The following is a 197,217-nucleotide window of genomic DNA, read 5'->3' on the forward strand; positions in this document are numbered from 1 at the left end:
TTACTTCCAGCGCATGTGGGACGCGATGAACGCCGAGGATCCCCGCCGCCTGCGGTTGTACCTGGCCCGGCACGCCGGCGAGGTGGTGGCGGCCACCACCCTGGTCACCGTCGGGGACCATGCCTGGTACTCCTACGGCGCCTCCACCACGGCCAGCCGCAACGTCCGCCCATCGAACGCCGTGCAGTGGCGCATGATCACCGACAGCCTCGAGGCTGGTTGCGCCGTGTACGACCTTCGCGGGATCAGCGACAACCTCACCGCCGGGGATCATCTGTTGGGCCTGGTGCAGTTCAAGGTCGGAACGGGCGGCTACGCCCAGGAGTACGTGGGCGAATGGGACCACGTGCTGCGGCCGATGTGGAACAAGGCCTACGAGGCGTACCGCGCGCGTCGCTGAGCACGCCGGGTGCTCGGCTGCCCGCGCCGCAGGGATGTAAGACTGCTGCGGTGACCTTCACGCTGCACGTCGACGGCCCGGCCTGGCGGCAGCACACTGCGGTGGTCCGCGACGCCCTGCGCACCACGATCCGCGGGGAGGGGGCGCGGGCCCGGCTCGGTGATCTGGTGCCGGTCGCCAAGGGCAACGGGTACGGCCTGGGCCTGGACATGCTGGCCGCCGAGGCCAACCGGCTCGGCGTCGACCGGCTCGCCGTGGGCACGGTGTTCGAGATCCCGCTGGTGGCCGAGCACTTCCACGGCGACATCCTCGTGCTGTCCCCCTGGGAACCGCGCGACACCATCGCCGAACGCTCCTGGCAGGCCGTGCAGGCGGGGCCGCACGCCGCCCGCATCATCCGCACAGTGTCCGACGCCACACTGGCGAAGTCCCTGCCCGCCGACCTTCCCGAGGGCAGCCGTCTGGTCCTCGAGGGGATCACCAGCATGCGTCGCTTCGGCATTCTGGAACCCGACCTGCTCGCGGTTCTCGGCGGTGAAGCGTTCCAGCAGGCGCTGCGCACCGGACGGATCCATCTGGAAGGACTGGCGCTGCACCTGCCGCTGGCCATGCCCGAGGTCCACCACGTGTCCGCCACCCGGCTGCCCCGCGGCACCAGCGCCCGCGTGATCGAAGTGCAGGGATGGACCAAGACCTGGCGAGCCGGACTCGAGGAACTGCTGCGGGCACAGTGCCCGGTCGGGGACAACGCGAACATGCTGTGGGTCTCACACCTCAGCGATGACGAGCTCGGATCGTTGCGGGGGCTGGAACCGGACGTCACCGTCAACGCCCGGGTCGGCACCCGGCTGTGGCTGGGCGACGGCTCGGCGCTGCGCGCCCGGGGCACCATCCTGGCGGTGCACCAGATCGGCCGCCGGTTCGCGGTCGGCTACCGCCAGCGCAAGGCCACCAGCGACGGACTGCTGCTCGTCGTCGGCGGCGGCACGTCGCACGGCGTGGCCATGGCCGCTCCCTCACCGGCCGCCTCCCTGCGCCAGCGGGCCATCGCCGCCGGTACCGGGGCGCTGGAGGCCACCGGCCGCAGCCGCTCACCCTTCCAATGGGGTGAGAAGTTGCTGTGGTTCGCCGAACCCCCGCACATGCAGGTCTCCATGCTGTGGCTGCCGGATTCCGCACTGCGCGAAGGCCTGGCGCACGGCCTGCGCACCCCCACCGTCGGCGACACCCTCGACTGCCGGGTGCGACACACCACTGCCCTGTTCGACGCGGTGCTCATCGACGCATGATCTCGATCCTGCCCAGCCGCGACGATCCCACGGTCGCCAGCGGCAGCGAGGTGGCCGGCGGGCCGGCCGGATCGCGGGTACGGCTGGGGGTGACTTGGTGGAACGCCTACCGCGTACTGATCGTGATGACCGCCACCGCAGCTGCGGTCGGATACCTGTCCAAGGCGCATTGCCTGCTCAACGGTTGGGGCGCCGGCAAGTACACCCACCTGTGCTATTCCGACATCCCGCCGCTGTACCACCTGCGCGGACTGGCCGACGGGGCGGTGCCCTACGTCAGCGACCTCCCCGCCGATCAGGTTCTGGAGTATCCCGCGCTCACCGGCGTCTTCGTCTACCTCGCCGCTCGGCTGACCCCGGCGGGCAGCACCCTGTGGTTCTTCAACGTCAACGTCCTGCTGCTGCTCGTGTGCTGGATCATCGCCGTCCTCGCCACCGCCGTGGCCTCCCGCAGCCGGCCCTGGGACGCGGCGATGATAGCGCTCGCGCCGGGCATCATCATGTCCGGGACCGTGAACTGGGACCTTCTGCCGGTGGCGCTAGTCGCGGTGTCGGTGGCGCTGTGGGCCCGCGACCGGCCCTGGTGGGCCGGGGTTTTCCTGGGATTGGGGATCGCTGCGAAGTTCTACCCGCTGCTCCTGCTCGGCCCGATGTTCCTGCTGTGCTGGCGCGCCCGCGCGTGGCGGGCCTTCGGACGGTACCTGGCCGGCGCGGTGGTGGCCTGGCTGGTCGTGAACGTCCCCTTCATGCTGGCCGGTTTCGACGGGTGGGCCCGCTTCTACACATTCAGCCGGGAACGCGGTGAAGACTTCGGTTCGATCTGGCTGGCACTGACCACCTCTGGCCACCAGGTTCCCGCCGACCGCCTCAACACTGTGGCCACCGGGCTGTTCCTCCTGCTGTGTGCCGGGATCGCCCTGCTGATCTGGCGGGCTCCCATCACCCCCCGGGTGGGACAGGTGATGTTCCTCGTGGTCGCTGCTTTCCTCATCACCAACAAGGTGTACTCCCCGCAGTACGTGGTGTGGCTGATCCCGCTGGCAGTACTGGCCCGCCCCCGCTGGCGCGACTTCCTCATCTGGCAGGCCGGGCAGGCGGTGTACTTCGTCGCGGTGTGGCTGTACCTCGCCGGCCTCGACGAAGGGGCCAAGGGGCTGTCCAAGGAGGCCTACGCGGTGGCGATCCTCATCCAGATCGGTGTCACGGTGTGGTTCTCGGGCATGGTCGTACGCGACGTACTGCGCCCGCGCCACGATCCGGTCCGCAACGACGGCGCCGGGGTCCTCGATCCGCTCGCCGGGCCGCTGTCCCGGCCTACGGGCTCGGCGACACCGCCGGCGGTGACGCCGCCGCCGGCTGGGTAGGCGAGACCGGGGGCTGCGTCGCGGGTGACTCAGTTGCCTGGGTCGGGGTGGGTGATGCCGTACGCGTCGGCCGGGGGGACTTCGAGGTGGCACCCGACGGTGTCGCCGTCAGCGAGGGCGACACGGATGCGCTCGGTGAGACGGTGGTGGTCGGCGACGGGGCCACCGATCCGGACCCCACCCAGGTACCCGGCATCGGGAAGGTCTCCACAGGCTGCCCCTCGAGGGCCCCCCGCATGTACGCCGTCCACATCTGGGCCGGGAACGAGCCACCGGTGACACTCGACAAGCCACCGGTACCCTCCAGCGTGACCATGTTGCCGGCCTTGTCGGACTTGGCCATCATCACCGCGGTGGCCAACTGCGGGGTGTACCCCACGTACCACGCGGACATGTTGTTGTCCGTCGTCCCGGTCTTGCCCGCCGACGGCCGTCCCAGGCCCAGCGCGGTCGTACCCGTACCCACGTTGACCACCTGCTGCAGAGCGAAGTTGACGTTGTCCATGACGTCCTCGTCGAACTCCCGCTCGGTGCTCGGGATGAACTCGTAGTCCACCTGCTTGTCCGGGGTCTTCACCTCCTGGATCATCGACAGGTCCGCGCGCTCCCCGCGGGCGGCGAACGTCGAATACGCATGGGCCATGTCCAGCGCGGTCGGCGAGGCGGTGCCCAGCACGGTCGTCGGGTCTGCGCGCAGGCCGGTGGTGTCCTTCGGCACCCCGGCGCGGATCGCGGCCTTGCGCACATTGTCGGTGCCCACGGTCAGCCCCAGTTCGACGTAAGGGGTGTTGATGGAGTTCTCAGTGGCCTTGAGCAGGGTCACGATCCCGTAACTGGTGTTGCCGTAGTTCTGCAGGGTGTAGCCCTGGATGGTGCGCGGCGAGCTGCCGTCCCACGTGGAGTAGAGGCTGATCCCGTCCTCGAGGGCGGCTGCCAGTGCGAACGGCTTGAACGTCGATCCCGCCAGCGCGGTGGCCTGGGTGGCGTCGTTGAGCTGGTTGCGCAGGTAGTTCCGCCCGCCGTACAGCGCCACGACCTCTCCGGTCCCCGGCCGGACACTGGCCAGGCCTATACGCAAGCCCTCGGTGTTGTACGTGGGTCCGTATTGGTCGACGGCCGCGATGGCTGCGTCCTGTGCCTGCTTGTTGATCGTTGTGGTGACCCGGTACCCGTTGAGGTTGATGTCGTCATCGGTGTACCCGAGGTCGAGCAGTGCTTGGTGGGACGACTCCAGCAGGTAGCCGTTGGTGCCCTTGTAGTAGTTGTAGGCACCGCTCCACGGCAACGGCTCGGGGAAGACCAACTGGTCCGCCTGCGCCTGTGTGAGCCCGCCGGTCTCCACCATGCCGGCCACCACGTAGTCCCAGCGTTGCTGAAGATCGCTCTGGCCCTTCTTGCTGGCGTAGAACGACGGTGCGCGGATGATCGCGGCCAGGTAGGCGGATTCGGCCGCATCCAACTTTGCCGCGGTCTTGCCGAAGTAGGCCTGGGATGCCGCCTGGATCCCGTACGCGCCCCGACCGTAGTAGATGGTGTTCAGGTAGTCGGCCAGGATGTCGTCCTTGCTGGCCTGTGTCTCCAGCCTGACCGACAGTACGAGTTCCTTGAACTTGCGTGTGAACGACTGCTCCTGGGTGAGGTAGGCGTTCTTCGCGTACTGCTGCGTGATCGTCGAGGCACCCTGCGTGGTGCCACCGGTGAGGTTGTTCCACGTCGCGCGGATCAGGCCCTTGGGGTCGAAACCGCCGTGGCTGTAGTAGCCCCGGTCCTCCGCGGCCAGGATGGCGGCCTGCATCTCCGGCGAGATCCGGTCGATCGGAACGCTGGTCCGGTTCGCCTCGCCGATGCGCCCGATCTCGGTCTTGCCGTCGTCGTAGTAGATCCGCGTGGTCTGCGCGACGGCCAGGTCGTTGGGTTTGGGGATCTGGATGGTGGCCACAGCCACCCCCAGCCCGATGAAGGCCACAACGATCAGCGTCCCGACGATGCCCAGCGTGAGCTTCCACGACGGCAGCCAGCGGCGCACGCCGCTCTTGCCCGCCCGCGGGTAGTCGATCCACCGCCGTTTGACCTTGGCGGAGGCCTTTTTCGCCATGTAACTATCCTCGTTCCTCAATCCCACCTGTACTCAGACGTCGCGCGGCGCGGCGCGGTGCCGTCAGGTGTCGCCCTTGCGCACCCGTAGTGCCGGACGGGGAACCCCGTCCCCGAGCACGTAACTGCGCAGGCGGAAATGCCAGTGGCAGTCGGGGCAGACCTCGACTTCGTCGACGCGGAACTGGCCGTGTTCACCGGCCATCTCGTCGATCTCGGCAGCCGAGTGCTGCCGGCCCGTGTAGTCCCCCAGTTCGTCCCCCCACGTGTAGCGCAGCAGCACCATGTTCGATCCCTGGCACCACGGGCACTTCTCCTCGCGCGCGGTGCCGTGGTACTTGGCCGCCCGGAGCAAGTCCGGATGCGGATCCAGGTTGTCACTGGCACCGGTGGCGGTGAGCACCAACTTGCCCAGCGCCCGCCTTCTCTGCAGTGTGTAGTCGACCACCCGTCGCGGTGTGCGGGGGTCGTCGACATCCTCCGGTTCGGCCAGTTCCGGACGCGGGCGCGGCGGTTTGCTCGGTGCACCCAGCACCTTGCTCCCACGCACAGTCCCCTGTGCCCGCATCTCGGCCATGCCCCCAGGGTAGGTGGTAAACCCCCGGCTCACACCCGCCGTGTTAGCAACTTCACGCGCCGCGCGGTTAACCAGGGGGATGCTTGCGCGATGCCGCAAGTCCATCTATTCTATATATCGACGCGATACATCTCGTCGAATCAAGCGGATGGAGGATCATCGGTGGCTGCCGCCAAGCGTGCCCACGTACTCCAGTTCGCCGTGCTCGGCCTGCTGCACGAGGGGCCGATGCACGGATACGAGTTGCGCAAGCGGCTCAACGGTGTGCTCGGGACGTTCCGCGCCATCTCCTACGGCTCGTTGTACCCCTGCCTGAAGGACATGCTGGCCGCTGGGTCGATCGCCGAGGACGGCCCTGCCGACGCCGGCGCCCCGGCCCTGTCTGGGCGCCGCGCGCGCATCGTCTACAAGCTCACCCCCGAAGGCAAGGATCGCTTCCAGGCCTGGCTCGGTGAAGCCGGGCCCGAGGCCTACGAGGACGAACTGTTCGGGGTGCACCTGGCCTTCTTCGGCCGGACCGACCGCGACATCCGGCTGCGGATCCTGCTGGGACGGCGCAACCGCCTCGAGGAGCGTTTGGCCACCCTGCGCAGCAACCTGGCCAAGCGCCGTGAACGACTTGACGAGTGGACCCTGACCCTGCAGCAGCACGGTCTGGACAGCGTCGAGCGGGAGGTCGATTGGCTCTCCCAACTCATTGATCAGGAAATCGACGGCAACTCGCCGTCCTCATCGTCGACCGGCACCGAGCCGGCGAGCAAGTAAGGAGAACGAATGTCTATTCGTGTCGCCATCGTCGGTGTCGGTAACTGTGCCGCGTCACTGATACAGGGCGTCGAGTACTACAAGGACGCCGACCCGCAGGGCAAGGTCCCTGGGCTCATGCACGTGAAGTTCGGGCCGTACCACGTGTCCGACATCGAGTGGGTCGCTGCTTTCGATGTGGATGCCAAGAAGGTGGGCCAGGACCTCGCACACGCGATCTCGGCCAGTGAGAACAACACGATCAAGATCTGCGACGTGCCCCCCACCGGCATCACCGTCCAGCGGGGCCACACCTACGACGGCCTCGGCAAGTACTACCGCGAGATGATCACCGAGTCCGACGACGAGCCGGCGGACATCGTCGCGACGCTCAAGGCCACCAAGGCCGACGTCCTCGTGTGCTACTTGCCGGTCGGTTCCGAGCAGGCTGCGAAGTTCTACGCCCAGTGCGCCATCGATGCCGGGGTCGCCTTCGTCAACGCGCTGCCGGTGTTCATCGCCGGTACGCCGGAGTGGGCCAAGAAGTTCGAGGACGCGGGTGTGCCGATCGTCGGCGACGACATCAAGTCGCAGGTAGGTGCCACCATCACCCACCGGGTGCTGGCCAAGTTGTTCGAGGACCGCGGCGTGACCGTGGACCGGACCTACCAGCTCAACGTCGGCGGGAACATGGACTTCATGAACATGCTCGAGCGCGAGCGCCTGGAGTCCAAGAAGATCTCCAAGACGCAATCGGTCACCTCGCAACTGGTCGGCGACATGCCCGCCCGCAACGTGCACATCGGACCGAGCGACTACGTCGCCTGGCTCGATGACCGCAAGTGGGCCTTCGTGCGCCTCGAGGGCCGCAACTTCGGTGACGTGCCGCTGAGCCTGGAGTACAAGCTCGAGGTGTGGGACTCGCCCAACAGCGCCGGCATCATCATCGATGCCATCCGCGCGGCGAAGATCGCCAAGGACCGCGGCATCGGTGGTCCGATCCTGTCCGCGTCGAGTTACTTCATGAAGTCGCCGCCGGTGCAGTACTCCGACGACGAGGCCCGCGAGGCCGTGGAGAACTTCATCGCCGGCACCGTCGAGCGCTGATCAGAAGGACCTCGAAGGGCCCGCTCCCGCACCGGGGGCGGGCCTTCGAGCATGATGGATGCATGACGCAGCCGGTCGCACACTCCTGTCCGTACTGCCACCTGAGGTTCCTGCTCCACAACGAGGTGAAGGACCACATCGCCCACGATCATCCGGAGCATGCGAAGGTCGCGGCCAGCGCCGAGATCCACGAGATGCCCCGCGGCTGAGCAGCGCCGCACCGGCGTTGCCCGGCTGTTGCCGGGCACTCACGTTCGGATGGGGCTAGGAGCCAGTTCCATCGAACAGCGCGGACAGGTCCAGTGAGGGGACGTGCCGCTCGCTGGCCAGCGAGACGTACTTGCGGGCAAGTGCGTCCTTGCCGAAGCCCAGCACAGTGCTCAGCAATCCGATCGCCTCGGGCAGTTCGGCAGGCGGCCCGGCGGCGACGACCCGCCGCCACATCGCCTCCTCCAGTGCGTTGTAGGCGGTCTGCACCTCGAAGATGTCGAAACCCTGGTTGAAGCGCTCGACGGCGACCGCCTCCGAGAACTCACTCATCTCGGCGAGGTTCCGGGTGGCGATGGCATCCACGACGAGGCGGAACAGATCTGCCAGACGCTGCCTGGTGAACTGCTCCCCGGCGGCCTCGTAGTGAGCGATGTGGGAGCGTTGGAGCGCGGCGTAGGCCTCATCCAGGACACCAGATTCACCGTCCACCAGCAGTGCATCAAGATTCATGGCGCGACTCCTCCTCAGTTCCCCCCCATCCTTTCACAGGCCGCCTGTCGGCCCGGCGCCTCGTCCACGCAGCACTGGCGGCGTGGCCGGCCCCGATAGCCTTGCCCGCGTGACCCACCCGCTCAAGGCCGCCCTGGGGTCACCCCTCTACCGGAGGTTGCTGGCGATCCGGCTCACCGGACAGGCCGGCGACGGCATGCTGCAGTCAGCCCTGGCCACCTTCGTGCTCTTCTCCCCGGAACGACAGGCCAGTGCGTCGGCCATCGCCGCGGCATTCGCCATCCTCGCGCTGCCCTACTCATTGATCGGACCGTTCACCGGAGTCCTGCTGGACCGTTGGCGCCGGCAACGGGTGCTGCTGTGGGGCAACCTCGCCCGCGCCGTGAGCATGATCCCGGTTATTGGCTTCACCGCCGCCGGTGATTCCGGCGCCGGGCTCGGGATCAGCGTGCTCGCCGCGATCGGGATCAACCGCTTCGTCCTCGCCGGGTTGTCCGCAGCCGTGCCCCTGACCGTTCCGGAGTCCAGCCTGACCACCGCGAACGCGATCGCACCCACCGCCGGCACCATGGCGGCGGCACTGGCGGCGTTCCTGGGCGTGGGCCTGCGACAGGCGCTGGGCGGCGACGACACCGGCTCGGTCGTTGTGCTGTGCGTGACCGCGGGCGTGTTCGTCGTCGCCGGGCTGCTGGCCACGCGGGTGCACCGGCTCGAGTTCGGCCCACTGCCCGGGGAGCACTCCCAGACCGCCCGGCAGGTGTTGCGCGGCCTCGGTGACGGCGCCCACCAGTTGTGGCACCGGCCCCCTGCCCGCAACGCGATCATCATGGTCAGCGCCCAGCGCATCGCGATCGGTGCGGGCACGGTCATCGCGGTGCTGCTCCTGCGGCTGCAGCTGAACCCGCCGCAGGAGACCGACCAGGCGCTCAACGAACTGGCCTTCATGCTGGGGGCGGCCGCAGCCGGAGCGCTGCTGGGGGCCGTGATCACCCCCGCGGTCGCGCGGCGCATCGGGCCGGTCATGTGGACCTCGGCGTCGTACGCCCTGGCCGGAGTGGTCGCCTGGTTCGGGGTCGCGACCGCCACGGTCGCCAGCCTGATCCTGGCCGGCCTGTTCATCGGGTTCGCCGGCCAGGTGTCGAAGGTCTGCGGCGACACCTTGGTACAGGAGTGGATCGACGAGGGCAACCGCGGGCGCGTGTTCGCCCTCTACGACGTCGCCGTCAACGTGGCCCTGGTCTCCGGGGTCGTCTTCGTCGCTTCACTGGACCCGCAGGCCACCAACGCCGGGCTCACAGCAGCTGCCATCGGCTTGGGCCTGATCGCGAGCGCGCTGCTGTACGTGCGAACCCGGGTGCCGTCGCCTTAGGCCTGCTGCTGCCACCACAGCAGCAACTCAGCGGTCGCCTCGGCCTCGGTCATCGGCCCGCGCTCCAGCCGCATCTCGAGCAGGTGGTTGTACGCCTGCCCGACCTGCCGGCCGGGACCGATCCCCAGGATCTGCATGATCTGGTTGCCGTCCAGGTCCGGTCGAACAGCGGCCAGCTCCTCGGCCTCGGCGAGCACCGCGATGCGCTGCTCCAGGTGGTCGTAGGTGCGCTGCAGGGCCGCGGCCTTGCGCTTGTTGCGCGTCGTCGAATCCGCGCGCGTCAGTTTGTGCAGCCGGAGCAACTGGTCGCCGGCGTCGCGGGCGTAGCGCCGCACCGCCGCATCGGTCCACTCCCCGCCGCCGTAACCGTGGAATCGTAAGTGCAGGGCCACCAGAGCGCAGACCTGGTCGATGGTGCGGGTGTCGAAACGCAGGGCCTGCATGCGCTTGCGGGTGATCTTCGCGCCGACCACCTCGTGGTGGTGGAACGAGACCCCCCCGCCGGGCTCGTGCCGGCGGGTGCGCGGCTTGCCGACATCGTGCATGAGCGCGGCGAACCGCAGAACGAAGTCAGGTTCCACCGCAGGCTCGTGCGCGGTCTCCAGGGCGACGGCCTGGTCGAGGACGGTGAGCGTGTGCTCGTAGACGTCCTTGTGCCGGTGGTGCTCGTCGATCTCGAGGCTCAGCGCCGGCAGTTCGGGCAGGAACCTGTGGCACAACCGGGTGTCCACCAGCAACTGCAGTCCTGTGCGCGGCTGCGGCGACAGGATGAGTTTGACCAACTCGTCACGGATGCGTTCGGCGCTGACCACGTCGATGCGTTCGGCCATGTCGGCCATCGCCTCCACTGCCTCGGGATCGACCCTCATGCCCAGCTGGGAGGCGAACCGGGCCGCGCGCAACATCCGCAGCGGGTCGTCGGAGAAGGAGTCCTGCGGCGACCCGGGGGTGCGCAGACGCTTGCGTGCGAGGTCCAACAACCCGTCAAACGGATCGATGAAGGCGCTGTCCGACAGTCGCAGTGCCATGGCGTTGACGGTGAAGTCGCGGCGGCCCAGATCCGACAGCAGGTCCGCGGTGTACTCGACCTGCGGCTTGCGCGAGTCCGCCTCGTACCGGTCCGCCCGGTAGGTGGTGAACTCGAGTTGCAGGTCCCCGCGCTGCGCGCCGACCGTGCCGAAGCGCGCCCCCACGTCCCACACCGCGTCCGCCCATCCGGACAGCAGCGCCAGCATCTGCTCGGGGCGGGCATCAGTGGCGAAGTCGAAGTCGACGATCGGGCGCCCGAGGATGGCGTCCCGGACCGAGCCGCCCACCAGTTCCACGTCCATGCCCGCCGCCGCGAACCGGTCCCTGAGGTCGCCGAGCACCGGGTGCTCGGCCAGCAGTCGCGCCACGGCGGCGTCACGCGCCGCGTGCAGCGCCTGCAGGGGAGGAACGGGCCGGGTCACCCTTGCAGGGTATTCGCCCCGCAGCGCCCACCCGGCCGGACGGTCGTCGCTGCGCCGCGCACCGTGCTTGCCACCCCCGATCCGCCGATTGCGCCTATCCTTGCCACCATGCCCCACCCGTCTCCCTCGCGGTTCAAACTGCGGTACGTGACGCGGTCGCGGTCGACGGTTGACGAGACCAGTGCCGGGGGCCTGGTCCTGCGCCGCACCGAGGACAGGGTGGAGGCGGCGCTGATCGCCCGGTACGACCGCCGGCACCGCTTGGTGTGGTCGCTTCCCAAGGGTCACGTCGAGGACGGCGAGACGGTGGAGCAGGCCGCTCTGCGGGAAGTCTTCGAGGAGACCGGGCTGACCGCGCAGATCATCGCGCCGCTGGGCATCATCGACTTCTGGTTCGCCGTGGAGGACCGGCGGATCCACAAGACCGTCCACCATTTCGTCATGCGGTACGAGTCCGGGGAGATCAACGACGAGGACATCGAGGTGGTGGACGTCGCCTGGGTCGCCTTCGACGAGGTGTCGTCGCGGCTGGCGTACCGGGACGAGCGGCGCCTCGTGGCCAAGGCCCGCGGGATGCTCGGCGAGATCTAGTGGCCCGGCTTCTCGCCCTCCTGCTCAGCCTGCTGCTCCTGTCCGGTGCCGGGGCCCCGGCGTCGGCAACCGCCCGGCAGGTCGACACCGACACCGTGACGATCAGCGTGGCGCGGATGACGCCGCTCGATCCGCAGCCGGGGAAGACCTTGCGCATGAGCGGGCGCATGCGCAACCGATCCGACGCACCGGTGACGGACATCCAGGTGCGGCTGCTGCTGTCCAGCACCCCCTTGGCCACGCGATCGGAGATCACCACGGTGGTCGACGGCGCCACCGACCGCGACGGTCCGCCCACGCTGGCGGTCAGCGAGCCGATCGCGAGCCTGGCTCCGCGCACGGGTGCCGGCTGGTCGGTGGAACTTCCTCTGGACTCCCTGCCCCTCGGCTCACCCGGGGTCTACGTCGTCGGGCTCGAGGTGATCGGCACCGGCACCGACGGTCTGGCCCAGCGCCTGGGCCTGACCCGCAGTTTCCTGCCCTGGTACCCCGAGGGCACGGTCCAGCCGACCCGGCTGGCGTGGCTGTGGCCCGTCACCGCCGCCCCGGACCGGGCCCTGAACGAGGTCCAACTCAGTGAGCGCACGGCTGCGGAGATGGCCACCGGCGGGCGACTGGAGCGCATCGTCGCGGGGGCCGGCGACACCCGCATCACCTGGGTGTTCGACCCGTGCGTGCTGCAGACGGCCGAGGGCATGGTCGACGGGTACCAGGTCACCGGCGAGCCGGGGCCCGTCGCCGGTGCAGGCGGTCCGGCCGCGACGCAGTGGCTGGCCGCCGTGCGCCAGGCCGCCAGCACCCAGTCGGCGGTCGCGACCGCCTACGCGCTGCCCGATGCGACCGCACTGCAACGTGCCGAGATGGATGAGACCGTCGTGGCGGCGACCGAACGCGCCGCCGCCGACGTCTCTGCGGAGGTCCGCACCACCGTCGACGAGGTGCTCGCGTGGCCCACCGGCGGCGTCACCACGCCGGGCGCCATGCGACTGTTCCGCGACGGTGGGGCCACCGGGATCCTGCTGTCCGACGCATCCTTGCCGGCCAACCCCGGGCTCACCTACACCCCGGACGGGTTCACCACCTGGGGTGGGTTGCCGGTCACGCTGGCCGACTCCGGGCTGTCAGCGGCGCTGGCCATGCCCCAGACCACCGGGCCCGAGGCCCTGCTGGCCCGCCAGCGGTTCCTGGCGGAGTTGGGGATGATCGCCGGCGAACTGCCCGACGACCCGCGCGCAGTCGTTGCGTCCGCCGATCCACTGTGGAGTCCGCGCACAGCGTTCCTGCGCCAGACGCTGCGGGCGCTCGACCAGGTCTCCTACGCCCGCCTCGTGACGCTGGCGTCGGCGCGGCGGCAGGCGTCCGAGGTGCCCCGGACCCGAATTCCCTACGGACCCCTGCAACGCAGCGCGGAACTCTCGCGGGAGTACCTGGCCGCACTCGCCGGCCAGCAGAGGTCCGCCCGCCGGTTCGAGGCGATCCTGTCCGAACCGACCGACCTGGGCTACGAACAAGGGGTGATGCGCCAGGCCGCAGGCGCCTGGCGGACCGATGAGCAGGGCGGCATCGCGCTGCAGCGCACGGTCTCCGCGCAACTCGACGTCCTGACCTCCGATGTACGTGTGGCGACCACGGGAACGTTCACGCTGCCCGGGGACACCGGGCGGATCCCTGTGACGGTGGCCAACGACCTCGACCAGGACGTCACCGTGGGCATCCGCCTGGAGACCACCGAGCAGGCGCGCCTGCAGTCCGCGGCCATCGAGCCGTTCGAGGTCGAGGCCGGGCGCAAGGTCAGCCTCGAGGTGGAGGCCAAGGTCATCGGGTCGGGAACCTTGCCTGTGCGCATCCAACTGACCACGCCCAGCGGGCGGCGCTACGGGGAGCCGGTCACGGTGCAGGTGCGGACTACCGCCTACTCCCGGGCTGCTGCCTACGTCGTCTCGGGCGCCTTCGTCATCCTGGCCTTCCTGCTGGGGATGAACTTCGTGCGCCGGAGCAAGGCCCGGGCGGACCACACGTGAGCACCGAACGGGCGGGGGTACTGCGATCCAGCGCGCTGATGGCGGCCGGGACGATCACGTCCCGGGCCACCGGGCTGGTGCGCGACATGGCGCTGGTGGCCGCGATCGGGTTCGGCACCCTGGCCGATACCTACAGCCTGGGCAACTCCCTGCCCAACATCATCTACATCCTGGTAGCCGGGGGCGCGCTCAACGCCGTGTTCATCCCGCAGTTGGTCCGGCACATGCAGAACGACCCGGACGGGGGCCACGGGTTCGCCAACCGGCTGCTGCGGGTGGTCGCCCTCATCACGTTCACGTTGACCGTGGTGGCTGTGCTGGCCGCCCCCTGGATCGTGCACCTGTACGCCACCAGCGAGTACTCGGCACGTGAGTTCGACCTCGCGGTGGCGTTCGCGCGCTTGTGCCTGCCCCAGATCGTCTTCTACGGGCTGTACACGATGTTCAGCCAGGTCCTCAACGCCCGCGGCCACTTCGGCTCGCCGATGTTCGCGCCCATCGTCAACAACGTGGTGGTCATCGCGGCCTGCCTGGCGTTCCTGCGGGTGGCCGGTGACCAGGTGGACGTGGACACGATCACCGACGGCGAGGTGGCCTGGCTGGGGATCATGACCACTGTCGGCGTGGTGCTGCAGGCCCTGGTCCTGGTCCCCGTGCTGCTGCGGTCCGGCTTCCGCTTCGCCTACGTCAAGGGTCTGCGCGGGTTCGGCCTCGGTCACACCGGCAAACTGGCGATCTGGACGATCGGGCTGGTCCTGGTCAACCAGCTCGGCTTCCTGGTCGTCACCCGGTTGGCCACCCTGGCCAACGTCCTGGCCTCGCGGGCCGACGTGGTGGCGCAGGGGCTGACGACCTACCAGAAGGCGTACCTGATCTTCATGCTGCCGCACTCGGTCGTCACGATCTCGATCATGACGGCGCTGCTGCCGCGCATGAGCCGGGCCGCCGCCTCCCAGGACTTGGCCAAGGTGGGGGCGTTCGTCTCCGACGGCATGCGCCTGGTGGCCGTGCTGATCGTCCCCGCAGCGGTCAGCCTGTTCGTGGCCGGCCCCATGATCGCCACGGTGATCTTCGGTTTCGGGGCCGGTGCCGGGGAGTCGTCCACCTACGCAGGCCTGGTGGTCATGGCGTTCGCGTTGGGCCTGCTGCCGTTCTCGCTGTTCTACGTGCTGCTGCGCGGCTGGTACTCATTGGAGGACACGCGGACCCCCTTCTTGCTCACCGTGGTCTACAACGTGCTCATGGTGGGGCTGTCCCTGCCGCTGTTCTACGCCGCTTCCGTGGAGTTCAAGGTGACCGCCCTGGCCCTCGGGTACGCCTTGGCGTACTGGTTCACCCTGGCCCTCGCGTGGTGGGTCCTCGCCCGGCGCCTGGGCCATCTGCAGGGGCGGCAGACGGCCTGGGTCCTCGCCCGCCTGATGGTGGCCGGAGTGGTCGCAGCCGCGGCTGGGTTCGCCGTCACAGCGGGCATGACCGCGCTTGCGGCGGCGGGCGACGACGACATCCCGCTGGGCTTCGCGGGCATGCCCGGGTGGGCCCTGGCCACCGCGGTGGTCACCACCTTCGCTGCGATCGCGGTCTACATCGTCCTGGCCTGGGCACTGCGCGTGCGCGAGATCGCCGACGCCTGGGCGATGGTGCGCGCGAAACTGCCGCTGCCCGTGCGCAAGGCCGGCTGAGCCGGCACCCCGGCAGGTACCCTGCCGGCCGATCCCCCTGCCCTACTCTGTGGAGTGTGACCGAGGGTGCTTCGAGGCCGTGGCGGGAGCGCTACGAACTTCTGGACCTCGTGTCCCGCACGCCGGTGTCCGCGCTGTGGCGGGCCTACGACAACCGCCTGCGTCGCACGGTCGGACTGCGCATCGTGGACGCCTCGGTCCCACGCCTTCCCGAGGTGCAGCAAGCCGCGATCGCCGCGGCCCACATCACCGACCGCAGATTCGTCAACGTCCTGGACGTCGTGGGTCCCGAGCCCGACCGGGAACTGGTCATCATCTGTGAATGGATCCCGGCCATCGCCCTGCCGGAGTTCCTGCAGGAGCCGATGACTGCGCACGGGGCCGCCACCACGGTGGCCCAGGCGGCCCGGGCCATCGCCTCGGCACACGCACAGGGCGTCAGCCACGGCCGGCTGCGGCCCCGTTCCCTGATGCTGCTGCCCGACGGCTCGGTGCGGGTCCGCGGACTCGGACTCGACGCCGGTCTGCACGGTCCGGACCCCGACCTCGAACCGGTCGCCGCGGACATCCACGGTCTGGGATCGCTGCTCTACTGCTGCCTCACGGGACGCTGGCCGTTCGAGGCCGAGACCGGCTTGCCCGTGGCACCGCAGCAGGACGGCGCGCCCGTGCCCCCGCAACGCTTCATCGCCAACGTGCCCGCCGGCCTGTGGCAGGTCATCGAGCGCTGCTGGAACGGGGAGTACAGCAGTGCCGCCGACGTGGCCGCCGACATGCGCAACGAGGCATCCGACCTGTGGCAGCCGCCGCACGCGCCGGTGTTCGGCCGCCGCCGGACCCGGGTGCTGGGGACCGCAGTCGTGGCCGTGCTGGGCGGCGGGGCGGTGGTCATGGGCCTTGCCGACGCCGCCAACCGGTCCGGTGACCCGGTCACCGCCCAGCCGCGGGCGCAGGGCCTGGCCACGCTGGTTCCGGCGACGTCGCCGGATGAGCACCGGCTGCCCATCGTCAAGGTGGACGACTACGACCCGTACGGAGTCGACGGCGAGAACGGATCCGCGGTGCGGTTCGCCATCGATCGCGACCCCATCACCGCCTGGACCACCGTCGTGTACTACGACCCCTACCTGGGCGGCAAACCCGGCGTCGGCATGACCGTCGATCTCGGGGCACCCCGCCAGATCACCTCCGTGGACCTCAAACTCGTCGGGGCCAACAGCGACGTCGAGGTGCTGCTGGGGAACAAGCGGTTCGCCGAACCCGCCAGGTACCGCACGTTCGCGCGGGTGTCCGGGGCCGGAACCCGGATCCTTCTGCGTTCGCCGCGGCCCATGTCCGGCCGCTACGTCGTGGTCTGGTTCACCCGGTTGCCCTGGATCGACGGCGACTACCGCGGCGGCGTGCGGTCCATCGTCGTGCGCAGCGGGTGACCCCATGATCAGCGACGAGTACTCCGACGCCGAACTGCTGCAGGCCCATGTGGATGGTGACCCGCACGCCTTCGGTGTGCTGTTCAGCCGCCACCGGGACCGGCTGTGGGCGGTGGCGCTGCGCACCGCCGGGGGGCCCGACGACGCCGCGGATGCCCTGCAGGACGCCATGGTCGCGGCGTTCCGGCGGGCCGCCTCCTTCCGCGGCGAGGCGGCCGTGACCACCTGGCTGCACCGGATCGTCGTCAACGCCTGCCTGGACCAGCACCGCCGGCGGCGCAACAAACCGACCACCACGTGGATCGAGTCGCTCCACGAGACCGCGCACACAGGCGACGACATGGCCAACCGCGAGTTGCAGATCGAACTGGAGAAGGCGCTGTCCTCGCTGCCCGACGACCAGCGGGCGGCCATTGTGCTGGTGGACGTCGAGGGTTACGGGGTGGACGAAACGGCCGTGATCCTGGGATGCCCGCCCGGCACCGTGAAGAGCCGCTGCTCGCGCGGGCGGGCGAAGCTGGCCAAACAGCTCAGCGCGGTCCGGAACCCCGATGGGCAGGCCGGCGTCCTACCCGAGAAGCAGGGAGGTGGCGGGACATGACCGGCGAGGACGAGGTGCGCGCGCGCCTTTCCGCCCTGCCCGAGCCCCCGATCCCCGACGAGGTGGCCTCGGCCATCACCGCACGCCTCGCCGACGAGGTCCGTCTTCGCAGCACCGGCGGCGATCCCGGCCCAGCGACCGTGGTGCCCTTCACAGCCCGGCACCGGCGCCGGCTCAGCGGACTGCTGGTGGCCGCGGCGGCTGCCGGCATCGCGATGCTGCTTGCCTGGACCATCGCACCAGCGGGACAACCGGGCACCGACGGCCCCCCAGTGATCCGGGCCGGGGCCATCTACGAGCCCGCGGACTTCGCAGACCAGCTGCGGCAGCGATTCCTGAACGCGCCCGCCGCCAGCGCCCCCACGCACACGTTCGCCGACTCCAGCGCAGGCATCGTCTCCTGTGCAGACGCAGTGGACGCCTACGGCCGGGTTCTGGCGGTGGACACCGGCTCGTACGACGATCGCGCCGCCGTGGTGATCGTCACCTCCTACCCCGCGGACACGAAGTACGAGGAGATCTGGGTGGTCTCCCCGGTCTGCGGATCGTCGGACGCCGTAGTCATCCGGCATATGGTCTATGACGTGGACGCCTCCACGGCTACCCTCTAGAGGGGCCGGCCGCCTGGTGGGAATACCCGCCCGGAGTATCTGGTTGTGCCCACCAGGAAGCAAGGAGAATCACCAGTGAGCGACATCCGTGAAGTGATCATCATCGGTTCCGGCCCGGCCGGCTACACCGCCGCGGTCTACGCCGCCCGGGCGCAACTCGAGCCGGTGCTGCTGGAAGGTGCGGTGACCGCCGGCGGCGCACTGATGAACACCACCGAGGTCGAGAACTACCCCGGCTTCCCCGAGGGCATCCAGGGCCCCGATCTGATGCTGGCGATGCGTGCCCAGGCTGAGAAGTTCGGGGCGCAGATCCTCACGCAGGACGCCGTCGACGTGCAGTTGTCCGGCGAGTGAAGACCGTCACCGACGACGCTGGTACCGTCTGGCGCGCGCGCGCGGTGATCCTGGCGATGGGGTCGGGGTACCGCGAACTCGGGGTGCCCAACGAGAAGCGCCTGTCCGGCCATGGCGTCTCCTGGTGCGCCACCTGCGACGGCTTCTTCTTCAAGGGACAGCACATCGCGGTGATCGGTGGCGGGGACTCCGCCATGGAGGAGGCCACCTTCCTGACCAGGTTCGCCGAGAAGGTCACGATCGTCCACCGCCGCGACGAGTTCCGCGCCAGCCGGATCATGGCTGAGCGTGCACTCAACGACCCCAAGATCGAGGTGGTGTGGAACTCCGAGGTCGTCGACGTGATCGGCGAGGAGAAGGTCTCGGGGCTGGAACTGCGCAACCGGGTGACCGGCGACCAGTCCACACTCGAGGTCACCGGCCTGTTCGTCGCGATCGGGCACGACCCCCGCAGCGGACTGGTCAAGGGCCAGATCGACCTCGACGACGAAGGGTACGTCGTGGTGTCCGGCCGCACCACCAGCACCAACGTCGACGGGGTGTTCGCCGCCGGCGACTTGGTGGACCACACGTACCGCCAGGCGATCACCGCCGCTGGCAGCGGTTGTGCAGCCGCGCTGGACGCCGAGCGTTACCTGGCCGGTCACTGACGCCCCCGCCCCCGCACCATAGGCTTGACGCAACCTGTAAGGAGACCCATGTCTGCTACCAAGATCGTGACCGACGCCACCTTTGCCGACGACGTCCTGCTCAGCGACAGGCCCGTCATCGTCGACTTCTGGGCGGAGTGGTGCGGGCCGTGCCGCATGGTGGCCCCGATCCTCGAGGAACTCGCCGGCGAGCACGACGAGGTCGTCGTGGCAAAGCTCAACGTCGACGAGAACCCCTCGATCGCCGCCCAGTACGGCATCACCTCGATCCCGACGATGAACGTCTACTCCGGCGGCAAGGTCGTGAAGCAGATCATCGGCGCCAAGCCCAAGGCTGCCCTCCTCGCAGACCTGAGCGATTACCTGAAGTAGCGAAAGCACACCCGTGGCACGTGTCGGTGACACCGGGCCGGTCGTCGCGGAAGTTCGCGAGCGGCTGATCCGGCTGGGCATGCTGCCAGCAGGCACTCCAGCGCGATTCGACAACGCGATGGATGCTGCCGTGCGCGCTTTCCAGCAGCAGCAGGGCCTGACCGTTGACGGGATCGTGGGTCCGGAGACGTTCCGCCGCCTCGAGGAGGTCCGCTGGCGGCTCGGGGACCGGGTCCTGTCCTACAGCGCCGGCCACATGCTGATCGGTGAGGACGCCCTGACTCTCCAGCGCCGGTTGACCGACATGGGATTCGATTCCGGACGGGTGGACGGCATCTTCGGGCCGTCCACCGACCACGCGCTACGGGATTTCCAGCGCAACGTGGGCCTGGAGCCCGACGGGGTGTGCGGCCCGGACACCCTGCGTGCCCTGGACCGGCTCAACCGCACCGTCAGCGGCGGGGCGCCCGAGGAACTGCGCGACCAGCAGGCCTTGTCCCGTCTGCAGACCGGCACTGGTGACAAGGTCATCGTCATCGACCCCGGTCACGGGGGCAACGACCCGGGGCGGGAGGTGCCGGACCTCACCGAGCAATCGGTCATCGACGACATCTGCTCCCGGCTCGAGGGCCGGCTGTCCGCCGTGGGCATCCAGGTCCTGCTGACCCGGCCACTGGGGGTGCGCCACGCCTCTCCGTCCACTGAGGCGCAGCGGGCAGTCTTCGCCAACCGGGTGGGGGCGGACCTGGTGATCTCCCTGCACTGCGACTGGGAGCCCTCCGGCAGCGGCAGCGGGGCCGCGACCTACTACTACGGCAGTTCCCGCACGGCCTCGATGCTCGGCCGGGAGTTTGCCGAGATCCTGCAGGAACACGTGGTGCAGCGCACAGAACTGGCAGACTGCAGCACGCACGCCAAGACCTGGGACCTCTTGCGGATGACGCGCATGCCCGCTGTGCGGCTGGAGGTCGGCTACCTGTCCAACGCTGCTGACCGGGCCCGCTTGACCGACCCGCACACCCGCCAGGAGATCGCCGAGAGCATCGCCGCGGCCATCCGGGCGTTCTTCAGTCCGCCGGTGGCGAGTCGTTAGACCTGGCGTCTGTGCGGGCGCAGACCCGCCAGGACGAAACCTGCCAGCAGGCCGAGGCCCGCGAGGGCGAGAATGCGAAGAAGGACCCGGGAGGATTGTTTGTCGGCCACGACAGGCATGGTAGAGACAGACCGGAGGTGGGTGCATGACGGGATCACGACTCGACCCGTGGATCGATGCCTATGCAGCACGGGCGATGGGGATGACCGCCTCGGAGATCCGCGCACTCTTCGCTGTGGCGTCGCGGCCGGAGGTCGTGTCCCTGGCCGGCGGGATGCCCTATGTGGACGCCCTGCCCATGGAGGCGATCGCGCAAACGGTGCACGACCTGCTGATCAGTCAGGGGTCGGTGGCGCTGCAGTACGGCAACGGCCAGGGCGACCAGACCCTGCGCGAGCAGATCGGTGAGGTGATGGCACCGGTCGGTGTCAGCGCACATCCCGACGACATCGTGGTCACGGCGGGCTCGCAGATGGCGCTCGACCTGGTCACCCGGGTGTTCTGCGACCCCGGGGACGTGATCCTGGTCGAAGCCCCCTCCTACGTCGGAGCGCTGGGGGTGTTCCGCTCGTACCAAGTGGACGTTCGCCATGTCGCCATGGATTCCGGGGGTCTGGTGCCCGAGGCGCTGCGCGAAGCGCTGGCAGCTTGCCGTGCCGAGGGTGCGCGCGTGAAGTTCATCTACACCATCCCGAGCTACCACAATCCTGCCGGCGTGACCCAGGACCAGAGCCGCCGCGAGGAGATCCTGCAGATCGCCACCGAGGCGGGGGTGCTGGTGCTCGAGGACGATCCGTACGGGCTGCTCGGCTTCGACGGCGAGGTCCCGCAGGCCATCCGGGCCATGGACAGCGAATCCGTGATCTACCTCGGATCCTTCAGCAAGACGATCGCCGCCGGGCTACGGGTGGGCTGGGCGGTCGCGCCGCACGGCGTGCGCGAGAAGCTCGTGCTCGCCGCGGAGGCCGCGATCCTGTGCCCGTCCAACTTCGCCCAACTCACCGTCTCGGAGTACCTGCGGACCCAGCCGTGGATGGACCAGGTGAAGACCTTCCGCGAGCTCTACCGCGAGCGGCGAGACGCACTGCTGGGCACGATGGAGCAGATGTTCCCGCCCGGAACCAGTTGGACGGTGCCCAGTGGTGGCTTCTACTCCTGGGTGACGCTGCCCGAGGGCATCGACGCCACGGCCATGCTGCCGCGCGCAGTGTCCCAGCTGGTCGCCTACGTGCCGGGGACCGGCTTCTACGTCGACGGGCAGGGCCGGGACTCGATGCGCCTGTCGTACTGCCACCCGACCGCCGATCGCATCAGCGAGGGGGTCCGGCGGCTGGCCGGCGTCATCGAGTCGGAACTGGAACTGACCCGCACCTTCGGCAATGCCCCCGTCCACCTTCCCCCCGGGCCGGCCACGCCGAGCCCGGATCTCGCCTAGAGGTACGCGATGTCGGTTGTCGTGCTGGCCGGCGGTCTGTCCGCCGAACGCGACGTCTCCCTGCGCTCGGGGCGGCGGCTGGCCGAAGCCCTGCGGGGGGAGGGTTATGAGGTCCGCGTCCTGGACGTCGACGCCGCTCTGCTGCCGGCCCTGCAGTCCGACCCGCCCGAGGTGGTCATCCCACTGGTTCACGGTGCCGCCGGTGAGGACGGCTCCCTGGCCGACGTTCTGGAGGCCCTGGAGATCCGCTACGTGGGCAGCGGGCCGGTCGCCTGCCGGCAGACCTTCGACAAGGCCATCGCCAAAGGCATCGTGGCCGACCGCGGGGTGGCCGTGCCGCGCGGCTTCTCGCTGCCCCACGGGATCTTCCGGGACCTCGGTGCACAGGGGGTCATGGCAGCGATCCTGGACCGGCTGGGCCTGCCCCTGATGGTCAAGCCCACCCGTGGCGGGTCGGCGCTGGGTGCGACCCTGGTGCGGACCGGCGAGGAACTGCCCCCCGCGATGGTCGCTGCCTTCGCCTACGGCGACTCCGCGATGCTCGAGGAGTACGTGACCGGTACCGAGGTCGCGGTGTCCGTCGTGGATCTCGGCGACGGCCCGCAGGCCTGGCCCGCCGTGGAGATCCAGCCGCGGTCAGGGATCTACGACTACGCCGCCCGGTACACCGCCGGGGAGACCGAGTTCTTCGTACCCGCCCGGATCTCGGCGGAGGCTGCTCAGCGGTGCGCCGAGGCCGCCGTCGTCGCCCACACCTCCCTGGGGCTGCGGCACTGGTCGCGGGCAGACTTCATCGTCACCGGCGACGATGTGTGCTTCCTCGAGTCGAATGTCGCTCCGGGCATGACCGAGACATCGTTGTTCCCGCAGGCGGCCGCGGCCGCCGGTTACGCGCTGGGCGCGGTGGCTGCGGCACTGGTGTCGTCGGTCTGACCCATCAGCCCGAGGATGCGGTGCAGGTCCTCGGCGTCGGCGAAGTGGATGGTCAGCCGTCCCTTGCGCGCGGACAGGCGGACATCGACCGAGGTGTCGAAGCGGGCCGCCAGTGCGGTCTCCACGGTCTGCGCGAGGTCGGACTTCTCGACCGCCCGGCGCCGCCGCCGTGGTTTGGGCACATCAGAGGCGACAAGTTCCTCGGTCGAACGCACCGACAGCCCTTCCGCGACGATGCGGGTGGCCAGCGCCTCCATCTGCTCCTCGGTCTGCAGGCCGAGCAGGGCCCGGGCATGGCCGGCGCTGAGCACCCCGGCGGCCACCCGGCGCTGCACGGCCGGCGGGAGTCTGAGCAGCCGCAGTGTGTTGGTCAGGTGCGGCCTCGAGCGTCCGAGCCGGTCGGCGAGTTGCTCCTGCGTGACGCCGAAGTCGCTGAGCAACTGCTGATAGGCGGCGGCCTCCTCCAGGGGATTGAGCTGCACCCGGTGGAGGTTCTCCAGCAAGGCGTCCCGCAGCAGGTCGACGTCGGCGGTCTCCCGTACCACGGCGGGGATCGTCTCCCACCCCGCCTCCTGCGCTGCGCGCCAGCGCCGCTCACCGGCCACGATCTCGTATCCGGCGCCCACGGGCCGCACCACGATGGGCTGCAGCAGTCCCACCTCACGCAGCGAGTGCACGAGTTCGGCCAGTGCCTCCTCGTCGAAGTTCTGACGGGGCTGACTGGGGTTGGCTCTGACCTGCCGGACACCGATGTCCAGCAGCCTCACCCCGGGGACCCGCTCCAGTCCCCTGGCCGGATCGCGCAGGTCCACCGCGGTGGCGGGATCGGTCGTGGGGATCAGCGCACCGAGGCCCTTGCCCAGCGCCCGGCGGCTCACGGCGTCACCTCTACCGTCTGCTCGCTGTCGGTGAGGTCGATGGTCGTGCCGAGGAACTCGGCGGCCGCGGTCCGGTAGGCCTGCGCCCCGCGCGACCCAGCGTCATAGGCCACGGCGGAGCGGCCGTGACCCGGTGCCTCCGACAACCGCACCGAGCGCGGCACAGCGGTCCGCAGGACCAGGTCGCCGAAGAAACCGCGGACTTCCTCCTCGACTTGTGCGGACAGCCGAGTCCGGCTATCGGTCATGGTGAGCAGGATGGCTGCGATTCGCAGACTTGGGTTCAGGTGCTCGCGCACCATCTCCACGGTCCGGATCAGTTGTCCCAGCCCCTCGAGGGCGTAGTACTCGCACTGGATGGGGATGAGCAGGTCCTCGGCCGCGACCAGTGCGTTGAGGGTGAGCAGTCCCAGGCTCGGTGGACAGTCGACGAGGACGATGTCGGTGGGATGCTCAGCCAGGTAGGCCGCGAGCGCCTTCCGCAGCCGGTACTCGCGGGCCACCATGCTCACCAGCTCGATCTCCGCGCCCGCCAGATCGAGACTGGCCGGCACCAGATGGACCCCCGGGCTCTCGGGGACCGCCACCACCGTCTGCGCCATGGGCACGTCCTCGATGAGCACGTCGTACACGCCGGGATTCTCCGTGCGACTGGACACCCCCAGTCCGGTGGTGGCGTTACCCTGCGGATCCAGGTCGACCACGAGCACACTCTTGCCCAGCTCGGCGAGGGCGGCCGCCAGATTGACCACGGTAGTGGTCTTGCCCACCCCGCCCTTCTGGTTGGCAACCGTGACGATCATTCGTCCTCCCCTGTCCTCGGCCAGCCCAAGCCGGCCGAGGAGGTGTTGTCCTCATCGCCGTCCTGAGCGTCCTGGGGCCATCCCAGTCCCGCACGTTGTTCCATCGTCACCCCACCATGTCCCGTTCGACGCGAACGACGCGCGTGCGCGCCGGGGTGCCGACCATCCGGACCTCGGCGTGCCAGTGACGTCGTCGCAACCACCCCTGAGCCGCCGCGAGCTCCTCGGCGGCCCGCTCCCCCTTCAGCAGCACCATGTGCCCCCCGGGAGCCACCAAGGGTGCCAGCCAGCCCAGCAGGAGTTCGGTGGTGGCCACTGCGCGTGCCGTCACCACCTCCGCAGTACCTCGGTGATCCTGTGCCCGCGCCCGGACCACCTCGGCATTCGTGATCCCGATTTCCCCCACTGCCAGTTCCAGGAACCGTGTGCGCCGCTCCAGCGGCTCGAGCACGGTGATCTGCAGGTCAGGCCGGGCGATGGCCCACACCAGTCCGGGTAGCCCCGCCCCGGATCCGACATCGATGACCGTGGCGTCCAGCGGAAGGCATCCTGGATCCTCGGTGACCGCAAGACAGTTGTCGATGTGGCGCTCCCATAGGCGGTCGGTCTCCCGTGGCCCGAGAAGTCCCCACTCAACGCCGGTGGACGCCAGCAGGTCCTGATACGCCTGCAGTTGTTCCACGTGAAACGTCAGGCGGGTCGCACGACGACGAACCGCTGGGGCTCCTCCCCGCTGGACTCGCTGACCAGTCCGGCCGCGGCGACCACGTCGTGCACCACCTTGCGCTCGAACGGGCTCATCGGCGGCAGCGAGACCGGCTCGCCGGTCGACTGCACCTCCTCGACGGCGCGTCGTCCCTGCACGGCCAGTTCCTCGCGCAGGGCGGCCCGGTGGCCTCCGACGTCCAGCATCAGGCGTGAGCGGTGACCCGTTTCCCGCATCACGGCCAGTCGGGCGAGGTCCTGCAGCGCATCGACCACCTCGCCGTCGTCGCCGATTAAGGCGTCGAGGTTCTCCCCCACGATCGCCACCATGGCGCGCCCGTTCTCGACGTCCATCTCGAGGTCGCCGTCGACATCGATGATGTCCAGGAAGCCTTCGAGGTAGTCCGCGGCGATATCGCCCTCTGCCTCGAGCGGGTTCTCGGTCATGTCCGACTCCGTTTCACGTGAAACCTAGGTGCTGCGCCGCTTCTTGCGCGATTGCCGTTTCGGCTGCGTGCGCGGCGGGGTCTTCGGCTGCTCCACGACCTCGGGGATCACCACTCCCGTGGCAGACGCCACCTGGCCGGCCTTCTTGGCGGTCTTCGACGCATCGCGCTTGAGTTTGGCATCGTATGCCGGCGTCCCCGGTTGCGGGTTGTTGCGGATCACCCAGAACTGCTGACCCATGGACCAGAGGTTCGTGGTCAACCAGTAGATGAGCACACCGAGCGGGAAGTTGATACCACCGATGGCGAACATGACCGGGAAGATGTACAGGAGCAGCTTCTGCTGCCGGACGATCGGGTTGTCGGCCGCGGTGTTCTTGATGATGAGCTGGCGCTGGGTGATGAAGGTCGTTGCCGACATCAGGACGATCATCACCAAGGTGACGACATGCGTCAGCGTGGGGTTTGGCGTCTCGTTGGCGTTGAGGAAGGTGCCGTAGATCGGTACCCCGAAGATCGTCGCCTCCCGGCCCTGTGCGACCAGCTCAGGGGTGAGCACCCCCACGGCCTTGTCCTGCGCCATGCCCTGCAGCACCCGGAACAGGGCGAAGAAGATGGGCGCCTGGACCAGGATCGGCAGGCAGGAGGAGAGCGGATTCGTACCGGTCTCCCGGTACAACTTCATCATCTCCTCGGACTGCCGCTGGCGATCGCCGGCGTACTTCTGCTGGATCTCCTTCATCTGCGGCTGGAGGATCTGCAGGTTGCGCTGGGCTTTGATCTGCTTGACGAACAGGGGGATCAGCAGCACCCGGATGACGATCACCAGGCCGACGATGGACAGCCCCCAGGCCGCACCACTGGCGGCTCCGAAGATGGGAGTCAGGATGGCGTGGAACGTGACGAGGATCCAGGAGACGGCTATTTCGAGCCACTCTAGGATGAACATGATACCCCCCTGGGGTTTCCGTCGAGGTCAACATCTGCACGCCACTTGCCCGCGGGAGGCGGTGGGTTGATCCCGCCGAGCTGCCACGGATGGCACCGACCCAAGCGTGCCACAGACAGGGCGGTTCCCTTCAGCAGCCCGTGGGTTTGCAGACTCTGCACAGCGTAGGCCGAGCAGGTGGGGTGGAATTTGCAGCTCGGGGGAGTCATGGGGGAGATGAAGCGCTGGTACAACCGGATCAGCCCGATGACCGCCATCGCCGGGAGGTGCAGGATGCTGCGAAAGGTCATAGCCGCCCGATCGCCCGGTGCAGATCCCGCTGGATGTCGTCGTAGTCAGCCGGCTGGGGTAGCGCCCTCACCACGTACGAGCCACCGCCGAGCTGGTCCCACATCCCTGCCAGGGCATGGCGCACCTGGCGCTGGCGCCGGTGGCGCTCGACGGCCGAGCCAGTGCCCCTACCCACGACGACAGCGGCGTGCGCGTCTCGACCATCGGCGACGAAGTGCACCACGATGCCGCCGGAGCGCACCCGCCGACCGTTGCGGATCGTCGCACGCACTCGCGAGCGGGGGTGGAGGCGTTGGTGCCGGGGAACACGTCAGACCGTGATACGGGAGCGGCCCTTGCTGCGACGCGACGACAGAATCGAGCGGCCCGCACGGGTGCGCATGCGCAGGCGGAAGCCGTGCTTCTTGTGCCGACGACGGTTGTTCGGCTGGTAAGTGCGCTTCATCGGTGTTTCCTTCCAAAGCCGTGAGGCGGGCGCGTGGAATTGGCCCCCATCGACAACCGCCGTGCAAAGACGCCGGTTCACGACAAGGGCCAGCCCTGCCAGCATACGTCACCGGCGGATATCCACCGCAGCCGGTTGGGCATATACACCGCCGGGCCGGACGGGTATCGTCCGACACGCCGACCCAGTGAAAATCGAACGGCCGAGAAATGCACAATCGGTTGTCAGGCGGTGACGAACAGGATTAGCGTCAGCGCATTGGCCGCAGTACTGATTCCCCGCAGTGCAGGTCCGCACGATTTTCCACATGAGTTATCCACATTGTGGAGAACGCATGTCCGTCACGATGCCAGGGAGCTCTCTTGGACGTACTGATCGATCTAGGCGACCTCTGGACCCGGGCCAAGCAGAGCGTGCCCGAAACCCAACGGGCATGGGTGGACCTCACCGAACCGGTGGCGCTGACCGACAACGCTTTGGTCCTGGTGACGGGCAACGACTTCACCAAGGACATGCTCGAGACCAAACTGCGCCCGCACGTCCAGCAGGCCCTGGCCGACCAGCTCGGCTACAGCGTGACGATCGAGGTGCTCGTGGACCACGCGCGCGCACCCAAGATCCCCGAGGAAGTCACCGATGACATCGCAGACTCGACCTACAGCGAACCCCTCATTGAATCGGCGCAGGTCAAAGTCGCGCAGGATGAGACGCCACTGAACCCCCGATACACCTTCGATTCCTTCGTCTACGGCCCCAGCAACCGGTTCGCACACGCCGCCGCCATGGCCGTCGCCGAGCAACCGGCACGGGCCTACAACCCGCTGTTCATCTACGGCGACTCCGGTCTGGGGAAGACGCACCTGCTGCACGCGATCGGGCACCACAGCGCCGGATCTTCGCGGGCACCCGCGTGCACTATGTGAGCTCCGAGGAGTTCACCAACGACTTCATCAACTCCATCCGGGACCGCGGCCGTGCGGACCTGCACCGCCGTTACCGGGATGTCGACGTCCTACTGGTCGATGACATCCAGTTCCTGTCGGGCAAGGTCCAGACGCAGGAGGAGTTCTTCCACACGTTCAACACGCTGCACAACCTCAACAAGCAGATCGTGATCACCTCGGACCTGCCACCCAAACAACTGCAGGACTTCGAGGACCGGATGCGCTCACGGTTCGAGTGGGGCCTCATCACCGACATCCAGCCACCGGACCTGGAGACCCGCATCGCCATCCTTCGCAAGAAGACCATGCAGGAGCGCCGGGAGATCTCCGACGAGGTCCTGGAGTTCATAGCCTCGAAGATCACCTCCAACATCCGCGAACTCGAAGGCGCGCTGATCCGCATCTCCGCGTTCGCCAGCCTGAACTCCTCGCCGATCAGCGTGGACCTCGCCGAGATCGTGCTCAAGGACCTCATCCCGCACGAGTCCGCTCGCGACGTCACCGCTGACCAGATCAAGGTGCAGGCAGCCGCCTACTTCGGGATCTCCATGGACGACCTTGAGGGACCCTCCCGCTCCAAGATGCTGGTGTCGGCCCGCCAGATCGCCATGTACCTGTGCCGGGAACTGACGGACCTGTCGTTGCCGGCCATCGGAGCCGAGTTCGGCAACCGGGACCACACCACGGTGATGCACGCCGACCGGAAGATCCGCACCGGCATCGGCGAGAACCGGCGCCTCTACGAGCAGGTCGCCGACCTCACCAACAAGATCAAGACATCTGCCTGAGTTCGTAATCCAACCGTTACCCTCAGTAAGCCCTTTGTAACCTTCGTCACAGTGCGTATCCCCATGTCGTGGAAAGCCTGTGGATAACTCCCTGTCCGGCGCGTTACGTGACAGTGGGAGTGACCCCGCGGCCCCGGGAAACCGTCCCGTCCCCTGGCCGCCCACCAGCCACCTCCCGGCACTGCGCGTACCTCTGCGCCGCGTGTCGGCTGCTGACCGTGTGTATACCGTGTGGACGCCACGCCGAACCCGCAGCGTGGCCACAAGGTGCGCCCTGGGGACAAGTCGGCCCACCGCACGGGACCGCGGTGGAAGCAATGCGGCCGTCCACAGCCATCCACGGCCCCTGGTCGACTCATCCACACCCCGTGTGCGGTGTAATTACCCGCGGGCGACCAGGGGGTTCGGGTCGTTATCCACAGAATCAACAACCCCTACGACGTCTACGTCAATTAGTTATAGAAAGGTCCAGGAACACCGGGGAAGGCAGCCCCAGGGTGTGGATGACAAAACCGGTCCGACTCCAGCGATTCCGTTCCGGCAATCGGGATCCTCATGACACGATGCCTCTCAAGGAGGAAGCGTGAAGTTTCGGATCGAGAGAGACGTCCTGGCCGACGTCGTCACCTGGGTGTCGCGCACCCTTCCCTCGCGCGTCCCGTTCCCGGCTCTGGCCGGCGTGCTGGTCGAGGCTGGCGCCGACGGTGTGTCATTCACCACGACGACGCAGGACACGTGGTCGCACAACACCGCAGACGCAGTGGTGGGAGAGCCCGGCACGGCGTTGATCAGTGGTCGACTGCTCGTCGAGATCGCACGCTCACTGCCGGCCCAACCGGTCAGTTTCGCCCTGCAGAGTTCGGGCCGGGTGGAGGTGACGTGCGGCGCTGCTTCCTTCTTGCTGCCTACTCTGCCCGGGGAGGAGTACCCGCCCCTGCCGACGCTGCCGCCCGCGGTCGGTTCCGTGGATGCCGGGATGTTCGCGGCCGCAGTCGCGCAGGTCGGCGTCGCCTCGGCCTCACCGGATGAACGCAACCATGCCTACTCCGGCATCCGCATGGAGATCGAACCCCAGGGCCACGTGACGCTGGCCGCCACCGACCGGTACCGCCTCGCGGTAAGGGAACTGCCCTGGGAGCCGATGGTCATCGACCAGCCGATCGCGGTCACGATCCCTGGCCGCGAGTTCCTCGACGCGACGAAAGCTTTCGCGGGTGCGGGATCGGTGAGCGTGCATCTCGGGGAGTCCGAGACGTCGCTCTCGCTGACCGCGGGCACCCGGCAGACCGGTCTGCGCCTGATGGATTCGGCGAACTTCCCGAAGTTCCGGTCCCTGCTGCCCACCCAGTTCGTGAGCCAGCCGGAGATCGAGGTGGCGGCTCTGAAGGAGGCGCTCAAGCGCGTGAGCCTGGTGTTGCATCAAGACTCCCCGGTGCGCCTGACGTTCTCCAGTGACGAGGTGGTGCTCAAGGGCGGGACCGGCGACGAGGCCACCGCCACCGAGACCATCGGGTGCGTGCTGCAGGGGGAGGGGCTCGACGTGGCGTTCAACCCGCGGTTCCTCGCCGACGGTCTGGCCGGACTGACCGATGCGCATGCCCGCCTGAGCCTGCAGTCGTCGGACAAGGCGGCCGTGCTCACCGGGATCGACCCCGACGGTGGCAGCGAGGTCTTCCGGTATCTGCTGATGCCGGTGCGCCTCAACCGGTGAGGATCGAGCGACTCGAACTCACCGACTTCCGCAACTACGAGCACCTAGAGGTCGAGTTCGAGCCGGGGAACAACGTCCTGGTGGGGCCCAACGGCCATGGCAAGACCAACATCGTGGAGGCTGTGGCCTATCTGGCGACGTTCAGCAGCCACCGCGTCGCCACGGACACCGCATTGGTCAGGGCCGGTTCTGAAAGGGCCGTCATCCGGAGTCTGGTCGTCCAGGGCGAACGGACCGTCGGGCTCGACGTCCAGATCAACCCCGGCCGGGCAAATCGTCTGCAGGTCAACCGCGCCCCGGTGCGGCGTGCCCGCGATGCGGTGGGGATCGTCAAGGCGGTCATGTTCGCCCCGGAGGACCTCGGCCTGGTGAAAGGGGACCCGGCGGCGCGCCGGCGGTTCCTCGATCAGTTACTCGTGCAGGTGAGCCCGCGCTACGTCGCGGTGATCGCCGACTACGACAAGACGATCAAGCAGCGCAATTCGCTGCTGCGATCGGCGTCGAAGGCCGGCTCAGCCATGGAACGTGAGACTTTGCAGAGCACTCTCGAGGTCTGGAACGACCGGTTGGTGAGCTTCGGTGCGGACCTCGTTGCAGGCAGGATCGCGCTGCTTGAGGGCATCACCGGGCCGACGATACAGGCCTACGCGCAGGTGGCGCAGGCACGCAACGACGTCTCGATGTCGTATGTCGCGTCGCGGATCCCCGCTGTCAGCGCTGATGCCGAACACGTCGGCACAGCCCTGCGCACCGCGTTGGACGAGGTGCGGGCGGAGGAACTGGCCAGGGGGTCACGGTGCTTGGCCCCCATCGTGATGACGTGGAACTTCGGCTCAACGACCTGCCGGCGCGCGGGTACGCCTCCCACGGGGAGTCGTGGTCCCTGGCGCTGGCCCTGCGGCTGGCCAGTTACGACATGCTGCGCGACGACGGATCCGTCGACCCGGTACTCATCCTCGATGACGTGTTCGCCGAACTCGATCAGCAGCGCCGCGACCGGCTCGCGCAGATCGCAGCCGACGCCGACGGCCAGGTCCTCATCACGGCGGCCGTGTCGGGTGACGTCCCGGAATCGCTGACCGGGGTTAGATTCTCTGTAGACACTGGATCAGTGAGGCGGGAGTGACGGTGACCGACGAGGCAGTCAGCGATCTGGCGAACCGGGTGCTTGCCCGCGCCCGCCAGGCCGCGCGGGCACTGCCGGCGGCCGCCTCGGCGAAGACCCGTCGGGAACCCACGTACACTTCCGCGCGACCGGATGACCGCGACCCGTCGACGGTGGCCGACGCGATCGCCGGACTGGTCGGCGACCGCGGCTGGCAGGCGGCCACAGCGATCGGCCGGATCTGGGGGGAGTGGGCGTCGCTGGTCGGCCCGACACTGGCCGAACACGTGAAGCCGGAGGCGTTCGACCGCACAACCGGCCTGCTCACCCTGCGGGCGGACAGCACGGCGTGGGCCACGCAGGTGCGGATGCTGTCCAGCCAGTTGCGCAAGCGGCTCCAGGGCGAGATCCCGGGCGGGATCGTGTCGGACATCAACGTGCTCGGCCCGGACGTGGGTCCGCGCCCGCGCGGGCGGCTGCGGGTCAAGGGCCGAGGGCCGCGCGATACCTACGGCTGAGGGCTTCGCCGAAGCGACGGCCAGGTGGGAGAGGTACGGGGAGTGATCCAACGGGGTTGTCTCCCGTCATTGCCGAAACGCCCGCTGCTGCGTGGGGGGATGCCTGCCCCGGGGGTTCTCGCCTCAGAAGTGCCTTTCTGCCTGTGCAATGACGAACAGTGTCACAAGGACACGGTAGACTGAAGTATCAACAAGCGTGTTCTGGCCCGTTCTGGCCGTCTTCGCGCGATAAGAGGAGCGGAAGGGGCTGCGAGTGTCGTATGACGCCAGCGATATCCAAGTTCTTGAGGGCTTGGAGGCGGTGCGCAAACGACCCGGCATGTACATCGGCTCCACCGGCGAACGCGGTCTGCACCACTTGGTCTACGAGGTCGTCGACAACGCCGTGGACGAGGCACTGGCAGGGTACTGCGACACGATCGACATCACGCTGCTCCCCGGAGGTGGCGTGCGGGTCGTGGACAACGGCCGCGGTATCCCCGTCGACGAGCACCCGATCGAGAAGAAGCCGGCGGTGGAGGTCGTGCTCACGGTGCTGCACGCCGGTGGCAAGTTCGGCGGCGGCGGGTATTCGGTGTCCGGCGGCCTGCACGGGGTAGGGGTCTCGGTGGTCAACGCACTGTCCACCGGGGTCGACGTCTTGATCCACCGCGACGGCTACGAGTGGACCCAGTCGTACGCGCACGGCGTGCCACAGGCACCGCTGGCCCGCGGTGGACAGGTGGACGACACCGGGACCACGGTGACGTTCTGGGCCGACACGGACATCTTCGAGACGACGGACTACGACTTCGACACCCTGTCGCGGCGGTTCCAGGAGATGGCCTTCCTCAACCGGGACCTGACGATCAACCTCGTCGACGAGCGCCCGCGTGACGAGGATGACGACGAGGAGACCAGCGTCTCCTACCGCTACGCGGGCGGTATCGGTGACTTCGTGCGCCACCTCAATGCCACCAAGGGCCCGAGCAACCCCTCAGTGATCGAGTTCGAGGCCGAGGACCTCGTCAAGGGGATCAGCGCCGAGGTCGCGATGCAGTGGAACACCGGGTTCACCGAGTCGATCTACACGTTCGCCAACACCATCAACACGACTGAGGGCGGCACCCACGAAGAGGGCTACCGGGCGGCGCTGACCGCACTCATGAACCGCTTCGCCCGGGAATGGGGCGTGCTGAAGGAGAAGGACACCAACCTCACCGGCGAAGACATCCGCGAGGGGCTCACCGCGATCGTCAGCGTGAAGATGCGTGAGCCGCAGTTCGAGGGGCAGACCAAGACGAAGCTTGGCAACACCGAGGCGAAGACGTTCGTGCAGAAGCTTGTCAACGACCAGCTGGGGGAGTGGTTCGAGAAGAACCCGGCGGAAGGCAAGGAGATCGCACGTAAGGCCACGGCCGCGTCCGTCGCACGAGTGGCTGCGCGGAAAGCCCGCGACCTCGCCCGCAACCGCAAGGGCCTGCTCGGCGGCGGCGGGCTGCCCGGCAAACTCATCGACTGCTCATCGACGAGCCCGGAGGAATGCGAGATTTTCATCGTGGAGGGCGACTCCGCCGGCGGCTCGGCGCGCAGCGGCCGCAATCCCGCCACCCAGGCGATCCTGCCGATCCGGGGCAAGATCCTCAACGTCGAGAAGGCCCGGCTGGACCGGGTGCTGGCCAACACCGAGGTGCAGGCGATGATCTCCGCGCTGGGTACCGGCGTGCAGGACGAGTTCGACCTCAACAAGCTCCGGTACCACAAGTTGGTCCTCATGGCTGACGCCGACGTCGACGGCCAGCACATCCGCACGCTGCTGCTGACCCTGCTGTTCCGGTTTATGCGCCCCCTGATCATCGAGGGGCACGTCTACCTCGCCCAACCGCCGCTGTACCTGCTCAAGTGGAGCGGCAAGGACGCCCACGAATATGCCTACAGCGACCGGGAGCGTGACGCGCTGGTCGAAGCCGGCCACGAGGCGGGGAAGAAGAACCCCAAGGAGGGTTTCATCCAGCGGTTCAAGGGTCTCGGCGAGATGAACGCCAACGAGTTGTGGGAGACCACGATGGACCCCGACCGCCGCGTCCTGCTGCAGGTCACTCTCGAGGACGCCGCCCAGGCCGACGAGGTGTTCAGCATGCTCATGGGCGAGGACGTGGAGAGCCGGCGCAAGTTCATCCAGCGCAATGCCAAAGACGTCCGCTTTCTCGACATCTAAGGGAATCCAGTGACTCAGACCCCAGACACCGACCGGATCGAGCCGGTCGAACTCCAGGCCGAGATGCAGAAGTCCTACCTGGACTACGCGATGAGCGTCATCGTCGGCCGGGCGCTGCCGGATGTGCGCGACGGGCTGAAGCCGGTGCACCGGCGGATCCTGTACGCCATGTTCGACGGCGGCTACCGGCCGGACCGCGGGTTCTTCAAGTGCGCGGCGGTGGTCGGCGATGTGCTGGGCAGCTACCACCCGCACGGCGACAGCGCGGTGTACGACGCCCTGGTGCGGATGGTGCAGCCGTGGGCCTTGCGCTACCCACTGGTCGACGGGCAGGGCAACTTCGGCTCGCCGGGTAACGACCCGGCCGCCGCGTACCGGTACACCGAGGCGCGGTTGGCCCAGTTGGCGATGGAGATGGTGCGTGACATCGACGAGGAGACCGTCGATTTCAAGCCCAACTTCGACGGCCGTGCGCAGGAGCCGGTGATTCTGCCGAGCCGGTTCCCGAACCTGCTGGTCAATGGTTCGTCGGGGATCGCGGTGGGCATGGCCACGAACATCCCGCCGCACAACCTCACCGAGGTGGCCGACGGGGTCGCGTGGGCGCTCGAGCACCCGGATGCCACCCGGGAGGAACTGCTCGAGGCGCTCATCGAGCGTGTGAAGGGCCCGGACTTCCCCACCGGCGCCTACATCGTCGGGCGGGCCGGTATCGAGGCCGCCCACCGGACCGGCCGCGGGTCGATCATCATGCGCGGCGTCGTCGACATCGAAGAGGACGACCGGGGCCGCACGTGTCTGGTCATCACCGAACTGCCGTACCAGGTGAACCCGGACACGCTCACCGCGAAGATCGCGGAACTGGCCGACGCTGGCCGGGTGACCGGGATCGCGGACCTGCGTGACGACTCCTCCAGCCGCACCGGTCAGCGTCTGGTGGTCGTGCTCAAGCGCGATGCGCAGCCGCGGGTCGTGTTGTCGCAGCTCTACCGGCACACGCAGTTGCAGGAGACGTTCGGCGCGAACATGCTGGCGCTGGTCGACGGGGTGCCGCGCACGCTGAGCCTGGACGCGTTCGTGACGCACTGGATCAACCACCAGATCGAGGTCATCCAGCGTCGCACCGCCTACCGGCTGCGCAAGGCGGAGGAGCGCGCCCACATTCTGCGCGGCTACCTCAAGGCCCTCGACGCCCTCGACGAGGTCATCGCCTTGATCCGCCGTTCGGCCACGGTCGAGGACGCGCGCATCGGGCTGATGGAGTTGCTCGACATCGACGAGGTCCAGGCCACGGCCATCCTGGACATGCAGTTGCGGCGACTGGCGGCCCTGGAGCGGCAGAAGATCATCGACGAGCACACAGAGCTCGAGCGGCTGATCGCCGACTACCAGGACATCCTGGGCAGTCCGGGCCGGCAGCGGACGATCGTGCGCGACGAACTCGCGGAGATCGTGCGGGTGCACGGCGACGTGCGGCGCTCACAGTTCATGCCCGCCGACGACCTCGGCAGCGAGGAAGATCTGATCCCGGTGCGGGAGGTGGTGGTGAGCATTACCGAGGGCGGCTACGCCAAGCGCACCGACGCGACCTTGTACCGCTCGCAGCGCCGTGGTGGCCGCGGGGTGCGGGGTGCGACGTTGCAGCGGGACGACGTCGTCGAGCACTTCTTCGTCACGACGACCCACGACTGGATCCTGTTCTTCACCAACCTCGGCCGGGTCTACCGGACGAAGGCGTACATGTTGCCCGATACCGCCCGGGACGCCAAGGGCCGGCATGTGGCGAACCTGCTGGCCTTCCAGCCCGACGAACAGATCGCCGGGGTACTCACGGTCAAGGACTACGAGCAGGCCTCCTACCTGGTGCTGGCCACGAAACACGGACTGGTCAAGAAGACCAAACTCACCGAGTACGACACCAACCGCACCGGCGGTCTGATCGCCATCAACCTGCGGGACGGCGACGAGTTGGTTTCGGCGCGGCTGGTCGACAAGGGCGGGCAGCTGATCATGGTGTCCGACAAGGGCATGTCCGTGCGGTTCAGCGCCGACGAGTTGCGCCCGATGGGGCGGGCCACCTCCGGAGTGATCGGCATGAAGTTCCGCGGTAGCGACCAACTCCTGGCGATGGATGTCGTGCGCCCGGACTGCGATCTGGTCACCGTGACCGATGAGGGCTTCGCCAAACGCACGCCGCTGGATGACTGGAACACCAAGGGACGCGGCGGTATCGGTGTGGTGGCGATGAAGATCGTCGAGGAGCGAGGGTCACTGGTGGCCGCACTCGTGTGCGAGTCCGACGACTCGATCTTCGCCATCGCCAGTAACGGGGTGGTCATTCGAACCCCGGTGGCCGACATCCGGCAGACCGGCCGGCAGACCATGGGTGTCAACCTCATGGGCCTTCCGGATGGGGTGGCCGTCGTGGCGGTGGCACGGTCGGCGGCTGAGGAGCCTGAGGAGGAGCACACAGACCCCGACCCCGACCCCGAGGCACCGGCTGCGGCAGGGGATGATGGAGACTCGGCGCAGACCCGCGACGAGGAGGAACAGGCGTGACAACTTCGACCGTGCCGGCCGCACCGGCCGCAGGCACGCGCGTGGCGACCCTGCGCCTGAGGCGGATCGATCCCTGGAGCGCGATGAAGACGGGCTTCGTCTTCTCGATCGGCCTGGGGATCATGTACGTGATTGCGGCGGTGCTGCTGTACCTGTTCGCGTCGTCCGCGGGTGTCTTCGAATCGTTCAACTCGACGTTCTCCGAACTGACCGGAAGTGACGGGCCGCTGGTCTTCACGTTCTTCGGCGTTCTGACCATCAGCTTGGTCTTCGCCGTCATCGAAGTGGTGGTCACCACCCTGCTGTTCGCGGTCATCGCGATGCTCTACAACGCGTCGGCCTCGGTCACCGGCGGGGTGTCGGTCAAGCTCGCGGAGGACTGAGCCTGCCCCACCCGGTCCCGGGACCCATCGGGTACCCTGGTGAACGACCAACGCGCCTATAGCTCAGCTCGGTTAGAGCGCTTCGCTGATAACGAAGAGGTCCCTGGTTCAAGTCCAGGTAGGCGCACGTGAAGAAACTGATTCTGCTGGGGGCCCTCGCGGCCGTCGGCTACGCCGTATACCGCCAGTACTCCGCCAACCAGGCCGAGCAGGAGTTGTGGAACGAGGCCACTCGCGACCTCGACCTGCGCTGAGCCTGCCTGCGGGGACGTAGCTCAACTGGCAGAGCACCGCCTTTGCAAGGCGGGGGTTAGGGGTTCAAGTCCCCTCGTCTCCACGTGAGCCGAAAGCGTCGCTGGTTGCTCGAGGTGATCCTCGCCGTCCTGGGTGTCCAGGCGTTCTATGGCGGCATCCAACTGATCCGCGACGCCTTCGACTTCCCCATCGACTGGCTCGCCCCCCTGCCGTGGGACTCCTGGGTCATCCCTGGGCTGCTGCTCATGGCGCTCATCGGGGTGCCCGCCTTCGGCCTACTGGGCATGTACGTAGCGGGCAACCGTCGGGCCGACCAACTCACGGTGGTCTTCGGCTGCGGGCTCATGCTGTGGATCGTCGTGCAGTTGTTCTTCATCCCACTCTTCTTCCTGCAGCCGCTGGTGTTCGTCCTGGGGCTGACGCTGGCGCTGGTGGCCTGGTCCCGGATGCGCGCTGCCGACTGATGGGCACGCCCGACCTGGTCGCCGAGATCCGGGCCTGGCTGCGGGCCTCGGCGGATCCCACCCGGGCGCCGGGCATGCAGCAGTACATGAAGTCGCAGATGCCCTACCTCGGTGTGGGCAAGACCAGCCTCACGCCGGCGGTCATGCGGTTGACCAAAGCGGCCGACCTGGAGCGGGAGCAGTGGCTGGTCGTGGCCAGAACGCTCTGGGATGACGCCAGTTACCGGGAGGAGCGATATGCCGCGCTGGCGGTGCTGCGGGCGGGTGGACTCACCGCCGGCGACGAGCCGCTGCTGCGCCATCTCATCACCACGGGTGCCTGGTGGGACCTGGTCGACGAGGCGGCGACCAAACTGCTCGGCCCCCTGCGCCATGACGTTGAGGTGCGCGTGTGGGCGGTCGCCGCCGACATGTGGATCCGGCGGGCAGCCATCATCTGTCAGGTGGGTTCCCGGGGCCGCGGCACCGACTGCCAGCTGCTCGCCGACGTCATCGAGCCCAACACCGCGGATCGCCGCTTCTGGATCACGAAGGCGATCGGATGGGCGTTGCGGGACTACGCCTACGCAGATCCCGAGTGGGTGCGCGAGTTCGTGGCCGGCCACGAACTGGCGCCGCTGTCCGTCCGCGAGGCCACCAAGCACCTGTGACAGGATTCGGCTATGACCCAAGCCGTTCTGCACACCAACCGTGGCGACATCACGATCAACTTGTTCGACAACCAGGCCCCCAAGACCGTGGCCAACTTCGTCGGCCTGGCCGATGGGACCCGCGAGTGGACCGACCCCAAGACGGGTCAGCCGGGCACTGGTGGCCTCTACAACGGCGTCATCTTCCACCGCGTCATCAGCGGCTTCATGATCCAGGGCGGCTGTCCACTGGGTACCGGCACCGGCGGTCCCGGCTACCGTTTCGCCGACGAGTTCCACCCCGAGCTGCAGTTCGACCGCCCCTACCTGCTCGCCATGGCCAACGCCGGGCCGAACACCAACGGCTCCCAGTTCTTCATCACCGTCGGCAAGACCCCGCACCTGAACTTCAAGCACACCATCTTCGGTGAGGTCGCCGATCAGGCCGGCCGCGACGTCGTTGATGCGATCGCCACCACCCCCACCGGCCGTATGGACAAGCCGATCGATGACGTCGTGATCGAGTCGGTCGACATCATCGCGTGAGCACCGAGCAGCCGGCGCCGGTCTGCTACCGCCACCCGGACCGCCCCACCTGGATCCGCTGCACCCGCTGTGACCGGCCGATCTGCCCGGAGTGCATGAACCCGGCTCCGGTCGGCTTCCAGTGCCCGGAGTGCGTGGCGGCCGGTCAGGCCGCGGTGCGGGAGCCGCGGACCGTTTTCGGGGGCAGACTCACTTCGTCCAGCACGGTCACGGTCACCCTCATCGGCATCTGCGTCGCGATCTTCGTGGTGCAGTTCCTGGTCGGCGTGAACGCGGTGGCCGCGGACTGGGGGATGTGGCCGGCGGGCGTGGCCGTCAACAACGAGTGGTACCGGCTGATCACGTCGGTGTTCCTGCACGGCAGCTGGCTGCATCTGGCGTTCAACATGTATGTGCTGTACGTGCTGGGCCCACCGCTGGAGCGGCTGCTGGGACACGTGCGGTTCCTTGCGCTGTTCCTCATCGCCGGTCTCGGCGGCGCAGTCGCCTCGTTCACGTTCTCGAGCATCAACACGGTGTCGGTCGGTGCCTCGGGCGCCATATTCGGGCTGATGGGAGCGCTGGTGGTCGCCGGCCGGCACCTGCGCACGGACATCACGCAGGTGCTGGTGCTGATCGGCATCAACGTGGTGATCGGGTTCATCGCGCCGGGCGTGGACTGGCGGGCTCACCTCGGCGGCCTGATCACCGGCGCCGCGGTCGCCCTGGTGATCTCGAAGGCACCGCCGGGCCGCAGTCAGACCCTGTGGCAGGTCATCGGGTGCGCGGCGATCGTCGCCACATTGGTCGCGATCGTGCTGTGGCGCGCCAATGAGATCGTGCAACTGTTGCCGGTCGGCTGATCACCGGCGCGGGACCTTCCTGGACAGGGTAAGTTACCGGCCAGTAACATGAGGTCCATGACTTCTCGAGACGCAGTGATCGTGGCCGCCGTGCGTACCCCCGTCGGGGTGGGCAAACCTGAGAAGGGCGCGCTGTCGGGCATCCACGCCGTGGACCTGTCCGCACTGGCCCTGCAGGGTCTGGTCCAGCGGGCCGGCATCGACCCCGCCCTGATCGACGACGTGATCTGGGGCTGCGTCTCGCAGGTGGGCGAGCAGGGGTTCAACATCGGGCGCAATGCCGCCCTGGCCGCAGGATTCCCGGAGACGGTGCCCGGGACGACCTTGGACCGGCAGTGCGGCTCGTCCCAGCAGGCGCTGCACTTCGCGGCCGCCGGTGTGATCGCCGGGCAGTACGACATGGTGGTCGCCGGCGGAGTCGAGTCCATGTCCCGGATCCCGATGTTCTCCAACGGCAAGGGTGGCGATGGCCCGTTCGGGCCCATGATGATCGAGCGCTACGAGGGGCGCCTGGTCAACCAGGGCGTCTCTGCGGAGATGATCGCCGAGAAGTGGGATCTGTCCCGGCAGTACCTCGACGAGATGGCGGTGGAGTCCCACGAGCGTGCCACCCGCGCCACCAACGACGGACTGTTCGCCGAGGAGATCGTGCCGGTCAAAGGCGTGAGCGCCGACCAGGGCATCCGGCCGGGGTCGTCGGTGGAGAAACTCGCCTCCCTGCCCACCCCCTTCAAGGACGACGGCGTGGTGACCGCGGGCAACGCCTCGCAGATCTCCGACGGATCGGCGGCGCTGCTGGTGACCACCAGTGAGAAAGCCGCCGAGTTGGGCCTGACCCCGCTGGTGCGCTTCCACACCGGAGTGATGGCCGGCGTGGACCCGGTGATCATGCTCACCGGCCCGATCCCCGCCACCGCCAAGGCCCTGGAGCGGTCGGGGCTGGGCCTCGATGAGATCGGCGCTGTCGAGATCAACGAGGCGTTCGCGTCGGTGGTCGGCGCCTGGTTCGTTGAGACCGGGGCAGACCCCAAGATCACCAACCCGAACGGCGGGGCGATCGCGCTGGGCCACCCGCTCGGAGCCTCCGGGGCCCGGTTGATGACGACGTTGATCCACCAGATGCGCCGCAACGGCATCCGCTACGGACTGCAGACGATGTGCGAGGGCGGCGGCATGGCCAACGCCACCATCGTCGAACTCGTCTGAGGCTGAGCTGGTGCCCGGCCTGCACATCGGTTAGAGATACGGATGTCGGTTAGTGATCCCGACGGTCTTTTTCGCTCCCGGGTATCCGGATGTCTCCCGCCTGCGGGTCCTCGGGAGTTATCCACAGGGTTGTCCCCAGTTGGGGAGAACTACACCTGTGTGATTACTTCCACTTGGTGGACACGACGAATCCGAACGCGATAAGGGTGAAGCCGCCGACCAGGTTCCAGAACCCGAGGTCACCCAAGATGGGCGCGTCGGGGGCGATGTACCAGGCGCAGACCCAGATGAGTCCGAGCACGAACAGGGTCACCATGACCGGGGCCACCCACCGGGGGCTGCCGATCTTCACGGGCGTGCGCTTGTCGCTGGGGGACTTGTCCTTGCGGCGTGAGCGGGATTCGGGCACGAAGGTCACTTTACCCCGCCGTAGTCTGGGGGCGTGAGTGTGCGTTGGTGGGCCGTGCTGGCCGCGATCGTCTTCGGCATCGCTGGGTTCGGCTTCGCCGCGAGCGCGCACACCGCAGCCGGCACGAATCTGCGCAGTGACAGTGCGGCGCTCAAGGACGTGGTCGCGCAGCGGGCCGCGGTCGTGGACCGGCGACAGAAGCAGGTCACCGACCTGCAATCGCGGGTGGCCGGCCTGAGCAAGCAGCAGGAGGGGACCGCAGCGGCCCGCGCCCAGGGGACCATCGACACGTTGTCGGCTCCGGTCGGGCTGCTGCCGCTGAGCGGACCCGCGGTCACCGTCACTCTCACCGATGCCCCGCAGGAGGGCAACGAGGAGGCCAACCCCGACGACCTGGTCGTCCATCAGCAGGATCTGCAAGCGGTGATCAACGCCATGTGGCGTGGTGGTGCTCTTGGCATCCAGGTGATGGACCAGCGGCTCATCAACACCAGTGCGGTGCGCTGTGTGGGCAACACCTTGATCCTGCAGGGCCGGGTGTACTCCCCCCCGTTCGTCGTGACCGGGGTGGGTGATCAGGCGGCCATCGAGCGTGAGCTCGAACGCGACGACTACCTGCGCGGTTACCGGGCCGCCGTGGATTTCTTCGGGCTCGGATACGAGCAGGTCCGGCAGCCCTCGGTCACCATCGCAGCGTTCGACGGCCCGATGCACATCGATCATGCCACTCCGATCCCGGACCGCAAGGAGCAGTCATGACGGTCCTGGTCATCGACAACTACGACAGCTTCGTCTACAACCTCGTGCAGTACCTCGGGCAGCTTGAGGTCGAATGCGATGTGTTCCGCAACGATGCGCTCGAGCTGGACGAGGTCGCCTCGTACACCGGGGTGCTGCTGTCCCCCGGCCCGGGAACCCCGGACACCGCCGGAGTGTGCATGGACGTGGTGCGGCGATACGCAGGTCGTATCCCGATCTTCGGGGTGTGCCTGGGGCACCAGGCCATCGCGGAGGTGTACGGGGCGACCGTCAGCAGGGCGCCGGAACTGCTGCACGGGAAGACCTCACTGGTGCACCACGACGGTCGCGGGGTCTTCGACGGGCTGCCCAACCCCATGACCGCGACCCGGTACCACTCGCTGGCCGTGGAGCCGGACACCGTGCCCGCCGCGTTGGAGGTCAGTGCGCGTACCGACAGCGGGGTCATCATGGGTATCCGGCACCGGGAGCTCGCGGTGGAAGGGGTGCAGTTCCACCCCGAGTCGGTGCTCACCGAAGGCGGTCACCGGATGCTGGCCAACTGGCTGGCGGTGTGCGGCGACCCGGATGCGGTGCGCCGGAGCCGGGGCCTGTCGCCGGTGGTGGGCTGAGCCGGGGCAGGTTCCTCCCGCCTACGGCGACGCCTCGCCCGACGGTGTCGGGGTCTGCGTCTCCGTCGGCGTCGGGGTGACGGGCGGCTGGGTCGGCGCCGGGCCACTGGACACGGTGACCGTCACCGTTGTGCCCTTCTTCACCTGTGCGCCCCCCGGGGGGTCCTGACTGGTGACGATCCCCACGGGCTGGTCGGAGGACGCTGTCACCACCCGCGCATCGAGTCCGGCCTTGGACAGCGCGGAGGTCGCAGCCGACTGGGTGAAGCCGACGACGCCGGGCACCTCGACGACCCCGGTGGACACCTCGATGTCGACATTCGTGCCCACGTCCACGGTGGTGAAGGCCTCCGGGTCCTGGTTCAGCACCAGGCCCTCGGGCTCGCTGGACTCCACCTGCTTGACGTTGCCGAGGTCGAGTTTGGCGTCACGCAGGGCGGTCCGGACGGCATCCAGGCTGGTCAGGCCCTCCAGTGGTGGCACCTGCGTCTGCTGCTTGCCGGCGGACACCGTCACGGTCACGGCCTCCCCGGTGGCCAACTGCGTGTCAGCCTGCGGGTCCTGCGCCAGTACGGTGTCCTCCGGCTGGTCGGAGGTCTGCGGTGTCTGCGCCCCCAAGCGCAAGCCCTGTGCCTCGAGGGCGCGCTGCGCCTCATCGATGCTCATACCCACCACGTCGGGCACAGTGACCCGCTGGCCGGTTCCGGTGTCGAACAGCGTGCGGCCGAGGAACAAGGCGGCCGCTGCGACCGCGAGGACGAGGACCGTGACCCCCACCCAGGCCCAGGGACTGCGCTTAGGGGCACCGGAACTCCCCGGATCCACCATGCCGACCGGTTGCAGACTGGCGGTGGTGCTAGCGGAGGCCGGGACGGTGGCGCGCAGCGTGGGGATCGTGCCGGTGACCGGCAGGCCGGCCAGCGCGCGTTCGACGTCGGCCTTGAAGTCGTTGGCCGTCTGGTAGCGATCGCCGGGGTTCTTGGCCAGGGACTTCAGCACGAGGCCGTCCAGTGCGGGGGGCACCGCCGCGTCGATCTGGCTGGGCGGCACCGGCGTTTCGCTGACGTGCTGGTACGCCACCGACACTGCGCTCTCACCCTGGAAGGGGGGTCGGCCCGTGAGCAGTTCGTAGAGCAGACAGCCGGCGGAGTACAGGTCGGAGCGGGCATCCACGACTTCGCCGCGGGCCTGTTCCGGCGACAGGTACTGGGCGGTGCCCATCACGGCATTGCCCTGGGTCATGGTGGCCTGCGCGTCGGCCACTGCCCGCGCAATACCGAAGTCCATCACCTTCACGTCGCCCGACGGGGTGAGCATCACGTTGGCCGGCTTGATGTCGCGGTGGATGATGCCATGGGCGTGGGAGTAGTCCAGGGCGCTGAGCACCGAGGACATGATCTCCAGGGAACGCTCAGGCAGCAGCCGGCGCCCGCTGCTCATCAACTCGCGCAGGGTGTGCCCGTCCACGTACTCCATGACGATGTAAGGCACCATCGCGTGCTGGCCGGCACCATCGAGCATGTCCTCCCCGGTGTCGTACACGGCCACGATGTTGGGGTCGTTGAGGCTGGCAGCCGACTGCGCCTCGCGCCGGAACCGGCTCTGGAAAGCGGGGTCGCGGGCAAGATCCGGGCGCAGCACCTTGACCGCCACCCGTCGGTTGAGCCGCAGGTCCTGGCCCTCGAACACCTCGGCCATGCCGCCACGGCCGAGCGTCTCGCCGAGTTCGTAGCGATCTCCGAGCCGTCGTGCTGTGGTCACAGGAACCTCCCGGGGTTCATCGTTGCAGCACCGCCTCGATCACCGCGCGGGCGATCGGCGCGCCACCTGGTTGCCGCTGACCTCCGCCTGCCCCGTGTTCTCCACAGCCACGGCAACCGCAACCTGGGGGTCATCGGCCGGCGCCGCAGCGACGAACCACGCGATGTTCGGCCGGCCGGCGCCCGTCTCCGCGGTCCCCGTCTTGCCGCCGACATTGACGCCGGGGATACGGGCGTTCGACCCGGTGCCGGAGTTCACCACCGTGACCATCATCCCCATGAGCTCGGCAGCGTTCTGCTGGGTCATCGCACGTTCGTACTGCCGCGGCTGGGTCTGGGACAGGACCGTGAGGTCCGGAGCCAGCACCTGGTTCACCAAGTACGGGTGCATCGTCATGCCGCCGTTGGCGATCGACGCCGTGACCATGGCCATCTGCAGGCTCGTGGACCGCACGTCGAACTGCCCGATCGCGCTCATCGCGGTCTGTGCATCGTCAGGGTCCTCCGGGAAGCGGGAGGTCGCGGCGGTCATGGGGACGTCGAAGGATTGATCGAAGCCGAATTTCTCGGCCTGCGAACGCAGTGCGTCGGCACCGAGTTCGTTGCCCAGCGACGCGAAAGCAGTGTTGCAGGAGACGGCCAGGGCGTTCGTGAGCGTGGTCCGGTCATTGGGCCCGCACGGACCGCGGAACCAGTTCGGCAGGGACCTTGTGGACCCCGGCAACGGATACAGCGCCGGACCCGGCACATCCGAGTTCGGCTCGAAGCCGGCCTCGAGGGCCGCCGCGGCGGTGACGAGCTTGAACGTCGATCCGGGTGGAATGGTCTGGACCAGCGGCCGGTTGAGCAGAGGCTGGTTGGGGTCGGTCTCGAGTTGCTCGTAGTAGTCCTGGGCGGCGGCCGCGTCGTGTGTGGACAGACCATTGGGGTCGAAACTCGGGGACTGGACCAGAGCCAGTATGGCACCGGTCTTAGGGTCGATCGCCGTGACCGAACCGACCGTGTTCCCCAGCCCCGCCGCCGCGGCCTTCTGCGCCGCGGCCAGCAGGGTCGTCTGCACCGCGCCGCCCTCGGGCACCCGACCGGCGATGAGCTGCTCGATGCGGTCGACGAAGAGCCGGGAGTCGTTGCCGGACAGGATCTCGTTCTCCGTGCGCTCCAGGCCGGTGGCGCCGTACAGCGAGGAGTAGAAGCCAGTGGCGGGGGCGTACAGCACACCGTCGGAATAGGTCCGCAGGAACTTGTAGGTCTGCTTGGGTGTGGCCACCGAGCGTGCCACCGGCTTGGTGCCCACGAGGATCGGCCCGCGCTCGCGCTCGTACTCGGCCAGGACCGTGCGCTGGTTGCCGGGCTCGGCATTGATGCCCGGAGCGAGGATGAACTGCTGCAGCGTCAAGTTGGCGACCAGCAGCAGGGCGAGGATCCCGAAGACCCAGCCCAGCCGGCGGATGGCACGGATCATCGGTCTATCCCCACCCGGATCATCTGCGTCATCGCCTCATCGGCGCTCTGCGCGATCATCGCCGGGCGACGGTTGCGGTCACTGATCCGCAGCAGGAGCGCGACCATCATCCAGTTGCACACCAGTGCCGACCCGCCGTAGGACAGGAACGGGGTGGTCAGGCCGGTGAGCGGGATGAGCCGGGTGACACCGCCGATGGTGACGACCACCTGCAGGGCGAAGACGCTGGACAGACCGACTGCCAGCAACGTGCCGAAGGGGTCCCGGCACGCCAGCCCGGTCCGCAGCCCGCGCTCCACGAGGATGGCGAACAGCATGATCAGGGCCATCATCCCGGCCAGGCCGAGTTCCTCCCCGAGCGCCGCGGAGATGAAGTCGGTCTTCGCGAAGGGGATGAACTGCGGGTAGCCCTCGCCGAGGCCGGTGCCGAACAAGCCGCCGCTGGCCAGGCCGAACAGCGCTTGCACCAGCTGGTAACCCTCGTCATTTGCGTAGGCCCAGGGGTCGAGCCAGATCTTCACGCGCAGTTGTACGTGCCCGAAGGCGAGGTAGCCCAGCAGGGCCGCGAGGGCGAACATGGCCGCGCCGATGATCAGCCAGCTGCGGCGCTGCGTGGAGACGTAGAGCAGGATCACGAAGACGCCGAAGAACATCAGCGCGGTGCCCAGGTCGCGTTCGAAGGCCAGCACGCCCAAGGCCACCAGCCACGCCACCAGCAGCGGGCCGAAGTCGCGCGCCCGCGGGATTCCCAGGCCTAGCACCTTGCGGCGGACCGTGGCGAGGGCCTCGCGCTTGCGGACCAGGTATCCCGCGAAGAAGATCGTCAGCGCGATCTTGGCCAGTTCCGAGGGCTGGAACGACAACGGTCCGAGGCGGATCCACAGCCGGGCGCCATTGATGCTGGTCCCCAGCAGTGGCACCAGCGGCAGCAGGAGCAGCACGACACCGGCCACCAGTGACGTGTACGTGTAGCGCTGGAGCTTGCGGTGGTCGGTGACCAGGAACAGCACGAGGGTGAACAGGGCCAGCGCCACCAGCACCCACGTCGCCTGTGCCAGGGCGTCGGGGTTGGGCGCCCGCGTCTCGTTGGCCTGCGCCCGCAGTTGTTCGGCGATGTCCAGACGGTGGATCATCACCAGCCCGATGAGGTTGATCATGGCTGCCACCGGCAGCAGGACGGGGTCGGCGTGCGGTGCCAGCCGGCGCACCACGACATGGGCGGCGAGCAGTACGGCGGCACTGCCGATCAGCAGAGCGAGGTAGTTGGCCGGGAGGGTGTCGAGCGTGGCCAGATCGACGGTCGCGTAACACACACTGCCGATCACCCAGGCGAGGATCAGGAGGCCGAGTTCGGCCCGGCGCGGGGAACGCTTCATGACCTGCTCCCGCCGGCGTTTTGGTGGCTCGGAATCGGCGCAGCACTCGTGCAGAGACACCCGCACCAGCGCGACGCTGGCTGGCCGGTCATGGGCTCACCGTCGGCGTGGGGCTCGGGGTCGCGCCGGGGCAGCCCTCGGTCTTCGGTTTGGTGCGGCACGTGGCGGCCTGTTCGTCCAGGATGGCGACGATGCGCTCGGCGTCGACCCGGCTGTCCGCGGCGATGGTGGCGTTGACCAGTTCCTGGGCGTAGACCGGCAGTTGCACGCTGGGAATCGTGGAGGTCTCCACGACGCTCGACAGGGGCATCGAGCCGAGGCTCTGCGGGATGCCTCGGTACACCGTCACGTATCCATCGCTGCTGCCCACGTAGTACTGCCGCGCGATCCAGATCCAGGTGCCGCCGATGAGTACGAGGGCTACGGCGGCGGCGGCCATTGCGGCGAGCCAGCGGGCGCGCCGGCGCCGGGGCGGCACGTCAATGGGCTCCCACTCCGGCTCCGGCTCCGGGGTGTCGGTCGGCTGGCTGTCCTGCGGGAAGTCCACCCCGGGCAACTGCGATCGGGTGCGCGGCTCGGCGGCGGCTCCCACGACGACCGGCCGGCCGCCGAGGGGCGGGTCGTCCACCTGCGCGACGTCGGCGACGACGCACGTCACGTTGTCCGGGGCGCCGCGCTCGATGGCCGCGTCGACCAGCGCCGTCACCGCCCCCGGCGGGTCGCTGCGACTGAGCAGTTCGCGGATCCGGTCGTCAGGCAGCACCCCGGACAGGCCGTCCGTGCACAACATGATCCGGTCGCCGGCGTGTACCTCGCGGATGCTCAGGTCCGGTTCCACGGTGTTGACCCCGTCGATCGCGCGGATCAGCAGGTTGCGCCGGCGGTGGGTGGCGGCCTCCTCCGCGCTGATCTGACCGGCGTCGACGAGGGTCTGCACGTAGGTGTGGTCCTTGGTCAGCCGCAGCAACTCACCGGCGCGCAGCATGTAGGCCCGGGAGTCCCCGACGTGGGCGATGGAGGCCCGGTCCCCCCTGCCAGCACACGACGGTGACTGTGGTGCCCATGCCGCGGAAGTCGGGCTGCTCGGCGATGATGTGGCGCATCTCGAGCTGGGCCTCGTCCACCGCGTCGGCGAGCTGGGTCAGGACGTCCTCGCTGTCGGCGATCGGCAGGCCCGCCAGGATCGCGGTGACCGTGGCACTGGCCATCTCGCCGGCCACGTGGCCGCCCATGCCGTCGGCGACGATGAGCAGGTTGTCCGAGGCGTAGCCGGAGTCCTCGTTGCCCTGCCGCACGAGCCCGATGTCGCTGCGCGCCGCGTAGCGGAAGACCAGTGGCATGGTGCTACTTCCGCAGCTCGAGAACGGTCTGCCCCACCCGCAGGGACTGCCCGACCTGCAATACGGTGGGGGCGGTCAACCGGGTCTTGCCCACCCAGGTGCCGTTCGTCGACCCTAGATCCTCAGCGACCCACTGGCCTTCGTGCGGGAACAGCCGTGCGTGGCGGGCCGAGGCGTACTCGTCGTCGACGACCAGTGTGGAGTCCGGTGCCCGACCGATCGTGATCGGGGTCGAGCCCAGGGGGATCACCGTGCCGGACAGATGACCGCTGGTCACCACGAGGTTGCTGGCCCGCCGTCGCGCCGCCCGCGGGGCGCGCTTGGGCCGGGGTTGGGCCTGTGGGCGCGGGGGCAGGGCGGCGGCACCCTCGGGCGGGGCTTCGAGGTCGCGGCGCAGGGCCCCGAGCGCGAACATGACGAACAGCCACAGCGCGATGAGGATCCCCCATCGCAGCAGGGTCAGGACCAGTTCGCTCATACCGCGCTCCGGAAGGTCAGGTTCGTCGAGCCGATCGTGATGACCGCACCGTCACGCAGAGGTTGTTCGGCCACGAGCATGCCGTTGATGTAGGTGCCGTTGGTCGAGTCGAGATCCCGAAGGATGACATCGTTGCCGATGCGGATCTCGGCGTGGTGGCGGGAGACCCCGGGATCGTCGATGCGGATGTCGGCGTCGGCGCCCCGGCCGATGCGGGTGATGGCACGGGTGAGCTGGAAGGTCCCACGTTTGCCCTCCAGGCGTGGGGCCGCACCGGCCGGCGGCCCGGCGGCCGGTGCCACGTCGTGGTCGACCCGGGCCTCGCTGACGATCTCGACCGTGCCCTGCGGCCGGTCGTCGGCCGGCTGCATCGCCACACTGACGCTGCCGAGGAAGGAGTACTGCTGCTGCTGGGCGTAGTCCCGGATCATGATGGCGAACTCCCCGACCAGCGCCTCGTCGTAGACGCTGAGCCGGTCGTAGTCCTCCTGGCTGACCAGGACGGTGTACACGTTGGGGACCACCGTGCGGGCACGCGACACCACGGCCGCCCGGGCGTCCATCTCGTTCTGCAGGGCGGCTGCGATCTCCACGGGCTGCAACTCGGACTTGAACGCCTTCGCGAAGGCGCCGTTGACCGCCCGGTCGACGCGCTGCTCGAAACGATCCAACAATCCCACGGTGTACCTCCGCATTCAGGGTAGTCGGTGGGTGAGGCCGGACGGTTCCTTCGGGCGGCACGCCGCCACAAGTGGGCGCGCGCGGGGTGGTTGCGCCCAGTTGTGGTGCGGGCTTTCACCGCAAACCAGGACGAACCGGGCGTACGGACCGCCACAAGTGGGCGTTCCGGGGCCTGAGCCGGCCCTTGGCGCCCACTTGTGGTCAAGGTGGGGAGCCGACCGGGACCGACGGCTAGGGTTGGCGTGTGGGTGGGCGACGACGCAGGCGGGCCTCAGCGGTGTTCAGTCGTGACTGGCTGGTCGCAGCGCAGGCCTCGCCAACGGTCCAGCGCGCGACCTGTGACGAGGTGCGCGCACGGCTGGACGACCTGCCGGATGTCCTGCGCATGGGAGCAGGGGCGGCCGACGTGGCGCTGGGGTGGCTGCCGGCACCCGTGCTGCGCAAGGCTTCGCGGCTGCCGGCGGTCTCGGAGTTCGCCCGGATCGTCGAGTCCCTGACGGCCGTCAGCTACTTCGCCATGGCAGAGGTGACGTTGCCGGTCCAGCGGTTCGCGCCCGAGGTCCCGGTGGAGTCGCGGGCGTGAAGCACGTCGAGGCCCTGGTCGTGGGATCGGGGGCCGGGGGTGCGTCGACGGCCGCCACCCTGGCCGCGGCAGGCGTCGAGACGCTGGTGCTGGAGGAGGGCCCGGAGGTCGCGCCGGGTGCGCTGCCGCAGTTCAGCCAGGCGCAGATGCGCCACCAGTACCGCAACCGCGGGCAGTTGATGGCGCTGGGACTACCGCCGATCACGTACGCCGAAGGCCGGTGTGTCGGCGGGTCCACGGAGATCAACTCAGGGTTGTACCACCGGCCCAGTGCCGCCCTGCTGGCCGGCTGGACGCGCGGCTGGGGCATCGAGGGTCTCACCAGCGAGGTGGTGGATCCGATCAGCGCGGCCATCGAACGAAACCTGTGCGTGAGCACGTTCCCGGGACCGCTGCCCCCGGCCTCGGCCTTCCTGGCCGCCGGGGCGGAAGCACTCGGCTGGTACAGCGTCGAGGTGCCACGGTGGTTCCGCCACGACACTGGCCAGCGGCAGTCGATGTCGTTGACCTACCTGCGGTATGCACGCCAGCACGGGGCGCGGGTGCGCAGCGGGGCCAGGGTGCAGCGGATCGAAGTGCGTGACGGCCGGGCGACCGCCGCCGTGGTGGAGGGTGCCGACGGTGGGCAGGTACGCATCGGCTTCGACACCGTGTTCGTCTGCGGCGGGGCGGTGCAGTCCGCGGCGCTACTGCTGCGCAGTGGGGTCGCGGCCAATGTCGGCCGCACCCTGTCCATGCATCCGACGGTGAAGGCGGTCGCCTTCAGCGAGAAGATCGGCAACGACCCCCACGATGTGCCGGTGACCCAGGTGCGGGAGTTCGCACCGGACATGACCATCGGCGGCTCGGCCACGGATGGACCACTGTTGGCGCTGTCGCTGCTGCCGACCGCGGTCGGGGTGCGCGAGATCCCCACGTACGGCGCGGGTGCCGGCATCTACTACGCCGCCATCCGCAGCAGTGGCCGCGGCCGGGTGCGGGTGCTGCCCCGGCTGCGCGACCCGCTGGTCACCTTCCGCGTGCCCACCGATGACATCGCCAGGCTGCAGTCGGCGATGGGTCGGCTGCTGATGGTGCTGCTCGCGGCCGGCAGCGACCAGGTGGTCGCCAGCGTGCACGGTGGCGAGCCGATCACCCGCGCGGACCAGATCCCGGTGGAGGTCGCCCGCATGAGCCGGCGGGCCGCTGACCTGATGACCGTTCACGTGTGCTCCTCGGTGCCGATGGGAGAGGACCGGGAGATCTGCGCGGTCGACAGTTTCGGGGCCAGTCACGAGGTCGCCGGCCTGGTGGTCAACGACGCATCCATCGTCAACGGGGCACCCGGGATCAACCCGCAGGGCACGGTCATGGCCCTGGCCATCCGCAACGCCGAGCACTTCCTCACCCAACGGGGTGTGCGGCCGGCTCCCAGGGAGTTCTCATGACGCTGGTCGTCACCGGGGCAGCTGGGTGGTTCGGTCGCGCCTTCCTGGAGGTGCTGGGGAAGAAGCAGGTGCGGGACGTGCGGGTCCTGGTGCATTCGCCCCGCGAGATCCCGGAGGTGGCCGAGGCCCTGCCGGCGGCGCGGGTCTACGTGGGCGATGTGATGCAGCGGCGGGACATGGCCGACCTGTTCGACGGCGCGGACGGCTGCGAGGTCGTGCACGCCGCCGGGGTCATCCATCCGCTGCGCGTGGCGGATTTTGAGCGGGTGAACACCGTGGGCACCCGCACCGTCGTGGCCGCCGCCCTGAACGCCGGCGTGCGCCGATTCGTGCATATCTCCAGCAACTCCGCCATCGGCACCAACCCCGGTCCGGACGAGGCCTTCCGGGACAACGAGCCATACCACCCCTACCTGGGTTACGGCCGCTCCAAGATGCTCGCCGAAGTCGAGGTCGCCGAGGCGCTGGGGGCGGCCGGAGTCCCCGCCGTGATTCTGCGGCCGCCCTGGTTCTACGGCCGCTTCCAGCCCGCGCGGCAGGCGAGGTTCCTGAAGACCGTGCGGTCAGGGCGCTTCCCGCTCATCGGGGGCGGGGGCAACCGCCGCTCCATGGTGGATGTCGACCGTTTGGCGGGCGCCGCCTGGCAGGCGCTGCGGGTGGGCACCGCCGGCATCCGGCCCTACTGGATCGCCGACGCCCGTCCCTACGCCATGACCGAGGTCCTCGATGCGGTGCGCGAGGCCGCCCGTCTCGAGGGATTGCCGGTCAAGCCGGGGGTGGTGCGGTTGCCGGCATTCGCCGGTCCCGTGGCCTACCGGGTGGACGCGCTGCTGCAGCGCTACGGCCGCTACCAGCAGGAGGTCCACGTGGCCGGTGAGCTGGACAAGACCATCGCGTGCCGGGTCGATGGTGCCGTCCGGGACCTCGGCTACGAACCCGCCACCGACCTGGTGGACGGTATGCGTCGCAGTATCCGCTGGGGGCTGGCCAACGGGCAGGACCTCTGATGCGCGCGGTCGTCACCGGGGGTTCGGGCTACTTCGGCAATGTGGTGTGCCAGATGCTGGTCGAGGGCGGGCATGACGTCGTCAACCTCGACGTCAGCGCCGTGGACCTGCCGGGCGTCGAGATGGCGGTGTGCGACATCCGCGACCGGCACGGGGTGCGCGAGGTCTTCACCGGGGCCGACGTCGTGTTCCACAACGTGGCGCAGGTCCCGCTGGCCCGGGACCGTGAGTTGTTCGACTCGGTCAACCGGGAGGGCACGGCGGCCATGCTCTGGGCTGCGGAGCGCGCCGGTGTGACCAAGGTGGTGTGTACGTCGTCGTCGGCGGTGTTCGGGATTCCGCAGTCCAACCCCGTGACCGAGCACACCGCGCCGCACCCGCTCGAGGCGTACGGCCGGGCCAAACTCGACGGCGAGCTGCTGTGCGCGGCGGCGGTCACGCGCGGTCTGGATGTGACGGTCGTCCGGCCACGCACCATCGTCGGGCACGGCCGGCTCGGTATCTTCGCGATCCTGTTCGACTGGGTGGCCGACGGGGTCGATGTGTTCGTCTTCGATGGTGGGGACAACCGCTACCAGTTCGTGCACGCAGCGGACCTGGCGCGGGCGTGCCTGCTGGCCGGGCAGCGGGCCGGGCCGGCGACCTACAACATCGGGGCTCAGCATTTCGGCACGATGCGCGAGACCCTGCAGGCGCTGTGCGACCACGCCGGCACCGGCGCGCGAGTACGGTCACTGCCCAGCCGGGTGGCGGCGCCGGCGATGAAACTGGTCTCGAAGTCCGGACTGGCACCGTTCGCCGACTACCACTGGCTCATGTACGCCCGCGAATTGTGGTTCGACACCACGGCCGCCGAGCGGGACCTGGGCTGGCAGGCCCAGTACTCGAACGCGGACATGATCTGCGAGGCGTACGACTGGTTCGTGGCCAACCGTGCCACGGGTCTGGCCGGTCCCAGCCACCACCGCTCAGCGGTGAAGCAGGGGGTGCTCGTTGTGGGGAAGTGGGGACTGCGGCGGTTGCCGGGGTGAATCGTGGCCGCGACGAGGCACCTTCCCTAGAAGAACACCCACTTCTTGTAGGCGAAGAAGCGTCCGACCGTCGCGATCGCCGTGGCTACGGCCTTGACGACGTTGAGCCACAGGGCGCCCGGTTCCCACAGGACCTCCGCGGCGACGACCAAGGCCTCGATGAACACGACTGCCAGTACGTTGATCCCCGCGAACGCCGAGTACGCGTGTGCCAGGGACTTGATCTCCCGGTGCGCGAACGTCCACTTGTAGTTGCCGACGAAGGCGAAAGTCATGGACACGAACAGGGCCACGGCGTTGGCGGCCCACACCGCCCAGCCGGCCCACAGCAGGCCGTTGAAGAGGGCGAAGTCGAGCACCACCGCCGCCACGCCCACGACGAGGAAACCGCCGACCTCCTTGCGGTGGGTGACTGCCCGGGTCTGTGTCGCCATCGCAGCCGAGGCTAGCCGACGGTTCCCGCGAAGCGACCCCCGGCCAGGAGGACGGCCCGTTGCAGGGGCAGGCGACCGGCCCGGACTTCGCGCGTGACCAGGGGACCCCACCGTCCCTCGGCCAGGGTCTGCAGATCGTGGTCCGCCGGCCCGGGAAGTTCGAGCAGGCGCCGTGCAGCGTGCTGTACCCAGCCACTTCGTGCCCGCAACTCCCGGATCGGGCCGACTGCCTTCATCCGTCGGAGGTATTGCCGGGCACCGGCGGTGGACAAGCGCCGCAGGCCGTCCCCGGTGACCTGTCCTGCGTGCTGCGTGTAGTCGACCAGCGGATCGTCGAGGTAGTGGATCGGGCCGATCCGGGCCGCCACCGCAGCCAGCCACTGGTCGTGCCATCCCCGCAGTCCGGGTGCTGGGAACGGCAGACCGGCGGCCCGCACCTCCGGCGAGATCGCCATCGCCGCCCCGGAGACCGAGTTCATCAACAACAGGCCGGCAGGTGTGAGTTGGTCGCCGGTGGGGGGGTGTGCCAGAAACCGGTCACGGACCACTGACCCCCGCTCGTCGACGACCCGCATGGCGCTGAAGACCGCTGGGGACGGGTCGGCGAGCATCCGCGCCACCTTGTCCGGGTGCCAGCAGTCGTCCTGGTCGCAGAGGAACACGGGGACGTCATCGCTGCAGGATCGCAGCAGGTACTCGAAGGCGAGGTAGGCGCCGAGATGTGTCTGCGCCGGTAGGAGCCGGAAGCGCGGATCGGTGAGCGCGGACGTCACGTGGCTGCGGTCGGTGGAGGCGTCATCGAGGACCAGGCAGACCCAGTCCCGCTCGGTCTGGGCCGTGATCGACGATATCTGCCGGCGCAGCAGGTCAGGCCGCGGATTGTGGGTGGCCATGACGATGAGCGCCTTCACGCAGTCAGGGTAACGAGGCCTGCGCGAACCGTGGCCGGGAGTGGGACGGGCGGTAGGGTGGCCGCATGTGGACAGTGGCCGGAGAGGGTCCCGCGCCGGACCTGCCGACCGGGTGGGACAGCCACCGCCGATTCATCGCAGACCTGTTGTCCGTCCGCCGTCCGGATGTGGCGGTGGACCTCACCGGAGGTGCCGGTGCCGCGATCATCCGGGAGGTGGCGCCGTTCGTCCAGTTCACGGCGGCAGGGCAGGCACCGGCGGATCTGGTCCTCGCCGAGCAGACCTGGTCGGGCGAGGTCCAGGTGTCGCAGGACGCACTCGTGCTCGTGGACAGCTGGCGGGCCGATCAGGCCTGCGAGGTCCCGGTCGCGATCCTCGCCTCCGGCTTGGCGGTCGTGCTGCCTGCCGGGGACCAGGCCTGGCACTGGCTGCTGACCGATGCCTTCCGGGAGTGGTCGGCTGCGTACCTGCGCCCCGCGGAGGCCACCACCGGGGAGGTCCTGCAGTTGCGCGAGGCGCTGGTGATCCAGGAGGCCCGGATCACCGCATTGGAGAGGGATGTGCTTCTGGCTCGGGACCGGGTTCAGGAACTCCTGCCTCTGGAGGTGTCGCCCAAGGCGCAAGCCAGGGCCCTGTCCCGGACCGTGCCGGTATCGCTGCGCAAACGACTGCGCCGCCGCCGGCCTGGCAGTGGATCCGCGGCCAAGCAGCCCACAGTGGATCTGCGGCCGCTGAAGCGGGTCTCGTTGGCGAACCTGCTGCGCACGCAGGTCGACCCGGAGTACACCGGATGCTCGTGGGAGCAGTACGCGGCTGGCGGCCTGCGCACCGGCGACCCTGCGAATCCGTCCCATGCGAAGCGGCTCGCGGCTTCGGCGGATGCCCTGCCACGATCTGCGGACCCGGCCGACCAGCGGTGCACACTGCTGATGCCGGGGGGCGACCGCGTCACGGGATCGCTGGCTGAGCTCATCGATCGGGCCGACCCCAAGTTGGTGTCCGTCGACGTGTGGGACACACTCATCGTCCGGGACCGTCCGGCGGATGCAGCGAAACTGGCCACCGCCCGCCGCATGGTCCTCAACCCGGCCATCGGGGGCACACCGCAGGGCGCCGATGCCTTCGAGGCGATGGCGCGCAGAGTGGCTGTGGAAGCGCAGTTGGCGGCGTCGGATCCGGCGCAGGAGTACGAGTTGTCGGACGTGCTGCGCGAGACTCTTCGCCAGATGGCGGACCTGCCGGAGGGCGGCCGGGGAGCTGGTCGCACAACTTGTCGAGGCGGAGATCTCCGACGAGATCGCCTGGAGCAGGCCACGCCCCGACGTCGAGTCCGTCGTCGGCTGGGGGGAGATCGCGGTGGCCTCCGATTTCTACATGCGCGCCGACGCCCTGCGGAGGGTGATCCTTGGGGTCTGCCCACCGTGGCAGGACGTCCCGGTGTTCGTGTCGGTGGACGAAGGGTGCTCGAAACGCCTGGACGGCGGCCTGCTGGAACTCATCCGGGCCAGATCTGGTGTCCAGCCCGCGGCCCACCTGCACGTGGGGGACAACCCACACTCCGACGTCGCTGTCCAGGTCGCCGCGGGCGGTATGGCCGTCCAGGTGCACCGGCCCGCCGGCTTCCCCGGACCCGGCGAGTTCGGCCGCGCCGACATCGCACTTTGCAGCGCCAGGCTGCGCGAGCAGTTGGCGGGCATCGCGGTTCGGGACGCTGAGTTCGCCGCGCACGAGCGAGCCGGGATCATGACCGCGCCGCTGGCCGTGGTCCACGTCGCCCGCGCGATCGAGCAGGCCTACGCACTGGGTCTGGATCGTGTCCACTACGTCAGCCGGGAGGGGCTGTTCAGCAGCGCGGTGCACGAGTCGATCGAGCCGCTCCTGCGTCCACCGGGTGTGCGTCCCGTGATGGCCGTGCACCTGGCCCTGAGCCGGCGTGCGACGTTCGGGGCGTCGCTCACCGCCCCCTTCCGGATGTCGCTGCAGCGCATGTGGTCGATGTATGCCAGGCAGTCCGTGCGCGCGATGCTGGTCAGCATCGGATTGGATCCCGAGCAGTTCGCCGACGACGTCGCCGCGGCGGGTCTGACGCTGGACGAGGTGGTCGTCGATGCGCGCCGGGACCCGCGGATCGAGCGACTGCTCGCCGACCCGGCGGTGGAGGCCCGGATCGAGGCTCACGTGCGTACGGCGCGGTCCCTGCTGCGTCGCTACGTCCTGTCCCGCACGACCTTGGAGCAGCCGTTCCTCATGGCTGACATCGGGTGGCGCGGCACGATCCAGGACAATCTAGTGCGTGCATTGGGGATCCGGGAGTCGATTGGCGTCTACCTGGGTCTGTTCCCGTTCCTCAACGCCCAGCCCCCAGGTGCTCGCAAGATCGCAGCCGCCTTCGACGCCAACCAGGGCGAGGCCTTCTCGTTCGCCGACCCGCCCGGAGTCCTGGAGCGGCCGTGGACACCTGATGTGCCCTCGACGGTGGGCTTCGAGGAGGCCGACGGGCAGGTGGTCCCGCAACATGACAAGGAGCCAGGTCATGTCAGCCCCGGGATCGCCGCTTACCAGCGCGGGGCCCTCGCGGCGGCCCCCGTTGTGGCGAATTGGATGGCCGGCTTCGGATTCACCGCTGACGCCCTGCACGAGCAGGCCGGGCACTGGGCCCGCGATGTCTGGGAGGGACCCCCGGAGGGCCTGGCGGACATCTGGTTCGCCAGCGACCACGACGACTCCTTCGGTGCGTTGAACGTCACGAGTTTCGGCAAGAACGCCCCCCGGGCCGCAGTGGCTGCAGGGGTCGCTGTACGACCACGTCAGGCGCGGTGCGCAGGAATCCGGCTGGGCGTCCGGCTACCTCGCGTGGCGTCCGGTCAGTTCCCTGATCGAGCTGGCCGGCCGGTGACGATGGACCGGCCGTTCAACCCCTGGCTGTACGAGTTCTACTCCCGCTTCAGTCCCGACATCGCCTCAACGCAGGGACTGCGGATCGTGTTCCTCATCGGATCGGCGGATATCAGCGGGGGGACCTACGTCATCTTCGAGCACGCGCTGCGCGCCCAGGCCGCGGGGGCGCAGGTCGTCGTGGTCCCGATGTTCGACATGGGCGGGGTCGCCCGCGACTGGCATCCGGCGCTGGACCGGTTGGAGTTCAGCGACATGGCCGGCATCGCGGACCGGGACTTCGACGTTGCGGTGGCTACATGGTGGCCGACGGTCTTCGAACTGCCCAACGTCCGCTTCCGGCACGCCGTGTACTTCGTGCAGAGCGCGGAGAGCCGTTTCTACGCGATCGGGCCGGACCGGGACTCATCGGCGCTGGCTGAACTGACGTACACGGTGGGCCTGCCGGTCATCACCATCGCCACCTGGCTGCAGGTGCACCTGGCCTACCAGCACGACTCGTTCTCGTTCTTGTGCCGCAACGGCATCGACAAAGACCGCTACTGTCCCGCGGGTGACACGCTGGCCCCACCCACCACCGAGGGGCTCAGGGTGCTGGTCGAGGGATCCGACGCGGCGATGAAGGGCGTGCCGGAGGCGGTGGCGGCGGCACGCGGCGGAGGGGCCGACGAGGTGTGGCTCCTGACGCCCTCGGCCATGGTGGATCATCCGGGTGTCGACCGGGTGATCGCGCGCATCCCTGCGGCGCAGACCCCGGCGGTCTACCGATCCTGCGACGTGCTCATCAAGCTGAGCCAGGTCGAGGGGATGTACGGTCCGCCCCTGGAGATGTTCCACTGCGGGGGAACGGTGATCAGTAACGACGTCACCGGGCACGACGAGTACGTGCGGGATGGCTTCAACGGCATGGTGGTGCCCACGGGGGACACCGCCGCGGCTGCGGCCGCAGTCGCCCGGCTGCGGGGCGACCGGGCGCTGCTGGCAACGTTGCGGACCAATGCGCTGCAGACGGCGGAAGGGTGGCGGGACTGGGACGCTGCCGGGGAGGAGTTCCTGCGGATCGTCACGGCGATCGCCAAGCAACGACCACCGGACCGGGTGTCCTTGCTCAGTCGCATCGCCGGGCTGCAGTCGCTGTACCGCAGGATGCTCGACGGCCGCTGAAGCGTCAGCCCGGCCGCCGCCGGAGGACGTGCGCGGCTTTGCGCGCCGCTCGGTACACAGCGCGGCTCTGAATAGCCTCCAGCTGTGCCTGCGCTTGTCGGCGGTCGGCTTCGCAGGCGTGTAGCCGGTCTGCGAGAGCGGTCACCTCGCGGGTGCGCTCGTCGAGTTCAGACGTGAGTCCGGCGAGTTGCTGCTGTCCTTGCCTCATCGCCACGGCCGTTTCCGTGTAGTACTCCCGAAGCCGCAGTACCTCCTCGGCGACCAGGTGCATCGCCTGGTCCAGCTCCTCGCGCGGACAGTCGTAGACCACCTCGTCCAGGATCATCCGGCGCACCTGCGGGTCGGCGTGGGCGAGCACGTCATTGGTGATGAAGCCGGCCAGGGTACGTGCGACGAGGTCGTCGCGCCCGGACCTGCGCAGGAAGGGCAGCAGCGTACGACGAGCGATCTGACCGTACTGCTCAACCGTGGCCAGGGGCCGGCTGCCAGTGAGGTTCGCCCCGTGGCGCCGCCACTCGAACAGGACCTCAGGGAGCACGTCGAAGTGCTCACCGGCAGCCAGTGCCCGGATCCAGAGATCCCAGTCGAGGATCGTGTCGAGGTCCCCGTACCCACCGACGTCGAGCAGAGAACTGCGCCGGATGAACGCACAACCGACCAGGTGGTTGGTCCAGATCCAGGCCTCCGGGTCGTTCAGGTCCCGTGTGGTGTTGACCCATTCCGCGGTGACCTGGTCTGCGAGCAGGTCACCGTCGGCGTCAATCGTGCGCAGATGCACCCCGAGGACCCCGATCGCGGGGTGGCTGCGCAGCCTGGCAGACACCGCAGCCAGCGCTTCGGGCAGGAAGCGGTCGTCGGCGTTCAGGTTCGTCACCCAGGTCCCGTTCGCCCTTTCCAGGGCGACGGCCAGTGTGTGTGGCAGTGGCATCCGTTCGGTGCGGACTGCGATCAGCCGAGGATCGTCGTAGGCGGAGACGACATCCCACGTGTTGTCATCTGAGCCGGACTCCACGACGATCAGTTCGAAGTCCGCGTGGGTCTGCGCCAGGACGCTGTCGATCGCCTGGCCCACGAACCGCCCGTAGTTGTAGGCGGGCATCAGGATGCTGAACTCAGGCACCTGGCAGCCGCCGGATCCCGGGGCACGACCGGGGGCCATCATCGAGCAGCGCGGCTCGGTCCGGGCGGGGGCTCACGGCAGCGTCACCTGCATGGTCTGTCCGGAGGTCGCGGACTCCAGCACAGCCTGTGCCACCCGCACCGTGCGGGTTCCGGCAGCGAAGTGGATGATGTCGTCGCTCTTGCCCAGGACGGCGTCGCGGAAACGCTCGTGCTCCATAGCCAGCGGCTCGGGCTTCGCGAAGGCGTAACGTGTCATGTTGCCCTCGCTGACGCCGCGGAAGCTCTCAAGCATCGGCCAGCCGAGTGGCACCACACCGTTCTCGAAGAACGTGAGATCGGCGGTCAGCGTGTCGGCCACCAGCGCACCGCGCTCCCCGGTGATGACTGTGACCCGCTCCTTCATGGGGGACAGCCAGTTCACCAGATGGTTCGTGACGATCCCGCCGGACAGCGTCCCGGTGATGGCGACCAGGTCCTCATGCCGGCGCCCGCTGCGGTGCGCGGTCCGCGCCGAGACGGCGGTGTACTCGCTGCGGGTGACCCACGCGGTCAGGTCGATGTCGTGGGTGGCCAGATCGAGGATGACACCGACGTCACCGATGCGAGCCGGAAAAGGCCCCTGCCGCCGGGTCGCGACCTGGTGGATCTCCCCGAGTTGACCGCCCTCGATACGGTCGCGGGCCTGTTGCAGCGCGGGGTTGTAGCGCTCGATGTGGCCCACAGCCCCCACCAGCCCCCGGCTCTGGAAGGCCTGCGTCAGTTCCCCGGCCTCAGCGGCGTCGAGGGTCAGGGGCTTCTCGATGAGCACGTGCACACCGGCGTGAGCCATGCGCAGTCCGATGGGGAGGTGGGTCACGGTGGGAGTGGCCACGACGACGTAGTCGACACCCAGGTCGAGCAGCGCGTCGAGATCGGGGAGTACCGGTCTGCCCTGACTGCGCAGTCCCTGCTCCGCGACGGGGTCGACGACGCCCACGAAATGGACGTCCGGCAACTGCGCCAGTACCCGGGCGTGGTTGACCCCCATCGAGCCGAGTCCGACGAGTCCGGCACGCAACATCAGGCACCTGCCTCGGCGACGCTGTTCACCGCGATGACGATGGTCTCCAGATCCTGCTGCCGCAGGGCGGGGTGCACAGGCAGGGAGATCACCTCGGAGGCGGCACGCCGGGTCTGGGGCAGATCCACGTCCTGATCGAACGACGGCAGGGCGTGCACCGGCACCGGGTAGTAGACACCGCTGCCCACGCCGCGTTCGGCCAGACGTTGCACGAACGCGTCCCGTTCGTTGGCTGCGACCCGGATCGTGTACTGGTGGAAGACGTGCTCCGCGCGGTCGTCGACGTGGGGGGTGATGACGCCGGTGAGGTTGTCGGTGAGGAACCGCGCGTTCTGCTGTCGCTGCTCGGTCCACTTCGGCAGCTTCCGCAGTTGCACGCGACCGATGGCCGCGTGGATGTCCGACATACGGGTGTTGAAGCCGACGATCTCGTTGTGGTAGCGCTTCTCCATGCCCTGGTTGCGCAGCAGTTGCACGGTGCGCGCGACGTCGGCGGAACTCGTGGTCACCATGCCGCCCTCGCCGGAGGTCATGTTCTTCGTGGGGTAGAAGCTGAAGGCTGCCGCGTCGCCCAGCGCCCCGACCGGATGATCGCTCCACCGCGCGGCATGTGCCTGCGCTGCGTCCTCCAGCACGAGGAGATCCTTGCGTCGCGCCAGGTCCGCGATCCGGTCCATGTCTGCGGGGTGTCCGTACAGGTGGACGGGCATGATCGCCCGCGTGCGCTCGGTCACGGCGGCTTCAGCGGCGGCGGGATCCAGGCAGAAGGTGTGCAGATCGATGTCCGCGAACACCGGCGTGGCACCGGCCAGGCGCACGGCGTTGGCCGTGGCGGCGAACGTGAAGCTGGGAACGATGACCTCGTCGCCGGAGCCGATGCCCAGGGCCAGCAGGGCCATGTGCAACGCGGACGTGCCGGAGTTCACCGCAACGCAGTGGGACCGGTCCACAAGTGCGCTGAACTCCTCTTCGAAGGCCGCCACCTGGGGTCCTTGAGCCAGTCCGCCGGACGCGATCACGGCATCGACGGCTCTGCGTTCCTCCTCCCCGAGGATCGGCTTGGCTGCGGGGATCATGGGTCCTCCTCGAGGGTCTCGCCGCTCTGGCGGTACATGGCCCCGGTGGCCGGACATCGCCAGCGGTCCCCCTCCAGAGGTTGCAGCGGGACACCGGCGCGGCCCACCCAGCCGATCCGCTTCGCGGGCGAGCCGGCCACCAGCGCGAAGGCCGGTACGTCGTGGATGACCGTGGAGCCGGCGGCGACCAGCGCCCAGTCTCCGACTGTCACCGGCGCCACGCACACGCTCCGGGCGCCGATGGATGCGCCGTCCCCGATGCTCACGCCGACGGGTTCCCAGTCGTCGGCGCCGCGCAGGGTGCCGTCCGGGGCTACGGCCCGGGGGTAGCGGTCGTTGGTGAGCACCACGGCCGGTCCGATGAACACTCCGTCGCCGAGTCGGGCCGGGTCGTACACCAGCGCGTAGTTCTGGACCTTGCAGTTCTCGCCCATCCGCACGCCGGGGCCGATGTAGGCGCCGCGGCCGATGACGCAGTGCGCGCCCAGCACGGCACCCTCGCGGACCTGTGCGTGGTGCCAGACCCGGGTGCCCTCACCGATCCGCGCGCGCGGATCGACGTCGCTCGCGATCTCCATCGATGGTCGCCTCCCCGCACGAGTCTCCCAGACCGGCGCCGGATTCAGTCCGGCGACTCCATGATGTCGAGCACGAAGGCCTGCACGAGCAGGATGAACCCGCACATGAACGGGATCAGGCTCAGGACGGTGGTACCCGCTGTGGGGCTGTTGCCCTGGAACGCCTCGTAGGTGGCCCAGAGGCCGACTCCGGTGCCGACGAACAGGCACAGCAGTCCTGTGAACAGCAGCAGGGCGATCGGGGAGAAGGACCAGAAGACGTACTTGTACCAGATCCGCCGCCAGAAGCCGGTGAACAGCGACCAGGACAGCCGCGGCACGACCGTGCGCAACTTGATCGTCGACTCCTCGAGCCCGTAGCGCGCGGGGATCGGTACGTCGATGGCGCGGACGTTGGCGATGTTCAGCCAGATGAGCAGGTCGTTCTCGAATTCGTACCGTTTGGAGACCTTGTCCAGCGGGACGAGTTCGAGGGCCTCCCGGGTGACTGCTGTGTACCCGTTCTGGGGATCCACGAGGTGCCAGTAGCCGGATGCCGCTTTGTTGAGGAAGGTGAGGATCATGCTGCCCACGACCCGGTGCCGCGGCATACCGGCCAGGCTGGAGGTCGAGAAGAACCGATTGCCCTTCGCGAAGCCGTAGTGATCCTCGGTCAGCGGCCGGAGCAACTTGGGCAGGGCCTCAGGGTCCATTTGGTCGTCCCCGGCCATCACCACCATGATCTCGGCTCCGAGCTCCATGGCGACCCGGTGCCCATGGACGATCGAAGCCCCGACGCCCTGGTTCTCGTCCAGGTGCTCCACCCGCACCCGGGCGTCGTCGACACCACGGGCGGCCGCAAGGGTCCCATCCGTGCTGCAGTCGTCCACGACGATCACGTGGTCCACGTAGTCGGGGACCCCCTGGATCGTCGTGGAGATCAGTCGTTCCTCGTTGTACGCGGGGACGACCACCGCCACCTGGCGCTCATCGAACACGGTTCATATCTAGCAGAGTCGGATCCCGGCCCGGCGTCACGGCTGTGTCGACGCGACGATGAGAGGCAGCGCTTCGGCGAGCGCCTCGTCCCACGGGCGCATGGTGGGCAGACCCTGTTCACCCCAGCGCGCGTGTCCCAGGGCGCTGTACGCGGGTCGCGGGGCCGGTCTCGGGAACCGGTCGGTGGTCGTGGGCAGGACCCGTGCCGGGTCCGCGCCGATCAAGTCGAAGATGCGCCGGGTGAGGCCGAACCAACTGGTCTGCCCGGCGTTCGTCGCGTGGTAGACGCCCGGCGCCGCGGCGGAGTCCCCCAGCGCGATGACCTGTGCGGCGAGGTCCCGGCTCCAGGTGGGCTGACCGATCTGGTCATCGACCACCGACACCGTCGGCTGGGTCCGCTCGAGGGCGAGCATCGACTTGACGAAGTTCTTCCCGGTCGCGCCGTAGAGCCACGCGGTCCGCACTACGTAGGAGTCCGGGTGGCGCAGGACCGCCTGCTCACCGTGCAGTTTGGTCAGCCCGTAGACCGACCTGGGGGACGGCTCGGCGTCCTCCGGGTAGGGGGCGTCGGCCCTGCCGTCGAAGACGTAGTCCGTCGACACCTGGATCACCCGGGCACGCGCAGCGGCAACGGCCACGTTCGCGGCGCCGAGCCCGTTGACGGCCTCCGCGGTCTGCGGATCGGTCTCAGCGGCGTCGACGGCGGTGTACGCCGCGCAGTTGACCACCACGGCCGGTTCCACAGAGTCGACAACGGCGCGCACGGAGCCCGGATCCGTGATGTCGATCTCCGGCAGGTCGACGCCCACTGCGCGGTGACCGAGCAGTGCCGTGAGGTCGGTACCGAGTTGGCCTCGTGCCCCGATGACCAGCCAGGTCACGAGGTCCCCTTCAGCGGTCGCCACCACTTCTCGTTGGTGCGGTACCAGTTGATGGTGTCTGCGAGTCCGGTGGCGAAGTCCACCTGCGGCTGGTAGCCCAGCTCCGTGCTGATCTTGTCGATGGCCACTGAGTAGCGCCGGTCGTGGCCCTTGCGATCGGCCACTGGCTGGACCATCTGCTCGCCGGCGCCCATGGCCTCCAGCAGGCGGTCGGTCAACTCCCGGTTCGTCAGTTCGGTGCCGCCACCGATGTTGTAGACCTCTCCGGCGCGCCCGCCGTCCAGGACCAACTGGATGCCGCGGCAGTGGTCGTCGACGTGCAGCCAGTCCCGGACGTTGAGCCCGTCGCCGTAGAGGGGCACCGGCCGGTCGTCCATGAGGTTGGTCACGAACAGCGGGATCACTTTCTCCGGAAACTGGTAAGGCCCGTAGTTGTTGGAGCACCTGGTGATGACCACGTCGAGGCCGAAGGTGCGGTGGTAGGCCCGGACCAACAGGTCGGAGCTGGCTTTGGAGGCCGAGTACGGCGAGTTCGGGAGCCAGCGCGAAGTCCTCGGACCAGGAGCCCTCGTCGATCGAGCCGTAGACCTCGTCGGTGGACACGTGGAGGAAGCGGGACACGCCCGCGTCCAGGGCGGCCTGCAGGAGTCGCTGGGTGCCGAGCACGTTGGTGAGCACGAAGTCCGACGCGCCGGTGATGGACCGGTCGACGTGCGACTCGGCGGCGAAGTGGACGACCGCATCATGTCCCGGCAGGAGTTCGGCCAGCATCGAACCGTCACAGATGTCGCCCTCGACGAAGGTGAACCGGGGGCTGTCCGACACCGGGTCGAGGTTGGCCCGCACGCCCGCATACGTGAGTTTGTCCAGGACGGTGATGTTGGTTGAGCTGTGGCCGGGGTAGGCGCCGGTGAGCATGCGGCGCACGAAGTTCGACCCGATGAAGCCCGCAGCTCCGGTCACGAGGAGGTTCACGTCAGCAGTATCCTTCGTCGGCGTCAGACACGGTCATCGAGGCGTTTGTCGCTGGACTGGTGCCGGAATCCGGGCACGGCGGTATGCATGCGGGCGGCGATGTCCTCGATCGTGACCGGCCGGGCGGGATCCGCCACGAGGCCCTCGACCCACCCGGCGAAGTCGAGCGCGGCGGCGGCGTCGGTGACCGAGTGGACCACGCCGAGCGCCGGCAGCCACGGTGCCCGCCGTTCCTCAGCGCCCACGAACTTCTCGGCCTGCTTCTCCCCGGAGGTGTCGCGCGGGGTGACCAGGACGGGGTACGCATCGGCTGAGACCTCGGCGCGGTGCAGTTCGGCCTCGTCGGTGAACAGCACCGGCTCCACACCCACTTCGGCGAGCACCCGGTGCAGCGCAGCGGCGAGCTCCGAGATGCCGGTGGCAGTTTCGTCCGGCACGACGATGCCTCCCGCGGGCGCCGTTGCGGCGATAGCGCACAACTGCCCCGCCTCCTGCGGGGAGACGAAGAAGCGCCAGGTGTCGGCGGGGACCGCCAAGGGCTGGCCCTGCCGCAGTCGGATGAGCCAGGACTCCAGTAACGACCCGGTCGAGAAGGCCACGTTCGCGAAGCGTGTGGTCGTCGCCGAGGGGTTGATGCCCAGCGCCCCCATCTCCATGAGCCGCTTGCTGGCACCCATGAAACTGGAGGGGTCCGCGGCCTTGTCGGTCGACACGACGAACACGTTCGCGGCCGGGTCGCGATCCTTCAGGGCGCGGGTGACGCGCAGCGTGCCGTTGACGTTCACGTGCAGCATGCGCAGCAGCGACACCGCGTCGCGCTCGGTCCGCACGTGCTTGGCCGCGGCGAACTGCAGGCAGGTGTCCACGGCCGGCACCGAATCCAGCAGCCTGTCGGACAAGGCGGTGGTGATGTCCACGAGCCGGGGCTCGACGCGGGTGCTCGTGGGCACGAGGTCTTCGGTCCGCAGGGTGCGGATCAGTTCGGCCAGCCGGTTCTCGTCCATGTCGACCAGGACGAGGGTGGCCGGCTGCAGGGACAGCAGCACCCGCAGGGTCGCGGTGGCGATGAACCCGCCGGCACCGGTGACCAGCACCGTCCGGCCGCTGATCCGTTCCTGCAGCGCCGGCCACTGCTGGACCAGCGCGTCCTGGAAGATGGACTGCTCGCGACCGGTGACGGCCGCGGCCATCCGGTCGACGTCGTCGATGGAGCGCTTCACTCCTCTAGCGTGGCCCATGGGGGGAGAACCCGCGTCAGCCGAGGTCACTTCGGCCTGCCGTGGCTACGCTCGGGATATCGGTGGACGGAGGACCATGGCGGCGCGCAGTGCGTTCATACTGGCCGGTGGGGTGGGGGCCCGGCTGCGGCCACAGACCTGGGTGCTGCCCAAACCCCTGCTGCCCCTGGGCCAGCAGACCATCCTCGAGCGGCTGCTCGAGGGCGTCACGCAGGCGGGGATCGAGCAGGTCACGATCAGTCTCGGCTACCTGGGCCACCTGGTGGAGGCGGTCATCGGTGACGGCCGCCGGTTCGGCCTGGCGATCGACTACACCCGCGAGCCGGAGCCACTGGGTACAGCGGGTGCGCTGAATCTGCTGGACGGGGTGGATGCGGAGCAGACCCTCCTGGTCCTCAACGGGGACACGCTGACGACCCTGGATCTGGCGGCCACGATGGCCGCGTTCGAAGCCGGGGATGCGCTCGCGGCGATGGTGTGTGTCGAGCGGGATGTGGTCATCGACTTCGGGGTGGTGGATGTCGACGAGACTGGCAGGCTGCGCGGGATCGCGGAGAAGCCGCAACTGCACCACACGGTGAGCACCGGGATCAACCTGCTGCGGGGCCGGGCGCTGGAACACCTTCCGCAGGGACGGGTGGACATGCCCGACTTCCTCCTCAGTCTCGTGGCCGCCGGCGAGCTGGTCGATTGCATGGTGACGGACGCCCTGTGGATGGACTTGGGGCGCCCGGAGGACCTGGTGCGCGCCAACGAGATGATCGGCGAAGGCGAGGTCCTGTGACGGTCGTGGTCGTGGGGGCACGGGGCTGGCTCGGCTCGGCGATCTGCCGGGAACTGCCCGATGCCATACCCGTGCTGGCCGCCGGTGAGCTTGCCGGAGTCCTGCGGCGTGCGGGCCCACGCCCGGTCATCGTCAATGCGGCGGGAGTGAGGACCGGCTCCCTGCCGGAGTTGCGAGACGGCAACGTCGAACTCGTGAATCATCTGCTCGAGACCGCTGGCTGGCTCGTGCAACTCGGGTCTGCGGCCGAGTACGGGCTGGGAGTCCGCAGTCCCGTGACGGAGACGACTGCTTGTGCCCCTACCGCCGACTACGGTCGCACCAAGTTGGAGGCGACGCAGCTCGCGCTCGCAAGCCGGAACGCGACCGTGCTGCGGCTGTTCAACGTCGCGGACAGCCCGCCACAGCCCGGTAGCCCGCTGGCTGACATCCGTGCCCGGGTGCTCGCGGGGGTCAACAACGGCGTCGACGTGGAGGTCCTGAGCGCGGGCACCGTCCGGGACTATGTGGGCCGGGATTTCGTCGCCCGGAGCGTGGCACACGCCGTTGACAGCCGGCCTGCGGGCCTGTTCAACCTCGCCAGTGGGCTGCCTGTGAGCGTGCTGGACCTGGCCACGGCGGCGGTGTCCGCTCTCGGCTCGACGGTTGGGGTGAGAGACCTCGCACAGTTCCCTGCGACGCAGATGTGGTGCCGGCCGGACGCCTGGGAGGCGGTCAGTGGAATGCGGGAGCGGCTGGGTGCCGCGGCTGTCGCACGGCTGCTGGTCGGCGGGCTGTAAGCGGCGGGGCTGTCCCGCACCGGGACCGTCGATGGACTCGATGTCACGCGACTAGAATGGCGGCGATGAAGGGGATCGTGCTGGCCGGGGGGACCGGGTCCCGCCTGTGGCCGATCACCCGCGGTGTGAGCAAACAGTTGCTCCCGGTCTATGACAAGCCCATGATCCACTACCCGATCAGCACGCTCATGGCCGCCGGCCTGCGGGACATCCTGATCATCACCACTGCCGAGGACCGGCCGAACTTCGTGCGACTGCTGGGCGACGGTGCTGAGCTGGGGATGCGTTTCGAGTACGCGGTGCAGCCCCGCCCCGAGGGTCTCGCCCAGGCCTTTCTGCTGGGGGAGGAGTTCCTGGCCGGTGACGGTGCGGCGCTGATCCTGGGCGACAACATCTTCCACGGCCCGGGCCTGGGGACCCGGCTACGGGAACTGCGCCACATCGACGGCGGGCACATCTTCGCCTACCAAGTGTCGAATCCGAGTGCCTACGGCGTGGTGGAGTTCGACGACGACGGGCGGGCCGTGCGCCTGGAGGAGAAGCCCACCAGACCGCGCAGCCGGTTCGCCGTCCCTGGCCTGTACTTCTACGGGCCGGACGTGGTGGAGGTGGCCAGGCAGGTGACCCCCAGCGCGCGCGGCGAACTGGAGATCACCTCGCTCAACGCCATCTACCTGCAGCAGGGCCGCCTTACAGTCACCGCGCTGGCGAGGGGCACTGCGTGGCTGGACACGGGGTCCTTCGACTCGTTGGCGGATGCGGGGCTTTACGTGCGCGTCCTGGAGGAGCGGCAGGGGACGAGGGTGGGGTGCCTGGAGGAGTACGCCTGGCGGAACGGCTGGATCGACGACGAGCAGTTGCGCGACCTGGCTGAGCCCCTGCTGAAGAGCGGCTACGGCGAGTACCTGAACGGGCTCGTGGACGACGTCCGGTGAACGCCCCCCTGGTCATCGCTGTGTGCCCGGTCCTCGAGCCGCCGCAGACCACTGCTGCGGGGTTGCGCGGCCTGCGCGAACAGGTGGAGGGCCTGGTGGTCGTCGACGACGGTTCCTCCGTGCCTGTGGCGTACGAGGGCATCGACGTCGTGCGCCTGCCCGAGAACCGGGGCATCGCCGCGGCCCTCAACCAGGGGGTCAGAGCCGCCGTCGCGGCAGGTGCCACGCATGTGCTGACGGTGGATCAGGATTCATCCTTCCCTGACGACTACGTGCAGCAGTTGCTCGCCTGCGAACGCAGTGCCCAACGACAGGGTCTTAGACCGGGCGCGGTGGGTGCCGTGGAATTCTCCGGTCTGCACCACTCTGGGCACTTCTCCGATGGCGTCATGGTCGTCCAGGAGTCGATCCAGTCCGGGACCCTGTTCGCCGCGACCGCGCTGGCGGAGGTCGGAGGTTTCGACGAGCGCCTCGTGATCGATGCCGTGGACACCGACGTCTGCCTGCGCCTGCAATGCGCCGGCTGGGACGTCTGCGTGGCCCCGGTGGGGTTCGAGCACGCCCTCGGGGACGGCCATTTCGTGCGCTTTCTCGGCCGCCGGGTGTGGTCCAGCCGGCACGCCCCGCTGCGGCGCTACTACATCACACGCAACGGGATCGTCGTGCTGCGCCGGCACGCCCGGCGACATCCCCGGTGGGCGTTGGTGTACCTGCGCCGGTTGCTCGTGGCCACCTGGCTCAGTGTCCGGGAGGGGGGCCCGGAGGTGCGCGCCGCAGTCCGGGAGGGACTCGCCGACGGGTGGCGCCGGCGGCTCGGCAAGCGGCCGGCGGTCACGCGGCGGACGCCGACGAGGCAGCCCTAGAGCTGCGCGACCCGCTGGGTTACCGCCCGGTTCACGGCGGCCAGCATCGACTCGACACGGAACTGCTCGGGGAGTCGCTCCTGCTCGGCGATGTCCCGAACCGAGTTGACCAGCGCCCGATCTGTCAGCCGGGCTACCAGGCCGGTGATATCGGAGGCGTCGTACACGAACCCGTTGTGGTTGTCGCGGATCAGCTCGGTCATCCCGCCGACATCGCGGGTCGCCACCGGCACCCCGCATTGCAGGGCTTCCATCGCGCTGACCGCGATCCCCTCGGTGTCCGAGGTGTTCAGGAGCAGGTCGCAGCCGGCGATGAAGGTGCGGGCGTCGTCCACGAAGCCTGTGATGTGCAGATTCGGAACCGGGGACTCGAAGTCCTGGAAGCCACTGCCGGCCAGCACAAAGTCGATCTCCGGTGACGAGGCGGCGATGTCGGCGACCAGGTCGGGGCGCTTCTCCGGCGAGTTGCGGCCCAGCCAGCCGACCCGCAGGCGTGGCCCGGTGGGCCTTCGCCCGAGCTCGGACTCGGCCTCGGGCGGGGCCACGTACATCACATCGACGTCAGTGCCGATCTCGAAGTAGTCGTCCAGCAGGCTCTTCAGATGCTGGCTCGCGGCGAGCACCGTGTCGATGTGCTCGCGGTTGTCCAGCAGTTCGGCCAGGTGCCCGATGTGGTTGAACTGGATGTCCACGACGGGCCCGAATCCTCTGGTCCACGTCCGGATCTGGGCGAGGTGCTCGTAGGCCCACGGTGAACCCATGTTGACGATCGCCGGTTCCGGCACGCGGTACAACAGGGACTCGACGATCGCGGCAAAGTCCTCCGGCGGCGCCAGCCCCGGCAGGTGGTAGACGTAGGGAGTGATGTCGAGGAAGTCGTTGATCGCCGACAGGTGACCCACCGGAACGGGTTGCGTGGTCACCAGGATGATCGTCATGTGCTCGGACAGTGCGCTGAGTGTCGTGCGCAGGAAGCCGTCGGCCCCACCACCGTGCAGCACCCAGGGGGCGAACACCACCATGATGTTGGGGGCCTCGGCCGGTACATGGAACACCCGGGAGGCGAGGTCCGCGCTGATCGCCCCCGGCTCAGCGTCGATCGGCGCCGCCGGATGCGATATCCGCGGGTTGAGCTGCTTGATCCGCAGGACGAGTTCGTGCTTCTTCTGCCGGGCGCGGGCGTCACGGCCGGTCACCTCGGAGTGCCGGTAGACGAACAGGGCGTCGTCGAGGACCCAGCCCTGCAGGCCCGCAGCCGCACAGCGGCGCCAGAACTCCCAGTCCTCGTACCCTTCGGTCATCTCCGGGGACATGCCGCCGACCGCGTCCCAGGCGGATCGCCGGATGACCGAACTGATCGGTGCGGTGTTCTCGTACGCGATGCGTCGTTCCTCGAAGTGCGCCGGCAGCCAGTAGGGGTACGCCGTCTCCGACTCCACCTTGACCGACGGGATCACGATGTCCACCCCGGGGAAGCGCCGGAAGGTCAGAAGCGCCTTCTCCAGGTAGGTCGGACGCAGCGCGTCGTCGGGGTCGAGGAACATCAGGAACTCGCCGCGTGCCTCGCGGGCGACGGCATTGCGGGCCCCCACGACACCCTGGTTCGGTGCGCGCAGCATCCGCACGCGGGGGGAGTCGATCTCCTCGAGGACGGCCAGGGTCTCCGGGTCGGTGGTGCCGTCGTCCCAGATCAGCAGTTCCCAGTCCGGAAGCGTCTGGGCGAAGACCGAGGACACGGCCTCCCGCACGCAGGCACCGTTGTTGTGCACGGTCATCGCCACGGAGAAGGCGACCCGCTGTGGTTCGGGTGCCGGCTGCTCGGCGTGCCGGTTCCTGCGCGCCACCCGCTTGACCATCGTTGCGGCGCGGATCGCCTTACTCCCCAGCAGAGCCTCGTTGACGGCCCGCGCCGTGTCGAGTTCCTGCCGCAGGTGCGCGTTCTCACGTCTCAGGCCTTCGGTGTCGGCGTACGACGCGCGGGCCCGCCAGAACTCGCGGATGGCACGCTCTGCTTCCCTGGCGTCCGACAGTCGGTACGGCATGGTGCCGACCCTACCCACTCACGATGGCGACTGGACCTCGGTCGTCAGGGGCAGGTGGACCCACGCACCGCGCTGCAGGTAGGTACCCCCCACCTCGACGCCGGCCGGACGTACGGTGATCTCCGCGCACTCCGCCCAGGCATCCAGCACCGTCCCCTCGGACGTGATGCTGGAGTTCACGGCGTAGGTACCGCTCAGCAGGAGCAACTCGTCAGTGACGAAGTCCACGTATCCCCGCCCCGGGATCATGTGGAACTTGCCGCCGTTGACCGACGAGAGCATCAGCACCTCAGCGCCGATGCGGTTGCGCAGCGACACCGTGAACGCGGCGTCGGTGACCTCCGTGACGCACTCGTAGTGGATACGCAGGCGGGCGGGCTCTCCGCTGATGAGTACCGACGTCGACTCCCCGCCACCGTTGATCATCTCCAGGGCGAGGAACCGGATCTCGCCCGATCCACGGCGGCCCTCCGCGAGAGGCACTGCGTCGGGTGTCACAACGGCCGGTTGCACGGACTTCGCCGCCTCCCGGTTGTTGACCTCGTCGAGGTAGGCCTGCGTCACGGCCGGAGAGGGCCCCAGTGCCCGCGGGTTCCCGGCCTCGAGCCAAAGGGCTTCGTCACACAGATCGGTGATGCTGCTCAGCCCGTGGGAGACGATGATCAGGCTGGTGCCCGCCTTGCGCAGTCCGTGGAGGTAGTCGAAGCACTTGCGCTGGAACTCCTCATCCCCGACCGCGATGACCTCGTCGACGATCAGGATCTCCGGACGCACCATGACGGCAACGGCGAATCCCAGACGCACGTACATGCCGCTGGAGTAGTGCTTGACGGGCGCCTCGAGGAAGTCCCCGATGTCCGCGAACTCGATGATCTGGTCCATCAAGGAGTCGGTCTCCCGGCGGGTGAAGCCCAGGATCGTGGCGTTGAGCCGGATGTTCTCCCGCCCGGTCAGTTCGGGGTGGAAGCCGGCGCCGACTTCGAGCAGGGCCGACACGGAGCCGTTGACGCTGCACGTCGCCGGACGTCGGCCGGTAGATGCCCGCGAGGACCTTGAGGGCGGTGGACTTGCCGGATCCGTTGTGCCCGATGAGCCCGAGGGACGATCCGCGGGCCACGCTGAAACTGACGTCTTTCAGGGCCCAGAAGTACTCCGGGCCCCGGTCGGCCTTGCCGCGCACGAACCGTTCCTTGAAGGTGGTACGTCGTTCCCGGTGCACCCGGAAGCGCTTGGACAGCCCGACGGCTTCGACGGCGTCGCTCATCAGATGGCTTCGCTCACGTCTCGGCCGTAGCGGCGGTAGACGACGACGGCCAGCACCAGCGCGGCCACGGTCCAGGCCGCGGCGTACGCGACGGAACCCAGGTTGGGCATCTGCAGTCCGTAGACGAGGTCGCGGGTCATGTTCACGAAACTCGTCATGGGGTTGAGCAGGAACAGTTCGCGCAGGGGCAGGCCGTGCCACTGTTCGGGGATGAGGTCCAGCGGGTACATGATCGGGGTCAGGAAGAACCACATTTGCATGACGATCGCGAAGATCTGGCCGGTGTCGCGGAAGTGCACGTTCGCGACTGCCAGCAGGTAGCCAGGCTCATGGCGAACACGCCGAGCAGCAGCAGCACGAAGGGGTAGAGCAACCAGGTCCAGCCCACGTTGAGGAGGACCAGCATCACCAGCAGCATCACGCCGGCTTCGAGCAGCCGCTCGACACCGACGGACACGCCGGCGGAGACCACCGGTACGTAGGAGGGGATGTAGACCTTCTGCAACATCGCGCCCATGCCCACGATCGAACTCATCCCCGAACTCGAGATCTGGGAGAACACGTTCCAGGTGACCAGCCCGCAGAAGAACCAGGCGGCGAACACGGACTGACCGCTGCCCATGGGGGGTGCCTGCGCGCGGAAGATGACGGAGAACACGACGCTGTAGATCAGCACCGTGGCCAGGGGGACGATGAGGGTCCACAGCAGCCCCAAGGCGGTGACCGTGAACCGCGCCTTGAGATCGCGTTGCGCGAACGACCAGATGAGGGGCCACCGGCTACGAAGCGATGGTGAGTCACTGCCGCGAATCCTGGGCGGCGCAGCCATGTCCCTCCTTCGGTCGCGTAGGCACTCGGCGCGAGTGTACCCGGATGGCTCCTCCCCAAGCCCAGCCCGCCAGCGTGACGGCCTCAGGAAAGGCGCCAGACCGATTCCGAAAGGGGGAAGTACTCGCTGCTTTCGATGCGAGCCACCTCATCTGCGCTCCGTCCTTCCTCGTAGATCAGTTCTCGCCAAGCGCCCGCATTTTCGGTCTTGAGAACGATGAAGTCGGCGGTGCCGATGTCGCGGCGGATGGAAGGGTTGAAGAGGACGGATCGGGCTTTCTCCAAGTCCGGCGTGGGAACGAACCGGACGTCGTTGCACAATCGGTCTCCCACAGCCCGTAGGAGTAGGTGGTCAGTAGTCCTCGGCGGGCATTCCCGTCGGTCCTAGACCTCCATGTGTCTGAACCACTACACGAGAGCAGGATCCATCGTCCAGCCAGGCGTATCGGTCGCCGTACGCGACCGTCGCGCCGTCAAGCCCTGTGTTGTAGAGGGGGTCGGCCGCTTTCAGTCGCAGCGATTCGGGTATCCCGAAGAGCATTCGCTGTTCGGTAGTGATGAGTAGCCCCGCGATCAGGGCGACGAGAGGGATGGTGAGGAGGAGCCCGCTCCTGGAGTCCTCGGGGATGATCGACACGATGCCTATGAATGCGGCGCGGAGACACAGGTAGGCCCCTATCACGTAGCGGGAGTCCGACGGATTCGGTTGCACAGCGATTGCGAGGAAAGCGGAACCTGGTAGGAGCCACCAGGCCTTGTCTGGTGCGACGAACCGGGCATCGTCCTTTCTGGAGGCCATCACGAGGATGATTGCACTGATCGTGACTGCGCCGATCAGCAGCACGGGTGTGCGGTCGAAGCCACCCTCTCGCGGATCGTAGAGCCAACGCGGTGTTCCCGAGACGACACCCGTGACGATGTTCTGAAGGAAGGTGAACAAGCGGCTGGGATCAGCGAGTGACCCCGATCCTCCTGACGGCGTGAAGGTGGCCCCGTCCACAAGTCCGGGGAACTGAAGTGGTCCGAGCTTGCTGGCAATCGGGAAGAATGGATTCTCGAAACTGACGAGATTGCGTATGTAGAACGGCACCGCGGTCACAAGGAACGTCAGGACGCCGACAACCGGCGTGACCCAACGACGTGATCCGACCATGACAGCAAGCATGAGTGCGAAGCATGCGGTTCCGGCGAAAAGGGCTGAGGGTTTGGTGGCGACGCTCGCTCCGACCGCCGCGGAGGCGATCCAGAAGGCCCAGGCGGTTCGCCATCGGACGGCGGCCATCGTCATTGCGATACCAGCCACGAAGAGGGCAGCGCTGGCAACATCTACGTACAGGACTCTGCCTTGGGTCCACATGACTGGAGTGATCACCACGAGCAATCCCATCCACATCCTGGGGATGCGGTTGCGCGAGGTTGTGCTGGAAGCGACGTACAAGGCGAGGACAGCGAGTCCGAAGTAGGGAGCCTGGACGGCATCCTCCAGTTTGACGTCGCCTGAAATGGGTGCCCAAAGCGCCGCCAGCACCATTTGCAGGTCACTGAAGTACAGGTACTGGTTGGCTGCCTCCCAGCCGAAGAGGCTGTTCTCCTCGATGATGTTCGCCAGGGCGGGACCGTGGTATAAAAGGCCGTCAACCGACGCCTCAGGCTTGAGCCAAGCGCCAACTAGCTGAAGGAGCACGGGCAGCGCCATAGGGGCGATTAGCAGGCCTGCCTCCCAGGGCTGGATACTGGGCCGGGTGAACTGACGGCCGGATCGAAGGAACACGGCAACGCCTGCACCAAGTAGGGCCACTGCAGAGACAGCCGCGCCGATCGAGCTGCTGATGCCGGCGAGAAGAAGCCAGGTCGACGTGACCGCGGGGACAACGAGGGCCAGTACTCCTGCCGCTAGGAGGCGTACCGACGTCGGACCCTGCCTCCCCTGCCCGGGCGTGAGGGCAATGGAGAAGACGAAGATGACTTGAGCGACCACCAACAGTACCGATGCAAGCACTATGTCGCCCTTGCTGCGGCCAGCAGTAGTGCGTCCCAGGAGTCGATGCAGTTGGTGATGCCGAAAGCCTCCTCGGCTGAATCGGCCATGCCCTCCCACACCGATTTCGGCGCTTTCACCACCTCGCGCATCGCTTCTGCCAATGCCTCCACGTCTCTGGGCGGCGTCAGACGCCCAAACCCTGAACGCAGGATCGGTTGCCGCACCCCGGGCAACTCGCTGGCGACAACCGGAACGCCGCTGAACATTGCCTCCAACTGTGCGATGCCGAACGCCTCCAGCGGGTTGACTGAGGGAAAGGCGAAGACATCCAGCGAGGCGTAGAAATCACCCATGCGCTCCTCCGGCACGAAACCGAGGAGTCTGATTCGCGGATCCTCACCCAGCACTCGGGTGAATTCTCGGACCACGCTTCCTCCTGCGACGGCTTCGTAGTCGCCTCCGATAAGCAGTCTCCAGTCCTCTCCTGCCACCAGTTGGAAAGCTTCGATCAGATAAGGAACCCTTCTCCTCCACAAGTCGCCCAAGGAAGCCCACGTGGGGCCCTGGTCCATCTCTGTACGCAGGCACCCCGAGCGGTCGGACATGCGCGGGAGGGGATGGCCGAGTGTTTGTCCCAGATCGCTGATCGGAGTCGCGACGAGGCCAGATAGTCCGTCGAAGTCACGACCACCTTTTCACTTTGACGAACGCAGATGCGGGAGGACGTGTCCACAGCCCTCTCGACATACCTGTTCACTAATGACGGAGGTAGATGAACATCGCAGTGGTACATCGCCACGAGGGGAGTCCTTCTGCGCAGCATGGTTGCGATCGCTCCTGCTTCTGCCATCGGAAGGTGCAGCAAACCGACATCTGCACGAGACATGTGTCTCACGCAGACGCTAGGTAGCCGCGGCGAAATGACGCCTTTTCCGATGTGTCCGACTGTGGGAACCCGGATGACCTCGACGCCCCCGATCACCTCTCGCAGGGGTACGCGGGGGGAGTGTTGGGCCGCGACGACCGTGACGCGCCAGCCCATTCCGGCGAGGCCCTCAGCGATGTCGCGAGCAGAGTTGGTCAATCCGCTGACGTAGGGTGCATAGTAGTCAAGACCAACCACCAGACGCTTGCCCGACGTTGAAGCGGTCGTGGCCTGTCGCAAGGTACCTCCAACTCACTTTGTCCGTCGATTACGATTCTATCCAGGGGTGTACGGCAGTCTCCCGGCCCGTGCGGCAGCGGAATCCTCATCTCCCTGGGCCGCTAGTCCACGCTCTGGTGCAGAAGCACCCATCGGTTTCGGCCTCGCGTATGGATCTGGCTGGTTTGCTGAGGGTGTCGCGCTGGCTGTGTATGGCCCGGTGGTGGTTGTGGTCGATCAGCCAGGCCTGGCCGCGGTCACCCGACGCTCCGGATCCTCGCTCAAAGGGGAACACCCCGCCCGCGGGGTAACAAACGGCTGAAGAACGCCCTGTTCCTATCCGCGTTCGCCGCCCTCCAAGACCCCGAATCGAGGGTCCATTACGACCGCAAACGCTCCCGGTGCCAGAAACACAACGCCGCCCTGATCTGCCTAGCCCACCGCCGCACCGACGTCATCTGCGCCATGCTCCGCGACGGCACCTGGTACCAGCCCGCGACACCCGCCGCCGCTTGACAAACCGATAGGGACAACCCCGCGATGCCAGTGCCCTCGGAGATTCCAGGCGAGGGTGTGTTGATCGGGACTAGTGGTAGGACCAGCGCCCGGCCGCACGCCTCACTCCCGCCACCCCCGGTATCGCTCACTCATGGCCGAGATGGCCTCCAGGTGCATCTCGGCGGCGTTGAGCAGCTGCGGCGACGCTGCCGTCTTCGCCGTCCCGAAGTCCGAGCGCTTCAGCCCCGCCTCCTCCCCGAGCCGTCGCGGGATGGGCCGGTCGTAGTCACCGCCCACGCTGAACGGCTCCATCTCGCGACTGTGATTCAGGGCGATGACGGGGTCGGTGAACCGCATGCCCAGCACAGGCACGGGGATGACGGCGAATCCCACCCGCAGCCGGAACTCCGCGGTGGGGGGACCGCCGAAGACGAACCGCTGGAAACCGGGTGCGGGGTGCCCGGAGCGCTCGTAGAAGAGATCGCCCCAGTTCCCCATGAGCACGGCTGATGACTGCAGTCGGTCGGCGAACGGCAGCAGGATGAGGTCGATCCCCACGCCGCCTTCGGGGAGGAACTCCAGCGCGCGATCACGCAGCGGTCCCACAGCGTTGAAGTCCAGTCCTGCGATATCCCGACCGATCACGTGCTCCCGCACCGAACACTGCAGACCCAGGGCCCGGGCAATGTGCCGGCCATCGTCGGCGCGACCCTCCACAGAGACCCCCAAGGTGCCCGCCTGCCTCACCCCGGCCTCCTTGGCCAGGACTGCGGAGGCGACGGAGTCGTAGCCGCGCGACAGGAGGACGAATGGGTCCAATGCCCAAGCCCGCTGCGGGGATCGCGCGTTGTCCACCAGTCGCCGCAGAGTGGACTGCATGAAGGTGCGGTAGGAAGCGAAGTCGGAGAAGTACCGGCGTGGTCGGCGCCACCGGCGGGTGATCGTGCCCCGCTCGCCGACCTGGAAGTCGAAGAAGATCACGGCATCCAGGCGGTAGTCCCCGTCCTGGTGCAGGAGGGTGGGGGCCTGATACACGCCGATCGCGGCGTGGGCCTGGATGGTCGGTCCCAGGCTGCGGCTCAGCTTCTCCGCGAACGGACCGTCGAGGGGGACCTTCGCAGCCGTGAGCGCGAACGTGAGTGAGTTACTCACGAAGGTGCGGCCGTCCCGGGATCTGCGCAGCACGAACAACGGCTGGGCAGGATTGCGCGAACTCAGGAAGACGGGTGGGCCACCGGCATGGTGTATTCCGGTGCCGAAGGCGAACTCGCTGTCCGTGGGGGGGAAATCCCCGAGAGCGCCGTCCCAGACGCCCTCGTAGAAGCCGCCCGGGAGTTGCTCCACCCGCGGGCCGATCACGCATTCCCACGTATCCCCCGACTGATGGGCCAACCACGACAGCGCGGGGATGGAGACGCTGCGGTACACCCGGGTCCGGGTCTCGGGACGGCGGCCGGCCCGCATCCGGGCGGGGACCTCCTTCTTGGCGAAGAAGGCGCCCGCCGCGAGGGTATGGACTGGCAGGGATCGGCTGGAATACGCCCTGTGTGCGGCGCCGGCGAGTCTGTTCCGCCGAGAGGTAGATGGCGGTCCGCCGGGTGCCGCCGCTTGTTCCTCCGGGCGAACCTCGCGGTAGGCGTGCTCCCAGTTGGTGGCTTGTTGCTCGTAGTACTCCTTGGCCTCGAGCAGGGTGGCGTAGTCGGCGTGCACCTTCTGCTGGTCCCGCTCGGATTCGCCAATCACCTCCAGGACTGCCTCGCTGGCCGGCACGGGATCCGGCGTCCCGGGTGCCTGCAGCAGCGCGCGAAGGCGCTCGTACATCGTGGCGGGTGCACATTCCTCCCGGACAGCCGTCGCCAGTGCTTCCAGTTCGGCCCCGGAGAGGGCGCCGGCTGCCGCCCATACGCTGCCGGCATCGGTGACCGGGGTGGAGCCCCACGCTGCGAAGTTCGACTCCCGCATCTGCCCCAGGGCGGACGTCGTGACGGCGCCCAGCCAGCCCCCGGCCTTGTCAGGGACCACCACCCGCCGAGCTGCGGCCGCGGCCTCCATGGCCACTAGTCCGGCCGCCACGACGACATCCGCCCCAGCGATGTGGGAGCCGAGGTCGGCAATCTCGGTGAGCGTCCACGGTTGGGGGCAGGACTGCTCGAGCCGGGCGCGCCAGTCGTCGGCATGCAAACCGGAACCCACGACCCGCAATGGGCGCGAGGACGTCGTGGCCAGGTCGATGGCGGCATCCAACAGCCAGACCTTGTCGTTGGCCAGGCGGGACGGCAGAAGGATGTCCGCAGTGCCCGCCGGTGAGGTCGCATCGATGAGGTTGTCGATCGCGTTGGGCAGCGCACGCACGCGGTCCACGGAGATGGCGAACTCAGCCGCGACGCCACTGCGGTAACGCTCCCCGGGGACCAGCAGGGGCAGGCTGGGCAGGGCTCGCACGCTGGCTGCGGCGATCGCATGGCGATACCATCCCAGCCAGTTGGCGTTCGTCCCAGGGGTGCCATGGACGCCGACTGCCGCGGTGGCGGCGTCCGCCAGCAGACCCCCCAGGTGGTAGGTCCGCGGGGTGTGGATCAGCAGGATCCCGCGGGCCTGCTGGATCCGCTCGTGCACGCCTCGCACACCCGCGCGGGTCAGCAGATCTAGGCGCTCGAGCCTTGGCCCCCGGGGACGCCGAGGTCATCGTTGGTGCCGATGCCGGCGACCACCGACACGCTCATACCCGCCTGACCCGCTCCGCGCGCCAGGCATCGGATGTGAGTATGTATGCCCCCGGGGTCGAGCGCGGGGGCGACCACCAGCAGGTCCGTCACCTTCGCCAACCTAGCCTGGCGCCGTGCGGCATGCGGGCCCTGCGCGCGTCTCAGGTGGTGGCTGGGGACGCACGATAGAGCCGTTCGGGGGGCAGCGTGGAGATCTGTCCGCCCCCGATCGCAGACTCCACAAATCGCTGAAACGCGGCCTGCTCGCGGCTGGCATCGCGGTCCCGCATGAAGCTCACTCCCAGTTCACCGCGCTGCGGTTCGCCGGCGGCTCGCTGGATCGCCAGGGCCAGCGATTCGGGCTCGGGGCGGGCCAGCAGACACGCACCCTCCGGCAGATCGAACACCGTGTTCGGGAGGTGGGCCTCCACGACGGGCAGCCCGCCGGCCATCATCTCGAACGGCACCCGGCTGGGGTTGGAGGCGCTGATGCACAACCCCACGGCTGACGTCCGGTACAGCGTGGCGAGGGTCTGCACGTCGACGACCCCGAGGTGCTCGTGGCCGGGACCGAGCCGCGGGTTCTTCACCCCGCCCACCGTGACGACCTCCACGCCGGACGCCAGCACCCGCGACAGCGTGTTCGTCACCAGCTCCGGACAGCGTCGCGGTTTGTCCGACTGGAACAGGGCGACCACCCGCTGTTGCCGTCGCTCGGAGGCGGGGCTGTAGATGCGCAGGTCTGCGGTGAACGGGACCGTCCCGGTGGCGACGCCATGATCATCGAGGAGTTTGTGCTGGAGCCAGGAGCCGATGACCAGGGTCTGCAGCCCCAGGCTGTAGGTGCTGGCAGCAGCGACGGCCAGGTCGCCCGCAGGGTGGAACAGCGGTTCATAGTCCTGGACGAAGTAGAGCTTGCGGGCCGGTGTCACCAACTGGTCGACGTGTGGCGCCGTGAACCAGGCGGTGGCCATGACCGCGTCGGAGTCAGGCAGCGCGGTCGGCCATCCTGCTCGCACCTCGCAGTCCCCGACTGGGAACCACTCGCGTGTCTTGCGCACGACGTCGCGGGCCCGCCGCTGCGTCTGGACATGCAGGCGGACGTGATGGCCGGCGGCGGCCAGCGCCTGCGCATTGGCGGCAATGGTACGGATGCCGCCGGAGCCGCGCAGCGGCGTCGGGAGCAGGATGTCCACGGTGCTCATCGGTAGGCGCTCCCCCCGGAGGTGGGCTGCCACGGTGTTGTCACCGTGGTGAGTATAGGTGGGCCGGCACGGGGGGCTGTGGGGTTAGCGGCCCTTGGGGCTCAGGGTGCGGCGGACGCGGCGGGCCGCGCGGTAGAGCCGTGTGGTTTGGAGCTGCTGCAGTTGTGCTTGCGCTGATCTGCGGTCGATCTCCGCGGCATGCAGCCGGTCGCTGAGCGTGTTTCGTTCCATGCGGGTCTCGGACAGCTCAGCCGTCAGTTGGGTTGATTCCTGACGGCGTTCGCGGAGGGATTCGCGCAATTCGACGTAGGCATCGCGCAGACCGGTGATCTCGGTCGCCACATGCGCGACGGCTTCTGCCAGTTCGTCGGGATCGCCGGTCAAGACGTTCCCCAGAATCGACGTGACGAACGCCGTCGGCTGGTTCGCCATCTCCTTGTGCGTGAGAAAACCGGCGAGGTTCTGGGCTTTGAGATCCGGGCGGTGGATTCGATCCAGATAGGGGTGGAAGGTGCGCCCGGAGGTCACCGACCAGCAGCGCACCCTCTCGGCGTCACCGGCGTAGGTGATGTTGCTCCCATGCACACGCCACTCGAACAGGACATCGGGAAGGACATGGAACCGGTGGCCCGCCGCCAGTGCCCGCACCCAGAAGTCCCAGTCGAGGGTGACACTCAGGTCCTCGCTGGCCAGGCCGATGTGGTCGTAGACGCTGCGACGGATCATCGTGCTGCCGTGACTGAGGCGGTTCTGCCAGACCCAGTTCTCGGGTTCGTTGAGGTCCAGATCATGGTTGAACCAGGCGGTGACCTCGGACTGATCGTTGGTCTGGCCGTCCGCACCGATCTCGCAGGTGTAGGTGCCACAGATGTCAACGTCGGGGTGCTCGGACAGGAACGCGCGGTGCCGTGCGATGAACTCGCGGTGGTAGCGGTCGTCGGCATCCAAGTGGGCGATCAGGTCCCCCGTCGCGCGCCGGTACAGACCGTTGCTCGTGGCGGCTGCGCCCCGGTTGACGTCGGACCGGAAGACGTGGATCCGGGGGTCCCGGTACGACGTCAGTACCTCCCAGGTGTTGTCCGAGGAGTTGTCGTCCATGACCAGCAGTTCCCAGTTGGGATCACTCTGCGCCAGGACCGAGTCGATCGCCTCCGGCAGGTATCTCGCGTAGTTGTAGGCCGGCATCAGGATCGAGACGGCCGTCACGATGCGTGCGACCGGTCGGATCGAGTCACGCTGGTGAGAACCCCTATCCCGGGCGAACCTGGGTGAACCATGTCAACTGACGGTACACGGGCCCCCGCAGGTGATCGCCTGCCCACTAGGTGTCCCGGCGCAGTTCGTCGACCTCGTTGCGCAGCAGCGCGAACTCCTCTGCGAGCCGGCGGGTGCGGGACTCCACCCGGCTGATCTCGTAGCTGAGCTGGACGCTCACCAGCAGCAGCAGTACAGCGGCGAGCAGGAACAACAGGTTCGCGGGCACCTGGAAGCCGAGCAGGCGGGACAGACCAGCGAGCAGTCCCGGAAAGACCGCGAACAGCAACAGGCCGGCCGACACCGCCAGCCACAGAGCCGCGTACTTCTCGCGCAGGATGCCGCGGCGCAGCAGTTCGATGATGAAGAGCACGGTGCCCGACGCCGCGGCGATGCCGAGCAGGTAGGAAATCGTCATGTCACACCCCATCCGGATTGCGTCGTCTGGTCAGGGCCACCAACAGCGCCAGGATCGCCCGTCCCAGATAGAGCGTCGCGCGCAACGGCGTCTGGCTGGAGGCACCGGCACGTCGGTGCTGCATCGTCACGGGGACCTCGGTCACCAGCAGGCCGGACCGGATCGCGATCACCAGCGATTCCACAGTGTCCCCGAGGTACTCGGCCGGGTAGTGCTTGGCGAACAGCCGGATGGCGGCCCGGTCCGCAGCGCGCAATCCGGAGGTCGTGTCGGTCAGGTCGGTGCCGGCCATCCTGCTGAGCACCCGCGCCAGTAGGTGCATCGCCCATGCCCGCGGCCCGTGGACGGCATAGGTGCCCGATCCTGCGAAACGCGAGCCCACCACCACCGACGCCGAGGACAGCGCGCCGACCAGTGCGGGGATGTCAGAGGGGTCGTGCTGACCGTCGGCATCAATCTGGATCACAACGTCGACGTCGTCGTGCACGGCATAGAGGAAAGCGGTGCGCATGGCGCCGCCCACACCCACGTTGAATGGCAGCCGCAACACCTCCGCCCCCGCAGCCTGTGCGACCTCGCCGGTCCGGTCCTCTGAGCCGTCGTCGATCACCAGCACCTGCGCTTCCGGAACCGTCTCGCGCACCTGTCGCACGACTTCGCTGACCGTCGACTGCTCGTTGAGGGCCGGGATGGCGACGAGTATCGACTGCGGGCGCCCCATGCCCGTTACTCTGCCAGACAGGGAGTATGGCGCCCGTCTGCGTGACCGCGGCGTCCGGACAGACTCGTGGGAAGGGCTCAACGTGGGCAGGAATGCCGGTGTCCGCCGTGGCCGGATCATGGCGGTGGTGGTGGCTGTCGCCTGGCTGGCTCTGGGGCTGGCATGGTCGCTGGCGAGCCCGCCGGGATCCTCACCGGACGACGACTTCCACCTGGGTTCCATCTGGTGTGCCTGGGGACGCGAATCCACGGGGTGCGTCGAGGGCGCCATCGGTGAGACCAGGGTCGAAGTGCAGGTCCCCGCGCTGCAGCAGGCCTTCTCCAACTGCGTGGCGCTGAAACCGGAGGCCAGCGCCGCCTGCCAGTTCGCAGCGGAGGGCCCGGCACCGACGACGGCGAACACCGGACTGTACCCGCCGGGCTACTACTCGTTCCTGCGACTGTTCGCCACGGACAACCTCGCGGGCTCCATCGTGGCCATGAGGATGGCGATCTGGATCGTCTGTTCAGCGCTGTGGGCGGGCTTGTTACTGGTCATGCCCAGGACATCGAGGCATCGGGTCCTGCTGGCCGTCCTGGCAGCATTCGTCCCGCTCGGGCTGTTCCTGTCGGCCTCGACCAATCCCAGTGGCCTGGCCGTGACCACCATCCCGGTGGCGGTGCTGGCCGTCGCGTTCGCCGGGGACTTCAAGCGGCGACGGGGTGCGGCGGCCGTGGGACTGGCAGCGGTGGCGGGCGTGGCGGCCGTCGTGACCCGCTCCGACGCGCCGTTCCTGCTGGCCCTTGGACTCGGGGCTGTGCTGCTTCTGCGGGTCCGCGACTGGCGTTCAGCGGGTTCCTGGTGGCCGGCTCCCGCGGCGGTGGCGGCCAGTGTCCTGCTGGGGCTGTTCATCGCGGGCACCCAGACGCGCAACATCACCGGGGGTCTGCCCGGGGCGGACGGGACCGCGTCGGGGGCGGGTCCGTCCATCGGTGCTGTGCTGCGGTCACTGCCGACCTACTTCGTCGGGGAATATGCCACGACTCTCGGCTACATGGACGTCCCCATGCCGGCGGTGGTGTGGGCACCCGTGGCAGCGGTGATGGCGGCCACTGCGGTGCTGGGGCTGGCCTCTTGGCGCCTGGAGAAGGGCCTGGCGGTCCTGCTCGTCGTTTTGGGCCAGGTGGTGGCCCTGCTGGCGCGTCAACGGCCCGCAGGCGTTGGTCCTCGGGGTCGCGCTGGCCGGGAGTCAGTCGCTGGCACTGCATCAGGTGCTCGTTCGCTACACCGTGGGGCTCGGGGCGCCGGGCGAGCACCTGTGGCTGCGTGACGGGCAGTGGTGGTGGGAGATTCCGATTTCCCCCCTTGCTGTGTGGCTGGCGGGTAGTGCCGCCTTCGCGTTCGCGGTCGCCTGGGTCCTGAGCCAACTCGTCCGTCCGGCCGACCAGGAGTCAGCGATTGCGGAGGTGGCCGCAGTCCACGCAGATCAGTGAGCCCCGCGGCCCGTGGCGACGGCCTTGACGGTCTTCACCATGATCACCAGGTCCAGCGTCGGTGACCAGTTCTCGACGTATCGCAGATCCATCTGCATCCGCTCGGACCACTCGACCTCTTTGCGGCCGGCGACCTGCCAGAGACCGGTGACGCCCGGCTTGGTCAGATGCCGCCGATGGTCGGAGGTGCCGAGCAGCGGCAACTCCTCGACGAGCATCGGCCGGGGGCCAACCAGGCTCATGTTGCCCTTCACGACGTTCCATAACTGGGGCAGCTCGTCGAGTGACCAGCGGCGCAGGAACCGGCCGAAGGGGGTGATGCGGGGGTCGGTCCGGTAGGCGTCTGGATCCCCCGCGATGCTGCCCAGCACGTCTTCGCGGCTCTCATGGGAGCCCTCGTACATGCTCCGGAACTTCACCAGGCGGTACACCCTGCCCGCCCGGCCGACCCGCTCCTGGATGAACAGCGCCGGACCCGGGGAGGTCAGGCGGATGATCAGCGCGATGAGGGCCATCAGCGGCGCCACGAGGATCAGGCCCACGCCCGCGAAGACCACATCGGTGGCACGTTTGAGCAGCGCCTTCGGCCCTGTGAGCCGGGGCTCCTCGAGGTGCATCAAAGGCAGGCCGGCTGCCGGGCGGATGTTCAGCCGGGGACCGGTGACATCACCGAGAGTGGGGGCGACGAGCAAGTCGATGCTGGGACCTTCCAGCCGCCACGAGAGCCGTCGGACCATTTCACCGGTGATGGCGGAGGCCTGACTGATGGCGACAGCGTCGACTTCGTACTCCTCGAGAGCCGAACCGACCTGGTCGAGCCATGCGTCCAGCGCTGTCAGCGAGGTGGGACCGGGCATGTCCACAACCACCTTGAAGCCGGTGCGCGGATCCTTGGACAGGCCGGCCTCGATGTCGTCGAGAGCCGGACCGGAACCTATCACCAGAGTCCTGCGCATGAGGTTGCCCTTGTGGCGCTGGCTGAAGACCCACACGCGCATCAAGCGCCTGCCCAGCGGCAGCAGGACCGCACCCGCGAGGAAGGTGGCCACCATGAACTTGCGGCCGTCGCTGATCTCGAGGATGAAACCGACTGAGGCGAAGAACGCGAACGTGCCCACGGTGGCGGTGATCACGTTCTTGAATTCCTCGGAACCGACCCCGATCCGGCTGCTGTCATAGGCACCACGCATGGCCAGTACCGCCACCCAGACACCGAGGATGGTCAATGCCACGAACCAGGGATACGCGCCGGAGCCCTGTGCGACGAACAGGCCGATGGCCACCGAAACGGCGATGACGAGGGCATCGACGGCCATTGCCACGATGCTCATGGATCGCAGGGGATCGGCTGACGACCGGGCGGCGTCGTGCGCGAAGCGGGCAAGGGCTTCAGGCAGTGGTGCGCGACCACTGACGGGTTGCCCGACGTGCTGAAGCGCCATCGTCACCCCTTCCGCCTGTGGCCGTCTCCCCTCAGCAGGGTGGCATGTGGGCCGAAGGAGGTGCGAACCCGGAATACCCTTCGTGACCCTTTTGTAATGCCTGGTCACAGCCGGTCATCGGGCCGTTCCAGGGTGCAGCAGGGTCAGCCCAGCACCTGCAGTCCGAACAGGATCGCCCAGATCACCCCGAGGATCTGCAGAACCCGGTCACCCCACACGAGATCCTCCGGGGCCTCCGCGCACCCCGCATCCACGTCGCGGGCGTAGCGCAGCAGTAGCAGGACGAAGGGGATCACCGAGAGCTGCGCCCACAGGGCGCTGCCACCGTCACCGAATTCTGAGGCCCACAGCCCGTAGAAGACCACCGCGATGCCGACCGATACGCCCCAGACGAACCGCAGGTAGCCCTCGGAGTACTCGCGCAGCCCCCGGCGGGTTTCCGCCTCGTGGCCGTGGGTCACCAGTTCGCTGTAGCGCTTGCCCGCCACCACGAACATCGCCGATGCCGCGGTGACGGTGAGGAACCACGTGCTGATCGGGATCCCACTGGCGACACCGCCGGCGATCGCCCGCAGGACGAACCCGGCTGCCACGCTGGCGAGGTCGAGGACGGGCTGGTGCTTGGCCCAGAAAACATACACGGCTTGTAGCAACAGGTAGGCGAGCAGCAGCAGGGACAGGTCCGGGCTGCCCAGGGCCAGGGGGGCCCCGAGTGCCACCACCGCGAGGAGCGCAGCGGTCCCAGCTGCGACCAGCACCGGAACCGTGCCCGCAGCGATAGGACGACTCCGCTTCGTGGGGTGGTTCAGATCGGCTTCGCGGTCGAGGACGTCGTTGGTGAGGTAGACCGCGGACGAGGCGGCACAGAACGAGACGAAGGCCAGCAGCGTGTAGCCGAGGACCGAGGCGTTCCCGATCTGCCCCGAGGCCAGCGGCACCGCGAGCACGAGGAGGTTCTTGATCCACTGCTTGGGCCGCATGGAGACCAGCAGGCCGCGGGCGACCGACGTCGCTGCCTCAGTGGTCATGGAAGCACCTTCTTCGATGTCGGGACCGGGCCGATTCTAGTGTGCTGCCCGAATCGAGAAGGCGGGCGCGACCCCAGCGACCCCAATCACGAGGCGGGAGAGATAGGTACAACGGGGAGCGAAGAGGACGCGCCGGATCGCTCCCGGGTATCCGCTAGTCTCCCGGGTGGAACTGAAGGTCGCGGACCCCAAAGTCACGCCATCCGCAGCAGCACTGGCTGGGTGTCCACTGTTGTGGTTTCCGCGGTCGCGCAGGACCCGTCGACGCGGCACACCTGCAGTCCCCGGGTGTCCACCGCGACCGGTGAAACGGTGGCCCACACGATGCTGAACGCGGCGCCGTCGGCGGCGGTGAAGGCGCACCGCCGGACGCCGGCCAAGTCCGAGCAGCCCGCGGCGCGGGCGCCGGTGAGCCAGTCGCGCACGGTGAGGAAGGCAGTGCCGGCGGGGGTGATGCCGGCGGTGGTCGTCATGTCGATGCCCAGCACGCCGAGGTCCCAGCCGTACCAGTAGGTCCGGGCCACGCCCAGCGTGGCGGAGTCCACGAACGTGCGCGCGACGTAGGTGGCCGCGGTGGTGGTTTCCGGTACCACCTGCGGCATCCCGGCCCGCCGGTCGCCGTAGTTCACCTCGGTGTCCCACAGGGGACGATTGATGCCGACCCGGTTGAGGACGCGCTGGGCGGCGCGGATGCTGGCCGCGCGGGCGTCCGGTCCCTTCGTGGTGTCCACAGGGTAGAGGTGGACCGCCATGGCGTCGACGGGGTCGCCCGCCTTGTGCAGGGCGCGGGCGTATCGGAAGAAGAAACTCTCGTTCTGGAACAATGGCCCGGGGATGACGGTGCTCGAGGCCGCCACGACCGTTGCGGAGGGGTCGATGAGCTTGATGGTGTCGTAGGCCCGACGGGTCAACTGGGCCAGGGCCGTCCAGTCCCCCTCGTAGAAACTGCGGGTGTTGGCCTCGTTCCAGATCTGGTAGGCGGTGATGCGCCCCTCGTAGCGCTTGACGACCTCGCGCAGGAAGCCGAGGTAGTCCTCCGGATCACGGGGCAGGGAGGTGGTCCCCTGCCCGTACAGGCCGGGAAGTTGCGGGTTGCGTGCGGCCCATGCGGGTGTCGATCCGAGGACGTACAGGATGTCGTCGGCACCGGCCGCCTGCGCGTTGGTCACCGCGGCGTCCAGGGCCGTCCAGTCGTAGACGTCACGGGCGCGTTCGATCTGGTCCCAGCGCACCCCGGCGTCCCACAGGCGCACTGAGGACAGGCTGACCCCCACGGGTGCGGCCTGCGCGATCCCCGCCACGTGCTGGCCGAAGCCCTGCGCAGGGAGCGGCTGTCCGGGACCCACGCCCAACAGCAGCGCCCCGACGACTGCGGCGGCACCGATCACCGGGCCAGCCTTTCGCACAGGTCCGCGTACCCGTCGATGACGTCCTCCCACACGTACGCGGTCTCGGCCCGCAGGCGTGCCAGCCGGCCGCGGTCGTCGTGCGCCACCTCGTCGTGGTCCACCGCACGGGCGACCCCGGTCTCGTCGGTGAACCATGCTGCGTGACCGCCGGTGACCTCGCGGTTGAAGGCGCAGTCGTAGGCGGTGATGCGGGTGCTGGCGCCCATGGCGCGCAGCAGGGAGGGGTTCGTCCCGCCGACGGAATGGCCGTGCAGGACGCTGCGGGAGCCGACGTAGAGCTGGTCGAGCAGCTCCTGGTCCCAGACCGATCCGAGCAGCCGGATCCGCTGTTCGCCGCGCGCCGCGCCTGCCACGGCGGTCGCGTACTCGTGGGAGTAACTGGCCGCGCCCACCACGACCAGGGGGAGTTTCGCTGCGCTGCGCCGGTAGCCGCGCACGATCTCCAGCACATGGTTCTCGGGCTCGAAGCGTGCCACGCACAGGTGGTAGCCGTCCCGAGTCAGGCCGACCTCCGCCAGGCGAGGCGCCGGCGGATCGACCAGCGGCGCACCGTAGGGCAGGTACACGCCCTCACGGCCGTAGCGTTGCTGCACGTAGTCGGCGATGGCGTGGGCGTCGGCGATGATCGCGTCCGCGTGCATGACCGCCGAGCGCTCCGCCCACGCGTAGTACCTGGCGCCGAACCCCTCCCACTTGGCTCGCTCCGCCTCAAGGCCGTCGACGTGCACGGCCACGGGGATGCCACGCAGTTTCAGCGGCGAGACGAACGGGGCGTTGCCGCTGTTGAACACGATCGCCACGTCGAGGCCGTGGAACATCGCATGTGCTGTGGACAGCGCGGTGTGGCTGAGAGTCTCGGCAGCCTTCAGCCGCAGTGCCGGCAGGTTGACCAGCCGGGTGCCCTGGTAATGCCGCAGGGTCTGGCCGGGGTTGCGGCAGTACACCGTGACATCCCACCCGCGTCGTGCCAGCCCGGGCCCGATGAACTCCACGGCGGTCTCGAAGCCGCCGTGGCGCGCCGGGATGCCCCGGGTGCCCAGCAGGGCGACGCGCCTCACGACAGCCGGATCGGCGCCGCGCCCACCTTCACCGTCGTCGCGGCGGGCTTGGTCGACCCGGTGAGCGTGGTCACCGTGGTCACTCCCGAGGGCCGCTTGATGGTCTTGGATGTGGCGGCGTAGACGATCCGGGTCGCGCCCACGGAGCAGGTGGTGATCCCGCGGGAGGTCTTGCATCCCTTCCAGGCACCTGCGGACAGCCAGTCGCGGGTGTTCAGGAACGCGCGCCCGGCGCGGGTTACCGACCCGTCCGGCGCGGTCAGCGAGATGCCGAGCACGTCGATGTCCCAGCCGTACCAGTACGTGCGCGCGATGCCGTACCGCGCGGAGTCCAGGTAGGTGCGCGCGACGTAGGCGGCGGCTTTCTTCGGCTTCGGCACGACCTGACTGGCGGTGCGCCGGTCCCCGTAGTTGACCTCGGTGTCCCACAGCGGCTTGTTGATGCCTACCTTGCCCATGACCTGCCGGACCGCGGCGATGCTGGCCACGCGGGCGTCCGGACCCTGCTTCGGGTTGACCGGGTACAGGTGCACGCTGATCGCGTCGACCTTTGCCTTCTGCCGTTTCAACTCGCGCAGGTAGCGGAAGAAGAAACTCTCCGTCTGGAACTTCGCCGTGGGGATCACGGTGCTGGACGCAGCCACGATGTCGGCCTTCGGGTCGGCCGCGCGGATGGTCTTGGACGCCTTCTTGGTCAGTGCCGCGAGCTTGATCCACCCGTCGTACTTCCCGCCGTTGTAGAAGCTGCGGGTGTTGGCCTCGTTCCAGATCTGGTAGGCCGTGATGCGCCCCTGGTACCGCTGGGCGACGGCCTTGGCGTACTTGAGGTAGTAGGAGGACTTCTTCGGCAGCGAGGCGGTGCCGGGGCCGTACAGGTCGGTGCTGGAGAACCGGCTGGCCGCCCACTTCGGGGTGGACCCGAGGACGTAGAGGATCTCCGATGCCCCAGCGCGCTCGGCGGCGGCCACGGCGTTGTCCAGCGCGGCCCAGTCGTAGGTGCCCTTCGTGGGCTGGATCTGATCCCAGCGCACGCCGGCATCCCACAGCCGTACCGCGGAGACGCTCACCCCGGGGGTCGCACCGGCACCCAGTGCCGCCACATGCAGGCCGAACTGCTCCGGACCGATCGTCTTGGCGGCGGCGGTCCCCGGCACTGACATCACACCGACGGCCACCACTGCAGGCAGCACAGCCCAACGGATCATCGATTCGCCTCCCATGAGTTGTTATGGAACCAGCAGGACCGGCGCCTGCTTGACGCGGACCTGTCGGTTCTTGATGCGTTCACAGCTCCCGTCCAGCGAGCAGACCTCACGGACGTCGAACCGCGAACGCGGCAATGTCACTGTCCGCGTCTTCTTCAGCGGCGCGTACAGGATGTACTGCTTCTGCCCCGATCGCTTCAGCGAGCACACCGTCACCCGTTGGTCCGAGCACGTCCCCCACTTCGCACCGGACAGCCAGCCCTGGACGGTGAAGAAGGCCTGACCGGGCGGTAGCACGTTCCCGGAGACCTCCTGAGTCGTGCTGATCCCCATGACCTGCGACTCCCACGAGTACCAGAAGACCTTGGTGATGTCGTAGCGCAGGCTGTCCACGAAGGTCCGCCCGAGGTACGCCGCCCCCACCTTGGGCTTGAAGACCTCCTCGGGATGACCGTTGTCACGGCGGTTGCCGTAGTTGACCTCGGTGTCCCAGATCGGCACCCGGGAAAGCCCGACCTTGTCGACGACCACGCGGGCCATCTCCAGTCCCTCCAACCGGTCGGTGGGGTTACCCCCACCGGGGCCGCTCAGCGTCCAGGGGTACAGGTGCACACTGATGGCGTCGAGCTTCACCTTGCGGTTACGGATGGAGCGCAGGTAGCGGTAGAAGAAGCTCTCCGTGGCGAACTTCTTGCCCTGGATGACCGTGCTCGAGGCGCTGACGATCTGCGCCTTCGGGTCGATGGCGCGGATCTCGTCGGCCGCGATGTCGGTCATGAGGGCCATGCGCTTCCAGTGCGCGGTGCGTTCCGGTGCCCAGAAGGATGCGAGGTTGGCCTCGTTCCAGATCTGGTAACTGGTGATCCGGCCCTGGTAGCGGGTGGCCACCGCGCGCACCCAGTCCCGCCAGTAGCTCAGCTTCGCCGGCTCCGAGGCGGTCCCGCCGCCGTAGTAGTACGTGTCGGGCCGGATGTACTTCGCGGCCCAGTCGGGGGTGGAGCCGAGCACGTACATGATCTCGCGGGCGCCGGCGTCTTCAGCGGTGGCCACCGCGGTGTCGAGCCGGTCCCAGTCGTACTCGCCCTGCGCCTTCTCGACCTGGTCCCAACGCACGCCGGTGTCCCACAGTCGCACTCCGCCGAGCGGGCCCGGGAACTCCTTGCCCGCGCTCAGGGTCGACACGTGCATGCCGAAGATGCCGCGATCGATCTTGCTCCACGAGGACGTGGGCGGTGGCGTCACGGGCTGGGGGACCGCCTGTGCAGGGGCAGTGCTGAGGAGGGCGGCGGCCGCGAGGGCGGTGGCCGCGAGCAGGCGTGCGCTCATCGGACCCCGTATCCGAGGGCGACGACCGTCGGGCGGGTCACGGGGAAGCGGGTGTGCGCGGTGTCACCGTCCACAGTCCATTCCCCTTCCAGCGGTTGCGGAGCCGACGGGCCGTACACATTCACCGTGAGGTCCACGCCGTTCGTCGTCAACTGATGTTCGACGCCTGCACGGTATTCCAGGTTCCCATCCCTCCCAAACGTGCCGTCCGGTAAACGGTAGGACACGGTGGTGTAGCTGCTCTCACCGGGCGGGATCCAGCGCCCGACCCGAACGGCTTTGCGGCCATCGGTGTCCGTGAAGACCCTTGAGTCCTGCTTGATGTCGCCTGGGTTCGCCGCGATCTTGACGTCCTGGGCGTCGTCCGGGAGGAAGACGATGTTCCAGTGGAAGGCCCAACGGGTCGTGTAGCCGATGCGGTCCTCCAGTGGGCTGCCGCCCTCGGCCGGCGCGGCGTTGGTCACCTTCGCCGTCTGGACGATCCGCGCGGATCCGTTCCGGTCGAGGTGGACGTCGTGGATCACGCGGCGGGTCTGGAAGATGTCCACCTTCGAGGAGTTCTGGTTCTGGGTGAAGAAGGCGATCCGGTCGGGCTCGGGCGGGGGCTGGGCGCCATCGGCCTGGGCCTCCCGCAGAGCCTCGGCGAGACGGTTGTTGGAGAGATGGACCCGGACGTGATGGCCCGGTGCGGTGGCGAAGATCGCTCGCCCGACAGTCAGTGCCCCGGTCCCGCTCTGGATCCGTGCCAGCATCTCGTCGATGAGCTGCTGGTTGACCGCCTTGCGCTGCTGCTGGGCCGCCGCATCCTCGTTGTAGCCCTCGAAGAACAGCTTCTGGACGAGATTGTCGGCCGTGATCTGGCCGTACAGCTCGGTCTGGATCGGCCCGGTGGCGCTAACGGCTGCTGCGAGTGCCTCCGGATCCAGCGAGATCACCCCGTCCACCGGCCGGTTACCGGTGGCCACCCACGAGCGCATCATGTTCTCGCCGGTGATCCGGTAGTCCTGGTGCAGGTTCGACCAGGCGAACCCGTCCCTGGCGTTCGTCTCGGCGTAGTACGGTCCGCGCGACACCGGATCCCATGGGAAGGCGGGGTTCGTGAAGTCGGGACTGACCGGGCCCTTCTCGAGCACCTCCATCTTCCCCTTGTCGAACCGCACCACGGCGGTACTGAGCGCGGCACCGCCGCCGGGGAACAGCTCGCCGGCGTTGTGGAAGACGACGAGGTAGGTGGCGGGCTTGTCCTCGCCGAGCAGAGTGGGCAGGTCGGGGAGGATCTCCTCGTAGATGGCCAGGCCCCTCTGGATGCCGGCCACCTCGGCTCCGGCCTCATCGACGTACTGACGAAGCATGGGGGACACGCCGGCGGGCACCTGCCGCAGTGTCTGGTCGGCCTGCGTGAGGATCGCGTCGATCTGGTCGATCTGGGGCTGGATCTGCTGCAGGGCGGCGACGTTGATCGTGCCGTTCGCGAAGGCGGCCTGCCCGAGTCCGTCGCTGCCGGAGAGCCGGGCGTAGACGTCGTTGGTGACCGAGGCTGCGTCCAACACCTCCTGGGCGGCTGCCATGAACGTCGACACCCCATCCAGGTTCGTACGGAAGTAGGGCACGGCCTTCAGCGCGGAGATGGGCGGCGAGTTCACCGCATCCTGGACGGCTGCGGTGTCGCCGTGGGCGGACTCGATGGACGCCGCTGCAGCCTGCGGGTCACCGGCTGCGATCTGGTCGGTCATGGCCTGTAGCGCCGAGTTGGCCTGTTTGGCGTGCCAGCCGACGAGAACCAGGCTGCCGACGAACCACAGCGCCGCGACCGCCGCCACCAGCAGGATCCACGTCCGCGGCCGCCGCCAACGCGTCCGTGCACTCGAATCGGTCACGACGCTCCTCTTGGCCTCTCCTAGAAACGACGGCGGATGCGCCGTGGCGGTTCCCTGCTTCGATGATACGGGCGGGGGGTCAGGCGGCCAGGTGACTGCCGCAGGGTCCGGGCTTGGTCAAACCCGCCAGCGTGCGCGGTTCTGCAAGGCGTGGTGATGCGGATGCCGGGGTGTGTTCCAACCGGGTTGTTTCGCTCCCGGATGGAGGGTTCTCTCCGGCCTGGGGCAAACCGCCGGTGGGAACCCTGACAAACAGAAACCCTCCCCGGAGGGAGGGCTCACTGGTGCGCGAGGGGGGAGTTGAACCCCCACGCCCTTGCGGGCACACGGACCTGAACCGTGCGCGTCTGCCTATTCCGCCACCCGCGCGCCCCTCAAGGGTACATCAGGGCTCAGGACGGTAGTTGATGTGCATCCGCAGCGGTTCCAGTGGCAGCGCCTGCGGTTCCTCGGCCAGTATCCCGGACAACTCGGACACCAGTTCGGCGAAGGGCTGCGAGGCGCGGTGCTGGTCCTGGCCCTCCGGGCTGGCGAACCACTCGAAGAGCCACACCGCATTGGCCTCCTGCGGGTCCAGGCACATGACGAAGGCCTCAGTCTGCGGTTCAGCGTCCGCCAGCGCGTCGGCGTAGCGATGCAGTGCGTCCAGCAATGCGGGCCTGCCGCCGGGCTGGGCCAGCAGGCGGACCATCAGGCCCTGCCGTCCGGGCAGCAGGTCCTGGAGAGGATGACTCACGGGGGGAGCCTAACCCGTGGCCGGCATCGAGGTCAGAGCTCGCGGGCCGCCGGACCGTGCCAGAGGTCGGCCGGGGCGAACACCCGCAGGTTGCCGGCCTTGCCCGGGAACGAGTACTTGCCGGCGCGCGAGGTCTGGGTCGTGTCGATCGTCTTCCAGCCCTTGCCGGCCTTGCGCTGCAACTGCACTTCACTGGCGACTTTGCTCGGGCTCACCCGGCCGGTGATGCGACCCTTGCGAGCGGCGCTGACGCTGGTGCCGATCCACTGCGATTCCCTGGGGCTAGCGGCGTTCCAGAACCCGGGGGCGAGCAGCGTGAACTGGTAGTGGAAGGACCACCGCAGATCGCGTACCAGGTAGGTCTCCGGCCCGTCGGCGCTCGGGATGAACTTGCGGATCTTCTCCGCGCGGCCACCCTGCTGGGTGGTCACCTGCAGCGGCCAGCCGCCGATGTACCCGAAGGTCGGAAGGCGCAGGCCGACCTGCACCTTCTGCCGGCTGTTACGCGGCACGCTGCGGGACTTGGTGAGTGTCCAGTTCAACGGCCGAACGGTCGCGATGGCCCGTGACTGCCCGGTCGGGCCCTGGGTGAACACGGCGAACGAGTAGGCCTTGTTCGGGTCCTTGCCCGGGACCTCCACGGTGACCGGCTGGCCGGCACCAGCACCCTCCCCCACCCGGCTGCCGCCGTAGATGCCAACGGGTGCCTTGATGCCCTTCTTGAACTGCACGATGTAACTGGTGCCTGCGGCGGGAGTGAACGTCACCCGCGCGGTGCCGCCGGAGCCGCTGGCGGCGATGTCGCGGGGCATGCCCGGGGCCCGGCCCGCCCCGATCTGCTCCAGCAGCGCGGCCGGATCGATGATGCCCGCACCGGTGTCCGGGTCGGAGCCGGTCGCGCCCACGTCGCGCGCGGTCGCGGCGATCTGCTGGGCCAGGGGCTCGCCGCCCGCGCCGGGCGAGTAGCTCATCGCCAAGGCGGCCACGGCACTGGCGTAGGCGGTGGCCATCGAGGTCCCGGAGGTCCAGAAGTACGGGCGCTTGGTGTACGTCGAGAGGATGCCCTGGCCGGGGGCGGCCACATCGATATGCGGACCCCTGTTGGAGAACGAGGCCCGTTTGTTGTCGAAGTCGGTGGCGCCCACGCCGAGCACGCCGGGGTACCCGGCCGGGTACATGACCAGCCGCGCGCCCTCGTTGCCGCCGGCTGCGACCAGGGTGACCCCGGCGCCGCGGGCGTAGTCGATGGCCTCGGATTCCACCCGGTTGGTGGAGTCCGCCCCGAACGACATGTTGATGACGTCGGCACCGTTGTCAACGGCCCAGATGATCCCGCGGGCGATGTCGTCGGAGTCCCCAACCCCGTCGCCGTCGAGCACCTTGACGGGCAGGATGCGCGCGCCCGGGGCCAGGCCGGTGATGCCCGAGCCGTTGGCCTTGCCCGCGATCATGCCCGCGAGGAACGTCCCGTGCCCGTTGTTGTCCGAACGCGCCCCAGGCTTACCGGTGATCGCGTTGAAGCCCTTGGCCACCTTCCCTTTCAGGTCGGGGTGGGAGGCTTTCACGCCGGTGTCCAGGACGGCCACGGTGATCCCGTAGCCCGTGGTCCGCGCCCACAGGTCCTCAGCCTGCAGCCGGCTCAGTCCCCACTGCAGGTCGCGGCCCTTGTCCTGTGTCGGCAGGGCCATGGCGTAGCGCGTGCGCGGGGTGTCGACGGCCAGCACGGTGTCGCCTGCGGTCTGTTCGGCCAGGGCGACCGGGTCCGGCGCCGTGGTCACCTGGACTGAACCGTCGTCGGTGCGCACCAGGGCGGAGACCTCGTCGGTGACGGCCGGAGCGGTGGCGGGGACGTCGGGTCCCAGGGTGGGGACCTCCACCGTCGGGTCGATCGGTGCCGGCTGCGCGTCGTCGGCCAGCGCGGGGGACAGTGGCGCAAGCAGCAGTGCCGCAGCCACGAGGCCCACAGCAAATCGGCGTTGTGTCACGTGTCACCCTTCCTCATCACTCACCATAGGACGTCGGCCACCGGCCGCGCGGTTCCGCCGTGGGTGCCACCGGCGTTGTGCCCGGTGCTGGGCGCCAGCAAACTGGTGGTGCCGGTTCGCTCGCGTCGGGGCGACCCCACAGGCCACTATCGGGGTATGCCGGAACTGCCGGAGGTGCAGGGGCTCGCCGACGCCATCGGGGAGCAGTTCACCGGGCACTGGGTGGCCCGCGCGGAACTCGGGAGCCTCTCAGCGCTCAAGACCTACGACCCACCGCTGGCAGCGCTGGCCGACGCCACTCTGCTGGGCACCGGGCGGCGCGGCAAGTTCCTCGTCCTGGACTTCGCGGACTCCGCCGGGGAGCCGTTCCATGTCGTCGTCCACCTGTCGCGCGCCGGCTGGATCCACTGGCGGACCTCCGAGCGCCTCGCGCCGCTGCGCCCGGGCAAAGGGCCGGTGGCACTGCGCCTGACGTGGCGAGACGACTCCGGGTCGACATCGGTGCTGGACGTGACGGAGGCGGGCACGCAGAAGCGCCTGGCGATCCACCTGGTGCGCGACCTCGGCGAGGTGCCGGGGCTCGGCAAGCTCGGCCCCGACGCGCTCGCGGTGAACCGTGCGGACCTCGCAGCCATCCTGCAAGCGCAGGGGAAGCGGCAGTTGAAGACCGTTCTGCGCGAGCAGTCCGTGATCAGCGGGATCGGCAACGCCTACAGCGACGAGATCCTGCATGCCGCGCGACTGTCGCCCTATGCGCAGGCCGACTCCCTGACCGACGCGCAACTCGACGCGCTGCACACCGCGATCGGGGAGGTCCTCAGCGAGGCCCTGGCCAGGGCTCGGGCGGCGGACCTGGGGCGCATCAAGGCCGAGAAGCACGCTGGCCTGCGCGTTCATGACCGCACCGGAGAGCCCTGCGACGTGTGCGGTACATCGATCGCCCAGGTGCGACTGGCGGACAGCTCGTTCCAGTACTGTCCGACGTGTCAGACCGGCGGCAAGCCCCTGGCCGATCGAAGGATGTCGAGGTTGTTGAAGTGACCGAACTGGCGACGCTGGTGGGGGCCGACCACGTGCTCACCGACGCGGGGGTGCGACAGGGCTACGAGACCGACTGGACCGGCCGGTTCTCCGGCTCCTGCGAGGCGGTGGTGCGACCGGCGGACACCGCGGAGGTTGCGGCTGTGCTGCAGTGGGCGGCCCAGAACGGCCGCGCCGTACACGTGCAGGGCGGCAACACCGGTCTGGTCGGGGGTTCGGTGCCGGTCGGTACCGACCAGCGCCCGGTGATCATCCTGGCCACCACCCGATTGCGCACCCCGATGGAGGTACGGGGCCGCAGCGCAGTGGTGGGCGCCGGGGTCACGCTGGGGGAGGTCCAGCAGGTCGCCGCGCAGCATGGGCTGGTGTACGGCGTGGACCTCGCGGCGCGCGACTCCGCGACGATCGGCGGCACGGTGGCGACCAACGCCGGAGGCATCCGTGTCTGCAAGTACGGGATGACCCGCTCCCAGGTCGAGGGGGTGGAGGCGGTGCTGGCCGACGGGACCGTCGTTCGCCGCATGAGTGGGCTGGCCAAGGACAACACCGGGTTCGACCTCGGCGGGCTGCTCACGGGCAGCGAAGGGACGCTGGGGGTCATCACCGCGGTGCGAGTGCGCCTGCACGACCCCGCGGAGGAGTCGGTGGTGGCCGTGTTCGGCGTCGACAGCCTCGCCGAGGCCCTCGAGCATGCACGGGCACAGGGCGGTGGCCTGCAGGCCGCGGAGGTTGTGGACCAGCGGGCGTGGCGGCATGCGGGGGGACCGGACACCGGCGACCACCCCTGGGTGCTGCTGCTCGAGGCGGACATCGAGACTGCCGAGTTGCCGGATGAGGCCCTGGTGGCCACGGAGGGTCCGGATCGGGCCCGGCTGTGGAACTTCCGGGAGTCGCAGTCCGAAGTCGCCCATCAGATGGGGGTGCAGCAGAAGGTCGATCTCGCCGTACCGCTGGAGCGACTCGACGAGTTCACCGCTGAGGTGCGCGCCGCTCACGACTGCACGATCTTCGGGCACGTCGCCGACGGGTCCCTGCACGTGGAGTTGTTCGACACCGGGGAGGACGAGGTGCTCGACATCGTGGTGAGGCTCGGTGGAGCAGTCTCGGCGGAACACGGTGTGGGCCGGGTGAAGACCGCTGCGGTGGTGCACGACCGGGGGGAGGCGGACATGGCGGCCATGTGGGCCATCAAATCCGCGCTCGACCCGCAGGGGGTGCTCAACCCTGGCGTGCTCTTCGCGGCGGGCCGCTGATGCCGGCTCGCAGACCGCCTCGCCAACCCCGCGAGCGGCCGTTGGTCATCGCGCACCGGGGCTCCTCCCAGTCACATCCCGAGCACACGCTCGCCGGTTACGAGAAGGCCATCGCCGAGGGCGCGGATTTGCTGGAGTGTGACGTCCGGCTGACCGCCGACGGCCACCTCGTCTGTGTGCACGACCGGCGAATCGACCGCACCTCCGACGGCACAGGGGTGGTATCGGCGCGCACGTTGAACCAGTTGCGGCAGCGTGACTTCGGAACCGGGGAGCCCGCTCCTGTCCTGCGGCTCGAGGAACTCATCGAACTGGCGCAATCGGCCGGGCGCCCGGTCGGTCTGGCGATCGAGACCAAACACCCGAATCGCTATGCCGGCCTGGTCGAGCAGCGGGTTCTGGAGGCGGTGCGCGGGTACGGGATGCTGCCGGGGCGATTCGACGTCGACAGCCCCGTGTTCCTCATGTCCTTCGCCGAACTGGCCCTGCGGCGCTGGCGGGAGATGTCGCCGGGGGTGCCGACGGTGTTTCTCATGGAGCGGGTCCCGCTGCGCGCTCGCAAGGGGTGGCTGCCATTTTCCGCCCGGGTGGCGGGTCCGTCCCTGGAGATCCTGCGGGCGCATCCCGCGTACGTGCGCCGGGTGCACCGAGCCGGCGGTCAGGTCTTCGTGTGGACGGTCGACCAACCGGCGGACGTCGACTTCTGCCGCGACCTCGGGGTGGACGCGGTGATCACCAACCGCCCTGGGGTCGTGACCACGCACATGGGGGTCTGACGGGCCGGTGCCGGCGCGGCCGCACCCCGCGGTTGTGACGAAGGTACCCGGCCGGTGGGGCGGTTTGTGGCGATGGTGCGGGGTGTGCGGGTGGGAAGTGCGATGGTGCGGGGTGTGCGGGTGGGAAGTGCGCACCGTCGTCGCAAAGCGGGTCCGGGTGCCCGCACCTTCGTCGCAAAGGGGCGGCAAGGGCTCTCTGGTGCCGGCGTGGCCGCACCCCGCGGTTGTGACGAAGGTACGCGGCCGGTGGGGCGGTTTGCGGCGATGGTGCGGGGTGTGCGGGTGGGAAGTGCGCACCGTCGTCGCAAAGCGGGTCCTGGTGCCCGCACCTTCGTCGCAAAGGGGCGGCAAGGGCTCTCCGGTGCCGGGCACGAGATCCGTTCGGGGGACTCCCACCCACAGGGTCCGCCGAATCCCCCTCTGACCTGCGGTTTCCGTAGGAAACGCGCCGCCGCGATTCGATTAGCGTCCCTTCTGAATGCCCGGAGCCGACGGAAACACGCATTCTTGGGGGACACGATCGGGGGTGGCGCCTTGTGAGCCCCCGAGGCCGCATGCTACCTTCGGAGTTGTTCGGACGTCGCTGTCTCCCCCGTCGGTGGCGTCCGAACTCTTTTGTTCTCCGGCTCGCTGCGAGCCAGTTCCCGAGCCCTGTCGATGACCTCCCGCAACGGCATCCCGGTGACCCGGGCAACCTCGAGGGCCTCGCGGTACTCCGGCTGCCAGGTCACGATCTCCGACCCCCACCATCCCCGATTCACGGCCACCGAATGCCCCGCGACCGTCACGGACACCGCATCCCGGGGGAGGGCCACGCGATCCACTGGCGAGCGGCGTACGCCGAGGGTCGGGGTCTGCCGGAACAACCACTCGGTGACGTCATCAACCGCCTGCGGAGGGGCCAAGGCGGTGATCACGACGGCGGGCCGGCCGTGCTTCATGATCACGGGCGTCAGCCACGCCTCCAGCGCGCCGGCCGATCGCATGCCGGCGAGCACCTCGGGGTGGATGCGGGGGTCGAGGTCGTCGACGGTGGTCTCCACGAGCACGAGGTCGACAGGACCCGGGTCCACCGCCTGCCCGGTGATCACCCTTACGACGTTCGGCCGCTCGGGGGTGTCCCGCCGGCCGGCGCCCATACCGACCTCCTGCACGACCATCGCGGGTTGCGGCCCCCAGTCGTCGGCGAGGAAGCGCAAGAGCGCCGCGCCGGTCGGTGTGCAGGCCTCGTGGGCCACGGGCCCGGCGAAACTCGGCACGCCGCGCAACAGTTCCACCACAGCGGGCACGGGCACCGGCAGGCTGCCGTGCGCGGTCTGGACCGATCCCGACCCCACGCACACCGCGGAGACCACGACCCGCTCCGGAGCCGACCGCTCCCACAGCGTCGTGACCGCAACGATGTCCGCGATCGCGTCCAACGCGCCGACCTCATGGAAGTGAACGTCCTCCACGGCCATGCCGTGGACGGCGGCCTCCGCCTCGGCCAGCGACTCGAACACCGCGCGGGCGGCCTGGTGACCCTGCAGTGCCAGTGCGATCTCCCGCCAGGTGCGGGCGGAGGTTGAGTCGCCGGTCTCGACCAGGCCACCCTGCGCAGCGAGTCCCGCGCGCTGCGTCGGAGCGGTGGCCAAGCGGACGGCCCCGGGCTCGCCGAGGTTGGCGAGGACGTCGTCCACGGCCGCCTGTGCGCCTGCCAGGCCGTCGGGATCCAGCGCCAGCAGCGCGCCGAGCAGCATGTCCCCGCTGGCGCCCGCACCGGCGTCGATCCACCAGATCATCGGGCGTTCCGGGCGATCCGGGAGGCGTGCACAGCTGCCCCGAAGCCGTTGTCGATGTTCACCACGGTCACTCCCGGGGCGCAGGAGTTGAGCATGGCCAGCAGTGCCGCGAGCCCACCGAACGACGCGCCGTAACCGACCGATGTCGGCACGGCGACCACCGGCACCCCGGTGAGCCCACCGACGACGCTGGGAAGCGCTCCCTCCATCCCGGCGACCACCACCAGGGCGTCGGCGTCATCGAGACGTTCGCGCACGGCCAGCAGCCGGTGCAGTCCCGCCACGCCCACGTCCGATACCACGTCGGCCGCCGAACCGAAGACCCGCGCGGTCGTCGCCGCCTCCGTCGCCACCGGCAGGTCCGAGGTGCCGGCACACACCACCAGCACGCTGCCGACGGCTTCCGGCAGCGGACCGACGACGGCGGTGCGGCCGAGTTCGTCCACCTCGACCCCGGGTATCTCGCCGGTGAGCCGTTGCGCCGTCGCCTCATCCAGTCGCGTGGCCAGCACCGCGCGTTCCGGGTGGGCGTCGCGCAATGCGCGCATGATGTGCAGGGTCTGCTCGGGCGTCTTGCCCTGTGCGAAGACCACCTCCGGGTCACCAGTGCGGTGGACGCGGTGGGTGTCCACCTTGGCGAAGCCGAGATCGATGAGGGGGTCGCGCATGCCGCGACGATACCTCCGGGGAGAAACCGGAGCCCAGTTCGCGAGGCCGGCCGCATACCCTCTAGGTGTGACACCGATCGGATATCTCGGCCCGGAGGGGACCTTCTCGCAAGCCGCTCTGCTGCAGTTGTTGACCGCCCAGGAACGACAGGCGGCCACGCAGGCCTTCGCCTCGGTGACCTCCGCGCTGCAGGCGGTCCGCGACGGGCAGGCGCAGGCGGCGCTGGTGCCCATCGAGAATTCCGTCGAGGGTTCGGTGCCGGCCACGCTGGACGAGCTCGCCAGCGGCGCCCCTCTGATGATCGCCGCGGAGATCACGCTTCCTGTGCAGTTCCACCTGTGGGTGCGTCCCGGCACCGAGCTGGCGGACGTCAAGCGCGTCACAACCCACCCGCATGCCCAGGCGCAGTGCCGAGCATGGCTGCATTCCAGGCTGCCGGACGCCGAGGTCATCCCGGCCATGTCGACGGCGTCGGCCGCGGTTGCGGTGGCTGACGAGCAGCACTTCGATGCCGCCATCGCAGCTCCGTGGGCCGGTGGGCCGCTGGGCCTGGTCAGCGCCGCGGAGGCCATCGCCGACAACCCCGATGCCATGACCCGATTCGTGCTCGTGCAGCCGCACGGTGAGCCGCCGGCCACCACCGGGGCGGACAAGACCACCCTGGTGCTCTTCATGCGCCAGGATCACCCCGGTGCACTGCTCGAGATCCTCACGGAGTTCTCCGTGCGCGGGGTGAACCTGACGCGGATCGAGTCGCGGCCGACGAAGAAGGTGATGGGCGACTACTTCTTCACCGTCGACTGCGAGGGCCATGTGGCCGACGCGCGGGTGGGGGAGGCCCTGGCGGGGTTGCACCGGCTGTGCGCGCAGGTGCGGTTCCTGGGGTCCTACGCCCGCCACGACGGCAAGGCCCCGGTCATCCGTGCGGGAACGTCCAACGCGGACTTCGCCGAGTCGGGGCAGTGGCTGGACAGCATCCGGGGCACCTGAAACAGCGGAGAACCGGCAGGCAGTCTGCCGGTTCTCCACATGCTTCGAAGCGGCTGGGATCAGCCCTCGATGATCCGGCCGGCGCCGGCGAACCGCCCGCGCCAGTAGCCGTTGTTCACGCTGTCGATGCGCACATCGGTACGCGGGTTGGTCGCGTGGACCATCCGGCCCTTGCCGATGTACATGGCCACGTGCTGGGAACCGCCGGGGCCGTAGAACAGCAGGTCGCCGGGCTTGAGGTGCTTGCGGCCGACGCGGCGGGCTTGGTTCATCTGGGCACCGGAGTAGTGCTGCAGGTACTTGCCGGTGGCCTGGCGGTACACGTACTGCGTGAAACCGGAGCAGTCGAACCGGTTGGGTCCGGAGGCGCCGGCGACGTACTGCTCACCGAGCTGGTTCAAGGCGACCCGCACCAGCGAACTGCGGGCGCGGTTGGCGCGCTGCTTCTGGCGCTGCCGCTTCTCGCGCTGCTTCTTGGCGCGGATCTGCTTCTTGGTCATTGTGGGTTTGGCTGCCACCTGCGGGGTCGCGGTGGTGACGGGCTCGTCCACGGCCTGGGCCGACGTTGCGGCCATGAAGGGCAGGCCGGCGGCCAGTACGACACCGGCGGTCAGAGCCGCGCCCGTACGGGAATTGCGCGCAAGAGTGCGCATGACTATCTCTCCTTCTCATTCCGCCTACCGGGTTAGCTGACGGGCTCGAGCAGAGAAGTGCTCTACCGCAGTTGTGCGGATTCGCCCCATGGGACGTGGGTCCCCGGTGCATCCCTGGGATGCTTGAGCGGTGCCCGGTCGTCGGCCGTTCCGACAAGGTCGTGGCCGGGCATTGCGGTACGACGTTACCCCGCATTGGCGTTTCGTAAAGCCCACTGTGAAGGACCTCACGGGGCTGTGAACCACCTCACATTCCCCGGAAAATCAGGGGTTTTCGCCGGATTCCAGACGTTCCAGCAGTGCGGCGACGCCGTCGTCGTCGGGACCGGGCAGGACGCGGTCGGTGATCCCCCGCAACCCGGGATGCCCGGTGGCCACCGTGACCGCGACGTCGGCCGAGCGCAGCATCTGTTCGTCGTTGGGCATGTCCCCGATGGCCACGAGCACATGCCCGGGCCAGCGCTGTTCGCGCAGCCGGGCCAGTGCCGCCGCCTTGGTCACGCCGCCCGGGCCCATCTCGATGAGCAACTGCCCGTGCACCGAGTAGGTCGGTTCCACCAGGTGACCGGCCGCATCCCGCACCTCCCGCAGCACCCGGTCGGCGTCGCGGTGGTCGAGGGTGGGCAGCGCCGCCAACACCTTGACCGTGTGCCCTCGCCACTGCTCGGTGCGGAACACGAAGTCGACCCGCTGCGCCCGCAAGGCCCGCTCCACCTCGGCGACCACGTCGTCGGGGATGGCATCGACGTGCAGGGGTTCCCCGTCGAAGAGGGTCAGGGCGCCGTTGGCGCACACGGTGATCGGGGAGAGGCCTGTCGCCTCGTAGACCGCCGGCAGCCACCGCGGGGGCCGTCCGGTGGCGTACACCACCTCGATGCCGGCGTCCGCGGCCGACCGCAGCGCCAACCGCGTGCGCTGCGACACCGTGAAGTCACGGCGCAGCAGAGTGCCGTCAAGATCGGTGGCGACCAGGTAGGGCATCAGCCCACCGGGGGGAGCGCAGTGCGTCCCCCGAGGTACGGCTGCAGCGCCGCGGGCACCGACACCGATCCGTCCGCCTGCTGGTGGTTCTCAAGCAGGGCCACGATGGTGCGGGTGATGGCGGTCAGGGTGCCGTTGAGGGTTGCCACCGGCTCGGTGCCCTTGTCGGTCTTGGTGCGGATGCGCAGGCGGCGCGACTGGTAGGTCGTGCAGTTCGACGTGGAGGTCAGTTCCCGGTAGCGCTGCTGGCTGGGGATCCACGCCTCGCAGTCGTACTTGCGCGCGGCGCTGGCTCCGAGGTCGCCGGTCGCCACGTCGATGATCCGGTAGGGGATCTCCAGGGCCTCGAGGAACTGCATCTCGTGCGCGAGCAGCCGGTCGTGCTCAGCGGCGGCGTCCTCGGGTGCGCAGTAGACGAACATCTCCACCTTGTCGAACCAGTGGACGCGGAAGATCCCACGGGTGTCCTTGCCGTGTGAGCCGGCCTCGCGGCGGAAGCAGGGGGAGAACCCCGCATAGCGCAGCGGGAGGGTGTCGAGGATTTCGTCACTGTGGTAGGCCGCCAGCGGCACCTCCGCGGTCCCGACGAGGTACAGGTCATCGTCGGGCAGGTGGTAGACGTTCTCCGCTGCCTGCACGAGGAACCCGGTGCCGTCCATGGCTGCGGGCCGGACCAGGGACGGGGGGATCATCGGGGTGAAGCCGTTGCGCTGCGCGAGGTCCATCGCCAGGTTCACCAGCGCCAGTTCCAGCAGGGCTCCCTGCCCGGTCAGGTAGTAGAACCGGGATCCGGAGACCTTGGCCCCGCGGGCGACGTCGATGGCTGCCAGTGCCTCGCCGATCTCCAGGTGGTCGCGCACAGTGGCGCCCTCGGCGTCGAAGTCGCGTATCCGGCCGCGATGGTCCACCACCCGGAAGTCGTACTCCCCGCCGATCGGCGCATCCATGTCCACGAGGTTGGAGAGCACGGCCACCGCATCGTGCAGTGCGGCCTCGGTCTGCCGGACCTCTGCCTCCGCGGTTTTGACCTGCGCCGACAGCTCCTTGGTGCGGGCCAGCAGGGCGGGGCGTTCGTCAGGGCCGGCCTTCGCCACCTGCCGGCCGAGGTCCTTCTGCTCGGCGCGCATCTGCTCGAAGGTCGTGAGCGCGGTCCGGTGGGCGCGGTCGGCGGCCACCGCGGCGTCCACCAGTTCCGGCGCCTCGCCGCGCCGGGTCTGGGAGATGCGGACACGGTCGGGGTCGGTGCGCAACACCTGCAGATCGATCACGGGATCGAGGGTATCGCCGTGGCCTACAGGTAGGGCCCGCCGTGGGGTCCGGGCATCTGCGCTTGCGACTCCGAGCCCTCGATGGCCTGCCGGCGCATCTGCTCAAGTTGCGCGCGGGCGGCCATCTGCTGGGCGAACAGCGCGGTCTGGATGCCGTGGAAGAGCCCCTCGAGCCAGCCGACCAGCTGCGCCTGCGCGATCCGCAGTTCCGCCTCACTGGGCACGGAGTCGTCGGTGAACGGCAGGCTCAGCCGCTCGAGTTCCTCGATGAGTTCCGGGGCCAGGCCGTCCTCGAGCTCCTTGATGGAGGTCGCGTGGATCTGCTTGAGCCGCTGCCGGGCCGCTTCGTCCAGCGGTGCGCTCTTCACCTCGTCGAGCAGTTGCTTGATCATGCTGCCGATGCGCATGACCTTGGCGGGCTGCTCCACGAGGTCGGCCACGTTGGCGCTGTCGTCGTCCTGCGCGACGACCACCACCTGGGCGGTGTCGTTGTCCTGTTCAGTCACCTGAGAACTCCGATGTCCGGGGCTGCCTGTGCCCCTGTCGTATCGTCACAATCCTGTCGCCCTTCTGCAGAACGCGCAGGCCCTCGGTGTCGAAACGGAACACCCGGTCCCCGCGTTGCACCGCCAGGAGCATCTCGCCCTTCTTGGCGAGCTGATCCGGCGACATACCCAATTCTGCCCGTCCCACTTCGCGCTCCCGCACCTCGAGGCCCTCGGAGGGGTCGAGCAGGTCCTCCATGAGCTCGCCGGCGATGGGGTGGACAAGCTGCATTCCCAGCAGCCGGCCGGCGGCCTCGGCGGTGGTGATGACCTGGTCTGCACCGGACTGCTTGAGCACGTTCGCGCTGGCCTGCTCGCGGGCCGCAGCTACGAGCTGGACGTGCGGTGCGAGTTTGCGCACCGCCAGCGTCACCAGCACCGCCACGTCGTCGCCGTCGACGGCCACGATCACTTTGCCCGCCGTGGGGACGTCGGCGTGGGTGAGGACCTCCTCGCGACGGGCGTCGCCGAGGATCCCGGCGACGCCGGGGTACAACTCCGACTGTGGGTCGGTTGGGTCTTTGCGCGAGGGCCGGGTGGCGTCCTCAACGGCACCAGCGTCGTTGGCGACGACCACGATCCGTTCCGGGTCGATCTCGTTGTCGAGCAGCATGCGCACGGCCGAGCGTCCCTTGACGCCGTACCCGATGACGACGGTGTGGTTCTTCAACTTCTTCCTCCAACGCCTTTCGCGGAACTCTTCCCGGCTGCGGGTGGTCAGGACCTCCAGAGTGGTGCCGACCAAGACGATCAGAAAGATCACCCGCAGCGGGGTGATGAGGAAGATGTTCACGAGCCGGGCCTGGTCGGTGGCCGGGGTGATGTCGCCGTAGCCGGTCGTGGACAGTGACACCGTGGCGAAGTACAGCGCATCGATGAAGTTCACCGGCGTGCCGGAGTTGTCCTGGTACTGCTCACGCTGGACGTAGACCAGCAGGGTGGTCGCGATGATGGCGAACGCGGCGATGGACAGGCGGATGGCTGCGGAGATGCCGGGGCTGAAGTCCCGGGCGGGCAGTGAGAGCCTGCCGCCGAGGCCCGAATCGTCCTTGCCCTGGCTCACGCAGCGCAACTTATCAGCAGGCGGCCGGACTTGACCCACCGCCGAAGTTGACACTAGCGTCAACTTCATGGCAGTCCTGCGGTCCATGATCGACACCGGGTCCGAGCAGTTCACGGCCAATCGCAGCGCGATGCTCGAGGCCTTGGCTGAGATCGGGCAGCTGCAGGCCCGAGTGGCCGCCGGCGGCGGGTCGGACGATCCCGACAAGAACGCCCGCACCATCGCGCGGCACCGCAAGCGCGGCAAGCTGCTGCCCCGTGAGCGCGTCGCCTACTTGCTCGACGAGGCCAGCGCGTTCCTGGAGCTGAGCCCGCTGGCCGGCTGGGGCACCCAGGACCCGCTCGGTGCGGGCGTGGTGACCGGCATCGGGACGATCAGCGGCACCGAGTGCATGATCGTGGCCAACGACCCCACCGTGAAGGGTGGGGCGCAGGGTCCCTCCGCCGTGCGCAAGGGCTTGCGTGCCATGGACATCGCGCGTCAGAACCGTCTCCCGCTGATCAGTCTCACGGAGTCCGCCGGTGCGGACCTGCCGCAGCAGGCGGAGATCTTCGTGCCCGGTGGGGCTAGTTTCAAGAACCTCACGCAATTGTCCGCCGCCGGAATCCCCACCGTGACCATGGTCTTCGGGTCGTCGACGGCGGGCGGGGCGTACGTGCCCGGCATGAGCGACTACGTGGTGCTGCAGAAGGAGGCCGCGAGGGTCTACCTCGGCGGCCCGCCGCTGGTGAAGATGGCCATCGACGAGGACGCCGACGAGGAGGAGCTCGGGGGCGCTGAGATGCACGCGCGCATCTCCGGGCTCGGGGACTACCTCGCCCACGACGAGCCTGATGCCCTGCGCATCGGCCGGGAGATCGTGTCGCACCTGCGGTGGCGCAAGCAGGGTCCGGGACCGGACCACACTCCGCTGGCGCCGCGCTTCGACCCCTCGGAACTGCTGGGAATCGCCTCGGCCGATGTGCGGGTGCCCTTCGACGTCCACGATGTCCTGGCGCGGGTGCTCGACGACAGTGCATTCGAGGAGTTCAAGCCGCTGTACGGCACCACGCTGGTCACCGGCTGGGGACACATCGGCGGCTACCCGGTGGGAATCTTGGGCAACAACGGCATCCTGTTCAGCGAGGAGTCCCACAAGGGGGCGCAGTTCATCCAGATGTGCAACCGCATGGATGTGCCGATCATCTTCGTGCAGAACATCACCGGTTTCATGGTCGGCACGCGCTACGAGCAGGGCGGCATCATCAAAGACGGCGCGAAGCTCATCAACGCGGTGTCGAACTCGACGGTCCCGCACATCACGCTGATGATCGGGGCGTCCTACGGTGCGGGCAATTACGGGATGAGCGGGCGGGCTTACGACCCGCGGTTCGTGTTCACCTGGCCCAACCACCGGATCGCGGTGATGGGTCCCAAGCAGCTCGCCGGGGTGCTGACCATCGTGGCCAAGCAGAAGGCCGGCGACGCGTTCGACGAAGCCGCATTTGCTCCCATCCGGGACGCGTTCGAGAAGCAGGTCGAGGACCAGTCCACGGCGCTGTTCGCCACCGGGAGGCTGTGGGACGACGGCATCATCGACCCCCGGGACACCCGCACGGTGCTCGGACTGGCGCTGTCAGCGGCGCACAGCGCCCCAGTGGAGGGGACGTCGGCCTTCGGTATCTGGCGGATGTGACGCCGGGGCGGCGGCATCTTGCGTGGCGGATTGCACCGGCATCGGGTGGCGTACGGCGCCTGTCGCCCGCGGCTCACTCCCCCGGCCAGTCCCCCAGAGTGTCGAGGTACATCCGTCGGACCTCGGCGATCCTCTCCTCGAGGTTGTCGCGGTCCCAGTCGTCGGTCGGGACCGGCGGCAGTACCGCCACGTCCACCGTGCCCGGGTGGATGATCATCGAGTGCGCGGCCATGATCTCGCCGCAGTTGCGCATCACGATCGGCACGACCGGCACCCCGGCCTGCATCGCCAGGTGGAACGGCCCTTTCTTGAATGGCAGCAACCGCGGTGTCGGCGAGCGTGTCCCCTCCGGGGCGATGGCGATCGACCGGCCGTTGCGCAGTGCTTCGACCGCCGGCTCCAGGCCCTCCCGGGCGGCGGCGTTGTTGCTGCGGTCGATGTAGGCGACGTCGTCGAGGGAGCCGATGGGGCCGAAGAACGGGTCCTTCTCCAGCGACTTCTTGGCAACACCGGTGAAGTCCTTGCGCAGCAGGGCGGCGAGCACGAACACATCGAGCTGGCTTTGGTGGTTGAACAAGAAGACCGCTGGCCGCGCCGCCCAGAGGTTCTCCTCGCCGTCCACGTTCAGGCGCACGCCAGCAGTCGCGAGCGCCAGGTCGGACCCCGTGCTGGCAGCCAGGTTGGCGCCCAGCGACCGGCTGCGGTTGAGGATCGCCAGTCCGGTGGCGGCGGCCACACTGCTGGCGAAGACCCCCATCGCAGCCGCGCTGCGCCCGAGGTCCAGCACCGAGGTCGACCGCGGGGTCTTCAGGCGCGCCACCGGCCAGCCCCGCTCCTTCGCCACCTCCCGCAACTGCTCGGTGGGGTTCAGCGCGCACGGGTACCCGACGAGATCCAGCAGCGGCAGGTCCTCCTCACCGTTGGTGTAGCCGAAGGACTCGCCGAGGTCCACGTCCCACTCGTCGGCGAACTCCACCACCCCGTCGGCCTTGCTCTGCCCCCACCGGATGTCAGTGGCGAGATCACCGGTCAGCCGGCCGTCCTCGTCGACTTCCATCTCGGTGCACACGATGTGGTCGATGCCGAGGTCCTCTGCTGTGGCCTGGATCTGCGGGCGAGTGGCCGACGACGCGACCACGACCGTGTGGCCCTTGCGCAGGTGCGCCTCCACCAGCAAGCGGGAGTCGGTGAAGAGCATCCCGGCGATCTTGCGGCTGAACACGTTGCGCGCCCAGGTGTCCATCTCCTCGGAGTCCCTGCCCGCCTGCCCCATCACGCCGACGCGCATCATCTCCGACACGTCGTGACCGCGGCGTTCCACATTGATGCTCTCGCGCACGGTCTTCACGACCTCACTGACCGAGATCTCCCCGCGGCGCAGGCGGTACTTGAAGAAGGCCGCTGCGGAGTAGCCGTCGATCAGCGTGCCGTCGAAGTCGAAGAACGCGCCCACCTGCGGGCCTTCGGGCGAGTTCTCGATCTGCTCGATCAGCCACTCGATGTCAGCCATTGGTGCCTCCGAGACTCGCCCGCTCGATCATGACCGGCTGGCCGAGGTCGGCGGCGATCCGGCGCAGGTCGTCCATGCGCCGCACGATGCCTTGCAGCTCCTCGGCGAAGTCCGCCCGGCGCCGCGCGAGGTCAGGGGCGTCGGAGGTGACCAGGTTCTGGTTCTTGGCCAACTGGAAGGCGTTGACGAAGTAGTCCTTCGATATCGACTCCGGCGTGTGGAGCGTCTTCTGCAGCCACCGCTGGCGCGCCAGGCTCAGCGACGATTCCACCAGGGCCTTCTGTTCCACCGCGGCGTCTCCGGCCGCCGCCAACTGGTCGGCCAGCACGCTGTACGCCTCGAGGAACGGCCCGATCACCCGGTGGGCCAGCACCAGTTCGAGCTTGCGGGCCTCCTCCAGGACACGCTGCGGTGTCAGCGCGGCCTCTTCCCAGGCGGGATACATGTAGGAGGCCTCCGTGGCGATCTGGTCGGAGAACTCCCGGGTGGTGGGGAAGAAGAACTCGAACTTCAGCAGGTCCTTCAGCCTCCGTGCGTTCTGCCAGGTCGCCGCTAAGATGTCCGCCGCGTCGTCCTCGGCTGCCTGGATCACCGCCAGTTCCGTGATGGCCCGGTTGAGGAAGAAGTGGATGACGGTGTTGCGGTAGAAGGCGGCCTCGTGCTGGTGATCCAGGGACACGTAGAAGACCCGCTCGCCCGGTCCGTCGTACTGCGTCACCACCCCCTCCTGCACGAGGTTGCGGAGGGTGTCGCGCAGCGGGCCGTGGTCGTCGAGGTTCACCTGCTGGGTCAGCGGCAGGTCGCGGCGCTTGATGTATTTCAGAAGTGGCTGCAGGATCCGCCTGCCCTCCTCCACGGTGATCGCCCGGTCACCGTTGTCCAGCAGGGCGAACGTCAGCATGGCGCTCGGCGTGACGGGGGTGACGGCGTTTATCCGGTTGCACGCCTCGAAGGCGACCATCGGCACGGCCAGGCGCGGCCGGGCCTGACCCTCGTTGTCGAGGGTGAGGCTCAGGGCGTCGGTCAGGGACAACGGTTCGCCGAACCGCAGATGCGCCCGGCCGAGCCCGCGGGACTGCGAGCGCGCGAACTTGTAGAGCCAGCTCAGGCTCTCCGGCGTCTTGGTGCCCCCCATTTCCTCGGCGGAGATGGCGCTCACCTCGTGCTGCTGGTCGTAGATGATCGAGGTGGGAACGATGCGCACGTCCCGGTCAGGGTTGTCAGCGAATGCGTCCACGACGTAGCTGAGGATTCCGTAGCGGGGCGGGCGCAACTTGCCGGTGCGCGTGCGGCCGCCCTCGATGTACCACTCGAGGTTGTGCTTGTTGTCCATCAGGTGCGACAGGTACGCCTTGAGAACGGCACGGTAGAGGTGGTCGTCGCGGAACTCCCGGCGGATGAACACGATCCCGTTGCGCCGGCCGATCTCCGACATGGGCCACAGGGCGAGGTTGGAGCCGCCCAGAGTGTTGTTGGGCGGGAATCCGTGGCGCTCCAGCGCCCAGCGCAGGACCAGCGGGTCCAAGTAGGAGCGGTGGTTGGGCAGGAAGATCAGGCCGGAGGTCTCGTTGAGTTGGCGCAGCTTCTCGACGTCGGCGGGCTGGTAGTCCACTTTGTAGGCACGGGAAAGCCAGCGCGTGAACATGTCCCATCCGGCCACCGATAGCCCGCCGGGTTTGACAGCCATCTCCTTGAGGTCGGAGCGGGCCTCGTCGCGCAGCAGCGAGACCGGAGTGCCCGTCTCCTCGGAGAGTTGCGCCAGAGTGCGCACGAAATCGGGGGTGTCCAGAATGTGTTCCACGGCCTGACGCTAGCCCGGGGATCGTCAGTGACGCCAGTGGTCGGGGGTCACGGGGTCTTCACGAAGATGTCCTCGCTGAAGGCGTTGTTGTCCCCGGGGGCCAGGTTCTGCGCACTCGACACGAACACGATCCGGGTGCCGTCCGGGGACCACACCCGCGGCGCCGAACTGAACACGCTCGAGGCGTTGTCGCCCTGAACGCCGCTCGTGTTCGAGGAGACCAGTTGTACGAACCCGGTGGTCAGGTTCTTCGTGAAGATGTCGCGGCGCGTGTTGGCGTCGTTGGGCACGAGGTCTACGGCCTCGGAGTCCCAGGCGAGCGAGTTGCCGTCCGGTGACCAGCTCGCGTTGCGGTGGGGCCACAGCGTGGGCTGCCCGGCAGCGTTGGTGGAGACCATGGTCACCGCGCCATTGCCGAGGTTCTTCACGAAGATGTCCTCGTGCACGTTGGTGTCACCGGCGACCACGTCGTTGGCCTTGGAGTCGAACGCGATACGGGTGCCGTCCGGGGACCACGTGCCCTTTCCGAGAACCCGCTGAGCTGGCCACCCGAGCTGTTGGTGGAGACCCTGGTGGTGGTGTTGGTGTTGATGTTCTTGATGAACAGGTCGGTGCTCACGTTCGTGTCATTGGGCACCAGATACGGGGATTGGGACTCGAACAGGATCCGCGTGGAGTCCGGCGACCAGACCGGCCGTTCGGAACCCATCGGGCCGCCGTTGTTCAACTGCTGGTTGCCGCTGCTGTCGCTGCTGACGCGGTGGAAGTCCGAGCAGTTCTGAAGAGTGCTGTTGCGGTCGACCCAGAAGATGTCCCAGGCGTTGTTGTTCTGGAACCCACACGCCGGGTTGAACTCCTCTGTGGTCGCGAAGGCGATCTTTGAGCCGTCCGGCGACCACGTGGGCCACCCACATCCGATCCCGAACCACTCGACGTCGCCGGTGTTGAGGTTCTTGCCGAAGAGGTCGTCCCCACTCGAGGGGTCGGTCAGGAGGTTCGTCGCCTCCGAGCAGAACAACAGCCAATCGCCCTGTGGGGAGAAGCCCAGACCCATGTTGATCCCGGGAGTGGAGGGGCAGCCGTCGCTCAGCGTGCCGTTCGCTGCATTGTCCACAACGCGGATCGCCCCGGTGGCAAGCGTCTTGAGATACACGTGAGCGCAGCCGTCGTTGACGCCGGGCACGAGGTTCTTCGCCTTGGAGTAGAACGCGATCTTGGTGCCGTCGGGAGACCATGTGGGGCTGCCGGCCTCCGCATCGCCGCCGTGGCCGTTGGCATCCGAGTTGACCCGCATGATGGGGCCGGCGGAGGTCGTGGGCTTGCCAGGCGGAACACCCGGCCCGGGCCCTGGATCAGTCGTCGGGCTCACGACGACCCGTTTGCTCACCTTCGCGCCCTTGCGGCCCTTCACGATGATGGTGATCTTGAAGGACGTTCCCGCAGTGGCCCTGCGGGCAGGGTGCAGCGCAGCACGACCGCTGTGGCGGGCTTCTTTTTCTTCCGCTTCAGCCTGGCAACCCTGCACGACATCGCGCCGTCCTTGACCTTGAGTTGCTTGGGCTTCTTGACCCGCCACGACTTCTTGAGCTTCATAGTGACGGTCTGAACCGCCGCCAGCGTGCTGTCCTGGGGGGCTGCCGCCTGGGCGGTCACCGGAGCGGTGGCGATGGCCATGGCCGCGGCCAGCAGGAGCCGGATGCTCGGCGGATTCTGCGTACCATGGGAACCTCCTGGGTCGCGGTCAGCATAGACCCACGTGCGTGCCCGGTACAGAGCGATCGCGCACCCCTCCCGCGAATGGCCGATGTTTGGGCGAGCCTCGATCACCGGCAGACTCCGATGGATAGGGGCTGCAGCGCCGGCCACTGTGCGGTTGGCCCATGACCTTGACCCAGCACCGAAGTTGACACTAGCGTCAACTTTGTGAGAATCCTGGTCGCAAACCGTGGCGAGATCGCCTGCCGGGTGTTCCGGACCGCCTCTCGTCTGGGCCACGGCGCCGCCGCCGTGTTCACCGAGGCCGATCGGGGGCGCTGCACACCCGCAGCGCCGACATCGCGGTCGCCGTCGGGTCGTACCTCGACACTGACGAGATCCTGCGCGCCGCGCGGCGGGTAGGGGCCGATGCCATCCACCCCGGCTACGGCTTCCTGTCGGAGAACCCCGGCTTCGCCCAGGCGGTCGTTGATGCCGGTCTGGTCTGGATCGGTCCCACGCCGGAGTCCATCCGGGCGATGGCGCTGAAGGTCGAGGCGAAGGAACTCGCGCAGCGTGCCGGGGTGCCGATGTTGACCAGCGGCACCGATGTCTTCCCCGTGCTGGTGAAGGCGTCTGCCGGGGGCGGCGGGAAGGGCATGCGCAGGGTGAACCGCCCGGAGGACCTGGAGGAGGCGGTCGCGGCGGCCAAGCGCGAGGCGGCCAGCGCGTTCGGCGACGACACCGTATTCATCGAGCGGTACCTGGAGTCGGCACGCCACGTGGAGGTGCAGATCTTCGGCGACACCCACGGCAACGTGGTGCACCTGTTCGAGCGGGAGTGCTCCATCCAGCGCCGGCACCAGAAGGTCGTTGAGGAGGCCCCTTCGCCGGGGGTCATCCCCGAGCTGCGCGAGCAGATGACCTCGGCGGCGGTGCGGCTCGCCACACAGATCGGCTATGTCGGGGCCGGCACCGTGGAGTTCATGGTCTCCGGCGACGAGTTCTTCTTCCTCGAGATGAACACCCGCCTGCAGGTGGAACACCCGGTCACCGAGACGATCACGGGCTTGGACCTGGTGGAGTGGCAGATCCGGGTGGCGCAGGGCGAGGTGTTGCCGGTCGGCCAGGACGAGGTCACCACGTCGGGGCACGCGATCGAAGTGCGGCTCTACGCCGAAGATCCCGCGAACGCCTACTTGCCCAACACCGGGATGCTGCGGGTGTTCGACGTGCATCCGGCCGCAGGGATCCGCGTGGACACCGGCTTCGTGGCCGGTGACGCCGTGACGGCCAACTACGACCCGATGCTGGCCAAAGTGATCGCCCACGGGCCGACCCGGGCGGCGGCGGCGGAGCGCCTGGCCGCGTACCTGCGCCGCGCCGGTGTGGAGGGAGTGGTCACCAACAAGGACTCGCTGGCCGCTGTGCTCGGCGAGCGCGACTTCCTGGCGGGCGCGACCACCACCGATTATCTGGACAACCATCCGGAGGTGCTGGCGCCCCCGGTGGATGCGATCCGGCACGCGCTGGCCGTGCTGGCTGTGCGCGACGTCGACGGGCCGGTGGCCCCGGCCGGGTGGCGCAACGTCCCGGCGGCCCCGGAGTGGCTGCAGGTACTGATCGCCGGCCGGCTCGTCACCCTGCGGTGGTTGCGGGAGGCTGCCGGCTTGCGCGTGCAGATCGTCGACGGGGATCCCCTGCTGGGAGAGGCCTCCGATGTGGGCCTGGTGCAGTTGAGCGCGAACAGTGTCGAGATCGACGGGGTGCTGACCCCGGTGGCGGTCACGGGGATCGACCACGGCACGGTCACTGTTGACGGCCTCACGCTGGCCTTCGAGGTCTTGCCGCGCTTCGACGAGAACGCGCACGCCGCCGACGCGAACGGGCCGACCACGCCCGTGCCGGGGACGGTCACCGATGTGCGGGTCGCGGAGGGCGATGAAGTGACCGCGGGGCAGATCCTCGTCGTGCTGGAGGCCATGAAGATGGAGCACACCATCACCGCCGACGCCGACGGCGTGGTCGCTGCGGTCCATGTCCGAACGGGGCAATCGGTCGATGCCCACCAGATCGTGGTCACCATCGAAGAGGCATGACTGCCTGTGACGAAGGTGTGGGGCCTGCGGGCTGGTTTGTGATGATGGTGGGGTTGCGGGGCGCGGGAGGGGTCACCTTCGTCGCACGGCGGGTCCGGTGGCCGGCACTTTCGTCACAACCGTCGACGGGGGCAGCCGACAGCGGCCCCTTGACCCCCGCCGAAGTTGACACTAGCGTCAACTTCATGAAACGCCCTGTGCGCATCGCCAACTGCTCCGGCTTCTTCGGCGACCGATTGGCAGCAGCGCAGGAGATGGTCGAGGGCGGCCCGATCGACGTGCTCACTGGTGATTGGCTGGCCGAACTCACCATGCTCCTGCTCGCCCGGCAGAAGATGAAGCACGGGACCGGGTACGCCCGCACGTTCCACCAGCAGATGGAACAGGTCCTGCCCACCTGCCTTGAAAAGGGCATCAAGGTCGTCAGCAACGCCGGTGGCCTCGACCCCGTCGCGGCGGCGCAGGCCATCCAGGACCTGGGGACCGGTGCCAAGGTCGCGTCCGTCAGCGGCGACGACCTCCTGCCGCGATTCTCCGAGGTGGGCGACCAGTGGCACAACCTCGACACCAGCGAACCCTTCACTGGCCACCCTTTGAGCGCGAACGCCTACCTCGGCGCCCGCGGTATCGTCGCGGCGCTGGAGGCCGGCGCGGATGTCGTGGTCACCGGTCGGGTGACCGATGCGGCGCTGGCGATCGGGCCCGCGGCATGGTGGCACGGCTGGGACCTCGACGACCCGGCAAGCCTCGACGCGCTGGCCGGTGCCCTGGTTGCGGGCCATGTGATCGAGTGCGGCGCGCAGGCCTCGGGCGGTAACTACGCCTTCTTCCGCGAGGTCCCCGGGTTGGAGCACGTGGGCTTCCCCATCGCGGAGGTCGCCGCGGACGGCACCAGCGTCATCACCAAGCATCCGGACAGCGGCGGGCTGGTCAGCCCGGGCACCGTGACGGCGCAGTTGTTGTACGAGGTCGGCGACGAGCACTACCTCAACCCCGACGTGACCGCCCGCTTCGACACCATCGAGATCGACCAGGTCGGCAAGGACCGTGTGCGTCTGTCCGGCACGCGCGGGGAGAGTGCCCCGGAAACCCTCAAGGTGGCCATCAACTACCTCGGCGGCTTCCGCAACACGATGACCCTGGTGCTGACCGGAGCAGACACCGCGGAGAAGGCCGACGTCGCGCTGCGCACGATCTGCGGGGTGGGGCTGGCGGAGGCCAAGGTCCTCTCCCCGGCCGAACTCGGTGCCCGCAGCCGCCTGGGCGTGCGCGAACTCAGTGTCGCGTACACGGCGCCGGCCAGCGACGACCCGCGGGACGTGGCCGCCGCCCAGGGCCGACTCGTGCTCACGGCCAAGGACGACGACCCGAAGAAGGTCGGCAAGGCGTTCACGCGCCCGGCGGTCGAGTCGGCGCTGGGTTCTTACCCGGGGATGTTCCCGACCGCACCCCCGGCCGACGGCACTCCGTACGGCGTCTACTGGCCGTCGACGGTGGCGATCGAGGACGTTCCGGTGGTCGTGATCCTCGACGGCGAGGAGGTCGCAACCGTGGCCGGCGGGAAGCCTGTGAGCGCGCCGCCGGTCGCTGCACCCGTCCTGCCCTCGCCGCCGCAGGAGGCGATCATCGCCGGGCCGTTCGCCCGCCGCCGCTTCGGAACGTTCGTGGGCGCCCGCAGCGGTGACAAGGGCGGCAACGCCAACGTCGGCCTATGGGTCCGGCACCCCGCCGAGGACGCGGCGGTGGCGCTGGCCTGGCAGGAGGCTGACGCGCTCACCGCGCCGCAGGTGGACGCCCAGCACGACACCGCGCAGGTGTGGGCCGCGGATGTCGACCTCGACGTGGATGCCGAAGCCGTGGAGCTGGCCGATGCCCGATACGAGTGGCTGTGTGACTTCCTGACCCGGGAGCGGCTTGCGGAGATGCTTCCGGAGGCCGCCACCCTGCCGGTGGAGATCCATTACTTCCCGCCCCTGCGGGCGATCAACATCCTCATCAAGGGCCTGCTCGGCCGCGGAGTGTCCGAGACGACGCGTAGCGACCCGCAGGCCAAGGGCCTGGCCGAGCAGTTGCGTGCGGTGTGGATCGACGTGCCGGAGCAGCTCTTGTGAACCCCCGCACCGAACGCGGCCGGCGCACCCGTACGGTCCTGCTCACCGCGGCGCGGGATGCGTTCGAGCAGCGCGGTTTCGACGACTGCCGGATGAACGACATCGCCGACGCTGCCGGCGTCTCGCACGGGACTGTCTACACGTACTTCGAGTCCAAGGAGGAGATCCTCGGGCAGGTCATCGACGAGTTGCTCGTGGAGTTGCAGGACGACCTGCGCACCTCCGCGAAAGACCCCATGGCCCGCATCGAGGAGGCCAACCGCCGCTACCTGCAGGCCTACCGCGACAACCACCGGCTACTACAGGTCATCGAGCAAGCCGCGGTCACGAGCCCCGAGATCGGCGAGCGTCTCGACGCCTTCCGCCGCCGCTACCACGCCCGCGTCAGTGCCGCCCTGCGCCGCCTGCAGGAGCAGGGCCGGGTTACCACCGACCTGCCCGCCGACGTCACCGCCACTGCGCTGTGCGCGATGGTGGAAGGCTTCTCGCGGTACTGGGCGCGGCCCCTGACCGACGACATCAACCGGACCCTGACCAGCCTGTGGGTGAACGCCCTGGGCCTGGATTCGGTCGCTTGAGGCGAGCAGCGCCGGTTGGTTGATGTTTGGTTGGTTTCAGCAGTTGGTTGACGTTCACCTCACGAGCCCCACCCAACGGCACGAGCCTCAACCAACTGCGCGAGCCTCACCCAACGGCACGAGCCCCACCCAACGGCACGAGCCTCAACCAACTGCACGAGCCCCACCCAACGGCACGAGCCTCAACCAACGGCGCGATCGCAAGATTCTCCTTGACCCGAGCCAAAGTTGACACTAGCGTCAAGTTCATGAGACTCACCGCTGAGCACGAGCAGTTCCGCAAAGCTGTGCGGCAGGTCGTGGAGAACGACATCAACCCCCACGTCGACGAGTGGGAAGCGGCCGGCATCTTCCCGGCCAAGCAGGTCTTCTCCAAACTCGCCGAGATCGGGGCGCTGGGCCTGGAGTACGACCCCGAGTTCGGCGGTCAGGGGGCCGACCACTCCTACACGCTGGTGCTGGCCGAGGAACTCGGTCGCATCGACTGTGCCGGCGTGCCCATGGCGATCGCGGTGCAGGCGGGCATGGCGACCCCGTCGCTGGCGAAGTACGGCTCCCCGGAACTGAAGCAGAAGTACCTGGTGCCGGCGCTGCGCGGGGAGATGGTGGCGGCCATCGGGGTCAGCGAGCCCGACGCCGGCTCGGACGTCTCCGGAATCCGGACCAAGGCGGTGCGCGACGGCGACGAGTGGGTGATCAACGGCCGCAAGATGTGGATCACGAACGGCACTCAGGCCGACTGGCTGTGCTTGCTGGTGCGGACCTCCGACGAGGGCGGGTACTCCGGGATGAGCCAGATCATCGTCCCCACCGCAACGCCCGGGTTCAGCGTCGGGCGCAAGATCGAGAAGATGGGCAACTGGTCCAGCGACACCGCCGAACTGGTCTTCGAGGACGTCCGCGTGCCGGTGTCCAACACCATCGGTGAGGTCGGCCGCGGATTCCAGCAGCAGATGATCCAGTTCCTCGACGAGCGCCTCATCGGCGCTTACATGGCGGTGGCCAGCATGCGCAAGGCCCTCGACAAGACCAAGGACTACTTGCAGCAGCGCGAAGCGTTCGGCAAGCCGCTGTTGGCCAACCAGTATCTGCAGTACAAACTCGCTGAGCTCTACGCCGACGTCGACGTGCTGGAGGCGTACAACCGAAACTGCGCCGAGCGCTACCTCGCCGGCGAGGACGTCACCAAGATCTCCACGATCGCCAAGCTCAAGGCCGGGCGGTTGCAGCGTGTCGTGGCGGACACCTGCGTGCAGTTCCACGGCGGCATGGGGTACGCCGAGGAGAACTGGCCGGCGCGGTACTACCGCGACGCCCGACTGACGTCGATCGGCGGCGGCGCCGACGAGGTCATGCTGCGGGTGCTCGCGCTGCTGGAAGGCATGGGGCGCAAGTGAGGTACGAGGTCGCCGACGGTGTCGCGACGCTGACCCTGGACAACCCGGACGCGCGTAACGTGCTGGACGCCGACACCATGGCGGCCCTGTCAGACGGCTTGGTGAACGCCGGCGAGGATCCGGCGGTGCGCGTGGTCGTGCTCGCTGCCGAGGGCCGGGCCTTCTGCGCCGGCGCGGACCTCAAGGGGGCGTCCTCAGCCGATGCGGCGTCGTTCACCGCGCAGGGGCCGATGGCGCTGGTGGCGGTACTCGAGAACATCCTCGACTGCCCCAAGCCCACCATCGCCAAGGTGCAGGGGCATGTGGCAGGCGGGGGCAACGGGCTGGTTGCGGCGTGTGATTTCGCGGTGGCCAGCGAGGACGTGCACTTCGCCTTTTCCGAGGTGCGCGTGGGGGTGGCGCCGGCCGTGATCTCAGTGGTGTGCCTGGATCGCATGAACCGCCGCGACGGTATGGAGCTTCTGCTGCTCGGCGAGCGGGTGCCGGCGGCACGGGCGGCACAGGCCGGCCTGATCAACAAAGCGGTGCCCGCTGCGGAGGTCGAAGCCACCGTGGCGCAGTACGTGGACGCGCTGGCCAAGGGCGGGCCGCAGGCTTTGGCCGCGACGAAGAACCTGCTGCGGCGGGTGCCCGGTATGCCGCGCACCGAGGCGTTCGCGTGGACGGCGGAGGTTTCCGCGCGACTGTTCAACAGCGATGAGGCGAGGGCGGGGATGACTGCCTTCCTGAGCAAGCAGCCGGCGCCGTGGGTGGTTGACTGACCCCCGTGAAGGAACGCATCGCCGCCGACTTCCCGCGGGTGCGGGCCGAACTCGGTGAGCTCGTCCGGATCGCCGGGTGCGCCTTCCCGGGATTCCCCGATGAGGAGATCGAGCGGGCGTGCGCGCACGTCATGGATCTCTACCGGGCGGCGGGGTTCCCGCGTGTGGAACGACTCGACATCGATGGCGGCAAGCCCGCGGTGCTGGCCGAGGCGCCCGGCCCGCGCGGTAGCCCCACGGTCCTGCTCTACGCGCACTACGACGTGCAGCCGGCCGGGGATCTCGCGCTGTGGCACTCGCCACCGTTCGAGCCGACTGAACGTGAAGGTCGTCTCTACGGCCGTGGCGCGGCGGACGACAAGTCGGGGGTCGTCGTGCACGCCGCAGTGCTACGGGCCTTCGACGGGCACCCGCCCTGCACGCTGCGGGTCATCGTCGAGGGTGACGAGGAATGGGGCGGGCCGCTCGCGGAGTACCCGCGGCAGAACCCGGACCTCTTCGCCGCCGACGCCGTAGTCGTGGCCGACGTGGGCAACGCCAGGCTCGGCGAACCGACACTGACCACGGCTCTGCGCGGCATGGCCGCGGTGACGGTCGAATGCCGGACGCTGACCGGTGCGGTGCACTCCGGCATGTTCGGCGGGCCTGCACCGGACGCGCTGATGGCTCTGATCGGGTTGTTGGCGACGCTGCGGGACCCGCAGGGGGAGACCGCTATCGACGGGATCGCCGGGTTCGACTGGGACGGTCCCGGCCCGGACGAGGCCACGTTCCGGGAACTCGCCGGGGTGGTCGACGGCCAGCCCCTGACGGGCACGGGCAGCATCGCCTCCAGGCTGTTCACCAAGCCCGTGGTCAACGTCGTGGGCATCGATGCCCCCGCTACGCGCGGTGCGGTGAACGCGGTGATCCCCTTCGCGCGGGCCAGGGTGTCGCTGCGGGTGCCGCCGGGCCAGGATGCGCTGGCCGCGCGCGAGGCACTCATGGACCACCTGCGGACTCGGGCACCCTGGGGCGTGAAGGTGACCGTCACCCCAGATGTGGTGGGTCAGGGGGTGCGGGTCGACACGTCCGGCCCGGCGTACGCCGCCGCCCGCCGGGCGCTGCAGGAGGCGTACGCCCGGCCTGTCCAGCAGATCGGTGCTGGTGGCTCGATCCCATTGATCGACGCTCTTCGCGCCGCGGTGCCGCAGGCGGAGATCCTGCTGTTCGGCGCACAGGACCCGATGGCGCGCATCCATGCGCCCAACGAGAGCGTCGACCTCGCCGAGCTCGAACGCACGGTCCTCGCCGAGGCCCTGTTCATCGAGTACTTCGCGGCTGGAGAAAACTGACGAACGAGCCGACACTGGATATATGACAGTTGTAGATGCCGTTCGTCCCGAACCCGATGCCACCGTCGCGCCCGTCCGGATGCGGCCGTGGGGGTGGCTGGTCCTCCTCGCCAGTGCCATCGGGACCGTCTCCGGCTCGATCACGATCATGGACAAGATCGCGCTGCTGAAGGACCCAGCGGCCGGCTCCTTCTGCGACATCAGTTCCACCGTGGGCTGCTCCCCAGTGCTGCTGGCGTGGCAGTCCAGCGTGCTCGGCCCGCCCAACGCCCTATTGGGTGTGATCATGTTCGCGGTGCTCGGGACGTCGGGTGCGGTGGTGGCGAGCAACGGCCGCCTCGTGCCCGCCTTCCACACCGCGATGCTGGGACTGTCCGTGTTCTTCGGCTTGTTCCTGACCTGGTACATGTACGAGGTCGCCTTCTCGATCGGTTCGCTGTGTCCCTTCTGCACAGTGTGCGCGGCGGCTGTGCTGACCACCGTCGTCGGAACGAACCGGCTGGCTGCTGCCAACGGCTTGGGCCTGGCCCAGCGCCTGGCGCGCGGGTCCTGGGACGTCCTCATCGTCGGAGGATGGGGAGCCATCATCGCGGCGATGCTCTTCTCCGGGATCTGGCTGTAGGCTTTCGCATCCTCCGGGTCGGTGCCCGGTCGCCGTCCCCTGCGCGGGTATCCGGGCCGCCGAAGCGACAAGATCGACAGCGTGGGCATGACCGTGGCAGTCACTGGACCGACCGGCGAGATCGGGATCTCCACGGTCTCGGCGCTGGAGCGGGAGCCCGATGTCGACCGGATCGTGGGGATGGCGCGCCGGGAGTTCGATCCCGCTGCGCACAACTGGACGAAGACCGAGTACCGCCGGGGCGACATCCTCGACCGGGCCGCGGTGGATGCGCTCGTCGCTGAGGCCGACGTGGTGGTGCACCTCGCGTTCCTGATCATGGGCGGTCGCGAGCAGACCCGGCGCGTCAATCTGGCCGGTGCGCGCAACGTCTTCGAGGCGGCCGCCGCCCACGATCGCCCGCGCAGGCTCGTCTACACCTCCTCGGTGGCGGCCTACGGATACCACCGCGACAACCCCTTGCCACTGACCGAGGACGTCCCGGCCCGCGGGTCGAGCCAGCACTACTACTCCCAGCAGAAGGCGGACCTCGAGGCACTGCTCGAAGAGATCACGGGACCCTCGCCGCTGGACGTCTACGTGCTGCGGCCTTGCATTGTCGCCGGCCCGCGGGCCACAGCGCTGGCCGACTTCATGCCCTGGAACCAACTGGGTTCGCCACTCGTGGGCATGACGAGGACCGCGGGTCACGTCTTCCCGGCCCTGCGTCCGCTGTTCCCCGATCCCGGGGTGAGGGTGCAACTCGTGCATCACGACGACGTCGCCGCGGCGATCGTGGCCGCGACCTTGGGCAGGGGAACGCCCGGGGCGTACAACCTCGCCGGGGATGGGGAGGTGAGCCTGGGCGAGGTGGCCCAGGCGGTCGGTGGCCGGGCGGTCCGGATCCCGCATGCCGCGGCGATCGCGGCCTCCGACATCCTCGCCCGGGTTCCCCGAGTGCCGTGGTTCGCCGAGTGGATCCACGTGGCGCGGTCGTCGGTCGTCATGGACACGGGCAAGGCCAAGCGCGAGCTCGGCTGGCAACCGGCTCACACCAGCGCGCAGGCGTTGGCCGAGATGGCGGCCGCCTTGCCAGGCGGGGAGGGGTAGCCCGGTCGGCCGGGGCAGTCTACGCGAGCTGGTCGAGGGTGTACCGCAGGATTCCCGACCCACTTACCGCCGTTTTGCGGCGAGCCGTTTCGCTTCCTCCGGGTGGGGGGAGAATGGTCCCTGTGACACGCCGCATCCTCATCACCCTCGCCGCCCTCGCGCTGCTGGTGGTCGGTGGGTTCGCGGCGTACACCTACATGTTCTCGACCACGACCACGTACGCCAACTACAGCGCGCCCACCTTCGACGCATCGACTACCGACGACCAGCGGATCTTCGCCCTGCAGACCGATCTCGGGAACGCCGCCGCGGAGATGGCGCAACTACAGGCCATGGCCGGCAAGCTGCAGTTCGGCAAGATGAAGGCCCTTGGCCGGCACCTGCAGGAGGTCGCCGACGAACTCGAGCCGCGGCTGGCGCAGATCGAGGACCAGCAGGCCCGCCGCCTGCTGGGCGAGGGTATCGAGGGCCTGCGAACGGTCGGGGAGGGCTCGCAGGAGCTCGATCGCGACAAGTCCCTGCGCGGAGTCGACCAGGTTCTGAGCTCATTCGAGGCGCTCAACAACAGGTAGTGTCCGGGACCGCCACCGCCCTGTCAGACTGGGTCGGTGACCAATCTGCTGGTGGGCGTGGCGATCCTGGTGGGCCTTGCAGGCACGATCGTGCCGATCCTGCCCGGTGCGCTGCTCGTGGCCGGTGCGTTGCTCGTCTGGGCGATCGTGACCGGGGGGACCACCGCGTGGGCCATCGCGATCGGCGCGCTCGCGCTGGTCGCCGCCGGGCAGTTGCTGAAGTACCTGATCCCGGGCAAGCAGTTGAAGGCCAGCGGCGTGCCCAACTGGGTGCTCCTCGCCGGCGCCGCGGGTGGGATCGTCGGCTTCTTCATCATCCCGATCGTCGGTCTCATCGTAGGTTTCGTCGCCGGAGTCTTCCTGGCCGAGGCCGGGCGGTTGAAGACGTTCAAGGACGCCTGGCCCACCACGAAACAGGCGATGAAGTCCGCCGGCTGGTCGGTGCTGATCGAGTTCGGCTCATGCCTGCTGGCCACCGCGGTGTGGCTGGGTGGTGTGGTCTTCGTCGGGTAGTGCTGGTTACAACCTCCGGTCGCGCAGAACTGGGAAGTCCGCACGCACCTGGGCCGGCCTGTCCGGGTCCAGGTCCAGCAGCAGCACCCCGGGTTCCGGCAGGTCGCCGAGGACTTCTCCCCACGGGTCGACCACGATTGTGTGCCCGCCCATGGGGGTGCCGTTGCTGACCCCGGTCGAGTTGGCGCCGACCAGCCAGAGCTGGTTCTCTGTGGCGCGGGCGGTGGCCAGCAGGTTCCAGTGTGAGATGCGGGCCGCCGGGCCAGCCGGTGGGAACCAGGACGGCCGTGGCGCCGGCGTCAGTCAACGCCCGGAACATCTCCGGGAAGCGCAGGTCGTAGCAGGTGGCCAGGCCGGTCGTGCCCAGCGGTGTCTGCACGGTGACCACCTCGCCACCCGCCGACAGGGTCACCGCCTCCCCGGTATCGAAACCGAAGAGGTGGATCTTCCGGTAGGTCGCGAGGACATCGCCGTCAGGACCGAAGACAACGGAGGTGTTGTAAAGGTCCTCCCCGTCGCGTTCCAGGAATGAGCCTGCGTGCAGGGTCCGCCCGGGGGCGAGGTCGGCCATGTGCGAGACCCACGTGTCGAGCGTAACGGCATGGTCGAGGTTCTCGGCCACCGCGAACGGTCCGACCTCCCACAACTCGGGCAGGAGGATGAGGTCGGCGTCGATGGCCGCAACCAGCGTCCGGACGCGATGCCGGCGGGTCGCGGGGTCCTGGTCATCGGTCAGCGCCAACTGCACCGCCGCCACTCGGGTCATGGCGTCAGGGTATCGAGTGTGCCGTTGCTGGTGCATTGCTGCGACCCCTCGGCCGCGGCGAGCCGAAGCCACATTCCCGGGATAGGTTTCGGTCATGGAGCCCCTGGTTGCGGCGTGGCAGAACGGGATCGATTCTTTCCAGCGGACTGTGGGGCAGATTCCCGACGGGGATTTTCCCCGGCCGTCCCGACTGCCCGGCTGGACCATCGGCGACATCATCGCCCACGTCGCCGCGCTCGAGCTGGAACTCGGTGGTGAGCCGCTGCCGGCCCACGAGCCCGACTGGGATGCGCTGCCGCATGCCGACGACATGTTCTCGCGCTACACCGAGATCGGGGTGGACCACCGCCGGGGGTGGAGTCCGGAGGACCTGCGGGCGGACCTCGCCAGAGCGGCTGCGATCCGCACCGAGCAGTTGACCGCGGAGCCGCTGGATCTGTCGTCGCGGGTCAAGGGGGTAGGGGGGATGGAGCGCTCCCTGAAGCAGGTGCTGCGGATGCGTTGCTTCGACATCTTCTTGCATGAGATCGACATCCGCGACGCGCTGGGGATGTCGGAGCCGCAGTTGGGTGCGGCCGCGCGGGTCACCGCTGAGCTCATCGCCGACGGCCTGGGCTTCGTGTGGGTCAAGCGGGCGGGAGCGGAACCCGGTGACGTGCTGCACCTCGTCGTCGCGGACTGGCTGGATGCCTGGATTGGCGTTGGGGAGGACGGCCGCGGCCGCATGATCGAGCCAGGCGGTGCGACGACCACCCTGGCCCTGGCCCCGATGGACTTTCTGCGCCTGGGATCGGGTCGCGGTGGTGACGTCGCTGCTGCTGGCGTCGGGGGTGATCTGGAGCGGGGCCAGAAGGTCCTGGCCGGTCTCAACGTCTCGCCGTAGCGGCGCTGGTTACTGCCCGCTGAGTTTGGGCTTGTGCTCCAGGTGGGCGAAGCCGTTGTAGGTGAGGTTGACCAGGTGGGCCACGACCTCCTCCTTGTCGGGCTTGCGGACGTCCAGCCACCACTGACCGGTCAGCGCGACCATGCCCACGAGCATCTGCGAGTACATCGGCGCGAGCTGGTGTTGTAGCCGCGCCCTTTGAACTGGGTGGCCATCAGGTGCTCGACGTTGCCGGCGATCTCCACGATCAGGCTCGCGAAGTTGCCAGTGGGGACCGGGCTGTCGCGCACGAGGATCCGGAAGCCGTCGGTGTCACCTTCGATGTAGTCGAACAACGCCATTCCTGCCTGCTCGAGCAGCAGTCGCGGATGGTCCGCGCTGAGGGCGTCGGTGATGCGTTTGAGCAAGGTCTGCATCTCGCGGTCCACGACCACGGCGTACAGCCCCTCCTTGCCGCCGAAGTGCTCGTACACGACGGGCTTGGAGACCTCCGCGGCCGCCGCGATCTCCTCGACCGTAACCGCTTCGTAGCCCCGGGAGGCGAACAGCGCCTTCCCCACGCTCAACAGTTGCTCGCGCCGCTGCTGAGCGCTCATCCGGACCCTGGTCACGACCCCATTGTGGCCGGGTCGCGTAACTTCGCCTGCACCCGCTCTGGTTTGGGCCACTTCACGTTGTAGGCCCAACCGCGGTTCTCGGCGAACTTGATCATGGCCGCCGAGGGGTCGATCTGGCGTGGCAGAACCCCATGCCGGGCAGAGGTGGGTTCAGCGTGGTGGAAGTTGTGCCACGACTCACCGAGGCTCGGCAGCGCCAGCCACGCCACGTTGGTGGACTCGTCGCGACTGACGAACGGGCGCTTGCCCCAGATGTGACACACGGAGTTGATGCTCCAGGTGACGTGGTGGACGAGCGCGATGCGCACGAGACCGGCCCAGAAGAAGGCGGTCAACGCGCCCTGCCAGCTCCAGGTCAGCAGTCCGCCGAGGATCGCGGGCGCCGCGAAGGTGGCCAGGATGAACCAGGGGAAGGCGGAGGACAACCGCGCGGTGAGCGGGCGCTTGAGCATGTCCGGGGCCCACCGATGGGCGTCGATCGGCTCCTGCGCGATGAGCCAGCCCAGGTGCGCCCACAGGAACCCCTTCGTGACCGCCCAGCCGCCGGTCCCGTACCGCCAGGGGGAGTGGGGGTCGTCGGCCTGGTCGGAGTTGGCGTGGTGCTTGCGGTGTCCGGCCACCCACGAGGAGATGGAGCCCTCGAGGGCCATGGACCCTGCGACGCCCAGGAACGCTGCCAACCACGGGGTGGCCTTGAAGGAGCCGTGCGTGAAGTAGCGGTGGTACCCCACGGTGATCCCCACAGCGGTGAACACGTAGAACGCCACGGCCAGGGCGACGTCCAGCCAGGAGATCCAGTGGTTCCAGGCCACCGGCACCGCGGCGACCAGAGCCAGCAGCGGGATCACGATGATCGCAGTGACCGCCGAGCGGGCAGCCAGCGTGGGCTCCGGAGAGCGGGTGTGCTGCTCGGCAGTGGCGGTCATACAGACTCCCTACGTGTGCGTAAGTTTCTCTACCGTAACTTACGCAAGCGTAGGTTGTCGATGGTCTCTCACGCCACAAGTGGGCGGCACCGGGCCGGGAGCGGGCCCTCGTGCCCGATTGTGGGACCGAAATGTGCGGTATATACCTTTACTGCGGAACTGGCGGCACCACAACCGGGCGCCCCTCGGCCGCTCGCGCCCACTTGTGGCGTATCAGGCCGTCAGAGTCCCGCGGAGCACGCTGACCGTCGAGTGACCGGGGTCGCCGTCCAGCGGTTCATCGGAGACGTCGACCGCGGTGAAGGTCTGCAGGTCGACGCCGGGCGGCACCGGGAACGTGGCCTCGGTCTCGCCAGGTCCGAGGGACCCGAGCGCGATCAGGCCGCTGTCGTCAGGGCTCAGCAGCCAGACCTCGTAGAAACCCTCCGGACCCGCGAGATTGGTGGCCGTAACGGTGACCGTGTAGCCGTCGTCGGCGCGGTTCAGGGTCGCCTCGGCCTGGCTGCCGCCGCGGTCGGGGCCCTCCGGAAGCGGGCTGAGCGCCGCCGAGGCCACGACTTGCTCCGGGGTGTCCTGGCCGGTGATGACCGCCACTGACGCGCCGCCGATGAGGATTCCCGCCACCGCCGCGGCCACCAGTCCCCGCCAGCGCGGGCGGGCGGGGGCAGCGGTGCGGGGAGCCAGCGGGACGGGCTCGGCGGCCAACTGCTCGCGGATGCTCTCCCACACCTGCGGTGGTGGCTCCTGCAGGGTGCCCGGGCCGCCGGACGCGCGGCCGACCAGGACCACTTCGCGCAAGGAGTCCACCTCTGCCCGGCACCGTACGCAGGCAGCCACATGCTCCAGGCACGAGGGATCGACCCGCTCGCCGAGGCAGATCAGGGCGAGGTCCTCGGGGTCACAGTGCTGCTGCATGGGTCACCTCCAATCGTGCACGCAGTTTCAATAGGGAACGGCGGATATGGCTCTTCACGGTACCGAGCGGCAGTTCCAGTCGTTCAGCGATCTGCTGGTGGGTCAGGTCGTCGTAGAAAGCCAGTCGGATGATCTTCCCGGCGGGTTCGCCGAGCTGGTCGATCTCGTCGGCAACCGCCACTTGGTCCGTCACATCCGGGGAGTGGTGGGGGACCTCTGGCGGGTTGTCCAGCGGTACCTCGTCGCGGCGCTTGCGGTGGAAGTCGGCGATCCGGCGGCGGGTGATGGCCAGCAGCCACCCGGGGACATTGCCGGCCCCCGGATCGAAGGAGTGGCGGCTGCGCCACGCCGAGATGAAGACGGCCTGGGTGATGTCCTCGGCGTCGGCCGCCGACGGGACCGAGCGCAGCGCGACGGTGTAGACCAGCCTCGACCAACGCTCGTAGGCCTGCGCCAGTGCGGACTCGTCCCCCGCCGCCAGTAGCCGCCCGATTTCAGCGACATCAACTTCCGGCATGGGGCGAGTGTCCCACATGGCGCAGGCCTCGCGAACGGGTGAAGCGATCACAGTCATGTCACTTCACCTGCGGGGATCACCCGGCCGGGTTGGCGGGCAGCAGCACCTGGTTGATGCCGTGCGCGATCTGCCGGTTGCCCTTGTTGATGTCGGCCTGGACGACCTTCGCGTTCTTGGTGACCGAGGCGCCGTCCTTGATGAAGACCTTGCCCTTCTTCACGGCCACCGTAAGGCGCTTGCCCTGGGCCGTCTTCAGTTTGGCGCCGTCGGACTTCGCGGCCATCTTGGCGGTGATGGGCTTGCCCGGCACCACGTGGTAGAGCAGGATGTCCTCGATGGCATCGATGCTGAAGGCCGCGGCGATCGTCTGGAAGGCCGCCTGCTCGGAGGCCGGCTTAGTCCCGGTGAGTCCGGTCACCAGGCCCATGAACGCCCGGTCCTGCGGGGCGAACGCGGTCAGCCGGGTCTTGCCCTTGGTGAGTACGGACACCGGGCTGTCGGGCTTGGCGCCGATGACTGCGAGCACCGCCTCGGTGAGGATGTCGTAGTCCTTGCCGTTGTTGTCGCCGGTGTCCTGGTCGACCAGAACACCCGCCAGTGGGGCGGTGCCAGCCTTGGCGGCTGGGGGCCAGCGCCAGGCCGAGGCCCAGTGCGGTGGTGGCTGCGACCGCGGTGCCCGCGGCCAGTGTGCGCTTGATGGTCATGTTTCCTCCTGTGAGTGGGTTACACAGAGGAGTTCGCAGGGCGCCTAGGATTTGGATGCAGCGATTTTGGAACGATTTTGACGCGTGTGTCGTGGACAGCTCAGCGCGCCTCGAACTCCACGGTCTCGGCCAGCCCAGTCCGCAGGTCGCGGGCGAACCAGCCGAGTTCGGCCATCGCTTTGGCCGGGGACCCGAGGTACGACGCACGGGAGACCCGCAGTGACTCGGCCCGGTACGTCGACGGCAGCGCCACCGCCCGTTCAACCAGACCCATCAGCCGGGCGCTGGACCCGACCACCGGATCTGGCAGGACGATCGGCGCCTTCCCGCCGGCGATCTCGGCGGTGATCCGCAGGACCTCGACGAGGCTGGTCTGCGGACCGGCCAGCATATAGGCCTCACCGGCCCGGCCGCGTTCCATGGCCAGCACGTGCCCGTGGGCGATGTCGTCGACATGTGCCATGCACAGGCGCAGGCCTGCCGGGGCCGGTACCCGGTGACCGCGGGCGGTTCGGCGGATCAACTCGCCGACCTGGCTGGTGTCGCCCGGTCCGTAGATGGCGCCCGGCATCACGGTGACGACGTCGAGGCCGCGGTCCGCGTACTGGTCGGCGATCCGATGGGCCTGGGCCTTCGTGTGGTCGTACACCGACAGGTGCTCCCCGGTGTAGGTGTAGGTCTCGTCGCGAACCTCACCGTGGGTGTCGGAGTTCACCGCCAGCGTCGAGGTGTAGACGATCCGGGGGACCTCGGCCTCCTGCGCGGCGTCGAGGGCGTTGCGGGTGCCTTGCACGTTCGTGGCCCAGCCGCGCTCGGGGTGGTCGCTGCCGACCTCGTACCACCCCGCCACATGGAACACCCCGTCGGCGCCGCGGAACGCCTCGATCAGGGAGGTGCGGGAGGTCACGTCCCCCGGCACCACCTGCACGCCCAGGTCCCGCAGCGCCCCGGCTTTCTCGGGCGACCGCACCACCGCCACCACTTCATGGCCCGCGTGCCGCAACTCGGCGGCCAGGTGGCCCCCGACGAAGCCCGTGGCGCCGGTCAGCGCGTATCGCATGGCACTCAGGCCACGAGGCGCAGAAGGCGCCCGTCGATGGTGGTGAGCAGCAGTTCCCCCCGGCGGTCCAGACCGAATGACGTGAGACCGTCGGCGCTGGCGATGCGCTTGCTCTTCCCGTCGCGGTACGCCCAGATCCGGCCGCTGCCGAAGTCGCCGTACACATACCAGCCGCGCAGTGATGGGATCGCCTCCCCGCGGTAGACGTATCCGCCGGTGATGCTTTGTCCCTTGCCGCGGGGGTAGGACAGCACTGGCGGCGTGGGCGAGCGCCCGTCGCACCGGTCCGGGTTGTAGGAGCGTCTGCCCTCCCGGCAGGACCAGCCGAAGTCCACGAGCGGGGAGTCGACGGCCATCCGGTCGACCTCCTCGACCGCGTTCTGCCCGACGTCCCCGATCCAGATCTGATCGGTGACCGGGTCGATACTGAACCGCCACGGGTTGCGCAGACCGTAGGCGATCACCGGGCTGCTGCGGCGAGGGTTGCCCGCCGGGATGCAGTACCTCTTGGCGCCGCACGTCGGGTCGATCCGCAGGATCTTCCCGCGCAGGTCACTGAGTCTGCCGGCCGCCCCGAAGGGGTCCCCAGCGCCGCCACCGTCACCGGTGGAGATGTACAGCAGCCCCTTGTGGAGCTGCACCTGCCCACCGTTGTGGTTGGCGTACTCGGGGTGCTTGATCCGGATGATCTTGCGTTGCCCCCCGCCCTTCGTGAAGCGGGACACCTGCAGAGCGCCCTCGCCGTCGGTATACGCCGCGTAGAACCGTTTGGCGTCGATGCGTGCCATGGACAGCAGGCCCCCTTCGCCGTCACTGGACACCGGGACGCGGAACCAGGTCCGCGGCTGGCCCTTCGTGGGTACCTTCACGATCCGCCCGGGCTTCTCCGTGACGAACAGCGTCCCGCTCGGGGCGGAGACGACACTGGTCGGCTGGTTCAGCCCGGTGACAACCGGATTGACGTCGACCATGGACAGTGCGAGCAGCGACTCGGCGAGCATGGGGTCAGCCTAGGCACGCCCGCCACGGCGTCAGGCAGCCGCCACCTTGTGGGAGTTGCGCCGCCAGACCAGGAACGTGCCCACGCCCAGGAAGACCTGCGGCACCCACGAGCAGGCGCGCCACACCAGCGTGGCCGCCAGGGCGTCGTTCTGGTCCATCCCGAAGGCGACCAGCAGCGCGGTGAGGGCCGCGTCGACAGTGCCCAATCCGCCCGGAGTGAGCGGGATCATGGTGCCGAGCCGGGAGATGGCGAAAGCGGCGAAGGCCTCCGCGGCGGTCAGGCCGGACGACCGGCCGTCGGAGACCGCGCGGATGGCTACGAACAGGATCAGGTACTGCCCGAAGATCATCCCGAAGTTGGACAGCGTGATGGAAGCCCAGTGCTTGGACACCACGCCCACGATCTGCGACCGGAAGTCCAGCACCTGCTGCACGACGTCGATGTCCTTGTGGAAACGGTGCAGGAAGGGGTTCGCTATCCGCTGTCCGATGGAGCCGATCTTGGCGGCGAGTTCCTCACTGCGCAGGATCAGGGCGAAGATCACCACCGCACCCACGATGGCGATCACGCCGACAACAGCCGCAGTCAGGTACTGATCGGGGTTCTCACCGCTGACGAACAAGAGCACGACCCCGATGACCGGCAACCCGAGCGTCATGAAGACGCTCCACACGCTGGTGATCGCGATGCCCGTGGCGGCCGCCGCGGAGGAGACCTTGTACGTGGCGAGCATGGCGTACTGGACGCCCAAGCCGACTGCGCCGCCGGCGGGCACGGCGTTGGAGATGGTGAACGAGGTCTGCCGCACCACGAAAGCCGGCCGGTACTTCAACCCGGGGATGGCCGCCATCAGGGGGAAGACGTAGACCCACAGGTTGACCAGGATCGCCAGCACCAGGGCGGCCTTGTCGGCGTTGGTCATGTCCTGCACGGCGTCCCAGGCGTCCTGGTAGTTGCCGAGTTTCGGAAGGATTCCGGCGAAGACGATGACCAGCGTCACCAGCGTGACGGCCCCGGCGATCAGGCTCTTCTTCTTGTCCAGCTTGGGGATGTCGGGGTCCACCCGGGACGCGGCGGGATCGTCAGTCACGTGCTCACCGTGCCATATCCAGGTCCCACACCCGCACACCCCCGAGGATCCCGGCGAGATTGGGCACGATGGTCACGTCGTTGCCGAGGTCGGTGGTCAGATGTTTGGCGTTGCCGCCGCCGACATACAGGTGGTCCCAGCAGAAGACCGGTCGCAGGCCGTCGACCGTGGCCAGGATCCTTCGCGACCAGGTCTTGGCGCCGAGCCGCTTGAGTTGTGCCTTGCCCATCCACGTGTCGTAGGTGTGGCCCTTGCGCACCGGGGCGTGCGACATCTCCAAGTGCGGCGCCAGTCGCCCCCCGTCGTACATCGCGCAACCCAGTCCCGTGCCGAGGGTGAAGACCACCTCCAGCCCCGTCCCGCGGATGACGGCGGCGCCCTGCACCTCCGCATCGTTGAGTACCCGCACCGGCACGGCGAACTCCGCCTCCAGCACAGCGCCCGCGTCCCAGTGCCGCCATGCAGCGTCGAGCGCGGGATCCTTGTGGCTGTACGGGCCGCGCAGGTTCGGGTAGTGCGGCGTGACCACGACCACGCCGTGCCGGATCATCCCCGGCATCCCGACGGTCACCCGGTCGAAGCGCGGCATGTCCGCGGCCAGTCCGAGCAACACCTTCACGAACCGCTGCGGCGACAGCGGGTAGGGGGTCTTGATCCGGACGCGCTCGGCGACCAGTGCACCGTCACGGTCGACCACCCCGGCTTTGATCCCCGATCCCCCGCAGTCGATTCCCAATGTGCGCATGGGGCCAAGCCTGCCCGACGCGGGCTGTCAGGTGCCCGGTGGCTGGTCCGGGGTGGGGGGTGACTGGAACCCGGGCATCCGCCAGGCGTTGACGATCTTCGCCAGTGCCGTGACCAGGAACAACTGCCCGACGATCGCCTCCAGCACGGCCACCGACTGCCCGGGGTTCGCCGCCGGGACGAGGTTCCCGTAGCCGGTGGTGGTGAGGGTGATGAAGCTGAAGAAGAGGAAGTCGGCGTTGTCCCCGTGGCCGGCGGCGCCGAAGAAGGCCGGGTCGGTCTGCCAGACGGAAATCGCCCGGTAGCTGAACGCGAACATCATCCCCAGCATCACGTAGATGCACACCGCGCCGAGGACCGTTCGCACGTCGACCATGGAGCGGCGCAATAGGTGTCGCACGATGACCAGCGGTGCCACGAGGTAGAGCACCACGCTGACGAGCGCGAGCCACCGGGTCACAGTCGCGTCGAAGGAGTAGACGACGTTGAACAGGGCCGCGGTCACCACCAGCACTGCGGTGGCCAGGCAGGCCCAACCGGCGACGCGCTGGGCGTTGCGGGACTCGGAGACGGAGAACGTCAACCACAGGGTGAGCAGTTGCACGAGCATGACGACCGCGATCCCCTCCGGGCCGTCGGCGTACACCGACGCGACATAGGCCAGGCCCAGCAGGAGCAGCACGAATCCGTACCTGTTGTCCGAATCCTGGTTGGTGAGGACGCCGACAAGGTGAGCCGCCGGACGCTGGCGTGCCATCGTCTACAGGCCGGCGGGATCGGATTGGCTGAGTGTGCCCTGCGCGGCCGCGGCACCACCTTTAGTCGGCTTCCCGCGCAGGATCCATTCGAAGAACACCGCGACCATCGCCCCGACCAAGGGTCCAACCAGGTAGGCCCAGTACGAGGTGAAGTCCCAGCCGACGAGGGCGGGAGCGAACGATCGCATGGGGTTCATCGAGGCTCCCGTGACCGGCGCCCCCCAGACGGAGACCAGCCCGATGTAGCTGCCCACCGCGATGGCCCCGGCGATGCCGATGTTGCGCGCCCCCGTGGCGGTGCCGAGGATGACGCTGACCAGCCCGGCTGTCAGCAAGGCCTCCATGCTCGCCGCACCGAATGCGCTGACGCCCGCGGCGGGGACGGTGGCGCCGGCCATGATGCCCCCGAAGCTCCACTGCAGCAGTAGGCAGGCCAGCACCGCGCCGACGAACTGCGCCGCGATGTACCCGGGCACCCGTAGCCAAGGGAAGTTGCCGCGCACGGCGAATGCGATCGTGACGGCCGGGTTGAGGTGGGCGCCGCTGATGGTGCCCATGAAGAAGATGATCCCCATGACCATCATTCCGGGGGCCAGGGCCTTCATCGCCAGCGTGAGGTCGGAGCCGAAGACCTGCGCCCCGACGACGCCCGCGCCCGCGGCGACGACAACCAGCAGGAACGTCCCCCAGGCCTCGCTGAACAGCCGGCGGTATTCAAGGCTGGTGTCGTCGAACTGCCGCGCGTCTTCGACCTGCCGGTGGAACCGCTCTTCCAGCAGGCGGACGAGCGGCTCCCCGCCGTTCTCACTCATGAGCCACACGGTGTCCCACCTGATCATGGTCGGCAAGCATCGACGCGGTGTGTCGGGAGATCACGATCTCAGCGCGTTCCGGTCCGAGGGGTGTTGGTCGGGGCTTGCGGGAAGTACGATCATGCCGAGCCAAGGAGGCCGATCATGCGCCGCACTCTCGTAACGATGTCCCTGGTGGCCGGACTGGCTGCACCCGCGGTGCTCGTCACCCCGGCGCAAGCAGCCACGTCCTTCCCGCGCAAGGCGGTCCAGCAGGCCATTGCCAACCAGATCCGCGAGGTCGTCGGGCAGAAGGCCACGGTCAAGTGCCCGGCCCGCAAGAACTGGGTCAAGGGCAAGGTCATGTTCTGCACCGCCACACCCACCAACGGGGCAGCCTCCTACCGCGTGAAGGTGACGCTGGGCAACCCGAAGACCTACACCTTCAAGTGGCTGAAGCTGGGCTGACCGGGGTCGGTCGCGCGCGCGGCCGGTTCGTTTCGCTCCCGCCTGCGGCTGGTCCGGGTCCGGGGTGCGCGCTGTGTGTAGCGGGGAGAGGTCCGGGCGTCGGGGAGCGATGCAACCGGTTCGTTTCGCTCCCGGGTAGCGGTTTCGCTCCCGCCTTCGGCTGGTCCGGGTCCGGGGAGGCTGGGAGGCGCCGGCCCACCAAGATCCGCCAGGAACGGCAGCACCCCGGCCACCGTGACGGCAACCGGGGTGCTGGCTCTCCAGATCTAGAAGGCGTCCTCAGACAGCTCCATGATCTCGAGGTTGGTCGTCTCAGCAGCGAGACGCTCCCCGGCCAGCAGCGGCAGGCGGTTCTGAGCGAACCACTTGGCCGCCGCGATCTTCCCCTTGTAGAACTCGACGTCCTTGGCCGACGCGCCGTTGTCCAGCGCGGCCGAGGCCACCTCGGCCTGGCGCAGCAGCAGCCAGCCGATGATGAGGTCACCGACCGCCATCAGCAGGCGGGTGGTGTTCAGGCCGACCTTGTAGATCTCCTGGATGTCCTGCTGTGAGCCCATCGCCCAGGTGCCCAACGAGCCGATGAGGCCCTGGACGTCCTCGAGCGCCTTGCCCAGCAACTCGCGCTCGGCGGCCAACTGGTCGCCGTCGCCGGTGTTCTTCACCGTCTCGGTGATCTCCGCGGCCACCTTGGTGATCGCCTGGAACTGGTCACGGACCATCTTCCGGAAGAAGAAGTCCAGACCCTGGATCGCCGTGGTGCCCTCGTAGAGGGTGTCGATCTTGGCGTCGCGGATGTACTGCTCGATCGGGTAGTCCTGCAGGTAGCCGGAACCACCGAGGGTCTGCAGCGACTGCGCGAGCATCTCGTAGGAGCGCTCGGAGCCCACGCCCTTGACGATCGGCAGCAACAGGTCGTTGATCCGCTCGGCCATGTCGTCCTCACCGCCGGTGAGGCGGGCCTGGGCGACCTTGTCCTGCCACATCGCGGTGTACATCACCAGCGCGCGCATGCCCTCGGCGTAGCTCTTCTGCAGCATCAGCGAGCGGCGGACATCCGGGTGGTGGATGATCGGCACCCGCGGCGCGCTCTTGTCGAGCATCTGGGTCAGGTCAGCGCCCTGCAGCCGGTTCTTCGCGTAGTCCAAGGCGTTCAGGTAGCCGGTGCCCAGGGTGGCGATAGCCTTCGTGCCGACCATCATGCGGGCGTACTCGATGACCTTGAACATCTGCGCGATGCCTTCGTGCACATCTCCGACGAGGTAGCCGATCGCCGGCTCCTTCTCGCCGAAGGTGATCTCGCAGGTGGTCGAGACCTTCAGGCCCATCTTCTTCTCGACGTTGGTGACGTACGCGCCGTTGCGCTCACCCAGTTCGCCGGTCTCGATGTCGAACATGAACTTCGGCACCACGAACAGGCTCAGGCCCTTGGTGCCCGGGCCACCGACGCCTTCGATGCCCTCGGGGCGGGCGAGCACCAGGTGGACGATGTTGTCGCTCATGTCGTGCTCGGCGGAGGTGATGAAGCGCTTCACACCCTCGATGCGCCAAGTGCCGTCGCCGTTGTCGAAGGCCTTGGTGCGTCCGGCGCCCACGTCCGAACCGGCGTCGGGCTCGGTGAGGACCATCGTGGCGCCCCACTGGCCGTCGATCATGCGCTCGGCCATCTTCTTCTGGTCTTCATTGCCGAGGTTGTAGAGGATGCCGGCGAATCCGGGACCGGACATGTACATGAACGCGGCCGGGTTGGATCCGAGCACCAGTTCGGCAACCGCCCACCGCAGGCTCGGCGGGCAGTTGATGCCGCCGAGACCCTCCGGGATCTCCAGGCGCCAGCCCTCGGAGTCCATCAGGGCCTGGTAGCCCTTCTTGAAGTCCTCGGGCATCTTCACCGAGTAGGTGGCCGGGTCGTAGACGGGCGGGTTGCGGTCGGCCGAGGCGAAGGTGTCGGAGAGGATGCCCGTGGCCAGGGTCTCCGTGTTCTTCAGGAAGTCCTTGGCGGTGGCGACGTCGATGTCCTCGAAGGGCGCTGCGCCCATCCGATCGGCCGCGCCGAACACCTCGAACAGGTTGAACTCGATGTCACGCAGGTTGCTCTTGTAGTGGGTCACCGGTTTTTCTCCCGTGTTGCTCAAGCACCGACAGCGGCGCCGCGGGTCGTGTTACCCGCCAGTAACTAATAATGCTACTCGTCGGTAACTTCGCGCAAGAGCGCGGGTGTCGCACATCACTCGACGAGGCCGCCGCGAGCACCCCTCGGACCCGCGACGGCCCTCGTTGTCACGGCCCTGTCAACTCCGCCACCCGGGTTGCGGTGAGCGTGCCGCCGTTGGCCTCACCCTCGGAGGCCAGACCTGCGCCGCCAGGGTTACAGCGCAGGTACACCGTCGCGTCGGCGGTGTTGGTGTACGAGGCCGTGGCCGCCAGCGGGACGTCGTAGTACTGCTGGGCGACGCTGGCGATCACCGGCACGGTCGTGAGCGTCCCGCCGGTGCTCATGAGAGTGCACGTGATCTCCGTGGTTGCGACTCCAAGGCGGTGCACGCTGGTGGCCGCGTTGATCAGGTACGAGCCGGCGGGCAGGTTGAGTTCGGCCACCCGGTTCTTCGGCTGACCGATCGGCACGAGCAGGGCGTCAAGCCCTGTGACCGCCGGGTTGTTGGCCACGTAGCCGTTGCTCGGGCCGCGTGGGCCCTGCGGACCGGTCTTGTTGAACGTGACCTTCTTCTCCTTCTTGGTGCACGTCTTGCCGACCTGCGCGTTGATGAAGCGCACGGCACCGGTCTTCTTGACCATGCATGCGGTGATGACTCCGGTGGTGGAGTCGGGGATCTTCGTTGGGACTGATGTGGCACTCGCGATTCCCGCTGCGGCAAGACTCCCAGCGGCGAGGCATCCGACTGCCACTACCCATGGTTGCGTCCTCATGATCGCCTCCTCGGACACTTCCACGGTAGGCAGCCCGCGCTCCGGAGACGAGTGCCCGCGAGCCGGCGCAACCGAACCTCCACTGAACCGGTGCTGTCCCTCCATCGGGTGCCATGGACCGCCGCCGTCGGCACCTGCACCTGCGGACGAGCCGGACCCGGACACCGGCACCCTCTGAGGTCGCGCCGACGTCGTGAACATCTCGTCACTGGATCAACAGATGTTCACAACTTCGCCGGCCGGAGGATGCCCCGATCTGGCCGCGCCCGCCTCCCGGCGACTAGCCTCGGTGCCATGCCCGTACGCAAAGTTGCACTGCTCACCGCCGGTGGCCTCGCCCCCTGCCTCTCCTCGGCTGTCGGCGGCCTGATCCAGAAGTACACCGAACTCGATCCGAGCATCGAGATCATCGGATACCTCAACGGCTACCACGGGCTGCTACTCGGCAACTCCGTGCCGGTGACCCAGGAGGTGCGCGACAACGCCGTCCTGCTGCACAAGTTCGGCGGCAGCCCGATCGGCAACAGCCGCGTCAAACTCACCAACGTCAAGGACTGCGTGAAACGCGGCCTGGTCCAGCCCGGCCAGGACCCGCTGCAGGTGGCCGCGGAGCAACTGACCAAGGACGGTGTGGACGTCCTGCACACCATCGGCGGCGATGACACGAACACGACTGCCGCGGACCTCGCGGCCTACCTGCACGAGAACGGTTACGAACTCACCGTGGTGGGCCTGCCGAAGACGGTCGACAACGACGTGGTTCCCATCAAGCAGTCGCTGGGCGCGTGGACCGCCGCCGAGCAGGGGTCGGTGTTCGCGCAGAACATCATCGCCGAGCACACCTCCAATCCCCGGATGCTGATCATCCACGAGGTGATGGGGCGCAACTGCGGCTGGCTCACCGCAGCCACCACAGTGAAGTACCGCGAGTGGCTCGCAGAGCAGGAGTGGAACCCGGGGATCGGCCTGGACCGCCGCGGCTGGGACGTGCACGCCGTGTTCGTCCCGGAGATGAGCTTCGACATCGCCGCCGAGGCCGAGCGCCTGCGCGCGGTGATGGACGAGGTCGGGTGCGTGAACATCTTCTTGTCCGAGGGCGCCGGGGTGGCCGAGATCGTCGCCGAGATGGAGGCCCGGGGTGAGGAGGTCGGACGCGACGCGTTCGGGCACGTGAAGCTCGACACCATCAACCCCGGTCAATGGTTCGGCAAGCAGTTCGCGTCGATGCTCGGCGCGGAGAAGACCATGGTCTGGAAGAGCGGCTACTTCGCCCGGTCGGCGGCGGCCAACGACGAGGACCTCGCGCTCATCAAGCAGTGCACCGACCTTGCCGTCGATGCCGCACTGCGCGGGGAGTCCGGCGTCACGGGACAGGACGAGGACGCCGGCGACGAACTTCGAGTCATCGAGTTCCCGCGCATCCGCGGTGGCAAGGCGTTCGAGATCGACCAGCCGTGGTTCGATGACCTGCTCGCCGGTATTGGCCAGGCCAAAGGCAGCAAGGAGCATGTCGAGCACTGAGGGCCCTGCCGGCGCGACCTCGCGCAACGATGCCTTGTGGACCCTGGTCAACGAGCGCCATACCGATGCCGCGGCCCTACCGATGTGGCAGCGCGAAGGGATCCGCTGGGGCCTGTTCGGCATCCCCGAGTCGAACGTGCGGGCGCTGCCGTCATTGCCCGGGACGCGAGTGGTGGAACTCGGCGCTGGGACGGCCTTCTTCTCGGCCGCACTGGCGCGCGCCGGTGCCCGGCCCGTCGCCATCGACCTCAACGCCGGCCAGCTGGCGACCGCAGCCCGCTGCCAGCGCGAGACCGGGGTGTGCTTCCCCCTGGTGCAGGCCGACGCCGAGCGAGTGCCCCTGCGGGATGGCTGTGCGGACCTGGTGGTCAGCGAACACGGGGCCAGCGTGTGGTGCGATCCTGCGCGCTGGGTGCCGGAGGCGGCCCGCCTGCTCGCCCCCGGGGGCCACCTGGTGTTCCTCGTCAACAGCGTGCTGTCCACACTGTGCGTGCCGGAGCGCGGGCCGGCCACCGCCCACCTGCAGCGCGACCACACCAGTCTCGGGCGCATGGAGTTCGACGGCGTGGAACACCATCCGTCGCACGGGCAGTGGCTTGCAACGCTGCGTGCCAACGGGTTCGAGGTGCTGGCGCTGCACGAACTGATGGCACCCGCCGACGCGCAGGATCACGGGTTCTACGAGATCGCAGAGGTCGACTGGGCCCGGCGCTGGCCGGTGGAGGATTTGTGGGTGGCGCGGCGCGTAGGCTCGGTCCCGTGAGCGACATGCGGGCCTCTGACGCGGATCGTGACCGCTACGCGGCGATCCTGCAGGACGCGTACGTGCAGGGCCGGCTCAGCCGCGCCGAGTACGACGAACGGCTCGACGCGGCGCTCACCGCGAAGACCTATGCGGATCTCGAGCCTCTGATTTCGGACCTGCCCGCGGACAACCTCCCCGTCCCCAAACCCGCGGCACCGGTCGTGCCGGTGGCCGCATCGGCTGGCCCGCCGATGGTCGCCGTGTTCAGCGCGGTGGAACGCAAAGGCGTCTGGCAGATGGACGACGACTCCTATGCCGTGGCGGTCTTCGGGAACGTGCAACTCGACCTGCGCGACGCGCAGATCACGGCCATGAACAACGAGATCCGCGCGTTCGCCATTTTCGGTGCCGTCGAGATCACGATCCCGCCCGGGATGCGGGCGGAGGTCACCGGTGTCGGCGTGTTCGGGGAGTTCAACCGCGCCGGAGAGGCGTCCGCGCCGGCCACGGACCAACCGGCGATCCGGGTTTCGGGGCTGGCACTGTTCGGCAGCGTGACGGTCAAGGAGAAGAGCTGAGACACGGCTGATTTGCACTAGGCTGCTCCGGGAGGTTGCCCAATGGTCGATGAGGAAGTTCAGGAGCCGGACGCCCGGGGGTTCTCGCGGGTCCTGGCGGTGGCCGCGCTCGTGGGCGTACTGGCCGGCGGCGGGGTGGTGCTCTTCCTGGCAGTGGAGCACCAACTGCAGAACCTCTTCTGGCACACGATCCCCGATCAATTGGGCGGCACGCCGGGGTGGTGGGTGTTCACCGTTCTGGTGGCCGGCGCCGTGGGCGTGTGGGCCGCACTCAAGCTTCCCGGCCACGGCGGTCACCGCCCGCTCGACGGCATGGGCGCCAACACGGGGCCGTCTGCGATCGGCTCCGTCGCCGTCGCCGCCCTGCTGTCGTTGTCCATCGGCGCGGTGGTCGGTCCGGAGGCACCTCTGATGGCCGTCGGGTCGGCGATCGCCGGTTTTGTGGCGATGCGCTCTGCGCCCGCCATCCGGCAGGTTCTGATGCTCGCCGGTGCCGCTGCGGCCATCACGATGATCCTCGGCAACCCCATGGTCTCTGCGGTCCTGATCCTTGAGGGTGCTGCGCTCAAGGGCAGCCCGGGGGGAAGGAAGGTCATGCTGGGGATCCTGCCGGTGCTCGTCGCCATGGGTTTCGGGTACCTGATCCAGGTCGGCGTCGGGGACTGGAACGGCGTCGGGCAGTCCCAGTTGGCGGTTCCCGGCCTTCCCGAGTACACGACCGTGAAAGGAATCGACCTGCTCCTGTCGTTCGCCGTCGGCATCGTGGTTGCTGCTCTCGCGGTGTTCGCGGTCGAGGCCGGCACCACGTACCAGAACCGGGTGAAGCATCCGCTCACGGGCCTGCTCCTGGCGGCGGTGGTGGTGGCCGGTGCGGCTGTGGCGACCCGCGCGATCACCGGCGAGGGTGTCGACCTCATCCTCTTCTCCGGCCAGGTGGCCATGCCGACCGTGCTGGGCATCACGTCGGTGGGTTCCCTGCTCGTCATCGCATTGGCCAAGACGCTGGCATACAGCGTGTCCCTGGGTGCCGGATTCCGTGGTGGCATGGTCTTTCCCGCGGTCTACCTCGGGACCGTGGTCGGGGTCGGCGCACCGCTGCTGGTCTCCGGGGCCACAAGTTCGCCGCTGGTCGCGGCCGGGATCGCGGCGGCGGTGGCCGCGGTCTTGCGGCTGCCATTCACCGGTGTCCTGCTCGCGTTGTTGCTGTGCGCCGGCGCGGGTTTGAGCGTGACCACCCCGGCCATCATCGGCGCCGTGATCGGGGTGCTCTTCCGAGTGGTGGCAGACACCCGCCTGCACCGCGACGAGCCGCAGCCGGCCTGAGTCAGCGCACGTGGCTGCCGCGTACGACGGCACGGGCGAGCCATCCGACGATCCACACCGCGGCGATCAGGTGCACCACCTGCAGTGTCCTGGGAAGCCCCTGCACGGAGGCCAGCCACAGACCCACCCCCGCGGTCAGCACCCAGATCTCGGGGCGCTTGGTCACGCGCGCGGCCGCATAGGCGCCCAGTGCTGCCAGCACTCCCACGACAACGCACACGAGGACGACCCCGAGGGGACCGACCGCCGGCGCACCGGGCACGGTGAGGTCCCAGCCCTGCCAGGCGGCCAGGAGCAGCACGACCAGGTCGCACGCGGCGGCGGCCAGACCGGCGGCGACCCCGATGCGCAGCAAGAAGGGCAGCGTCGCCGGGACGGCGCGGGCGGTGGGGCCGGCCGCCCAGGGCGCGCAGAGCCTCGGGGTCGAAATCCGTCACAGGGCCGGGAATACCCGTCCGGTGTTCTCCTCGGTCTCGTAGATGTCCGCCGGCGGGCCCACGATCAGCGGGTCCGGTTCGCCGACGACCTCGAGGTTCTTGTCGGGATAGTCCACCTTGCTCAACACCCACCGCATGGCCTCCAGCCGGCCACGCTTCTTGTCGTTGCTGCGAACCACCGTCCACGGCGCCCAGGCGGTGTCCGTGTACCAGAACATGGCTTCTTTGGCCGCGGTGTAGTCGTGCCACCGGTCCAGGCTTGCTAGGTCCATCGGGCTGAGTTTCCACTGCCGGACCGGGTCGATACGGCGGATGGTGAACCGCGTGATCTGCTCCTTGCGCGACACCGAGAACCAGAACTTGATCAAGATGATGCCGTCACGTACCAGCATCTTCTCGAACTCCGGGGCCTGCCGCATGAACTCGTCGTACTGGTCGTCGGTGCAGAATCCCATCACTCGCTCCACGCCGGCGCGGTTGTACCAGGACCGGTCGAACATGACGATCTCACCGTGGGTCGGCAGGTGCCGGATGTAGCGCTGGAAGTACCACTGACCGGCTTCGCGCTCCGAGGGCTTCTCCAGGGCGATCACGCGCGCGCCACGGGGGTTCATGTGCTCGGTGAAGCGCTTGATGGTGCCGCCTTTACCGGCGGTGTCGCGGCCTTCGAAGACCATGACGATCCGCTGGCCGGTCTCCTTAACCCAGCCCTGCATCTTCAGCAGTTCGATCTGCAGCAGCCGCTTCTGGAGTTCGTAGTCCCGGCGGTCGAAGCGCTGGGTGTAGGGGTAGCCCTCGCGCCAGGTGTCGATGGGGTGACCCTCCGGGCCGATGAGCACCGGGTCGTCCACTTCGTCCCACGTGCCGCTGGCGGTGAGGCCATGGCGTTCGAAGGTGTCGTCCTCGAGGTCCTGCAGGCTGGAGATGATCTCCTGCAGATCCATCACGGCGTCGATGTCGAGGTAGTGGTCGCTCACGCCGCCCATTGTGTCGCGTCGGGTGTCAGGTCTGGCGGTTGGCCACCCTCGCCTGCACAGAGAGGATCCACCCCACGAGATCTTTGTTGATCATCGATTCGACCTTGCCTCCCAGCGGCCACGGGACGCCCGTCGTCCGGGTCTGCGTGATGACCACGTACTCCACGTCATCGCCGTTCTGGGTGAGGCTGGCCTCCCCGGTGCAAGTGGCCGCCGGGCGCCCCTGCAACTCCACAGTGATGTCCCCCTGCGGGTTGTCGGTCTGCCAGGTCTGCGACCAACGCAGGTGGACCTCCCGCGGCAGGAACTTCTGCGCCAGGGACGGGATGCCGGCCTTGTCGGTGCGGAACTGCCAGGGCATGGTGGCGGCCACTTCGTCGGGGTGCTGGGTGATGTCGATGTCACCGGTGGTGACCCCGACCTCCTTCGCAAAGGCCTCGAGGAAGGCGTGCTCGCTGAGCAGTCGCTGAACAGCGACTGTGGCGCAGCGGCCGCCACACTCGGCGGCGGCGCCGGGCAGGGCCGGTCCCGCCCGTACCATGGCCGGGTGAGTGTCAGCAGGCGGCAGTTGCTGGTCGCCGGGGCGGGTCTGGTGACCGCTGCGTGTGCCAGGGAACAGGCCGAAACGACCGCCAGCACCCCGGCGCAGCCCGCACCGACCACCGCGTCCCCGACGCCCACTGCCGAGCCCACCGACCGCTGGCGGGCGGACAACGTCGCCCCCGCGGGCGTCCTGGCCGCCTACGCCAATGACTCGGTCATGGCCGGCCAGCCATTGCAACTGCACGTTTCCGCGACGGCCCCGTGGCGGGCCTCGGTCTACCGGATCGGCGACTTCGGCGGAATGGGCGGCGCCAAGGTGGCCGAGGCGCAAGGGTCGAAGCAGGTGTTCGGCCAGACCACCGTCGATCCGGCCACCCGTATGGTCTCCGCCGGCTGGCCGGTCGTGGCCGAGGTCGACACGAACGGCTGGCCGTCGGGTCTGTACACCGTGGTCGTGCGCACCGCGGACGGCGGCACGAACATCCCCTTCGTCGTACGCCCGGATAGCGCCCGGGACACCGTGGCGATCATCGCGGCCAGCATGACATGGCAGGCCTACAACATCTGGGGAGGCCGCAGCCTCTACAAGGACACCGCCGGGTCCTTCGCCGGCCGTTCCTACGCGGTGTCCTACGACCGGCCCTATGACCATGCCCTGTGGGGTGCCCCGATCGCCTTCGGCTTCGACATCCCGGTGGCCCGCTTCGCCGACGAGGTCGGCATCGACCATGTGTGGTTCACCAATGCCGACATCGCCCGGGACCCGTCGCTGCTCGACGGCGCGCAGGCCGTGGTCTCGACCGGGCACGATGAATACTGGCCGCAGTCCTACCGCGATGCCCTGATCACCGCCCGGGACAACGGCAGCGACCTGGCGTTCCTCGGCGCGAACGCAGGGTACTGGCGGGTGGGCCTCAAGGGCCAGGGCGTCTACTGCGCCAAGGACGCCAACATCCAGCCGAAGAACATCCGCTGGCGCGACCTCGGCAAACCCGAGTCCTCGGTGGTGGGGGTGCTCTACGACGCCTTCCCCGTCAGCGGCCCCATGGTCGTGCGAGAGCCGGACTTCGCGTTGTTCGGGGGTACCGGCGTCACCAAGGGGTCTTCATTCCCGGGGCTGATCGGCGTCGAGTCGGACCGCTACTACCCGGGCCACCAGACCCCGCAGAACATCGAGGTGCCCACCCTGTCGCCGGTGGAATGCCGGGGGATCGGCACATGGTCGACCATGGCGTACTACACCGTGGAATCCGGGGCCAATGTCTTCGCCACGGGCACCATGAACTGGACGCGGTCGCTGACCGGGCCGGCGGCGAAGAAGGGGATCACGGGCGCATCCTCGGACTTCAGCCGTGCGGTCACCGCGAACCTGCTGGAAGGGATGGCCGACGGTTCGTTGCCGGCGGCGCGCCGCGACGTCCCGAACCTGCCGGACTACAACACCTCCGGGTCGGCCTGAGCCAGCAGCACTGACTGATACTGCCGCTGATTCCCAGGACTCAGTCCAGTGGTCCGGTGAGGTAGCGCTGCACAGTCGGGCCCAGGTCGGAGACCAGTTGCTCGGGTCGCAGCTGCTCCACCTCGGGCATCCGCAGGAAGTACCGCGTGAGCGCCAGACCCGCCATCTGGCTCATCACAAGTGCGGATCGTCGTGCCGGCTGATCCACTGCCAGTTCCGCGACCACCGGCTGGATGCTGTCGTGCAGGGCGTGCTGTAGGACTCCCCGAGCGGTCTCGTGCGACGCCGCGGTCCGCAGGAGCGCCAGGAAGTGCTCGCGCACCTGAGGCTGCTCCCAGGCGGCGACGAAGGCGCGCACGAACAATTCCCCCCGCTCGCCCGGCGGCGCCTCGGCGACACGGGCCATGAGCGCGGCCGGGTCGAGCGGCAGTTGGAGCGCCTCGACCAGCAGCCCGTGCTTGGTGCCGAAGTAGTGCACGATCAGCGACGGGTCGACGCCGGCATCGCGTGCGATGGCGCGCATGCTGGCACGTTCGTAACCCTGCTCGGCGAACAAGCGGCGCGCACTTGCCAGGATCTGGGCGCGGGTGTCCTCCTCGCCCGGGCGGCGTCCCCGTGGCCTCATGCGTGGGCCAGTGCGGTCATGCGCTCCTCGATGGAGGGGACGACGTCCGTGAGGGTCGCGTCGAGCCCGGCCTCCGCGAGCGTCGCTCGCAGGCGCGCGTCGTCGGGATCCACCACGCGCACGGCGCGACCCGCGAGTGTGACCATGAACCCGGCCCCTGCGAGGAGCCTGGAAGGTGCGTGACCAGTCCGGCGCCGTCACGGACACGGTGCGGGTGCCGTCGACGATGTCGGCTTCCCTCCCGGTGGCGACCAGACGGCCGTCGGACATGAGCAGCAGTCGGTCGCACTGCCGCGCTTCCTGCATGTAGTGGGTGGTCACGAGGACTCCGGCGCCACGGACCGCTTCCTCTCGGATGCGGTCCCACAGGTGGGTCCGCGCCAGCGGTCCGACGCCCGAGGTCGGTTCGTCGAGCACGAGCACCGCCGGGGTGTGCTGCAGGGCGCAGAGGAACGCCAGTTGCCGGCGCAGGCCCAGGGGCAGGGCGGCGACCAGCGTGTCGCCCTGGTCTGCCAGTGGCCCTTCGAGGGTGGCCGGTGGGCATCCGAACGCCTGCGCCGCGAACGCCAGATTCTCCAGCGCCGTGAGTTCGGAGTACAGCCCGAGGCTCTGCGGCACGTAGCCGAGGCGCCGACGGCTCTCCCGGTTCGGCGGGGATCCGTCGAGCAGGGCCTCGCCGCTGCTGGGACGTAGCAGCCCCAGGAGCATGCGGATCGCCGTGGTCTTTCCCGCGCCGTTAGCGCCGAGCAGACCCACCACTTCACCGGGTGCCACGTGGAAGTTCACGCCATCCACTGCGGTGAAATGGCCGAATGTGCGGGTGAGGGCCCGGGCTTCGAGCAGGGCGGTCATGACATACCCGCCGCGCGCAGGGAGGCCACGACACAGACATCCTCGAGGGTGATCGTCGGGCGCGGATCGCCGCCGGGGGCGCCACCCGGCCACCACTGCCGGTACCGGTCGCCGCTGCGCCATGCGAGTTCGGCCCGGACGGGGGCGCTCACCAGCGTCACCTCGCCGGGGCACGACGCGATGATGTCGTCGGGCGTGCCGGACAGCAACACCCGCCCGTGCTCCAGGACCGCCACCCAACCGGCACGCTCGGCCTCGTCCATATAGGTGGTGCTGATGACCACGGCAGTGCCGGTCGTCGCCGCCTCGCTGATGAGTCGCCAAAGTTCCACGCGGCTCACGGGGTCCACCCCGGTGGTGGGCTCGTCCATGATGAGCAGGCTCGGTTCGTGCAACATGGCCAGCACGAAGCCGAACTTCTGCCGCATCCCACCGGACAACTTGCCGACCAGGCGGTCGCGCGCTCCGAGCAGGTCGGCCCTTCCGAGCAGGTCGTCGGCCCGACGGTCCAGTGCCGTGCCGGTGAGCCCGTAGGCCCCGCCGATGAAGGCGAGGTTCTCATCGACGGTGAGGTCAGCCCAACTGCCTGCGCCGGAGGGCATGTACCCGATGTCGTGGCGATCCACGAGATCCACGGTTCCCGCGGTTGCCGGGACCAGTCCCACCATGGCTTCCAGTAGCGTGCTCTTGCCCGCGCCGTCGCCGCCCACCACGGCCGTGATGCGTCCACCCGGGGTCTCGAGTGACACGTCGTCGAGGGCCACCACGTGGCCCCGCCGCACGGTCAGGTTCTGCACGCTCATGCCTGAACCTTCTTCGCCGCCCGCCGCCCGTCACCCGGGGCAAGTTCGCGGCGGAAGCGCAGTACGGCACCGGTGAACACCAGCACCGCCATGATCGCGAGCATCAGCAGGGGGAACCACAGGGAGTCCAGCGGTGCGCCCCGCAGCATGACCCCTTGCGAGACCATCGTGAAGTACGTCAGCGGTAGGAAGTAGCTGATCCAGCGCACCCCCCACGGGATCGCCTCGAGCGGGAAAATGATCCCGGACAGCAGGATCTGGGGAAGCAGGAAGAAGAACGCCGTCTGGATCGCCTGGCCCACGTTCTGCGAGATGGTCGAGATGAACACGCCGAGGCCGAGCACGACGAAGAGGAATTCCGCGGCCCCGAGGGCGAACACGGCGACGTTGCCGTTGAACGGGACGTCGAACAGCAGCATGCCGAGGACCGTCACCAGGACCATGTCGATGGAGGCGAGCAGGAAGTACGGCGCGATCTTGCCCAGGATCACGGTGCTGGGCCGGATCGGCATCACCGCCAGTTGTTCGATGGTGCCCGTCTGCTTCTCCTTGACCATCCCGATGCTGGTGATGATCGTGCCGATGAAGGTGAGGATCAGCCCGATGATCGCCGGCACCATGACCCAACTGGTCTTCAGCTCGGGGTTGAAGAGCACCTCTGTGCGGACGCGGTCGCCGAGGCGGTTGAACGTGGCGACGGCCGTCTGAGCGGTGAACAGCGACGATCCGTCCACGTAGGCGACGACTGGCTGGGTGCCGGTGACGATCGCCACATCCGTCTCGTTGCGTTCCAACAGGTCCTGGGCAGTGGCGGCATCCCCGGCGGGGTCGACCGTTCTCACGTCGAAGGGTGCCTGCGGAACGGACGTGACCAAGGTCGCCGCCTGCTGCGCCTGTGGCCCGAGGGTGGCGGTGGGGATTTCGTCGACGGAGAAGTTCGCCGCGTATCCGAAGACCACCAGCAACAGGATCGGCATCGCGATGAGCATGCCCATGGTCCGGTGATCGCGGCGAAGTTCGCGGAATTCCTTGAGAACCATTGCTCGCATGGCGCCCAGCCTACGCCTGCTTTTCAACGGACGTTGAATATTGCCGGATCGACCGCCTTGGGGTGGCTCACAGGCATGCAGGCAGCGGAATCAATGTGCCTGCAGGCGGTGGTGCCGGTGGCCGACTAGGTCCGGCTACGCCACCGGGCTCTTTGTGACGACGGTGCCGGTGCTGCCGGTCGGTTTGTGAGTTTGGCGATGGCTGCGGTGCGTGGGAGTGTGCACCTTCGTCGCACGGCGGGGTGGCGGCCCTGCACCGTCGTCACAATTGGGCCAGCAGCGGCGCCGGATACGCCCCAGCGTCAGCGAGGGCCGTCGGGGGTGTTCTGCTCCTTGAGCAGGTCGCGGATCTCGGCGAGCAGGTCCTCGGTGGTCGGGCCGGCCTCCTCCGCCTTGCCGTACCGCTTCTTGGCTGCCACCATCGGGGCCACGAAGACGTAGTAGACGACCGCGGCCGTGATCAGGAAGGTGATGATCGCGCCGATGATCAGGCCCAGGTTGATCACCTGGTCGCCGGGCAGGCCGATTGTCCCGCCGAGGCCGTCCTTGTCGAGGCCGAGCACGGCGAAGAAGCTGTTGACCACAGGCGTGATGAGGGCGGTGTTGAAGGCCCCGATCAGGGCGGTGAAGGCGGCGCCGATGACCACCGCGACTGCGAGGTCGATGACGTTTCCGCGAAGGATGAAGTCCTTGAAGCCCTTGAGCATGATTGTTCCTTTCCCCTACGGCCCAATCGTATGCCCGTGGCTCAGGGGCGGGACGCGGGTCCCTGAGCCACCTCGGCCAGCAGCGACTCGATGTCGGAGTCGGCGCCCGTCGGCCCCGGGGGCGTCGCCGGAGTTTCCGGACCGGGCTTCGGGCGTCCGGCGCAGAAGCGGGCGACGGCGGCGAGCACCGCCCCGACGGCCGCGGCTGCCAGTGGCTGGACCCACAGCCGGGACGGCGCACCCAGCGCCTCGGGCACCAGCACCTGCGAACTCATCGCCCACCCCAGGAAGGCTGCCAGCGCGGCAGTCACCGTGATCGCGCCGAGCCACGTACTGCGGTGTTTCACCACCCGCATGACCAGGCCGACGAGCGCCGCGAGCAGTAGTGCCGCAACGGTCCCGCCCACCCCGTAGAGAAGGCTTTGTGACCAGGTGCCCACGCTGAGAGTTTCGGGGGTGAGACGGGTCAGCCCCGTGTCCACCGGTGCGCCCCCGAGTGCGAACAGCGCCATCGCCCCCGCCAGGGGGTAGAGCATCGCCACGGCCAGCCCGACTTCTGTGGAACTGGTCAGGTACACCGTCGCGGCGGCCAGCCCGGCGGTGAGTACCACGCCCAGCCCGAGCAGCAGCGACCACGCCACCCCGCGGCCGGCGCGCCACCAGCGGGAGCCGGCGGTCTGCAGCAGCCAGACCCCTCCCACGAGCAGCGCGGCACCAGCCACTGTTCCCGGACGGTCGCCGGTCCACAGCCAGGTGAGGCCCTCGGTCGTGGTGACAGTCCCAGCTTCGTTGCTGACCGTTTCCGAGGTGCGAGTGCCGAAGACAAGGACCGCGGCGGCGAGTCCGGCGCCTGCTGCGGCGGGCAGCGCGCCCAGCCACGATGACCGCCGGGCGCGCAGCGCCACGAACCATGCGGACAGCCCGGTCACCAGCAGGGGAGCGCCGCTGGCCGTCGTCGTCCAGCCGATCCCACCTGCCACCGAGGAGCTGACGTCCTGCTGCCAGGCTCCGAGCAACCCCACTCCCGCCAGCCAGGGCCCCAGCCGCAACCATGAGGTGTCGGTGAGGCCGAGCTGGGCCAGACCCAGGGCGACGAGCACGCCGACGACCACCGCGAGGAGCACGGCGAGCACGCCGTCGATGAACGCCCGGATCATCCGGCACCCCCGAAGTCCTGTGTCAGGGCGGGGAAGGCGTCGGTCATCACGATGGCGCGGAACGACGGCGGCAGGGGCTTGTCGACCGTGACGGTGACGCCGGTGATCTGCTTCGACCCGTCCGTCTGGATCGACGTCGCGCTGTAGTAGTCGATGGGGACCGGCTGCCCGTCGTCATCGACCAGCAGGATCGACACGAAATGGTCGTCGGTCGTGTAGGGCGTCGGTACGTCGACCGATGCCGACACCGTCGAGGGCGATCCCGGGGCGTAGTTGATCTCGCCGATCTTCATGCCCGGAACCCGGCGCAGGGCGGGGGACTGGGCCTGTTGGCCCAGGAACGTACCGCCGGCCGTGATCACCCCCTGCGTGTCGCACATGCCGGTGGCGGGGATCTGCGAACCGTAGCCCGGGATGTCGGCACACACGGCCTCGGCCAGGAACTGCGAATCCGGCCGGACCGTCCCGTCCGCCCCGAACGTGCCCCGCAGGTCGAAGCGCTGCAGGGGGACCGGCCCGAACGTGAACCACAGGTTCACGCCGCTGGCGTTGAACGCGAAGGTGCCGTCGCGCTGCTTGCCGGCGACCGGGAACGAGAACAGCGAGGACGGGTCGGCGACGATGCGGCCCTCCTGGTCGCGCTTGGCGCCCACGAACCACACAACCGTGGCGTCGGGCGCGGTCTGCACGGCACCACCGATCCAGTCGTAGAAGTCGAAGCCGATCTGGTTGACGCTGGTGAGCATCGGCGGCAGCGGAACCGCCAGTCGCGACAAGGACAAGCCCGACGTCGCGTCGGCGCCGACCTGCGGGTTCCACGCCGTGCCGTCCGTACCGGTACGCACGGTGAACGACCCTTCGAACGGTTGCAGGTCACCGGTCCCCACCTCGACGTTGCCCAGTCGGGGGCCACCGGTGGTGACCACCCCCGCCAACGTCACCCGGTACGTCGTGTCGGCGGCGAGTATCTCCAGGGGTCGCACGAAGACGTACCTGCCGTCACCGGACACCGAGACGTCGACGTCGACATCCGGCTCTACCGTGACCAGTCGCTGCAGGTCGGGTGCCGGGACCAGCCGGGCCGGCACGGTGCGGCCCTCGCGTCGCACCACGATCCGCCCGGTCATGTATCCCGCGGGACTGATCTGCACCGGCTGTCCCTGCGGCACCAACCGACCGCCCACGTCCACGCCGAACAGGTACAGGCCGTCGGCCGGCAGTTCGGCCTCGTCGCAGCGCAGATCGCGCGGCCCGTCTCGCAGGCAGTAGTCGTAGGGCACGTACCAGACCGCGCCGTCCTGACTGCCGGTGTAGACGCCCTTGGGGCCGAGCGCCAGCGAGGAGTTCAGCTGGTTGCGGCTGGCCAGCGCCGGTTGCGTTGAGGTTGTGTCGAAACTCCAGCGCAGGGATCCGTCGTTGACGTTGACGGCGAACACGCGACCGTTGGCTGAGCCCGTGTACACGATGGGCGTGCCGCCGGTCACTGGCGCCTGTCCGACCACCGGCGAGCTGCGGATGGGGGCGCCGGTGTCGTAGGTCCACAGCACGTTGCCGTCGGGGTCCACGGAGTACAGCAGCCCATCGGTGGAGCCGATGATGATCTGCTGCAGTTGCCCATCCTCCTCGACCAGTGCCGGTGACGCGTAGATGTGGTCACCGGTCTGCAACTTCCCTTTCACCGAACCGTCGGCGGAGTCCAGCGCGTACATGGTTCCGTCGAAGGACCCCGCGTACAGCGTGCCGTCGGGCCCGAGTGCAGGGGACGAGGTGACGTAGCCCAGCGTGGTGCGCTGCCACTTCTGCGTGCCGTCGGGGTTCAGGGCGAACAGGCGCAGGTCGACCGAACCCCAGAAGGTGACCCCGGAGTCGTCCATCGCGGGGACGGTCCACACGGAGTTCTGGGCCTGGTACGCCCACTTCTGCGAGCCGTCGGGGTTGACCGCGTATGCTCCGCCGCCGGTGTTGCCCTGGTAGATCACACCGTCGGGCCCGATGTTGGGGCTGCCCTCCCACCAGTTGACCAGTTGCCCCTCGACGGTGGGCAGCGTGGGTTTGAACGTCCACACCACCCGCTGGTGGGGTGGCACCGCCGGGTCGGTGCTGACCTTGTACATGTTCTCGTCGCCGGAGCCGACGATCAGGCTGTCGTCATCGAGTAGTGCCGGGGCGGTGTCGATGATCTCCCCGGTCTCGAACCGCCAGACTTCCTCGCCCTCCTCCGAGAGCCCGTAGAGGTTGTGGTCGGCCGATCCGATGTAGATCGTGCCGTCGGCGGCGATCACCGGCGTGGAGAAGATGCCCTTGCCGGTCTGGAACGACCACGGCTGGGTGCCTGGGTCGAGGCCGGGCAGGTCAGAGGCGCCGGTGTTGCGCAAGTCGTGACGCATGGTCGGCCAGTACGCCCCGGGCTCGGTCTTGGACGTAGCCGCGGGGGTTTGCTGCGGCGACTGGCCCCACGCGATCCCGCCGGCGGTCACTGCGATCACAGCGGCGGCAGCAGCGAGGGACTTCACGCCTGTCACGGTAGTCCGGTCGCGGCCCCTTTGGGCGGAACGTGCGGCCTGGTCCTCAGTAGTACTGGCCGGCGCAGGGCAGGTTGTTCTGGGTGCCGTACACGCCCTTGATCCCGTCCTCGGCCTTCGTACCCAGCGCCTTGAGCTGCGGGTTCGCCCACAGGGCGAGCAGGGGTTGCTTCCCGCTCGGGACCAGCGCCGCCTGCGCCTTCACGGTCCGCTTCTTCGCGATGAGGCAGTAGGAGGCGCCGTCGTTGAAGGTCTGCGCCTGGCTCGGGGAGACGGTGCTGCCCTTGGCCGCCCCGACGAACCGCGTCACCAGGATCGTGGCGGCGTCGACCTGCGCCCGCGGGCTGGTCCCGGCGAAATACAAGTAGTAGCCCTTGGGCACCATGAACTGCAGGGTGTCGGAGGCACCTGCGGCCTTCTTGGTCTTCGACCGGTACTTGCCGGTGACTTTGCCGGTCTTGCTCCAGGTGGCCGAGATGCTGCACCCGTCACAGTCCTTGATCTTCAACTTCACGGGGACCTTGTCGGCGGCAACTGCCGGGGCGCTGGCGGCGGCTGCGAGCACAGCGGTACCGGCGATGACGGATGCGAGTCTCATGGGGGCCTCCTCAGTGGCAGACCCACCTTGCCGGACGACACCGGCCCGCCACAAGAGGCGCGCCTATCATGGGCGGGTGAAGATCGCCGTTGCCGGGCTGGGCTATGTGGGGCTGTCCAACGCGGTGCTGCTGGCACAGCGGCACACCGTTGTCGCCCTCGACGTCGATGCCCAGCGGGTGGCCGCGGTCAACGCCCGCCGCTCACCTATCGAGGATGCCGACATCGAGGAGTTCCTGACGACCGCGGATCTCGACCTACTCGCGACCACAGATCTGCAGGAGTCCTACGCCGGAGCGCGGTTCGTCATCGTCGCGACGCCGACGGACTACGATCCGACGACTGACTTCTTCGACACCAGTTCGGTGGAGACGGTCATCGGTCAGGTGCTGGCCACGGAACCCGACGTGACCATCGTCATAAAGTCCACGATCCCGGTGGGTTTCACCGACCGGATGTGCGAGGAGCATGGGACGCAGAACATCCTCTTCGCCCCGGAGTTCCTGCGGGAGGGCAAGGCGCTGCACGACAACCTGCACCCGTCGCGCATCGTCGTGGGTCAGCAGTCGCAGCGCGGCAAGGAATTTGCCGAGTTGATGCTCGAGGCGTCGCTGGAGTCGGATACCCCGGTGCTGCTGACCGGACCACGGCAGGCCGAGGCCATCAAACTGTTCTCCAACACCTACCTGGCGATGCGCGTGGCATTCTTCAACGAACTCGACACCTTCGCCTCCAGTCACGGGATGGACAGCCGGGAGATCATCACCGGCGTCAGCCTCGACCCAAGGGTCGGGGAGGGCTACAACAACCCGTCCTTCGGCTACGGCGGATATTGCCTTCCCAAGGACACCAAGCAACTGCTCGCCAACTACCGGGACGTGCCGCAGAACCTGGTCCGGGCCGTGGTCGATTCAAACCGCACCCGCAAGGACTTCGTGGCCGAGCAGATCGTGGCGCTCGCGCCGAAGGTGGTCGGCATCTACCGGCTGGTGATGAAGGAGGGCTCGGATAACATCCGCACCTCCAGCGTGCAGGGCATCATGAAGCGCCTGAAGGCCAAGGGCCTCGAGGTCATCGTGTACGAGCCCGTTCTGACCGGTACGGAGTTCTACCACTCCGAGGTGGTGGCCGAACTCGAGGAGTTCAAGCAGCGGTCCTCAGTCATCGTGGCCAACCGCATCTCCGAGGAGATCCGCGACGTGAGGGACAAGGTCTACACGCGCGACCTGTTCGGCCGGGACTGAAGCGCACGGACGTCGTCCTCTTCCAGCGCGCGCTGGGGCAGACCCCGGGTTTCCTCGGGTTCGCCCTTGCCCTGCGGCGTGCGGGCCAAGAGGGATCGCCCAGGAGGAGTACGCCGGTTGCTCGCCAGGTCGGTGGCTCACGTCCACCTCCAGACTCCGTGTGCCTCTGTTTCGCCGTATGCGCTCGGGAACGATCTTCCACCCCCGCCCGCGGGTGTAGCGTGGAGGTAAGCGGGCGAGGGGGTCGTCATGCGGCTTCGTCGGGTGGTGCCAGCGGTGCTGAGCGTGGCTCTGGTGATCGCGATCGTCCTGGCTGGTTTTGTCGCTGGCGGCGACACGACCCCGCCCGGCGGGGTTGCCGCGGCGCTGGCCGGCCGGAAGCAGCAACCCGCACCGACCTCTGTGAGATACACGGTTCGCGACGACGGCCGGATCAACGTGATCGTGCGAGGCACGTTCAAGGCTGCCGAGGTTCGCTTCCGGACAGCGACCGATCGCGTTCGACTACGGTCCGGCCGCCTGACCGACGGCAGGGCGAAGGTTCTGCTGCCCAAGAGCGTGCGCGGGATTCGGGCCCGGGCCAAGGCCACGCCCATGCGGGCGGCCAGCCGGTGGGTCAAAGCGGTGCTGAAGCGCAGCCCGACACCTGTCGGACCGCCCACCACAGACTGGGTCGGACTGTCCACGCAGGACCTCAATGCGGTGGCGGCCATGCGCTCCTTCTTCGGCCATCAGTCGGTCGGCGGGAACATCCTGGCCGCGGTTCCCGGCGTCTTCACCGACCACGGCGTCAGCGCTCCACCCCTGCGGGAGATTCCCGCTCCGGTGACCGGCGGCGCCATTCTCCACGACGAAATCGGCACGAACGGCGATCCACGCTCCAAGGTCACGGACTTCGCCGGCGACGTACGTGATGGTCTCGGGCAAGAGGTGGGTGTCGCGTTGATGAAGTTCTGCTACGTCGACATCACGGCTGGCACGAACGTCAGCTCGGTGTTCGCCCACTATCGCGAGACGATTGCGGCACTGCAGCACGAGTACCCGGGGGTGGCCTTCGTCCACGTCACCGTCCCGCTGACGACCGACAGCCCGGGCGACAACGTTGCCCGGGAGAAGTACAACTCCCTTGTACGTCAGCAGTACGCCGACTCCGGCCGCTTGTTCGACCTGGCCGTGATCGAATCCACCCGCCCCGACGGAACCCGTGTTTCCGGGAGCCAGGAAGGTGCCACGTACTACGCGCTCTACTCCGGGTATGCCAGCGACAACGGCCACCTCAACGACCGCGGAGCCAGGGCCGCCGCCGCCGGCCTGCTCGACGTCATGGCCCACGCTGCCGGCTGACCGGTGTCTGGTTGCCCTACTGATCAAGAGGCTCGGCTGCGTGCATCACGAACACGCGGTCGGGCAATGATCGTCGTGCACCTGCAGCGTGCGGGGGATCGTGAAACGCTGAAGTCCCCAGGGTTGGAGGTCATCGCGTGCGAGCAGGTGTTGAAGGCCCGGACGTCCACCGCTGCGAGGTGGTAGCCGATGTCGACGGGCCAACCGCAGCTCCGAGGAGATCCGCGACGTGATGGACAAGGTGTACACGCGCGACCCGTTCGGCCGGGACTGAAGCATATGGACGTCGTCCTCTTCCATCACGCGCTGGGGCAGACCCCGGGTTTCCTCGGGTTCGCCGACGCCCTGCGAGATGCGGGCCACGAGGTGGTGACGCCGGACTTGTACGAGGGCCGTGTGTTCGCCGACCTCGACGCGGGCGTGGCGTTCGCCGACGGCCTCGGGACCCAAGAGGTGATCGCCCGCGCGGCACGAGCCGTCGAGGGGTTGCCGACCCGGGTGGTCTACGCCGGCTTCTCCCTGGGGTCGGTGGCCGCCCAGGCCCTGACCCAGGGTCGCCCGGGCGCGGTCGGCGCGTTGCTGTACCACGGGGGTGCCGCGCCGCGGTGGTTCCCGGAGCCCTGGCCTTCGCACGTGCCGGTCCAGATCCACGCCACGGAGAACGACCCGTGGGTGGATCTCGAGGAGTGCGCGGAATTGGCTGCCGCGGCGCCGCGGGCCGAGCTGTACATCTACCCCGGGGCCGCGCACTTGTTCGCCGATCCGGATTCTGGGGAGTACGAACCGGAGGCCGCTGGCTTGTTGCTCGAACGCAGCCTGGAGTTCCTCGCGATCCTGTGAGGAGCGTCCGGGCACGTTCAGCAGGTGCCGAAGCGATGGTCCGGGTGCAGTGCAGGGCGCAGCAGCCGGTCGCGCCACACGACGGTGATCCGGTCGCCGCGCTCACGACAGGCGCGGGCGAAGTCCCGGCGCCGGTACTCGATCTCGATCACCGCGCGCCCGTACCGGGACAGGAATCGGCCGCACTCGTCGTAGCGCTGGCACCCCTCCACGACGGCGAAGTCGAAGAAGCGTTTGCCGACCACGGATGCGGCGTTCTTCTGCCCGAACGCGAGGCCGTGCCGATGCGCGAAGTGGGCCAACTGTCGCGCGAGGGCGACGTTGTCGGACCGGGCCAACAGGCCGCCGCTGCGGGTCCAGGAGTCCAGGTTGTCGGCCTCGACGGCCTGGAACCCCGCCTGCGCGCACCCGCCGATCCACCGGCCCACGATCGCGGCGATGCGGCTGCGGTGCTGGGGTGTGCGCGTGTCCAGTAGCCACTCCCCGGGCCAGCCCGGATCGCTGACTGTGGCGCCGCGCTCCCGCAGCACCAGATCAGGGTGGTGCCGCCGCCACCATCGACGCTGCTCCGGCTGGGTCTGGAACGCGTTCACGTAGCAGATCCCGTAGCTCCCGGGCGAGGGCGTCTCACGCCAGTCGCGCACCACGATCCCGACCCCCGGCGCCGGGGTGTACGGCCCACCCAGTTGGTAGTCCGCAGGCACATCCACCGGCGGCAGCACGATCGCAACCGCCAGTGCCAGAGCCAACATCCTCACAGCATGACCGGCTCGGGGCTGCGCGCGTACAGTCGGGCCATGCTGCGTCGCGCTCTGCTGCTGGTCACCGCCGCCGTCCTGTCCTTCTCCCTGGCGCCGGTCGCCTCAGCCGAACCCGTGAAGACCGTCACGGTGGCCCACGGGCCGGTCACCGCCACCGTCGTACCGGTGATACCCGGCACTGCGAGTCCGGGCGACCTGCGGCTGTTCCACATCGCGCTCACCCGTCCCGGCCGCACGAAGACCATCGGCTTCCTGAGCGGGTCGCTACTCACCACGGCGGTCGGAGTGCCCGCGGTCGGCAAGGAACTGCGCTCCGCTGATCTGGTGTTCACCGTGGGGGCGGCGAAGAACCAGCTGGTCATTGGTGGCACCGCGGGGTACGACCAGCAGGCACCGACCGTGGCGAAGAAGTCGTCCACCATCCGGCCGGTGCTCGGCGGCTCCGGTCGCTACGCGGGTGCTCGCGGCTGGTGCGAGTCGGTGCACCGCAAGGACGGCACGTGGCGGCACACCTTCCACATCCGGACGTCATGATGGCGCTTCACATCTGTCCGCTGTGTGAGGCCACCTGCGGCCTGGAGATCACGGTCGAAGCTGACCGGGTGGTCGCGGTGCGCGGTGACGCCGACGATGTCTTCAGCCGTGGTTTCGTGTGCCCGAAGGGCGTGGCGGTCGGCGACCTGCACCACGATCCGGCCAGGTTGCGGACCCCGTTGGTGCGCGAGGGCGGCCGGTTGCGGGAGGCCACCTGGGAGGAGGCCTTCGACCGGATCCGCAGCGGGCTCGCGGGCGTGATCCAGGCCGGCGGTCCGGACGCCGTGGCGGTCTATCTCGGCAACCCCAATGCGCACAACGTGACGAGCACGTTCTACCTGCCGGCGCTGGTGCGGGCGCTGCAGACCCGTTACCGCTTCTCTGCCAGCACCGTCGACCAGATGCCGCAGCAAGTCGCGCTTGGGCTGATGTACGGCACCGAGCTGTCGGTGCCGGTCCCCGATATCGACCGCACGGACCTCTTCGTCGTGATCGGCGGGAACCCCTTGGTGTCCAACGGCTCGATGATGACGGTGCCGGACATGCCCGGCCGGGTGCGGGCGCTGAAGGCGCGCGGCGGGCGCATGGTCGTGGTCGACCCGGTCCGCACCCGCACGGCGGCCGCGGCCGACGAGCACCTTCCCATCCGGCCGGGGTCGGACGTGCTGCTCCTGGCCGCCATCGTCAACGTCCTGTTCGCAGAGGATCTGGTGGACCTCGGCGCCGCCGGGCCGTGGGTAGATGCCGATGCGGTGGCGGGGGTGCGGGAGCTCACTGCTGCGTTCGCGCCTGCGGTGGTCTCGGAGGCGACCGGACTGGCGGCGGAGGTCATCGTGGACCTCGCCCGGGAGATCGCCGGGGCCCGCGCTGCCGCGGTGTACGGCAGGCTCGGGACGTCGACGTCGGGCCTGAGTGTGGACGGCCAACCGGACTCCTTCGGCACGCTGGCCTCCTGGCTGATCGCGGCGATCAACGTGCTGACCGGCAACCTGGACCGCGAAGGCGGGGTGATGTTCCCGCTGCCGCCGGCCGGAGGTCCGACCACGTTCGGCGAACCCGGTCGCGGTCGCGGCGTGCGGGTTCCGGGCAGCCGGCGCACGCGGGTGCGCGGATTGCCCAGCGTGCTCGGGGAGTTCGGGGTTCCGGCGCTGGCGGAGGAGATCGACACCCCCGACCCTCAGACCGGTGAACACATCCGCGCGCTGATCACGGTGGCTGGCAATCCCGTGGTGTCGGTCCCGGACGCGGAGCGTCTCGCGTCTGCGCTGGGCGAGTTGGAGCTGCTCGTCTGCCTTGACGCCTACGTCACGGAGACGTCAAGGCACGCTGATGTGGTGCTGCCCGCACCGTCACCGCTGGCCCGCAGCCACTACGACGTGGTCTTCGCCTCGTTGTCGGTGCGCAATGCGGCGCGGTGGTCCCCTCCGGTCTTCAGCCTGTCCGACGGTGAGCGCGATGAAGGGGAGGTGCTGCTGACGCTGGCGGCCATCGCCGCGGGGGTCGTGAACAATGCCCCGGAACCGACGCCTGCGCAGATGGACGATCTGGTCGCCTTCGAGGTCGCCCGGCGTGCCGGTTCCGACCCCGCGAGCCGCGCTGCCGGGCGGGATCCCGCGGAGTTGCTAGCCGCAGTGGCACCGCTGCGGGGCGTTGAGCGACTGCTCGACCTGTCCCTGCGCAGCGGCCCCTTCGGCGACGGTTTTGGCAGCCACCCCGACGGGTTGACCCTGGCGGCGGTGAAGGCGGCGCCGTCGGGGATCGATCTCGGCCCGCTGACGCCGCGACTGCCGGAGGTGCTGCGAACACCGTCGGGGCGCATCGAACTACTGCCCGAGCCGATCGCGGCTGAGGCCCGAAGGCTCACGGAGGTGCTGCCACGGGTGACCACGCCGGAGTTGGTGCTGGTGGGCAGGCGGCAGTTGCGCACCAACAACTCGTGGCTGCGGACCTTGCCGCGACTGACGGGCGGGTCGAACCGCTGCACCCTGCAGGTGCATCCGGACGATGCGGCCCGGGCCGAGGTGGCCGATGGTGCGCAGGCCCGCCTCACCTCCGATACCGGCGCGGTGGACGTTCTCATCGAGGTGACGGATGCGGTCATGCCGGGTGTGGTGTGCCTGCCGCACGGCTGGGCCCCGGCGGTGCCCCGTGCGTGGGGGCCGGGCGCCACCACGGGGACGAACGTGAACCAGTTGACGCCGAGCAACACCACCGACCCGCTCACCGGGACGGCGGTGCTCAACGCGGTGCCGGTGCGTTTGGAGCCGTCGGCCGGCTGACCCGCCGACGCTGGTGAGCAGCACGTCACTGAGTCACCTATCTGGCAAGCACCCGCCACGAGAGCAGACACGGTGGCCCGGGGCTCGCCGAACGATCCATGAAAGACTGACGTATGGAGGTCCTGCCGCAGATCCTGCTGTTGCTGGCACTTGCGGTTGTCGTCAGCGCGGCCTTCCAGCGTCTGCGCATCCCCACCAGCCTTGGCTACCTGCTGGTGGGCATCGTCCTCGGTCCGTACACCGTCGGGCCGGTCGTCGAACTGTCCTTGATCCAGACGCTCGCGGAGTTCGGGGTCGTGTTCTTGTTGTTCACGATCGGCCTCAGCCTGTCCGTGCCGCACATGCAGGCGATGCGGACCCGGGTTCTCGCCCTGGGCACCGCCCAAGTGCTGCTGACCATCGCCGTCGTGGGGTTGATCGGGTGGCGACTGGGCCTGTCACCGGCGGTTGCCTTCGTCTTCGGCGCGGTGTTCGCGCAGTCTTCATCGGCGATCATCGGACGGCAGCTCGAGGAGCAGGGGGAGGACCACACGCGCCACGGCCGGTTGGGGCTGGCGATCTCGGTCTTCCAGGACATCACCTCGATCCCCCTGGTGGTGCTCATCCCCGTACTGGCGGTCGCCGCCGATCTGGGGCAGGTCAGCCTCGCGCTGGGGTGGTCGCTGGTCAAGGCCGCCGCCGCGATCGCGGTGGTGCTGCTGATCGGCCGACGCCTGTTGCGTCCCGTCCTCCACGCGGTCTCCCGGCACCGTTCCCCGGAGTTGTTCACCCTCACCGTGCTGCTGGTTGTCCTCGCGGCCGCGTGGGTGACGTACAGCCTGGGGTTGTCGGCGGCGTTCGGCGCCTTCCTGGCCGGGTTGACCCTGGGGGAGACGGAGTTCCGCCATCAGGTGCAGAGCAGCATCCGGCCTTTCCGCGACGTGCTCCTCGGGTTGTTCTTCGTCACCATCGGCATGATCTTCGATCCGACCGGCCTCGTGGACATGTGGCAGTGGGCACTTCTGGGCGGGGTGGTCCTGGTCGCCAGCAAGGTGATCATCGTGGGGGTGCTCGTGCGCTTGACCGGGTGGGACGCCCGCGCATCGCTGCGCACCGGTCTGATCGTGGGCGTGGGCGGTGAGTTCGGCCTCGTGCTGCTGGCCGTGGCCTTCAATGCGAACGTCATCAGCGTCACACAGGGCGACATCGCCCTGGCGTCGGTGTTCCTGTCCCTGGTGCTGGGGGCCCTGCTCATCCGGTACAACGGACCGGTCGCTCGTTTGCTGACACCGACACCGCCCACCCCGGAAGAACCAGGCGAGCCGCTGGCCGACGTGCATGACGCGCCGCCGGTGACCGGACACGTGATCATCTGCGGGTACGGCCGGATCGGGCAGGGTGTGGCCCGTTTCCTGCACGCCGATGAGGTGCCGTTCATCGCCGTGGATCTCGATCCCGGCTTGGTCCGGACGTCGCACGCCGCTGGTCAGCAGGTCTACTACGGCGATGCCCGGGAGCCCGACGTGCTGGAAGCGCTCGGCCTGGCCACTGCGCGGCTTGTGCTCATCAGCTACAACGACGCGGCATCTGCGCTGCAGGTGTTGTCCCATGTGCGTCGGGACCGCCCCGACCTGCCGGTGCTCGTGCGGGTGCGCGACGAGACTCACGTGGACGAGTTGCGGGAGGCGGGGGCGATCGAGGTTGTTCCGGAGACGCTGGAGGCCGGGTTGACGATCGCCTCGCAGGTTCTACTGCTGCTGGGGGTACCGCCACGCCGGGTGATGCGGCGGGTCCTGGCGCAGCGCGCGAAGCGCTACCCGCTGCTGAGGAAGCACGATGTCGAACAACCCGAGTTGCTGATCGAGGGAAGTGACCCGCCGCTCACGCGGTGGTGACAGGAGGGTGATCCGGTGAGTGAAATCGAAGTGAACGCCACGCGCCTGCCCGGCGTGGGTTGGCGGTACGAGTTGGCGTTGGCCCGCGGGACGGCGTTGTTCGTGCTGGTGGAGGACAGCGGCCGCCGTCACCTGCTGCTGGTCCGCGACGGGGACGACGAACCGATGGTTACCGTTCCCCTGAACGAAGCGCAGTCGCTGGCCGTCGCCTCGTTACTCAGCGGCGCGCGGTTCTCGACCGTCACCCGCGAGCCGGCCGAAGCGCTCGGGCCGCCGCAGACACTCGTGGACAGCGTGCTGGTCACACGCGAGTCCGCGATCCTCGGGCTCTTGCCCGGGGACGTGGCCGACCGACTGTCACCCTTCGCCGAGGTGCTCGGGGTGGTGTGCGACGAGACGCCGCAGATCCTCGAGGGCGACCCGAACCGGCCCTTGCAGGTGGGTGACCGGGTCGTGGTGGCCGCGCGGGAGAGCCACCGGGCGCAGGTGCGGTCTGCTTTGGAGTAGGGCGTCAACGCGGAGGACTCTCAGGCCCCGGGGGACTCCCTCCGGTCACGCGTCAGGTGGAAGAGCGCGTGCAGGATCTGCTGCACGTCTTGGGAGGGACCTGGGTGCCACGCGACCTCCAGCGGGATGAAGGCGGCCGGTTCGAGGGGGTGGGCGACCACACCGGCCCTGACCTCCTGCCGAGCGAAGTCCGCGGGCACTAGTGAGAACGCGCGGCCGTCCTCCAAGAAGTACCGCCAGGACCCGGAGATCCGGGAGGTGCCTGTCAGGACCGGGGGCTCGAGTCCGCGGCTTCGGCAGATGTCCATCAGATGGTCGTAGTAGACCGGATTGTGCTCCCTGGCCCAGAGCAGGAACGCCACGTTGTTCAGTCGACTCAGTTCCAATCGCCCCTTCGTCGCTCGTGCCAGGGAACGGTGGAGCAGAACATGGATCTCGTCCTGCCCCAATTGCCGCTTGAGGGCATGGGTCGGCTCCCCGATGAGGTGCCCGATCCCGATATCGGCGTTGCCACTCTCCACCGCATCCAGCACTTCACCGGTCTCCACCTCGACGGCCTCGACCGTCAGCCCCAACTGCTGGTCATCGACAGCCCGGAGAGTGTCGGGCAGCAGTGCGTTCACGATGCTGGGCGAAGCCGCAATAGTCACGGTCCTCCGCTGCTCACGCTGAGCCAGGGCTGTTGTCGTCTCGAACAAGCGCAGGCTCTCAAGTACCGCTTCCGCTGGCTCCCGCAACTGCTCGCCGGCCGCGGTGAGCGTCGTCCCGCGCGCCGACCGCTTGAACAAGGTGAAACCGACAGTCCGCTCGAGTCTGCGGATCTCCTTGCTGATGGTGGGCTGAGCAATGCCCAGCCGGTCGGCGGCCCTGCCGAAGTGCAGAGTCTCGGAGATCGCGATGAACGCGCGGAGCTGGATGAGGGTGATGTCGATAGTTCAAGGCTATCAATCGATAGGAAATTGCGTCTGGTTCGGAATGAAGGGTCCCGATACCTTGGGGTGGAATGCAGTGAGAAAGGGAAACCACATGACAATCAACACCCTGCGGGTGTCCGAGGCCGTGCAGCAGGCCATCGCCGACCGCACCCCGGTCGTCGCCCTCGAGTCGACCATCTTCACCCACGGCCTGCCGCGCCCGCGCAACGTCGACGTCGCCCTCGCAGGGGAGGAGATCGTGCGCGCCGCCGGAGGTGCGCCGGCAACGATCGGCGTGGTCCGCGGGCAGCCCGTGGTCGGCCTGTCCGAAGACGAGATACGGGAACTGGCCTACGACGACGACGTGACCAAGGCGTCCATCCGCGACCTTTCGTACGCCGCGGTCACCGGCAAGAACGCGGGCACCACCATCGCCGCGACCGCTTTGCTGGCGCGCGCCGCGGGTATCGACGTCTTCGCTACGGGAGGGCTGGGTGGGGTCCACCACGGTGCGTCGGAGTCTTTCGACGAGTCCGCCGACATGTATGCACTGGCCGAGATCCCGATCGTGCTGATCAGCTCCGGAGCCAAGGCGATCCTGGACATCCGCGCCACCCTTGAGCGTTTCGAAACGCTCAGCGTCCCCGTGGTCGGCTACCGCACCGACCGCTACCCCGGCTTCTACGTGGCCGACTCGGACTACCCGCTGACCGCCCGCGTGGACGAGCCCTCCGACGTCGCCACGATGGTCGACACCCAGAAGAACCTCGGGATCCACAGCGCCGTGCTCGTGGCCAACCCGGTCCCCCGCGACGAGCAACTCGACCCGCGGGAGCTCGACGATGTCCTGCAGCGCGCTTGGGCTGCGGCCGACGAGCAGGGGATCAAGGGTCAGGCCTCGACCCCCTTCCTGCTGGACTACATCCGGGTCGCCACGGATGGACGCAGCCTCGACGCGAACGTCGCCCTCTACAACAACAACATCCGCCTCGCGACCCAGATCGCCTCCGAGTTGGCCGGCGGGCGGTCCTGAGATGCTCGGCGTCATCGGCGATGTCGTGGAGGACGTCGTCGTCTGGCAGTTGGAGGAACCGCGCGAGGCGACCGACGTCAAGTCGGAGGTGCGGATGCGCCGGGGCGGCTCGGGTGCCAACGTCGCCGCGTTCGCGGCCCCGCGCTACCCCACCCGCTTCATTGGCTGCGTCGGCGACGACATCGCCGGCGTGAGCCTGAGGCGCGAGCTCGAGGGGCACGGGGTCGACGTGCTGCTGCAGGTGCGCGAGCACACCGGCATGATCGTCGTGCTCATCGATCGCCAGGGGGAGCGCGTGATGTTCCCGAGCCGGGGTGCCTGTGCGCATCTGCAGGCCCTGGACCCGTCGTGGCTCGACGACCTCGAGATCCTGCACGTCACCGCTTACTCGTTCGAGAGCGGGACCACGGCCCAGGCTGTGCTCGACGCCGTCCGTGAGCAGAAGCGCAGGGGCGGCCGGGTCAGCATGGACGTCTCCTCGGTCGGGATGATCGACCACTTCGGAGTCCCCGCGTTCCTGGACCTGATGTCCGAGTGCCGGCCCGACTTCGTCTCGGCGAACCGGGACGAGGCGCTCTACCTCGGCCTGGCTGACGGTGCACTGCCCGGACCGAACCTGCCCCGATACGCCGAGACCACCCTCCTGGCCCGGCAGGGCAAGGAGGCGACCAACATCTTCGTCAGCAGCCGGCACCTGGAAACCGTTCCTGTCGAACCGGTGGCCGACGTGCGCGATCTCACTGGCGCGGGCGATGCTTTCAACGCCGGCTTCCTGACGGCGTACCTGAATGGCGGCGACCTCGTCAGCAGCTGCCTGGCAGGCCACGCCATGTCCGCGCGGGTCCTGGGCAGCCCGGGGGCCACGGAGCCGCCGCTGTCATCCGGCGACTGATACACGCCGGCCATCTGGATTGCGCTCCCGGTGATCGCCGACCACACACCGTCATCGCACCGTTGACAAGTCACGAGCTCCTGCGGGGATCCCTTATCGGGTGCTGTGCCGGCGGACCTGTCGGAAGGCATCGACGACGCTGGTTCCGGCGGCGCGGTACGTCAGTCTCACCCTCACCGGGGTACCGAAGGTCCGGACCAGGGTCTTGCCGGCCTTCTTGGTCACCTTGATGTTCCGCAGGTGCTTCCGCTTTGCCTCCACCGGACCCTGACCCGCTGGCCAGCATCGGTGGAGCAGTTCTTCGGCAGCACGACGGTCGTGCCGCGTCTTTTCAGTTGCGGCGACCTCGATGGCGCCGAAAGTCTTCAAGGTGACGCCGGACTGGACCGCCGCAGTTGCGGCAGGGTGGCGAAAGTCGTGTAGATGGCAGTCGTCCAGGCCGAGCTGGGTCTTGGCGCGCTTGAAGGTCGAGGTCCAGTTCGCGTTGTGCAATGGGCGGCCCGATCGTGTCGCGAACACCAGGGGGCGTCACCCCCACGGACATGGGTTTCGAGGTGCTCGGTGAGGATGGGCCCAGCAATGTCGGAAGGGCGACGTTGCGTCGACCCGTGTTCGACTCGGGGGAACCCACAAGCCATTTCCCGTCGAGCCGACTCATCGACTTTCGGACGCGCAGCACGGGCAGCTTGTCTTCCCGGAGAACCACGTCGGCGCGGGTCAAAGCCGTGAGCTCGCCCAAGCGCAGGCTGCCGTAGACCGCAACCAGTACCAACTCCTCGTACCGGGCAGGCACGAGGTCGGCCAGTTGGTGCACCTGGGTCAACGTCGCCAACGCCGGCGGAACCGGGCGAGCCGCTGGCCGACGTGCATGACGCGCCGCCGGTGACCGGACACGTGATCATCTGCGGGTAGGGACGGATCGGGCAGGGCGTGGCGGCTTCCTGAACGCCGACGAGGTGCCGTTCATCGCTGTGGACCTCGATCCGGGTCTGGTGCGCACGGCGCACGCCGCCGCTCAGCAGGTCTACTACGGCGATGCCCGGGAGCCCGATGTGCTGGAAGTGACCCGCCGCTCACGCGGTGGTGACAGGAGGGTGATCCGGTGAGTGAGATCGAAGTGAACGCCACGCGCCTGCCCGGCGTGGGTTGGCGGTACGAGTTGGCGTTGGCCCGCGGGACGGCGTTGTTCGTGCTGGTGGAGGGCGGCGGCCACCGTCACCTGCTGCTGGTCCGCGACGGGGACGACGAACCGATGGTTACCGTTCCCCTGAACGAAGCGCCGGCACCTCGGCGAAGGGTGACACCCGGTCGGCCACGTCCCCCGGCAAGATCCCAAGGATCGCCGACTCGCGTGTGACCGGTTACCCGCGAGTCGGCCGAAGCCCTCGGGCCGCCGCGTGACTTGCAGGTGGGTGACCGGGTCGTGGTGGCCGCGCGGGAGAGCCACCGGGCGCAGGTGCGGTCTGCTTTGGAGTGAGTGGTCAGTTCTTCGGGATGAAGCGCAGGGGTTGCACCACCGCCGGCACGGTGCCCGCCGGAACGGCCACGAATGCATTGGTGACCGGAGTCGAGATGGCCTGGCACCCGGTCGGTGTGAGGGTCGACAGGGCGGTGAAGGACTGGGGGGTCCCGGGCTGCATGTGGTAGACCGCCGATCCGGGCGCCGGCGGTGACCCGATGACGATGCCGAGATCGAAGGGGAGGGCTGAGTGGACGCCGTACGCGTCCCCAGCGCACCCAGCCCCGCGGTAGAAGACCTGCGGCACCGCTACGGCCAAGGCATTGGGGTCAGCGGGGTTGTTGCTCCAGAGCAGTAACGCGCCGCTGTCCAGTCGGACCATCGGATAGGCGGAGAGCATGCCGACCAGGGTCCCGATCCTCTTTCCGGTCTGGTCCACGGCGTCGAATGCCCCTGCCGGGCCGATGGCACCGTTGGCCCCTGGGAGGCCCTGCGGACCGGTGGCCCCCTGCCCGCCGGTCTTGCCCTTGACGTTCCACTTGAGCTTCTTCTCGTTCTTCTTGCACTTCTTGCCCTTGAGGACCAGGCGCATCTCGCCGGTCTTCTTGTTCGCACAGGCCTTGTAGGTGGTCTTGGCCGCGGCGGTGCCCGCCGGCATGACGATAATGCCGGCCGTGGCGACGATGCCGGCGAGACCGGCACTGACGAAACGACGAGCAACCATGGGCGTCCCCTCACCTCTTGAAGTCAGCACACGACGTGGTTCCTGCACCAAACCGATCAGGACACCGGATTCACCCGCAATGGTTGGGCGACCACGGGGACCGTACCCGCAGGCTTGGCGACGAAGGCGTTGGTGACGGGTGTCGAAATGGCCTGGCAACCGGTGGGGGTGAGGGTCGACAACGCTGTGAAGGACTGCGGCGTGCCGGGCTCCATGCGGTACACGGCTGAACCGGGTGCGGCCGGAGTGCCGATGATGATCCCCAGGTCGAAGGGAAGGCTGGTCTGCAAGCCGTGGGCATCGCCCGTGCATCCCGCCTGTCGGAAGAACACCTGGGGGGGACCGACGGCGAGGGCGTTCGGATCGGCCGGGTTGTTGGACCACAGAAGGATCGCACCGCTGGGTAGGCGCACCATCGGGTACGCGCTGAGGATGCCGACGAAGGTGCCGATCACCTTGCCGGTCTGGTCCACGGCCTCGAAGGCCCCCGCTGGCCCCCGAGCTCCCGCAGGACCCTGCGGGCCCTGCGGACCTGTCGCTCCCTGGCCGCCGGCCGGGCCCTTCACGTTCCACTTCAGTTTCTTCTCGGACTTCTTGCACTTCTTGCCCTTGAGCACCAGTCGCATCTCGCCGGTCTTCTTGTTGGCGCAGGCCTTGTAGGTGGACTTGGCCGCACTTGCGTTGCCCGCAGGCACCGCGATTAGGCCGGCGGTGGCGATTACGCCGGCTAGACCGACACTGACGAAACGACGAGCAACCATGGAAGTCCCCTCACCTCTCGAGAGCCCGCGCGCATCGCGGTTTCTGAACCCTACCGGCCCGGAGGGTCCGCGCCAAGGGTCCGCGGCACCGGAACTGGCCCATCCATCCACCACCGCCCGGGATCCAATTGGTGCCCCGCGCGTCCATCTCCCGAGCGAGGCAGCCCAGAGGCTCAACATCTCCACGTCGATGCTGCGCAAGCTCACACTCTGCGGCGCGATAGGTCACGTCCGCCTTGGCGTTGGGGACCAGCGCCACCGGATTGCAGGCTTCGGCCTGGTCGGGATGCGCGAGCGCGTCGAGGCCCACGGCGGACAGCTTCGCCACGGGCCCCAGCCCGGAGGCGGGTTCCAGGTCCACGCGGAACTACCGATCCAAGCTCACACCCCATGAGCACCCGAGTGCTCCTGGTCGATGACCAAGCGGTGGTGCGCGCCGGCATCCGCGTGCTCATCGAGCTGACCGACGACCTCATCATCTGCGGCGAAGCCGCCGACGGGACCCAAGCCGTCCAGATGACCAGGGCCCTCAAACCCGACGTCGTTCTCATGGACATCCGCATGCCCCGCAGCGACGGGATCACCGCAACCCGGCAGATCACCCACGACCCCGATCTCGCCGACGTGCGCATCATCGCCCTGACCACCTTCGACACCGACGAGCACCTCTTCGGGGCGCTGGCAGCCGGCGCCGCCGGGTTCCTGCTCAAGGACGTCGAAGCCACACACCTCCAGGACGCCATCCGCACCGTCGCCCGCGGCGACAGCCTGCTGGACCCTGCGATCACCCGACGGGTCCTCGACGAACTCACCCAGCGCGCCACACCCACCGCCCACCAACCCGAACGCCTCGACCAACTCACTGACCGAGAACGGGAAGCCACACGCCTCGCCGCCACCGGGCTGACCAACCAGCAGATCGCCGAGCACCTCCACGTCAGCCCCCACACCGCCAAGACCCACATCAACCGCGCCATGACCAAGCTCCACGCCCGAGACCGCGGCCAACTCGTGACCATCGCCTACCAAACCGGACTCGCAACCCTCGACCCCAGCTGAACCGGACCCCTCTGCTCGTGTGGACGCCCTTCCGTCGCGTGGTCACCGCTAGCCACATGCAGCTCGCTCCCCTGAACCTGCCCCACACCGCCGCGAGCTGGGCGCCTCGAAGCGGGCAAAGCGGCCCCCACATAGGTCGCTTCGGTCGCCGGTGGGTGCCAAAAAGTCGGTGGCGGGTCTAGAGTCGGCAGTGCCCGTAGGGCCATTGATCCGGGATGGGAGCTTCGCATGAACATCAGATCACGGTGGCTTGCCTCACTGGCAGCCACCGCCATCGCGATATCCATGACCGTACTGACGGCGACCGCGCCTGCCAGTGCGGCCGAACGCCCGGACAGTCTGGGCAAGGACTTCTGGGTGACGTTCACCCAGAATCTCGGAAGCCCGGACCTGTCACTGTTCATCAGTTCTCCGACGGCGACCAGCGGCAACGTGAGCGTGCCCGGCCTCAGCTTCTCTGAGGACTTCACCGTGACACCCGGCACCGTGACCACCGTGACGGTCCCCTCCGCTGCCCAACTGGACGACGGCTCTTCCGGCGATCCGCAGAACCTGGGCATCCACATCACAGCCCAGGACGAGGTGGCCGTCTACGGGCTGAACCGCATTCAGTTCACGACCGATGCCTTCATGGCGTTGCCGGTCGATGTCTTGAGTTCCGAGCACGTTGTTCTGGGGTGGCCCGCACCGGGTATCCAACTGGGTCTGAACTCGGAGTTCGCGGTCGTGGCCACTGAAGATGGCACCGAGGTGACGTACGTGCCGACCGCCGACACCACAGCGGGTGTCAACGCGGGGGTGTCGACGACCAAGACCCTGAACAAGGGGGATGCCTTGCCAGTGCAGTCGTCGACCGGCGACCTCAGTGGCAGTTCCGTGACGTCCACGAAGCCTGTGGCTGTCTTCGGTGGGCACGAGTGTGCCAACGTTCCGAACAACCAGACCCTCTACTGCGACTACCTGGTGGAGCAGCTCCCGGGCACCGGCACGTGGGGCAAATCCTTCCTCACCGTTCCCCTGAAGACCCGGCTGAACGGGGACACCTTCCGGATGGTCGCCGAGCAGGACGGCACGACGGTGTCGGTCAACGGCGCAGTGGTGGCCAATCTGAACAAGGGTCAGGTGCACCAGCAGATCATCGACGGGCAGTCCACGGTGACTGCGGACAAGCCGATCCTGCTTGCGCAATACTCCAACGGCACCACTTACGACGGCGTCACCAGTGACCCGTTCATGATGCTGGTGACCCCGACCGAGCAGTTCCTGTCCGACTACACGTTCACCACACCGGCGACGGGATTCCGGGTGAATTACGTCAATGTGGTGGCCCCGACCGCTTCGGTCGGTGACGTGAAACTCGACGGGGCGGTGGTTCCGGGCGGGGCGTTCACCCCGATCGGGTCGACCGGGTTCTCCGGGGCGCAACTCGACCTGACCCTGGGCAGCCACACGATCACGTCGAGCCAGCCCTTGGGCATCTACGTCTACGGGTTCGACCAGGCCGACTCGTACGGCTACCCGGGTGGGGCAGCGTACGCGGCCATCAACGACGTGGCAGGGCTGAGCCTCACCCCGGCCACGCAGGACAAGACGATCAACACCCAGGCCTGCGTGACCACCGGGGTGACCGACCAGAACGGCAAGGGCCTACCCGGCATCCAGGTCAACCTGAAGGCCACCGGGGTCAACCCGCTGGACACCACAGTGCTCACCGACGCAGCGGGTACCTACCAGTACTGCTACACCAGCGCCGCTACGGGCACCGACACGTTCACCGCGAGCTTCAACACGCTCAGCGCCAGCGCCACGGTGGCGTGGACCTCCGGCACCCCCACCCCGCCGGTGGTCAAGAAGAAGAAACTGCCGATCAACGCCAAGGGCGTGGCCAAATCCCCGGCACAGTTGAAGAACGGCAAGGTCGTGCTGGTCAAGAGCCTGGGCACCAACAAGAACGGCAAGACCACGGTGCGGGCGTTCTGCCGGCCGGCCAAGAGCAACGCGGCCGGTGAGGTGCGGTTCTGCGACGTGACCGTCAGCAAGAAGGGCAAGGTGACCGTCCGGTCCACCGGCTACGACACGCTGAAAGTCACCGTCAAGGTCCGCGCCACACCCAAGAAGGGCCAGAAGGACACCTGGAAGTCCAACACCTGGACCCGCACCTGGAAGGTCCGCACCTGACCTACCACCAACCTGTGGGGGTGTCCTGATCCAGGGGCACCCCCACAGTGCTGTCCGGGACCGGTACCGGCGGCGGCTTGTGACTGGCCTGGGGGCTGCGCGACGTGCGTGCCAAGTTCGTCACGTGCTCCCAGCGAACAGGGTTGAACGGGTTCGTGAGGTGCTATGGGGTACATGACCTGCACACGGGTAACACGTTGGCGGCTATCGCGAGGGCCTCACAGGCGGAACTCAATGCGGCGTATGGGGCACTCGAGCGCGGCCGCGGGGTTACCTGCACACGGTCGAGGATCACGGCCGGGCGAACGCAAGGCGCTCACTGCACTCAAGGGCGCGCCGTGCCACGCGCCGCCAATTGCGCTTGCCGAAGCGGACTGTGGCAGCGGTGGCGGAGTTTGGTGACGAGGTGCAACCCAGTTGATCGTGGTTACCCAACTTCGGTTCCCGGGCGTCTCTGACTAGGGCTCTTACGTGGAGCGGGTGACGAGAATCGAACTCGCACTGTCAGCTTGGGAAGCTGATGTTCTGCCATTGAACTACACCCGCGCGGTTCACTCATTATGCCTCACGACCCCCGGCGCGCGGTCCGGGGCAGTGATTGTTGCGGAGGTGCGGGGCGGTGCGGGAGCTTTGTGATGAAGGTGGGCGGTAGCCGGCGGGGGACCCTGCACCGTCGACGCAATCCGGCCCGAAGCTGTTGCACCTTCGCAACAACCACACCGGCCGCACCCCGGACAGTGCACGAAGTGGGCCCGGGTCGGTAAGGATGGGCCCATGCGAGTGGTGGTGATCGGCGCCGATGCGTGCGGCGCGTCAGCTGCGTCGGGGATAAAGCGGGCGCTCAAGGACGGGGTCGAGGTCATCGTGCTGGAACGCCAGCCGTGGACGTCGTACTCGGCGTGCGGCATTCCCTACTGGATCGCGGGGGAGGTGGACGGCCCGGACGCGCTCGTCGCGCGGACGCCAGAGGAGCACCGGGCCAACGGTCTTGATCTGCGCACCGGCTGGAGCGCCATCTCCATCGACCCCGCCGGCCGCCAGGTCACGGCGGTGGAGACGGCCACGACCCGCGAGGAGCAGTTCACCTACGACCACCTCGTCATCGGCACTGGTGCCAGCCCCCTGCGCCCGCCCATCCCAGGGATCGACCTGCCCGGTGTGCACGGGGTGCAGACGCTCGACGACGGCCTGCGCGTGCTCGACTCGCTGCATCGGGAGCCGCAGCACGCGGTCGTCGTCGGCGCCGGGTACATCGGCATCGAAATGGCGGAGGCGATGTGCCGCCGGGGGTTGCCGGTGATCGTGGTCGACCAGGCCGAGGAACCGATGACCGCCTTGGACCCGGACATGGGTGCATTGATCGGTAAGGCGATGGCCGGGATGGGCATCACCTACCGCGGCGGGGAGGCCGTGACTCGCATCGAAGCCGGTGAGAGCGGGCGGGTGGCTGCCGTCGTCACCGCGGAGGGCCGGTACCCCGCGGACATCGTGCTGCTCGGTCTGGGTGTGAAGCCCAACACCGAACTGGCTCAGGCGGCGGGGCTGCCGCTGGGTGAACACGGTGGTCTGCTCACGGACGACCGTATGCAGGTCGTCGGCCACCCCGACATCTGGGCGGGCGGCGACTGTGTGGAGGTGGTCGACCGGCTCACCGGCCAGCGCCGCCACGTCGCCCTCGGGACGCATGCGAACAAGCACGGACGGGTGATCGCGGCGAACGTCGCGGGCGGGGATCTGCGCTTCCCAGGGGTCATCGGCACCGCGATCTCCAAGGTGTGCGACCTGGAGATCTCCCGGACCGGCATGCGCGAGCAGGAGGCGCGCGTACTCGGCCTGGACGTCGTGGCAGCCACGATCAAAGCGTCGACCAAGGCCCATTACGCACTGGGAGCGGGCCCGGTCCACGTCAAGGCGATCGCCGAGCGGGGCACCGGGCGACTGCTCGGCTGCCAGATCGTCGGTAAAGCCGGCGCGGGAAAGCGCATCGACGCGGCGGCCACAGCCATCTGGAACGGCATGACCGTCGAGGAGGTCACGAGTCTCGACCTGGCGTACGCGCCGCCGTTCTCGCCGGTGTGGGATCCGCTGCAGATGGCGACCCGGAGACTGACGGGGATGGTGTGACGGCCCGGTGGCATGAGGGCAGCCACAACAAGGCCAGGAGCATGCCGACCGCTGTGGTCCCGGCGGCCACCAAGGAACTGGCGCCGAAGCCGGACGTGAACGCTGTCTATGTAGGCGGCAGGATCGCCGCGCCGTCGGGAACCTGCTGAGACACGACCACCCCAACACCCATCGACTCCTCAGTAAGCGCGACCACCTGTTCGGGGAAACCGGCGAGCTGCTTGGCTGCCTTCGGCTCGTAGAGGCAGGCGAGACAGGCGACGGTTGCCTCAGCGAACGGCCCCGACGCGGTGGCGCGGCTGCGAGCGGAACCGCGAGTTCGCCGAGCACTACCGGCTGATGTTCGAGCGCATGCACCAGGTCGAGCCGAGCGAGCAGGGGATGCTGAGGGCGTTCGCATCGTTCGAGCAACCGGTCGGCAATGTCGCGGCGGCGCAGTCCCTGCGACCGCTTGGTGTCGGAAGTGACGTCGAGGTCGCCCGGCAGATCTCGTCGGCGCTGCACGCCACGGTGAGCCTGGAACTACTCGGCATCAGCTTCGCCGAGGATGCGCGAAAGGAGTTGCAGGCGATGCTGGATGCGCTGCTGCGGGTTGGAGGCGGGCGCATAGAGGGTGCTGCCATGATGGCGACGTGCCCAGAACCCTTGCCGACGCCCGGCGCGAGTTCCTGAATCACCGCTCGCCGCGCATCCTGCTCGCCTGTTTGGCCCTGGCCGTGGCGGTCAGGCTGCTGGTCGGCGACTTCACATGGTGGAACGTGCTGCCGTTCGTGGCCGTGGTCCTCATCCAGCCGTTCCTGGAGTGGACCATCCATGTGTTCGTCCTGCATGCCCGGCCCAAGGAGTTCGCGGGCCGCACTTTCGACACGGTCGTCGCCCGGGATCACCGTCTGCACCACCAGGACCCGCGCGACATCCCTCTGATCTTCATCCCTCTGCGATGGGTCGGGTACCTCATCGGTTCAGTGCTCATCGTGGGCTTGGCATTCCCCACCTGGCCGATGCGCACGTCGTTCTATGTCGCGGCCTTCGCTATGGCCGTCGTCTATGAGTGGTCGCATTTCCTGATCCACACCGACTACAAGCCGAAGACGCGCATGTACCGCCATCTCTACGACAACCACCGGTGGCACCACTACCGCAACGAGCACTACTGGTTCGGCATCACCTCGACGGTGGGCGACCAGGCGCTGCGGACGTCCCCGGGCCGCGACGATGTGCCCGTGTCACGCACCGCGAAGAACCTGCTGGGTGCGTAGGACCACTACATGTGGTTGGCGGTCCTCTTGGCCCTGAACCGCACCGTGGTGATGGGTCCTTTCCCGGCGGCACCGATGCCGCGGACCTTGAGCCCGTATCTCTTGCCGGCCCGCAGATGGCGCACGGTGTACTTGCGCGTGGTGACGGGGCGCCAAGCGGTGTACTTCTTGCCTGGGCGTCGCACCCGAATCTGATAGTGGGTGGCGTTCAGCGCCCCGGTCCAGCGGACGACGGCCTTCTTGCGCAGGACCTTGACCTTGACCTTGACCTTGCCTACGGCGGCCGGCGGTTGGGCCAGTGGCGTGAGCACCGGGCTCGCCGCAGATGGCGCGGACGTGCCTAGGGCATTCGTCGCGGTGACGGTGAACGTGTGACCGATGCCGTTGGTGAGGCCGTCGACGATGCAACAAGTGCCTGCGGTCACACACTGTCCGGTCGGCGCACCGGTGACCGAGTATGAACTGACCGGCGACCCGCCGTCCCACTCGGGTGGGACCCACGTGAGGGTGACCCGGCCGTCTCCAGCCTCACCGGCCAGCCCGGTCGGCGGATCCGGGGCGCTCAGCGGCGGTGCCTCGGCGGTGGCGGCAAGAGTGAACCCGGACCCGCAGGACACCACCCGCGGCGTGCCGAGTGTGCCGGGCGCGAGCACGGCGCTGGTCGCGTACTGCCCCGTGACGCTGCCGATCTCGCCGTGACCATTCATGCCCCAGCAGTAGAAGTCGGCAGCGGTGGCCGCGCACGCGTGCTGCGCCCCCGCGCTGACATGCCGGATGGTCAAGCCGCCCAGTCCGGTGACTGCGGTCGGCACGAGCCGCGGGCTCATGTCCCCGGCGCCGAGTTGGGCCCAGCCGTTGTGCCCCCAGCAGAGGGCATTGCCCTCGGAGATCCCGCAACTGGCGAGCCGGCCGGCCGACACGGCGGTGAAGGGGTGTCCGCCGGCGATAGCGACCGGTCCCGGCGAACTCGTGTCGTCGCCCGTGCCGAGTTGACCGTAGTAGTTGTCGCCCCAGCAAAGCCCGTTCCATCGACGGCCCAGGCACAGGTGTGTGCCGCCCCGGCAGAGATCCCGGCCAGCGGCTTGCCCGGATCGCTCACGACGACAGGTTCACGTCCGGTCCCGGGCGCCCCCAGCTGGCCGTCGTCGTTGCGACCCCAGCAGTAAGCCTTGCCCGCGGTGTCCAGAGCACACGTGTGGTAGCCGCCGGCCGTGATCGAGACCAGGGTCTTGCCCGCCAGCACGCCAGTAACGGAGACCGGAATCGGAACCAGCGAACGGACGGCGTTGAGGTCGCCGAGTTGGCGGTAGTTGCCGTCACCCCAGCAGTAGGCACGCCCGTCGACCAGGGCGCAGGTGTGCGCCTCGCCCGCGGCGATGGCAGAAGCCGGCCCCAGCGAGACGCTCACCGGCTCGTCGCGGTACCCGACGGTGCCCATCCCGAGCTGGCCCTGGTCACCGTTACCGGCGCACTGCACCGAGCCGTCCTGCAGGATCACGCAGGCATGGCCCGCGCCAGCCGCGACCTGCGTGGCCCCTGCGGGTACCGCCACCGGCGCCCATGCCTCCCAGATGCGGCCGTCCCCCAGTTGCCCCGACTCGCCCGCACCCCAGCAGTACGCGTGGCCGTCGCCGTCGATTGCGCACGATTGGTTGAAGCCGGCGGCCACCCGGACGGCCTCTTCGGGAACGGCCACGACGGCGGGGCTCAGCACCTTGCCGATGTTGTTGTTGCCGACCTTGCCCTCCGCGCCGTCACCCCAGCACAGCGTGCTGCCATCTGCGGCGAGTCCGCAGGTGTGGATACTCCCAGCACTGATCGCCCTCAGCCCACCCGCTGGCAGGCCGACCACCGCACCCGGGGTGCCGGAGGTCGTGGTGGAACCACGTCCTAGTTGCCCGTAGTATCCGTAGCCCCAGCAGTAGGCCTCACCGCTGGGCCCCACCGCGCAGGTGTGAGAGCCGCCGGCTGTGATGCTGATCAGTTGCTCTGCCACCGAATGGTCGACCTGCACCGCAGTCAGGGCGTTCGTGGTCGTGCCGTCACCAAGTTGGCCGAAGTAGTTGTAGCCCCAGCAGAACGCGTGGTCCTTCTGGTCCACGGCGCATGTGTGGCCGCCGCCGCTGTCGATTTCGGTCAGGATCACTGTGTTGAGCACGCCACTGGTGTCGACCGCACGGGGCAGCGGGGCTTCGGTGGTGTCACCTGTCCCCAGTTGTCCACCGCCGTTGATCCCCCCAGCAATAGGCTCGCCCCGCGGTGTCGAGTGCGCATGCCGTGAAATTGCCCATGGTGATGTCGGTGAGCGTCTTGCCCGCGAGCACCCCGTCGGCGTCGACCCGGACCGGACTCGTGGCGTTGGTGGTGGCGCCGTTGCCCAAGGAGTATCTGACACCCCAGCAATGGGCCTGGCCCTTGTCGTCGATCGCGCACCTTCCCCAGGTGCCGACTGCGATCTGGGTGAGCACCGTGCCTTCCGGGAAGTCGACTGCCACGGCTGAGGATGAGCTCGTCGCCTGGCCGTCGCCGAGTTCGCCCGAGACGCCGAGCCCCCAGCACCACGCCGCGCCGTGGGTGTCGAGGGCGCAACGTGCCGCTCGCCGGTGGCGATCTGATCCAAGCTGGTGGTCGCGGACACGGCCATGGGAGTCATCGCGATCCCGGTCATTCCCACCCCGAGTTGGCCGAAGTAGGAGGACCCCCAACCATAGGCGCGCGGGGTGTCGGGGGGACGCGAGGCGGAGGCGGTGTAGGGGAGCCCGAGCCCTGCCAGCAGCAGGACCAGAACCATCGAAATGCGCTTCATCGAAGCCACCCCCCGACCTGCGCGTCGGTGACTCCAGTCTACGCCGGACGTGGGCTGGGGGACGAGGCGAAGAGAGGAGCCCACTTGTTCTCGACCGGCACCGAACCCGCTGGCCCGGTGTAGTCTCACGCACGTGAGTGCCCCGATCCTGCCCAGGCGCGTCCTCGTGACCGGCGGCGCAGGATTCATCGGCTCGCACCTGTGCGAACGTCTGCTGCAGCAGGGGCACGAGGTCCTGTGCCTCGACAACTTCTACTCGTCGTCGCGGGGCAACGTCGAGCATCTGATCGCGAACCGGCGGTTCGAGTTGATGCGCCACGACGTCACCTTCCCGCTGTACGTCGAAGTGGACGAGGTCTACCACCTGGCCTGCCCGGCCTCCCCGATCCACTACCAGCGCGACCCCGTCCAGACCACCAAGACCAGCGTCCACGGTTCGATCAACGTGCTCGGGCTGGCGAAGCGGACCAAGGCGCGCATCCTGCTCGCATCGACCTCCGAGGTCTACGGCGATCCGACAGTCCATCCCCAGACGCGAGGACTACTGGGGAACGTCAATCCGATCGGTGTTCGCGCCTGCTACGACGAGGGCAAACGGTGCGCCGAGACGTTGTTCAGGACTACCGGCGGCAGCACGCCATGGACACGAAGATCGTGCGGATCTTCAACACGTACGGGCCGCGCATGGCACCGGACGACGGCCGGGTCGTCAGCAACTTCATCATGCAGGCGCTGGCCGGTGAACCGCTGACGGTCTACGGGACCGGTGAACAGACGAGGTCCTTCTGCTACGTCGATGATCTGGTGGACGGGCTCGTGGCGATGATGAACACCGCGCCGGACGTCAGCGGACCGATCAACCTCGGCAATCCGGAGGAGGTCAGCATGCGGAATCTGGCCATTAAGATCGCCCAGATCGCTGGTGTCGAAGTAGAGATGAGGCATGAACCGCTGCCCGACGACGATCCGGCGCAACGGATGCCCGACGCCTCGCGTGCCGGCGACGAACTGGGCTGGTCCGCCGGCGTCTCGCTGGACAAGGGTCTGGAGCAGACGCTGAACTGGTTCCGGCAGCAGTACTTCAGTGATCCGGTTGGTGCACCGTGAGCGAGCGACTCGGTACCCGTCAGCCGCGGGTGTCGACCCGTAACGAGTTCCTGCGCGACTATCAACTGCGGGTGCGAGCGCTGGACGTGGCGGTCATCCTGGCAGCGATCGTCGTCGGTCTGCTCCTGGGATGGGGCTACGGCGGCGAGTTCTTCGGGGATGACCGACCCCGGCAGGTGTTCAGTATCGCCCTGCTGATCGTGTGGCCGGTGGCCCTTTGGCAGACCCAGTCGACCAAGGCCACCCTGATCGCCAACGGACTCGGTGAGTACCGGCGCGTCATCGTGGCCACCGTCTGGACGGCCCTGATCGTGATGAGCCTGGCCTATCTGACCGGCACCAGCCGCGGTCGTTGGTTCCTGTTCGGCGTGCTGCTGTCCGGACTCGCGCTGCTCTTGCTGGAGCGCAACCTCATGCGGCGATGGCTGCACCGGCGGATGGCCGAGGGGCAGCCCTTGCACCGGGTGTTCCTGATCGCTCCGCCATCAAGGCTGGCCTCCCTTCAGGGTGACCTGGCGCTTTCCCAGGGCCGCTTCGTAACGGTCGGGGGCTTGACGCTGGAGCACGACTGGGACCCGAGATCGGCAGTGGACAACGCCCTGGCCAGTCGGGCGGACACCATCCTGTTCGCCCCCGGCGGTGACATGGATCCCCAGCAGACCCGGCGGCTGGGCTGGGCGATGGAGGACTCCGACCTGTCGTTGATGGTGAGCGCGTCGCTGGTCGAGGTGGCCGGACCCCGGCTGTCCGTCGAGCCCGTCGAGTCGTTGTCCTTCGTGCGTGTCGACATGCCGAAGTTCAGCGGCACGGCGATCGTGCTCAAGGCGATCACCGACGTCGTGGGCGCCAGCATCCTGCTGATCCTGCTCGGATTGCCGATGCTGGTGGTCGCTCTCCTCATCCGGCGCGGTTCCGCCGGGCCGGCGATCTTCAAGCAGGAGCGGGTGGGCATGGACGGCAGGACCTTCATGTGCTGGAAGTTCCGGACCATGTACGAGGACGCAGATGCCCGACGGGCGGAACTGCGCGCCGCGCACGGTGACGACGGCGCGACGTTCAAGATGGCCGACGATCCGCGGGTGACCCGCGTCGGGCGGTCCCTGCGGCGGTTCTCCATGGACGAGTTGCCACAACTAGTCAACGTGTGGCGCGGCGACATGTCCCTGGTGGGCCCGAGACCGCACCCCTTGGACGACGTGGAACGCTACGACGACCTGGCGGTACGCAGGTTGCGCGCTCGGCCCGGGATGACCGGTCTGTGGCAGGTGCGCGGCCGCTCGGACCTGTCGTGGGAGGAGTCGGTGCGGCTCGACCTGTACTACGTGGAGAACTGGTCGCTGTCGATGGACTTCGTGATCATGGCGAGCACCGTCAGTGCGGTACTTGGTGGGCGGGGGGCTTACTGAGTGCGTGTGCTGCTCAGCGGTTACACGTGCGATTCGGACGGGGGCAGCGAGGCTGCAAACACCTGGTACACGGCGCTCGAACTCGCCCGGGCCGGGGCTGCCGTCCATCTCTTGACGCGGGAGGCCGGCAGGGCGCAGGTGGCCCCCGCCGTGGCTGAGGCGCAGGCTATCGGCCTGGAGTTGGGGGTCACCTACCTGTCCGACGAGATCCGCCCGGCAGCCCTGCAGCGGGGACAGATCGGCGTCTACGCGAAATATGCGGCCTTCCAGCGGCGCGTACACGCCTGGGCGCAGGCCCCCCCGGGTTGGGATGTCGGTCATCACGTGTGGTGGGGGTCGGTGAACCATCCCGTGGGTCTGGCCGGCGCGGTCCGACCGCTGGTCCTCGGGCCGGTCGGGGGTGGCCAAGGCCTGCCTCGTGACCTTGCCCAGTGGGTCGATGGCCCCCTGCGCTGGCAGCGCCTGAGGAACGCGGCGCTAGCCGACGGGGGCGGGTTGAGGCGACTGTGGTCACCAGGTGTCCGTAAGGCCGATCTGGTGCTCACCGCCAACCGGGAGACCGAGCGCCTGGTGGGACGCATGGGCGTAGTAAGTACCGCCCCAATGCTTCCTGAGGGTGTGCGGCGGATGCCTTCGGCGGCCGAGTTCCCGGTGCGCCCACTGGTCGTCTGGGTCGGGCGACTGTTGCCGATAAAGGGGGTGCGTCTGGCTGTTGAGTCCTTCCGTGAATGCCGCCTTCGCGTCCCCGAGGCGCAGTTGTTGTTCATCGGCGACGGCCCCCTGGCTCAGGATCTCCGGGCATGGTCCGGCCCGCTCGTGGATGAAGGGGCGGTGCAGATCCTCGGACGGATGCCGTGGGATGCCGCCCAGCGGACACTGCGCACCGCGAGGCTGCATCTGTTCACGGGCGTACGGGACTCGTCATCGGCGCAGACTCTCGAGGCGGCGGCCTGGGGGGTGCCAACAGTTGGGCTGGATCAATTCGGGCTGCGACGGTTCTGCCACCGACCGGGGTTCATATTGGTGCCTCCCACACCCGGCACATCGCTGCCCGAGCGACTGGGGGCGGCCATGGCAAGGGCACTGGACTGGGATGACTCGCAGTGGCGGGTCCAGAGCGGGGGCGCCCGGGAGTTCGCGGGTGAGAACACCTACTCTGCACGGGCCAGGGTTCTGCTGGCGCACTACGACGATGTCCGCTCACGACGGGCTGAAACGCCTCGGCGCTAGGGTTCAGGCATGTCTCGCGCATCGCAGCATCTGATGGGGCACTCATCCACACGAGATGTCCTTGGCGAGTGGGTGGCGGCTGCGTGAAGCCCTCGGTGCTGCTCGTGTCCAATCATCCAGATGACGCCGGCTCCCCAGGGCATCTTGACGGCCTCCGCTGTCTTGTGGCCTCAGGGGAGTTGGGCGGAGTGGAGGTCGTCCACGCGGCGGCCCGCCCGGGGGAATCTCAGATGTCCGTCAACGAGCGGGTCGTCCGCGAGATCTCGGCATCCCGGTGCGAGAACGTCCTAGTGCTGTCCATGAAGTCGCGGGTCACGGACATGGAGGGCGTGAGTGGAGCGTTGGCAGGGCGACGGCTCCTCTACTGGGAAGGCGACCCCTGGGGCAGAGGGAAGCGCGCTCCTGAGGAGATGAAGGCTTGGTTGTCGATGGCGGACACTGTGTTCAGCGTGGGTGGTCATCCTCAAGTGGAACTGCTGAACCGGGCCGGCGCCGCACGTGTGGTAGGGATCATGCACACCTACGACCACGTCCTCTTCTCCGCCGCTGAGAAGGGCGAGACCCCGCGCCGGACAACTTGCGACGTCGTGTTCCTGGGCTCGAACCTCACGCGAGTACCTCTGATCTCGGGCTTACCCGGATCGTGGCAGAGATTCGATCTCGTGGCTGGCCTGCGCAGGGACCACGGTCCCCGGTTCCTGCTGGGTGGCGCAGGGTGGCCTCGCCGATGGTCAGTCGGCAGGGTTCCGTTCGGCGCGCAGGCGGCCTTCCTCCGCCGCGCGGAGGTCGTGGCCAACTGGGATCATTTCCCCGGTACTCATGCCTACACCAGTGACAGGCTGGCAGTCGCGATGATCAGCGGACGGGTCCAGGTTTCCACGAGGCATCCCGAGATGGACTGGTTGCCCGGTCGCGAAGCCGGCTTGGTTCTGGTGGCCAGCCCGTCTGAAGTACGTCGGGCGGTGCGTTCCGTGCTCGATGCAGGAGATGCGCCGGAACTGGGCCGGTATGCGCATTCATGGGCCAAGGGGCGGGTGAGTCACCGGGAGGCCGTGAGGTTCATGCTGTCGACTGTCTGGGACCATGTGGAACCACCACCTGCTGATCCGTGGGCCAGGATTCCGCAGGTGCATCATGCCTAGAAATGTCGTCGTTCTGATGGGCCGGCTGGGGAATCAACTCTTCCAGTACAGTTTCGGCGTCTGGCTGCATCAGCAGACAGGACTTCCAACGGCATTCGATTGTTCGTTCGTGGGGAGGTCCGGACTCTGTGGTCCGGATGCCCTGCGACGTGCCATGTGGGAAGCGCGTGTTCGTGGCTCCCCGCGCATGCCAGTGCTCCGAGGTCGACTCGATCCGTTGGCGCGGCTCCTGAGGGCTGTACGCGGGCCCTCCCGACTGATCGTGGATCTGAGCGCTGAGGGCGAGTTGTCAGCTTCGCAACTGCGAGCAGCTTGGTATCTCGGGTACTGGCAACGCTGCGAATATGCGATGAGCGCCCGGCGACAGTTGCAGGGGATCTTCGGCCTCTCGGACACGACCAGGGACCCAGTGATCCGCGTGCACATACGCCGCGGCGACTACGTGGCCTTGGCCCAGACCGCGGAGACCTCTTGGTATCAGCGGGCCGTGGCACGGGCGCTGGAATCACGTCCCGGTCCGGTGGAGGTGATCAGTGATGATCCGGAATGGTGCGGGTCCGTTCTGCGACTTCCGGTGCCCTTCGAGGTGCGTACATATGGGTCTGTGCTCGCCGACTTCGACGCGTTGGCTCGGGCCGATGTGCTGGTCGCAACGGGCAGTACCTACTCGTGGTGGGCAGCGTTCCTCGGCAGACCCCACGTGGTTCACGGACACCAGGTGCTACCGCCGACGCTGTGGTCGGCTACGGAGGGGGTCCTTGTCGTATGAGGGCCATAGGCATCTGCGTGCGCGGCTTCCACGGAACCGCTTGTCAGCGACGCAGGTGCTGGAGAACTGGGAGGTGTCGCCTTGCGGCGTACGTCGCCAGAAGGAACACCCCCACGCACGTTGCGCTGGCAGCGATGACGATCCATGAGTCCGCGTCTGCCCAGGCCAGCCAGCACGAAGCACAGTCACCGGAACTGAAGCCAGCAACGCGACCGTCAGCCAGCGGGCGGCGGTGCTGATTTCGAGCAGCCTGTGACGGTATGCAGCGTGAACACTCGCCAGGAGGAAGAGCCAGGACGCAGCGAGGCTGCCTGCCGCCAACCATCGCCAATCCGCAGTGACCACCAGACCAACGGTGGCGACGGCCATCACGCTGATACTCGATGCCTGACCCCACCACAGGACTCTGAAGCGCCCGGCCGCTTCGGAGGCTGTGGTCAGCAGAGTGGCAATGGCTGTGACGGCAGCAGCTAGCCACAACCACACCGCCATATGCGAGGCCACGACCCACTGATCCCCGAGGAGGATGAGTACACCTGCGTGTATCGCGGGAGCCAAGCCGAGGGATGCCGGGATGACCAGCCAGAGCCCCCTGACAGCAATTCGGTCCATGCGGGCGTGGATCCGGCGAGCCATCCGCCTTCCTGAAGTGCGGAAAGGCCGCCGTGGACCACGCCCGGACAGCCGTTTCAACCGGTACCTGAGTGAGCGCGACAGCGCGGTTCCACGCCCCTAGGACGTCGGGACCCGCCACCCGGCTGAGAACCCACAAGGGCACAGTGAACGTGAAGTAGGAGACGACCGAGGTGCCCGAAGAGTTGACGGCGAATCGGAGATCGGGAACGGAATCCGCTCGGGGTACAGCGGGTAGCCGAGTGCCGGCGAGACGCCAGGCCAGTAGCAGGCCCAGGAATACCGGTGTCGAGACTGGAAGCACAGCAAGCGTCCACGGCTCTTTCAGGATGACGGTAACCGCGGCTCCTGCGGCTACCCCGAGGAGCCCGGCCGTCAGTGAGGCGAGGGTGAGTGTGCGCATTCGACCTAGCCGCCGAACGACTCCGGAGAGGACGCCTGCATAGGCAGCAGCCACGATGCTGAGACTCATCACCCTGATCAGGAGGGTGGCCTGCGCGTTCCCCCAGAGTGCAGCGAGCCAAGGTGCGCTGATGGCAACGATCGCCGCCAGGCTGGCGGCCGCGAAGAGGGCCAGCCCGAGGATCTGACGGTCGGCGGCTGTCGAATCATCTGGACGCCGCGCAGTCGATTTGGCGAAGCCGTTAACCGTGAGCAGCGACCCCAGCGCCACAGTCGCACTGGCCGCAGCGTAGGCCCCGAACTCGGACGGTGCGAACAGGCGACTGGTGATCGCCGTGTATCCCAGCTGTGTCAGCAAGAGCACGACCTGCACGATCAGCAGGCCGGAGGCCTGCCGGGCGACGCTACGCACCAGATGGTCAGACATGGGCCCTGGTACCTTGCCGTGGGCGGCGTGGCCGGCGACTCCAAGCGTCCACTCCCGCCACGAAGGACCTCACCATACGGTCCATTGGGCAGTCGGAGGCCTTATCGAGACAGGCACCGACCATCGCCGAACGCCGGCCCTCGTCCCCCAGCAGCGTGACGAGGGCCTCGCCGAACTGGCGGGCTGTGGCGGCACCATCGAGCCAGCCGGAGTCACGGCCAGGTGACAGATACTCGGCCTCCGGACCGTGGAGCCTCCCCATTCGCGTGACGATAGGGACGCCGCTCACCAGGAGTCCACGACCACCAGCCCCAACTGGCTCGGAACGGCCAGCAGGCGTGCGGATTTCAGGGCGAGGGCCTTCGCGGGGCCGTCCACGCGGCCCAGCACCCGAACCGGCAGTCCGGCGTTCTGCATCGCCCGCAGCCTGGACTCGTCGTTGCCGGACCCGGCTACCAGAAGGCGGAATCGCCGTTCTTGCCGGTGGGCTGCACGGGCCGATGCAACGAGGTAGTCCACGTCCTTCAGGCCGTCCACTCCTCCCAGGAACAGGGCGCAGTAACGGGCATCGACGTCGTGCTCGGCCTGGAACCGAGCCAGTTCCGCCTCCGTGGTCGCATTGAGGTCACGAACCAGGGCGTCGGTGTCGATCGTGTTGTGGACAACAGTGACGCGATCGACCGGGTAGCCGTGGCCGATCACGTCAGCCGCCCCCGAAGGTGTGTAGGCGAAGAACCAGTCGCTCTGCCGCGTCACCCACTGCTTGAAGTTCGCGGCCGCAGCGCTCTGGGTCGAGGAGTACGACCGGCCGTGACCCCACAGAGCTACAGCAGGTCCTCCCCACCGGCGGCGCAGCAGCGGCATGTAGCCGTCCAGGTTCTTGATCGCCTGCTCCAGCACAAGATAGTCCGCTCTGGTGGCACCGACGTCGCGCAGAGGGCGATACCGCAAACGCCCACGGGTCCGCGATTCGAGCAGGTCGCGGGCGAGCAGAGCGGAGAAGCCGGTGTCTCCGTCGCCGCGGGCACTGTCCGTCCTGCCCACGACGACCACGAGTTCCACGTCCCGGGTGGCCAACTCCTCTGCGGTGCGACTGTAGAAGGCGGTTCGATAGCGCGGGACGTAGGGCTGCACGACCACGAGCCGTTTCATACCGGCGTCGTCCGGTCCGGTGGGTGTGCCTGGTTCCCTGCCAGCGCCACCCCGACAACCACCCAGGACCAACTGGGCCAGTAGTAGAACATCCCGTAGCCGAGCAGGCCACACAGGAAGATCGCCAGCGGGTCCAGCCGATCTGAACGCAACAGTGTGGAGGCAACAGTGATCGCGACCACGACGACGACCCCCGCCAGGCCCAGCATGACGCTCACATCCACGAACATGTTGTGCGCTGAGTTGTATGGGTTCATCACACCGTCGCCGGGCCACTTCACGGGATTGACGCGCAGCACTCCCCCGAACAACCAGTGGTCCGGATCTCTCGGTGCGACAAGGCGGGTCCGCCACATCTCGAGGCGCCAGTCAAGGCTGTTCGACGAGGTGGCGGCATCTGCCAGGCCCCGCTCGGAAGCGGGCTCGCCCGCCCTCGGTAGCAGGTGCAGACCCGTCAGGGGCGCGAGGTTCGCGACCACCAGATACGCAAGAGGCGCGACGAGGCCGATCCAACTCTGTCGGGGGGCACCGCGTCGGTAGAACCGCGCGAACATCAGGGCGGTCACGATCGTGAAAGCCAACCACACGCTGCGGTGTTGTGAGAGAACCACCGAAACGCCGAGGAAGGTGGCCAGCAGCGCCTGTGTCCGACCGGCGGCCATGTCGGTGAGGACGAGTGCGAAGGCGAGCACGATGAGAAGGGCGAGGCTGGCGTGAACCGTGCGCATCGCGTAGAAGTCGCCGTATCGGGAGGTCTCGGTATCGATGATGCCCAGTGCCTTGCCCAAGATCGCGAGGTCCTGAATCACCGCCACCAGCAGACCGAGGGTGGTCAGTATCCAACGCCATACGAGCCACCGGCGCGGACCGAAGGTGAGGCCGAAGAGCAGGAACGCGGCTGACAGCAGCCACGGGCTCCACCCCGCCCAGAAGTTCAGGCCGAAGCTTGTCCCGCCGTCGAGCACCCAAATCGACAAGCCGAGCGTGCACATCGCTGCGAACGTGAGGGCGAGTGCTAGTCGCCATCTGTCACCGAGACGCAGCAGTCCGCCGCCTAAGGCACACCCCACCAACCCAACGAAGGAGACGAGGTCTCTCGTCCACGACGGTTGAATGCTCGATGCGAGGCTCCAGGGTGAGATCGCAGAGAGCAGGGTGAGGATCAGTACGACGTCGATCCCTGACAACCTGGGACGGGGTTCGGTGTCGCGTCCGGCGGGAACGATGGCCCGCACTGAGGATTCCGACACGCGATCCAGACTAGTGCGGATGGCCTCCCCGGTTGATGGTTCGCCGAACCGATCCGATCGCAAAGTCACGGCACCCCGACGTCCGCAGCCCGTCGAAGGGACTCGACCAGGCGAGCTTGGGTGGCGTGACACGAGAATCGGCGTTCCAGCACCTCGGCATCTGCTGGCGAACTTGCACGGGACAGGTGCTCGGCCAACCCGTCAGCGATCCCGGTGGGATCATTGACCACCGTCGTGAGTGACGACTTCCGGAGTTCGCGGATGCTGGCCTGCTCGGGTGGACCGACTGCCAGAACGGGCCGGCCGGACAGGAGGTATTCGGGGACTTTGCCCGAGACGGACAAGCGCGTGTACGACAGAGTCGCTGGATCAGCCGCCTCCACGAAGAGTAGGGCGCAGGCGGATCCGAGTTCTGTGGGAACTGCCCGCGGGCTCAGGGAGCCGGCATGTTGGATCTGCGAACAACGTCGGGCCAGGTCCGCGGCCTGTTGGGTCTCCTTGGGGTTCACGAACAGTCGTACCCGCCAGCCCGCAGGCAGGTGCTGCGCAACCTTCAGGATCACTTCGGAGCGCTGGTTGGCCAGTCCTCCCACATAGAGAAGAACGCGGTCCGCAACTGGTTCCTGCTCACGCATGCACTGGATGTCCGCTGAAGTGACGCAGTTGCCGACCACATCACATTCCCGGCCGTAGCGCCGCGTGTATTCCTCTGCCATCTGGGAGCCCACGGTGAGTATTCGGGGGGAGCGGTCCAGCAGATCGTGCAGGGTACGACGCACCTTGTTTCGGACCGTGCCCGACATCATGGCGCCCGCATGTGCAGTGGACGGCCAGTCATCCAGGAAGTGAGGGACAACGGGGATGTCGAGTCTGCAAGATATCTCCACACACAGGCGTGATACGCGAGCCCCCCAGACCGGGCTGTGGATGACCTCCGGGGCGAAGTCGGTCACCTGCGCGATGAGGGATCTCGACAAGGTGGCCGGGCTGAGATCGCGCAAGGCGCGCAGGATCGCGCGACCACCGAGATCCCTACTCGGTCTGTGGCCGCCAGATGAGGAGCGCGGGCGGCCAGCGGACGACCTAAGCAGCGCGGCGCCGCCCTCCATCGTCCGGGTCATCGGCCCGCGGGCGTCGAGAACTGCCGGGGACTCGCTGGCGGGTCGGAGGCACAACTGCAGGAGCCTGTCGTCCGGCCAGGGTCCGAAGGCACGCGAGAGCGTTATTGCCGCGCTGTTCGCGTCTCCCAGTTCGGTGAAGCCGACGAACAGCACGCGTGGATAGGCTTCAGTTCCGATCGAGGGCGGCAAGGTCCGACTCCACCATCAACCGCGCCAACTCGGGAACGAAGGTCCGTGCTGTCCAGCCGAGTCCGTCGTGCGCTTTGGTCGGATCCCCGACAAGTTCGTCCACCTCCGTCGGCCGCAGGTACCGCTCATCGAGTCGGACGTGCCTCTCCCAGTCCAAGCCCAGGTGCCCGAACGCGAACCCCAGGAAGTCCCGGACGGAGTAGGACGTCCCAGTGGCGATGACGTAGTCGCCGGGATCATCCGCCTGCAGCATCAGCCACATCGCCTCCACGTACTCCTTGGCGTACCCCCAGTCCCGCTTGGCATCGAGGTTGCCCAGGTACAGGTGCTCTTGAAGTCCGGCCGCGATCCGGGCCGCGGCCATCGAGATCTTGCGGCTGACGAAGGTCTCACCCCGCCGCGGAGATTCGTGGTTGAACAAGATGCCGTTGACTGCGAAGATCCCGTAGGCCTCCCGGTAGTTCCGAGCCATCCAGTAGGCGTACACCTTGGCCGCGGCATACGGGCTGCGCGGTCTCAGGGGGCTGGTCTCCGACTGTGGCGGAGAGGTGCTGCCGAACATCTCCGAACTGCTCGCCTGGTAGAAGCGAGCCGGGATCTCCGTGGCTCGCAGCGCTTCCAGGATCCGTATCGTCCCCAAGCCGGTGACGTCTCCGGTGTACTCGGGCTCGTCGAAAGACACACGCACATGAGACTGAGCCGCGAGGTGGTAGACCTCGTCCGGTGCCACTTTCTCGAGCAGTGTGGTCAGGCGCGAAGAGTCGGTGAGGTCGCCGTAGTGCAGGAACAACCGGGCGCTGGGATCATGTGGGTCTTGGTACAGGTGGTCGATCCTGTGCGTGTTGAAAGTCGAGGCGCGCCGGATCAGCCCGTGCACGGCGTACCCCCTGGCGAGCAGCAACTCGGCCAGGTACGACCCGTCCTGGCCAGTGATCCCGGTGATGAACGCCGTCTTCATTGCGGCCACGTTATCGTCAGTCCTTGAGCGGCGTAGTGATGAAGGGGGCGCTGAGAGGACACGGGTCTGATCATGGGCTAGAACGCTGGGCGGGCTCCCGACCAGGTGGCGGTGATTCTTCGCGCGCGGGGCGCTCGTCAGGGCTGACATGATCTTTGCTTCAGCGTGCCACAGCGTGGGGGGCGCGACGACGACGTGAAGGGGGTCAGGGGTGAACGGAATCTCGTTTCATCGCTGGCTTCCGGCCTTCCTCATCGGTGCGGGGGTGGTAACCGCGGGCTTGCTGTTGATCCCGTCGCGCACGCTCGACGGTCGGTTCCCTTGGTACAGAGCGCAGAGCGGGGACGCCGGACGCTACCTCCTCATGGTGGATGGATTCTCGCAGCCGTATCCATGGGGCGGACGGTGGTTGGTCCCCCAGATCGCCTCTCTGTTGCCGTGGGATTCAGTGGTGGCCCTGTGGCTCGCAAATGTTGCCTTCATCGGCGTCTTCGCCGTGCTGGTGTCGGCGGCGGCGCTCGCTTTCACCAGTCGGATCACACCGGTGGCGCTCGCTTGGGCATTCGCGGGCGGCGGGGTGGGTCTCATGCTGCTCTTCCAGAATCCGTATCTGATTGATGCAGCCGCGCTCGCGTCGATTGCGGTCATAGGTTGCCTCCACCTGCGAGGGACGACAGTCTCCGCATGGTGGCTGGGACTCTTCATACCTGTGTCGTGCACCGTTCGGGAGTCGTGCGCGGTCTTCCTCCTGCTTCTGGCGGTGGACCGGCGATGGGGGATTCTCGCGGTATCGACGCTGATCTCTGGCGCTGCCGTGCTCTACGGATTCCAACTCGCCGACGCAGGGGGGAGCATCCCGCCCACCGGCGGCGTGGGGATGCTCTTCAAGGCCTACTCGGGTCTGGGCGCGCTCTGGATCCTGATGCTGGCGACCGTGTGGTTTCCAGGGGGGTCTTCGCGCCCCATCGCCGAGCGGAGGTTCATGACCTACGGGGTTGCGTGTGCCGGACTGGCCCTGATCGGCATCGGCACAGCAACCGACACCACCCGGATGGTCGCATTCCTGCTCCCTGTCGGCGTGCCTCTGGCGGCCGTCCTTCTGACGGGACTGACGACGCGGCGGGCGATTGGCCTTTCGCTCGCGACTGTGCCTGCCATGCTCTTCGTCGTCCCCACGCGACTCACCTGGGCGAGGGTCCCTCCGGGGATGGAGGAACTCGAGGATTGGTACATGACGAACTGGATGGTGATACTTCCGACGCTGGCGTTGGCGGCGGCCGCTGCACTGGTGGCAGTCGTCCTTGCTCGTCCTCAGCGGTTCAAGCATCCGCAAGTCCAGGATTTGCAGAAGGCCGACTGAGTATCGTCAGACCGTGCTCAAGAACTCCCTGGTCTACGTGGCGGGGCACCGGGGGCTCGTCGGCTCGGCCGTGTGGCGGGCGTTGCGGGATCGCGGGTCGACACCGTCGGCTGGCCCTCCAGCGAACTCGACCTGCGCGACCGATGGCGCATTCGACGCAGTCCCTATCGACGCGGCCGCAGGTGGTGGTCATGGCCGCCGCCCGCGTTGGCGGCATCATGGCCAACGCGACGCATCCGGTCCACTTCCTCAACGACAATCTGCGGATCCAGACCAATCTCTTCGAGGCTGCCCACGCCGCCGATGTGGAGCGTGTCGTCTTCCTGGGCTCCAGTTGCATCTACCCGGAAACTGGCTCCGCAGCCCATTCACGAGTCCTCTCTGCTCACTGGCCCACTTGAGGGCACCAACCAGGCCTACGCGGTAGCCAAGATCGCCGGAATCGAAGCAGTGAAGGCCTACCGCAAGCAGTACGGCCGCCGCTGGATCTCGGCCATGCCGACCAACCTCTACGGTCCCGGGGACAACTTCGATCTGAACTCCAGTCACGTGCTCCCCGCCATGATCCGCAAGTTCCATGAGGCAGACGATCGGGTGACGCTGTGGGGCACTGGCTCACCTCGCCGCGAGTTCCTGCACAGCGACGACGCGGCCTCGGGCATCTTGCACCTTTTGGAGCATTACGACGCCGACGAGCATGTCAACGTGGGCACCGGCCGCGACATCAGCATCCGTGAACTGGCCGAGCTCGTGGCGGAGGTTGTCGGCTTCCAGGGCCAGATCGATTGGGACACGTCCAAACCCGATGGAACTCCGCGGAAGTTGCTGGATGTGGCACGCCTCGGGGGTTTGGGCTGGACGGCGCAGATCGGTCTTCGCGAGGGGATCGCGGCGACCTACGCCTGGTTCAGAGCCTCCCGTCGGCCTCAGGACCCAACAGTCCCTTGACGTCGTAGAGAACGCCCTCCGGCCCGACGGTGCGGCGCAACGCGGGGCTATTCCGTCGAATTCGTCGTGGGCCACAGCCAGCACGGCCGCGGCGAAATCGTCGTCCAGGGCCTGCTCGAGACCCACGAAGTCGACCCCAACTGCTTGGCCTGGTCGGCCTCGACCCAGGGGGTCGGCCACGGCGACGACCACCCGTACTCGCGCAGCCGCTCCACGATGTCCACCACGCGCGTGTTCTTGGTATCCGGACAGTTCTCCTTGAAGGCAAGTCCCAGCACCAGCACCTTCGCGCCGCCCACCCGCAGTCCCTTGCGGATCATGAGCAGCACCAACTGGTCGGCGACATACGTTCCCATGGAGTCGTTGATCCGTCGGCCGGCCAGGATCACCTCAGGGTAATGACCGACCTCGATAGCCTTGTGCGTCAGGTAGTAGGGGTCGACGCCGATGCAGTGCCCGCCGACCAACCCGGGCCGGAACGGCAGGAAGTTCCACTTCGTGCCCGCCGCCGCCAGCACTTCAGCAGTGTCCAGGCCGAGGCGGTGGAAGAGCAGGGCCAACTCGTTGACCAACGCGATATTGACGTCCCGCTGGGTGTTCTCGATGACCTTCGCCGCTTCCGCCACCCGGATGGACGGCGCGCGGTGGATCCCGGCGGAGACGATCCCGCCGTAGAGGTCCGCCACGCGTTCCTCCGCCTCGTGCGACGATCCGCTCACGATCTTGACGACATCGGCCAGTCGCCGCGTCCGGTCCCCGGGGTTGATGCGCTCGGGGGAGTACCCGACGTCGAATCCCTGGTCGACCCGCAGGCCCGAGGCCCGTTCCAGCACGGGTATGCAGTCCTCTTCGGTGCAACCGGGATAGACCGTCGACTCGTACACGACGAGGTCTCCGGGATGCAGGGCCGCACCCACCGCGCGGCTGGCTTCGAGCAGAGGTCCGAGG

At 68.3% G+C, this 197,217-nt stretch carries 178 protein-coding genes, 4 tRNA genes and 12 pseudogenes (1 of these 194 only partly in view); 89 read left to right on the forward strand and 105 right to left on the reverse strand.

Features of this window, described 5'->3' with window-relative positions; genetic code table 11:
* The 3 genes in view from IPG68_03345 to IPG68_03355 are tightly spaced (at most 50 nt apart) and all read left to right on the forward strand, a layout consistent with a single transcriptional unit that may run on beyond the window.
* Nucleotides 1-400 carry the final stretch of a peptidoglycan bridge formation glycyltransferase FemA/FemB family protein gene (locus IPG68_03345; GenBank protein MBK6762355.1) on the forward strand. Its footprint begins 722 nt before the window's first position, so only the last 400 of its 1,122 coding nucleotides appear in the window; its start codon lies beyond the left edge, outside the window; its stop codon occupies nucleotides 398-400.
* A gap of 50 nt (nucleotides 401-450) precedes the next feature.
* Nucleotides 451-1,689 (forward strand): alanine racemase, encoded by a 1,239-nt coding sequence (locus tag IPG68_03350; GenBank protein ID MBK6762356.1) that lies wholly within the window; start codon nucleotides 451-453, stop codon nucleotides 1,687-1,689.
* Nucleotides 1,686-3,053: a DUF2029 domain-containing protein gene (locus IPG68_03355; GenBank protein MBK6762357.1), complete on the forward strand. Its 1,368-nt coding sequence runs from the start codon at nucleotides 1,686-1,688 to the stop codon at nucleotides 3,051-3,053. Before IPG68_03350 ends, IPG68_03355 begins: the two co-directional genes overlap by 4 nt.
* On the opposite strand, the gene IPG68_03360 is transcribed toward IPG68_03355, so the two are convergent.
* Both IPG68_03360 and IPG68_03365 read right to left on the reverse strand, forming a co-directional pair.
* Nucleotides 3,004-5,148 carry a penicillin-binding protein gene (locus tag IPG68_03360; protein MBK6762358.1) on the reverse strand — a complete coding sequence of 715 codons (2,145 nt, stop codon included), beginning with the start codon at nucleotides 5,146-5,148 and terminating at the stop codon, nucleotides 3,004-3,006. The genes IPG68_03355 and IPG68_03360 overlap by 50 nt on opposite strands.
* Nucleotides 5,149-5,211: 63 nt before the next feature.
* Complete coding sequence (locus IPG68_03365; protein ID MBK6762359.1) at nucleotides 5,212-5,724, reverse strand: DUF5318 family protein; 513 nt, start codon at nucleotides 5,722-5,724, stop codon at nucleotides 5,212-5,214.
* A gap of 90 nt (nucleotides 5,725-5,814) precedes the next feature.
* Between IPG68_03365 and IPG68_03370 the strand changes: the two genes are divergently transcribed.
* From IPG68_03370 to IPG68_03380, 3 genes are all read left to right on the forward strand, one after another.
* Nucleotides 5,815-6,489, forward strand: a complete 675-nt coding sequence (locus tag IPG68_03370; protein MBK6762360.1) for a PadR family transcriptional regulator — start codon at nucleotides 5,815-5,817, stop codon at nucleotides 6,487-6,489.
* A gap of 9 nt (nucleotides 6,490-6,498) precedes the next feature.
* The gene (locus tag IPG68_03375) at nucleotides 6,499-7,575 is read left to right on the forward strand and encodes an inositol-3-phosphate synthase (GenBank protein ID MBK6762361.1); all 1,077 of its coding nucleotides are present in this window, start codon (nucleotides 6,499-6,501) and stop codon (nucleotides 7,573-7,575) included.
* Between the two features lie 62 nt (nucleotides 7,576-7,637).
* Nucleotides 7,638-7,784 carry a hypothetical protein gene (locus IPG68_03380; protein ID MBK6762362.1) on the forward strand — a complete coding sequence of 49 codons (147 nt, stop codon included), beginning with the start codon at nucleotides 7,638-7,640 and terminating at the stop codon, nucleotides 7,782-7,784.
* 55 nt (nucleotides 7,785-7,839) lie between these two features.
* On the opposite strand, the gene IPG68_03385 is transcribed toward IPG68_03380, so the two are convergent.
* Entirely contained in the window at nucleotides 7,840-8,295 is a 456-nt protein-coding gene (locus IPG68_03385; protein MBK6762363.1) for a hypothetical protein, read from the reverse strand.
* Nucleotides 8,296-8,404: 109 nt separating this feature from the next.
* Between IPG68_03385 and IPG68_03390 the strand changes: the two genes are divergently transcribed.
* A complete protein-coding gene (locus IPG68_03390; GenBank protein MBK6762364.1) occupies nucleotides 8,405-9,664 on the forward strand; it encodes an MFS transporter in 1,260 nt (419 codons plus the stop codon).
* On the opposite strand, the gene IPG68_03395 is transcribed toward IPG68_03390, so the two are convergent.
* Complete coding sequence (locus tag IPG68_03395; GenBank protein ID MBK6762365.1) at nucleotides 9,661-11,115, reverse strand: CCA tRNA nucleotidyltransferase; 1,455 nt, start codon at nucleotides 11,113-11,115, stop codon at nucleotides 9,661-9,663. The two genes, IPG68_03390 and IPG68_03395, sit on opposite strands and share 4 nt — an antisense overlap.
* A 108-nt stretch (nucleotides 11,116-11,223) precedes the next feature.
* Between IPG68_03395 and IPG68_03400 the strand changes: the two genes are divergently transcribed.
* The 11 genes and pseudogenes from IPG68_03400 (at nucleotide 11,224) to IPG68_03450 (ending at nucleotide 22,885) form a co-directional block, all read left to right on the forward strand.
* Nucleotides 11,224-11,706 (forward strand): NUDIX hydrolase, encoded by a 483-nt coding sequence (locus IPG68_03400; protein ID MBK6762366.1) that lies wholly within the window; start codon nucleotides 11,224-11,226, stop codon nucleotides 11,704-11,706.
* Nucleotides 11,706-13,727 (forward strand): hypothetical protein, encoded by a 2,022-nt coding sequence (locus IPG68_03405; protein ID MBK6762367.1) that lies wholly within the window; start codon nucleotides 11,706-11,708, stop codon nucleotides 13,725-13,727. The genes IPG68_03400 and IPG68_03405 overlap by 1 nt, the downstream gene beginning before the upstream one ends.
* Nucleotides 13,724-15,406, forward strand: a complete 1,683-nt coding sequence (gene murJ, locus IPG68_03410) for a murein biosynthesis integral membrane protein MurJ (GenBank protein ID MBK6762368.1) — start codon at nucleotides 13,724-13,726, stop codon at nucleotides 15,404-15,406. The genes IPG68_03405 and murJ overlap by 4 nt, the downstream gene beginning before the upstream one ends.
* A gap of 56 nt (nucleotides 15,407-15,462) precedes the next feature.
* Nucleotides 15,463-16,836: a hypothetical protein gene (locus tag IPG68_03415; protein ID MBK6762369.1), complete on the forward strand. Its 1,374-nt coding sequence runs from the start codon at nucleotides 15,463-15,465 to the stop codon at nucleotides 16,834-16,836.
* A gap of 4 nt (nucleotides 16,837-16,840) precedes the next feature.
* Nucleotides 16,841-17,437, forward strand: coding sequence for an RNA polymerase sigma factor SigM (gene sigM, locus IPG68_03420; GenBank protein ID MBK6762370.1), 597 nt, complete (start codon nucleotides 16,841-16,843; stop codon nucleotides 17,435-17,437).
* Nucleotides 17,434-18,048, forward strand: coding sequence for a hypothetical protein (locus IPG68_03425; GenBank protein MBK6762371.1), 615 nt, complete (start codon nucleotides 17,434-17,436; stop codon nucleotides 18,046-18,048). Before sigM ends, IPG68_03425 begins: the two co-directional genes overlap by 4 nt.
* Nucleotides 18,049-18,123: 75 nt before the next feature.
* Nucleotides 18,124-19,052: pseudogene (gene trxB, locus IPG68_03430) on the forward strand (thioredoxin-disulfide reductase).
* Between the two features lie 48 nt (nucleotides 19,053-19,100).
* Nucleotides 19,101-19,424 (forward strand): thioredoxin, encoded by a 324-nt coding sequence (gene trxA / locus IPG68_03435; protein MBK6762372.1) that lies wholly within the window; start codon nucleotides 19,101-19,103, stop codon nucleotides 19,422-19,424.
* A gap of 79 nt (nucleotides 19,425-19,503) precedes the next feature.
* Nucleotides 19,504-20,517 carry an N-acetylmuramoyl-L-alanine amidase gene (locus IPG68_03440; protein ID MBK6762373.1) on the forward strand — a complete coding sequence of 338 codons (1,014 nt, stop codon included), beginning with the start codon at nucleotides 19,504-19,506 and terminating at the stop codon, nucleotides 20,515-20,517.
* 145 nt (nucleotides 20,518-20,662) lie between these two features.
* A complete protein-coding gene (locus IPG68_03445) occupies nucleotides 20,663-21,952 on the forward strand; it encodes a PLP-dependent aminotransferase family protein (GenBank protein ID MBK6762374.1) in 1,290 nt (429 codons plus the stop codon).
* Nucleotides 21,953-21,961: 9 nt separating this feature from the next.
* On the forward strand, nucleotides 21,962-22,885 hold the full coding sequence (locus tag IPG68_03450) for a D-alanine--D-alanine ligase (GenBank protein ID MBK6762375.1): 924 nt from the start codon (nucleotides 21,962-21,964) through the stop codon (nucleotides 22,883-22,885).
* On the opposite strand, the gene IPG68_03455 is transcribed toward IPG68_03450, so the two are convergent.
* The 8 genes from IPG68_03455 to rpmH all read right to left on the reverse strand — a co-directional run bounded on the left by IPG68_03455 (nucleotide 22,840) and on the right by rpmH (nucleotide 27,402).
* Nucleotides 22,840-23,763 carry a ParB/RepB/Spo0J family partition protein gene (locus IPG68_03455; GenBank protein ID MBK6762376.1) on the reverse strand — a complete coding sequence of 308 codons (924 nt, stop codon included), beginning with the start codon at nucleotides 23,761-23,763 and terminating at the stop codon, nucleotides 22,840-22,842. The genes IPG68_03450 and IPG68_03455 overlap by 46 nt on opposite strands.
* Nucleotides 23,760-24,566 (reverse strand): ParA family protein, encoded by an 807-nt coding sequence (locus tag IPG68_03460; protein ID MBK6762377.1) that lies wholly within the window; start codon nucleotides 24,564-24,566, stop codon nucleotides 23,760-23,762. The genes IPG68_03455 and IPG68_03460 overlap by 4 nt, the downstream gene beginning before the upstream one ends.
* A gap of 106 nt (nucleotides 24,567-24,672) precedes the next feature.
* Nucleotides 24,673-25,248: a 16S rRNA (guanine(527)-N(7))-methyltransferase RsmG gene (rsmG, locus tag IPG68_03465; protein MBK6762378.1), complete on the reverse strand. Its 576-nt coding sequence runs from the start codon at nucleotides 25,246-25,248 to the stop codon at nucleotides 24,673-24,675.
* Nucleotides 25,249-25,256: 8 nt separating this feature from the next.
* A complete protein-coding gene (locus IPG68_03470; protein MBK6762379.1) occupies nucleotides 25,257-25,718 on the reverse strand; it encodes a single-stranded DNA-binding protein in 462 nt (153 codons plus the stop codon).
* 24 nt (nucleotides 25,719-25,742) lie between these two features.
* Nucleotides 25,743-26,669, reverse strand: a complete 927-nt coding sequence (gene yidC, locus IPG68_03475) for a membrane protein insertase YidC (protein ID MBK6762380.1) — start codon at nucleotides 26,667-26,669, stop codon at nucleotides 25,743-25,745.
* On the reverse strand, nucleotides 26,654-26,956 hold the full coding sequence (yidD, locus tag IPG68_03480) for a membrane protein insertion efficiency factor YidD (protein ID MBK6762381.1): 303 nt from the start codon (nucleotides 26,954-26,956) through the stop codon (nucleotides 26,654-26,656). The genes yidC and yidD overlap by 16 nt, the downstream gene beginning before the upstream one ends.
* Complete coding sequence (locus tag IPG68_03485; GenBank protein ID MBK6762382.1) at nucleotides 26,953-27,228, reverse strand: ribonuclease P protein component; 276 nt, start codon at nucleotides 27,226-27,228, stop codon at nucleotides 26,953-26,955. The genes yidD and IPG68_03485 overlap by 4 nt, the downstream gene beginning before the upstream one ends.
* A 39-nt stretch (nucleotides 27,229-27,267) precedes the next feature.
* A complete protein-coding gene (gene rpmH / locus IPG68_03490; protein MBK6762383.1) occupies nucleotides 27,268-27,402 on the reverse strand; it encodes a 50S ribosomal protein L34 in 135 nt (44 codons plus the stop codon).
* A 512-nt stretch (nucleotides 27,403-27,914) separates the two neighbouring features.
* Here rpmH and dnaA point away from each other — a divergent pair.
* From dnaA to IPG68_03560, 14 genes and pseudogenes are all read left to right on the forward strand, one after another.
* Nucleotides 27,915-29,134, forward strand: a pseudogene (gene dnaA / locus IPG68_03495) (chromosomal replication initiator protein DnaA).
* A 583-nt stretch (nucleotides 29,135-29,717) separates the two neighbouring features.
* Nucleotides 29,718-30,845, forward strand: a complete 1,128-nt coding sequence (gene dnaN / locus IPG68_03500) for a DNA polymerase III subunit beta (GenBank protein ID MBK6762384.1) — start codon at nucleotides 29,718-29,720, stop codon at nucleotides 30,843-30,845.
* Nucleotides 30,842-31,971: pseudogene (gene recF, locus IPG68_03505) on the forward strand (DNA replication/repair protein RecF). Before dnaN ends, recF begins: the two are co-directional and overlap by 4 nt.
* Nucleotides 31,972-31,973: 2 nt before the next feature.
* On the forward strand, nucleotides 31,974-32,468 hold the full coding sequence (locus IPG68_03510) for a DUF721 domain-containing protein (GenBank protein ID MBK6762385.1): 495 nt from the start codon (nucleotides 31,974-31,976) through the stop codon (nucleotides 32,466-32,468).
* 247 nt (nucleotides 32,469-32,715) lie between these two features.
* Entirely contained in the window at nucleotides 32,716-34,665 is a 1,950-nt protein-coding gene (gyrB, locus tag IPG68_03515; protein ID MBK6762386.1) for a DNA topoisomerase (ATP-hydrolyzing) subunit B, read from the forward strand.
* Nucleotides 34,666-34,674: 9 nt separating this feature from the next.
* Entirely contained in the window at nucleotides 34,675-37,224 is a 2,550-nt protein-coding gene (gyrA, locus tag IPG68_03520) for a DNA gyrase subunit A (GenBank protein ID MBK6762387.1), read from the forward strand.
* Nucleotides 37,221-37,607, forward strand: a complete 387-nt coding sequence (locus IPG68_03525) for a DUF3566 domain-containing protein (protein ID MBK6762388.1) — start codon at nucleotides 37,221-37,223, stop codon at nucleotides 37,605-37,607. The genes gyrA and IPG68_03525 overlap by 4 nt, the downstream gene beginning before the upstream one ends.
* Nucleotides 37,608-37,659: 52 nt before the next feature.
* Nucleotides 37,660-37,734: transfer RNA gene (locus tag IPG68_03530), tRNA-Ile, on the forward strand.
* A 137-nt stretch (nucleotides 37,735-37,871) separates the two neighbouring features.
* A tRNA-Ala gene (locus tag IPG68_03535) sits at nucleotides 37,872-37,944 on the forward strand.
* Between the two features lies 1 nt (nucleotide 37,945).
* Nucleotides 37,946-38,326, forward strand: a complete 381-nt coding sequence (locus IPG68_03540; protein MBK6762389.1) for a hypothetical protein — start codon at nucleotides 37,946-37,948, stop codon at nucleotides 38,324-38,326.
* A complete protein-coding gene (locus tag IPG68_03545) occupies nucleotides 38,326-38,976 on the forward strand; it encodes a DNA alkylation repair protein (protein MBK6762390.1) in 651 nt (216 codons plus the stop codon). Before IPG68_03540 ends, IPG68_03545 begins: the two co-directional genes overlap by 1 nt.
* 12 nt (nucleotides 38,977-38,988) lie before the next feature.
* Nucleotides 38,989-39,501 carry a peptidylprolyl isomerase gene (locus IPG68_03550; GenBank protein MBK6762391.1) on the forward strand — a complete coding sequence of 171 codons (513 nt, stop codon included), beginning with the start codon at nucleotides 38,989-38,991 and terminating at the stop codon, nucleotides 39,499-39,501.
* Between the two features lie 95 nt (nucleotides 39,502-39,596).
* Nucleotides 39,597-40,343, forward strand: a complete 747-nt coding sequence (locus tag IPG68_03555) for a rhomboid family intramembrane serine protease (GenBank protein MBK6762392.1) — start codon at nucleotides 39,597-39,599, stop codon at nucleotides 40,341-40,343.
* Between the two features lie 57 nt (nucleotides 40,344-40,400).
* Nucleotides 40,401-41,549 (forward strand): thiolase family protein, encoded by a 1,149-nt coding sequence (locus tag IPG68_03560; protein MBK6762393.1) that lies wholly within the window; start codon nucleotides 40,401-40,403, stop codon nucleotides 41,547-41,549.
* A gap of 163 nt (nucleotides 41,550-41,712) precedes the next feature.
* Here IPG68_03560 and IPG68_03565 read toward each other — a convergent pair whose 3' ends face one another.
* Nucleotides 41,713-41,958, reverse strand: a complete 246-nt coding sequence (locus tag IPG68_03565; GenBank protein MBK6762394.1) for a cell division protein CrgA — start codon at nucleotides 41,956-41,958, stop codon at nucleotides 41,713-41,715.
* Nucleotides 41,959-41,991: 33 nt separating this feature from the next.
* Between IPG68_03565 and IPG68_03570 the strand changes: the two genes are divergently transcribed.
* Entirely contained in the window at nucleotides 41,992-42,717 is a 726-nt protein-coding gene (locus IPG68_03570) for a DUF881 domain-containing protein (GenBank protein ID MBK6762395.1), read from the forward strand.
* Nucleotides 42,714-43,328, forward strand: a complete 615-nt coding sequence (locus tag IPG68_03575) for an aminodeoxychorismate/anthranilate synthase component II (GenBank protein MBK6762396.1) — start codon at nucleotides 42,714-42,716, stop codon at nucleotides 43,326-43,328. Before IPG68_03570 ends, IPG68_03575 begins: the two co-directional genes overlap by 4 nt.
* Before the next feature lie 21 nt (nucleotides 43,329-43,349).
* On the opposite strand, the gene pknB is transcribed toward IPG68_03575, so the two are convergent.
* From pknB to IPG68_03610, 7 genes and pseudogenes are all read right to left on the reverse strand, one after another.
* Nucleotides 43,350-45,089, reverse strand: coding sequence for a Stk1 family PASTA domain-containing Ser/Thr kinase (pknB, locus tag IPG68_03580; protein MBK6762397.1), 1,740 nt, complete (start codon nucleotides 45,087-45,089; stop codon nucleotides 43,350-43,352).
* A 16-nt stretch (nucleotides 45,090-45,105) separates the two neighbouring features.
* Nucleotides 45,106-46,550: pseudogene (locus tag IPG68_03585) on the reverse strand (penicillin-binding protein 2).
* On the reverse strand, nucleotides 46,547-47,926 hold the full coding sequence (locus IPG68_03590) for an FtsW/RodA/SpoVE family cell cycle protein (protein ID MBK6762398.1): 1,380 nt from the start codon (nucleotides 47,924-47,926) through the stop codon (nucleotides 46,547-46,549). Before IPG68_03590 ends, IPG68_03585 begins: the two are co-directional and overlap by 4 nt.
* Nucleotides 47,927-48,014: 88 nt before the next feature.
* Complete coding sequence (locus tag IPG68_03595; GenBank protein ID MBK6762399.1) at nucleotides 48,015-48,911, reverse strand: serine/threonine-protein phosphatase; 897 nt, start codon at nucleotides 48,909-48,911, stop codon at nucleotides 48,015-48,017.
* Nucleotides 48,895-49,266, reverse strand: coding sequence for a hypothetical protein (locus tag IPG68_03600; GenBank protein ID MBK6762400.1), 372 nt, complete (start codon nucleotides 49,264-49,266; stop codon nucleotides 48,895-48,897). Before IPG68_03600 ends, IPG68_03595 begins: the two co-directional genes overlap by 17 nt.
* Before the next feature lie 4 nt (nucleotides 49,267-49,270).
* Nucleotides 49,271-49,744, reverse strand: a complete 474-nt coding sequence (locus IPG68_03605) for an FHA domain-containing protein (protein ID MBK6762401.1) — start codon at nucleotides 49,742-49,744, stop codon at nucleotides 49,271-49,273.
* On the reverse strand, nucleotides 49,741-50,424 hold the full coding sequence (locus tag IPG68_03610; GenBank protein ID MBK6762402.1) for an FHA domain-containing protein: 684 nt from the start codon (nucleotides 50,422-50,424) through the stop codon (nucleotides 49,741-49,743). The genes IPG68_03605 and IPG68_03610 overlap by 4 nt, the downstream gene beginning before the upstream one ends.
* Nucleotides 50,425-50,669: 245 nt before the next feature.
* Here IPG68_03610 and IPG68_03615 point away from each other — a divergent pair, with 245 nt between their 5' ends.
* From IPG68_03615 to IPG68_03630, 4 genes are read left to right on the forward strand one after another with little or no spacing between them, the layout of a single operon-like run.
* Nucleotides 50,670-51,008, forward strand: coding sequence for a hypothetical protein (locus IPG68_03615; GenBank protein ID MBK6762403.1), 339 nt, complete (start codon nucleotides 50,670-50,672; stop codon nucleotides 51,006-51,008).
* Nucleotides 51,005-52,435: a GMC family oxidoreductase gene (locus IPG68_03620; protein MBK6762404.1), complete on the forward strand. Its 1,431-nt coding sequence runs from the start codon at nucleotides 51,005-51,007 to the stop codon at nucleotides 52,433-52,435. The genes IPG68_03615 and IPG68_03620 overlap by 4 nt, the downstream gene beginning before the upstream one ends.
* Nucleotides 52,432-53,442, forward strand: a complete 1,011-nt coding sequence (locus tag IPG68_03625; protein ID MBK6762405.1) for an NAD(P)-dependent oxidoreductase — start codon at nucleotides 52,432-52,434, stop codon at nucleotides 53,440-53,442. Before IPG68_03620 ends, IPG68_03625 begins: the two co-directional genes overlap by 4 nt.
* Nucleotides 53,439-54,473, forward strand: a complete 1,035-nt coding sequence (locus tag IPG68_03630; GenBank protein ID MBK6762406.1) for an NAD-dependent epimerase/dehydratase family protein — start codon at nucleotides 53,439-53,441, stop codon at nucleotides 54,471-54,473. The genes IPG68_03625 and IPG68_03630 overlap by 4 nt, the downstream gene beginning before the upstream one ends.
* 26 nt (nucleotides 54,474-54,499) lie before the next feature.
* On the opposite strand, the gene IPG68_03635 is transcribed toward IPG68_03630, so the two are convergent.
* Nucleotides 54,500-54,907 (reverse strand): GtrA family protein, encoded by a 408-nt coding sequence (locus IPG68_03635; GenBank protein ID MBK6762407.1) that lies wholly within the window; start codon nucleotides 54,905-54,907, stop codon nucleotides 54,500-54,502.
* A gap of 11 nt (nucleotides 54,908-54,918) precedes the next feature.
* Nucleotides 54,919-55,818, reverse strand: a complete 900-nt coding sequence (locus IPG68_03640) for a glycosyltransferase (GenBank protein ID MBK6762408.1) — start codon at nucleotides 55,816-55,818, stop codon at nucleotides 54,919-54,921.
* Between the two features lie 1,437 nt (nucleotides 55,819-57,255).
* Here IPG68_03640 and IPG68_03645 point away from each other — a divergent pair.
* Nucleotides 57,256-59,877, forward strand: coding sequence for a glycosyltransferase family 4 protein (locus IPG68_03645; protein MBK6762409.1), 2,622 nt, complete (start codon nucleotides 57,256-57,258; stop codon nucleotides 59,875-59,877).
* A gap of 4 nt (nucleotides 59,878-59,881) precedes the next feature.
* On the opposite strand, the gene IPG68_03650 is transcribed toward IPG68_03645, so the two are convergent.
* The 8 genes and pseudogenes from IPG68_03650 to IPG68_03685 form a co-directional block, all read right to left on the reverse strand.
* Complete coding sequence (locus IPG68_03650; protein ID MBK6762410.1) at nucleotides 59,882-60,997, reverse strand: glycosyltransferase; 1,116 nt, start codon at nucleotides 60,995-60,997, stop codon at nucleotides 59,882-59,884.
* A 72-nt stretch (nucleotides 60,998-61,069) separates the two neighbouring features.
* Nucleotides 61,070-62,059 (reverse strand): Gfo/Idh/MocA family oxidoreductase, encoded by a 990-nt coding sequence (locus IPG68_03655; GenBank protein ID MBK6762411.1) that lies wholly within the window; start codon nucleotides 62,057-62,059, stop codon nucleotides 61,070-61,072.
* Nucleotides 62,059-63,135 (reverse strand): DegT/DnrJ/EryC1/StrS family aminotransferase, encoded by a 1,077-nt coding sequence (locus IPG68_03660; GenBank protein MBK6762412.1) that lies wholly within the window; start codon nucleotides 63,133-63,135, stop codon nucleotides 62,059-62,061. Before IPG68_03660 ends, IPG68_03655 begins: the two co-directional genes overlap by 1 nt.
* Complete coding sequence (locus IPG68_03665) at nucleotides 63,132-63,713, reverse strand: N-acetyltransferase (GenBank protein MBK6762413.1); 582 nt, start codon at nucleotides 63,711-63,713, stop codon at nucleotides 63,132-63,134. Before IPG68_03665 ends, IPG68_03660 begins: the two co-directional genes overlap by 4 nt.
* A gap of 44 nt (nucleotides 63,714-63,757) precedes the next feature.
* Nucleotides 63,758-64,690 (reverse strand): glycosyltransferase family 2 protein, encoded by a 933-nt coding sequence (locus tag IPG68_03670; GenBank protein MBK6762414.1) that lies wholly within the window; start codon nucleotides 64,688-64,690, stop codon nucleotides 63,758-63,760.
* 36 nt (nucleotides 64,691-64,726) lie between these two features.
* Nucleotides 64,727-65,572 carry a dTDP-4-dehydrorhamnose reductase gene (gene rfbD, locus IPG68_03675; GenBank protein ID MBK6762415.1) on the reverse strand — a complete coding sequence of 282 codons (846 nt, stop codon included), beginning with the start codon at nucleotides 65,570-65,572 and terminating at the stop codon, nucleotides 64,727-64,729.
* Nucleotides 65,569-66,547, reverse strand: a pseudogene (gene rfbB, locus IPG68_03680) (dTDP-glucose 4,6-dehydratase). The gene rfbD and the pseudogene rfbB overlap by 4 nt, the downstream one beginning before the upstream one ends.
* Nucleotides 66,548-66,570: 23 nt before the next feature.
* Entirely contained in the window at nucleotides 66,571-67,767 is a 1,197-nt protein-coding gene (locus IPG68_03685) for an SDR family NAD(P)-dependent oxidoreductase (GenBank protein MBK6762416.1), read from the reverse strand.
* Between the two features lie 94 nt (nucleotides 67,768-67,861).
* On the opposite strand from IPG68_03685, the gene IPG68_03690 reads away from it, so the two are divergent.
* The 4 genes from IPG68_03690 to IPG68_03705 all read left to right on the forward strand — a co-directional run bounded on the left by IPG68_03690 (nucleotide 67,862) and on the right by IPG68_03705 (nucleotide 71,146).
* Nucleotides 67,862-68,569 (forward strand): NTP transferase domain-containing protein, encoded by a 708-nt coding sequence (locus IPG68_03690; protein ID MBK6762417.1) that lies wholly within the window; start codon nucleotides 67,862-67,864, stop codon nucleotides 68,567-68,569.
* On the forward strand, nucleotides 68,566-69,348 hold the full coding sequence (locus IPG68_03695; GenBank protein ID MBK6762418.1) for an NAD-dependent epimerase/dehydratase family protein: 783 nt from the start codon (nucleotides 68,566-68,568) through the stop codon (nucleotides 69,346-69,348). Before IPG68_03690 ends, IPG68_03695 begins: the two co-directional genes overlap by 4 nt.
* 65 nt (nucleotides 69,349-69,413) lie before the next feature.
* Nucleotides 69,414-70,283 (forward strand): glucose-1-phosphate thymidylyltransferase RfbA, encoded by an 870-nt coding sequence (rfbA, locus tag IPG68_03700; GenBank protein MBK6762419.1) that lies wholly within the window; start codon nucleotides 69,414-69,416, stop codon nucleotides 70,281-70,283.
* Nucleotides 70,280-71,146, forward strand: coding sequence for a glycosyltransferase (locus IPG68_03705; GenBank protein ID MBK6762420.1), 867 nt, complete (start codon nucleotides 70,280-70,282; stop codon nucleotides 71,144-71,146). The genes rfbA and IPG68_03705 overlap by 4 nt, the downstream gene beginning before the upstream one ends.
* On the opposite strand, the gene IPG68_03710 is transcribed toward IPG68_03705, so the two are convergent.
* The 13 genes from IPG68_03710 to IPG68_03770 form a co-directional block, all read right to left on the reverse strand.
* Entirely contained in the window at nucleotides 71,143-73,188 is a 2,046-nt protein-coding gene (locus tag IPG68_03710; GenBank protein MBK6762421.1) for a glycosyltransferase, read from the reverse strand. The genes IPG68_03705 and IPG68_03710 overlap by 4 nt on opposite strands.
* Before the next feature lie 18 nt (nucleotides 73,189-73,206).
* Nucleotides 73,207-74,070, reverse strand: a complete 864-nt coding sequence (locus tag IPG68_03715) for an ABC transporter ATP-binding protein (GenBank protein ID MBK6762422.1) — start codon at nucleotides 74,068-74,070, stop codon at nucleotides 73,207-73,209.
* Between the two features lie 381 nt (nucleotides 74,071-74,451).
* Entirely contained in the window at nucleotides 74,452-74,751 is a 300-nt protein-coding gene (locus tag IPG68_03720; protein ID MBK6762423.1) for a hypothetical protein, read from the reverse strand.
* Nucleotides 74,691-75,281, reverse strand: a complete 591-nt coding sequence (locus IPG68_03725; protein ID MBK6762424.1) for an ABC transporter permease — start codon at nucleotides 75,279-75,281, stop codon at nucleotides 74,691-74,693. Before IPG68_03725 ends, IPG68_03720 begins: the two co-directional genes overlap by 61 nt.
* An 83-nt stretch (nucleotides 75,282-75,364) precedes the next feature.
* The gene (locus IPG68_03730) at nucleotides 75,365-75,601 is read right to left on the reverse strand and encodes a hypothetical protein (protein ID MBK6762425.1); all 237 of its coding nucleotides are present in this window, start codon (nucleotides 75,599-75,601) and stop codon (nucleotides 75,365-75,367) included.
* A gap of 31 nt (nucleotides 75,602-75,632) precedes the next feature.
* Nucleotides 75,633-76,976, reverse strand: coding sequence for a hypothetical protein (locus IPG68_03735; GenBank protein MBK6762426.1), 1,344 nt, complete (start codon nucleotides 76,974-76,976; stop codon nucleotides 75,633-75,635).
* A 302-nt stretch (nucleotides 76,977-77,278) separates the two neighbouring features.
* The gene (locus IPG68_03740; protein ID MBK6762427.1) at nucleotides 77,279-77,806 is read right to left on the reverse strand and encodes a glycosyltransferase family 4 protein; all 528 of its coding nucleotides are present in this window, start codon (nucleotides 77,804-77,806) and stop codon (nucleotides 77,279-77,281) included.
* Nucleotides 77,770-78,384: a glycosyltransferase gene (locus IPG68_03745; protein ID MBK6762428.1), complete on the reverse strand. Its 615-nt coding sequence runs from the start codon at nucleotides 78,382-78,384 to the stop codon at nucleotides 77,770-77,772. The genes IPG68_03740 and IPG68_03745 overlap by 37 nt, the downstream gene beginning before the upstream one ends.
* 639 nt (nucleotides 78,385-79,023) lie before the next feature.
* A complete protein-coding gene (locus IPG68_03750; GenBank protein MBK6762429.1) occupies nucleotides 79,024-81,519 on the reverse strand; it encodes a hypothetical protein in 2,496 nt (831 codons plus the stop codon).
* 250 nt (nucleotides 81,520-81,769) lie between these two features.
* Nucleotides 81,770-82,813 carry a hypothetical protein gene (locus IPG68_03755; GenBank protein MBK6762430.1) on the reverse strand — a complete coding sequence of 348 codons (1,044 nt, stop codon included), beginning with the start codon at nucleotides 82,811-82,813 and terminating at the stop codon, nucleotides 81,770-81,772.
* A gap of 84 nt (nucleotides 82,814-82,897) precedes the next feature.
* Nucleotides 82,898-84,019 (reverse strand): glycosyltransferase, encoded by a 1,122-nt coding sequence (locus IPG68_03760; protein MBK6762431.1) that lies wholly within the window; start codon nucleotides 84,017-84,019, stop codon nucleotides 82,898-82,900.
* A 115-nt stretch (nucleotides 84,020-84,134) separates the two neighbouring features.
* Nucleotides 84,135-84,485: a DUF2304 domain-containing protein gene (locus tag IPG68_03765; GenBank protein MBK6762432.1), complete on the reverse strand. Its 351-nt coding sequence runs from the start codon at nucleotides 84,483-84,485 to the stop codon at nucleotides 84,135-84,137.
* 1 nt (nucleotide 84,486) lies between these two features.
* Nucleotides 84,487-85,206 carry a glycosyltransferase family 2 protein gene (locus tag IPG68_03770; GenBank protein ID MBK6762433.1) on the reverse strand — a complete coding sequence of 240 codons (720 nt, stop codon included), beginning with the start codon at nucleotides 85,204-85,206 and terminating at the stop codon, nucleotides 84,487-84,489.
* A gap of 82 nt (nucleotides 85,207-85,288) precedes the next feature.
* Between IPG68_03770 and IPG68_03775 the strand changes: the two genes are divergently transcribed.
* Nucleotides 85,289-86,515 carry a DUF2142 domain-containing protein gene (locus IPG68_03775; protein ID MBK6762434.1) on the forward strand — a complete coding sequence of 409 codons (1,227 nt, stop codon included), beginning with the start codon at nucleotides 85,289-85,291 and terminating at the stop codon, nucleotides 86,513-86,515.
* A 156-nt stretch (nucleotides 86,516-86,671) separates the two neighbouring features.
* On the opposite strand, the gene IPG68_03780 is transcribed toward IPG68_03775, so the two are convergent.
* The 10 genes from IPG68_03780 to IPG68_03825 form a co-directional block, all read right to left on the reverse strand.
* Nucleotides 86,672-88,009: a sugar transferase gene (locus tag IPG68_03780; protein ID MBK6762435.1), complete on the reverse strand. Its 1,338-nt coding sequence runs from the start codon at nucleotides 88,007-88,009 to the stop codon at nucleotides 86,672-86,674.
* A 254-nt stretch (nucleotides 88,010-88,263) separates the two neighbouring features.
* Nucleotides 88,264-89,148: a decaprenyl-phosphate phosphoribosyltransferase gene (locus IPG68_03785; protein MBK6762436.1), complete on the reverse strand. Its 885-nt coding sequence runs from the start codon at nucleotides 89,146-89,148 to the stop codon at nucleotides 88,264-88,266.
* Nucleotides 89,149-89,342: 194 nt separating this feature from the next.
* Nucleotides 89,343-90,536: a hypothetical protein gene (locus IPG68_03790; GenBank protein ID MBK6762437.1), complete on the reverse strand. Its 1,194-nt coding sequence runs from the start codon at nucleotides 90,534-90,536 to the stop codon at nucleotides 89,343-89,345.
* The gene (locus IPG68_03795) at nucleotides 90,533-91,615 is read right to left on the reverse strand and encodes a DUF1972 domain-containing protein (protein ID MBK6762438.1); all 1,083 of its coding nucleotides are present in this window, start codon (nucleotides 91,613-91,615) and stop codon (nucleotides 90,533-90,535) included. The genes IPG68_03790 and IPG68_03795 overlap by 4 nt, the downstream gene beginning before the upstream one ends.
* On the reverse strand, nucleotides 91,612-92,820 hold the full coding sequence (locus IPG68_03800; GenBank protein MBK6762439.1) for a beta-galactosidase: 1,209 nt from the start codon (nucleotides 92,818-92,820) through the stop codon (nucleotides 91,612-91,614). The genes IPG68_03795 and IPG68_03800 overlap by 4 nt, the downstream gene beginning before the upstream one ends.
* Before the next feature lie 21 nt (nucleotides 92,821-92,841).
* Nucleotides 92,842-94,146, reverse strand: a complete 1,305-nt coding sequence (locus IPG68_03805; GenBank protein ID MBK6762440.1) for a hypothetical protein — start codon at nucleotides 94,144-94,146, stop codon at nucleotides 92,842-92,844.
* Nucleotides 94,143-96,023, reverse strand: coding sequence for a DUF4012 domain-containing protein (locus tag IPG68_03810; protein ID MBK6762441.1), 1,881 nt, complete (start codon nucleotides 96,021-96,023; stop codon nucleotides 94,143-94,145). The genes IPG68_03805 and IPG68_03810 overlap by 4 nt, the downstream gene beginning before the upstream one ends.
* Nucleotides 96,024-96,305: 282 nt before the next feature.
* Nucleotides 96,306-96,392, reverse strand: a tRNA-Leu gene (locus tag IPG68_03815).
* A 16-nt stretch (nucleotides 96,393-96,408) separates the two neighbouring features.
* On the reverse strand, nucleotides 96,409-96,759 hold the full coding sequence (locus IPG68_03820; protein MBK6762442.1) for a hypothetical protein: 351 nt from the start codon (nucleotides 96,757-96,759) through the stop codon (nucleotides 96,409-96,411).
* Nucleotides 96,760-96,791: 32 nt separating this feature from the next.
* Nucleotides 96,792-98,744, reverse strand: coding sequence for a S8 family serine peptidase (locus IPG68_03825; protein MBK6762443.1), 1,953 nt, complete (start codon nucleotides 98,742-98,744; stop codon nucleotides 96,792-96,794).
* A 156-nt stretch (nucleotides 98,745-98,900) separates the two neighbouring features.
* On the opposite strand from IPG68_03825, the gene IPG68_03830 reads away from it, so the two are divergent.
* Genes IPG68_03830 through IPG68_03840 form a run of 3 tightly spaced genes read left to right on the forward strand, consistent with a single transcriptional unit; the run spans nucleotide 98,901 to nucleotide 101,814 of the window.
* Complete coding sequence (locus IPG68_03830; protein ID MBK6762444.1) at nucleotides 98,901-99,785, forward strand: Fpg/Nei family DNA glycosylase; 885 nt, start codon at nucleotides 98,901-98,903, stop codon at nucleotides 99,783-99,785.
* Nucleotides 99,782-101,038: an FAD-binding oxidoreductase gene (locus IPG68_03835; protein MBK6762445.1), complete on the forward strand. Its 1,257-nt coding sequence runs from the start codon at nucleotides 99,782-99,784 to the stop codon at nucleotides 101,036-101,038. Before IPG68_03830 ends, IPG68_03835 begins: the two co-directional genes overlap by 4 nt.
* Nucleotides 101,038-101,814, forward strand: coding sequence for a glycerophosphodiester phosphodiesterase (locus IPG68_03840; protein ID MBK6762446.1), 777 nt, complete (start codon nucleotides 101,038-101,040; stop codon nucleotides 101,812-101,814). Before IPG68_03835 ends, IPG68_03840 begins: the two co-directional genes overlap by 1 nt.
* A 557-nt stretch (nucleotides 101,815-102,371) precedes the next feature.
* Here the strand turns inward: IPG68_03840 and larC are convergent.
* Both larC and larB read right to left on the reverse strand, forming a co-directional pair.
* Complete coding sequence (gene larC / locus IPG68_03845) at nucleotides 102,372-103,595, reverse strand: nickel pincer cofactor biosynthesis protein LarC (GenBank protein MBK6762447.1); 1,224 nt, start codon at nucleotides 103,593-103,595, stop codon at nucleotides 102,372-102,374.
* Nucleotides 103,592-104,263 (reverse strand): nickel pincer cofactor biosynthesis protein LarB, encoded by a 672-nt coding sequence (gene larB, locus IPG68_03850; GenBank protein MBK6762448.1) that lies wholly within the window; start codon nucleotides 104,261-104,263, stop codon nucleotides 103,592-103,594. Before larB ends, larC begins: the two co-directional genes overlap by 4 nt.
* Here larB and pheA point away from each other — a divergent pair.
* Nucleotides 104,262-105,254 (forward strand): prephenate dehydratase, encoded by a 993-nt coding sequence (gene pheA, locus IPG68_03855; GenBank protein ID MBK6762449.1) that lies wholly within the window; start codon nucleotides 104,262-104,264, stop codon nucleotides 105,252-105,254. The two genes, larB and pheA, sit on opposite strands and share 2 nt — an antisense overlap.
* Nucleotides 105,255-105,313: 59 nt before the next feature.
* Here pheA and IPG68_03860 read toward each other — a convergent pair whose 3' ends face one another.
* From IPG68_03860 to IPG68_03880, 5 genes are all read right to left on the reverse strand, one after another.
* Nucleotides 105,314-105,907, reverse strand: a complete 594-nt coding sequence (locus IPG68_03860; GenBank protein MBK6762450.1) for a C40 family peptidase — start codon at nucleotides 105,905-105,907, stop codon at nucleotides 105,314-105,316.
* A gap of 264 nt (nucleotides 105,908-106,171) precedes the next feature.
* Nucleotides 106,172-106,888, reverse strand: coding sequence for an HAD family phosphatase (locus IPG68_03865; GenBank protein MBK6762451.1), 717 nt, complete (start codon nucleotides 106,886-106,888; stop codon nucleotides 106,172-106,174).
* The gene (gene serS, locus IPG68_03870; protein MBK6762452.1) at nucleotides 106,888-108,156 is read right to left on the reverse strand and encodes a serine--tRNA ligase; all 1,269 of its coding nucleotides are present in this window, start codon (nucleotides 108,154-108,156) and stop codon (nucleotides 106,888-106,890) included. Before serS ends, IPG68_03865 begins: the two co-directional genes overlap by 1 nt.
* Nucleotides 108,157-108,179: 23 nt before the next feature.
* Nucleotides 108,180-108,662, reverse strand: a complete 483-nt coding sequence (locus tag IPG68_03875; GenBank protein ID MBK6762453.1) for a bacterial proteasome activator family protein — start codon at nucleotides 108,660-108,662, stop codon at nucleotides 108,180-108,182.
* The gene (locus tag IPG68_03880; GenBank protein ID MBK6762454.1) at nucleotides 108,655-109,764 is read right to left on the reverse strand and encodes a potassium channel family protein; all 1,110 of its coding nucleotides are present in this window, start codon (nucleotides 109,762-109,764) and stop codon (nucleotides 108,655-108,657) included. Before IPG68_03880 ends, IPG68_03875 begins: the two co-directional genes overlap by 8 nt.
* A 67-nt stretch (nucleotides 109,765-109,831) precedes the next feature.
* Here IPG68_03880 and IPG68_03885 point away from each other — a divergent pair, with 67 nt between their 5' ends.
* Complete coding sequence (locus IPG68_03885; GenBank protein MBK6762455.1) at nucleotides 109,832-111,439, forward strand: acyl-CoA carboxylase subunit beta; 1,608 nt, start codon at nucleotides 109,832-109,834, stop codon at nucleotides 111,437-111,439.
* A gap of 73 nt (nucleotides 111,440-111,512) precedes the next feature.
* Here IPG68_03885 and IPG68_03890 read toward each other — a convergent pair whose 3' ends face one another.
* Genes IPG68_03890 through IPG68_03910 form a run of 5 tightly spaced genes read right to left on the reverse strand, consistent with a single transcriptional unit; the run spans nucleotide 111,513 to nucleotide 116,577 of the window.
* Nucleotides 111,513-112,949 carry an HAD-IB family hydrolase gene (locus IPG68_03890; GenBank protein ID MBK6762456.1) on the reverse strand — a complete coding sequence of 479 codons (1,437 nt, stop codon included), beginning with the start codon at nucleotides 112,947-112,949 and terminating at the stop codon, nucleotides 111,513-111,515.
* The gene (locus tag IPG68_03895; protein ID MBK6762457.1) at nucleotides 112,942-114,750 is read right to left on the reverse strand and encodes a 1-acyl-sn-glycerol-3-phosphate acyltransferase; all 1,809 of its coding nucleotides are present in this window, start codon (nucleotides 114,748-114,750) and stop codon (nucleotides 112,942-112,944) included. The genes IPG68_03890 and IPG68_03895 overlap by 8 nt, the downstream gene beginning before the upstream one ends.
* Nucleotides 114,751-114,797: 47 nt before the next feature.
* Complete coding sequence (locus tag IPG68_03900; protein ID MBK6762458.1) at nucleotides 114,798-115,217, reverse strand: PD40 domain-containing protein; 420 nt, start codon at nucleotides 115,215-115,217, stop codon at nucleotides 114,798-114,800.
* Nucleotides 115,175-116,161, reverse strand: coding sequence for a PD40 domain-containing protein (locus tag IPG68_03905; GenBank protein MBK6762459.1), 987 nt, complete (start codon nucleotides 116,159-116,161; stop codon nucleotides 115,175-115,177). The genes IPG68_03900 and IPG68_03905 overlap by 43 nt, the downstream gene beginning before the upstream one ends.
* On the reverse strand, nucleotides 116,158-116,577 hold the full coding sequence (locus IPG68_03910) for a hypothetical protein (protein MBK6762460.1): 420 nt from the start codon (nucleotides 116,575-116,577) through the stop codon (nucleotides 116,158-116,160). The genes IPG68_03905 and IPG68_03910 overlap by 4 nt, the downstream gene beginning before the upstream one ends.
* 102 nt (nucleotides 116,578-116,679) lie before the next feature.
* On the opposite strand from IPG68_03910, the pseudogene IPG68_03915 reads away from it, so the two are divergent.
* From IPG68_03915 to IPG68_03960, 10 genes and pseudogenes are all read left to right on the forward strand, one after another.
* Nucleotides 116,680-118,544 (forward strand): annotated as a pseudogene (locus tag IPG68_03915) (biotin/lipoyl-binding protein).
* Between the two features lie 185 nt (nucleotides 118,545-118,729).
* Entirely contained in the window at nucleotides 118,730-120,655 is a 1,926-nt protein-coding gene (locus IPG68_03920; GenBank protein ID MBK6762461.1) for a DUF1446 domain-containing protein, read from the forward strand.
* Entirely contained in the window at nucleotides 120,652-121,233 is a 582-nt protein-coding gene (locus IPG68_03925) for a TetR/AcrR family transcriptional regulator (GenBank protein MBK6762462.1), read from the forward strand. The genes IPG68_03920 and IPG68_03925 overlap by 4 nt, the downstream gene beginning before the upstream one ends.
* 248 nt (nucleotides 121,234-121,481) lie before the next feature.
* Nucleotides 121,482-122,630 (forward strand): acyl-CoA dehydrogenase family protein, encoded by a 1,149-nt coding sequence (locus tag IPG68_03930; protein MBK6762463.1) that lies wholly within the window; start codon nucleotides 121,482-121,484, stop codon nucleotides 122,628-122,630.
* Entirely contained in the window at nucleotides 122,627-123,391 is a 765-nt protein-coding gene (locus IPG68_03935) for an enoyl-CoA hydratase/isomerase family protein (GenBank protein ID MBK6762464.1), read from the forward strand. The genes IPG68_03930 and IPG68_03935 overlap by 4 nt, the downstream gene beginning before the upstream one ends.
* Nucleotides 123,388-124,725 carry a M20/M25/M40 family metallo-hydrolase gene (locus tag IPG68_03940; protein ID MBK6762465.1) on the forward strand — a complete coding sequence of 446 codons (1,338 nt, stop codon included), beginning with the start codon at nucleotides 123,388-123,390 and terminating at the stop codon, nucleotides 124,723-124,725. Before IPG68_03935 ends, IPG68_03940 begins: the two co-directional genes overlap by 4 nt.
* Before the next feature lie 22 nt (nucleotides 124,726-124,747).
* Entirely contained in the window at nucleotides 124,748-125,347 is a 600-nt protein-coding gene (locus IPG68_03945; GenBank protein MBK6762466.1) for a hypothetical protein, read from the forward strand.
* 81 nt (nucleotides 125,348-125,428) lie between these two features.
* On the forward strand, nucleotides 125,429-126,436 hold the full coding sequence (locus tag IPG68_03950) for an NAD-dependent epimerase/dehydratase family protein (GenBank protein ID MBK6762467.1): 1,008 nt from the start codon (nucleotides 125,429-125,431) through the stop codon (nucleotides 126,434-126,436).
* Between the two features lie 122 nt (nucleotides 126,437-126,558).
* Nucleotides 126,559-127,008, forward strand: a complete 450-nt coding sequence (locus IPG68_03955; protein MBK6762468.1) for a hypothetical protein — start codon at nucleotides 126,559-126,561, stop codon at nucleotides 127,006-127,008.
* 36 nt (nucleotides 127,009-127,044) lie between these two features.
* On the forward strand, nucleotides 127,045-127,521 hold the full coding sequence (locus IPG68_03960; GenBank protein ID MBK6762469.1) for a DUF456 domain-containing protein: 477 nt from the start codon (nucleotides 127,045-127,047) through the stop codon (nucleotides 127,519-127,521).
* Between the two features lie 6 nt (nucleotides 127,522-127,527).
* Here the strand turns inward: IPG68_03960 and IPG68_03965 are convergent.
* A pseudogene (locus IPG68_03965) lies at nucleotides 127,528-128,287 on the reverse strand (carbon-nitrogen family hydrolase).
* Nucleotides 128,288-128,381: 94 nt separating this feature from the next.
* Between IPG68_03965 and IPG68_03970 the strand changes: the two are divergent.
* The gene (locus IPG68_03970) at nucleotides 128,382-129,170 is read left to right on the forward strand and encodes a maleylpyruvate isomerase family mycothiol-dependent enzyme (protein ID MBK6762470.1); all 789 of its coding nucleotides are present in this window, start codon (nucleotides 128,382-128,384) and stop codon (nucleotides 129,168-129,170) included.
* 9 nt (nucleotides 129,171-129,179) lie between these two features.
* On the opposite strand, the pseudogene IPG68_03975 reads toward IPG68_03970, so the two are convergent.
* From IPG68_03975 to IPG68_04025, 11 genes and pseudogenes are all read right to left on the reverse strand, one after another.
* Nucleotides 129,180-129,766, reverse strand: a pseudogene (locus IPG68_03975) (TetR/AcrR family transcriptional regulator).
* An 11-nt stretch (nucleotides 129,767-129,777) separates the two neighbouring features.
* A complete protein-coding gene (locus IPG68_03980) occupies nucleotides 129,778-130,713 on the reverse strand; it encodes a fatty acid desaturase (protein ID MBK6762471.1) in 936 nt (311 codons plus the stop codon).
* A gap of 213 nt (nucleotides 130,714-130,926) precedes the next feature.
* Nucleotides 130,927-131,628, reverse strand: coding sequence for an anti-sigma factor (locus IPG68_03985; protein ID MBK6762472.1), 702 nt, complete (start codon nucleotides 131,626-131,628; stop codon nucleotides 130,927-130,929).
* Nucleotides 131,612-132,145: a sigma-70 family RNA polymerase sigma factor gene (locus tag IPG68_03990; GenBank protein ID MBK6762473.1), complete on the reverse strand. Its 534-nt coding sequence runs from the start codon at nucleotides 132,143-132,145 to the stop codon at nucleotides 131,612-131,614. The genes IPG68_03985 and IPG68_03990 overlap by 17 nt, the downstream gene beginning before the upstream one ends.
* 76 nt (nucleotides 132,146-132,221) lie before the next feature.
* Nucleotides 132,222-132,849, reverse strand: a pseudogene (locus tag IPG68_03995) (fasciclin domain-containing protein).
* 100 nt (nucleotides 132,850-132,949) lie between these two features.
* Nucleotides 132,950-133,909 (reverse strand): NAD-dependent epimerase/dehydratase family protein, encoded by a 960-nt coding sequence (locus IPG68_04000; protein ID MBK6762474.1) that lies wholly within the window; start codon nucleotides 133,907-133,909, stop codon nucleotides 132,950-132,952.
* A 5-nt stretch (nucleotides 133,910-133,914) separates the two neighbouring features.
* Complete coding sequence (locus IPG68_04005; GenBank protein MBK6762475.1) at nucleotides 133,915-134,910, reverse strand: PQQ-dependent sugar dehydrogenase; 996 nt, start codon at nucleotides 134,908-134,910, stop codon at nucleotides 133,915-133,917.
* 30 nt (nucleotides 134,911-134,940) lie between these two features.
* Nucleotides 134,941-136,002 (reverse strand): flippase-like domain-containing protein, encoded by a 1,062-nt coding sequence (locus IPG68_04010; protein MBK6762476.1) that lies wholly within the window; start codon nucleotides 136,000-136,002, stop codon nucleotides 134,941-134,943.
* Between the two features lie 4 nt (nucleotides 136,003-136,006).
* A complete protein-coding gene (locus IPG68_04015; protein MBK6762477.1) occupies nucleotides 136,007-136,747 on the reverse strand; it encodes an ROK family protein in 741 nt (246 codons plus the stop codon).
* Between the two features lie 27 nt (nucleotides 136,748-136,774).
* Nucleotides 136,775-137,356, reverse strand: coding sequence for a two pore domain potassium channel family protein (locus IPG68_04020; GenBank protein MBK6762478.1), 582 nt, complete (start codon nucleotides 137,354-137,356; stop codon nucleotides 136,775-136,777).
* 150 nt (nucleotides 137,357-137,506) lie between these two features.
* Nucleotides 137,507-138,316 carry an aquaporin gene (locus IPG68_04025; protein MBK6762479.1) on the reverse strand — a complete coding sequence of 270 codons (810 nt, stop codon included), beginning with the start codon at nucleotides 138,314-138,316 and terminating at the stop codon, nucleotides 137,507-137,509.
* A gap of 144 nt (nucleotides 138,317-138,460) precedes the next feature.
* Here IPG68_04025 and IPG68_04030 point away from each other — a divergent pair, with 144 nt between their 5' ends.
* Nucleotides 138,461-138,763 (forward strand): DUF4333 domain-containing protein, encoded by a 303-nt coding sequence (locus tag IPG68_04030; GenBank protein ID MBK6762480.1) that lies wholly within the window; start codon nucleotides 138,461-138,463, stop codon nucleotides 138,761-138,763.
* Between the two features lie 266 nt (nucleotides 138,764-139,029).
* Here the strand turns inward: IPG68_04030 and IPG68_04035 are convergent, their stop codons facing one another.
* Together IPG68_04035 and IPG68_04040 are read right to left on the reverse strand one after the other, a co-directional pair.
* The gene (locus IPG68_04035) at nucleotides 139,030-140,871 is read right to left on the reverse strand and encodes an acyl-CoA dehydrogenase (GenBank protein MBK6762481.1); all 1,842 of its coding nucleotides are present in this window, start codon (nucleotides 140,869-140,871) and stop codon (nucleotides 139,030-139,032) included.
* A gap of 169 nt (nucleotides 140,872-141,040) precedes the next feature.
* Entirely contained in the window at nucleotides 141,041-141,556 is a 516-nt protein-coding gene (locus tag IPG68_04040) for a hypothetical protein (protein ID MBK6762482.1), read from the reverse strand.
* A gap of 426 nt (nucleotides 141,557-141,982) precedes the next feature.
* On the opposite strand from IPG68_04040, the gene IPG68_04045 reads away from it, so the two are divergent.
* The 4 genes from IPG68_04045 to IPG68_04060 are packed head-to-tail and all read left to right on the forward strand — an operon-like array spanning nucleotide 141,983 to nucleotide 145,855.
* Nucleotides 141,983-143,209: a pyrophosphate--fructose-6-phosphate 1-phosphotransferase gene (locus IPG68_04045; protein MBK6762483.1), complete on the forward strand. Its 1,227-nt coding sequence runs from the start codon at nucleotides 141,983-141,985 to the stop codon at nucleotides 143,207-143,209.
* Complete coding sequence (locus IPG68_04050; protein ID MBK6762484.1) at nucleotides 143,196-143,972, forward strand: class I SAM-dependent methyltransferase; 777 nt, start codon at nucleotides 143,196-143,198, stop codon at nucleotides 143,970-143,972. The genes IPG68_04045 and IPG68_04050 overlap by 14 nt, the downstream gene beginning before the upstream one ends.
* Nucleotides 143,969-144,532 carry a DUF1707 and DUF2154 domain-containing protein gene (locus IPG68_04055; GenBank protein MBK6762485.1) on the forward strand — a complete coding sequence of 188 codons (564 nt, stop codon included), beginning with the start codon at nucleotides 143,969-143,971 and terminating at the stop codon, nucleotides 144,530-144,532. The genes IPG68_04050 and IPG68_04055 overlap by 4 nt, the downstream gene beginning before the upstream one ends.
* 42 nt (nucleotides 144,533-144,574) lie before the next feature.
* Nucleotides 144,575-145,855, forward strand: coding sequence for a chloride channel protein (locus tag IPG68_04060; GenBank protein ID MBK6762486.1), 1,281 nt, complete (start codon nucleotides 144,575-144,577; stop codon nucleotides 145,853-145,855).
* A gap of 1 nt (nucleotide 145,856) precedes the next feature.
* Here the strand turns inward: IPG68_04060 and IPG68_04065 are convergent, their stop codons facing one another.
* The 3 genes from IPG68_04065 to IPG68_04075 form a co-directional block, all read right to left on the reverse strand.
* A complete protein-coding gene (locus IPG68_04065; protein ID MBK6762487.1) occupies nucleotides 145,857-146,210 on the reverse strand; it encodes a hypothetical protein in 354 nt (117 codons plus the stop codon).
* A gap of 78 nt (nucleotides 146,211-146,288) precedes the next feature.
* On the reverse strand, nucleotides 146,289-147,236 hold the full coding sequence (gene ppk2 / locus IPG68_04070) for a polyphosphate kinase 2 (protein MBK6762488.1): 948 nt from the start codon (nucleotides 147,234-147,236) through the stop codon (nucleotides 146,289-146,291).
* A 58-nt stretch (nucleotides 147,237-147,294) separates the two neighbouring features.
* A complete protein-coding gene (locus tag IPG68_04075; GenBank protein ID MBK6762489.1) occupies nucleotides 147,295-147,810 on the reverse strand; it encodes a DUF2505 family protein in 516 nt (171 codons plus the stop codon).
* 6 nt (nucleotides 147,811-147,816) lie between these two features.
* Between IPG68_04075 and IPG68_04080 the strand changes: the two genes are divergently transcribed.
* Nucleotides 147,817-149,271, forward strand: coding sequence for a hypothetical protein (locus IPG68_04080; protein MBK6762490.1), 1,455 nt, complete (start codon nucleotides 147,817-147,819; stop codon nucleotides 149,269-149,271).
* 40 nt (nucleotides 149,272-149,311) lie between these two features.
* On the opposite strand, the gene IPG68_04085 is transcribed toward IPG68_04080, so the two are convergent.
* The 8 genes and pseudogenes from IPG68_04085 to IPG68_04120 form a co-directional block, all read right to left on the reverse strand.
* On the reverse strand, nucleotides 149,312-149,896 hold the full coding sequence (locus tag IPG68_04085; protein ID MBK6762491.1) for a TetR family transcriptional regulator: 585 nt from the start codon (nucleotides 149,894-149,896) through the stop codon (nucleotides 149,312-149,314).
* A pseudogene (locus tag IPG68_04090) lies at nucleotides 149,893-150,748 on the reverse strand (ABC transporter ATP-binding protein). Before IPG68_04090 ends, IPG68_04085 begins: the two are co-directional and overlap by 4 nt.
* The gene (locus IPG68_04095) at nucleotides 150,745-151,551 is read right to left on the reverse strand and encodes an ABC transporter ATP-binding protein (GenBank protein ID MBK6762492.1); all 807 of its coding nucleotides are present in this window, start codon (nucleotides 151,549-151,551) and stop codon (nucleotides 150,745-150,747) included. The pseudogene IPG68_04090 and the gene IPG68_04095 overlap by 4 nt, the downstream one beginning before the upstream one ends.
* The gene (locus IPG68_04100; GenBank protein MBK6762493.1) at nucleotides 151,548-152,600 is read right to left on the reverse strand and encodes an ABC transporter permease; all 1,053 of its coding nucleotides are present in this window, start codon (nucleotides 152,598-152,600) and stop codon (nucleotides 151,548-151,550) included. The genes IPG68_04095 and IPG68_04100 overlap by 4 nt, the downstream gene beginning before the upstream one ends.
* 302 nt (nucleotides 152,601-152,902) lie before the next feature.
* Nucleotides 152,903-153,307, reverse strand: a complete 405-nt coding sequence (mscL, locus tag IPG68_04105; GenBank protein ID MBK6762494.1) for a large conductance mechanosensitive channel protein MscL — start codon at nucleotides 153,305-153,307, stop codon at nucleotides 152,903-152,905.
* Nucleotides 153,308-153,348: 41 nt separating this feature from the next.
* On the reverse strand, nucleotides 153,349-154,464 hold the full coding sequence (locus tag IPG68_04110; GenBank protein MBK6762495.1) for a hypothetical protein: 1,116 nt from the start codon (nucleotides 154,462-154,464) through the stop codon (nucleotides 153,349-153,351).
* Nucleotides 154,461-156,977: a PQQ-binding-like beta-propeller repeat protein gene (locus IPG68_04115; protein MBK6762496.1), complete on the reverse strand. Its 2,517-nt coding sequence runs from the start codon at nucleotides 156,975-156,977 to the stop codon at nucleotides 154,461-154,463. Before IPG68_04115 ends, IPG68_04110 begins: the two co-directional genes overlap by 4 nt.
* 55 nt (nucleotides 156,978-157,032) lie before the next feature.
* On the reverse strand, nucleotides 157,033-157,584 hold the full coding sequence (locus IPG68_04120) for a hypothetical protein (protein MBK6762497.1): 552 nt from the start codon (nucleotides 157,582-157,584) through the stop codon (nucleotides 157,033-157,035).
* A gap of 76 nt (nucleotides 157,585-157,660) precedes the next feature.
* Here IPG68_04120 and IPG68_04125 point away from each other — a divergent pair, with 76 nt between their 5' ends.
* From IPG68_04125 to IPG68_04135, 3 genes are all read left to right on the forward strand, one after another.
* Nucleotides 157,661-158,827: a nucleotide sugar dehydrogenase gene (locus tag IPG68_04125; protein MBK6762498.1), complete on the forward strand. Its 1,167-nt coding sequence runs from the start codon at nucleotides 157,661-157,663 to the stop codon at nucleotides 158,825-158,827.
* Between the two features lie 249 nt (nucleotides 158,828-159,076).
* Entirely contained in the window at nucleotides 159,077-160,171 is a 1,095-nt protein-coding gene (locus IPG68_04130; GenBank protein ID MBK6762499.1) for a hypothetical protein, read from the forward strand.
* A gap of 189 nt (nucleotides 160,172-160,360) precedes the next feature.
* Complete coding sequence (locus tag IPG68_04135; GenBank protein MBK6762500.1) at nucleotides 160,361-161,011, forward strand: dienelactone hydrolase family protein; 651 nt, start codon at nucleotides 160,361-160,363, stop codon at nucleotides 161,009-161,011.
* A 17-nt stretch (nucleotides 161,012-161,028) separates the two neighbouring features.
* Here the strand turns inward: IPG68_04135 and IPG68_04140 are convergent, their stop codons facing one another.
* Entirely contained in the window at nucleotides 161,029-161,763 is a 735-nt protein-coding gene (locus IPG68_04140; protein MBK6762501.1) for an endo alpha-1,4 polygalactosaminidase, read from the reverse strand.
* 45 nt (nucleotides 161,764-161,808) lie between these two features.
* Here IPG68_04140 and IPG68_04145 point away from each other — a divergent pair, with 45 nt between their 5' ends.
* From IPG68_04145 to IPG68_04160, 4 genes are all read left to right on the forward strand, one after another.
* The gene (locus tag IPG68_04145) at nucleotides 161,809-162,306 is read left to right on the forward strand and encodes a hypothetical protein (protein ID MBK6762502.1); all 498 of its coding nucleotides are present in this window, start codon (nucleotides 161,809-161,811) and stop codon (nucleotides 162,304-162,306) included.
* A complete protein-coding gene (locus IPG68_04150; protein ID MBK6762503.1) occupies nucleotides 162,303-164,585 on the forward strand; it encodes a molybdopterin-dependent oxidoreductase in 2,283 nt (760 codons plus the stop codon). The genes IPG68_04145 and IPG68_04150 overlap by 4 nt, the downstream gene beginning before the upstream one ends.
* Before the next feature lie 113 nt (nucleotides 164,586-164,698).
* On the forward strand, nucleotides 164,699-166,459 hold the full coding sequence (locus IPG68_04155) for a cation:proton antiporter (protein MBK6762504.1): 1,761 nt from the start codon (nucleotides 164,699-164,701) through the stop codon (nucleotides 166,457-166,459).
* A 15-nt stretch (nucleotides 166,460-166,474) separates the two neighbouring features.
* Nucleotides 166,475-166,966, forward strand: a complete 492-nt coding sequence (locus IPG68_04160; protein ID MBK6762505.1) for a hypothetical protein — start codon at nucleotides 166,475-166,477, stop codon at nucleotides 166,964-166,966.
* A gap of 20 nt (nucleotides 166,967-166,986) precedes the next feature.
* Here IPG68_04160 and IPG68_04165 read toward each other — a convergent pair whose 3' ends face one another.
* Entirely contained in the window at nucleotides 166,987-167,754 is a 768-nt protein-coding gene (locus IPG68_04165; protein MBK6762506.1) for a hypothetical protein, read from the reverse strand.
* Nucleotides 167,755-167,992: 238 nt separating this feature from the next.
* Here IPG68_04165 and IPG68_04170 point away from each other — a divergent pair, with 238 nt between their 5' ends.
* On the forward strand, nucleotides 167,993-168,913 hold the full coding sequence (locus IPG68_04170; GenBank protein MBK6762507.1) for a pseudouridine-5'-phosphate glycosidase: 921 nt from the start codon (nucleotides 167,993-167,995) through the stop codon (nucleotides 168,911-168,913).
* 1 nt (nucleotide 168,914) lies between these two features.
* Entirely contained in the window at nucleotides 168,915-169,805 is an 891-nt protein-coding gene (locus tag IPG68_04175) for a carbohydrate kinase family protein (GenBank protein MBK6762508.1), read from the forward strand.
* A gap of 93 nt (nucleotides 169,806-169,898) precedes the next feature.
* Here the strand turns inward: IPG68_04175 and IPG68_04180 are convergent, their stop codons facing one another.
* Complete coding sequence (locus IPG68_04180; GenBank protein MBK6762509.1) at nucleotides 169,899-170,324, reverse strand: hypothetical protein; 426 nt, start codon at nucleotides 170,322-170,324, stop codon at nucleotides 169,899-169,901.
* Nucleotides 170,325-170,761: 437 nt separating this feature from the next.
* Here IPG68_04180 and IPG68_04185 point away from each other — a divergent pair, with 437 nt between their 5' ends.
* A complete protein-coding gene (locus IPG68_04185; GenBank protein ID MBK6762510.1) occupies nucleotides 170,762-170,911 on the forward strand; it encodes a hypothetical protein in 150 nt (49 codons plus the stop codon).
* Complete coding sequence (locus IPG68_04190) at nucleotides 170,908-171,162, forward strand: hypothetical protein (protein ID MBK6762511.1); 255 nt, start codon at nucleotides 170,908-170,910, stop codon at nucleotides 171,160-171,162. The genes IPG68_04185 and IPG68_04190 overlap by 4 nt, the downstream gene beginning before the upstream one ends.
* Before the next feature lie 124 nt (nucleotides 171,163-171,286).
* Here IPG68_04190 and IPG68_04195 read toward each other — a convergent pair whose 3' ends face one another.
* Nucleotides 171,287-171,988, reverse strand: coding sequence for a hypothetical protein (locus IPG68_04195; GenBank protein MBK6762512.1), 702 nt, complete (start codon nucleotides 171,986-171,988; stop codon nucleotides 171,287-171,289).
* A gap of 56 nt (nucleotides 171,989-172,044) precedes the next feature.
* Nucleotides 172,045-172,749 carry a hypothetical protein gene (locus IPG68_04200; protein MBK6762513.1) on the reverse strand — a complete coding sequence of 235 codons (705 nt, stop codon included), beginning with the start codon at nucleotides 172,747-172,749 and terminating at the stop codon, nucleotides 172,045-172,047.
* Nucleotides 172,750-173,139: 390 nt separating this feature from the next.
* Here IPG68_04200 and IPG68_04205 point away from each other — a divergent pair, with 390 nt between their 5' ends.
* Both IPG68_04205 and IPG68_04210 read left to right on the forward strand, forming a co-directional pair.
* The gene (locus IPG68_04205) at nucleotides 173,140-173,808 is read left to right on the forward strand and encodes a response regulator transcription factor (GenBank protein ID MBK6762514.1); all 669 of its coding nucleotides are present in this window, start codon (nucleotides 173,140-173,142) and stop codon (nucleotides 173,806-173,808) included.
* A gap of 228 nt (nucleotides 173,809-174,036) precedes the next feature.
* Nucleotides 174,037-175,986: a hypothetical protein gene (locus tag IPG68_04210; GenBank protein ID MBK6762515.1), complete on the forward strand. Its 1,950-nt coding sequence runs from the start codon at nucleotides 174,037-174,039 to the stop codon at nucleotides 175,984-175,986.
* A 472-nt stretch (nucleotides 175,987-176,458) separates the two neighbouring features.
* On the opposite strand, the gene IPG68_04215 is transcribed toward IPG68_04210, so the two are convergent.
* A tRNA-Gly gene (locus IPG68_04215) sits at nucleotides 176,459-176,532 on the reverse strand.
* Between the two features lie 228 nt (nucleotides 176,533-176,760).
* Between IPG68_04215 and IPG68_04220 the strand changes: the two genes are divergently transcribed.
* The 3 genes from IPG68_04220 to IPG68_04230 all read left to right on the forward strand — a co-directional run bounded on the left by IPG68_04220 (nucleotide 176,761) and on the right by IPG68_04230 (nucleotide 179,369).
* On the forward strand, nucleotides 176,761-178,110 hold the full coding sequence (locus IPG68_04220) for an FAD-dependent oxidoreductase (GenBank protein ID MBK6762516.1): 1,350 nt from the start codon (nucleotides 176,761-176,763) through the stop codon (nucleotides 178,108-178,110).
* 339 nt (nucleotides 178,111-178,449) lie between these two features.
* Nucleotides 178,450-178,782: a hypothetical protein gene (locus IPG68_04225; protein ID MBK6762517.1), complete on the forward strand. Its 333-nt coding sequence runs from the start codon at nucleotides 178,450-178,452 to the stop codon at nucleotides 178,780-178,782.
* The gene (locus IPG68_04230; protein MBK6762518.1) at nucleotides 178,743-179,369 is read left to right on the forward strand and encodes a sterol desaturase family protein; all 627 of its coding nucleotides are present in this window, start codon (nucleotides 178,743-178,745) and stop codon (nucleotides 179,367-179,369) included. Before IPG68_04225 ends, IPG68_04230 begins: the two co-directional genes overlap by 40 nt.
* A gap of 5 nt (nucleotides 179,370-179,374) precedes the next feature.
* Here IPG68_04230 and IPG68_04235 read toward each other — a convergent pair whose 3' ends face one another.
* Genes IPG68_04235 through IPG68_04245 form a run of 3 tightly spaced genes read right to left on the reverse strand, consistent with a single transcriptional unit; the run spans nucleotide 179,375 to nucleotide 181,864 of the window.
* A complete protein-coding gene (locus IPG68_04235) occupies nucleotides 179,375-180,289 on the reverse strand; it encodes a hypothetical protein (protein ID MBK6762519.1) in 915 nt (304 codons plus the stop codon).
* Nucleotides 180,193-181,527: a hypothetical protein gene (locus tag IPG68_04240; protein MBK6762520.1), complete on the reverse strand. Its 1,335-nt coding sequence runs from the start codon at nucleotides 181,525-181,527 to the stop codon at nucleotides 180,193-180,195. The genes IPG68_04235 and IPG68_04240 overlap by 97 nt, the downstream gene beginning before the upstream one ends.
* A gap of 43 nt (nucleotides 181,528-181,570) precedes the next feature.
* Nucleotides 181,571-181,864, reverse strand: a complete 294-nt coding sequence (locus IPG68_04245) for a hypothetical protein (protein ID MBK6762521.1) — start codon at nucleotides 181,862-181,864, stop codon at nucleotides 181,571-181,573.
* A 459-nt stretch (nucleotides 181,865-182,323) separates the two neighbouring features.
* Here IPG68_04245 and IPG68_04250 point away from each other — a divergent pair.
* The 5 genes and pseudogenes from IPG68_04250 to IPG68_04270 all read left to right on the forward strand — a co-directional run bounded on the left by IPG68_04250 (nucleotide 182,324) and on the right by IPG68_04270 (nucleotide 187,829).
* A pseudogene (locus IPG68_04250) lies at nucleotides 182,324-183,282 on the forward strand (SDR family oxidoreductase).
* Entirely contained in the window at nucleotides 183,279-184,688 is a 1,410-nt protein-coding gene (locus IPG68_04255) for a sugar transferase (protein ID MBK6762522.1), read from the forward strand. The pseudogene IPG68_04250 and the gene IPG68_04255 overlap by 4 nt, the downstream one beginning before the upstream one ends.
* Entirely contained in the window at nucleotides 184,689-185,918 is a 1,230-nt protein-coding gene (locus IPG68_04260) for a glycosyltransferase (protein ID MBK6762523.1), read from the forward strand.
* Nucleotides 185,919-186,148: 230 nt separating this feature from the next.
* A complete protein-coding gene (locus IPG68_04265) occupies nucleotides 186,149-187,060 on the forward strand; it encodes a hypothetical protein (protein ID MBK6762524.1) in 912 nt (303 codons plus the stop codon).
* Between the two features lie 349 nt (nucleotides 187,061-187,409).
* On the forward strand, nucleotides 187,410-187,829 hold the full coding sequence (locus IPG68_04270) for an alpha-1,2-fucosyltransferase (protein ID MBK6762525.1): 420 nt from the start codon (nucleotides 187,410-187,412) through the stop codon (nucleotides 187,827-187,829).
* A 43-nt stretch (nucleotides 187,830-187,872) separates the two neighbouring features.
* Here the strand turns inward: IPG68_04270 and IPG68_04275 are convergent, their stop codons facing one another.
* The 5 genes from IPG68_04275 to gmd form a co-directional block, all read right to left on the reverse strand.
* Nucleotides 187,873-189,291 carry an oligosaccharide flippase family protein gene (locus IPG68_04275; protein MBK6762526.1) on the reverse strand — a complete coding sequence of 473 codons (1,419 nt, stop codon included), beginning with the start codon at nucleotides 189,289-189,291 and terminating at the stop codon, nucleotides 187,873-187,875.
* Nucleotides 189,292-189,576: 285 nt separating this feature from the next.
* Complete coding sequence (locus IPG68_04280) at nucleotides 189,577-190,443, reverse strand: glycosyltransferase (protein ID MBK6762527.1); 867 nt, start codon at nucleotides 190,441-190,443, stop codon at nucleotides 189,577-189,579.
* On the reverse strand, nucleotides 190,440-191,435 hold the full coding sequence (locus tag IPG68_04285; GenBank protein ID MBK6762528.1) for an O-antigen ligase family protein: 996 nt from the start codon (nucleotides 191,433-191,435) through the stop codon (nucleotides 190,440-190,442). Before IPG68_04285 ends, IPG68_04280 begins: the two co-directional genes overlap by 4 nt.
* 323 nt (nucleotides 191,436-191,758) lie before the next feature.
* Nucleotides 191,759-192,967, reverse strand: coding sequence for a hypothetical protein (locus IPG68_04290; protein ID MBK6762529.1), 1,209 nt, complete (start codon nucleotides 192,965-192,967; stop codon nucleotides 191,759-191,761).
* A gap of 13 nt (nucleotides 192,968-192,980) precedes the next feature.
* Nucleotides 192,981-193,961, reverse strand: coding sequence for a GDP-mannose 4,6-dehydratase (gmd, locus tag IPG68_04295; GenBank protein MBK6762530.1), 981 nt, complete (start codon nucleotides 193,959-193,961; stop codon nucleotides 192,981-192,983).
* Between the two features lie 211 nt (nucleotides 193,962-194,172).
* On the opposite strand from gmd, the gene IPG68_04300 reads away from it, so the two are divergent.
* Both IPG68_04300 and IPG68_04305 read left to right on the forward strand, forming a co-directional pair.
* A complete protein-coding gene (locus tag IPG68_04300) occupies nucleotides 194,173-195,321 on the forward strand; it encodes a hypothetical protein (protein ID MBK6762531.1) in 1,149 nt (382 codons plus the stop codon).
* Nucleotides 195,302-196,269: pseudogene (locus tag IPG68_04305) on the forward strand (GDP-L-fucose synthase). Before IPG68_04300 ends, IPG68_04305 begins: the two are co-directional and overlap by 20 nt.
* 47 nt (nucleotides 196,270-196,316) lie before the next feature.
* Here IPG68_04305 and IPG68_04310 read toward each other — a convergent pair.
* Nucleotides 196,317-197,217: nucleotide sugar dehydrogenase (locus IPG68_04310; protein MBK6762532.1), on the reverse strand; the 901-nt coding region annotated here is incomplete at its 5' end.

It is taken from the genome of Micrococcales bacterium (assembly GCA_016703125.1).
GTDB lineage: Bacteria > Actinomycetota > Actinomycetes > S36-B12 > UBA10799 > JADKAV01.

Coding starts and splice junctions, on each gene's coding strand:
- IPG68_03355 (MBK6762357.1), top strand. CDS start 1,686: ATGATCTCGATCCTGCCCAGCCGCGACGATCCCACGGTCGCCAGCGGC.
- IPG68_03360 (MBK6762358.1), bottom strand. CDS start 5,148: ATGGCGAAAAAGGCCTCCGCCAAGGTCAAACGGCGGTGGATCGACTAC.
- IPG68_03365 (MBK6762359.1), bottom strand. CDS start 5,724: ATGGCCGAGATGCGGGCACAGGGGACTGTGCGTGGGAGCAAGGTGCTG.
- IPG68_03370 (MBK6762360.1), top strand. CDS start 5,815: ATGCCGCAAGTCCATCTATTCTATATATCGACGCGATACATCTCGTCG.
- IPG68_03375 (MBK6762361.1), top strand. CDS start 6,499: ATGTCTATTCGTGTCGCCATCGTCGGTGTCGGTAACTGTGCCGCGTCA.
- IPG68_03380 (MBK6762362.1), top strand. CDS start 7,638: ATGACGCAGCCGGTCGCACACTCCTGTCCGTACTGCCACCTGAGGTTC.
- IPG68_03385 (MBK6762363.1), bottom strand. CDS start 8,295: ATGAATCTTGATGCACTGCTGGTGGACGGTGAATCTGGTGTCCTGGAT.
- IPG68_03400 (MBK6762366.1), top strand. CDS start 11,224: ATGCCCCACCCGTCTCCCTCGCGGTTCAAACTGCGGTACGTGACGCGG.
- sigM (MBK6762370.1), top strand. CDS start 16,841: ATGATCAGCGACGAGTACTCCGACGCCGAACTGCTGCAGGCCCATGTG.
- IPG68_03425 (MBK6762371.1), top strand. CDS start 17,434: ATGACCGGCGAGGACGAGGTGCGCGCGCGCCTTTCCGCCCTGCCCGAG.
- trxA (MBK6762372.1), top strand. CDS start 19,101: ATGTCTGCTACCAAGATCGTGACCGACGCCACCTTTGCCGACGACGTC.
- IPG68_03440 (MBK6762373.1), top strand. CDS start 19,504: ATGCTGCCAGCAGGCACTCCAGCGCGATTCGACAACGCGATGGATGCT.
- IPG68_03445 (MBK6762374.1), top strand. CDS start 20,663: ATGACGGGATCACGACTCGACCCGTGGATCGATGCCTATGCAGCACGG.
- IPG68_03450 (MBK6762375.1), top strand. CDS start 21,962: ATGTCGGTTGTCGTGCTGGCCGGCGGTCTGTCCGCCGAACGCGACGTC.
- IPG68_03460 (MBK6762377.1), bottom strand. CDS start 24,566: ATGATCGTCACGGTTGCCAACCAGAAGGGCGGGGTGGGCAAGACCACT.
- IPG68_03470 (MBK6762379.1), bottom strand. CDS start 25,718: ATGACCGAGAACCCGCTCGAGGCAGAGGGCGATATCGCCGCGGACTAC.
- yidD (MBK6762381.1), bottom strand. CDS start 26,956: ATGACCTTTCGCAGCATCCTGCACCTCCCGGCGATGGCGGTCATCGGG.
- rpmH (MBK6762383.1), bottom strand. CDS start 27,402: ATGAAGCGCACTTACCAGCCGAACAACCGTCGTCGGCACAAGAAGCAC.
- IPG68_03545 (MBK6762390.1), top strand. CDS start 38,326: ATGGGCACGCCCGACCTGGTCGCCGAGATCCGGGCCTGGCTGCGGGCC.
- IPG68_03550 (MBK6762391.1), top strand. CDS start 38,989: ATGACCCAAGCCGTTCTGCACACCAACCGTGGCGACATCACGATCAAC.
- IPG68_03555 (MBK6762392.1), top strand. CDS start 39,597: ATGAACCCGGCTCCGGTCGGCTTCCAGTGCCCGGAGTGCGTGGCGGCC.
- IPG68_03560 (MBK6762393.1), top strand. CDS start 40,401: ATGACTTCTCGAGACGCAGTGATCGTGGCCGCCGTGCGTACCCCCGTC.
- IPG68_03575 (MBK6762396.1), top strand. CDS start 42,714: ATGACGGTCCTGGTCATCGACAACTACGACAGCTTCGTCTACAACCTC.
- IPG68_03590 (MBK6762398.1), bottom strand. CDS start 47,926: ATGAAGCGTTCCCCGCGCCGGGCCGAACTCGGCCTCCTGATCCTCGCC.
- IPG68_03595 (MBK6762399.1), bottom strand. CDS start 48,911: ATGCTGCGCGCCGGTGAGTTGCTGCGGCTGACCAAGGACCACACCTAC.
- IPG68_03600 (MBK6762400.1), bottom strand. CDS start 49,266: ATGCCACTGGTCTTCCGCTACGCGGCGCGCAGCGACATCGGGCTCGTG.
- IPG68_03605 (MBK6762401.1), bottom strand. CDS start 49,744: ATGAGCGAACTGGTCCTGACCCTGCTGCGATGGGGGATCCTCATCGCG.
- IPG68_03625 (MBK6762405.1), top strand. CDS start 52,432: ATGACGCTGGTCGTCACCGGGGCAGCTGGGTGGTTCGGTCGCGCCTTC.
- IPG68_03635 (MBK6762407.1), bottom strand. CDS start 54,907: ATGGCGACACAGACCCGGGCAGTCACCCACCGCAAGGAGGTCGGCGGT.
- IPG68_03655 (MBK6762411.1), bottom strand. CDS start 62,059: ATGTTGCGTGCCGGACTCGTCGGACTCGGCTCGATGGGGGTCAACCAC.
- IPG68_03660 (MBK6762412.1), bottom strand. CDS start 63,135: ATGATCCCCGCAGCCAAGCCGATCCTCGGGGAGGAGGAACGCAGAGCC.
- IPG68_03665 (MBK6762413.1), bottom strand. CDS start 63,713: ATGGAGATCGCGAGCGACGTCGATCCGCGCGCGCGGATCGGTGAGGGC.
- IPG68_03690 (MBK6762417.1), top strand. CDS start 67,862: ATGGCGGCGCGCAGTGCGTTCATACTGGCCGGTGGGGTGGGGGCCCGG.
- rfbA (MBK6762419.1), top strand. CDS start 69,414: ATGAAGGGGATCGTGCTGGCCGGGGGGACCGGGTCCCGCCTGTGGCCG.
- IPG68_03710 (MBK6762421.1), bottom strand. CDS start 73,188: ATGCCGTACCGACTGTCGGACGCCAGGGAAGCAGAGCGTGCCATCCGC.
- IPG68_03715 (MBK6762422.1), bottom strand. CDS start 74,070: ATGGACCAGATCATCGAGTTCGCGGACATCGGGGACTTCCTCGAGGCG.
- IPG68_03725 (MBK6762424.1), bottom strand. CDS start 75,281: ATGGCTGCGCCGCCCAGGATTCGCGGCAGTGACTCACCATCGCTTCGT.
- IPG68_03735 (MBK6762426.1), bottom strand. CDS start 76,976: ATGGCGCTGCCCGTGCTCCTTCAGCTAGTTGGCGCTTGGCTCAAGCCT.
- IPG68_03755 (MBK6762430.1), bottom strand. CDS start 82,813: ATGAGCACCGTGGACATCCTGCTCCCGACGCCGCTGCGCGGCTCCGGC.
- IPG68_03765 (MBK6762432.1), bottom strand. CDS start 84,485: ATGACGATTTCCTACCTGCTCGGCATCGCCGCGGCGTCGGGCACCGTG.
- IPG68_03770 (MBK6762433.1), bottom strand. CDS start 85,206: ATGGGGCGCCCGCAGTCGATACTCGTCGCCATCCCGGCCCTCAACGAG.
- IPG68_03780 (MBK6762435.1), bottom strand. CDS start 88,009: ATGAGCATCGTGGCAATGGCCGTCGATGCCCTCGTCATCGCCGTTTCG.
- IPG68_03785 (MBK6762436.1), bottom strand. CDS start 89,148: ATGACCACTGAGGCAGCGACGTCGGTCGCCCGCGGCCTGCTGGTCTCC.
- IPG68_03800 (MBK6762439.1), bottom strand. CDS start 92,820: ATGATCCGTTGGGCTGTGCTGCCTGCAGTGGTGGCCGTCGGTGTGATG.
- IPG68_03805 (MBK6762440.1), bottom strand. CDS start 94,146: ATGAGCGCACGCCTGCTCGCGGCCACCGCCCTCGCGGCCGCCGCCCTC.
- IPG68_03830 (MBK6762444.1), top strand. CDS start 98,901: ATGCCGGAACTGCCGGAGGTGCAGGGGCTCGCCGACGCCATCGGGGAG.
- IPG68_03840 (MBK6762446.1), top strand. CDS start 101,038: ATGCCGGCTCGCAGACCGCCTCGCCAACCCCGCGAGCGGCCGTTGGTC.
- larC (MBK6762447.1), bottom strand. CDS start 103,595: ATGATCTGGTGGATCGACGCCGGTGCGGGCGCCAGCGGGGACATGCTG.
- pheA (MBK6762449.1), top strand. CDS start 104,262: ATGCCGCGACGATACCTCCGGGGAGAAACCGGAGCCCAGTTCGCGAGG.
- larB (MBK6762448.1), bottom strand. CDS start 104,263: ATGCGCGACCCCCTCATCGATCTCGGCTTCGCCAAGGTGGACACCCAC.
- IPG68_03860 (MBK6762450.1), bottom strand. CDS start 105,907: ATGCGCACTCTTGCGCGCAATTCCCGTACGGGCGCGGCTCTGACCGCC.
- IPG68_03865 (MBK6762451.1), bottom strand. CDS start 106,888: ATGCCCTACCTGGTCGCCACCGATCTTGACGGCACTCTGCTGCGCCGT.
- IPG68_03885 (MBK6762455.1), top strand. CDS start 109,832: ATGGCAGTCCTGCGGTCCATGATCGACACCGGGTCCGAGCAGTTCACG.
- IPG68_03890 (MBK6762456.1), bottom strand. CDS start 112,949: ATGGCTGACATCGAGTGGCTGATCGAGCAGATCGAGAACTCGCCCGAA.
- IPG68_03920 (MBK6762461.1), top strand. CDS start 118,730: ATGAAACGCCCTGTGCGCATCGCCAACTGCTCCGGCTTCTTCGGCGAC.
- IPG68_03930 (MBK6762463.1), top strand. CDS start 121,482: ATGAGACTCACCGCTGAGCACGAGCAGTTCCGCAAAGCTGTGCGGCAG.
- IPG68_03945 (MBK6762466.1), top strand. CDS start 124,748: ATGACAGTTGTAGATGCCGTTCGTCCCGAACCCGATGCCACCGTCGCG.
- IPG68_03970 (MBK6762470.1), top strand. CDS start 128,382: ATGGAGCCCCTGGTTGCGGCGTGGCAGAACGGGATCGATTCTTTCCAG.
- IPG68_03980 (MBK6762471.1), bottom strand. CDS start 130,713: ATGACCGCCACTGCCGAGCAGCACACCCGCTCTCCGGAGCCCACGCTG.
- IPG68_03985 (MBK6762472.1), bottom strand. CDS start 131,628: ATGCAGCAGCACTGTGACCCCGAGGACCTCGCCCTGATCTGCCTCGGC.
- IPG68_03990 (MBK6762473.1), bottom strand. CDS start 132,145: ATGCCGGAAGTTGATGTCGCTGAAATCGGGCGGCTACTGGCGGCGGGG.
- IPG68_04000 (MBK6762474.1), bottom strand. CDS start 133,909: ATGCGATACGCGCTGACCGGCGCCACGGGCTTCGTCGGGGGCCACCTG.
- IPG68_04005 (MBK6762475.1), bottom strand. CDS start 134,910: ATGCTCGCCGAGTCGCTGCTCGCACTGTCCATGGTCGACGTCAATCCG.
- IPG68_04015 (MBK6762477.1), bottom strand. CDS start 136,747: ATGCGCACATTGGGAATCGACTGCGGGGGATCGGGGATCAAAGCCGGG.
- IPG68_04020 (MBK6762478.1), bottom strand. CDS start 137,356: ATGCTCGTGCAACTGCTCACCCTGTGGTTGACGTTCTCCGTCTCCGAG.
- IPG68_04025 (MBK6762479.1), bottom strand. CDS start 138,316: ATGAGTGAGAACGGCGGGGAGCCGCTCGTCCGCCTGCTGGAAGAGCGG.
- IPG68_04030 (MBK6762480.1), top strand. CDS start 138,461: ATGCGCCGCACTCTCGTAACGATGTCCCTGGTGGCCGGACTGGCTGCA.
- IPG68_04040 (MBK6762482.1), bottom strand. CDS start 141,556: ATGGTCAAGAAGACCGGTGCCGTGCGCTTCATCAACGCGCAGGTCGGC.
- IPG68_04045 (MBK6762483.1), top strand. CDS start 141,983: ATGCCCGTACGCAAAGTTGCACTGCTCACCGCCGGTGGCCTCGCCCCC.
- IPG68_04050 (MBK6762484.1), top strand. CDS start 143,196: ATGTCGAGCACTGAGGGCCCTGCCGGCGCGACCTCGCGCAACGATGCC.
- IPG68_04060 (MBK6762486.1), top strand. CDS start 144,575: ATGGTCGATGAGGAAGTTCAGGAGCCGGACGCCCGGGGGTTCTCGCGG.
- ppk2 (MBK6762488.1), bottom strand. CDS start 147,236: ATGGATCTGCAGGAGATCATCTCCAGCCTGCAGGACCTCGAGGACGAC.
- IPG68_04075 (MBK6762489.1), bottom strand. CDS start 147,810: ATGGTACGGGCGGGACCGGCCCTGCCCGGCGCCGCCGCCGAGTGTGGC.
- IPG68_04085 (MBK6762491.1), bottom strand. CDS start 149,896: ATGAGGCCACGGGGACGCCGCCCGGGCGAGGAGGACACCCGCGCCCAG.
- IPG68_04095 (MBK6762492.1), bottom strand. CDS start 151,551: ATGAGCGTGCAGAACCTGACCGTGCGGCGGGGCCACGTGGTGGCCCTC.
- IPG68_04100 (MBK6762493.1), bottom strand. CDS start 152,600: ATGCGAGCAATGGTTCTCAAGGAATTCCGCGAACTTCGCCGCGATCAC.
- mscL (MBK6762494.1), bottom strand. CDS start 153,307: ATGCTCAAGGGCTTCAAGGACTTCATCCTTCGCGGAAACGTCATCGAC.
- IPG68_04110 (MBK6762495.1), bottom strand. CDS start 154,464: ATGATCCGGGCGTTCATCGACGGCGTGCTCGCCGTGCTCCTCGCGGTG.
- IPG68_04120 (MBK6762497.1), bottom strand. CDS start 157,584: ATGAGACTCGCATCCGTCATCGCCGGTACCGCTGTGCTCGCAGCCGCC.
- IPG68_04130 (MBK6762499.1), top strand. CDS start 159,077: ATGCGGCTTCGTCGGGTGGTGCCAGCGGTGCTGAGCGTGGCTCTGGTG.
- IPG68_04135 (MBK6762500.1), top strand. CDS start 160,361: ATGTCGACGGGCCAACCGCAGCTCCGAGGAGATCCGCGACGTGATGGA.
- IPG68_04140 (MBK6762501.1), bottom strand. CDS start 161,763: ATGTTGGCTCTGGCACTGGCGGTTGCGATCGTGCTGCCGCCGGTGGAT.
- IPG68_04145 (MBK6762502.1), top strand. CDS start 161,809: ATGCTGCGTCGCGCTCTGCTGCTGGTCACCGCCGCCGTCCTGTCCTTC.
- IPG68_04150 (MBK6762503.1), top strand. CDS start 162,303: ATGATGGCGCTTCACATCTGTCCGCTGTGTGAGGCCACCTGCGGCCTG.
- IPG68_04155 (MBK6762504.1), top strand. CDS start 164,699: ATGGAGGTCCTGCCGCAGATCCTGCTGTTGCTGGCACTTGCGGTTGTC.
- IPG68_04170 (MBK6762507.1), top strand. CDS start 167,993: ATGACAATCAACACCCTGCGGGTGTCCGAGGCCGTGCAGCAGGCCATC.
- IPG68_04175 (MBK6762508.1), top strand. CDS start 168,915: ATGCTCGGCGTCATCGGCGATGTCGTGGAGGACGTCGTCGTCTGGCAG.
- IPG68_04195 (MBK6762512.1), bottom strand. CDS start 171,988: ATGGTTGCTCGTCGTTTCGTCAGTGCCGGTCTCGCCGGCATCGTCGCC.
- IPG68_04200 (MBK6762513.1), bottom strand. CDS start 172,749: ATGGTTGCTCGTCGTTTCGTCAGTGTCGGTCTAGCCGGCGTAATCGCC.
- IPG68_04205 (MBK6762514.1), top strand. CDS start 173,140: ATGAGCACCCGAGTGCTCCTGGTCGATGACCAAGCGGTGGTGCGCGCC.
- IPG68_04210 (MBK6762515.1), top strand. CDS start 174,037: ATGAACATCAGATCACGGTGGCTTGCCTCACTGGCAGCCACCGCCATC.
- IPG68_04220 (MBK6762516.1), top strand. CDS start 176,761: ATGCGAGTGGTGGTGATCGGCGCCGATGCGTGCGGCGCGTCAGCTGCG.
- IPG68_04225 (MBK6762517.1), top strand. CDS start 178,450: ATGTTCGAGCGCATGCACCAGGTCGAGCCGAGCGAGCAGGGGATGCTG.
- IPG68_04265 (MBK6762524.1), top strand. CDS start 186,149: ATGTCCGTCAACGAGCGGGTCGTCCGCGAGATCTCGGCATCCCGGTGC.
- IPG68_04270 (MBK6762525.1), top strand. CDS start 187,410: ATGAGCGCCCGGCGACAGTTGCAGGGGATCTTCGGCCTCTCGGACACG.
- IPG68_04275 (MBK6762526.1), bottom strand. CDS start 189,291: ATGTCTGACCATCTGGTGCGTAGCGTCGCCCGGCAGGCCTCCGGCCTG.
- IPG68_04280 (MBK6762527.1), bottom strand. CDS start 190,443: ATGAAACGGCTCGTGGTCGTGCAGCCCTACGTCCCGCGCTATCGAACC.
- IPG68_04285 (MBK6762528.1), bottom strand. CDS start 191,435: ATGTGCACGCTCGGCTTGTCGATTTGGGTGCTCGACGGCGGGACAAGC.
- gmd (MBK6762530.1), bottom strand. CDS start 193,961: ATGAAGACGGCGTTCATCACCGGGATCACTGGCCAGGACGGGTCGTAC.